Here is a 230,686-nt window from a genome sequence, read left to right as displayed (position 1 = left end):
CACGGGCATGCTTGCGGTCGTGCTGCAGCATGAACTCGACCACCTCGATGGCATCATGTTCTATGACCGCATCGATGAGGAGATGCCGATGGAACCGAAGGCCGGGGCCACTCCGGTGGAATAGACATGAAGCGGCTCGATTGAGCCGCTTCTTTTTTATGCAGGAATCATTCAGATGAACGCATCCCGCCTCTCTTTGAATGGTACATTGTTTTCGTACAGTTTTCCCTTCAGTGCTTCGAACGTTTCATGATCCATGATTTCCGGATCATGGTCATGGCGCTTCTTGTGCACATCACCGCCGGCATCATGGCCGTCATAGATATAGTTCATGACCACCATGTCCGTACGGATGTTGAATTCCAGCATGATCATATTCCGATCCTGGCGCTCCCTCTCAAGGAGCACCCCTTCCAGTATACGCTTCTCCTTCATCCCAATCCCTCCATTCCCCACCATTATAAAGTCTTTGCATGTCCCCCGTCTATAATGTAAAATAAACTTAAGCTGATAAAGGGATGTGGTCTTCTTGCTCAAACGGTTGAGAAAAAGGCTGAAGCAGAGGCTTGGACGCATTCTCGGTAGAAAAGGGTTGCTGAACAACGAATTTATGAAGAGGGACTGACCCACCCTCTTTCCTGTGCCGCTTCTTACAGCGCACGTCTTCAACGAACCGTAAATCATGCACATAACTAGCTAAAGGAGAATATACAAAATGGCAGTATTCAAAGTTTTTTTCCAGGAAGCCCTGGATAGCCGCATCATCCGTGAGGATACCCTCACACGCTATTTCGAAGCGGAATCCGAAACGGAAGTCCGCAAGATTCTAAGCGATTCACCCTACAATATCGAATTCGTACAGGAACTGAGTCCCTCACACCTGGAATACGAAAAAGAGCATAACGAAGATTTCAAGGTTGAAAACGCCTGATGGGACTTGAAAAAGGTGAAGTAGGCGTTTTTGCCCTCGGGGGACTCGGGGAAATCGGCAAAAACACCTACTGTATCGAATATAAAGACGAAATCATAATGATCGACGCAGGCATCAAGTTTCCGGATGATGAACAGCTCGGAATCGACTATGTCATTCCCGACTACACATATCTCAAGGAAAACAAGGAGCGCATCAGTGCGCTGATCATCACCCATGGCCATGAGGACCACATCGGTGGCATTCCCTTCCTGCTGAAGGAGATCAATGTGCCCATCTATTCCGGACCGCTTGCACTCGGACTCATCCGCAACAAGCTTGAGGAGCACCATCTCCTGCGCACTGCAGAACTCAATCCGATCAAGGAGGACACTGTGCTCAAGTTCAAGCACATGACCATCGAGTTCTATCTGACGACGCACTCCATTCCTGAGGCGTATGGTGTAATCGTCCGGACGCCGGAAGGCAACATCGTCCATACGGGCGACTTCAAATTCGACTTCACACCGGTCGGTGAACCTGCAAACATCGCCAAGATGGCGGCGCTCGGGGAAGAAGGCGTACTCTGCCTCCTGTCGGATTCGACGAATGCGACAGTACCGAACTTCACAATCAGCGAAAAGGAAGTTGGCCAGAATGTCGAGGACATATTCAGGAAATGCACCGGGCGGATCATCTTTGCCACATTCGCTTCCAACATCTACCGTGTCCAGCAGGCGATCGATGCGGCGATAAAGCTCGACCGCAAAATCTGCATATTCGGCCGCAGTATGGAGAACAACATCAAAATCGGTCTTGAGCTCGGCTATATCAAAGCACCACCTGAAACGTTCATCGAGCCGAAGATGATCAACAGCATCGAGAAGCACAAAGTCATGATGCTGTGTACCGGCTCCCAGGGTGAGCCGATGGCTGCACTCTCAAGGATCGCCAACGGCACCCACCGCCAGATTAGCATCATACCGGATGACACCGTCGTCTTCAGCTCCTCGCCGATTCCGGGCAATACGCTCAGCATCAACCGGACGATCAATGCATTGTACAAAGCCGGTGCAGATGTGATCCATGGCAAGCTGTCCAACATACACACATCCGGACACGGCTCCCAGGAGGAACAGAAACTGATGCTCCGCCTGATGCGCCCGAAATACTTCATGCCGATCCACGGCGAGTACCGCATGCTGCATCTCCATAAGGAGCTGGCAGTGAATACGGGAATGGATCCGGATAACATCTTCCTTATGGAGATCGGTGATGTGCTCGCACTCAAGCGTGACAGCGCAAGGCACAGCCACCGGGTGCCTGCCGGCACCGTCTTCGTCGACGGCATCGGCATCGGGGACATCGGCAACATCGTCCTCCGTGACAGGAAGGACCTTTCGGAAGAAGGCCTGGCCATCGTCGTCGTATCCATCGACTTCGAGACGAAGACGCTGCTCAGCGGACCGGACATCATCTCACGCGGTTTCGTATACATGCGTGAATCCTACGGCCTCATCCGCAGTGCGGAGAAGAAGATCAAGGGCGATGTCATCAACCTTCTGAATACAAAGGAAAATGTCGAGTGGTACCATGTAAAGCAACTCATCATCGAAGAGCTGAGCAACCATCTCTACCGCAAGACACACAGGAAACCAATGATCCTACCGACGATCATGAGAGTCGATCAGCAGAAATAAAAAAGAACATCCGGCGCTGCCGGATGTTCTTTTTTGTCTCTATCGGGTCAATGATTTTTCAAAACGGGTCAGGTCGTCATCGTTGCCGATCATGATGAGGATATCCTCTTTCTGGATATTGACTGTCGGATCGGGGCTGACGATGATATCCTCGCCCCGCTTGATCGCAATGACGCTGACGCCATATTCTGCCCGTATGTCGAGATCGAGTAGCGATTGGTTGGCAAGTTTCTCCTCTGCCATGATTTCGACAATCGAGTGTTCATCCGACAGTTCAAGATAATCGAGCACAGAACTTGAAGCAAGCTTATGGGCGATTCTGCGCCCCATATCCCGCTCCGGGTGGATGACGAGGTCGGCACCGATCTTTTCAAGCACCCGCGCATGGTAGTCGTTCTGCGCCTTTACGCTGACCTTCTTGACGCCGAGGTCCTTCAGCAGCAGTGTCGTCAGTATGCTCGACTGGATGTTATCGCCGATTGCGACGATGACATTGTCGAAGTTGCCAAGGCCGAGGTCCTTCAGCACCGTTTCATCAGTCGTATCCCCGATCACTGCCTGTGTTGCGATGTCTATGAATTCATTGACGCGGTTCTCATCCACATCCACCGCCAGGACATCCATCTCCAGCACCCTCAGTTCACGGACGATGCTCCCCCCGAACCGTCCGAGCCCGATGACTGCATAATCTTTATTCATCTTATCACCTGTCCATCCTCAATGTTAGTACTTGCTGTTGCCCTTTCCCCGTACATAATCCTTGTCGAACAGGAACAGTCTCATGAGAAGGACGAGACTTGGCACCAATAATAGTAAACCTAAAATGAAGGCCACTGTCAAACTGAAAGCCATGCTCTCGTTCACAACCGCCGTGTTGATCTCCACATACGGATACAGGATGTAGGGCAGCTTGCTGATGCCGTATCCATAGAATGCAAAGGCGAACTGCATCATGATCATGATGAATGCAAGGCCGAAGGCGCGCCTCCTAAGGATCAGGAAGACGGCAACGCCCATGGATGCAAGACTCAGGCCGAACAGATACCAGTAGTCCTGGGCGCGCAGGAAGTGTTCATAGTTGTGCTCCCGCAGCCCCAGGAAGACGAACTGCGAAATGAACAGCATCGGCAGCGTCCAGATGAGGAACCATCTGCGCACCAGTTCGAGCGCCTGCGTATCCTGTGCGCGTGCCGCATAGAAAGTCAGGAAGCCGCTGGATACATAGAGGACGGTGATGATGGCCAGGAACACGACCGACCAGCCATATGTGCTGAACAGCAGTTCCTCCAGCTGCAGCTGGATACCTCCCTCTTCTTCAACGATGTAGCCGCCTTCCGATATGACGAGTGCCATGGACAGGGAGGCAGGTATGAGGAGGCCCGTCACACCGTAGAGGAAGGTCCAGGAGAGCTTCGGTTCCTTGTTGTAGGAGTTGAATGCATAGTAGCTTCCGCGTATGGCGAGCAGTATCAGCGCGATGCTTGCCGGAATCAGGAGGGCCGTTCCATAATAGTAGGCCGTATCCGGATAGAATCCGACGATTCCTACGAAGAAGAAGACGAAGAAGACATTCGTCACTTCCCAGACCGGATTCAGATAGCGCTGGATGATCGGACTGATGACATTGTCGTCTCCAGTCAGCTTCGAATAGAAGTTGAAGAAGCCCGCACCGAAGTCAATCGATGCCACGATGATATAGCCGTAGAGGAATGTCCACAGCACGGTCACTCCGATGATTTCATAATTCATGGCAACCGACCTCCTTTGTAGTCTTCACCGTACATTTCAAGCCGTTCCGTATCGGCACTCTTGCCCTGGAACATCTTGAGCAGTACATAGACGCATGTCGCACCAAGCACGACATAGAGCAGGACGAAGGCGATGAGTGTGATGCCGAGTCCGTCTGCATGCGTCACCGCCTCGGAGACTCTCATGTATCCGCGGAGAATCCATGGCTGACGGCCCATTTCCGCCAGGAACCAGCCGGATTCTATCGCTGCCATGGACAACGGTCCGGTCAGTACATAGGCGTACAGGAGCGCCGGGTGGTGTTCATCGAACTTCGAAAACTTCGCAATGAAGTAGATGATGGAAACCGTCAGGGCATACATGCCGAAGAATACCATCATGTCGAAGAAGTAGTGGATGATCAGCGGCGGATGTTCATCCTCAGGAATATCGTTCAGGCCGGTCACTTCAGTATCGAACGAGTTGCCGGCAAGGAAGCTGAGCACACTCGGGATTCTGATTGCATAATTGATGTCCTCAGTCTCTTCATCGAGTACCCCGAAAAGGATGAGGTCCGCATTGTCCTCGGTTTCAAAATGCCATTCCATCGCTGCCAGCTTCTCCGGCTGATGTTCATGCAGGAATTTGGCAGAGAAGTCACCGGCGAGCACTGTCATGAAGGCCATGAGCAGACCGAGTACCATCATGACCTTAAGGCCCTTCTTATGGTATTCCCGGTCTTCCTCGAATTTGGAGCGGAGCAGCTTGAACGCCCCGATGGAAGCGATGATGAACACTGCCGTCATATAGGCCGTGGCCACGACGTGGAAGACACGTACCCAGACTGATGGGTTGAACATTGCTGCAAGCGGGTCCACATTGACCAGTGCACCATCCACCAGATCGAATCCCGCAGGGGTATTCATGAACGAGTTCACCGTAGTGATGAATACGGCGGACAGGGTCGATCCGATGACGATCGGTATATTGAGCAGCCAGTGATGCCATGGGTTCCTGAAACGGTCCCATGTATACAGGAATATACCCAGGAAAATCGCCTCAAAGAAAAATGCGAAAGTCTCCATGAACAGCGGCAGGGCGATGATCTGACCGCCGAGCCTCATGAACTCGGGCCATATCAATGACAGCTGGAGACCGATGATGGTCCCGGTGACAACGCCGACGGCAACGGTCACCGTATAGCCCTTCGCTATCCTTCTTGCCATGGTCAGGTACTTGTCATCCTTCTTCCATATTCCCAGGAATTCCAGCACCATGAAAACAATCGGCATGCCGACACCAATCGTCGCAAAAATGATATGGAATCCCAGCGTGGATGCGGTCAGTACACGACCAATGATTACGTCATCCATTCAATCACCTCTTAATTAATGTATCCTGAATCATAAGATGGCCCTCTCATATATGATATTCAGAATCGTGATATATTCATGACAATTTTGTGAAATAATTATCATTCTCAATTTATTATTCTATCCTATCATGCCCCAAATTACAATTATTTAAACCGGGGATTCACCCTCCCTGACCTTGAGGTGGAACAGGAGCCCGATCACTATCATGACGATGAGGCTGGTGATTGCCATGCGCGATGCCACAACCCCATAATCCGCCAGCAGCAGTGTAATCGAACCGTAGATGAAAGGACCCACGACTGCACTCATCTTTGCACTGAAGGCGAACAGTCCGAAGAACTGCCCCTCTTTTCCTGCCGGGGAGAGTTCGATGATCATTGTCCGGCTCACCACCCATGTCGATCCCATCGCAATGCCGAAGAGGGAAGCGGCAATCCAGAAGGTCCACATGGGCAGCGGAATGGCGGCGACTGCGACCGCAAGCGCCAACAGCATGGCAATGATCAGAAACGTCCGTTTCGATCCGACCGCCCTATTGATGAAGCTGAAGACGATTGCACCGATGATGCTGAACAGTGTCGCCACCATGAATATGATGAGGAATGTGCCCGGTTCGAAACCGACGACCGTCGTCGCATAGGGCTGCATCATGGCAATGGCTGTCGCCAGTGCATCGTTGACGAAGAAATAGGCAATCATGAAATAGAATATGGATGGATATTCCCTTGCCTGGATGAACGTTCCGTAGACATCCCTGTATCCTTTCAGAAATGGCTGTTTCGGCTTCTGTTCTGCAGGCGGGTCCCTGTTGATGAAGAAAAGCGGCAGTGCAAAGATCAGGAACAGTATTCCGGACAGCCAGAACGTGTGGTGCACCGCCCTGTCCCCAATGATCAGGAGGACTGAGAATATGCCGAATAGAGTGCCCAGATAGCCGAGTGCCACTCCATAGCCGGAAATCAGCGGAATCTCCTTTTTGTTGCCGAGGCCCGAAAGCATCGCATCATAGAACACGTTGCCTGAATTGAATGCAAATTTTGCGATGACAAAAAACAGGATGGCCAGCACGAATCCATTGGGGAGTCCGAACCACTCGCCCGTATCCATGCCGCCAAAAATCCCCATTCCAACTGCAGCGGTGATGCACAGCAGCGTAAACAGGATGACATACCTCTTGCGCCTGCCCGTCCGGTCCATCGTCACACCATACAGCGGAGCAAAAGCAATCAGCAGTATCGCTGCCACAGCATTCGCATAGGCGATGACCGTGGAGGCGATTTGTTCCAGACGGGGATTCGTCCCCACCGTTTCAGTGACATACTGTGGAAAGAACAGCGTAACGATATTGGCACTGAAGATGGTATTGGCAAAATCATAGAGGGCGAAAGCGAGAATCGGCAGCGTGAGATAAAGTTCCATCGGTCGACGCACTGTTTCCTTCATCAGGGGACCTCCTCAGCTCTTTTCTGCCATTATAACAGCAAAAAGCACGCATGAATCGCTCCATGCGTGCTAAAAAATTTATATTCTTTCTGTGTATTCCTCAACAAGTGCAAGCACTTCTTCAGAGTCCTTGCATTCGACTGCCGCTTCAGCCAGACGTTCCATATCCGTCTTCTTCAGCTGGGAGATCTGCTTGCGCGCCTTCAGCACTGAAGATGCACTCATGGAGAACTCATCAAGTCCAAGTCCAAGAAGCAGTGGCACGGCCTGTTCGTCACCGGCCATCTCTCCACACATGCCTGCCCATTTGCCTTCCTTATGCGCGGCATCGATCACCATCTTGATGAGTCTCAGAAGCGCAGGATGGTGCGGCTGGTACAGATAGCTTACGGATTCGTTCATCCGGTCGGCAGCCATCGTATACTGGATCAGGTCGTTCGTTCCGATTGAGAAGAAGTCGACGACTTTCGCAAACTGGTCGGCAATGATTGCTGCCGAAGGAATTTCGACCATGATACCCACTTCGATATCCTCTTTGATCTTCTCCCCTTCGTCGACAAGCTTGTCCTTCTCTTCAATCAGCAGTGCCTTCGCACGATTGAATTCATCTATGGTCGCAATCATCGGGAACATGATCTTCAGATTGCCGTGCTGGCTCGCACGGAGCAGTGCACGCAACTGTGTCCTGAAGAGTTCCGGGTTATCGAGCGTCATGCGCACGGCCCGGTGGCCAAGGAACGGGTTCATCTCCTGAGGGAGATCCAGATAAGGCAGTTCCTTGTCGCCTCCGACATCCAGTGTGCGGACGACGACCGGCTTGCCATCCATGTCCTCGAGCACCTTCTTGTAGGCTTCGTACTGCTCCTCTTCAGTCGGCAGTTCATTCCTGCCCATATAGAGGAACTCTGTACGGTAGAGCCCGATGCCTTCGGCGCCGTTCGATTTGACGCCTTCCAGATCGTCCGGTGTGCCGATGTTCGCAGCCAGTTCCACTGTAATGCCGTCCATCGTTTCAGATGGTTCATCGACAAGTTTCTGAAGCTCGACCTTCTCTTCCTGGACGCGCGCCTCCTTGTCCTTGTAGACGAGCACTTCCTCTTCAGTCGGATTGACGATGACTTCCCCTGCACTGCCGTCTACGATGATGTCATCGCCGACTTTCGCAATAGCCGTTATCTCCTTCGTACCAACGACTGCCGGAATTTCCAGGGAACGGGACATGATGGCCGAGTGGGATGTCCGCCCGCCCACATTCGTCACAAAACCTTTGACGAAGTTCTTATCCAGCTGTGCTGTATCGGAAGGCGTCAGGTCCTCTGCGACGATGACGACCGGTGTGTCGATCTTGCTTGGGTCCGGAAGTTCCTTCCCGAGCATATGAGCGAGGACACGCTTTGATACGTCCTTGATGTCTGCAGCACGTTCCTTCATGTATTCATTGTCCATATTCTCGAAAATGGCGACGAACTGGTCCCTAGTTTCCAGAAGTGCCTGAGGCGCACTCTTCTGGTCATTGCGGATATGGGCCTCGATCGGTCCGAGGAACTCCGGATCATCCAGCACAAGCAGGTGTGCATCGAATATCGCGGCATGCTCCGGCCCTACCGACTCCTCCGCATGGTTTCTGATTCTGGTGATTTCTACTTTGGATTGGTTGAAAGCAGCCTTGAAGCGTTCAACCTCGGCATCTTCCTCACCGGGTTCAATCTGCTTGCTGTCAAATGACAGGTCCGGCTCTTCCAGGGAGTATACCGGTGCAATTGCTACACCGTCACTCGCACCAATTCCTTTCAGGATGTTTGACATCAGTCGGTCAGTCCTTCTTTTGAAAGGGTCTCAGTAATCGCTTCAATGGCCTCAGTTTCATCTTTACCTTCTGCATAGACTGATACTTCAGAATCTTTGCCGACACCGAGTGACATGACGCCCATGATGGATTTCAGGTTCACTTTCTTGCTGTTGTATTCCAGTTGGATATCGGAATCGAATTTGGATGCTGTCTGCACCAGAATTGTAGCTGGTCTTGCGTGGATTCCTGTTTCGTCTGTAATCAGATAAGATTTTTGTTCCATTGCGTTAGTCTCCTTTAGAATGCGTTATAAGTTTACATGATAGACATACATGGTTAGCTTCATTGTACCACGTATGATAGGGATATTCTAATATACCACAAACGATATAAGCATAAACTTTTCACTTTTTGTCCCACATGGGTCAAAAATAATACATCTGCTTGGAAAATATTTTGGAAAATAAAAATCCACCTTTAAAAATTTTTTAAAGGCGGATTTTCCAGTCATCAGACCGTCTGTTTCCTGGCAATTTCCACGCATTTATCTACATAGTCGTTGCCAAGCTTCTGCATCATCTTATAGCTGATTGCTGCACCAAGGACCTTGCTGACGATCGGTATGAGTCCGAATCTCGTCATCTTGGAATTTTTCGTGACCCGCTTCAGCAGTATCTTGGTGGTCTGGCTGCCTATGAATTCACTTCCTATACTTGTCGCCATTACGGCAGCACGGTTCATCAGGTCGTCTGAGAGTTCGTTCACCTCATTGTGGTCGAATCCGAAAATCTCCTCGGCCTCCTGCTTGATATCCTTCATCAGCTTCATATCCGTACCGACATCGAGCAATGGAATCGGAAGGGCGGCCGCGATTGAGGAATAGAGTGATTTCTGATGGACCATTTCACGGGCTTCCTGTTCTTTCTCCTCTATCTGCTGGTCAGTGAGCGTTTGGGCACTCATATTCAAAACTCCTTTGCACTTTATTTTGATGGTTGTCGTTTTGAATATACCCATTTCCGTCCACCCGTAACCACTTCATCCAGGGACCACGCTACTTGCTGATCTCAACCGTGACCACTTTGAGGTACTTGCCGTGCTTATACCCCTTCACCGTCGGAAAATCCTTCGGCAGTCCCTTGACGTCTACAAGCGTATAGGAGTACCCGGCCTGTGTCAGTGTCCGGTCTATCTGCCGTTTGAACTGATTCAATGTAAAGGACTCGAGGTTCTGGCTGAGTATCAGCCGGCCTCCGGGTCTAAGCACTTTGAGCGCCTCCACAATGAGTTTCGGGAAATCGCGCTCGACCTTGAACACTTTCTTGCCGAAGCGCGAGAAGCTCGGCGGATCGATCAGTATCGCATCGAACCTCTGGCGGTTCCTCGCTGCATATTTCAAGTATTCGAAAGCTTCCATTATATAGATGCTCTGTCCGTCAAGCGACATATTGTTGGCATTGAAGTTTTCTGTAATCAGTTCCCGGCTCCGCTTCGCCAGGTCGACACTTGTCGTCATCATGCCGCCTTCCCTGGCTGCGATGGAAAACGTGCCGCTGTAGCTGAACAGATTGAGGAAGGATTTCGCGTTGGCCGTATTCTGCATCAGTGTCTTGCGTGTTTCACGCTGATCCAGGAACAGTCTCGTCATCGGACCTTCATCAAGGTGTACGCTGTATATCAGCCCGGATTCACGTACCGTAATGGGGAATTCCACATTCCCCATTATCCGGCGGTTGTTTATCGTCATCTTGCCCTGGTCGCTGAAGCGGGTCTGTTCCGTAATGGAGTCCGGTTTCAGTTCCACCATCAATGTCTTGATGATCAGGTCGCGTATCTTATAGATGCCGCGGGAATAGAATGTGATGAGCAGATGGTTGTCATAATTGTCGACGGTGAATCCACCGATGCCATCCCCGATCTCATTGAACAGGCGGAATGCCGTCGTATCCTCCTGATTGTAGAGGGGTGTGCGTTTTTCCAGCGCCGTCCTGATCCGTGTTTCGATGAATGCGTCATCTATCACTTCCCGCTCATCACGCGTGAGCACCCAGCCCTGCGCCTTCTGTTCGAAGCTGATCATGGCAATGCCCATCAGCCTGCCGTAGGTGTCTTCGAGCCTGACGATTTCACCATCCTTCAGGAATGTATCATCGCTCAGGTCCTCCCTGTCTATATTCAGCTGCCCATTGAAATAGGCCCGTTCCTGTCCTTTTTTCAGCTGTATCGTATTCATCAGAATGTCTCCCTTTCTATCATGAAGCTGTGGAATAGGCTTGCGGCCAGACTGCTCGTCCGGTCATCGACATCAAGGGCCGGGGCCACTTCGCTGATGTCGAAGCTTACAAGATTGGAAAGCTTGGCAAGTTGTGCTACCATACCATGAATTTCCTCGGCCGTATAGCCGTTCTGGGCAGGCATGCTCGTACCCGGGGCCACGCTCTGCTGCACCGAGTCCATGCAGAGTGTGCCGAATACCACATCGTACGCCTCCAGCCTGGAGAGTGTCCGCTGGTAGACATCCGTCCGCCTCACATCGTCCATCAGCGCGTAATGCACCCCGAATTCATCCGCAGTGTCAAAAAGGGTCTTCGTGTTGCCGGATGGCTGGATCCCCAGTACATGATAGTCGATGTTCCGGTCCTCGGAGAGGATCTGGTGGAACATCGTCCCGGAAGATGGGCGTTCATTCCTGAGATCGAAATGGGCATCGAAGTTCACCACCGCAACACGCTTGTCCGGATAGGCCTTCCGGATGCCGAGATAGTGCCCGTAGAGTGTTTCGTGGCCACCGCCGATGATGAGCGGGAACTGGTTCCGGGCGAGCACCTCGCCGACACATTCACCCAAAGCTTCCTGCGACGCTTCGAGGTCCTCATCCCCCACAACGCTGCCATAGTCGTACACCGGTTCCGTATAGGGCAGGGAAGCGAGTTTCTGGCGCACCTTCACCGGTCCGTCGAAAGCACCCGCACGCCCTTTGTTGCGCCGCACCCCTTCATCGGATCGGAAGCCGATGAATACCGGGACCCCTGCAGGCGCCTCCCCACTCCATTGGCCGATGACCTGATGCATGCGCTCCCTGACTTCCGGGTCGTCTACTCTTCCTGTAAAGGTGTGGTGTTCAATATGCTTCATTTCCTATGCCCCCCATTATGGAATTCCTTGAATATGCTTATGATCAGCAGCGGCGTCGTCAGCAGGACAAGCAGAATGTTGAATGGCAGTATGAACAGGGACAGTTCCACGTCCCTGAACAGGGTGATGAACAGGCTTACCGTGACCTTCAGCCACAGCGCCGTGATGACGATCATCTGACGGTGGTAGTACTTGCCCTGTGTCATGTTGAAGAACGTCGTGAACAGGTAGGCCACTGCCAATGCGAGTGCGATGAACAGATTGACCCATTCATATATATACTGCATGTCGGATATTCGGAAATACCCTTCAGTAAACACCCCATGCCGATTGTTGAATTCAATCAGGATGAAGATCAGCACAAGTGCCCCGAGCAGCAGCTCGATATAGTTCAGCTTCAGCCAGGATGGAAAGTCGATTTCCATGAACGTCTTCACTCTTCGGAGCAGACCGTTCCGCATATCATACAGCTGCTTTGAAAATCCGAGATATTCGTCCGGATGCAGCCTGCGCCTTTTATTCTTGCGCGAGAGTGTCGCCCGGTCGCCCTGCTTCGGCTTTTTGAGCAGATTCTTCGACTTCGACAGGAAGACGCCGACCCAGAGGGCCATGAGCGACAGCACCCAGAGGATGCCGAAGAACATATTGATGGACAGGACGTCCGTCGGGGACAGCGTCGCATTGATGTTCGAATACACTGCAGTCTGCGTAAAGAAATAGGCCAGGCCATAGAAGAACAGGATGACCATGTAGTGTTCCTTGCGGTGCCGCGGGTCCAGATACTCGTTGAAGATGTTGTAGAGCATATGGACGATGAATGCGAGCAGGAACAGGAGTGCAAACCAGCCGTATACCTGAAACATCAGCAGTGTCGTCATCAGGAACAGGAGGAACGAGAGCCCGATGAAGAAGAATGACAGTTCCGTATCATATTCCGTCGTCCTGCGGATGAGCTGGGCGACCTTGAACATTCCAAGGCCGAACAGGATGGACAGTATGCCCGCAATGATCGGGAACCCTCCGATGACCATGCCCAATATGTTGAGGACCTCAACAAAAAAAGCATTGAACAGGTCAAAAAATGTATCTATTTGTGGCGTGCCGTCACCTTCGCCATTGCCCCGGATCCTGCCCGTATTGAACAGTATGAACAGGCCCAGGATGACAAAGAACACTCCAAGAAGGATGCTTATGATCACTTCACTTTGTTGCTTCAACCACTTCATTTCATTTCACCTCAATATCCCTTCCCATTATAGAGGAATTCCTCTCCAAATGCATTGATTGGACCATCACCCGAAAAGAAATATTTAAAGTTTTGTTTAAGGATCCGAAAGCATGGGTATACTCCAATTAACAGCAGATAAGTAATAAATATATATGATATCAAAACAGTAATATTAGGAGTGATTTCAAATGGACTTTAAAGATAAAGATAAGAAATCCGAAATCGAAGATGCAGCACAGGAAGCACGCACCAAGGAAAATCCATCAGAAGAGATGGATACTGAAGCGGACAGGACAGTCGATAAGGGAAAAGACCTTGAAAGGGACGAATCCGGTTCCGAGAGGACAGAAGAAGAGATTCAAGATTCATTTGAATAGCAAAAAGGCGTTGCCATTACACGGACGGTGTTCTGGCGACGCCTTTTTTATGTGGGTTTTCATTGCTTTGGAGTACTTTGCCGCCCGCAGCTTTCGTCAACGGCAGCTGGAGACTCAATTGCACGCGTCAGATGCCTTGAGGGAGAACCGGCCTCCAATCATTCATGCCTTAAAGCCCTCTGGGCGATGTCCCGCCTCAGGAACAGCGTCCCCTCATTGAATGTTACCTTGTCGACATTGGCATATGCTGCGTCGACCGCCGCTTCAATCGTGGCCCCTCCACCGGTGACGAGCAGTACCCGGCCGCCGTTTGTGACCCACCTGCCGTCTTCCTGCTTCAGGCCGCTGACATGGCACGCGTCGCGCACATCATCAAAGTCGACGGCGTACCCCTTTTTGTAGGTCAGGGGATAGCCGGCACTTGCGAGCATAACGCCCACCTGATACCCGGGTGAGAAGGTCAGTTCGAAGGATTCCTTCTGCGCCACCTTTTCAAGTACATCGATGAAGTCGTCCTCCATCAGCGAGAGCAGAATCTGCGCTTCGGGATCGCCGAAGCGGGCATTGAATTCAATGACCTTGACGCCATCTTCGGTCACGATGGCCCCGAGGTAGAGGACGCCGAAGTAGTCGAGGCCTTCTGAGATCATTGCGTGTGCCATCGGCTTTACAATCTGTTCCACCGCCGCCTCCCTGACGGATGCCTCAATATGTTCGACCGGTGCGTAGGCGCCCATGCCGCCGGTGTTCGGTCCTTCATCACCATCGAATGCACGCTTATGATCCTGGGCGATGATCTCGAAGGCGTGTGTATATTCCCCATTGACGAGCACCATCAGGGAGAATTCCTCCCCTTCCAGGAACTCCTCGATGACGACCGGCGCATCGGAATCTTCCATCAGTGCATCAAGTCCCGCCAATGCCTCGTCCATATCCGTCGCGACGACGACCCCCTTGCCGGCAGCAAGCCCGTCCTTTTTGAGGACAATCGGTGCTCCCACCGATTCTATGTATTTATAGGCGGCGTCGTAGTCCGTGAAGGATTGGTATTTCGCCGTCGGGATGCCGTACCGTTCCATGATGTCCTTTGCGAATGCCTTGGAGGACTCGATCTTCGATTCCGCCTTCCTCGGCCCGAACACTTTGATGCCCTTCCCTTCCAAAAAGTCCGCTACACCTTCGTTAAGCGGCGCTTCCGGACCGACGATGACCCACTCCACCGCGTTTTCTGCGCACAGGTCCGCCATCGCCTGGAAATCAGTCTCCCCGATCTCCGGACGCACTTCCGCCACATCACGCATGCCATCGTTCCCCGGCATGGCAAAGACCTTCTCCACGCGACTGGATGCGGCGAGCTTCCTTGCGAGTGCATGTTCCCTTCCACCGCCACCGATTACAGCAACATTCATAAAACTGCTCCTTTCGATAATAAAAGAGCCGGACGCATCCGGCTGTATCCATTGATCAATGCTTGAAATGCCTCATACCAGTGAAGACCATCGCCATGTCATGCGCGTTGCAGAAATCGATGGATTCCTGGTCGCGTTTGGAGCCGCCCGGCTGGATGACCGAGCGGATGCCATGCTCATGCGCCAGTTCGACAGTATCCGGCATCGGGAAGAAGCCGTCACTTGCCATCACGACATTGTCACCGAGTTCAAGTGCCCGGTCGATGGCGATTTTGAGCGCACCGACACGGTTCATCTGTCCGGCACCGATGCCGACGGTCTGCTTCTCATTCGCAAGGACAATCGCATTACTTTTGACATGCTTGGAAACTTCCCAGGCCAGTGCCATCGCCGTCATCTGTTCACGCGTCGGCTTGTTTTCCGTAACCACCTTGATTTCGTCCTCCTGGAGTGCACCCGTATCCTGGGACTGGACGAGATAGCCGCCGGACACGCTGACGAACTCCTCTGCATGCTCATCCTCACGGAAGTCGGCCTCGAGCAGCCTGACGTTCTTCTTCTGGGTGAGCACTTCAAGTGCCGCCTCATCGAAATTCGGCGCAATGATGACTTCAAGGAAGATGGAATGGAGCTGTTCCGCCGTCTCCCGGTCGACCGTCTTGTTGAGCGCAACGATGCCGCCGAAAATCGACTGGCTGTCCGCTTCATGGGCGTTCCTGAATGCTTCCGCAATCGTTTCGCCAGTGCCTACACCGCAAGGGTTCATGTGCTTGACGGCGACCGCCACCGGCATCGTGAACTTCTTGGCCAGCTGGAACGCGGCATCGGCATCACGCAGGTTGTTGTAGGACAGCGCCTTGCCATGGAGCACATCGGCATTGAGGATTGTATTCCGGTCCTCCGTCGTCCTGACAAGACGGGCCGACTGGTGCGGATTCTCGCCATAGCGCAGCGTCTCTTCCGCCTGGCTGAAATGGTTGACGATCGCCTGGTCGTAGTCGTTCGTATGACGGAACACTTTAATCATCAGGGAACGGCGGTATGCCTCATCGAGCGTATCCGATTCGATGCGCTGGATGATCTCCCCGTAGTCCTCGGGGGATACGACCGTTGTGACATGCTTGAAGTTCTTGGCAGCGGCACGCAGCATGGTCGGTCCACCGATGTCGATGTTCTCGACCGCGTCATGTTCAGTCACATCCGCCTGCGCCACCGTCTCCTTGAACGGATAGAGGTTCACCGCCACCAGATCGATCGGTGCAATGCCCTCCGATTCGAGTGCCGCCATGTGCGACTTGTTGTCGCGGTCTGCAAGTATTCCTCCATGGACGGCCGGATGGAGCGTCTTCACACGTCCGTCCAGTATTTCTTCGAAGCCTGTCAGCGTGCTGACGTTCTCGACCGGGACTCCGAAGGATTCTATCTCCTTCAGTGTGCCCCCTGTGGAATAGATTTCATAGTCATTGCGCGCAAGACCGCGCACGAATGGTTCGAGTCCCCTCTTATCGGAAACGCTAATGAGTGCTTTCTTCATCGTCTCTCTCCTTTAGAACTTTTTTGATGGCTTTTGGATAGAGTGCATACTCCGTCTCATGGATTTTGCGTGCGACCGCTTCAAGCGTGTCCCCCGCTTCGATCATCACCGGCATCTGGTCGATGATCTCCCCCGTGTCGATGCCGGCATCGACGAAGTGTACGGTCACACCGGTCACCTTCACACCGTATTCATAGGCATCTCGGATGCCGTCCCTGCCCTTGAAGCTCGGCAGCAGGGAAGGATGGACATTGATGATACGGCGTTCGAACCGCTCAATGAAGGGGGCCGACAGGATCCGCATGTATCCGGCGAGCAGTATATAAGAAATGTCGTATGCCCCGAGTGTCTTCATGATGGCCGATTCATGCGCCGCTTTCGACGGATGATCCCCCCGTGCATGGACCACGCAGGGGATGCCCAGCCGTTCCGCGCGGGTGACGGCAAACGCATCCTTGTTGTCGGTGATCAAGACGGCGATCTCCATGCCGATGTCCCCGGCACGGTGTGCAAGGTTTTCAAAGTTCGTGCCTCCTCCGGAAGCGAGGACCGCAACCCTAGTAGCCATGGATCGTCAGGCCGCTCCCTTCGGTCACTTCCCCGATCACAACGGGCGCCTCACCGGCGGCTTCCAGGATCCCGAGCGTACGGTCGGCTTCTTCACGGTCGACACAGAGTATGAATCCAATACCCATGTTAAACACATTATACGCTTCTTTCCTGTCCATTTCCCCAAGCGTGATGAGCCAGTCGATGATTTTAGGCACTGCAATTTTCGAGGCGTCGATGTCGATTCCCGCATCTTCAGGGAAGGCACGCGGTATGTTTTCGATGAATCCGCCGCCCGTAATATGGCTCATCGCCTTCACCTCGACCTGTTCCAATACAGCAAGCACACTTTTCACATAGATGCGTGTCGGCTCAAGCAGCAGGTCGATGATCGGTGTGCCGTCCAATGTGTCTTCGACATCCACCGAATAGTCCCGCAGCCATTTCCTGACAAGGCTGTAGCCGTTGGAATGGATGCCGCTTGAAGGGAGGCCGATGATCTGGTCACCCGGCTTTGCATTCGAGCCGTCGATGTATTTCGTCTTCTCGACCGCACCGACGCTGAATCCTGCGATATCATATTCACCTTCGCCATACATATCGCCCATCTCGGCAGTCTCCCCGCCGATCAGCGCGCAGCCCGCCGCCTGGCAGCCTGCTGAAACACCTTCTACGATCTGCTCGATATGCGTCGGCACCACTTTGTTGACGGCAATATAGTCGAGGAAATAGAGCGGCTCTGCGCCTGTCGTCAGAATGTCGTTGACGCACATCGCCACGGCATCCACCCCAATGGTGTTGTGCCGGTCATGATCGATTGCAAGCTTGAGCTTCGTGCCGACCCCGTCCGTTCCGGAAACGAGGACGGGCGATTCCATGTTCAGGCTGGACAGGTCGAAAGCGGCACCGAAGCCGCCGAGCCCGCCGATGACCTCCTTCCGCATCGTGCGTTTGACATGGGATTTGATCTGGTTGACTGCCTGGTATCCGGCCGTGATGTCCACGCCGGCATCTCTATACTGTTCTGACATGTCAGACCCCTTTCGTCTTCAGATCCTTCTCCTGAGGCAGGAGACGGTCGATAATATCAATAGGATAATTGCCTGTGAAGCAGGCGTCGCACTGGCCTTTTGAGCCATAGGAATAGTATACATCATGCATCGCATCGACCGACAGGTATGTCAGAGAATCGGCACCGATCTCGTCCCGGATCTCCTCGGTTGATTTCTGTGATGCGATGATTTCTGCATGCGTCGATACATCGATGCCGTAGAAGCATGGATTCTTGAGCGGCGGGGAGGAGACACCCATGTGCACTTCCCTTGCTCCCGCCTTCTTCAGTGCCTTGACGATGAACCGGCTCGTCGTTCCCCGTACGATGGAGTCGTCGATGACGATGACGCTCTTGCCCTCCACGACGTCCCGTACCGGGGAGAGCTTCATGCGTACCGCCCGTTCGCGGGCTTCCTGCCCTTTTGAAATGAACGTCCGGCCGACGTAGCGGTTCTTGAGGAGCCCCTGCTCCTGCGGGATGCCGGAGGCTTCAGAAAACCCTTTTGCCGCTGCCAGGCTCGAATCCGGCACACCGATGACGATGTCCGCGCTGACATCCATCTCACGGGCGAGTTCACGCCCGAGTGATTTCCGTATAGTATATGTTGAAGTGTTGCGGAATTCGGAATCTGCACGTGCAAAATAGATGTATTCCATCGAGCACATGTTGGGGTGGCGTGTATCCGTGTAGTAGTCGAATTCGATGCCCTTGTCACTCAGGGTGATCAGTTCACCCGGCTCGATATCCCGGATGTATTCGGCACCAATGGCCGTGAACGCACATGTTTCACTCGCCACACAGTATGCCCCGTCCACCATGCCGAGCATGAGCGGACGCACACCATGGTCATCGAGCGCAATCGTCAGTGAATCCTCATCCAGGATGACGAAGGCAAACGCACCCTTCAGCTGGCGCAACGCCGTCTTGATGCGCTGCTTCCTGTCCGGGCTCTTGTTTTTGCGGATCAGGTGTGCCAGCACTTCGGAATCGGAGGACGTCTGGAAGATCGCCCCGTCGTCCTCGAGTGCCTCACGCACACTGATGGCGTTGACGAGGTTGCCGTTGTGGGCAAGGCCGAGATCGCCCTTGTGGCTCTTGAACAGGAACGGCTGGACATTCGATATCTCGCTGCCGCCCGTCGTTGCATAGCGGACATGGCCGATGGCGTGCGGAAACGTTTCAAGCGACATCAGCTGCTCCTGCGACAGTGCTTCCGTCAGAAGTCCCATGCCGCGTGCGCCGAAGAGGTATTCCCCGTTCGAGCAGACGATGCCTGCACCCTCCTGGCCCCGGTGCTGCAGGCTGTGGAGTGCCATGTATGTCAATTCGCTGGCGTGCGGGTGGTTGAATACGCCGAATACGCCGCATTCTTCATTCAGTCCGTGGATGTCATACATTGCGGGATTGCCCCCTCCCAAGTATTTGAAATCGCGTCAATGCTCCGGTCGATGGTCAGGTCGTGCGTACCGATATGGAATCCTTCGTCCGTCAGTCTGCCGATTTCTGTGCCGTCCTTGATGTCGAGGCCGGCGGGTGCAATCACAATGTAGCGGGAAGCGTTCTCTGCGAAAAGGTCTTCCCCGTCAAGGTCGACTTCCACATCCACGCCGAGACGGTGGAATGCTGAAAGCTGGGCCAGTTTGATGGCGATGCCGCCGCGGCCGACCGGCGTGATTCTTTTCACTTCACCGTCGATGAGGCGTCCGCGCAGATCCATGCCGCGTGCATACTCGAGCTCCAGGTCGATGTGGCGCGCCTGCTTCCTGATCTCATTGTCGATCAGCTTTTCAATCTGGCTGCCTGCGAATGATTTCGTCGTCTCACCGACGAGGTAGAGTGCGTCACCGGCTGAAATTTCTACGCCGGCCATGAAGTTGACATCTTCGATCAGCCCGACCATGCCGATGACCGGCGTCGGGAGGATGGTGCCCTTCGATTCGTTGTACAGGCTGACGTTCCCGGATACGACCGGCGTCGACAGCATTTCACATGCTTCCGCCATGCCGCGCGTGGATGCTTCAAGCTGGTGGTAGATTTCAGGCTTTTCCGGGCTGCCGTAGTTCAGGCAGTCGGTCATCGCAAGCGGCAGTGCGCCGGTCGAGATGATGCTGCGGAAGGTCTGGGCGACCGCCTCCTTGCCGCCGTTCAACGGATCGGCATAGACATAGCGGCTCTTGCCGTCGATTGCCATCGCAATCGCCTTGTCCGTGCCCTCCACTCTTACAACACCTGAACCGAAGCCGGATTTCTGGACGGTGTTCGCCCCGACCTGGTTGTCGTACTGTTCATATATATAGCGCTTCGATCCGTGCGTCGGATGGCCGATGAGTGCATCGAACACTTTGTTCAGATCCTGGTCAGCGTAGCTGTACGGTGTTTCGTCCTGCGCCGGCGCCTCGCCTTCAAGGATGTAGACCGGTGCTTCATCGGACAGCGGCTGTACCGGGATGTCCGCATATTTTTCACCATGGAAGAAAAGTTCCAGACGGTCGGTATCGGTCACTTCACCGATGACTGCAGAATCGAGTTCATAGCCTTCGAACATGTCTAGGAACTTGTCCTCGGATCCCGCTTCGACGACGAGCAGCATGCGCTCCTGTGTTTCCGACAGCATCATTTCATACGGTGTGATGCCGTCCTCCCTGACCGGCACCTGATCGAGATGGAGCGCAATGCCGGACTCGCCCTTCGCTGCCATTTCGGCGCTTGAGGATGTGAGGCCCGCCGCACCCATGTCCTGGATGCCGACGAGTTCCGGCTGCCTGATGGCGTCAAGTGTTGCCTCCATCAGCTTCTTGCCGGTGAACGGATCACCGATCTGGACCGACGGCCGCTTCGATTCGGATTCGTCCGTCAGCTCCTCTGAGGCGAATGTCGCCCCGTGGATGCCGTCGCGGCCCGTCTTGAGGCCGACGTAGATGACCTTGTTGCCGATTCCCCTGGCAGTGCCCTTCTGGATCTTGTCATGGTCGATCGTACCGACGCACATCGCGTTGACGAGCGGGTTGCCGTCATAGGAAGGGTCGAATTCCACTTCGCCCGAGACCGTCGGGATGCCGATGCAGTTGCCGTAGCCGCCGATGCCTGCAACGACGCCGCGCAGCAGGCGGCGGTTGTTCGGCTCGGAGAGTTCGCCGAAGCGCAGCGAATTCAGGAGGCCGATCGGACGCGCACCGATGGAGACGATGTCGCGGATGATGCCGCCGACACCCGTAGCCGCACCCTGGTAGGGTTCTACAGCCGAAGGGTGGTTATGGGATTCCACTTTGAACACGACCGCCTGGTTGTCGCCGATATCAACGACGCCGGCACCTTCGCCGGGTCCCATCAGTACACGGTCGCCCGTCGTCGGAAACTGCTTCAGGAAGGGTTTGGAATGCTTGTATGAGCAGTGCTCGCTCCACATGACGGAGAAGATGCCCGTCTCCGTATAGTTCGGTTCCCTGCCGAGGATTCCGATGACCTTGTCATACTCCTCATCAGTGAGCCCCATATCGGCATACAGTTTTTCATTCCGGATATCCTGTTCAGTCGGTTCAGTGAATGTAATCATGGTTTGCCTCCCAATCGTTCATTTTTTCAAAAAGTCTCATGCCGTCGTCGCTGCCGAGCAGTGACTCGAGGGCGCGCTCCGGGTGCGGCATCAGGCCGAAGACGTTGCCCGCCTCGTTGACGATGCCGGCGATATCCGCCCGCGAACCATTCGGATTGTCATGGTATGTGAGCACGATCCGGTCGTTCGCTGCAAGTGTTTCGTATGTCTCGTCGTCGCAGTAGTAGTGCCCTTCGCCATGTGCAACCGGGAAGACGACGGATTCGCCCTTTTCGTATCCGCTGGTGAACGCCGTTTCATTGTTCGTGATCGTCAGCACTTCATTGCGGGAGATGAATGTATGTGTATCATTGAAGATGAGTGCACCCGGCAGAAGGCCGATTTCAGTCAGTATCTGGAATCCGTTGCAGACGCCGAGCACCGGCCTGCCTGCTGACGCCGCCTCTTTTATGGCACGGGTGATCGGTGCCACACTCGCCATCGCACCGCTCCTCAAGTAGTCGCCGAATGAAAAGCCGCCCGGAATCAATACGCCATCATATCCTTCGAGGGAGGTTTCGCGGTAGTCGACATACTCCGCCTCGCCGCCTGCCTTGATGGCGGCATTCAGCATGTCCCTGTCACAGTTCGACCCTGGAAATTTCACGACTGCAAACTTCATTATTGGGACACCTCGTCAAGGATCCTGTACGTGTATGTTTCGATGACCGTATTCGTGAACAGCTTCTCGGACAGCTGGCGCACACTGTCGTCGATCTTTGCATCATCCGTTTCATCTATGTCGAAATAAAGGACCTTGCCGACGCGGATGTTGGTGATTTCATCATGGTCGAGCTCGTGCACAGCACGGTTCAGCGCCTCCCCTTGCGTATCCAGTACCTGTGGTTTCAGTGTGACGATCAGTTCTACCTTTTTCATTATCTAATGGCCTCCATCTTGTTATAGAATGCGGTGTACGTATCGAGCAGTGACCCTGTGCTGTTGCGGTATACATCCTTGTCGAAATTCTCCTTCGTCTCCATATCGACGATGCGGCATGTATCCGGTGAAATCTCATCTGCAAGGACGATGTTTCCATCCTGGTCCTTGCCGAACTCTATCTTGAAGTCGATGAGGGAGAGTGACATCTCAGCCATCATCCGGCTGAGCACGGTGTTTATCTTCAGGGTGGCCGTCTTAAGCGCCCTGATCTCCTCAGTTGTCGCAAGCCCGAGCATCAGCACGTGGTCGTCCGTCAGGATCGGATCGCCGAGGTCGTCGTTCTTGTAGAAGAACTCGACGAGCGGCGGATCGAGCGGCTGGTGGGATTCCAGTCCAAGGCGCTTGACGATGCTGCCCGCAGCAAAGTTTCTGACCACCACTTCGAGCGGGATGATGTCGACGGCGCGTACAAGCTGCTCCGTCTCACTGATGCGCTCCACAAAGTGCGAGTCGACGCCGTTCGAAGCCATGTATTCGAAGATGTCGGCGGAAATCAGATTGTTGAGCCGTCCCTTTCCTTCAAGGAAATCGTGCTTTTCCCCGTTCCCTGCCGTCACTTCGTCCTTGTATTCGATGCGGTAGACGCCATCCGCCTCCGTTTTGAAGACCCGTTTCGCTTTTCCTTCATATAAGAGCATTATGCTTCGACTCCCCTGATAAATTTTTGTTCCAGATGATCGAGTGTCGTCCCGACATCATCCGTAAGCAGTGTCACATGTCCCATCTTGCGGGCGGGTTTGCGGCCCGTCTTGCCGTAGACATGCACATGCCAGTCCGGCTGGCTGAACAGTGTGTCCTCCAGACGGTCGAGGTCATCACCGAGCAGGTTCATCATGATCGCCTGCTGATGCTGGCGGACTTCCGGCATCGGGTGGTCGAGCAGCGCCAGGATATGGGCATCGAACTGGCTGATGCTGCATGACTCGATCGTGTGGTGCGCCGAGTTGTGCGGCCTCGGAGCAATTTCATTGACATACAGCCGGCCGTCCCGGTCGATGAAGAATTCCACTGTGAACACGCCGACGAAGTGCATCGCTTCCATGATCTGTCGGACGGCACGCTTCGCCTCCTCCTCGTAGTCAAGGCGTGAGGGGGCAATCGTGCGGTAGAGGATCTGGTTCTTGTGGAGATTCTCCTGTAGAGGGAAATGAATGATCTGACCGCTTGTGCTGCGTGCTGTCGTCAGGGAGACTTCGCGCTCGAGGCGGAGGTATTTCTCCACCACCCATTCCGCTTCATAGAATGGGATGGATGCTTCTGCAAGGTCCGAACTGTTCTCAATCACCATCTGGCCCTTGCCGTCATAGCCGCCCGTCGTCGTCTTGACGATGACCGGCAGGCCGTGCTCCTGGATGAATCCATCCAGTGATTCCTCATCTTCTATTTTCTGATACGGGACGATGTCGGCGCCCGCCGCCTGTATCGCCGCCTTCTCGAGATCGCGGTTCTGGAGTGTCAGCACCGTTTCCGCACCCTGCGGTACGTTATAGTCATGGACGAGTGTCCGAAGAATATGCGCATCGATGTTCTCGAATTCATAAGTGACGACATCGGATAGTTCACACAGTTGTTTCAGTGCCTCGAAATCACTGAAGGGCGCGTGGATGAACGTATGACACGTCGCTCTTGCCGGTGCATCCTCCGACGGATCGAGTATGGCCACCCGGTACCCCATCCTGAGTGCACTCTGGGCGAGCATCTTGCCGAGCTGGCCGCCTCCGATGATTCCGATTGTACCTCCGAAACTAATTGAGCTCATCCTGCATCGCCTCCACTTTCTCCTCCAATGATTTCGTGTACGCCTCGAGTTTGTCATAGATTTCCGGCTCGCCCACTGCAAGCATCCGTGCCGCCAGTATGCCGGCATTCGTGCTGCCCGCCTTGCCGATCGCCGTCGTCGCCACCGGGATGCCGCCCGGCATCTGGACGATGGAGAGCAGGGAATCCAGACCCTGCAGCGCCTTCGATTCGATCGGCACGCCGATGACCGGGATGTTCGTCATCGAAGCCACCATGCCCGGCAGGTGTGCTGCCCCGCCGGCGCCCGCAATGATCACTTTGATGCCGCGCGATTTCGCTGTTCTTGCATAGTCCATCATCATTTCCGGTGTACGATGGGCACTTACCACTTTCTTTTCGTACGGTATTGAAAAAGTATCCAGCATGTCGCCTGCATGCTTCATCGTCGGCCAGTCCGAAGAACTGCCCATAATTATTCCAACTGTCATGAATAAATACCCTCTCTTATGTCCAATGTTTTTTTCTCAAGTTCAGCTTAACAATATGGATGTGGATAATCAACCCAAAAAACGAACATTTATTTATTTTTATATCTTATTGTATGCATTTTGTTAATTAATACCTTACATATACATGCTAATATACGTTATTGTTCATGTTTGAAACAATATTCTGAAAATGTGATGAAGTAGGCAGATTCATAAAATGAATATGGAAATTTTCAATAAACTCATGGATAATGGAGGAGGAAAATCTTTTAGGAGGCGTTTTAAGATGACAGCAGAACTCTTGAACGGCAGGGAAATCGCGAAGGAATACCGCGCCGGCCTTGCCGAAGAAGTTGAGAGATTAAAAAGTAAAGGCATCACCCCGAACCTGACGGTTGTGATCGTCGGCAACGATGGTGCCTCTTTGAGCTATGTCCGCTCAAAAAATAAAGCCGCCGAAAAAATCGGCATGACATCGGAGATTGTCCACCTTGATGAGGACACATCTGAAGAAGAGGTGCTCAGTACCATCGACCGCCTGAACAATGATGATGCAGTCAACGGCATCCTTGTCCAGGTCCCCCTCCCGGAACAGGTCAGCGAGGAGAAGGTGCTCGAAGCGATTGCACCGCACAAGGACGTCGACGGCTTCCATCCGGTGAATATCGGCCGGCTCTATACAGGCCAGCGCACCTTCGTACCATGTACGCCGCTCGGCATCATGGAACTGCTCAAGCATACCGGCTCCCTCGAAGGGAAGGACGTTGCGGTGATCGGCCGGTCCCACATCGTCGGACAGCCTGTCGCCAAGCTGCTCACCAACGAGAACGCCACTGTCACCCTTATGCATTCCCGGACAAAGGATCTGACGGACAAGCTGAAGGACTATGACGTCATCGTCAGCGCCGTCGGTGCACCCGGTCTTGTGACAGGCGCACACCTTAAAGAAGGCGCCATCGTCATCGACGTCGGCAACACCGTCGTCGACGAAAAGCTTGTCGGTGATGTCGATTTCGATTCCGCCAAGGAAGTCGCCAGCTACATTACGCCGGTGCCAGGCGGTGTCGGCCCGCTGACGATCACAATGGTGCTCAACAACACACTGCTCGCTGCCAAATGGCACAACGGCATCGAATAATCCTATTATATGTAATAAAGCCCTGACGGCATATGCCGTCAGGGCTTTTGTGCGTGGGAGGCGTGCCAATTGTCGCCGGGCCGGAACCACGAGTGGCAATTGGACCTCTTTATTTGCTCCCATGATCCCTATACATGAACTCTGCCCCCGAAAACGAGTATCCCATCACCACTGGTGATCTTTTGTTCATCTCCTTTTCTTCATAGCAAAAACCCCCCTGCCTATATATGGAGGCAGGCGGGGTGTTCTGATTTTTCTGCTGTATATGATTCAAGCCACCCAGGATTAATGAATTGATCTGGGGTTCAGGCACCTAGTTCCTTATGATGATGTACACGAGATAGGCGAGATAGGCGGCAAGCATGACCGCCCCTTCTCTGCGTCCGATCTTGAAACGGGTCCGGGAGAAGATCAGCAGCAGTACGGTCAGGGCCACCATCACCCAGCCGTCGAAGAACAGTTTGGACTCGATGGTCAGAGGGGCGATCACAGAAGAGGCCCCGGCAACGAAGAGGATGTTGAAAATGTTGCTCCCCACAATATTGCCGAAAGCGATATCCCCCTGATTCTTCAGGGCCGCTGTAATGGAGGTTATGATTTCAGGGAGGGATGTCCCGACCGCAACAATCGTCAGGCCTACAAGCGTCTCGCTCATGCCGAGGGCCAGGGCGATTTCTATTGCACCATCGACGACCATGCTGCCGCCGAATACGATGGCAACGAGGCCGCCGGCAGTCAGCATTATATTCTTCGGCTAGGCCCCGCCGGTATCGGAATCGACATCCACCTCAGCCTCCGCTTCCGCACGGTTCTTCATGGCGATTTCGAATACATAGTATAAAAATATGGTGAAGATCAGCAGGATGACCAGGCCATCGCCCAGACCCAGTATATTTTCCGCAGCATTCTGGAGTACCACATCCGCCATCAGTATCATCAGTATGATGGTGGCCAACAGGGCGAACGGTATCTCCTTGCGCACCGTTTCACTCTTTACGGCAATTGGAGCGATGAGTGCGGTGATGCCGAGTACAAGCGTAATGTTGACGATGTTGCTGCCGATGACGTTGCCGAGCACAACGCCCGCGCTCCCTTCAAGCGCCCCTGCGATGGACACTGTCGCTTCCGGTGCACTTGTCCCGAAGGCCACGATGGTCAATCCGATCAGAAGTGGGGAGACATTCAGCCTGAAGGCGATGTTCGAGGCGCCTTCAACAAAGTAGTCCGCCCCTTTGATCAGCAGTATAAAACCTATGATGAGCAGAATATAAACCAATACCTTCATCTCTCTTTCCTGGAATATGGATTGACTTCTCCACTCCATTCCCTATTAATTATAAAATAATAACTCCTTCTCTTCACCGAGAAGGAGAAAAACAGGGGGTATTTTTATGATATGCACCATCATCACCTAGTTCCTCATGATGATGTACACCAGATACGCGATGTAGGCGATGACGAGTACCGCTCCTTCCTTCCGTCCGATCTTGAAATGGGTCCGGGAGAAGACCAGCAGCAGCACGGTCAGGGCCACCATCACCCAGCCGTCGAAGAACAGCTTGGATTCGGCAGCAATCGGTGCCACAGTGGAGGCGGTGCCGGTGACGAAGAAGATGTTGAAGATGTTGCTGCCGACGACGTTGCCGATGGCCATGTCGCCTTTGCCCTTGAGGGCTGCAGTGACCGACGTCATGATTTCAGGCAGTGATGTACCGATCGCAACGATTGTCAGACCGACGAGCGCTTCGCTCATGCCGAGGGTCAGGGCGATTTCAGTGGCGCTGTTGACCACCATGTCCCCGCCGAATATGATCGCAATAAGGCCGCCGACCGTAAAGAGTATGTTCTTCAACCAGGATTCCCCGGCATCCGCATCGACCTTCTCGGTCGCATTGGCGCGGTTCTTCCGCGCCATTTCGAATACATAATACAGAAAGACTAAGAAGAACAGCAGGATGATGATGCCATCCCCACGGTTGATGATGTTCGCTCCCGCCCCCTGCAGCGCCACGTCCGCCATAAGAATCATCAGCACGACAGCCGCAAGCATCGCAAACGGGATTTCCTTGCGGACGGTTTCGCTCTGCACTGTAAGGGGTGCAATCATCGCCGTCAGGCCGACGACGACCGTGATGTTCACGATGTTGCTGCCGATGACATTACCGAGTACGACACCCGGGCTGCCATCGAGCGCTGCCAGAATCGCCACTGTCGCCTCAGGTGAACTGGTGCCGAGGGCGACGATGGTCAGACCGACCAGCAGCGGGGATACATTGAGCTTGACTGCGATATTCGAGGCGCCCTCTACGAAGTAGTCTGCGCCTTTGATCAACAGGACAAAGCCGATTACCAGAAGAATATATTCCAAGGACTCCATCTCGCTTTCTCTATATGGTTTTAATACTACATTCCCTTTAAAACAAAATGAAACACAAAAACTCCTCCTTTTAAAGAGGAGCAGTCTAACCGGCCTGCTGGTCCTTCTCCACAAGGAATGTGATGACGAGGAAGAGCAGGAAAGCGATGAGCAGGATGCTGCCGCCTACGATGAAATAAATCATGGTGAATGTTTCATTGAATCCGAACGGGTTGAGCATATAGAAGTACATCCCGCTGGTCAGCATCACTGCACCCACCATGCCCGTGATGCCGTGGATATGTACGAGCAGTTTATTTCTGATGCGGTAGACGCTGTAGAATATGCCCCATGCAAACATGGACAGCCATCCCACAAGCAGTACGTGTGTGTGGATCGGACGGATGCTGTAGTCCATCTCCCCGGCCATCTGCGACCCGATGAATACACCGAGCAGGCCGAATACTGATGCCACCCGGATGAAGTTGATGCCCCATTTTCTTTCCATTTTGAAGCCTCCTGATTTTTAAGCTGGTACGGAAAATCATTCGTTTCCCATCCATCATTATAATATAAACCATTCCAAAACAAAAAAATACACCTCTCCAATCTGGGGCGGAGGGGTGTACCATCTATATTCGAAAAATCAGCTGGATGCCTATTATACTTTCTGAAGGCTCATTTTCGGACCGAACGGCTCGAAATGGATGCGGGAATCATCGATGCCCATGGCGTTGAGCTCGGCGATCATCGTATTCATGAACGGCATGGAACCACAAATGTAGATTTCACGGTCATCACTGCCTGTGAAGTCTTCACGGTTCAGGTAGCCGTCGGTATCACTATACTTCACTTTGATCTCTGCTCCATCCGCCTCCAGTTTTTCAAACTGGTCCTTGAATGGCAGATAGTTTTCATTGATTGCACTGTAGACGAATTTGACATCCTTGCCTTTTGAAATCGCCTCTTCAGCCATTGCCATGACCGGTGTCGCACCGACACCGCCGGCGATGAAGAGGAGTCTGTCATGCTCCGCTTCCACTTTGAAGTCGCCTGCCGGTGCAGAAAGGAAGAGCGCATCGCCTTCTTCGATACCACTGTGCAGATAGTTGGATACGACACCCTTCTTGTCATCCAGGCCTTCACGTTTCACCGCAAATGTAATGCCGTCTTTGGCATCGTTGGAGCAGATGGAATAATGGCGGAGTGCTTCATAAGGATAGTCTGCAGGCTTCACCTTCACCGTAATATACTGTCCGGCTGTGAATGTCTTGTCCACATCGTCTGAATCCACTGTGAATCTGACGATTTCAGGTGTCATGACTTCCTTCTTCCTGACGATGAATGGCCTGAAGCCGTCCCATGCCGCGGCCTGGTACATATCCTGCTCAACATCGATGAACACCTGGGCGATCTGGTTGTAGTAGTCTCCCCATGCATCGATGATTTCAGGTGTCGCCTGGTCGCCAAGCACCTCCTGGATGCCTTCGAGCAGATACTTTCCGACGATTGGATAGTGTTCCGGTTTGATCTCGAGGGCACGGTGCTTATGTGCAATGCCGACAACATGCGGCACGATTGCATCGAGGTTGTCGATATGCTTCGCTGCTGCCAATACCGTCATCGCGAGCGCCTTCGGCTGGTCGCCGACCGTCTGGTTCGTCTGGTTGAAGATGTTCAGGAGCTCTGGATGCGCCTTGAACATATTTTGATAGAATGTGGATGTGATTTCGGTTCCATGTGCTTCCAGTACAGGAATCGTCGCTTTGATGACTTCTTTTTTCTCTTCAGTAATCATATGTTTAAAACCCCTTTGATTAAAAGATATATTTACAATACACCTTTATGATAGTTTAATATGAAATGGTTTTCAAGTTTTTGTGCTGTATTTCACATTTTGTTCACAGAATAGTTGCGTTTCGGTGCACTTTATTTATATCGGAAATGAATCCGTGTATAATTATGTGAAGGAGATGATTCCAGTGAAACTGACATTATATACGGACTACTCTCTGCGGGTGCTGATGTACCTCGGCATGCGTGAAGAGGAAAAAGTCCAGATAGATGAAATCGCAGGCTACTATAATATTTCGAGGAACCACCTGACGAAAGTGGTGCACCATCTGTCGAAGCTCGGCTATGTCAAAACTGTACGTGGTCGTGGCGGAGGGATTATGCTAAACTATAAACCAGAAGCGCTCAACATCGGCGAAGTCGTCCGCCAGACGGAGGATAACTTCCATATGGCCGAATGTTTCTCGGAAGGCAACGAATGCGTTTTGACGCCCGTATGCGGGCTGCGCTTCGTGCTGAATGATGCCCTCAAGGCGTACCTTGAAGTGCTCGATAAATACACATTGCAGGACATTACCCCCAAAGCAATACCGAGGTGACCATAATGAATACAAGTACAATAGTAAAATTCATGGCCGGACTGCTGCCTGTAGCGCCCATTACAGGAGAGCTGCTGGATGAAGAGCTCGAACAGGCGGAAATCTCTGAAACAGGCGCAGAGTCCGAATCCGATACGAATTCCAAATACGCCGATTACAACGGCCCGACAATGGAAGAGGAAATCGCGTCACATAGCGGCAACACTCCGATTATTAAAGGTACGGAGGCGTATAATGTCCAAGTCGGCAGCAGTTTCGATCCCCTGGCCGGTGTCTATGCGATCGATAACCAAGATGGGGACATTACCGACAACATCGAAGTGACCGAAAATAATGTCAACACCAGCCGTCCGGGCAGCTATACCGTCTCGTACCGGATCGAGGATAGCCAAAACCGCTATTACGAGTACACGCGCGTCATTGAAGTATCGAATGCCGCAAGCGATCCGATACCGATGATTCCGCCGACCGAGGAAGAGCTTGCTGGAGACTCCGGGGAATCCGAAGATGAGGCTGCCAGCAGTTCAGCCATTACATTCCTCGGACTGGAGGATATAACGATTTCCCAAGGCGACACGTTCGACCCCAAGGAGGATGTCGCAATCATCGATGTGGATGGCAGTGATATCACCCACCGCACCTATATTTCAGGCGAAGTCGATACCGAAACGCCGGGGAAATACACGATTGCCTACGCGGTATTCGACCATTTCGGCGATCCCCATGCCAAAGCACGTACGATAACAGTCGAATAGTTGGAATTGGGCCGCTCCTCAAACTGAGGGGGCGGCTTTTTTCGGTGTTTTGGCCATCCCCTGAAACTCATCGTTCCGGTGAACGCCAGTTGGAGGGTCCCTGTCCATAAAAAATGGCCCAATCCCTGGTGGGACTGGACCTGCTGTAAATATTATAAATCAATTGCCTCCATATATATCTCTATTTAGGCAAGTTGTGCTGTAATTTCACGGTTGAAGTCTTCCAGGTCATCCGGCTTACGGCTGGATACGAGGTTGCTGCAGACCACAACAGATTTATCATGCACTTTTGCACCTGCATTCTCCAAGTCTTTTCTTACTGAAATGAAGGAAGTAATGTTGCGATCCTTCAACAGGTCGGTATCAATGAGGACTTGTGGGCCGTGACAGATTGCGAAGGTCGGTTTGTCCTCCTGCAGGAAGTGTTTTGCGAACTTGCCGAAACGGCCTTCCTCATCTGCACGCAACAAGTCTGGGGAGAATCCGCCGGGCACCAGGATTGCGTCATAGTCTTCCGGACTCACATCGGAAATGCTTTTGTCCGCCTGGAACTTGCCACCCTGCTTACCTTCTATTTCCCCAGCTTCAGGTGCGATGACTTCCACCTCGTGTCCTTCATTCTGAAGTGCCTCGACCGGGCTTGTATATTCTACATCTTCTACCATGTTGGTCATGATTACTGCGACTTTCTTAGCCAAAATCAATCACTCCTTCTAGAATATCGTTACACTACATATTGTTCCACATTACGCAGGTTTTTAAACATCGATTCATATTCATCAAATATAAAAAGCCATCATTGACAAACAGAACAAACGTTCCTATACTATTCTGGCAGGAGTGATCATATGCAGTATTCATACGATAGAAATCTGGAATACAAGATACTATATAATGTTCAGCACGAACTGTTCGAGTATCCGAACACGAGCATGGCGGAATATGATATCCGCACTGTGGACTTTCATATGAAGCTGATGGAGCAGAAAGGCCTCATCACACTGACGCCGTTCGACTATGACTTCTACTACAGCAACATCGAACTGACGGATGAAGGCAGATTACTGCTAGAACAGGAAGTCCACTAGACCTTAAGAGCCCTCTCGAAACCGAGAGGGCTTTTTTCATATAGAGAGGTCGAATGCCCTGAGGACTTCCGCTTCCGTTTTGCCATCAAGCAACGCGACCGGGTCATCGGAATCGAATCCGCCGATCTGCTTCCCCGCCTCCACCGTATCCACGATGGCAAGCCATTCCACGCGCAGTACATACTCCTCTTTGCCGAAATGGGGGTTGATGCGCTGTATCTCCTTGAAGGGATACGCATCCTGGTCGATCAGCCGGCCGCCCTGATGCATCCTGAAATCCTGGAAGGGCACGGCCGGATCCACCACCCTCCCGACGCCAAGCCAGCCCTGTCGTGTGCTGTACAGTGCAAACAGGTCTCCCGGCCCGAGACCCATGACACTTTCCCTAAAGCGGGTCGTCGTCACACTCACAATGCCGAGCCGCCGGTATATTCCGAAATCCCGGAATGTCCGATTGAATTTGCCATTTATCGCATACATGTCATCACCTCACCCCACTCTACCCAAAAGGGTAATGTTTCACTCCATTTCACGGCGGGTAGTGAAATAAAAAGGAAGGGAGATGTTGCACATGTTCAAAAAGGACGAGACGGATAAAATGTTCGAAGAATCATCCGACGAAAAACTTGGACAACGCAATTCCGAAGACGACTCCATGGAGGACGTCCTTTCCGATATAAATAAAAAGCGCAAGGAATTCTACGTGGACGAAGAGACGGACAAGAGCGTCTTCCACGACAACCGCTACGATTCCGGAAACCGTTAGATGTTTAGCCTCCCCATGAAGCGGGAATCGATCTGTGGAAAGCAAAACTACAATTCATATGAAGAGGTGTTTTATTGATGGCTGATGATACTAGCAAAAAAGACAAACTCATGGGCAAGGCAAAGAAAGCTGCCGGCGACATGATGAATGATGACAAGACGAAGGAAGAAGGCAAGCGTCAGGAGACTGAAGGTAAAGTCAAGGACGCTGCGAACGACGTAAAAGACAAGGCAACCGATGCCTTCAACGACAAAAAATAGCATCCCCCGGCACCGTCCAATTGGACGGTGCTTTTTCAATGGATTCGTCAATATATGTTTAGAACCTTGTATACATAGGTAGACATATAGTATAAGAATTAACGCAAAGGAGATGTTGATTATGGCTGAAGAGAAAAAAGGATTATTTGATAAAGCAAAAGACGCGGTAAATAATATTAAAGACGGCAATGGCGATGTCAAAGATAAATGGGACAACGTCAAAGAAAAGGGTGACCAGGTCGTCGACCGATTCGGCGGCGGTGATGACAACGCCGAGCCGAACACTGAAGAAAGCAACACAGGCCGTGAGATGACAGATAAAGATACGACGACACGTGCCGGTGATAATCAGAACGACAAGGGCAACGATGGCGATCGCCAGAACCAATAATGCAAAAAATGGTGGGTTCCAAAAATGGAATCCACCTTTTTTTATCGGCTATTCATCTGCTACAACCAGTTCATCATCGGTTCCTCCGGCGTCCGCTGCCAGCGTCTCCAGCTGACTGAGCGATTGGGATGCGCTGGATAGATACTTGCTGCTGTTCTTTAGATGGATGTCGAGCATCGTTTCATTCATCGCATAGTCTTCATTCTGGTTCATCAGCTTGAACTCGATCAGTGCCAATGTGCGGTTTGAGATGGCCAAGTACAAATCCGCTTTCATCTGTTCAAGCACCACTTCATGCTCCGGTGCCAGGAATGCCGGCGTCTTCAGACTGTCGACCTGCATTTCCAGTTCTCCATAGGACTTATGCATCTCTTCAAGGTTGGCTGCCAGCGTATCGTTGTCAATCCCGTGCCATAGGAACTGATTATACATCGGTGTGAACGTCTCCCTCCATATTCCCGAGACTTCCTGCTGGATGTCTTCCGCCTTCCGGGCCACCTTGTCTATCTGCAAAGATTCCTCTCCGGAGTAGTCCACGTCGGCTGCGTCCACTTCTTCCCGACTCGTGTTTTCGACAGCATGTTTCGGATAGTCATCTGCATCCAGAGTGGTGATTTGATCCGTATATTTGATAGAGGCATCCAGCTGGATGCTCTTATGTGTAATCATGTGTACTTTCGATCTCTCAGTATTGAAATCCTCTAAGTCGATACTTTGCTTCGCACCAGTGCCACAGGCTGTCAGCAGCACAACCGCGAATAATAGGAATATCGGTCTCAATTTGGTCGTCTCCCTCATCTTTCGGATGATTTCCCGTAATATAACGAACTTATTGTAACACAACTGTAATATTTACAAAAGTCCAACCTTATCCTCTCCCTTGCCCCAATAAAAAAGCCCTCAGGCAGGAAGCCCGGGAGCCTTCGTGAGACCTTTATTTTCTGTACAGATGGACTGCTGATTGAGCAGGATCATCCATATCGAAGCTGACCCTTTCCTCCGCTTCGATATGGATGACTCCCTCTTCGGTATCCTTGTCATACATTATAAACTACCCTTGCCCCGCAATAGAAAAGGCGGGAAGACCATCCGCTTGGACTGCCTCCCCACCTGTCACCCACTTCAGGAGTGGACCATTCTATATAAAGTTTTACTCATCCTTGTTGAGGATCAGATAATCCAGCTCCTCTTTTGTCAGAGCCCTAAGCTTCTTCAGCTGGAACAGGAAGAAGATGGCGCCGAGCACCACCCATGCACCAAGCGCGATGTATGATGGTGCACTGAGCGACGCCGGGGATCCCGGATACAGAAGCAGCACGAGAAATGCCAGTGAAATCAGTGCACCCAACACACCGAAAATGATATACAGAATGTTGTAGTTCTCTTTCCTGCTGAAGAATTTGACCGCCACGAGGCTCGTGATCAGAAATGCAACGGAGACGCCGGTCGATGACATGTCGACGATCCAGCTGAGTGCCGTACGGCCGAGCCATGGTGCCGCCAGACACACTGTCATGATGAACAGCACTGCGACATAAGGCGTCTTATTCTTGCCGAGCTTCATGAATACAGGCGGAATGAACCGCGCACGTCCGAGGGCGAAAAGCAGGCGGGATGATGACAGGTAGAATCCGTTCAGGCCCGTAAATACGCCGAATGAAATCGCAAGTGCCAGCAGTGTCATACCGAGCGCCCCCATGGCGGACTGGATGACAGATCCCGTCACCCATAATGCACCATCGATAGACTGTTCGTCCGGGTATACCCACGAAGTGATCAGGATCATCAGTACATATGTGATGATGGAAGCGATGATACCAAAGACGATCAGTTTGAATGTCTTATCCGGACTGAATTTGAATTCTTCGGCCGCCTGCGGGATGTTGTCGAACCCGACATACATCCAGGGCGCAATCGCGACGATCAGAATGATTGATGTCCATATGCCGGCCTCATCATTGAACAGCGGCTCGGCATTTGACAGCGCGAACTCTCCCGAGAAGAACGACCAACCGAAGAGTGCCGTCACCACAAGCGCCATGAACAGACAGAACAGGAATTGAAGATTCCCGGACAATCCGCTCCCCTTGATTGATATGAAAGCAAAGAGGACCAGTACGAGGGATGACAGGATCACTTCCATGATATAGACATCCCAGCCCGCAATCGTGTATAGATGGCCGATTTCAAGAAATTCAGGTAGAATGAACTTAAACAGCAGGCTGAAGGCACTGGCATTCAGAGCGACGACACATATGTATCCGAGTGCCAGAAACCATGATGCGATGAAGCTGACATATTTCCCGAATCCGGCATAGCTGAATGCGAATTCACCGCCCGAGACGGGAAATCGTGTGGTCAGTCCGCCATATGCCACGGCGATGATCAGCATCAGTATACCACCGATGGTGATGCCGAGTGTCGAACCGAGTGTGCCCGAGGAGGCCAGCCAATCCCCAGGAAGGATGAAGGCGCCCCATCCGATGCTTGAACCATAGGCAATAGCCCAGATGAAACGCTTGGACATGGTGTTGTCGAGCTCCGTGCGCTCTACGTTGGATATTCTAGTTTCCATATTTTCTTTTAAGCTCCTCTTTGTGTTTTCTGAAATATAGCCTAACAGAACAGCCGGCAAACGTAAAATGGAACTATTGCACGAAAAAATGATTGGAGGAATGAAGATGACATTACTGCGCATAATGAAATACTCGATATTATCAGGTACACTCCTGCTTGCTGCATGTGGAGGTGCGGAAGAGGCGCCCCCTGAAGATACGGCGGACGAGGCGTCGGAAGAAGCAACAGGCGAAGTAGCGGAAGAAACTTCGGAAGAGGCTGAAGGCATGGAGACATTCGGCGCGGAGGCATGGACTCAGTACCGCTTCAACCCTGAAAAGAATGCGGTAATCGATTCGGGCCATGACCCCCTCAAGAATATGAAGTTCAAAACTGAAGATGAAGTACGCGCCACTCCGGTCGTCGCTGATGGCAAGCTGTTCATAGGCAACCACAGCTCCGGACACATCCTTGCATTCGACCTCGAATCCGGCGACAGGATCTGGGAGGAGACGGCCCCGAACTGGATCCACTCCGAAACCATCTATCACGAAGGAACGGTCTATGTCGGCTATGGCAACCGACACTTCCAGGATAATGGCATTCGCGGAACAGGCGAAAGCGGCGTTATGGCGCTTGATGCAGAAGAAGGAGAAATCCTGTGGGAATTCGAAACCGAAGGCGAAGTCATGCCGACACCAGCCATCCATGGAGAGCACCTTTATATTACGACGGGAGACCGCCATCTCTACAAGCTGACACTTGACGAAGGCGAACTCGAACACCAGCACGAGCTCGGCTCCACAATCAGCATGTCCTCACCGAACATACATGAAGATACGCTCTATGTCGGTGGAAGCAGTCCAATGCCCTACACTTTCTACGCATACGACCTCGAGCAGGATGAGGTAAAATGGGAGACCGAATTCGACGAAGTCGTCATGGGCCTTGATGACGTGCCGCCTGCCGTGAGCGGAAACACCGTCGTCACCACTGCACTCGTAGAAAATGAAGATGGAGAGACCGAGCATGAAATCTATGCGATGGACATCGAATCCGGCGACATCCTCTGGGAGGACAACTGGGGGACGGGAGAGCTTGTCCAGAACAACAAGTCCGGTGCCCCCATGATATATGAGGGGGCGGTGTATGTCGCCAGCCCGAAGACCCAGACATACTATGCCTATGATCTCGAGAGCGGAGAACAGCTGTGGGCCTATGAAGATGCAGCCGCCAAGGCGCCCCCTGTGGCCAAAAATGGCATCGTCTACTTCTCCAATGTAGAAGGCAGGGTCGTCGGCATGGACGTCGAGACCGGCGAACCGGTCAAGGAGAAGGTGCTCGGCGGCACCCTCGCCCCCGCCGGTCCAATCATCGTCAACGACACCCTTCTGGTCGGCAGCCAGGACAGCTATGTCTATGTCGTCCCTCTGAGCGATTTCGCGGATGCGAAGGAGTAGTATGATCGGAAGGGACCGAGTGGAATCATCAATTTCATGCACCGGGGCACTCGGTGTTGGTTGGACACCCTGACCGGCATCCCCCGCCCTATCCATACAGAAAGCCCCATCTCATAAAAGAGATGGGGCTTTCTTTTTAATTTATCATCCACTGAAGTTCAAAAGGTCGATGCCAAAAATGATCGGCATCAGGAAGTAGACGAATGTCACAATCAGGATGACGCCAAGAATGTTCAGGGCAAAGCCTGTTTTGGCCATCTCCTGGATGGTGATCTTCTGCGTACCGAATACAATGGCGTTCGGCGGGGTCCCCACCGGCAGCATGAACGCACAGTTGGCGGCCATGGCTGCAGGCACCATCAACGTCAGCGGATGGACTTCAAGTGCAATCGTCAGTCCGGCAAGTACCGGCAGAATCATCGTGGCGGTTGCGGTATTGGATGTGATTTCCGTCAGGAACAGAATACCCAGTGTAACGATTATTATGATGATGACGATATGAATGCCTTCCACAGCTGTCAGAAGCTCACCGAGCCACTGATCCACGCCGGTCTCCACGATGGCGGCCGCAAGGGCGAGTCCGCCTCCGAAGAGCAGCAGGACGCCCCACGGCAGGTCACGGGCAACAGACCAGTCGAGAATACGCTTCGATTTCCTCTTGGTCGGCAGCAGGAACAGTATGACTGCTGCCAGCATGGCGATGGAGCCATCCGTGAGCATTTCCGTCACGGACCAGTTGGACCAGATGAATCCGCGTGTGATCCACATGAATGCCGCGAACAGGAAGACGAGTAGAACGAGTATCTCCTCCCGGGTGATCTTGCCGAGTTTGTCGAGTTCGCTCGTGATGATTTCCCTTCCGCCCGGCAGGTGGTCCATACCATGCTTGAACGAAAAGAAGTGCATGTATGCCCACGCCATAAGCAGGAAGATGATGACGATCGGCACACCGAACAGCATCCATTGAGCGAAACTCATCTCGATGCCGAAGAGTTCCTGGAGCTGTCCCGACATGATGATGAGGGGCGGTGTACCGATCAGCGTACCGAGGCCGCCAATCGTCCCGGCGTAGCCGATGCCGAGCACCAGTGACTTTTCAAACTTGCGCAGGTTGTCATCCAGATCATTTTTGGACAGCGAGTGCGCCTCGCTGATGATCGCCATGCCGATTGGAATCATGATCATGACCGCCGCGGTGTTGCTGACGAACATGGACAGTATGCCTGTCGCTATCATGAAGCCGAGCAGGATGGTAGCAGTCGTCGTTCCGATTGCCTTGATGATCGTCAGTGCAATCCGTGTGTGCAGGTTCCACCGCTCCATTGCGAGCGCCAGCAGGAATCCGCCGAGGAAAAGGAAGATGATGTCGTTGCCGTAGGCGCTTGTTGTAGTATCGCTGTCCATGACTCCCCCCAATGGGAACAGGAACAGCGGCAGGAGCGAAGTCGCCGGAATCGGAATGGCTTCCGTGATCCACCATGTCGCAATCCATAATGTGGACGCCACTACGAATACCCCTGCTGAGTCGAGTCCCTCAGTGTCAAGGAAGAGCAGTGTAAGTATGAACAGCAGCGGCCCCAGAATCAGACCGACCATCTGCATGCGGCCGTATGCTTTCTCGGGCTCTTCATTTCCAGGCCCGCGATTTCCCTGTTCAGCATGCTTCTTGGCTTCGTCCACACTGAAGAATTTAAGGAGTGACTTCGTCCGTTTGGACTCCCGCCACATGTTTCGGTATGTATTTTTCAACTTTGACAATATTAAACCTCCTCGAAAACGCTTTCTATGAACACTAGATGAAGATATCATATTTTTTTGAATATTGCCATACCAATTTTACACAATATAGAAAACCAGCATCAGAAAACCGATGCCGGTTCTTCCATCTATAGTGGACCCCAGTTGATCATGACACCAATGGCCAGTACAGCCATTGCGATGACTGACCAGATGATGAAAAGCGGCAGCAGCCACTTCGCCCACTTGATCCACGGTACACCTGCCACTGCGAGACTCGCCATCAGCGGCCCTGAAGTCGGGAAGATGCTGTTGGAGAAGCCATCACCGAACTGGAATGACTGGACCGCCACCTGTCGTGTAACATCGATCATGTCTGCAAGCGGTGTCTGGATCGGCATGATGATCGCCGCCTGTCCACTGCCCGAAGGAACGAAGAAATTGAACAGTGTATTTGCGATGAACATGCCGATGGCCGCAAGTACGGGCGTCAGGGCACCGAGCGGCACGGACAGCGCATTGACGATGGTATCCAGAATGTTTGCCTGTTCCATCACGACAAGCACCGCACGGGCCACCCCGATGATCAGTGCTCCATAGACCAGATTCTTGCACCCTTCCAGAAATGTCAGCGTCAGCTTATTGTAGTTCATGCCGGCAATGATGCCTGCCACGACACCAATGATGATGAAGAAGGCCGCCATATGGTTCGTCGTCCATTGGAACTGGATGACGGCGAACACGAAGAAAGCCAGTGCTGCCGCCACCCAACCCAGGATGAGCTTATGGCGCAGGGTGAACGGTGCATCCTTCATGGCCGATACGTCCCCTTCATCTTCAAGGATGCCCATCAGGCTGCGTGACGGATCACGCATGATGCGTTTGGCATACATCCACGTATACCAGATGGTCACACCGACCAGCAGGATGAACGAAATGACCCTGAAGAGCATCCCGGAGAAAAGCGGCAGTTCTGCAATCGCATGCGCGATGCCCACCGTATAGGGGTTCAGGAATCCGGCGGCAAAACCGATGAATGTCGCACCGAATGTGATGGACACCGCAACAATCGCATCGAGTTTGAGCGCACGGGCCAGCATGACGCCGATGGCGACGAACGGGATGACGGAGTTCGCCACCGCCCCCGTCGCACCACCGAGTGCAAACAGGATGGAGATGACCGCAATCAGCAGGAATTCCCTGCCGCACATCTTATCCACGGCACTCATGATGCCTCCGGTTATCGCTCCGGAACGCTCCACCACTTCGAACATCCCGCCGGCAAACAGCACAAGGAAGATGAGCCCTGCCGATTCGACCATGCCGGTCTGCAGGGCCATGAAGATATCCATGAACCCGACTGGATTCTGTGCAGTACTTTCGTACGTACCCGATACCACACGCTCCACACCGTCCACCTGCTCCCTTTCGAAGGCGCCGGCAGGCACGAAGTATGTCGCAATCGCTGTGACTACCAGCACAAGGAACAGAATGACGTATGTATCCGGCATTTCAAGACGCTTTTTATTTGGAGGATTCTGCTGTTTCACAAGCCGCAACCTCCAGTCCATTCATATGATGCAGCACCGCAAGGATGAACACTTTGCCGATCTCCACCATGGCCCGTTCATCCACATCGAATTTCGGGTGGTGATGCGGATAGACGGCATCGATTTCCGAGTTGCGTGCACCCACAAAGAAGAAGGAGCCCGGTACATGCTCAAGATAGTAGGCGAAGTCCTCGGATGTCATCATCGGCGCCTTCTCCTGAACGGACATATCCGGCAGGTACGCCTCCGCCAGTACCTTAAGCTGCTCCGTCTCGCCTTCACTGTTGATCAGCGGTACACAGCCATATGTAAAATCGACTTGTGCCGTCGCTCCGTTCTGTGCGGCCGTCGATACGCTCATCAGTCGGATCCACTCCTCCATCACGGCTTTCGATTCGGTATCGAATGTACGGGTGGTACCTGAAATCACAGCCGTATCCGGGATGACATTCGTCGCCTCCCCGCTGTGGAATTTACCAATTGTGACGACATTCGATGCGTTCGGATCCATCTTGCGGCTGACGATCTGCTGCAGATTCACCACAAGCTGGCTCATCGTGACAAGCGGATCCACCGTCGTATGCGGTATGGCGCCATGTCCGCCCTTGCCCTGAATTGTGATGTCGAAATTATCCCCGCCTGCCATGGCATTGCCCGGTCTGAAGCCGATTGTGCCATAGTCATCATCCGCCCAGACATGGGCACCATATATGTAGTCGACGCCATCCAGACACCCATCAGCAATCATCAGCTGGGCGCCGCCCGGCGGCAGTTCCTCTGCAAACTGGTGAATGAACACCACCGTACCTGCCAGTTCCTCCCGTACTCCGGCCAGAACGGTCTCGACTGCCATCAGCGCCGCCGTATGCACATCGTGGCCGCATGCATGGCTGACACCTTCAATCGTCGATCTGTACGGGACGTCCTTCTCATCCTGTATCGGCAGTGCGTCAAAGTCCGCACGCAAAGCCACCGTCGGCCCCGGCCTGCCCCCATGCAGAGTGCCGACCACACCATTGCCGCCGACATGCGTCCTATATTCAATGCCAAGCGATTCCAGATGCTGGCTGACATATTCGGGAGTAAACTGCTCCTTGAAGGAGAGTTCCGGATACATGTGCAGATGCCTGCGCGTCTTCACCATCTCCGGGTATAGGCTTTCCAACTGTTCAAATAGTTTCTTCTGCAACTTCATCATTCCTCTTTTTTATTATGATACATATTATTACATAATTATTCATATAGATAAATGCTTTTTTAGTTTTCTGCATAATAAAAACACCTGCATTATTATGAGGTGTATCATCAGCCGTATGATTTTCAAACAAAAAAGGCATCTCAAATGCTTCTCTATCTTTTGCATTTGAGATGCATATCTCCTTGCTCACTTGTTCCTTTGTGGCGTGGATGAGACCACAGTGGATGTTACCGACGGAGAATAATCCTATACCGATCCTCTTAGCTTTATTCTATCTCTTCTACAAAGCTCATTTTTTCCTCACACCAAACAAACCCTCAATTCTGTATTCAAATCAGCTGCCTAACCACGAATGGCCCCCGACCAAGGTGCAACTGACTGAACGAATGTTAAAATACAACCATTACAGTTATGCTGAGAAACCATGATGAAAGGTTCGCGTCAATGCATATGCGATGCTGCATGGAATATGTGGATTCCAAAAATATTTATTATTATGATAAAGTTTCATGCACCCTCCGCCATCCTCCTTCCGACCGGTTTGAAACTTTATCTAATAATTAAATAACGTAGCAAACTTTCACGTGGTACAAGTTCATTTTTCCCCTTTTTTCTGTCACTATTAACTTGCTCTCATTATATATCACACAGTGTGTATTATCAATACAAATTATACAAATATTCTGAATCATTGAAATATTTTCTAGAGTTGTATTGTATTTTTAAAGATCTATATGAAATTATATATTGTACTTTTTAACCCTCTCTATTTCTGAAATAGTAAGGAGACAGTTTCTTATACATAGGATATGTAAAAAAATGAATATAAATATAGCTCTATTATCTTTAAGTAGAGATAAATTGGACTTTGAAAATCACTTTTCCTGCAATTATTCAATATATTCATTATCGTGGTTTCAGCCTCCTCTTTACCTACCTGCTTACTAATAATTACCAGGTTTTATTTTTGTAAATTATTTTAAATAAGAAGTTTCATGGAAAATCATTTATTATTTCCCTGATTTGGCTTCCCTGTATTACTAGAGCAAAGAATTTTCAGAAATTAATACGCTTCGCTTATCTCCCTGCTCTTCTCCATGGTAAAATATAGGCAATAAAACAAAGGGGATGGTTCAAATGTCAGAACGGCAAGCGAAGCAGACAGTCTATGTCGACCAGTTCACCAACGGAATCCTCAACCCAGGGGATGAAATGCAGTATGTCGTCAAGGATGGCGGCCATATCGTCGCCAATACAGCGCCCGGCTGCTGGGGGCCGATGATTACACCGGAATTGAAGGGCGGACACGAAGTGACGAAGCCCGTCTTCGTTGAAGGGGCGGAAGTCGGTGATGCCATTGCGATCCACATCAACTCGATACGGGTGACATCAATGGCGACTGCCTCCGGGAACGACAAGCCGATGGAGGGCAGGTTCACGGGAGATCCATTTGTCGCGGGCATCTGCCCGAACTGCGGTACCAAGAATCCACGTTCGAAAGTTGAGGGCATCGGCCAGGGCGCAGTCAGATGTGTGGAATGCGGGGAGGACGTCACCCCCTTCACCTTCACCAATGCCTACACGATGGCATTCGACGGAAAACGGACGATCGGCCTGACCTTGAACCAGGAAGGGGCGGAGAAAATTGCACATGAAGCGAAACGATATATGTCGACGCCGGAAAACTCCATCCAGAACCCCGTCGTCACTTTTGCGCCCCACGACATCGTCGGTGCCCTGGCGCGTGTCATTCCATTCCTGGGACAGTTGGGCACCACTCCTGCAAGGCCCTTCCCGGACTCCCATAATGCCGGGGACTTCGGACAGTTTCTGATCGACGCCCCCCATGAATACGGCATTACGGAAGATCAGCTGGTCGACCGTACCGACGGCCATATGGATATCAACCGCGTCCGTGAGGGTGTCACAGTCATCTGCCCCGTCAAAGTGCAGGGCGGCGGCGTCTACCTCGGTGATATGCACGCCATGCAGGGCAACGGTGAGATTGCGGGCCATACGACGGATGTCGCCGGCATTGTCGACCTGAGGGTCGAGGTCATAAAGAACCTCGTCATCGAAGGACCCATCATCCTTCCGCTTGAAGAGGATCTTCCCGCCCTCGCCAGACCGTTTACAGAACAGGAGATGGAAAAGGCGAAGGCACTTGCAGCAGAGTGGCGGATTGAGGAAATTGAGAGGAGCTATCCGGTTTCGTTCGTCGGTACCGGGGCTGATTTGAATGGGGCGACACTCAACGGTATGGAGCGGGCAGCCACCCTCTTCAATATAGACGTGCCTGAAGTCATGAACCGGGCGACCATTACAGGCTCCATCGATATTGGACGGAACCCCGGTGTCGTCACCGTCACGTTTCTCGCACCGAGGGATTATCTGCTCAGTGCCGGCATTCTGGATCACGTTGAAGAAATGTACAGCTAGCAGATAGAAAAACGCCTTCCACACATGGAAGGCGTTTTTCTATTTCAGCACCGCTTCAGCAATCAGACGGTCGAATTTTCGTATATCCACTTTCTTGCCCAAGTTGATCTTTATGTGGCCCACCTTCGTCCAGAGTTCCACCTCGGCGTTCACATCGAACATGCCTGCCGCATTCTCCGTCGACCACATGTCTATGGAGCTGTACGGCAGCGAGTACATCTCAACCTTCTTTCCAGTCATGCCCTGGACATCCCGTATGATCATGCGCCTGTCGGTGAAGATTGCCGCATCCCTCAATGTCTTGTATGCAGCAATCGGCCGTTCGCCCCCTATCAGAACATCATCGATATCACTCGGGATGTCCGTCTCGAACTGCAGTGTCCATGCAAGTATATTTGCCGTTTCCATAATCCGCCTCCATTCAATCTATTATATTTCCAGTATAATAGAGATGGAGGGAACATGTCCTGTACCGGATGAAATGGAGCCTCCGCAGGAATCACCAATGACGGTTGGACGGCCCCCTTCCTCAAAAAAAGACCCGCTCGAATGAGCAGGCCTCCCTTCTATGCAGTTATGCATTCCTCTTCAGATGCAGCCATCCCCTCGAGTAGGAGAAGATGATGATGACCAGGCTCAGCACAATCGTAATCACCGAAAACAGCCAATGCTGCCCGCTCAGAATGAACAGCGGCGCAAAGGTGATGAGTGCAATTTCAACGGGGGCAATCGGTATATAGGCAAGCCCATAGTCCTCGAGCGTTCCGCTTTCGAGCTTCGGATCGACGATGCGGAGCAGGGCGATGCCCATTGCGACGGCGCCCGTAATCCAGCCGAATGTAAATATCCCCTTTTCAAACCATTGCTCCTGGAAATAATACTGGGAGACGAACCGGTAGAAAGTGTATGTGAACAGGATGCCGAAAGCCATCAGTATGAGGAACGGCACAAGGTTCTGTGCAACGACCGTCAGGTTGATGGAGGCGATGCCGAAGGCGACGAGGACATCCGTCGCACTGCCGCTCACTTTGGACATCACACTCTTGTCGATGTATTTGTCCATGTCTGCTGCCTGGAGCAGAAGGCTCAGGGCGAGGCCGACGAGGAAAGCGAGGGAGAATGCCGGAATGGCAAGCCCGTCATAGAGCGATTCCCCGAACTGACTCAAATAGTAGCCGATCATCGTGACGAACACGACGAGTGCCATATGGAAGACGAGCGGATCGATGGAGATGGCGGAAACCGTATCCTTGCCGCTCCACTCACGCTTTTCTTCCGGGATGAGGCCTGTCCTGAGTTCCTCAGGCAGCTCATCGAACCTGGAAATATAGTTCGCATAGCCTTCATTTGCACTTTTTCTGATCAGTGCCAGTCCGACCCCGATGGCCAGGATGGCACCGAGTGTTGCGGATGTCATCGCAAGGGAAGTGGCTTCTTCCCAGCCCTGCTGGGCGAATGCATCCCCGAGTGCGGCAGCAGTGCCATGGCCGCCGACGAATCCTGCGGCAAGGATGAGGCCGAAGCCGTTGTGCACATCAAATGCCGGCACGAGCAGCACCAGCGCAAACAGCAGCCCGAGCCCCCACATCAGAAGCATCGCAATCTGCGAATAGGACCACAGTCCGCCGACCTTGTTGATCATCTTCCTGATATTGAACCGTCCCGTCGTCCGCGGAATCGCAGCGAATACGATTGCGATCAGGACGCCGGGGTAGTCCCCGATGAACGCTGAAAACGGCAGCCACCCGAGCATGTTCGGTCCGAAAATCAGACCAAGTATGCCCGCGATGATGCTTGCCGGCATGAATGACCGCTGCAGGATGCCGATGCGTGCGCGCAGGAACATTCCGACGAGCAGCAGCATCGCTATAAGACCGAGATCGGTCACAAGATTCCATACTGTAAATTCCATGATGCAACACCTCTTTCTAAAGTCAACTAAGCTAATATAGCATAAAAATCGTCGACGATGAAAGCGATTGAATACACCACTTTTACAACATCATATCAAAGCGGCTACAAATAAATTTCCGCAAGCCGCTCGAATGACCGCTTCTTCTCCTCCCAGTCATGGAGGTTGCACAGGATGAGCCAGTCGTCACATTCATACAGGGCGCTGTAGTGGTCAAGCTCCGCCCTGACGGTTTCCGGGCCGCCGATGATCATGCGCCTCCGGTTGTGCTTCACTTTTTCACGTTCTGCCTCCGTCAGTGCTTCATACTTCTTCTGTGCCGCTTCCGGTGTCGGCACCTGGCTGTCGAGCCCCTTCTCCACATTCAAAAGCCAGATGTCCTGGCTCTGTGCGAGTGCTTCGGCATGCTTGTCGTCTTCCCCACAGACCACGAATGCACATGCACGGGCTGAGGGCTGCGCCATGAACCCCGGTTCGAATGCATCATGATATGCACGGAATGCCTCCACGCCGCGGTCCGGCCGGATGAAATGGCCGAACACGTAGCCGATGCCGAGGATGCCGGCGAGTACGGCACTGTTCTCCCCGAGGCCGAGCGAATGGAGTTCCGGGCGGGCGGTAGTCCGTGGTGCGGCCCGCACCCTGGCACTGCCATCCAGATACTGTATCAGGTCCTTCAGCTTATCCGGGTATTCGGCCATCTGGTTCGGCTTGCCGTCCGCCAGCAGTTTGCGGATGAACTCCCCGCCGCCTGGCGAGCGTCCGACGCCCGCTTCGATGCGCCCGGGAAACAGCGATTCGAGCTGTGCAATCTGCGATGCAACCTTGAACGGGCTGTATTGCGGCAGCAGGATGCCGCCGCTCCCCACTTTCAGCGTTCTGGTCCGGCTCGCGACCGTTGCCATCATGATCTCCGGTGCACTCGAGACCATGCCACGCGTGGCATGATGCTCTGCGAACCAGTAGCGTTCGTAACCGAGGTTTTCCGCCGTCTGTGCCATATCAATCGTGTGTGCTGCCGTCTGTTCAGCCGTCTTGCCCTTCGGCTGCGGCATTTGATCCAGGATGCCCAATTTCATCTTTTTATATCCTTTCCTTCCCTGTGTACTTTATTTAGAACCATACTGTATAGATGATCAGAGTGGAGATCACCATCGTCATCAGCGACAATGGGACGCCCACTTTGATGTAGTCGGTGAATTTGTATCCGCCGGGCCCATAGACGATCAGGTTCGTCTGATAGCCGATTGGTGTGATGAAGCTTGCGGAAGCGGCGATGGCGATGGTCACGGTGAGCCCCATGTAGTCCATGTTCATCTGCGTCGCCATCTCCATCGCAATCGGAAACATCAGCACGGCCGCCCCGGTGTTGGTGATCAGTTCAGTGAATATGTTCGTCATGATGTACAGGATGGCGATGACCCCGAGCACGCCGAGCGGCCTTGCGACCGCCAGCATGTTTTCAGCCAGGAACTGGGCGAGGCCCGATTCCATCATGGCCGCCCCGACGCCGAATGCACTGGCAATGAGCAGGATGACGTTGAACTGTATATAGCTCAGCATCTCATCGGCGTTGATGAACTTGAATATCATCAGCAGGATGACCGCAATCAGCATCGCCTCGAACATCGACAGGAAGCCGAGCGTCACGGAGGTGATCATGACGAGCAGAAGTCCGAGGCCCGCCCACCCTTTAACGCTGCTCTGGTGCAGCGGTTCCGGCGGCGACAGGGAAGTGACGACATAGAAGTCGATGGAATGCATATGCGTCTCCATAAAATCATTGCCTGCGAGCAGCAGCACAGTATCCCCCGGCTTCAGTATGATGTCCCCGACCCGGCTCTTGATCCGCTCATTGTTGCGGTGGACCGCAATGACGCCGGCACTGTATTTGGAACGGAAGCGTGCGGACTTCACGGATTTCCCCACCAGCCCCGACTGATGGGAGATGACCGCTTCGATCAGCTCGAAACTGTCGTCCTTCAGGCTCTCGAGCGTCTGATCCGTGCCCGTCTTCAGTGTGATGCCCTTCTGCTTCTGTACGGAAGCGATGGTATTGATCGTACCGGAGAAGAGCAGATGGTCCCCCTCTTCAATTACGGTATTCGGCGTCACGGGGAAGATGCGGGTGTCATTGCGGATGATTTCGATGATGTATATCCCCTTCAGTGAGTTATTCACCGCTTCGACGATCCGGCCGTTGACGTGCTCGTAATCCTTCTCGATCACCGCTTCGGCCAGGAATTCCTTCACTTCCTCACGGATCTGCTCCTTTGCCCCGAGCGTGTTCGGCAGCAGACGGTATCCAAGGGTGAAGATATAGATCAGGCCGGCAAGCGCAATCGGCAGTCCGACGACCGACAGCTGGAAGAATCCGAAGCCTTCCCGGCCCGACTCGATGAGCAGGCCGTGCACCACCAGGTTCGTCGATGTGCCGATCAGTGTGATCGTCCCTCCGAGGATGGTGACGTAGGAGAGCGGAATGAGGAACTTCGACGGCGCAATCCCATTCTTCTGGCACCAGTTCTTGATGATCGGGGTCAATGTGACCACAATCGGCGTATTATTGAGAAATCCCGAGAACAATGAGATCGGCGCAAGCAGCTTGATCATCGAGCGCTTCGTTCCGCGATGGTCGCTGAGCAGACGGTCGATGTAGTTTTCTATGATGCCATGCTTCTGGATGGCACCGGCCACAATGAACAGAAGCAGGACGGTGAGCATCCCTTCATTGGAAAAACCGCTCAGCGCCTGTTCGGTTGAAATCATCCCCGTCAGCAGGAAGATGACCAGAAAGAAGAAGACGATCAAATCGGCACGGGCGACTTCAAACAGCAGGCCAAGGAGCATCAGTACAATCATCAGGGCGACAAAAATCATTTCAGCTGTCATCGGCATTCCCCCCGTTTCCCGTGGATGAGTAGTTAGAATATATCATAGCATAACCGCCCGATACGATAGGACGAATTTGTTTGAATATAACAGACATGTATCCATTTAATGTAATATGGAAACGGTTTAATTGTAAAAATTCACCCCATAATGATTAATTGGCCCAAAAACGGATATGTAAGACTATCAACGCGTTGAAAATAAATTCACGGGATACTCATACGCAGAGGAGGAAAGGGAAATGGAAAAGTTTTCGAGCCAGCAGATCGAGAAGCTGATCGAAAAGAAACGCGAAAAGGGAGAATTGAAGGATCAGGCGGACTGCATGCACAGGGATATCGTCAAGTGCTACCTCAACGGCAAGGCACACCGCTATGTCTGCATGGAATGCGGTTTTGCAGACAAAAGCCGCGCTGCCTTCTTCTCCTATCCACAGTCCGACAGGCAGATGGGATAAGGAATCCTGGAGTACAAGCCGGATTAATGGAGCTTGTGTCCAGGATTACATATAATGTAGGTACATCCCATAAAGGAGCAATCGTATGAGTATCTATGATATAGAGGTCAAGAAGGCAAACGGTGAAACCTATTCCCTCGACAAATATAAAGGACGGCCGATGCTGATTGCGAACACGGCAAGCCAGTGCGGCCTGCGCGGACAGTATGATGATCTCGAAGCCCTGCATCAGGAATACAAGGATCAGGACCTCGTGGTCCTCGGCTTCCCATCCAACCAGTTCAACAACCAGGAACCAGGATCTGGGCAGGATGCAGAGGAGGCATGCCGCATCAACCATGGCGTCACCTTCGACATCCATGACATCATCGACGTCAACGGTGAAGATGCCCATCCGCTGTTCAAGCATCTGAGAAAACAGACTAATGGTCTGATCAGCGACAAGATCAAGTGGAACTTCACAAAGTTCCTCGTGGACCGTGACGGCAACGTGGTGACACGCGTGGCCCCGACGACATCCCCGCTTAAAATGAAGGATGACATCGAAAAAGTACTCTGACAGGACAGTGAGCACGGAACATCATATCCCGTGCCCACTCTTTTTATGTCCAGATATGGAAAGGAAGACGCCCATGTCCCAAGGCGAACGCAGCCTCCAGGCGCGGCACGGTACGAAAAGACGTGCCGATGCCTTCTACAAAAACCAGATGCTCGATCATGTCAATGCCGATATGGCGCAGTTCATTGCAGACCAGGAAATGGTCTTCATCTCGACGGCCGACGCCAAAGGCAACTGCGACAATTCATTCCGCGCCGGTGATCCGGGATTCGTGCGGGTGCTGGATGCCCACACCCTCCTCTACCCCGAATACCGCGGCAACGGCGTAATGGCGAGCCTCGGCAACATCTCAGAAAACCCGCATATCGGCCTGATGTTCATCGACTTCTTCACCCATCACATCGGCCTCCACGTCAACGGCAGCGCGGCAATCATCGAAAATGAAGACCTCCATGACCTTGGCCTAGATGCCTCCACAATCGAACAGATGCATAGAGAGGAAGGCGGCCGCGCCGAACGCTGGGTATGCATCCGGGTGGATGAAGCGTATATTCACTGCTCCAAGCATATCCCCCACCTCGTGAAGCAGTCCGATGCCACAGACTGGGGCACTGATGATGAGAAGAAGAAGGGCGGCGACTTCTTCAATGTGAAGGGACGGAAATAGCCGGCATGCAGCCCGTGAATGTTCCAACCGATGACAATCAGCCGCCCCCAACCATAAAAAGCGTATTCCCGACGGGAATACGCTTTTCTTCATATCATGTGCCGCAAAATGTCATATGGACCTTGTCATCATCTTCCGGCGGCTCCTTGTATTCCTTGTCGCACCCGTCATCGAACGGATTCGACAGCACTTCGATCAGCTTGGATGCCTTGCTGTAGTCGCCCTGCTCCACGGCGAGGTCGAGCGCCTCCTCCACGAGATGGTTCCTCGGGATGACCGCCGGGTTCACGCTGCGCATGAGTATATGGGCAGCCTCGAACGTCGCATCCTGCGCTTCCAGGCGGGCCGTCCATCTGCTGTGCCAGTCCTTGAAGCGTTCGCTTCCGCTGAACCCGATATCATCCGGCGTGTCCAGCGACAGCAGCCTGAACGTCTCTGTATAGTCGGCCTTGTGATGCGCCATCAGGTCGAGCAGTTCCATCGCCAGATCATCATCCGCCTTTTCTCCGCCGACCAGCCCCAGCTTATCCCGCATGCCGGCCTGCCAGTAGTCGTTGTACAGCCTGCCGAATGCACTCAGGGAGTCCTGGGCGATCTGCACCGCCTCATCCTTGTCCGGATCGAGGAGCGGCAGCAGCGTTTCTGCAAACCGTGCAAGGTTCCACTGGGCGATGCCCGGCTGGTTGCGGTAGCGGTAGCGCTTGTTGACGTCGATCGAGCTGAAGGACGCCTCCGGATCGTACGTATCCATGAAGGCGCATGGGCCATAGTCGATCGTCTCTCCGCTGATCGTCATATTGTCCGTATTCATCACACCATGGATGAATCCGACCAGCTGCCACTTGCTGATGAGTGACGCCTGGCGGTCGATGACCGCATCGAGGAACTTCAGGTACTTTTCATCCTCATCCTCACCGGCAAGCTCCGGGTAATGGCGGTCGATGGCATAGTCGGCCAGCACTTTGACATTGTCCGCCCCTTCGGTGCGGGCGGCATATTCGAACGTGCCCACCCGCATATGGCTCTCAGCCACACGGGTCAATACTGCACCGGGCAGCATCCGCTCACGGCTGACCGCCTCACCGGTCGTCACCAATGCCAATGCCCGGGTCGACGGGATGCCGAGCGCATGCATCGCCTCGCTGACGATGTATTCCCTGAGCATCGGTCCAAGGGGCGCACGTCCATCCCCCATGCGGGAGAACGCTGTGCGTCCAGCCCCCTTCAGCTGGATATCGAACCGCTTTCCATCCGGCGTAATCTGTTCGCCGAGGAGGATCGCCCGGCCATCACCGAGCATGGTGAAGCTACCGAACTGATGTCCGGCATAGGCCTGTGCAATCGGTTTGCCCCCATCCGGAATGATATTGCCTGAAAAAACATCGCCGGATGCCGTCTGCAGGTTTCTCGGATCGAGCCCCAGCGTTTCGGCCAGCTTCCAGTTGAACAGGACGATTTCCGGAAACTCTGCGTGCTCCGGCTTTGCTGACTTATAGAATATTTCGGGTAGACTGGCGTAACTGTGTTCCAACTGCCATCCACTTTCTGTCATATGATCCCTTCCCTTTTTAAAACATGTTATCTACCTATATATTAACAAAATAAATACCCAGTTCATAATTTCACAGTCCTGAATTGATATGTAGGAATATCTGACACGAAGTTGACACGTCCATGCACATTGATTATTCTGAATGATATATAAATTCAGAAATGGGGATGGTTACATTGCAGGAGAAACTATTTGAACGGTTCGAATCGCTCTACCCGGATATGGTCGAATTTCGGAGGGATCTACATATGTATCCCGAGCTCTCCTTCCACGAGGTCGATACACCGAAGAAGGTCGCCACCTTCCTGAAGGCGCTCGGGCTAAAAGTGCAGACGGAAGTCGGAGAACGCGGCGTGGTGGCCACTCTGCATGGCGGGAAGCCGGGGAAGACCGTCGCCCTCCGTGCCGACTTCGATGCGCTGCCGATCCACGAGGAGAATGAAGTGCCCTACCGGTCCAAGGTCGACGGGGTCATGCACGCATGCGGCCACGATGTCCACACATCCGGCCTCCTGCATGTTGCGAAGGTGTTGAGCGAGTTCAGGGAGGAACTGCCGGGGAACGTCGTCTTCATCCACCAGTTCGCAGAAGAGCTTGTGCCCGGGGGTGCCAAGTTCATGGTGGAGGCCGGCTGCATGGAAGGGGTTGACGCAGTCTTCGGTGCCCATGTGAACTCGAAGGAGCCACTCGGCAGGGTCGGATACCGGGCCGGGCCGTCAATGGCTAACGGGGACAATTTTGAAATCACCATCCACGGCAAGGGGGGCCATGCCGGCATGCCGCATCTGACTGTCGATCCTGTGGCCATCGGCGGACAGGTGATGTCTTCACTCCAGCAGATCGTCAGCCGCCAGACGGATCCCCTCGAGTCCGCAGTGGTGACCGTCGCCACCTTCCAGGGAGGCGACAGCTTCAATGTCATTCCCGACACGGCCCTGCTCAAAGGGACCGCCCGGACCTTCAAGCCCGATGTACGTGAAAATGTCGAGGCAGCCATCCGGTCGGTCGCAAAGTCGACATCAGAAGGCCTCGGTGCCACAGCCACGGTGAACTACATCAAAGGCTATCCGGCGGTCGTCAATGACGAAGCCGAGACGGCACGCATCGCCCGCGTCGCCAATTCCCTGTTCGGGGACGAGCTGGTGTACGAAATGACGCCGATGATGGGCATGGAGGACTTTTCCTACTATCTCCATAAAGCCCCGGGGGCGTTCGTCTGGGTCGGCGGTGCCATGCCGGATCCGTCCGACATATACCCGCACCACCATCCGAAGTTCAACGTCAACGAGGAGTCGATGCTGTACATCGGCAAGCTCTTCATCGCCACCGTCCTCGACTACCTGGAGGACGGGGCATCATAGGCAGTACCATAAACAAAGGAGGATTCATCAATGGGAGACATTCTACAGATCGCAAACAGTACCGCATTCTGGATTTTCGCATTCATCATCGTCGCCATCGTCGCCTTCCAGGCCATCGTATTCCTGTGGATTGCCGGCCGCTCCGCACCTGAGGCGGACTTGACGAAACAGGAGGTCAAAACAGCCATCCGTGCCGGATTCATCAGCTCGATCGGCCCCTCATTCGGCATCGCCATCGTGCTCATATCCCTCATCACCCTGATCGGTTCACCGATCACGCTCATGCGCATCGGCATCATCGGTTCCGCAGCCACTGAATCCAGTGCTGCAGCCATCGGGGCTTCAGCGTTCGGAGTGGAGCTCGGTGCCGAGAACTTCCCGATTGAGGCGCTCGCCGCCGTCATGTGGACGATGTTCCTCGGCGGTACGGGCTGGCTCATCTTTACGATGGTATTTACGAAATCGATGGGCAAGACGCAGGAGAAGATCCAAAAGCGCAATCCGAAGATCATGGCCAGCGTCGCACTTGCAGCAATGCTCGGGGCGTTCGCCTATCTTGCCAGCCAGCAGATGGTCAATGGTCCGAACCATGCTGTGTCCGGAGTCGTGGCGCTTGCAGCCATGGTCGCCATGATGAAGTACGCAGACCACCGCGACATCAGCTGGCTGAAGGAATGGGCACTCGGATTCGCCCTGCTCATCGGCATGACGACCGGCTATCTGACCACGTTCATCATGTAAAATAAAAAACAAAGGGGTTTTTAAATGAACAATACAGCAGAACATACAGCAAATGTTGCTGTTGATTCACGGATCAGCGGAACAGAGGCTTCATCCATGGAGATGTTCTACAGACGCTCCCACTTCTGGGGCAGACTGACGCTTCTCGTCATCATCATCATGTCGCTCATCCCGCCACTCTATATTTCATTCGTACTCGATGCCCACCCGGGCTGGGGCGTCATCGCGACCGGGCTCGTCGGATATGCATCCTTCATCGGCATCATGTGGGTGCTCGAGCCGATCACCTACTATCCGACCCTTGGTGTCGCCGGTACATACCTTGCCTTCCTGACGGGCAACATCGCCAACATGTGCCTGCCCTGCTCGTCTGCAGCACAGAAATCGGTCAATGCAGAACCCGGGTCCCAGAAGGCGGAGGTCGCCGGTGTATTCGGCATCGCAGTCGCCTCCCTCACCAACATCATCCTGCTCGTCATCATGATACTCGGCGGTACATACCTGATTTCGATGTTCCCGCCTTTCGTCGAGGGCATGTTCGGCTTCGTCCTGCCCTCCATCTTCGGAGCAGTGCTCGGGCAGTTCGCCTACCGCACGCCGAAATACGGCGTCATCGCACTCGTCATCGGCATGGCGGTGCTGTTCTCACCCATCTTCAGCCTGATCAAGATCGCACTCTGCGTGGCACTCACCATCGCAGTCGTGCTGTTCATGGAGAAAAAGAAAGGAAACCTTGAATAGATGAATAGAACACTCAGCACAATCAATGCATCACGGCTATCGGAACGCATACTTACACTTGCAGAAATCGGAAAGATCGAGGAGACCGGCGTCAACCGCCTGGCCCTCTCCGAAAAATATAAGGAAGGCATGGACCTCGTCCGGAAATGGATGGATGAGGCCGGCCTGAAGACACGCTATGACAACTTCGGCAACCTCATCGGCAGGATTGAGGGCAAAGATGAAAATGCCCCCGCCGTCATGCTCGGCTCCCACATCGACTCTCAGCCATACGGCGGCCGGTTCGACGGCACCATCGGTGTACTCGGCGGACTGGAGGCGGTACAGACGATGATGGAGCAGGGCATCGAACCCGACGTTCCAGTCGAAGTCATGTCCTTCTGCGATGAGGAGGGCCACCGCTTCGGCGTCGGCCTGTTCGGCTCCCGCGGCATCCTCGGCAAGCTCGAACAGGGCGAACTCGAACGCGCGGATGCTGAAGGTGTGACAAGGCGGCAGGCACTGATTGATTTCGGTGCCGACCCCGACAAGCTCGAGGAATCTGAATACGCGCCCGATAATCTCAAGGCCTATGTGGAGATGCACATCGAGCAGGGGCCGAACCTGGAAGCAGCAGATGTGCCCGTCGGCATCGTCAGCGGCATCGCCGGACCCAGATGGCTCACCGTCGAACTGACAGGTGTCTCCGGCCACGCCGGCACAGTCCCCATGGCAAAGCGCCGGGATCCGCTCGTCGGTGCATCCTACATCATCGCCGCCTTCAACAGCCTCGTCCAGTCGGAGCCCGGCGCCCCATCCGTCGGCACCGTCGGCGACTTCGAAGTCTTCCCGGGCGGACGCTCCATCATCCCTGAGCGCGTCAGCTTCACCATCGACCTCCGGGACAGCGACCTCGAACGCCGGAACACCTACGAGGAGGCGCTCCGGAACATCATCGAAAGGACCGCATCCGAACACGGCCTCGAGTACACCATCCATGACGACGGCGGTACCACACCGAAGGATGCGAGCCCGGAAATCATGGATATTATGAAGGCCGAGAGCGCCGACATCGGCATCGAGTCTCCAGTCCTCATGAGCGGCGCCTTCCATGACGCCAGCAATATGGCGGATGCATGTGACATGGGCATGATCTTCGTCCGATGCAGGGACGGCATCAGCCACAATCCTGCGGAGTACGCGAGCGATGCTGACATCGCCGTCGGCACCGAGCTTCTCTACCGCACCATGCTGCGCCTTGCGAAGGAATGAAAATTATTGCAGCCCCAGTCCGTCCCCTCTTGTGGGATGGACCGGGGCTTTTTATATGGGCGGGTGTAAGGTCTTCAATTGGCATTCGGCACGCCCACCAGTGACAATTAACTCCCCCCCCTCCACCAAACATCAGTCCTGAGCTGTATTTTCAGTCCCATACGCCTCTTTCCGGACGGATTATTTCTCATTTCCTCCATTTCATTCCATAATAAAAGCAACAACCTGATACATGAAAGGACGTCTTCAATGGAACAGTACCGCATCAACAAGAATAACGGCCTGGAATTCGGACTCTATACACTGGGGGACCACCTTCCGAATCCGCAGACAGGCCAGAGGATCTCCGCCCAGCAGCGCATCCATGAAATCATCGAGCTCGCGAAGCTCGCAGAAGAAGCGGGCCTCGACTTCTTCAGTGTCGGCGAGAGCCACCAGGACTATTTTGCGACACAGGCGCATACCGTAGTGCTCTCCGCCATCGCCCAGGCGACCGAAAAAATAAAGATCTCGAGCTCCTCGACCATCATCAGCACACTCGATCCCGTAAGGGTCTATGAGGATTTCGCCACCATCGACCTCATCTCGGGCGGCCGCGCTGAAATCATCGCCGGCCGTGCCTCCCGCGTCGGCCTATTCGATCTGCTCGGGTACGACCTGAGCGATTATGAGGCATTGTACGAAGAGAAATTCGACCTGCTGCTCAAGATCAACGAGAATGAAATAGTCAACTGGAAAGGCGACTTCCGTCCCGCCCTCAAAGATGCACGGGTCCTCCCCCGCCCGCTTGACGGCGCGCTACCGATCTGGCGCGCTGTCGGCGGTCACCCTTCAAGTGCCGTCAAGGCCGGTGCCGCCGGTGTACCGATGCAGATTGCGATGCTCGCCGGACCGACCCAGCACTTCAAGGAAACGATCGGCATGTACCGGGACACAGCACGGCAGTATGGCCATGACCCGGAGCAGCTCCCCGTCGCCACGGCCGGGTTCTTCCATGTCGCCGAAACGACCCAGCAGGCACAGCGGGAGGTTTATCCACATATAAATGAAGGTATGAAACTAACAAACGGTGCCGGGTTCCCCAAGCGCGGTTTTGCCATGGGTGCCGACAGGCGCAACGTACTGAACGTCGGCAGCCCGCAGGAAGTCATCGAGAAGATCCTCTACCAGCATGAACAGTTCGACCACCAGCGCTACATCGGACAGATGGACTTCGGTGGTGTGCCATTCGACCAGCTCATGCGGAACATCGAATGGATCGGCAAAGAAGTGCTTCCTGCCATCAGAAAATACACCAAAAAGGAGGCTGACCAATGAAAATCGTAGGACTCTCCGGCTCGAACGTCGGCTCCAAAACACGCACCACAATGAAATATGTATCAGAGAAATTGACCAGCCAGTACCCCCATGTCGACTGGACGTTCATTGACCTAGCGGACTATACCGTACAGTTCAGCGATGGACGCAACTACCTCGACTACGAAGGGGATACGGCATATATCACAAAAACCATAATGGAAGCGGACGCCATCATCATCGGCACACCGATCTTCCAGGCTTCCATCCCGGCCACATTGAAGAACGTCTTCGACCTGCTGCCGATCAATGCACTGCAGGACAAGATCGTCAGCTTCTTCGTCACCGCCGGCACATCCAAGCATTTCCTCATCCCGGAAACCCAGCTCAAACCAATTCTGAGCTACATGAAGGCACAGACGGTGAGCACGTATGTCTTTATCCAGGAAAAGGATTTCCTGAATAAGGAGATCATCAACGATGACATCATCTTCCGGCTCAATGCACTGGTCGAGGATACCGTCATGCTGACCGATACGTACAAGCGCATCCGTGAAGAGAAGGAATCGATGTATGACTTCTGACATAAAAAAGGCGCTATCAGCGCCTTTTTAAATTAAAGAAAATTCAAATGTAGTTTTTCTTTCGTACTTCCGTTTATCCAGTGTCCTTTCAGGACTTATCTTTAATCCATCAAGTATGGGAGGTTCTTGAGCCTCAAAGCATACCCCAGCATGTTTCCCATTTATATTTTTATTGCATTGCTTGCTTTCCATTGCATTACCGGTGTAGAAAATCATACCAGGGAAAGTTGTAGTCATTGTCATTCTTCGTCCGCTAATAGGCTCTGTAAGAACAGCTCTTTTATTTTCAAGATAAAAGTAATGATCAAATCCGCTTGATGCAATCTTTATTTGTAAGTGATCATCATTATAAATATTCTGAAGTGTAGTTGGTGAACTGAGATCGAAAATTCCTTCAGCTTGCTTTTTTTCCAATGGCAACAATTGTTCATTTAATGGATGAAATGATTTACTTCCAAAATTCACAATATGAGCCCCTGTTCCATCGTTTCCCGAAAGATTGAAATAAGTATGATTTGTAGGAGAAATGATTGTAGCACTGTCGACTGTAATCTTATAGTCAATACTCAGCCTGTTTTCATTATCGAGAGTATATATGATGCTCATTAGAGGATGACCAGGGTACCCATCGACACGACAGGACATCTTAATCGAGCATATCCTTCCGATGACCCCATCATCTATACTCCAGCTATCATTATGAACGCCATATTCACCGCTGTGCAGCATCGTCTGCCCTTCATTTCCACGAAAATGATATACTTCATCTCTTATCTTTAACTTCGCATCCGTTACCCTGCCAGCCAATGGCCCGATAACAGCACCTAGATAATCGGGATTTTCAATGTAATCTTCTATATCCTTATATGCAACAACTACATTATCAATTTCACCCTTTTTATCCGGCACATGAATCCCAGTAATAGCAGCACCTATATTTATTACACTTACAGACATACCAACATCATTTTTCAGTGTATACTCCTTGATGCCTTCAGCTAATATTCTTTCAGTAATATTCATCGCATACCCTCTCCCACCTACTTATTTTGGGATGGCGCTTCTTGCCAATGTCCTTCTATCTTTTTATTGCTGAAACGAGTATCTAGATACAGTTCGATCTCTTCAAGTGTCTTTCCATTCGTTTCATAAAGTACATATTTTGCAAAAAGGAAACCGATAGCGCAAATAGCTGCAAAGAGGAAGAAGATGCTACTCAAACCAATACTGCTCATAAGAATAGGGAAGAAAAGCGCCACTACAATGTTCCCAAGCCAGTTGACCATCGATGCAATCCCTGTTGCCATCCCTCTCACATTACTAGGGAACAGCTCTCCAACTACTATCCATGTAACTGCTGCCCATGAGTAGGCGTAAAAGATGACGTATAGACAGATGAATACGAAAACGAGAGTAATAGCCCACGTATATCCATTTTGTGTATATGGATAGATCAATCCTACAAGAAGGAGACAAGTCCCCATTCCCAGCGATCCCGTCATGAACAAGGTTCTTCGTTTAAACCTATCTACAACTAATAGTGTGATGATTGTAGCGACTACAAATACAACACCGACCCCTACTGTTGAAATTACACCACTAATGGTGGAACCGAATACATCTCCCAATATTTGAGAAGAGTAATAAAAGATTGTGTTTGCCCCTTGGATCTGTTGAAGGAAGGTTACCGAACAACCTACCATAAGAGAAAAACCGATTGCTTTGGTCCACCTGAACTTCTGGTTGGTATTCAATACTTGCTCATGCATTGTGATGATTTCATCGTATTCCTTTTTGGCTTCTTTAGATGTACGCAGCCTTTGCAGGTTTTTCAACGCTAAATCCTTAAATCCTTTTTTCACAAGATATCTAGGAGATTCAGGAAGAAGGAAAGCGCCTACAAAAAGTACTATAGCAGGGAGCACTGCCCCTCCAAGCATCCATCTCCATCCTTCGAAAACACCAATGAAAGCATAGTTGACTCCATATGATACAAGCATACCGATAGTGATCATCAACTGGTTCAACCCCGAAATTTGACCCCTTAATGCAGGAGGAGAAATTTCTCCCATATACATTGGGACAAGGGCGGATGCGGCTCCAACAGATATTCCGAGTATGAAGCGTGAAACAACCAATAATTCTGGATTTCCAGAAAAAGCACATGCCAGCGACCCCAGTGCAAATATGATCGCCGTAATCATAATCATCATTTTTCTGCCAAATTTATCTGCCAAAGGCGCCATGGAGACTGCACCTGCCATAGCTCCAAGGAAGAGGATTGAAGTTATCGTCCCTTCCATAAGAGGCGTTATGTCCCAAGTATCCTTTATACTGGGAAGTGCTCCATTGATGATGCCAATATCGTAACCAAACAGGAATCCACCAAATGCACCAAATGTATATATCATCTTTGTCGATGGTTTTTTATTCATGAATCTATCCCCTTTTAGAATCAGTAATGGTGAAACAGAGTGAACTACTCAATGATGGTATAGTCGAGCCCCATCATTTCTGCCAACATTTTCATATGCTTAACATTTAAACTAAGAGAAAGTACCGTATGATGGCCTCCCCCTGCTTGAATCCATTTTTCTATTCCTTCTTTGAAATTAGGTTTTGTTTCCCAAATAACCCTTGCAACAGGCAAGTGTGGTGCTTCCTCAGTCGGTGTAGAGGCGCTGACCTTATTTATGATCATTTTAAAGCCTTCACCCATATCGGAAATACTGCTCACGACACCGTCTCCACTTTTTCCATCAAAAACCATTCTAGCCGGATCATCTTTGCCACCGATTCCCAGTGGATGCACGACAATTTTAGGTTTAGATGCTGAAAATGTCGGGTCAACTTCAAGCATATGTGACCCAAGTGTCTGCTCGTGCCCTTTCCGCATATCATAGGTATAATCTTCCATAAACCCGGTACTTTCATTGTCTGACATGATTTTAAGCAAACGATCAAGTGCTGCAGTTTTCCAGTCCCCTTCTCCCGCAAAACCATATCCTTTCCCGTTCAGTCTTTGAACAGCAAGACCCGGGAGCTGTTTCATATTGTGAAGATCCTCGAAATTAGTCGTGAAGGCTGTATAACCTCCCCTGTCCAGGAATTTTTGTATCGCAATTTCATATTTGATTTGCTCTTTAACGGAAGCATCAAATGCTTCTTCATCATTGTCTCCATACTCCAGTTCATATAAGTTCTGATATTCCTTATACATTTCAGAAACTTCATGATTACTAACCTTCTCTATTTCTTCGACTAGATCACCTATGCCAAAATAATCCACTGTCCAGCCAAGCTTAATCTGCGCTTCAATCTTATCTCCTTCAGTTACAGCAACATTCCTCATGTTATCTCCAAAACGTGCAACTTTTATATTGAAGCTTTGATTAAATGAATGGGCAACTTTCATCCAATCAGATATTTGCTTTTGAGTATCTTGATCTTTCCAAAACCCAACCACAATTTGATTATTCTTCTGCAGACGTTTGTTGATGTATCCATATTCACGATCACCATGAGCCGACTGATAAAGGTTCATATAGTCCATATCAATAGTCTCCCAAGGAATGCCTTCATAGTATTGGGTGGCCAAGTGCAGCAGCGGCTTCTGAAGTAACGCAGTCCCCCTGATCCATAGCTTGGCAGGAGAAAAGGTATGCATCCAGGTGATTACGCCTTGAATGTCATCCCTGTAGTTGACGGTCTTCATAATATTTGTAATGATATCTGAATTTATAGCCAGTTCCTCATGGAGTTCGACCGGATATGGAAGGTTACCGGACTCATTAAGTGTTCTGACCATGTTTTCCGCATTTTCCTTCACTTTAACCAGTGCCTCTTCCCCGTATAATTCCTGGGATCCGACTACGAACCAAAACTTCTTCTTTTCTGTCATCTTTATAACTCCTCTATCTATTTTTTTGACCGTAATAAGCATTTTCACCATGTTTTCTTTCGAAGTGCTTATCAAGGATAAAGTCTGGTAAAACATGCGCATTGGGATTAAGAGCTTGAGTATAATAGTTCATCTTACATACTTCCTCTAGCACGACGGCATTCATTACAGCTTTCTTAGCATCTGAACCCCAAGTGAAAGGCGCGTGACCGTGCAGTAGGACGCCCGGAACAGACACTGGATCTATACCGCGCTCATGAAATGTTTCCACAATGACATTTCCTGTTTCCTTTTCATACTCAGTATTGACTTCTTCTTCACTTAAATATCTGGCACATGGAATAGTTCCATAGAATGTATCAGCATGAGTCGTGCCCAATGCATCTACGTCTTTACCTGCCTGTGCCCATATGGTTGCCCAGGGGGAATGGGTGTGGACAATGCTGCCTAATCCCTTAAAGCTCTGATACAATACTGCATGTGTAGGCATATCAGATGAAGGGTTCAGATCTCCTTCGACAACTCGGCCATCCAGATCACAAATAACTATATCGTCCGGTGTCATGCTCTCATAATCGACACCACTTGGCTTGATGGCAAAGTAGCCTGTCTCTTCGTCAAAAGCACTTACATTCCCCCAGGTATACTTTATAAGTCCACGTTTCGGCAGTTCCAAATTAGCATCGAACACTTCTTTTTTTAATGATTCAAGCATATTCCATTCCTCCCTAACAAAACTGTGCAGCTTGCCGTTGAATAGGCAGTGATTGCTTATAGAGTTCTATATATTTTCGATACCTTTCCACTTCTTCTGGTTCTGCTTCCAAGGTATAACTTTCCACACTTCCAAATACTTCATCATTTAAATAATCCTCAAGGGTCATGCCTGTATCATTCATAAGAAATTTAGCCAGGACTGCCATTCCCCATGCGCCCCCCTCATTTGCAGTATCCATAACTGTTACTGGGCTATCAGTGGCAGCAGCAAGAACGGCCTGTGCGACATCTTTTGTTTTTAGAATGCCCCCATGGGCCACTAGGGAAGCAATTTCGATGTTCTCATTTTCCTTCAACAGATCCAGTCCGATGGTCATGGTGCTGAAGGCGCTATAAAGATGAGTCTTCATAAAATTCGCCAAGTTAAGGTTACTGTCAGGTTGTCTTAAGAAAAGGGGCCGTCCGTTTTCTACATCAGTAATATTTTCTCCTGAGACATATCCATATGAGAGCAAATTGCCTAAATCATTATCACTGGCGTTTATGCTCTTGAATATTTGTCCGTACAACTCTTCTTTTGAAAATTCCACTCCCATTGTGCTCAGAACTTCACTGAACAATCCCATCCATGCGTTGATATCGGAAGTACAGTTATTTGTATGGATCATTGCAACATCATTGCCATCGGGAGTGGTTACAGTATCAATCTCCCTAAAAATATTTTTGAGAGGGGTTTCCAGCACAACCATCATAAATGCACTTGTTCCGGCGGATATATTCCCTGTTTTTTTGGCTACACTGTTTGTGGCGACCATTCCTGTGCCTGCATCCCCTTCTGGCGGACAAAGTGGTACCCCAGCCTGTAGGGACCCGGTAGAATCAAGGAGCCTTGCGCCTTCTTCACTTAAATTTCCTGCATTTTCCCCAGCGAGCTTAATACTAGGCAAAATTTCTTTAATCCTGTATTTAATACCATTCTTCTCAAGGAGTCCATCCATATCTTCCAATAGGTCGTACCTATAATCTCTCGTCGAGGTATCCACCGGGAACATCCCTGAAGCATCCCCGATGCCAATTACTTTCTTCCCTGTAAGGTACCAGTGCACATATCCTGCTAACGTCGTCACATATTTCACTTTGCTGATATGCGCTTCCTGATCGATTACTGCTTGATAGAAATGGGCTATACTCCAGCGTTCCGGGATATTCACATTAAATATATCGGTCAGTTCTTTTGCCGCTTCTTTTGTATTATTATTTCTCCAAGTCCTGAATGGCAACAACAAGTCATCCTTGTCATCAAAGGCCAGGTAACCATGCATCATCGCACTTACACCCATGGCACTTATTTTTCTTAAAGGAACTCCATATCTCTCCATCATATCTTCTGTCATATCCGTATAACTTTTCTGTAGGCCGACCCATATATCATTTAACGAGTAGGTCCAATAGCCATTTTCTAGACGGTTCTCCCATTCGAAATATCCTGATGCAACAGTCTGATACGATGAATCGATAGCTACGGTTTTTATTCTTGTCGAGCCCAATTCTATCCCAACAGTGATTTCACCATTTTCGATTTCGTCTACAACTTTTTTCTCGCTCAATTATCTACACTCCCCTGCAATCGCTTACAAAAAGAATATTAGATTATTTATACGTACATGTCAAACTATTTTAAAAATTAATACGTACAAATTTATATAAAAGAAATCCAAGTATGTTCAAGCACACATACTTGGATTTCTTTTATGCTTAATTTAAAGCCTTCACACTATTTCTTTCTATGATAGAAGTGTCCAAAATTATTGAATCACCCTCTACGCCATCCTGAATTGCCTTTACAATCCAGTTTGCCGCCTTCATACCAAGATCCTCCTGGGGATGGGAAGTCGTTGTTAACAAAGTATCTTCCAGGCGACTCAATATGGAATTATCTTCTCCTATGAGTGATATGTCCTCCGGTATCTTATAATCAATATTTCTAAGTTTTTTATTCAAGTCATATGCTATTTCATCGTTATAGCACACTATGGCAGTAACATCCAATGTCCCCATTTCTATATGCTCCACCACCTGATTCACTACTGCATTACGGCTCTCTGTAGAAAATGTATATATGTATTCTCCCTTAAAGACCGTATCATGTTCTTCAAATGCCTTGATATATCCTTTCATTCTCAGCTTTCCCTGAAGATCATCAATTTTAGTAATGAGAGCAATATCCTGGTGACCGTGCTCAAGAAGATATTCAGTGGCTATAAACCCTGATTTTGTATCATCTATGCTTATGAAAGGAATATTGAGTTCCTCATATCTTGCATTTATCATCAGCGTAGGGATTTTTTTCTTCTTGAGTAGGGAGTAATATGATAAATTCGGATTAAATGTATTACTTTTTGTCGGCTCAATAATCAACCCCTGCACTTCTTGGTCCAGCATCATCTCCAAGCAGCGCCGTTCCTCTTCGTGATTATTATTCGTACTTGCAAGAATAAGCGAATATCCATTCTCCCTTAGGACCGTTTCTATTCCCCGTATAATGCTTGGAAATATATAGTCTGAAAGATAAGTAACTATAACCCCTATCTTTTTCACTTGCTTTTGGCTGCTCTTGCTTAGAAAGGCATTACTTACATATGAACCTGCACCTTTCCTTTTCACTGCGAATCCATCATTCACAAGGATTTCCATGGCTTGCCTTATTGTGTGTCTGCTGACATCGTATTGGACTTGCAGCTGTTTCTCAGTAGGCAGCAGTGTGCCAGCCCTGTACTCTCCATCAATTATTTTATCTTTAATGGCTATGGCTATCTTCTGATATTTTGGTATTTGCATTGGTCGATCCCCTACTTCTGTATGCATATTATTAAAATTTCAACTTTATATATTAAGACGAGTATATCATAAAAATTTTTTAGATTGCTTCAAGAATAAGCCTATCTGCTTCTAGTGTATGTTACATTGAAACCAGTAGACCTATCACATATCACTCTTTTTAAAATGCAGACTGGAGGGATTATTTGATCTTTGTACTTAGACTTATTTTTGCTGCAGCAACAGCTGGACTGGCCCTCTATAGCCTGTTCACTGACAACTATGGATTGATGCCATGGATGCTCCTTACCATGTCTTTCCTCCTTCTGACTATGGGAATCGACGAGTACCTCAAGGGGCGTAAAGTATTTGGCGTCTTTTCCCTCCTTGCTTTTGCTTTTGTACTTTACGTCTCACTGGACGGATTCATTCTATCCTAAATTTCAGGTGTGGGAGTTCTTGATGCCATTTCTGATTTCAAACCGGTCCCTGGTACCGGTTTTTTTCTCACCATATAATATCTCCACAAGGCAGAAGTCGTCCTGCGGGAATGCTATACTGGGGAAATGAATACATATAGGAGGGAATCATATGCCAATCGACTACAGTCAAAGAAAACGGACACTGATGGAGCGGCTCGAAGCGGATACACTCGATATTGCGCTCATTACCGATCCGACAAACATCTTCTACCTCACCGGCTTCTACGCCGACCCCCATGAACGCTACATGTCACTCGTCATCGACGCTGGAAACAGGAAGTCAGCACTGTTCCTCCCCGCCCTCGATGAAGAGCTGGCAAAGGCGTCCGCAGAAGTGGATGCCATCCATCCGATATCTGATGAAATGAATCCTTTTGATGTCGTCAAAGGGTTGATGCAGGAAGACATCTCAAAAATCGGCATCGAAATGGATGTGATGACGGTCAGCCACCAGAATGGCCTCAAATCCATCTGTCCCAATGCGGAATACATGGACATCACCCCTGAACTCAACCACATGCGCACGTTCAAGACCCCATCGGAAGTCGAGGGCCTCAGACAGGCGGTGGCCATCATTGAGACAGTTCTTGAGGAAGGGCTTGCGACCATCCACGAAGGGATGACGGAAGCGGCGCTCACAGCCGAATTCGAGTATCTGATGAAGCGGCACGGTGCAGCCGGCCCTTCATTTTCCACCATGGTGCTCTCAGGCGAGAAATCCGCCATGCCCCATGGCAAGCCGGGAGAACGCAGACTCCAGGAAGGGGACTTTCTGCTGATTGATTTCGGTGTCATTACAAACGAGCGGTACTGCTCCGACATCACACGCACCTTCGTCATCGGCGAGCCGACCGAAAAGCAGAAGGAAATCTATGAAATGGTGCAGAAGTCGACACAGGCAGGCGTCGACGCTGTCAGGGCCGGCATACCTTTGAAATCATTCGATATCGCCGCCAGGGATGTCATCGAATCCGCTGGATACGGGGAATACTTCAATAACCGGGTTGGACATGGCCTCGGCATAGAAGTGCATGAAGCCCCTTCCATCCACCACGAAAATGAACAGCTCGCAGCGCCCGGCATGGTCTTTACGATAGAACCGGGCATCTACATCCCCGGGTTCGGAGGCGTCCGGATCGAAGAAGAGGTGTATATCAACGAAGACGGTGAGCCGGAAGTGCTGACCTCCTACCCACGGAAACTCAGAAGTATTGAGCTCAAATAGGAAGATAAAAATAAGCCCCCGACAGTGTCGGGGGCTTATTCTTTAGTCTATGTGTAGTGCCTTCTGATCTTCTTCTCCCATGTCTTGGAGAAGCATTCCTCGCCGTTGTTGTAGGCGACAAGCTCTTTCACGAGGTAATAGTAGTCTGCATCACATGACATGACATGACACTCTTCGTCTTCATCTCCGTGTCGATGTCATCATCCTTCACGATGGCTCTGACTCTCTCGCGGTGCTTCCGTTTCCGCCTGCTCATGCTTCAGCGAAGCCGCTTCGAAATCATAGACGACCGGCAGCTCCAACTTTGAATCTTCAAGGTCTACAGTCTGACGACTTCTTTTTACAACAAAAAGAAAGGACAAAAAATTAATTGAAAAAAGCATAAAAAACACCAGACCAAAAGGTCTGGTGCCTCATGACCACTACATTACTGGGCTGTGTAGCCGCCGTCCACGAGAAGTGTCGTGCCTGTAGTGAATTCATTTTCTGCCAGGAATACGACCGCGTGTGCGATTTCTTCCGGTTCACCGAGTCTGTCGATTGGGTGCTTGTCAACGAGAGTTTCATAATAATCTCCCAACGCTTCCCTGTTCACCATTCCGGACTCGACATATCCGGGAGCCACTGCACTGACACGGATGTTGTCCTGGGCATATTGTAAAGCGACGGATTTCGTCATCAGATTTACAGCACCTTTGGACGCATTGTACGCGAAGGCTGTCGGTTCACCGACACTGCCGAGGATGGAGGCTGTATTGATGGTTGCACCGCCCCCAACCTTCTGCATTTCAGGAATGGCGTATTTTGAACCGAAAAACACGCTGTCCTGATTGACTTTGATTACTTTGTGGTAGTCTTCGTAGGAAAGCTTGTGCGTCTCGCCCTGAACACCGATTCCGGCATTGTTGAACATGACATCGAGCCGTCCAAACTTTTCAACCGCGAGAGCAACCATATTTTTGACATCCTCTTCAACGGAAACGTCCACTTTCTCAAATAGGACATCGCCGTACTGTTTGAGGCTCTCTTCTGCCTTCCTGCCAGACTCTTCATTGTAATCAGCCACAATGACTTTCGCGCCTTTGTCGAGGAACGCTTTCGCTGTAGCCAAACCAATGCCTGATCCGCCACCTGTTACAATCGCAACTTTGTCTCTAAGATCCAAAATCATTTTCTCCTTTGATGCCTATCGCTGATTCACTATACATATACCTCACATGCATGAACCTGAAACCCGTCATATGTGTCTGAATTGGGTCGGATGGGAAAGATTCGGGAGATGAATGCCGTCCGCCTAGAACAGCTGCATGGACAGGTAGATGACGAATGTCACCGTGAAGCTGCTGAGCACTGTGGAATAAAGCACCACCTGGGCATGAAGTTCCGGTTCCACATCATATTCGAGTGCGAGCGTCGCAGTATTCCGCGATGTCGGGAATGCACTCGCAATGAACAGCGATTGCGCGATGACGCCTTCTATACCGAGTGTGAAGATGAGCACCAGGGCAACAGCCGGTCCGATGACCAGCCGGCCGAGTACACTCCACGCGATGACCCTGTGGAACGAACGGATCTCGATCTGAGCGAGCTGCATGCCGAGCAGGAGCAGCGCAAGTGCTGCAAACCCGCCGGCCAGCTGCTCGACCGGCACGCTGATGAAGTTCGGCAGTTCTATGGTCGCCGCCTGCAGGATGAATGCGGCCACCAGTGCATAGATGATCGGCAGCCTGAGGAGTTCGCGGAAGAGTTCCACGACGGATTTCGCATTGGAACGCAAATTGTACAGACCGTACGTGAATGTCAGCAGATTCTGGACGACGAGCACGATGATCTGCACCGATACACCCACCGGATTGGCGCTGAATACAAGATGGCTGACGGGCAGCCCATAGTTGCCGGAGTTCATCAGCGACACGCTGTTCTTCAGTGCCGTCCGTTCCCCGCCGCGCAGCCCGAGCAGCCGGACGAATAGTTCACCGACGACGATCATCGAAGCAATGAACAGCGTCAGGTACAGTGCGAGCTGCCCCAGCAGTTCAAAGTCGATGTCCGCTTCATATATATTCAGAAAGACCGCAGCCGGCAGGAAGCAGTATGTCACGAGGTTCGCAATCGGCCGCAGCCGGAATTCAAACTTTTTCTGGAGGATGACGCCGACACCGAGCAGAATCAGAATCGGCAGAATGACATCCAGAAATACAAGGGAGATGTAGGCCATAGCCTCCCTCCTTTCCAATCTCACCCCTTTATTCTACCACTTTGCACTCCCTCTGCTCCAAAGCACTGCCTATCCAAGCGCTTCCAAAATCGGATATACATCCCAGGGCTGAGGCAGCAGGTCTCTCGACGCAAAGGACGCCCGTGCTTTACACGCCGGCTCCGCGTACGCTATCATGGAAATGTAAATGAAAAACTGCATACCGATGCACTGGGGGCGCCTTAGGCTGAGACGGAGAAACCGGACCCTTACCACCCGATCTGGATAACACCAGCGTGGGGAAGTGCAGCCTTGTATGCATCACATGCCATACATCCGCTGCATTCCCTCGGGAGTGCAGCTTTTTCATTTTCAAAAAATAATTGGAGGTACGATGTATGGTACAGGAATGCAGAACAGAACGGATTGCGGGCTGCCAGTTCAACTTGAGCGTGATGAGCGACGACTTCGCTGATGTGATCCTCGGCGCGCTGGATCAGGTCGACACATCGAAGATATGGAAGGAGACGGATGATGTTTCAACGTGTGTACGCGGACGGATTGAGCATGTCTTCGATGTGGTGAAGGCGGTCTATCTGCAGGCGGCAAAGACCGGAAAACATGTGGAGATGAGCGGAACGTTCTCCATCGGCTGCCCGGGTGATAGCTCAGGAGACACGCATATGGATGCGTCCCCAGAACGCCTGAATGAAGCGGCATCCGTAGATATCCAGCAGAAGGCGGGATGCAAGTTCGCCCTCTACCCGATGAATACGACCAGCTATATGGACGTCATCTACGAGCAGATCGACCTGTCGAAGGAAGCGGGCGTCACGGTCAGTCCGAGCCATTATGCCACCCGTCTCGACGGTGAAGCCGCAGACATCTTCAATGCAATGGAGTCATCGTTCACGAAAGTGCAGGAAGCCGTGAGCCACACGACGATGACATTCACGATTTCAGCGAACAGCCCGTCGAATAATTAGATTGGAAATGAAAAGGGACGCTCCATGAGCGTCCCTTTTCTTATCATATGATCAGCATGTCGTTGTCATCGAATTCCCAGTCCGCACCATATGCCACTTCCCAGCAGTAGCCGTCAAGATCCGCGAAATAGCCGCTGTAGCCGCCCCACTCGGTAGGAGCCGGGGGACTGATGACCTCACCGCCGTGCTCTCCGGCCCGCTTCAGCACCTGATCCACTTCCGCTTTAGATTTTGCATTATAGGCAAGTGTAATGCCATTGAACCGTCCCTCCGTGTCAACCGCTTCAAGCCCCGTCTCCCCCGCCAGCTTCTCCAGTGGATAGAGGGCGAGCTTCGATCCATTCATCCTGAAGAATACGATTTCAATCGCATCTTCATGTCCCATGATGGAAGCCTCAAATCCCATCTTACGATAGAAGTCGACTGCGTCCGAAATATGCCTTACACCGAGCGTAATCAGATTGATCCTGTTCATGGCAATTCCCCTTTGCGATTAGGATGCGTAAATAAAGAGCGTTTTTACACTATAAATATACCATAAAATAGAAATGGATGCGGACTTTGCCTATGAAGCCAGCGTCCAACCGATATGTTTCGTCCCCTGCCCTCTCGGGAAATTAAGATAATGGATAATCAGTAATATAAGGAGGCAATCACATTGGCACTTAAACTTGAGACACCACTGACAGTGAATGCATATATCAACGGTGAAATAGTCGAGGCACAGAGTCACGAACCCCGTGAGAATCCGGCGAAACCGGACGAGACGGCAGGCTATTGGCCGCAAAATACAGTAGAAGAGGCACAAGAAGCGATTAATTCTGCAGACGAGGCGTTCAAATCCTGGAAGCATTCGGAAATGAAGGACCGCATCGCACGCATGCAGAAGGGGATCCAGAAGGTAAAAGAAAACCAGGAGGACCTCATCAAGCTGCTTTCCCGTGAGCACGGCAAGCCGATTTACGACGCAGAAGGTGAAATGACGGTCTCCCTCATGTTCATGGAATACGCAGTGGAGAACGCAGAACGCGTCTATAGTGAAGATGTCAACGAAGACGAGCGCGGCAAAAACATCCTGCGCCATGATCCGATTGGTGTGGTATCCGCAATCAGCCCGTGGAACTATCCATTGGCACTTTCCACAGAGAAGATTGCACCGGCACTGCTCGCCGGCAATACGATGGTATTGAAGCCGAGTCCTATGGCGCCGCTTACAGTGACGTTGGTGACGCAGCTCATAGCAGAGGAATTCCCTGCAGGCGTCCTCAACATCGTCAACGGTGACGCGAATGTCGGCATTGAGCTCACTTCCAACGATAAAGTGCGCAAAATCGCCTTCACCGGCGGTACGAATACGGGCCGCCACATCATGAAGGCCGCAGCAGATACGATCAAGAACGTGACGCTCGAACTCGGCGGCAACGATCCGGCCATCTTCCTGGACGATTTCGATGTGAATGATGAAGCGGCCATGCGCCGTGTCGTCATCTCCAACTTCCTGACGGGTGGACAGATCTGCATGATCGCAAAACGCATGTATGTGCATGAATCCATCTATGACCAGTTTGTCGAGAAATATATGGAAGCGGCGAATAAATGGCTCAGAATCGGCGACCCGACACTTGAAGAGACAACGGTCGGCCCGGTCAACAACAAGGCCCAGCTTGAATTCGTACAGGAGCTCATTGAGGACTCCAGACAGAACGGCTATGACATCAGGGAAGTCGGCAATGTTGCAGACGAGGAATTCTTCAACAAAGGCTACTTCATGTATCCGACGGTCGTGCTCGGCGCCGACTATGATGCACGCATCGTGGCCGAGGAACAGTTCGGTCCGGCGGTACCAATCCTGAAATTCAAGGACGATGACCATGCGGTCGAACTCGCCAACGACAGCGAACTTGGACTGACAAGTTCCGTATGGGGCGAGGAAGAGCACGCGATCGAAGTTTCGAAACGCATCGAAGCCGGTGTGACGATGGTCAACACTGCAGCGATCCAGGGACTCGACATCCGCTATCCATTCGGCGGTGTCAAACAGTCCGGCATCGGCCGCGAATACGGTGAGGAAGGCATGCTTGAATACGTGGACTCCCATTCCATCAACGTGCCGAAGACAAAAGACCTTCCGCATATTCCCCAATAAAGTTTAAAATATCCGGGCGACCGCTTCAGGTCGTCCGTTTTTGTGCTATTAAAAAATCCCCTTTGAATGGGGGATTGCCATTCAAAGGGGACGGGTTACGAATCCGGGTTTACTGAAACCAGTTGGTATTTGCAAGGGACTTGGGGGGCATCAAAGATCCGGAGGTGGATCTGATGCTGATTTCATCATATCAGCGCAATATTGATATCCGTTTAAGGAAATGTAAATAATATGTAATGAAACACTATACAATAATCATTCTGAAAAGTAACGTTTTCAATGAACAAACTATAATGTAGATACTTTGTATACACATAAATTGCCGTTCATGTTATAATCGATTTAAAATACTGATGAGGAGGCACTGACCATGCCTGATACAACTGTTAAAAAGTGGGGAAACAGCCTTGCTGTACGGATTCCCAAAGATGTAGCGGAAACCCTTTCCATCAACGAAGGTGCTGTAGTCGGTATGGAAGTAGTCGACAACAAAATTACTATTGCCCCTAAAGAACCGGTAAAGCGATATAATTTAGATGACCTTTTATCAGGAGTCACATCCGAAAACCGTCACGAAGAAGTTCAACTAGGAATAGAGGGGAATGAAAAAATCTGATGCCAATAGATGTACCTGAGCGTGGCGATCTGATAGTCATCAATTTCTCCCCCCAAACCGGACATGAACAATCAGGCCGAAGAATTGGGATTGTATTGTCTCCAAAATCATTCAACGAAGTCACAGGGTTTTCATTAATCTGTCCCATAACCAGCCAGATCAAAGGATATCCATTCGAAGTGGCATTACCAGATGTTGGAGTACCAGTGTCAGACGGATCTCCAGTGACCGGAGTTATTTTATCAGATCAAGTAAAGAGTATGGATTGGAAAGCAAGAAATATAAAGATACTGGCAAAAGCACCGAATGAAATCACAAATGATTGCCTTGCCAAAATAGCAACATTCCTGACTTGAAAATAAATGAGTACCCCCATTTCAGCCATTGGCCTGAAATGGGGGTACTCATTTTTCTTATCCTATTTCACCACACCCATCAGGAAGCCGTCATACCCCTTCTGGCCGACAGTTTGTATGGCGGTTGCCTCGATGCGGTCGTCCTGCTCCAGCATATCGAACATCTCACGGATATACGGCACTGCCTTCTCCTTAGTGTCATCGATGATCCGGCCCTGCCGGACGACATTATCGACGATGATGACGCTGCCCTTGTTGGAGAATTTCAGAGCCCATTTGAGATATTCCGTATTGTTCTCCTTGTCCGCATCGATGAAGATCAGGTCGAAACGCTCGTACCCCCGCTCCATCAGCTTCGGCAGCCGATCCAGCGCCTGGCCTTCGATGACATCGACCGGTGCCGCAAGTTCCGCTGAGGCGATGTTCCGACGCGCCACTTCCGCATGATTCGGATCCGCTTCAATCGTCGCCATCCGGCCCTCCTCCGGCAGTGCACGGGCAAGCCATACGGTGCTGAAGCCGCCGAGGGTGCCGATCTCAAGGATGGATTTGGCACCAATCATCTTCGCCATCAGATACAGCATCTTGCCATGTGCCTTCGATACTTCAATGTGCCGCATGCCCGCATCATCAGTCTCCTTCAGTATATGCGCCATCGTGTCGTCCGTCGTCTTGAGCTTCTCTTCGAAATATTCATCGACTGCTTTCCATGTCTCTTCCATTTTCCGAGCCTCCATCATTTTATTTTTCCTCGTTTACCCGCACAGACAGGGGTGGAAAACTCGAAATTCTCTGCGCTGATCAATTTTTTTCCGGGTGCATGAGATAGAGTGCCGGTATGAGGCCGAGTGCGAGCACACCGCCTGCGATGGACAGGAAGCCGAACCCGGCACCCGCAGCCACGATGCCGGATAATGCTCCGCCTGCTGCACCGGAGAGCGCAATCAGTACATCCACTGTCCCCTGCGTCTTCGCCCGGGAGTCAGGGACTGTCGCATCAACCAGGATCGTCGTCCCACTGATCAGGCCGAGGTTCCATCCGACGCCAAGCAGTGTCAGGGAAACGGCCATCATGGCAAACGACTCCCCTGGTGCGGCCGCTGCAATGACGCCTGCCATAAGCAGGATGATCGCCGCCGCAATCGTCATCGCCACGCGCCCGATCTTGTCGATCAGTATGCCGGTGAAGAGCGACGGCAGATACATGCCGGCAATATGGAAACCGATGACCATACCGATGGCACCGAGGTCATGTCCATGATTCCCCATATGGACCGGCGTCATGGTCATCACCGCCACCATGACGATTTGAGTCACCACCATGATGAGGGCGGCGAGCGCGATGCCGCGCTGATCGTTTTCCGTCCGCTCCGCCGCGTCGATCGTACCAACTCTTTGACGTTCCGCTTCCAGCACCTGGGCGACCTTGAACGGATCCGGCCGCAGGAACAGGAGCAGCACGATTCCTGCCGTGATGAACGCCGCCCCCGCCAGGATGAATGGGCCCGCAAGTTCCGGCACGTTGATCGTGCGTGCAAAGTCGCCCATGACCCCGACGAGGTTCGGGCCGGCCACGGCACCGAGCGTTGTACTGACCATCGCAATGCTGACGGACGTCGCCCGCTGGTGCTTCTCGGCGAGATCCGTCCCGGCATATCGCGCTTGCAGGTTTGTTGCCGTGCCGGCACCATAGATGAAGAACGACAGGAACAGCAGTACCGGGCTTTCCATTATCGCAGCCATAACGACGCCCACTGCCCCGAGTCCACCGGCCATGAAGCCTGCTGCGAGCCCTGTCCGTCGGCCCATCTTCTGCGACAGACGTCCGACAAGAAAGGCCGCAAGGGCCGAACCGAGCGTGAACAGCCCGACCGGGAGCCCGGCCAGTGAATCCGTCCCGAGCATATCCTGCGCCAGCAGTGCGCCCACCGTGATGCCCGCAGCGAGTCCCGCCCCGCCGAAAATCTGCGAGATGACGACGATCAGGAGCGTCCGCCGGTACAGTCCTGCCTTTCTGTTTGGATCACCTATGTATACCTCGAGCCCTTGATCTCTACCCATATCTCCCACCGCTTTCATAAAATAAAGGAAGCGTCTGCTACGCTTCCCCGTCCGTCTACCATTTCAAGTATTCCTCCGATTTCCCCTTCGGTATGCTCAGCGACTGCCAGTCCTCCCCTTTGATCTGCTTGCCGATGAACATCATCTGTCCGATATGCGTCGCATAGTGTGAATGCTGCCGCTCCAGCGCCTCCAGAATCGTATGGTCCTCCCCCCGGATCTTCTGGGTACGCAGCAGGTCATCCACAGTGAAGCTGTTCAGTGCATTGAAGAATATCTGCCAGCCATCCTCCCAGGCGGCGATCACATCCGCTTTTGAATTGAGGTCATCCTCGAATTCATCATCCCGGCCGCGATCCGCCTTCTCCCCGTCCGACGTGAATACGTCCGTCCAGCGGGAATACATATTGCCCCTGAGATGCTTCGCCAGCACCGCAATCGTATTCGACGCCTCGTTGTACCGCCAGTGCATATCTTCATCCGACAGCTGATCCAGCGTCCGGTCACCGAGCCGCTTGATCTCCTTGAACCGTGCCCGGATGACATTCAGGAACTCCTGTTCAAATTTCATGGCGCTCTCCCCTTCATTTTTAGAAAATTGTCACTTTCTACTATAGCTGAAATGGCAGCGGTTGCCAATGGTTTGCACGTGCCGGGGCCAATTGCCATCCACCAAATCTCCGAATGACAGCTGAATCATCCAGCTGTCAAAATTCCCGATAAATGGATAGAATGAAACTACTATGAAAGGGGACGATGACATGAAAAGACTGCTCGACTGCAACGCTTCCGACTTCATCAATATGACGGGCCAGGACCTCAAGCAATCGATCAAGGCAAGTGAAGGCCGCACCATGCTCGCTGAGACGATGGCGACCGTACCACCGCTCTATCCGGATGTGACGAATGCGGAACTCACCGCGTCATTCGGTGCAGACCTCCTGCTCTTTAACGTATTTGATGTATTCCATCCTGAAGTCAGGGGCTACACTCCATCAAATCCGGACCAGGTCATCCATGAAATAAAAAGACTCACCGGCAGACCGGTCGGCCTCAACCTGGAGCCTGTAGACCTCAATGCCAAACAGATTGAAACGCTCGATGTCGTCGACCGGGGCCGCATCGCTTCAGAGGAGGCACTCGCGCAGGCTAAAGCGCTCGGCTTCGACTTCATCTGCCTCACCGGCAACCCAAAGACCGGTGTGACGAACGCCGAAATCACGAACGCCATCCGACGCGCACACGCAGTCTTCGGCAGTGATGCGCTCATCATCGCCGGCAAGATGCATGGTGCCGGTGTGACGAATGAGACCGGCAGCGGCATCATCTCGGAATCCGCACTCGATGCCTTCATCGATGCCGGCGCAGACGTCATCCTGATGCCCTCACCCGGTACGGTGCCGGGCATCACCACTGAAGATGCACAGAAATATGTTTCATACGTCCATTTAAAAGGCGCCCTCGCCATGCTCACCATCGGAACCAGTCAGGAAGGAGCGGATGCATCGACCATTCGTCAGATTGCCCTCGCCGCCAAGATGGCCGGTGCAGATATCCACCATATCGGTGATGCCGGATTCTACGGCATCGCAGTGCCTGAGAACATTATGACTTATTCCATCACCATCCGGGGTCGTCGCCATACCTTTGTACGCATGGCCCGCTCCATCAACCGCTAGAGCCTGATTGAGGAGGGGTTCTATTCCCTTAATGTCTCATTTGAAATAATTGTAATTTTTGGTATTATAGGATCAAAGAAAAATATATATGAGACGCTACCGCAAAATGGAAGAGGAATAAGGAGGCAACGCCTATCAGCAAGATTCGGCCGCTGCAGATTATGGGCTATGGTCTTTTCGGGTTTGCGCTCATCATGGACCAGTTTCCGCAACTGCCCTTTGCCACGTGGCAGACGCAGCTGATCAATGCATTATGCATGTTCGCGCTGATCTATATGATCACAAAGCTCAACGATGGAGTCTCGGAGGAAAAGAAGACAGATTCATGGATGGAGGAACTGACCTACTATTTGTGCATATTCGGCTTCATCACATTCCTGAATCTGATTGGCGGCGAGTCTTCGCTTGGTCTGGACTTTGCCAGTGATTCGTTCTGGATTGCAGCCATTGGGGCATTTATAAAAATCTACGGGACATACGAGACGGGCCAACGCGCCCGTAGGCAGCTGGACTAGCATAACCTACTACTCAGCAAAGGGGATGAGAACATCACGATTCAGAAGATTCTTTCAGCATTTGTAGTCATCATTTTTTCAGTCACCATCATTCTCGACCAGTTTCCCGTCCTGCCCTACTCGAACATGCGAACAATTGTCATCCTAGTTGCCGTAATGATCATTTTGGCAATCGCGGGCAGCATATTCGGCCACATGGACCGGAAGAAGACAGGGAGGGAACAGGAGGAATCGTGGCATAATGTACTGATTTTCGAATTGTACTTCATATCACTCATACTTATACTGACCCAGCTCGGCGGGGATTCCCGATTCGGCCTCAATCCGGATTCCGGCCCTTTCTGGATACTTTTGTTCTCAGCCACACTCAGCGTTTTATTTTCCTATCTTCGTCAAAGGGAGACCACAGAACAGTAGAAAGCACAACCGGATCCGGTTGTGCTTCCTTTTTTTCAGCGTATGAACAGCTGTTTGACGAACGAGCCCACCATCCAGAGCCCAAATTCGATGAAGCCCTCCGGGTGCCTTTGGATTTCGAGTCTTGAAGGCACATAGTCATTGTTCGCATGCGTCCCCAAGTAGTCATCCGGTCCATTATAGCTCCGGTGCATCCTCATACCCCCTTTGATTCATTATACCCTTTCCTCCGCCATCCAAAAAACAGATTTCAGAAGATTATGTTAAAATATAGAAGAAAACCACCATCCATGAAAGGACATCCCATGAACAAAAAATTATTCGAGGACAAGAAAGTCCTCCTCGGTTTTGCGCTCTCCTTCCTTCTCAGCATCATCGCCATCATACTTGCTGCAAATGACATCGGCTACTGGGTCGTCTGCGTTGTCCTCGCTTCAATACTGATGTACGCAAGCACTGCCAGAGCCCAAAAAAGCCAATGAACACAAAAATCTCGGGAGCGGTCTCCCGAGATTTTTTATACCCCTTAGATTGCTCTTCTGACCCGTTCGAACAGTTCGTGATTTTCCAGATGGACATGATCGAATGTGTCCTTTTCAAGTTTCTCGAGCCGTGCGTATACCAGCCTGTACGTGCCGCATGCATTCGCGTGTGGCGTAAAGTCGTCTGTAATGTCACGGAGCTCCTTCAGAATATCTCCCACAGCTTCATGCTCCCCTTCGAGTTCGCTCACATGCGGCCGCACTTTTTCGGCCAGTTCAGGTGTCGGGTGCTCCATGAATTCGATGATCATCGGGAATACATTCTGATCCTCGTCCTCCGTATGCTCGACCATTTCATGCTTCAGTGTGCGATACAGCTCCAGGATTCTCACCAGATGCGGTTCGTTCGGTCCATGCTTGCGGGCGAGCTTCGTCACGTATGGTGTCAGGGCGGCGAACTCGTCCATCAGCTCCTGATGGTACCTGTTCTGGATGAACTTCACAATCCCCTTCTCATCCAGATACTTCGGCTGTATGCCGGCCGCTTCATGCTGCTCGATATGGTTGATCTCCTCAAGCATGCCCTCGAGGTCCAGTCCACGCTCCTCCACTGCCTGGGATATCGGCATCTTGCCGCCACAGCAGTAGTCGATTCTGTTTTTCCTGAATATATCTGCACTCTTCGGAATTTCCTTGACGATTTCGCTGACCCACATCTCACGGTTTACTGTAGTCATATTAACCCTCCTGTTTTAAACATACATTTTAAATACATGTTTAATATAACACATCATTATCCTTTGTGACTCCGCTTTCAATGTGAAGTATTGAACATTTAGTGACAGCGTTTTATTTGGGAAACGAAAGCCCTGTTCCGCTTGTCTCCGGGTTTAAATCAATAGTCCGGGGGTACACTTTTATAAAATGGCAAAGGAGCAATACCGATGAATTTAGATGATTATAAACTGACAGGAAACAAGAAAATAGATCTTGGAGAAATCCCTACCACCGAAGGCAAGACGGATGAAAATGAAAAGATCAGGGACGAAGTCATACCGCCGCTTGTCGACCGGCTCCAGCTCCTGCATCAGAAGCTGAATGCCGAGGAGAAGCACGGGATACTCGTTGTGCTGCAGGCACTTGATGCCGCTGGGAAGGACGAGTCCATCAGCTACATCTTCTCGAATTTGAATGCCCAGGGCCTTAAGGTCACGACATTCGGCAAACCGACCGAAGTGGAACAGAAGCACGACTATCTGTGGCGCATGATGCCGGCGCTCCCCGCCCGCGGTGAGATCGGCATATTGAACCGTTCGCACTATGAGGAGGTCATCGCCCCGCGGGTGCATGACAATGTACTGCTTGATGGGGACTATCCGGCGGGTGTCGATGAGGAATCCATCTGGCCCATGCGGTACAAACAGATCAAGAATTATGAGAAATACCTTCACGACAACAACATCCACGTTGTGAAATTCTTCTTCCACATGTCGAAGGATGAACAGAAGCGCCGCTTGCTCGAACGCATGAAGGATCCGGACAAGCAGCACGAATTCTCCTTCTCCGATGTCGAGGAACGGGAATATTGGGATAAATATCAGGAGGTGTTCGAGGATATGCTGAACGAAACATCCACCGAATATTCCCCCTGGTATGTCCTCCCTGCCGATGACGAGTGGCATACCCGCCGGCTCGTCAACGAGGCCATGATTGACCTGATGGAGAAGCTTGACCCAAAATTCCCGGAAATGACCGGCGAGGAGAAAGAGAAACTCGAGGAGTATATAGAGAAGCTTGAAAGTGAATGAAGCCATAAGAAAAATCCCATGGAGAAAATATCTTCATGGGATTACTTTTGGTTCTATTTGGGACCGTCGGACAACGTCCATTCGATGGTTGCCTTATATTCTGTGTTAGCCGCAGCACGGATCGGGTTCAATTTGAGTAGAATACCTTCGTCCTGTGCCTATTCTATTGTTTCACGCGTCATGCCACGCGCTATAGGGACAGGTCTCCCTTCAATCAGTTCAGGTTCGGTCCCCTCACTGGAATAGTACAAGGCATTTTCTAAAGCATCCTGATTTGTATTGAACTTCAAAACGGTGTCTGTTTCGAATCATAACCTGCTTTACTTACATCTTCCTAAGCTTCTTCTATCGAATCCACTTCTGCCTTCCGTTCTTGTTTATTAGCAACTTCTTCTTTGGCGATATCCATTTTCCTGTCAGCTCATTATCGGATTCGTCCTCTTCCTTTTTTCTTTACCCTTGGCTCCCGCCTCTACAGGAATCTCTTTCAAGTTTCCTTTTTTTCCTCAATGGCGCATCTGGCCCCTGACCCTTTTGCCCTTAATTGATTCTTTATTTCATCATGCTGCACTTCAGATGACTCTTTCCCATGGTTTAATTCCCCAACCAGGAATCAAAGTGGACTGTTAATTATATTGATTATTTGGTCATCATCATGCAACAAATATAATATAACATATTTTTACACATTATTATTAATTAGAGATAATTTTTTATGCTTTTAATGTAGTCTTCCTTAAAATATAAAATTTATGATATTTCCAAAAGATATCCCGTTTCCAATTGGAAACAGGATGAGACAGCTTCGTTATAAACATCTAATATTTGTACGACTGACTACCATCAATTGGGATGACGGCACCGTTGATGGACTCGCCTCCTGGATCTCAAAACCTCAACCGAAGAGCAGGATTTCAGTCTTCCGCATTGCCGATTGGTGCTCTGCAACCACCCATCGATGCCCCTGCCTGATTGAGCATCCTTTTCAGGTTCACAACAGCATTGCCTTCATAAACCTGTTCCAGGATCTCCTCCACGCGTGCATTCTCCCCTGCACCGGTTTCCCCGCCGGTGAGGAGACTTTCGAACCATTCCCTGATGTCTGCCGGGGCGAGGTTTCCAGCCATGGAGGACAGGCGGTCATATCCGTAGGTCGTCTTCTCCCGGAGGTCCCCTTCCCCACCGGCATAGAAATGAAGTGCCTGACCGTGCGGATCTTTTTTGATCTGTTCAATCTTTCTCTTGTCGCCGGCATCCTTTATGCCGATGACGGCATCCAGCCCGGCCAGCTCAATGATGCTTTCCGCCGCCAGGTCGAACCCGGTCCGGCCGGGGTTGTTGTAGAGGATGACCGGCTTGCCGGCGCGTTCGATGACGCGCTTTGAGTAGGTAACGGCCTCCGCCTGTGAGGGACAGATATATGGCGGGTATCCGAGCATGATGCCGGCCATTTTTGTCCCACGCACCGCTTCAGCGAGCTGTTCCGCCTCCTTCTGCCTGACTGAAGCGACACCGAATATGATCTCCATATCGCTGATGAGCTTGCCCTCCTGCGCCAAAGCATCCACCATTTCAAGCTTTTCCTCGCGGTTCAGGCTGTGCTGCTCCCCGGTCGTCCCTGACACGAGCACCGATCTGACACCCTGCTCCTGCAGATTTCTAATATGGGCCATCATCCCTTCGATATTCAAGGATTCATCTTCAAAAAAAGCGGTCGGCACAGCAACATGAAAATTTTCCCTCAGCATTCTTCCATCTCCTTTATCCTCTATTCGGCATGGATTGATGCCGGCATATCGTGCTTTCAATGCATCCAGTGTATCATTATATCCTTTCATTTTTACAATATAATCCGGTTTCCAATGATTAGGATGCATGCAACCCGGCTATCTATATAATACAGGGGGTTTATGGAATTAAATCCACATACTACATATAGAGGGGATCTGATCTGCATGCTTGAACTCAATACGTTTTCCATTACAGCACGGTGCGGGAAAACCGGACAGCTGGGTGTCGCGGTATCGACGAAGCTGCCGGCGGTGGGCATGCTCTGCCCATTCGTCAAGGCGGACACCGGTGCCATCGCCACCCAGTCGTTCGTCAATCCATACATCGGCATCCGGGGCCTCGGGTACCTCTCCCGGGGCATGACCGCAGAGGAGGCCAAAGAGAAGATCATCGCTGAAGAAGAGGACCTTGAACTCAGGCAGTTTGCGATCGTCGACCGGCATGGCAACACGGCTGCATTTTCAGGCGAGCGGTGCGAAGGCTACTACAACCATTTCGAAGGGGATGGCTTTGTCGTGGCCGGCAACATGCTGGTGAATGAAAAGACATTGACGGACATGAAGCGCACATTCGAAATCCATTCCGACCTGGAACTCTCGGAACGGCTGCTGCGTGCCCTCCAGGCCGGACAGAAGGCAGGAGGTGACAAGCGCGGAAAACAGTCTGCAGCACTCAAAGTGCATGACACGGAAGACTATCCGCTTGTTGATCTCCGCGTCGATGAACACGAAGACCCTGTGGCGGAGCTTACACGCGTGTATGACGTCGCCAAGGAAGAACTCTTCCCGTTCATGCCACAGATGCCGAGGAAGCAGGATCCAGGCGGCAGCTTCGACCCGGATGCGGTGTAGCAAAAGTAATGGAAAGGAGCATTTGATGAAGAAGATATTCGGTATTTTCCTGATGGCACTGTTTATTGCAGGATGCGGCGGTACCGACGATGGTACTGAAGATGACCTGTCGAGTACAGAAGACAAGCCGACTGAAACGACGACGGAAGACGATATGGAAGAATCGACCGATGAACCGGATGCAGATTAAAATACCGGAAGTCCGCCAAGCCGGAAATTGACAGGGGCCAGGCGGCCATTCCGATCCGGATGCAGTGTAGGAAAGTCAGAATATAAAGGAGCATTCGATGAAGAAGTCCTTGAGTATGTTGCTGATGACACTGTTGATGCTTTTGCTTGCAGGATGTGGCGGTACCGACAATGGCACTGAAGACGACCTCCCGGATACGGAAGACAAGACGACAGAAACGACGACCGAGGAAGTGACAACCGAAGAAGCCGCTGCCGGAGGCGCAGCGACGGAAGAAGGTACGGAAGAAGCCTCCGAAGGTACTACAGAGGAAGCAGCGGAAGAAAACCAGACGGAGACTACGGAAGAGACAGCGCCTGAAGGCGCCTCGGGCGGATCATCCGCTTCCGGGCCGTATGAATACAACGTCGTCACGAACCCCGTGGGTGAAGCATGCATCATGAACCGGCTTGCTGCAGAATATTGCGACGGTGTGACGATGCAGAAGAAATTCCTCGCCTACCACCACCTGACCTTCACCAATGAACTGCCGATTTCACCGAACATCGGCTGCCTCGAATGCATGGTGGACTATTCATTCGCCGTCATGGACGGCACTCAGGCACCCATTTCCAAAAATGAAGTCGATGAAAAAGGGGTACCATTCACCCCCGAGCTTGAAACCTTCATGGAATCCTATGGCTATGAGCTCGCCAACTTCTTCAACGGCCACCCGAGTGCACTGCTCGAATACCTTGACCGGGATGGCCCGGCAATGTGGTATATCCACAACAACCGCCTCTCCGGCAACTTCGCAGACCACACCACCCATGCCGTTGATGTGCAGAATGTCGAGGACATGGGGGACGGCATGTATACAGTCACCATGTACCGCGAATATGAACATGCCACCTCCAACGGCGTCGGAAGCGGCACGGTAGAATATACAGTACGTGAAACCCCGCATGCATTTGAAATCGTCAACTTCAGGGCGGTGGACACTGCTTCAGATGATGACTCGGAAGAAGCGGCGACAGGGGGATCCGGTGGCGCTGTCTCCGGTCCATATGAGCAAGATTTAGTCCAAGATCCTGCAGCCGTCGACTGCATCCTCAGCCGTCTGGCTGCCGAGCAGTGTGCAGGCTTCACGATGCAGGAGAAGTTCATCGCCTATCATCACCTGAACTTCACCAATGAACTGCCGATAACACCGAACATCGGCTGTCTCCGATGCATGGTGGACTATTCATTCGCCGTCATGGACGGAACCCAGGAACCGGTTGGCATCGAAGAAATGGACACAAAGGGCGCACCATTCACACCTGAGCTCGGTACTTTCATGGAATCCTACACCTATGAACTCGCCAACTTCTTCAACGGGCACCAGAACCGCCTGATGGACTACATCGGCCAGGGGAGCCCGGCGATGTCATACCTCGACAACAACCGTGCTTCCGGCAACTATGCCGATCATACGACGCATTCGGTTGATGTGAAAAACATCGAAGACATGGGAGATGGCACGTATACGGTCACCATGTACCGTGAATATGAACATGTCACCTCCAACGGCATCGGAAGCGGCACAGTCGAGTACACAGTACAAGAAACCCCGCACGCATTTGAAATCATTGATTTCATGGCGGTGGACAATTGACCAGTAGAGAAGGCCACTATAAAATAGTGGCCTTTTACACTTGTGTCACTTTCATGAATTCCCGTGGGAGTACACAGAAATTTCATTTTTGCTGAAATTGATGCCAATCCTTTGCTCCCCTTGCCTTTCGTCATTTTTTAAAAGCGCTTACATTTAAATTTTAAAACTATATTTCATTTTAACCGATATAAATTTCATTGAAATGTTGTCATATAACGGTTTGACATCGCCGCAACGGTTATGTTTATTATAGATAGTGTGAAATAACTTTCAAAAGAGATATAGATTTTTATATGACCATCCCTCTCTTTTACATATCGGGATGGATTTAAACTTGGGAAAATGGAGTGATTATTTGAGTAGTCAACAGGAACCCCTCAAAATCGGGTTTGCCTATGTCGGTGTCGTGCTGGGGGCAGGATTCTCGACAGGGCAGGAAATGCTGCAGTTCTTCACCAATTACGGAACAATGAGCTATTGGGCGGTCATACTGTCCGGCCTGGTCATCATGTTCATCGGCCGTCAGGCATCAAAACTTGGAAATCGTCTGGATGCGGAATCGCACCTGGAACCGATCAACGAAATGTTCGGAGAAAGGCTCGGGAAAATCATCGACTACATATTGATATTCTTCCTATACGGCGTCATGGTCATCATGCTCGCCGGTGCGGGGTCGGCCTTCTATGAAAGCTTCGGCGTGCCTTCATGGCTCGGTTCGCTGATACTGGCAATCGCAGTATTCATTACACTGAATCTCAGCTTCAACAAGATTCTCGTCGCACTCGGTGCAGTGACACCATTCCTGATCGCGTTCGTCATGACCATCGCGGTATACAGCTTCCTGAACCCGAGCGTGCCGTTCAGCGAGGCCAACACATACACAGATGTGGCCAAATCCCCATCCGGTGTATGGTGGTGGGACGCACTGACATACAGCGGCATCGTCCTGGCGATGGCATTCAGTCTGCTGTCCATCATGGGCTCACAGGCTTCCGGAATGAAGGCGGCGCGTAAGGGTGGACTCTTCGGCGGCATCATGCTGCTCGTCCTTCTGATACTGTTGAACGGCGGACTGTTGGCACGCATCGACGTGACCCATGCGGCAGAAATCCCATCACTGATACTGGCAAGGGAAATCCACCCGATACTCGGTCTGGGACTTTCACTCGTCATGCTGCTCGTCATCTATAACACTGCAGTCGGAATGCTCTATCCATTCCTGACACGCTTCTCGGATCCATATACGAAACGCTACAGAATGCTGCTCGGCGGTGGTCTCGTCATCGGCTACTTCTTGAGCCTCGTCGGCTTCGTCGGGCTTGTGAACTTCTTCTATCCAATCCTCGGATATGTAGGCCTTCTGCTCGGTGCCGCACTGACCGTCAGATGGCTGAGAAGCAAGTTCTCAGTAAAGCAGACGGCGCAATAACCATAGAAGTGGATACTTCTGTAATGAAATCATAAAGCGGATCTTATATTGAACTGTCTATTATGAAGGCATGTTTCCTGTTATTTACAGGCAGCATGCCTTTTAATTATATGGATCGAACCTTCCTTTCAGCCGCCTGTTTCCTTTCAAATCCAAACGTAGAACATAAAAAAGCATAAGGCGTACGAAAACGGCAAGCAGGTTCTAATACTGAATACATAAATAAGAAGACTGATACGCTGGGACATGGATAGCGCCACAGCATATCAGTCTTTTAAATCTTCACTCGACGGAAACTTCCTGTTCAAATACTTGGTAAGAAAGAATTGCATAACACAAAAGAAAGGAAGCGCCATAATAGTAATGACAAGAATATCCACCCTTTCTGAGAGGAAGAACACCACAATAATATACATGATCGGTACAACCAGGCTGATCCAGGCTTTCTTGTTCTCATTCGACAAAATAACATCCCCCTTTCCAGTACAATCTATCAGACTTCATACCATCATTCAAAAACATAAGAGTGAGCGGAATAATTATGTGGAATCTCCAATACAAAACAGCCCCCTGGAGCCGGGTTCATCATCCGGCTCCAGGGGGGCTTTCATTCAAGTTTTAGTTTCCACTTCTATTTCTGCTTCATGTTCACAAACACGCTCTTCACTTCAATATAGTTGGAGATACCGTAGTCGCCGCCCATCTCCCGGCCGACACCGGACTTCTTATAGCCGCCGAACGGCATCGTTTCCCACTCGAGGCCGAAGTCGTTGATCCATACGGTTCCGCTCTCGAGCTTGCCGGAAATATAGTGGCCAGTCCGGATGTTCTCCGTCCAGACGCTTGCGGCAAGGCCGTATTCACTTGCATTCGCACGTTTAATCACTTCATCGACGGTATCGAATGGGAGGATCGACATGACGGGGCCAAAGATCTCTTCTTTCGCAATCGTCATATCGTCTTCGACATCAGCGAATATTGTCGGTTCGACGAAGTAGCCTTTCTCACCGGTATGGTTGCCGCCCGTAATGAGCCGTGCGCCCTCTTCCTTCCCTTTTTCGATATAGCCCATGACCGTATCGAGCTGCTTCTTGGAGACGAGCGGGCCCATGTCGGTCGAGGATTCAATGCCCGGACCGAGCTTCACCGCTTCCGCCCTGCTTTTCATCTCCTCGATGACCTTTTCATATATCGGACGCTGGACGAATACACGCGTCGTCGCACTGCAGTTCTGTCCGTGGTTGTACATCGTGCCGTCAAAGATGCCGTCGAGTGAACTTTCAAGATCCGCATCCTCGAGCACGATGCTCGGAGACTTGCCGCCGAGCTCCAACGTCACACCCGTAACATTGTCCGCTGCATTCCGCATGATGGTACTGCCCGTCTTCGTCGAGCCGGTGAACGCAAGCTTGTCGACTTTTGGATGCACATTGAGTGCACCACCTGCCACACTGCCGGAGCCCGTAATGATGTTGACGACCCCTTTCGGGAACCCGGCTTCATTGAACAGCTGACCGATATAGAGCAGCGACAGTGGTGTTTCAGATGCCGGCTTGATGACGATCGTACATCCGGCTGCGAGTGCCGCCCCCATCTTCCAGCCTGCCATCGCAAGCGGGAAGTTCCACGGAATGATCTGTCCCACGACACCGACCGGTTCATGCAGTGTGTAGGTGACGTAATCCGGGGAGACGTTCGTCGTCTTGCCGAATATCTTCGTCGCCCAGCCGGCGTAATAGCGGAAATGCTGGATAGTGCCGTCGACATCGTCCTCCAATGCGACATGGTACGGTTTCCCGTTGTCCAGTGCCTCAAGCTGTGCCAGCTCCTCGCGGTGCGCTTCCAGAAGATCTGCAAACTTATAGATCATATGCTCCCGCTCCGCCGCTTCCATCCGCGTCCAAGAACCTTCATCAAACGCCTTCCGCGCCGCCTGCACCGCACGGTCCACATCCTCTTCCTGTGCTTCACTGAGTGTCACGATTACTTCCTCCGTTGCCGGATTGACCACATCAAACGTCTTGCCGCTTGCGCTTTTGACATATTCCCCGTCGATGAAGAAACCTTCCAGCTCATCAAGGAATTTCTTCACCTTCGGCTTCAGTTCTCCTCTAGGCTTTAGATCTGTCATTTTTCACCCTCCCTACAGTTTGAAAGCGCTTACATAATGAACATTAAAAATACCGCCATGAAAATGCGGATGTATCAAATCGGAATCATGGTGGTCGGATGCGGTGCTTATGTAGGTGTTATATGTGCCTTCAAGTTCATTATAGTGGCCCGCTTCTCCACGCTCAAGCGTTTTGTTCAGCTCACTCAAAAAGCACAATCCAAACGGATTGTGCCTGTTTCTATAATAAATTTATCACTACCGAGATGAGATAGCTGACGAGGCCAGCCGCAATCAGTACAGCGGTATTGATCCAGTAGCCCCTTGAACTGTATTCAACCACACCAAGCTTCCCCAAAATGGCCGTTATCGACGCAAAAGCAAAGGCGATTGCCCCGATGCCAAACATCATGAAGGAGATGGTGATGAAAAATCCTGCCAAAATGAATCACCTGTTTTCATATAGTATTATAGTGTACTTTATCAGACACACCCCATGTACTCCAGTGTAGATTTCAACTCTTTTTCCATTCAATAAGTAATTTCCCGTATATAGGGTAAAATTATATGAATGCGAAATGTATATAATTTATCTCCACAGGATTGTGAGGTGAAAATGATGAAATATCCATACGCTGCCGCTTCCCATGCGGCACTCCGGGCCGGGATGCATGAGCGGGCCCGTGAGCTTTTCAGGAAGGGGCTGACCCATCAACTGGGTGCGGATGAACCGGTCATCAGAACATATCTGAGGTTCTCCCAGCATGCATACCTGCACAGCCGCTTGGATCTGTTGGAGCTCGATGAGGAGTACAGAAGCTATCTCAGAAGCCTCGTATACCGGCATGAGAAAAACTATCAGGCCGCATGGGAAATGATCGAGTGGATTCCGGACGAGGCGCTCCTCCCGCTCAAAGTGGGTCTCCTCTGTGACATGCGGAAGAAGGATGAACTGATCGAACTCTCGGAAGAAGGTGTGGATGTACTCGCTCACCTGAAGATTGAAAGGAAAGAGGCACTGATCCGGCACATGATACGGAATCATGACATAGAGCGGGCGGCACAGATGATCAGCAGGACGGAACCTGACAGGGCGCGGCTGCGGACGCTGTTCGAGACGGAAAGCAGCCATCCGGTCATCAGATACGATTGGGAATCATTCCGGAACACGCATCTTGGCATGGAATCCGACCCGCAGCCGGAGGACTTCCCTTCATTGATGGCTACAATAGAATCCCTCGAGCCCACCATCCAGGATGCGGCACATGTCCACCTCATCAACCGGTTCCATGACCAGCCGGAGTATCACTGGACGCTCAACAGAACTTCCGTCGCACATATGAACGACAAGGCGGATCTACTCCAATACATCATAATTGAAGCCCTCTACACACTCAAGTTCAATCCATCACTGCTCGGTACACCATCCTCACAGCTTGATCTGCTGTTCGAATACTACCACAGCGGACATCGCAGCCAGGCCGTCATCCGGGCCATCCATCAGCTGCTGCCGGATGCCAAGTTGACCGACAGCCATATCCGTTCGATGCGGAAGATGATACTCTATGGCACACTCGACCTCTACAACGAACGGCTAATCCAGATGTTCAGGGAGGACAAGAAGGCCTATATGGTCTTCCAGTACCCCGCCCTTTTCCTCGACACGCGGATCAACCGGGCGGTCGACAACTTCGTCTATTTCCATTTCTCAAGCAAGGTGCGGGAGAGGATCTTCCGCCCCCTGGTCACGGAACTGGTCGAATCGACCGAGAAGACCACACTGCCACGCTATTTCGTCCACTACCTGGAACGGACGAGACACAAAAATTTTTCCAGCATGTGCATCCTCGTCCGTCACACATACCGGAGGGGTGACATGGAACAGGTCGAAAAATACATCGGCGAACTCATACCGGACAACCAGTTCAGGCTGAGATTGTATCTGGCGAAGTTCCTCTACGGCTTCGGCGAACTCGAAGAGGCACTGGAAGAGGTCAAGGCGGCTGAAAAGCTGACCGATCAGCATTCGGAACTCTATATGCACTTCATCAAAATCTACAGGCGGCTGGGGGATGCCGAGAACTTGCTGAAATATATGGAGAAGATGAGGGAACACTACCCGAAGGCCCTGCCGGATCGGGAATATGAGAAGGCAAAAGCCGCGTATGAAAGGCTGAAGAGCGGTTGATATGCATGAAAGAAGCGGACACCTTAGTGAGGTGTCCGCTTCTTCGTTGTTCTATTCTCTGTAGTCGCGCCTGACGATACCATAGAGTGCACTGTCACAAAGTCCTTGGTTGTTGCGGTCCGACTGCCGGGTCGTCCCTTCATACAGCAGTCCGCACTTCTCCATCACCCTGCCGGAACCGGGGTTTCTCGGGTCATGCTTCGATTCGATGCGGTTTAATCCGACGTCTTCGAAGAAGAAGCGGATCAGCCGCCCGAATGCTTCTGTCGTGTATCCTCTCCCCCACCACGCCTTGCCGACGCAGTAGCCGATATGGACCATGCCGATGGAATCATCCGCATCCACCACGCTGATCGTGCCGACCGGTGCATTCAAATTCTTTGGAACGATGGCCCATTGATAGAAATCATTCTTATTATACTCATTCACCCAGTGATCGACCAATTGACGGGTCACTTCCACTGATCCATGCGGCGGCCAAGTCAGGTATTCCGTCACCTCCGGGTCTGATGCCCAGTTGTGATACATCGCCTCTGTGTCTTCCAGGGTGAGCTTTCGGAGCACGAGGCGCTCCGTCTCCAATGTTTGTGTACCAAGATGCTGCATATGTATCTCCCCTTTTTACATTATAGGAAAATTTAAAAGACTAATAAAAAAGTAGACGCCAATATTTGGCGTCCTTTTCTACAAGCTCAAAAAGCTTTCTATTTTGAAAGTAAGGTTTTCTTCGTCATATAGAATATTGTATGCAGTTTTCTCTTCTACGGTTTCATCAAGATCATCGTGGAGCCGATCTGAATACACTTCTATATAAATGTTTTCTCCATCTCTTTCAAATTTCACTACTTCCAATCCCCAAATTGTGAGATTAGGAAACAGGTCGTTTTCAAAATTACTGTTCAGAGCATTATATGTTTCAGTCCCTTCAATGATGTAATCTTCAATATATACAATATCCCGGTTATCATAGGCCCGCTCCAAATCAGAGAAATATGAAGCAATAAAATTTTCAACTTCATATTCAATATTTTCTTCGAAGCTTTCTCTTTCCTGTTCAATGAACTCCTGTTCGTAAACATCATCACTATGTTCCGAAAGTGCTTCTTCATCAAAATCCAATGAAACCATATGATGATTTTCGGAATCCAAAGTTTCTGAATTGGAGATGTTCAACTTTTCAGTCGAAGCATCAAATGCCTTTCCTTCATACTCGAGTGTTGCACCAATTTCATATTCTTCCCCATATTTGAACGGCCCCAACTCATCATTTTCCGAGTCACTCACGTCAACACCAGTTTGAGATTCCCCATTCAATTTGACTGTGATATCTTCACTATCTATGTCATAAAATGAATAAAGTATCGGAACATCCAAAGACACATAATATAACCCCAAATCCAACTCGGCAAAAACGGTTTCATATCCATAATAGTTGCTGAAGTCCACATTGATCGTTGAATCAAAAGTTTCCTCATTGATTGTACTTGTTGCACTTAATGCATACTTGCCTGGAATAAGTTCATTCAACTTGGTGTTCCCGGTATCCACTTCTGTTGTCTCGCCATTAAATTCATATTGCAGTGCTTCTACATCTTCCGGCAATTCCAAAAGCACGTTATGCTTGGGTATAGTGAGACTATATTCCTCGAATAGGCCAAATTTCTTACCGTCTTGCGTCATATCCAGTAAAGTGAAGTCTTCATCATAGACGCCGCTTGGTCCGAAACCATTATCCAGATCACTAGACACTTGGTTTACAGATTGCTGCAACTGTGAAAAGCCCATACTGGCGTCTATGTACCTTATATACGACTCTGCCTCTTCTATGGATATATCAGTGGACACAGCCCCCTGCAATCCTTCAGCATCTCCACTTGTTACAGCATCTGTGTATTCATTCAGGACATGTTCGTGCGAGTACATGTTGGATAGCACTTGATAAGTGACAAAAAGGACCAGCAGGAGTGCTGCAACAGATCCCAATATTATCGCCAGTCGCCTCTTCTTTTTTGGGGTCATTGGTTCACGTTTCATACCGTTCCCCCTCTGGTAATCAGTATTAATGGAACCATCCGACCTTTCAGTGTGGTTAGAAGGCTCCGAAGCCAATTTTTCATTTCCGTTCTGTTCATCCGTCAGGAGTTTTTCTCCACATTCAGTACATACTTTTTGATCGGGTCTTATTTCGTTCCCGCAATTTTTACAATACATTGAATCCCTCCTATTCTAATAGAACCAATACGGAGCAACCGTATTTTCTATTTCTGCAATCACCATTCGTATGACGATATAGTATGCGACTGCTGTTAAAATAATGTAAATGAAAAGACTATAGAATGTGTCGAGCTTCGAGTTGTTGTACTCCGCGTATTTGAGGAAAATATAGATTGGGGCAATATAAAAGATGATGCTCCCTATCAATGAGACTACAAGAGATATCTCATATAGTTTGATCCATAGTAGAAGAACAGCCATTATATATGAGCCGATGACGATGACTGATAGTAATGCATAATCATTAAGTACTTTGTCCCAAGGGACAGGATTTTTTACAATCCATTTATTCATTAAAAGCAGAACAAGATAAAACAAGGAGAATGTCAAAATACTATAGAAGAAAACTTGGAACATGACGGATATCTCCACTTCCAAGTAGGCTGAAGGAGCGGTAGCTGATCTTAATACAATGAGTGTCAAAACACTAAGAAGAAACAGGAGGGCTGTAGGCACCAGCGTTGAGATCCATGGGGAAGCGATGTGCTTTTCTTTTACAGTGTTTTCAGGAGAGACAATTGCTGATTTTATAAACTCGAAGGCTTCGTTTAGATATGTAGGCTGGTTAACTGTTGTGGCTTCAGTTGTAGAAGTTCCATATTGGGAATGTTCTGCTCTGCCGAATTCAGCACTTTCCTGGTAGTCGGATTCCGGCACTTTCCCATCCGATTGAGCTGTTACGTCACGTAAATCATTCCCACATTCACCACAGAACTTATCATTTTCAAATATTGGGCCATTACAACGGGGACATTTCATTCAATTCCTCCTAGTATACATTATAAGAAAATTATAACAGTAAAATATTGGTTATACAATTTGATATCAAAAAGTAATCAATAAATTTTTGGATATCTTAAATAAAAAAAGCAGGTCCATGACCTGCTCAATCAAAATGTCTAATCTTATATTCCATTTCTTCTTCCGGTGACATCAGCCCTCTTGCCTTGCCGATGGTACCGTCCTGTTCATTCCATATGGTATTATGTACCTGCACAGCGTTGGAGAAGTCGCCTTCCATCCAGTCCTCGAGCGCTTTCATATAAAACTCACGATATTCATAATCCGATTTTTTGGCGGTTTCATACTTCTGCTCGATACGCTCATCGGTGATTTCAAGATGACCCCATTTCTGCTGGGCTTTGACTTTCTGGTGCGTCATATGGTGGATGCTGTCTGCGAACTGTCGTTCACTCGGCAGACCATCATTCGATTTTTCATCCGAGACTTCGAACGTATCCTTCACCTCTTCAGATTCTTTTGAACCGGAATTCGCCAATGCCGCAAGTTCCTCATCCTCTTCAGGCATTTCCGCTTCCTCCGCCACAGATCGGTCGAGTGCATTGCTGATGCTGTTTCTCACATCTGAGAAGTTGAATGCTATTACACCTGCAGCAATCACCCCAGCTACTGCGACGGCCGCCACGCCCCATAAAACCACCTTAGTAAAACTTGTCATAAAACCGTCCTTTCATGATGTTGTGTTAATCTGGTTACATTTCCATATTATGGACGGATACAGTTTAACATTCCCTACTATCAAAATGTAACCCCTTCATCATAAAAACAGAGATTCCTTTTTAAAACTTCCAATAAAAAAAGGAGAGCCGCATGGCCCTCCTGATATTATGCCGTCGTACGCTTATGGCTCGTACGTACCTTCTGTTTTCTTACATCTTCGTCCTTACCAGAACCATACGCCCATTTAAGATATTCGGGAACATAATTGTAGGTGATGATCTTCTCCAGGCGTTTTCTGAACATATAGTTCTGCTCATCGGTAATCCTGTAGATGACAATGTTCATATTCCGCTTCTCAAGCACACCATTAAACGGCTTCAGACGCTTCTCCTCTTTCGACGGCTTCTTCTCGAACGGTTTGCTGAAGTGGCGCTTCAGTCGCCTTGCGATATTCGTGCTATGACCGACATAGAAGAGGTCGGAACCTTTGTAGATCAGATAGACACCAACAAGCGCCTCATCATCAGACAATTTGAATTGCTTCTGTATCTTTTCATCGAGATCCTTGTGGTCGACTGCCCGTCGGCCATCACTCGTCTTGATGATTGAAGGGGAAATCTGACCCGACTCGATCCCCTTCTTCCAGACTCTTTTCGATTCCTTGCCAAAGTTCTTCATTACCCTATCCAGCTGCTTGTTCATGTTCCTGAGCTGTCTCGCCATAATAATCACCTCAGGATACCTATTCCCCAGTATCCCGATTCCACACATTAAAAATGATTGCCATGGTATCCAAGCCTGTGTTCTTATGTGATCTATAGACCAAGCATGCGTTCACTTTCCTCCAAGCTGTACACCGTCTCATCTTTATTATATGCTTCCATTGCTTTCTGATGAATCTGGATATCGATTTCGTCTTCGATCTTTTCAATAGTTAACCTTTTTATAAATTCGGATGTACTGAGAGCGTACGCCTTGGCGTAGTGACTGATAATTTCTTTATCTTCCTTAGATACTCTGATTGTTATTGTCTCAGAATCACTCATATCTATCGCCCCTCTGTATTACATTATAATACATCTGTCTCATTGATTATATACCCCAAGAAAGTAATAAATTACGTCATATCAATAATATGAGACCTTCTTCAGCAATGAATTCAACCATCCTGAAGCAAAAAAAGACACCCCTTCGCATGAAGTGTATCCGTTAATAACCATTATCTAGAATTCCTATTTCATCAGCTCTATCACTGTACCCAATAAAACATTTGCATCTTTTTCAATATTTTCTGCTTTAGCATGTTCCTTGAGATTATGACTGACACCATCCAGACATGAAATGAAAATAAGGCCCGAATCCATCACACTGGGCAGTGTATTCGCATCATAGTTGGTCCCGCTCATCGTCACCTGACATGAAAAGAGCTCATTCTTGGACGAAATCCAAGAATGAGCTCTTTTCTATCATTTATTTGTATGGCTTTCCAAGTCTTCTTCATAGCCTGCAGGTGCCACATAATCCATATCAATGCTCTGTTTGTATTTGGGACGCTCACTCAGAGTGATGATTTCTTCCAAAATTCTACGATATTCCAACCCCTCTTTCATACGAAGTATATCTACTCTTAAATCGCCCTCGAGAAGATCTTTAAAGAAATTATACCGTTTTGGTCCCTCACCATTTTTCACTTTCTCTTCCTTACTGAAATGTCTCTTCAGTCGGCTGTATACGCTTTTCTTACTTTCTCCTACATAGAACAGTTCATTATTTGAATATATTAGATATACGCCCTTCACATCTTCACGGTTCTCGGCATTAAATGTACTTTTAATACTATTCAGCAATTCTGTGGTGTCCACTTTCTTTTCTCCCAGTTCATCCTGTACCTGAACCTTGATGGAACCAAATTCAACCTTATCCCATACGCTCATCAATTCTTCATCAATATTTGCAATGAAATTTCTCAAATCCGGTTTAGTCATGTGTTTTCCCTTCTCCAATAATCGATATATTTCAACCCACTCTATATTCAAGTATTTTCTCATAACGTACAGGGAACTAAGAATTATTTCCGTACCTTCAGAGTGTTCGAATTGGATTCCATGCTTTTCCCTGAACTCATTGACTTCATCTATAAAATCATAATGGGAAAAGATATTGCTGCGATATAATTTCTCCTGCTCCTGGAATAAGAAGTTATATAGCATTTTCTCCGGGAAGGGAAATAGATTTTCTTCATGATTAATAATACTGTAAAAATGATCAGCCAACATGGCCGCAACCTTCCAGTTATCTATGGAATATGATTTTTCACATGGGATTTCATAAACATTATCATGAAGCTTGTGGAGGTTTCTCAGTTTATTGCTTTTGAACTGGTAAACTTCCACTTCCTTCATTCCAAAGACGAAAATATGAAATTCCAACATATAGTCAAAATCTATTTGCATTATACTGTCCAAAGTTGTTTTTTCATTTTCTAAAGTGTTGAACTCTTTGGCATCACTCTCAAAACTGTCAACAAACTCATCCTCCGACATAAAACCATTGATATGGTAGATCAACCTGACTTTTTCATTGGTCTCTAGAAACAAATTGTCATGCTCTTTCCCAATATATAAAGACATTTTGATTTTCCCCATTACCTCCACACCCCTTCCAAAGAGTACGCACACCTTCTTAATGTCCTAATTATACTATAAATGAATAAATTTACCATCATCCATACTATTCATAAAACTCCATATGGGGCTTTGCTTCCTTGTAGTAGTCCAGCCTGTCCTGCATGGTTCCGGTATGAAATTCAAATTTATGACCATCCGGATCCGTGAAATAAATGGAGCGCCGATCCCGTGTATCCCGCTTCCGTCCTTCCAATATACTGACATTGCAGGAGTGCAGCTTTTCCACCATATTGTTGAAATCCGACTCGTCGATCGAGAAGGCAATATGTGTATAGGAGTCGTGGATTTCATTTCTCGGAATTTCCCGCTCTTCATTAAGCGCGAGCCATATGCCGCTCAAATCGAAATAGGCGGTGGTCCTCCCCTTCACTTTCAACTCTGCATCGAAGACGTCTTTATAGAATGCGACGGATTCATCGAGGTCTGATACGGAAAACAGCAGATGATTGACACCCTGTATAGTCATTTGAAATCCCCTTTCATTATATTCATTATAACAATCTCCAAAAGAAAACCTGCACTCCCGGAGCGTTTTCCGGAGGTACAGGTCTAATATATGGCTAAGCGGCCTGCTTCAATCTATTCGCCACGAGTTCAAGCAGAATGGCGACGATGAGGATGAGGTAGGTGATCATGCCGACCTCATGCATGTCGTAGTAAAATGTGCTGGACATGAAGAGTTCGTAGCCGATGCCGCCTGCGCCTGCTGCAGCGCCCATGGCGACGGCGATGCCGAAGTTGGTCTCGAACCTGAGGAACGTCCATGCGATCAGATACGATTTGGTCTGGGGCAGGACGACCTGAAACAGGATGTGGCTGTAGCTGGATCCCGTCGCCCTCAGTGCCTCAATCTTTCCTGCATCGATTTCCTCGAATGCTTCGGAATATGCTTTGACGAGATATGCGACCGAATGGAACAGCATCCCGATGACGGCGGCGACGGAACCGAGTCCGGCCGGCTGAAGAGATTCACGAGTTCCCGGTAGTGCTTCTGTGTTTCATGTACCAGTGTTGTCATATATATGCCTCCTATTCCGCCATCATGTCGAAATCCACTTTGGTCTTGAGTATCTCCTGTGTCCGTGCCTCGATATATGCCGATTCCTTCATTTCCAGCGATTCCAGAATCTGTTCCAGTTCATCTGTGAGTACATCCAGGCTGAAGCACAGGTCGATGAAGGCGACTGCCATGCTGAGATTCCTGTCGGAGCCCTTCACCACGCCCAGTCCGATTGTCTGCGCCTGCCTGATCTTCGTTTCCGTCACAAGCATTTCCCCAATATAGAAAAGACTGTTTTCCGCATGCTCCCTGACCTTGATCATCGTCAGCCCTTCCGTTGGTCCCGAGATGATCTGAAAAGGCACTGCATTCCGATATGCATCCAGGAAATCGGTTGCCTCCTCCTTGCCGTATTTGATAAATAGAGATGTCCAGCGTTTTTTATTCATCATCATGCCTCCCTTAACTACAATCCTAACTTGTTGCCAAGCTGGTGGACTTTAAGAGTCTGTAAAGTCTGTAAAGAGCTGGTTGATTTTGTGAATAAAAAAAGAGGATGACGTAAAGTCATCCCCAATCAGTTCACGGACCCGAGCGCATGCTTGAAAAGATCGCTCCGGTAGAGTATCCGTGTCTGTTCCAGTATTCGGGTTGTATCAAGATCCATCGTCTGCGATTCGTACACGATGAGCGGCACCAGCTCCTCACACTCCAGATGCCGCTGTTCATCCAGTGTCGGAAACGCCGTATGGATATGTGTGTTCATCGATTTCAGGTTCGTGTAGCCATGCTTCCCATAGTAGTTGAACATGGAGGCGAGCTGCTCCATTTCCTCATTGATATCAGGTACCATATCCTCACGCACATAGGAAATATGGATGGCGCAGGGCGTATGGTCCACGATGCGCAGGCGCGCCACTTTGAACATGGAGACATCGACTACGCCAAGTGCCCTGCGGTATTTCTCCTGCTCATTTTCCGAGGCATAGCCCGCAAAGATCACCCTGCTTTCGTAATGCACTCCCTGCTCCCGCATCTTGTCGGAAAAGCTTCGTCTGCCAGACATATCCAGTTCGATCACCGGACGCTTCTCCTTCACAAACCGTCCGACCCCCTGCCGGCTATCGAGCAGTCCCATCTTCTCAAGCTGCACCAGTGCATTCCTTACCACAATTCGCTTCACACCGAATTCATCCGCCAGCACATTTTCACTCGGCAGCGTGTCACCGGGCTTCAGTTCATTGTTCATGATCCGCTCCTGGATGGCATTTCTGATGATGCTTTCGTTGGATATATTGAATTTCGATTCTTTCATGGTTGCTTCTTTACCTCCCGCTTCTCTCAACCGTCCTGATGAAATCGATCTTCTCCTTGGAAATCTCCGCATCATAGGACTTAGCACTTCTAATGCCGGTACCGAAATGAAGGCTCTCCGGCTTCAGCGTCTCAACCACCTCAGAAATATTTTCCGTGCTGAGACCCCCACCCGGCATAACCGTTACGTGAGTTCTTTCCGTCCACTCCATCAGTTTCTGCAGGTTTCCGAAATTATCAGTGACACCGCCGGAACCGCCTGAAGTGAGTATGCTCCCAATCTGTGGATATTTGAGGATCACCTCCAGCCCTTCAGATTGATCTTCCAATGCATCGAATGCCTTATGGAATGTGATATCCATATCTCCACAGACTGAAATGAATCTGTCCAAGGCACGGACATCAATGCGCCCATCTTCCGTCAGTGCCCCGAGGACGATGCCATTTGCACCATAGCTTTCCACTTCCTCTATCTGCTTTGTCATCTGTTGAATATCCACATCCGTATAATGGAACGACTCATCATGGGGTCTGATCATGACATTCACCGGAATGCTGGATACTGCGACCGCTTCCTTTACCAGACGCATTTCCGGTGTCAGACCGTCCTTCTCCATGTCTCCACAGAGTTCAATTCTATCAGCACCGAACCGGTTCAGGTCATGTACATCCTGTATATTTGTCGCGATACCTTCTATAATCATACCGTCATCTCCATCACGTTATTTACATACATAATATTATCAGTCTATATATTAACCAGACTTTTAAATTCTTAAAGACTTCTTTATCCTTCATTTTTTTATAAAGATAAAATATCTTTAGTGCATTGGATTCATTCAACAGTTCATCTTGCCCTCATAATTATCTTCTAGTTCCAATATAAACTAAGAATATACCTCTGTATGGTGTTCTTCATGCTTATTTAGTGGGACCTTATTAATTTCACATCAGGAATAATATGCTTTTATCTCCATATCTTTTATTGAAATGAATTTACAACCACTCCCAAATTGTTTATAAACCCAATCATGGAGCATGAAATATCAATAGGGCTATTATGATATGAATATCCACCATAGAAATGCATAAATTCATACTTCTTAAAACTAGTTTGAAAACTGATTGGTTGGATCCTATCAAAATCATTGATAGGAACTTAATTAATATGCCTCTCAATTAAATAGTACGTCCTATCCTGGGTCTCATAGGTTAAGTCATCATGATTTTGTGTTCTAGCTGATGCTGGTTCATTTGATATTTCACCGTAATTCCCCTCTTTGAACTCAATCCACTCTATTTGTTCTGCTTTTAAAATTTCAAAATCATCATTAGGTAACGTATCCCTCAACACACCCCAAACTTCATTTAATAATGCATCCCATTCTTCGTAATATTGACCGTAGAATCCATGAGGCACATCGTGTGCATATAAACTTTGAGCCTCTCTCAGTATTTCGTCCTCTAAATTATTCGCCTTATCTAAGTACTCATTTTTTAAGCTATTTTCGTCACCCTTCACCTCTTGTACCTTCGTTCCATCTATGTCTCCCTCTAATTTTTGTTCCTTCTTCTCTTCTTCTGCTAAAGCTTCTTGCCTCTTTTCCTCTACTTTCTCTCTTTCCCTCTCTTCCTTTTTTTCTTTTCTTTCTTGTTCCTTCTCTTCAGCAATGGCCTGCTTTTCCAACTCTAGTTCTTTCAAATGACTTTTTATGGATTCTTCATCAAATTTAATTGGAACAGTATAGTTTGAACCTGAAACTTCCTTCTCTATGGAATGAGTTACTTCAGCAACATTAGTTTTAAAGTTTTTTCCCTCGTGATTAACTTCCGCCAAAAATTTGTATGATTGATTGTATTTTAAAGGGCCAAAGACCCCTACTCCTTCTTCATTAAATTCAATGTTTATACTTTGATCATTTATGTACACATGGATATCTTCCAAAGGAATCTCATATTCTTCTTCATATACTCCCATTTGCAGATCAGTATAAAAAGCATTGAAATTGAAGATGCCTTCTATATTATTTGGATCATATTCAGTGAAATCAATACTTATATTTGACTCAAATCTTTCATCACGGAGGTTTAATGTGCTATCAAAGGCATAGATTCCCGGAGCTAAACTGGCGAAATTTTGTTCAGACGTTTTCCATTTTTTTGTACGGTCACCATTATTGTAAATAACGGTGCCTCCTTCTATATCCGTAGCAATATTTACATTATATTGAGGAATGACCACTTCATATTTATTGTATAGGAATAGTACAGTGCTCTCTTTAATCAATTCCAGAAGGATGAAATTCTCGTCCTCTACTTTTTTAAGTTCATTTCTAGCTTCTCCCATTTTTTCAAGCTGCTCTATGTATTGATCTCTCCCTATTGAAGAATCTATATACTTGATATATGCATCTGCCTCATCTACCGATATGTCGTTGTTGATCAATTCTACTAATTTTTCTCCATCTCCCTCTTCAACTGCATCAGAAATTTCCATTAATACTTCGTCAGGAGAATATTTTTCGCTTAACCAAAAGTAGCCAAAAACTAATGTCATTATTAATAGAATGACACAAACTACTAATCCAGTTATCACCTTCTTTAAACGTGCTTTGCCAGGAGTTAAGGCTGTCTTTCTTTTTTTGGTATTACCTTGATATTGATTTGATTCTGATTTCCCGTTATCATCTTTTTTTACACCACATTGGGTACATATCTTAATATCCGAACGTAGTTTATTCCCACAATTCTTACAACGTTTCATGATGAGACCCCCATATCTTATTCTATTTTTCTAAAAGCTTAGAGCGATATAAATATTAATGAAACTATAATTGTAATAACAATGCCTACTGGCATTATTATAGTGGGAGTAATTTTTGTCTTCCCACTCATGGCATAATAAATGGCCAGGATCAACGGTAAAACCAAAAACATTGCTATTCCTAATTTGCTTATTACAACACCAAAAGAGTACAAGCCTAAATGAATAATAAAAGTACCCAATATACTAACTATCATCACTAGGGAAGAAAGCGTGACATAGTCTCTGAAAACAAATTTTTCATATCTTTTTTCCAATTTAATAACGCTGTGAATAATTACAAATATGGTATATGCAGCCAAGAAGTATATAGTATTCATCAGAAATAATGGTATAGTATATGAAAAGTCAATATTGAATATTTCATAATTAAAGTAATAACTTGGATCAAAAGTAGCTTGTATATAGTCAACCTGAGTAAAACTCGAAATGAAAAGAACTATACTAATATAAAACCATAAAAGTGATAAAGGATACACTTCATTAGAGTTTAAAACGGAAAGCGGCGTGATTATAGCTTTCTTACCGTAGCTTGCTGTTTGTGTCCATAATGATACTGACGAGCTTTTTTCTGGTGGTTCTCCTTCCTCAATTTTGTAGGGTATCTTCTCGTCTACCCCTCTATAACCAAATACTGTCGCTAGGTTATGCTCATAAACACTAGAAATTATCTCGTGTTTATGATTACTTAAACCTTCATTAGGTAATAATGCCTTACCACATCTTCCGCAGTATTTATCTTTCTTACTTATTTTAAATCCACATTTTTGGCAATACATCTAATCCTCCTCTTATTCATACAGACTAATCGTCATTTACATAAAAATACTATTTTACAAAATAATATCTATTATCTTTTCTGAATTTTATATATAATTATATTATAATAATAATTAAATATTATCATCAATTTTTTATAAAAGGAGGATTAATATGTTATTTGACCAAATTTATCCAAATTCAGATTTTGCAGAATCACTTGATAAGATGGGAATAAGTATGGATGGAACAACTATTCTGCCATGGGCTGGAGATGGTCATTCCATAATGGATGCCGATGGCAATATACTCGGATTTATTGAAACAGCAGAAAATAATGGCATCAATTTTTATGATAGCAATATGAACCAATTAGGTTGGACAATGGAGAGTGCCGCGGGCACTTCAGAATTTTATTCTGCAGATAATACACACATTGGGTTTAGTCGTGAAAACGTATTCGGTGGTGTAGATCAGTATGACGGGGAGGGCAACCTAGAAACCTTTTCCCAAGAAAATATTATGGGTGGTACTGATACATATTCACCAGACATGGAAATGCTCCACTCTTCAGAAGCAATTGAACACCCTTCTGGAATGATGTACTCCATTGAGACAGAAGTACCTGAAGTAGATGTTGGTTTTGAAGGAATGGATTTCGTCGATTTCAATGGAGCTGAGAACACTTCAGAAATAATGTCGCTATTCGATTTATTCTAGAATAGAGAGGAATTGAAATTTGAAAAATAATAATAATCCTTACCTTGGAGAAGACAAACAGCTGCTCGACATTCAAAAAAGAATCGAAAATGAACTAAATCCAGAAATTCAACTGAAATTGAAAATCTATACCTCGCGCCTTACGAACAACTATTTGAATTCCATTACTCAACCCTTTTATAATATTTCAAACGAACGTCTCAATTTATTGGAACAAATGGAACAAAGTCAAAATACAGAAATCAATCGAAAAATTGTCCAGCAATATTATCAGAATTTCAATCCATCCCCTCTTTATCAAAGTTTAAAAGAATCATTGAGTGTCTCTTCCCTTGCTGATGAGTACAGTGTGTTTATAAAAGGACTCTACAAAATGGAAGGTATAAACAATGTAGTCAATGCTCATATGGCTGACTCCTCAGCTTTTAAAGTATTCCAAACAGGTATAAATCAAATATGTAGTCCTATGTTGAGACACCTGGAGAGACATACTGCCAACCTTAAAGAATATGGTAGCTATGGGAGACAAGTTTCTGAACAGGATAGAGCTGAGAAAAGTGAGCTGAGAAAGTTCAGGATAGCTACTGCAGTGTTCGCAGGCCCAATACCGACTTTAATTGCAAAAGGAATATCTTCCAATATATCAGACCTCAACTCCAATCAAGAGAGAATGATAGAACTTGCTGAAAAGGTGGAGTCTGGATGGATTGAAGGAATAGAGAAAAACCTGACAAACTTTGAAGCAAGATTGCGCAAAAGATACTTGTTCATAGTTTATGTTCTATTCGGAGGATTGCTTTTAAAAATACAGGAAGAGCTCACTAGACATGGTTATGAAATGACTACATTCGACTGGACGACTATGCAAGGAAGCATCGGTTTATCTCAAAATAACGTTGTGACAGTCTCGACTTGGATTTCTTCATCTTTTAATAAGGTTGATGTAGCAATAAAAAGTGGCAATACTGAAGACGCAAAACTTTTAACAGAATATTTATATGTCTTCTTAAAAAATAAAAAAATCTTAAGCGAACATGAGCCTCTTCCCCAAGTTACCAATATGAAATTATCGCTTATAGATATGATTAGGAATAAGCGGTTGAATGCTCATTTGTCCCACATTGAGGGGGCGCTTTGGAGAAAAGGACAGTATAATGATGCAGTAGATAAGTATCTGGATATCATAACCACTTACGAAGACTTTGAAGTGAATTATGAATTGATTACCAATGTTCCTGAGCCTGCTGTGGTACTAGCCAGAGTAATAGCTATTACTGAAGCCAATAGGGACAACCTTTATGCTGAACATCTACATGATTACCTCTATAAGGACTCTAAAGCGAATAGGCTTTTCCATCTTTACAGAAACTATAGATATTCTGAAATAATCGACACACATGACTCTACATCTCTAGAGGAAGTTGAATCAATATATTCTGGGATACTGCAAGAAACCGGTTTGGATAATGATGCTTTCCATGACTACCTTAATAATAAGGAAGGCATGGGACCCCTGGTTGATGAGGATGCATTGAAAGATGGTTTATTAGATAAGTTATATAACAGCAAGTTGTTTGGGGGCATGACACTATCGGATGCTATCCGAAAGAACAATGTATCAAGAATTAAGTATCTCATCTCGAAAAGTAAAGGTATTGAAAGTAGAAACTCAGAATTGAAATCTCCTCTTATAGTTTCTATAGAAGTTGAAAATCATATGGCTTTCGATTTAATCGTCCAAAAAAAGATTGACATCAATTTCAAAGATGCACAGGATAATACAGCACTTCATCATGCTGTAAAAAAATCCAATCTCAAAATGGTTAAGACTTTGTTGAATTATACGGAAATAGATTTAAATCAACAAAATAACAAGGGGATGACCCCTTTGATGCTTGCTGTCTGCCAAAATGATATGGATATCGCTAACAAATTAATCAATGCTGGGGCCAACCCATCAATTAAAGATCATGAAGATATCACCCCTCTTTTTGCCTCCCTGATTAGAGGCCATTTAGAAATTGCAAAAATATTATTCTCGTATACTGATATTGATGAAAGAAGTAATTATCATGGAGGCGTAACAATGCTTATGTTCGCTGCCAAAGTAAATCATGAAGAAATGATATCTCTCTTATTGGAAAAAGGTGCGAATACTAATGTAATAGATCATCACGGAAAGAACGCTCTCACTCACGCAATAGAAGGAGGTATGAACGTCAGTACAATGCAAATTTTGGGTGATGGGGGGGCTGATTTGGATTATGTTAATCCAATTAATGGAAATACTCCACTTATTGAGGCTGTACTGAGGAAAAACAAAGAAACTGCCGAATTGCTTGTTAATTTCGGAGTCAAACTGAACATTCTAAATTACGAAGGCGATACTGCACTTTCATTAGCTCAAGAAAGTCATCAATCAGACTTAAGGGATACCCTCATTAACAAAGGTGCTATTGCCATATAATATGGGCTTACAATGAATGATAGATACAGGAGGTGTCATTATTTTCATATTAATCATAGCAATCATCATTGGAGTTATTGTCTATTTATGGACAAGTGCTGAAAAAGAGGGAAAGTATAATAGTGTTATCAATAAAGAAATTGAAGAAAATATTAACCTTTATACTTTTCTTTATGGTTGTATGGATTCCGCCCTAAAAATGACCGAGAAACCAGATTCATTAAAAGAATATATGATTTTTAAAAGAAAGATATTGAAATACGACTCTCATTTCAAAGATCTTTTTTATTACAACAATACAAACAACCATAATAAATTTCTCGATTCTGAATTCATAACAAAACACAAACTAAATAAAATCCCACAAGATATTCATAGGATTCAAACAAGTCTTAGAAAATCTCATAATTACCAACAGTTTAAAGACAACTTGAAAGAATTACATACTTCATTTCATTTGCTTGATGGTGGAAGTATCTCGAAGGTAGATCTGAAGAAAGAAGAGGAAGCTGTTGTTAAGGCATTTAAAGATTGCATGCGTTGATAAGTGGTACTTACGACCCTATTTTCAGGACTAAATAATATTTATTAAAATACTAAATTGAAAGGTAGGCTGTTAGATGGAGAATAATAGGTTGGAAAAAAATACACTAAGTTATGAAACAGAAGCATTCAATGAGGTTAATAGGAAGCTATCCATGGCATTATACATCTTTGGTATATTGACTTGGTTTATAGGACCATTAATACTTTTTTTAATGTTCCGTAAAGAACTTCCGTTTTTCAGACAACAAGGAAAAGCTTTCTTCAATTTTTACCTTAGTTTCTTTCTCTATTTTATGGTTCTGAGTTTCTTTGCGCCAGATATTCCCATATTAAATTTAGTTTTGGTTTTAGGAGTAATTGCTCTGAATATAATATTATTGGTTGGTGCTGTTAAATTATATAGAGGAGAAAAATTTGTCCCACCATTATCTCTAAAATTTTTCAAATAATAAGTCTAGTGAGGCTTTTATCAAATCTATCTTTACTCTTTAGTTCGATTGTTGAAATAAAGCTAAAGTAGCCCTATACAACTTTTTATTCTATTAAAAAGACCACTCCCCATGGGAATGGCCTATCTTTTCTTCTATGCTCTATTGTTGCCGCCAAGCGCCTTCATGATGAAGGATACAATCAGAATCAGAATGATGGCACCTAATAATCCACCAATGATGCTGACGCCGCCGACTTCGGGACCAAAGCTTAGTCCGATTGCGTTCGCAAGTGCAGCACCTACAAGTCCTGCGATAATGTTACCGATGATGCCGAATGGCACATCTTTTCCGAGAATAAGACCGGCGAGCCATCCGATGATGCCGCCTACGATTAATGTAATAATCCAACCCATTAATAAAACCTCCGTACAATTTTTTATTATTATAACTGAATACATGAATTAGATACCCCGCATGAATATCATAAAACATGGAAAATCAATTTGATGCCAGTTGTCATTAAACAGTAATCCGGGTGTAATAAATCTGTTAATGGAGTACAACCCATAAAAAAGGCAGAGGATATCATGTCAGATATCCTCTGCCTTATCTACTACTCCTTAAACACCGCTTCCACGACCTTCTCAGACGCCCTGCCGTCATCCCAGCTGCAGAAACGTGCGTAAAATTCTTCGTACCTTTCCCTATACTTCTCCTCAATCTGATCAATGTTCTCTATCGCATCAATGACTGCGTCGTTCGTCATCAGCAATGGACCGGGGAGCTCGGTCTCCATGTCAATATAGAAGCCGCGCAGCTGTTCCCTGTATTTTTCGATGTCATACGTAAAGAACAGAATCGGCCGCCTGAGGTTGGCATAATCGAAGAATACGGATGAATAGTCCGTGATGAGCATATCTGAGGCGAGATAGAGTTCGCTGACGTCATCGTATTTGGATACGTCATATGCGAAGCCCTCCAGACCGGTGAGGTTCATCTTGGACGCGACGACATAGTGCATCCTGAGCAGTATAATGTAATCGTCGCCGAACCGCTCCTTCAGCCGCTCGAGATCAAGCTGCAGGGAGAACTTGTATTTCCCGACTTTGTAGTATTCATCATCCCGCCACGTCGGTGCGTAGAGGATGACCTTCTTGTCCAAGGGAAGATTGAGCTTCTCCTTGATGTCCTGGATGATGACTGGGTTGTTGTCATTCGTCAGGATGTCATTTCTCGGATAGCCGGTCTCAAGCATGGTGTTGTTGAACCAGAATGCCCTTTTGAAGATGGCGGAAGAGTACGGATTCGGAGCGATGAGATAATCCCATTTGTCCGTCTCTTTACTGAAGTTCTTCTTATAGCGTGCTGCGTTGGTCCCGGGCATATGTACGTCATCCATATCGCCGGCAAGGCGCTTGAGCGGCGTACCGTGCCAAGTCTGGAGATACTTCTGCCCTTCCCTCTTGATGTAGCTGTTCGGCATCCTGACGTTGCTGACGATATATTTCGCCCGCGCCATATAATAGTAGTATTTCAATGAGAAGCGTTTTACGGTCATGGGATTGCCGGGAATCTTCTGCTTCTTGTTCATCACCCACACATAGTTGTATCCGCTTCTGCTCTTGAGCATCTGTTGGTAGATATACTTCGGGCTGTCGGAATAGGATTTGCCCTGGAAACTCTCGAAGACGACCAGGTCATCCATCAGCGCCTTCTTCATGTAGGAATATTTATAGATGAACTCCTTGCGTCCGTTCCGTGTCGTAAAGCCTCTTTTGGCATCCCTGACAACGTCCCGGACCATACTCAGCCTTTTGAATGTACGCCTGCTCCTCGACTGGATGGCCCGGACATCAAGCCGCAGCACCCTGTCCTTGGTCTTCAGCACTGACGGATTTACCTTCCGAATCGTTTCCTGCAGGCCTTCAAAATGCACATCGATCTGATCCTTGTCCTTGAACTTCACGATCAGATGCTTCCGGTAGAAGTTGAGCAGCAGCGTATCCAGGAGTGCTTCCGCTTCGAAACTGAGGTGGGACTGCTTCAGGCGATTGTAAATCGAGAACAAATCATGCATGCGCTGCTCGATGGGCATCTGACGGAGTGACGGGTGGGTGATCGGGTCGTTCCTCCGCCGCCTGAAATAGACCGCCTCATAGACGAACGGCACCACTTCCACCGCTTCCAGCAATGGGACGATGAACATCAGATCCGAATATGTTTGTACCTCCTCGGCAAATTTCAGCCCCAGCCGGTCGATATAGTCTTTTGAGATGAGGAAGTGGAGCGCCGAATGGTTCCTCACCAGATTGTATCGGTTCCGGTGGAAGATGCTGACCCGCTGCTGCTCGGCTGCACTTTCAATCTCACTCGAATCCAGGTCAGTCCTGCGCATTCTGCCACGCACAACCGGGTGGCCGTCCATGTTTTCAATGAGCATCTGCAGTGCATCATCGGAGATGTAGTCATCGCTGTCCAGAAAATATACATATTCGCCTTTCGCAGCTTCGATGCCGATGTTGCGGGCGGCGCCTGCCGGGATGTCCTTCGGCGTTTCGATGAATTTGAACCGTGCGTCTTCACGGTATCTCTGTCCGACTGCCCGCTTCAGGGCATCGATGTCCGAGTGGAGGATCAGTGCTTCAAAATCCGTATAGGTCTGGGCTGCCATCGACTCGAGCGCCCTATCGATATAGTTTTCATTTTTTTCTGCAGGTGTAATTATAGAAATCACTTTAATCTTCTGCACCTCGACTTTCATCGTTCTCCAACAGGTGATCCACCAGCGAGAACCATTTTTTCTGATAGCTGTCGATGCCGAACTGCGTCCGCATCGTCCTGCCTGCCGCCACACCCATCGCCCGGGTCTCCTCGGGGTTTTGGAGCATATGGATCATTCTTTCCGCAAGCGCCCTGGTGTCCCCCTTCTTGATCAGGAAGCCATTCTCACCGTCCTCAATCATATCCGAAGGGCCGTAGCGGATGTCATAGCTGACGACCGGCGTCTCATTGACCATGCTTTCCATGACGGACAGGGAAAACCCTTCCGCCTTCGATGTGACGACGGACAGTGCACCCGAGCGGTAGACGTTCTCGGGGTGCTGGGTATATCCCTTCACCTTCACGTTGCCATCGAGATCCAGTTTTTTGATCAGATCCTTATACTCCTGCTTCTTATCGCCTTTTCCCCATATTTCAAGCGTCGCTTCCGGGACGGCTTCCACTACTTCCTTGAAGGCCTTGATGGTGTGGTCGATGCATTTAATGCTTGAGAATCTGGAGACGATGACCACTTTCTTCATGTCGCGTTCGATCTTCCGGCTGCGCTGCCGCACATTAATGATGAAAGAGCGCAGTCCGGTGATCTTCGGCGGTCCCGGATCGTAGTAGTTCGGGACGACGAACACCTTCTCCGGATACCCGAAACGGTTGATGATGTCCTGCCGCTGCTTCTCCGTCAGAACGACGAGTCCATCGACATCCTTGACGCTTTCGATGGCATACTTGTTGCGGCGGTTGAGTTCCGAGGACGGGTCGTCCGGGTTCCGGAGGTGGTTGCTGTGGGGGCGGATGAGTCCCCTCACTCTTGGGTCATCGAGCAGCACCACGAGTTCATCAGTCGGCCTGGTATCCGAGATGACGACGGTATCGTGGTCGGATTCGCCGAGGACCTGGTCCAGCCAATCCTTTCTGTACGGGGTCTGGTCGCCGTCGGTTTCGGAGAGTACCCTGTCGTCCTCACCGAAATTCTTGACCTGTGTGACCTTATTCGTCTCCGGATCGTGCCGCATGGTGAGTATCGTATCCCCGTTCCGATTGTAGAAGAACTCCTCTGCCACCTTGTTCTCCTCCGAGTCAAAACGCTGGAGGCGTGTCATATGTCCATAGTAGTCATAGAACTCCCGCCGCTCCCGCCGTTCGTGTGCATCATAGTAGTCGATGAAATCGAGTGTATCGTCCTCCCTCAGGGAGATATATTTTACGTACTTGTCATTCTCGTACAGCCTGTATGCGTTGTGCTTCGGCCGCTTCGACACCTTGTACTGCCCTTCATATTCGGAGATGTCGACTTTCACACGTCTGCTCTCGATCCTGTCCGCCCCGCCATATAATGTGCGTTCATGGAACAGGTTGCGGATGCGGACGTTTTTGCTGACTTTGCCCATGCGCACGAGCTTTCTGCATATCAATGGGAATCTCGGGTCATATCTGAACGTCAGAAGCTCGGTATCGTAGCCGGCGTCTGCGAAAGTACTCGCCTGCCGCAGGGATGCATGCGTCAAGCCGCCCCGGTTCACATCCACGGAGTTGAGTAAAAACAAGATTCTCGGTTTCATATGATCACCCTTCTCCAGACACTTTATTTGAATACCTGTTATGGATAGTACTCCAATTATATATCAAATGCGGATAAATAAGAAAGTCATGTGCGGATTCCCTGAGTTCCCTCTGTTTAACCGCTTCCGACAGGGGTAATTAACTACTAAGCTGAAGCATAAAGACACACATATTGGAGGCCTGATCCATGGGGAGAATCGAAACATTCGGAAGCAGCAGTGATCTGCTCGGCAGAATCGAACACCTGAAGCTGAACGGTGTCGGGGAGGAGCAGATGATGGTCCTATCCAGGGAGAACCTGGATGAGACGCTGCTCGCCCACCTTGACGTCAGACGCATCAGCACCGAAGTGGATACTTGGGACCGGATTGTGGCGTGGCTTGCCGACGAGACTCCCGGTGATGAGGTGATCAGCAGCATGCCGCTTACACCGCGGGAGCAGAAGGAATATACAGAGGCACTCGAGGACGGTATGCTGCTGCTCCATATCGAGAATAGTGGAAGGACAGGTGATCATACAATGAAGGAAAAGGAATCCAGAAGAGTGGAACGCAGACAGGGCGCATCCGTCGATGAGTACGACTACAATACAACACGGAATGATATCAACAGCATGGAGGATTTCGATGCTGACAAGGATATGACGCCGGGTACGGATGCCAGGGCGCATGGCCAGGACCGCACCGCACCGGAGACCCGCCGGATCGATGATGAAAATGAAGAGCGGATGACCCTGCGCGAGGAGCGGTTGAATGTGGACAAGGAAAACGTCCAGGTGGGCGAAGTCGGCGTCGACAAGCGGGTGACGACGAAGCTCGAGGAATTCGATGTGCCGGTCGACCGCGAGGAAGTGACGGTTGAACGGCGGCCGGTGGACGGCAATCCGACGCTTGATGTCTACAGCCGCGATGATGCGGGCGATGATGAGAATGTCATGCGCATCCCACTCACCGAGGAACGTGTGAAGGTCATCAAGGAGACGGTCGTCACCGAGGAGATCGTCATACGCAAAAACATCGTCACGGACCAGCAGCATATCTCTGAAGAACTCCGCAAGGAGGAAGTTGACATCACGGAGCACAATAATACACGGGAGAACTTCGATGACCATAGAAGATAGAATAAAGGACGGGCAGAACCGATTTAGGTTCTGCCCGTCCTTTATTCATAATACCTGCTACTGGTCGATGATCTCCACACCTGCCGGCAGTTCCATATGGAAGAGGTCCATCGACGGCTCGATGCCCTCGACGAATGTGATGACCTCGTATTCCATCCGCATATCGCCCTGGTCCAGCACTTCCTTCAGCGTCAGCCAGTGCTCGGAATCGATCCAGAGCTCCATCGTCGTGCCGCTCTCCATCGCCTCCTCCTTCGGCGTGAAGACCAGATGATGGCCCTTACGGCCATTCACCTCCTCCTGTCCTACGACTTCAGATTCATGGGACATCTTGTAGCTTGATATCCGCTCCTTCATCGCTTTCGATTGAGAAGGCAGATCCGCCCCCGGCACAAGCGTCTCTGTACGTATGGCGATCTCCTCCCCTTCCGTATAGATCGTCGAATCCGTATCATTACCGGTGATATACTGGGTCGGCGCATCCGCACGCTCTATCTCCTTGCGGAAATGGAGTTCCCCTTCCTTCCAGTAGAACCATTCCCGAGTCAATGTTTCATCCGTCTGATCGTCCGTATACATGGTGACCTTCGACTCAAGATAATAGTTTTCCATCAGTTGATCCCCCTCCGAAGCCATCTGCATCACTGCTTCCTTGCTGATGTTCTCCGATGCCTTAGCAGTACCGCCATCTGTGGCATCTGCATTTCCGGCATCCTCTTCCGGAGGTGATGATTCCTCCGCTGGGGCTGCTTCTTCTGTCACATCATTTTCGTTCTGATCCATGGAAATTCCGGCCCCGTCATCTGATGAACATGCACCCAATGTCATCAGCAACAGCACCCCAATCAGACTTCCAAGAATGAAACCACGTTTCATCTTCCGTCCCCCTTGTTCAATTTCCTTCGCAATCTTCCAGTAAGTCCCTGCATGGTAAAACCTTATAAGTCATAAACTTATTTTATATAACCCAGTATACATTAAAACGGCATATATTATTACAATTTTCAGAAAATATTGGTGCAATTTTCCACTTTATGCTATAAAAATTATGCGTTCTTGTCTCATTCATACTTCCGTATTAAATGCCCGGTGCTGGAGCATTTTCTTTGATATCACTAATGGAATATTTGATAATGAAATTAAACTGTGAAGAATACAGCACTTCAGATTATGATGTCGGGGAGAGTAATATGGGTAGAAGGCATTGGCCAAGGAAAATCTTCATCAAATTCAGGATGGCGCTCGAGACCGCGACATGGTTCGGCTCAAAAGGTGTCCGGACCATATTTCGCTTCGTCCGCCGGCAACGGGAGATGCAGCGCATCAGAAGAACAGCGCGCCACCGCTACTACTGGCAGTTCGCCAACGATACGCTTGAGGACATGCATACCCGTACGGATTCGATACGGACCCAGGCGGCCATCAAGGCGGTAATGAAGCAGCGGGGATACACGTTCAATTTTGAAATCGAGCGCTTCGTCCCTTCGGGTACCACAGATGCCGGACACAACAACAAGATACACCTGCTCGATAACCGGAGGACAAGAAGCTATGAGGAGATTGAAGCGCAGTTGAAGTCCCAGCATAAAGACCAGGCATAAATAAAGACGCCGGATATCCATTTTTGGATATCCGGCGTCTTTCATATCAGCTGATGATTGCGTTGTTTACGACCGCTTCCGGTTTGGCACCGAGAATCAGCAGGAATATTTCCGGTGCATCATTGTGCCTGTTCCTGTTGAGCAGGTCCTCGAACACTTCAAATCCCGGTGTCGCCTGCAGCTTCTCCACTTCATCGATGAGGATGTTCAGGACGGAAAGCTTGATGAATGCCGGCTGCGGCTCGCGCTCTCCTCCCGTAATGAGATCGGCGAGATATCTGTACTTCACCTGAAGCTGTCTGGCGAAGCTTGTGACATGCTCGATCCTTGCGTAGAGCTCCGGATATTCTGTGCTGATTGTGGCCAGTTCCTTTTGTGCCTGGTTGATGGTTTCCTGATTTGCATACATGAATGACGCCCCCCTATATATCCCATGGTTTTTCGATGCTGATGTTCGTCGTGAGCTCTTTACTGTGCTCGCGGCGTTCCCGGCGCATTGCCGTACGCTGTGCATTGGATTCGTAGAGGTATTTCTCCTCTTCGGTTTCCGGCACGATGCCGGGCACCGCAATCGGGCGCTTCGTCTCCTCATCGAGTGCGACGAATGTGAGGAAGGCGGTGGCCGCCACTTTGCGGTCCTCCGTCACGAGATCTTCGGTAATGACCTTGCAGAATACTTCCATGCTGCGCTTTCCTGTGGATGTGACGAATGCCTCGATGCATACGGATTCGGCCTGCGTGATGGGATGCAGGAAGTCGATGGAGTCGATGGAGGCCGTGACACATTCCTTCACCCGCGCGTGCCTTCTTGCGGCAAGGGATGCGACATTATCTATGCGTTTCATCAATACGCCGCCAAACAGCGTATCGTAGTTGTTCAAATCGTTCGCGAATACCTGATCAATGCTGATCACTTTACTGTCTTTAGGATTTTTATAATCTGACATAACATTTCTACCTCTCATTTATCTGATGGATCCATCCTACACCCTGAAAACCCTTTCCAAAAAATAGTGGTATTTCATGGGGTCCATAGATAAAAACTATGAAAGCGGTCTTAGGCGCTATTCATAGTACTGCTGGAAGAACTTCAACCATTCCTTCGTGATGAAGTTCATGTACCGATCCCGGTTCCAGATGACGCCGAGCCGCCATTTCAGCACGGGTTCATGAATATCCACCGTCACCGATGAGCTCTTGAGGAGTGCTGCAACACTCTCCGGCAGGATGCAGATGCCGAGCTCCGCATTGATCATCTCCTCGATGAAATGCCACTGGGCGGTCTCCGAGATGACCTTCGGTGTGAACCCGGCATTTTTGCATGCGGAAGTGATGATTTCATTCAAGTAGAAGTCCTCGTTGAACATGATGAAGTGCTCATCCTTGAGGGCGTTCAGATCAATGGAGGCCTCTCCGGCAAGCGGATGGTCCCGATGGACTACGAGCTTCAGCGATTCCGTCAGGAAGTTGAAGGCGTCGAAATCCTCCCCTTCCGTCGGCAGCACCGTGATGCCGATATCGATCGCGTCTTGGCGGAGCCGGGTCTCTATCGTACCGCTGCCGCTTTCGATCAGCTGGAAGGTGATCTCGGGGTACATCGCATGGAAATCCTTGACGATGCCCATCAGCCTGCCCACATCCATGATCGGGGGCAGTCCAATCTTGATCTGTCCCTGGCGCATGCCGACCATGTTCTTCAGATCGTTCTTCAGTTCCGAATGGCGGCGGAGTATCTCCTCACACTGGTCGTAGAAGACCTTGCCTGCATCCGTCAGCACGAACTTCCTGCGGTTGCGGTCGAACAGCTGCATGCCGAGTTCCGTTTCCACATCATGGATCGCCTTGCTGATGGTGGGCTGCGAAATATACAGATGGTTCGATGCCTCCGTCATGCTGCCGTGGCGTACGATGGCTGCGAAGTACCGCATATGCTTGATATCTATTTGGAACACTTCCTCTCACTCGTATTTTACAAAGACCTTTCATATTATATACCCTTTCATTCACAAGTGAACAAAAAAATTCCAGGGCGATTACCCTGGAATATACATAAATGCTGTTCTATTTGTCCGGTTCTGCCGGTTTGGAGATTTCCTCGAGGGCCACTTCTGAGTCCTCAGGATCTTCTTCGTCCACTGCTACGTCACCGAGGGAAATAATACCTGCCACTCTGTTGTCCTCGATAATCGGCAGCCGGCGTATCTGCTCCTGTGCCATCAGGTTTGCCGCTTCTTCCACGTCCATGTCCGGTGTTCCCGTCACATTGTCGGATGACAGGATACGGTTTACCGGTGTCTCAAGCGAGAACTGGGAAGCGATGCCCCGGATGACCAGGTCACGGTCTGTGATGATGCCCCTCAAGTTGCCATCCTCTGTGACCGGAATGGAACCGACGTCCAACTCCATCATTTTTGATGCCACTTCCTGGATGGTCGTTTCAGGTCCGCATGTTTCGACTTCAGTCGTCATAATTTCTCTGACTTTCATCAATAATGCCTCCTTCTGATTTGCATTCATCCTACATATTATATCTCTACCACGTGAGTGGAAGATTTAATCATCATATAAAAATCAATAATTTTTACAATGTTTAGATAACTATAATTTGGAAATTTAATAAGTAAAGGATTTCGCCGGTCATGATGCCATGCCATCATGATCCAGAGGAGGAGAAGATAATGAACAACAGAAAAAGCGTCTGGTATGAGGAAAGCAGCAACAAACTGGATCCCGGCCTGATTGAACAGCTGCGCATCGACCGGAGGAATGCCTATCAGGCGACCGGCACCAGTGAAATTCCGATCATCATAAAATGTAGGCAGGGGTGCAGGGATGAGGAAAAGGATGACCTTTTCAAGCAATGCAACATCGATTCCCATAACCACCTGGACCATGAAATACGCATCATCAACAGCATGAAAGGTGCCCTCACACCCGAGAAGATCAAGGAGATCAAGGATCACGACGCCATTGAACGGATATATTATGACCGCCCCGTTTCGGCGTACCTCGACATCACAGACGCACAGATCGGATCCGGGAAGGTCAGGGACACGCATAACCTGAGCGGAGAAGGTGTGACGATTGCGGTCCTTGATACCGGCGTCCATCCCCATGATGATCTGACCACACCGGAAAACCGCATCATCGCATTCCATGATGTAATAAATGGAGAAACTGACCCCTATGACGATAATGGACATGGCACGCACTGTGCCGGAGATGCAGCAGGGAACGGTGCCCTGTCCAACGGAGAATATAAAGGACCGGCTCCAAAGGCATCCCTCGTCGGCGTGAAAGTGCTGAACGGTGCAGGCGGCGGCAATCTGTCCAACATCATCGAGGGCATCGAATGGTGCATGGAAAATAAAGAGGCATACAACATCCAAATACTCTCCCTCTCTCTCGGTTCTAAAGCCCTTGAATCATATAGAAGGGATCCATTGTCCCTGGCTGCACAGGAAGCGTGGCATGCCGGCATGACTGTAGTTGCTGCTGCAGGCAACGAGGGGCCGGCGCCGTCCACCATCGGTACGCCTGCCATCAATCCCTTCATCATCACGGTCGGTGCAACAGATGACAGGAATACAGTTGAACGCACTGATGATGAAATCGCTGAATTCTCCAGCCGGGGTCCCACCATCGACCAGATGGTCAAACCGGATATCTATGCCCCCGGCACAAACATCATCTCTTTGTTATCACCAGACTCCACGGCTGCAAGCGAGCGCGCCGACCAGGTCATCGATGAAAACTATATACAGATGTCCGGCACCTCCATGGCGACACCCATATGTGCAGGCGTTATCGCCCTGATGCTTGAAGCGAATCCGGACTTGAGCCCGAACGATGTGAAAAGCATACTTCAGATGACCGGTGAGCCGGCATTCGGCAGCCAATGGGGCTATATCGATGCGGAAAATGCTGTTGAGATGGCAATCCGCTATGCAGAAAACCGTCAGAAGTCCGCATCAGCGGATGGGCCACCACTATAGACACAAACCTTTATCAGATAATATTTTTCGGCCGGCTGGTTCATTGAATCGGTCGGCTTTTTAATGTGCATCTTCCAACATATTTTCCAGCGAATTGTACGCTTTTTGGTTGTGGGCTTCTTCAGCAAGCGAGTCCACAGCAGACGATATCATTGCTTTCCTTTCAGCAAAAACCCGCTTCAAATCCTGTCCCTCATACCCTTCATCGATAAGGTCTGAAAGCAATTCTTCCGAAAAATCATCTATTTGCTGCTTGACTGGCCTGACGATTATCCCATTATTATGAAGTTCGAGAATAACATCATTTTCGATTCCCAAGGCGTCACAAAATTCCTTTGGGATGCTGATCTGTCGTTTTGAAGAAACGGTGACTCGTTTGCCTCTATGTGTACTTTTCTTTAAAGGATTTTGATTTACCTTTCCATTGGACATCAGAGCACCTCCTATCCTTTGATCCTTCAATCATATTTTATATTCTTCTTCCCTATTTGATCTTTGCCAGTTTAATGCCATTCTTCAGGATCTTCACACCTCAATTTCCATCCCTACTTCTGCCAGCACAACATTCTCTCCGCCGGCTGATTCGGCGGAAGCCGCAAGCTCATCCAGGTTGCCATAGTGTGGCAGATGGGAAAGGACTAGTTTCCCAGCACCCGCTTTGGCTGCCAGGCCACCGACTTCCTCGGCATTCATATGGCCCATCTTCTCACCGTCTTCACCGGCATACAGACTGCATTCTGAAATCAATACGTCCGCATCTTGTGCGAAACGCACAAGGCTCTTCCTGTAACTCGTGTCGGCAGTATAGACGAGCACATGCCCATCGTCATCCGTAATGCGCATCGCATATGTTTCGACCGTATGTGCATTCTTATGGAATTCTATAGAGAATGGTCCAACTTTGAATGTGCTGTCCTTGTCATATGGATGAAAAGTATTGTTCTTCACTTTGTTCACCTGCTTCCCGACACCCTTGTCACTAGGGCCATAAAAGTTGAGCGTCTTGTCCACCCGGCCGAGCTGTGTGCTGATCATGCGCCCGAACAGGAAGGAACCGATATCTACGGAATGGTCGTAATGATAATGGGTGAGAAAAATATGATGCAGATCATTCAGATCGATATGGTTCTGTACGTGTGCCGCCACCCCGCTCCCTGCATCGAGCAGGATGGCAAATCCGTCCTTCTCGACCAGATAGCCTGAAGTCGGCTCGCTCTTCTTCGGGAAGCCACCCCACATGCCAACGATTGTACATTTCATGATATCCACTCCATTTCTCTAAAATTCCCTTTCCTTTTATGTAACCATAAAAAGAAATATGAAACGCATCTGATAGTTTATAAAAGAATGTGTAAATCTGTGAATACATAATAAAACGGCCCGCACTGCGGACCGTTTCAACTTCCAGATGTTGTATAGCTGAGATTCGATTATTGTGTTGGTTCTTCAACCGGCTCTTCTGGTGTTGGTTCCTCAATCGGTTCCTCTGGTGTTGGTTCTTCAATCGGTTCCTCTGGTGTCGGTTCCTCAATCGGTTCCTCTGGTGTTGGTTCCTCAATTGGTTCCTCTGGTGTTGGCTCCTCAATTGGTTCCTCTGGTGTTGGCTCCTCAATTGGTTCCTCTGGTGTTGGCTCCTCAATTGGTTCTTCCGGTGTTGGCTCCTCAATTGGTTCTTCTGGTGTTGGTTCCTCAATCGGCTCCTCTGGTGTTGGCTCTTCAGGCGCTTCTTCTCCAGGTGCCTCTTCTTCAGGCGCTTCTGGAACTATTTCAATGGTTCCTAGCAGGTCCTGCAACTCAATAATGAGTGAAATTGTCAGATTGATGTCACCTTCCACTTCTACTATGCCTGATGCATCATTGCTGAATTTCTTGGATACTGCATTCAATTGATTCGTAGAAGCGTTGACGCGATTAAGGAGGGAATCAAGCTCCCCTTGATAATATTCATATTGTTCAGGAGTCAGTGACTCAGCGTTCTCAAGCTGTGAAGCGATGAAGCTTGCTTCAAGTTCCACTGATTGCAGTTTACTTTCAACTGGGCTGAGGCGATGTGCCAGACCCGCTCCGTTTGAATGGGAGACCTGTGCATTTGAGTTCACTTTGGCATTGATGTTGGCATTCGGACTCGCTGCTTCAGCGTCCCCCTGTGCAGATAATGCCAAACCAATTGCCAGAGCTGGTGCTGTAAGTTTCATGAGTGATCTTCTTCTCATTTTCATATGATTCTCCTCCTTCTAGATAATAGGTGATGGGTCTTGCATATCTTGTCTACCTTCCCAGTAGGAAATTAATCATGATTTAGAATTTTTTTACACAATTGAAAAACAAATGAAATATTCTTAATGTTTCATTTGTTTTCAGGAATCAAAAAATCTCTGGAACCAACAGTTCCAGAGATTTCACAATTTTTGCTGCCGTCCATCTTACATGTGCCCTTCTATAGATCTACCCGATTCTGAAATTCCTGTTGATCCGTTCCAGTGTGCCGAGGATACTGATGGCGGCAAGATAGCTCGTCTTCTGGTTTTCAGGCAGCGGCTGGTTTTCTATTTTGAATTCTGCCCTGCCGAATGCACCTTCGATTTCAATCTGATGGATGTTCCTCTCAACATTCGGGTCCGCAATCAGCATCACTTCGGTCTCCTCGATGCCCATGCCTGCCATGCCGAGAATGATGGCCACATTCATATTTTGCGGATAGAGGGTGATGGCGTCTTTGGCCTTTCCATCAAACACCACCCGCTCCGACTCCAGGTTCTCATAGCTGAGTGCAGACGCCGGCTTCCGCGTCGTCAGTGTGACCTTTTTCAGGTCGCCGTGGGATTGAGCATTCTGGAGGAGATCAAGACCGCCGATGGCACCGGACGGGAGATGAAGGGTGTGCTCATGATTTTTCGCAACCCGCATCAGTTCCGCCACCAGTTCCCCGTCCGAGAGTGCACCGACACTGATCAGCATGGCGTCTTTATGTTTGAGCACTTCAGGCAGGTGTGCCTTCACCACTTCCCCATTCGCCGCTTCGACCACCATATCGATGTTGGACGATAAGAACCGGTCGAGATCCGTATACAGTGTGACGCCAAACTCGTCTTCCAGATGCTGATACTTCTCTTTGTTTCTTACGAATACGCTCTTAATCTTCAAATTTTCATGACTGTCATGATTGATGCACTCGAGCATCACATTTGCGATGGCGCCTGCACCAATGATTCCAATATTCATATAGATCCTCCTCTGTATCGTTATATATCTATCCTTACTCTACCCGAACTTGGCTTGGAAATACATCCGATCAGCTGTCATTGGCAACCGGCTACATAGAATCAGTAAAATTGGATATAGAGAAGATAATCAAGAAATGGAGGGGAATCATTCATGGCAGTACTGTTGCAGGTGGATTTCAAAATGGAAGGCCCTTTCGGCGAAGAAATGTCGGAAGCGTTCAAGGACCTCGCCGAGAGCATCAATGACGAACCAGGATTCCTATGGAAGATCTGGACCGAGAACGCCGACAGGAAAGAAGCCGATGGCATCTACGCATTTGAAACCCATGACGACGCAGAACAGTATCTTGAAATGCACACGAAGAGACTCGCCAATTTCGGCATCGACAGGGTGAATGGCAAGATTTTTGAAATCAGCCAGCAGCTCTCCAAAATAAATCATAAACCGATTGACTAGACAGAACTGGCAGGATCCAAGGATCCTGCCAGTTCTACTTATGCCGTCCCTATACCTATTGAAACGCCTCTCCACAGAAGGGGAAAGCATTCAGTCATAGGCATGCTGATGATAGTCGGGATGCTGAACATCCGGCACCACCAGGCAAGTCGCCGGATAGTTCACACCGCTCGAGAAGCTTTCCTCCTCTTCATATACAAGCAATAGATCCGACCCGGGAATTGCCTGTATCACCGTGTAGGTGACCCCTTTGTATTCAATGGTCCTCATTCATTCCACCTCCTTCATTCCCTTTTGTGTTGTCAACGTCTTCTAAGATAATTCTGACGTCTTTCCATATGTCAGCTGCACCACACCGGACTGGTACCGGTTCACTTTCTTAAGTTCCAGATTCAACCGTCCTTCAATATTATTGAACAGAGGCTTCCCCCTGCCGAGCAGGACGGGATGGATGGACAGCCGGTATTCATCGACGAGTCCCTGGTTCACGAATTCAGTGATCAGTTCCGCACCGCCATACAGCCAGATATCCCTGCCTCCTCGGGACTTCAGCGCCTCGACCGTCTCTTGCACCCCACCGGTGAATGTCACGTTGCCCTCCGTCCCTCGCTTCGACCGCGAAAAGACGATCTTCTCCTTGGCTTCAGTCATCTTCATCTCCTGATCGAGATCGGCACTCGTCTTCTCCTGTACATACGATTACCACAATTCATAGCTCTTCCTGCCGAAGATTATGGTATCCACCGATTCCAGAAAATCCGTGAAATTCATCTCCGGATCCATGATGCACCAGTCGATTTCACCATGCTCCCCTTCGATATAGCCATCCAATGTTACAGCGAGGTCCAATACGATGCGTCGCGCCATGGCAATTCCCCTTTCCGTTTGCCCCCATCATACCACACCGCCCCGTCATCGGGATGTAACGATGCTGTCATGTTTGTAATGGATACTTAACACCCTTTCCAATTGAATTCTGCCGGGTTCGGGGTATATATTGGGTGACAATAAAAACCTGAAAAAATCCATGCATCACTTGGAGATTGATGGGAGAGCATAACCATGTCACAGAAAAAACGCTTCACAGAAATTGATGCACTGAGGGGACTCGCGGCAATCGCGGTCATCCTCTTCCACTACACCACCTACTATGACGATAGGTTTGGCCATTTGAAGGATGGGTATATCGACTTCTTTTGGTTTGGGGAATACGGTGTACAGCTGTTCTTCATCATCAGCGGCTTCGTCATCTACATGTCAGTTATGAAGGTGAGATCCGCGTCCGATTTCGCCATCAAGCGGTCCATCCGCCTGTATCCGGCGTACATGTTCGCCGTCGCCCTGACATTCGTGGTCGTTTCGGCTTCCGCGATGGATGACCTCAAGGTCGGCTTCAAAGAGGCGCTGATCAACATGACCATGCTGCAGGACTTCTTCACCGGCATCGGACGGGTGGATGGCGTCTACTGGACACTCCGTGTTGAACTCACATTCTACGTACTGATGGGCATCCTCCTGATGTTCGGCAAGGCGAAGCACATCATGAGTGTTGTGCTCAGCTGGTTCGCGGCTTCCGTACTGATACAGGTCCTCCACCGTACGATGGACACGGAACTGACAGCGATCATCCGCGAATACTCCATCGCTAGCTTCAGCCACATGTTCATCATCGGCATGATGTTCTATGCCATATGGCAGCATGGCCACCGTCTCCGTTATCATGCGGTGATTGCGATGGCACTGGTCTACGACATCATCTTCATGAGCATTGAGAATGCGGCCTTCACCCTCCTCTTCATCGGGGTGTTCCACCTGATTCTCGCCGGGCATCTGAAGTTCCTGAGTGCAAAGGTGCTCGTCTTCTTCGGCACCATCTCCTATCCGGTCTATCTGGTCCATCAGAATATCGGATATGTCATGATCAACCGGATGGAATCATTCGGTCTGATCCATGAAATCTACATGCTTGTGCCGATCGGCATCAGCATGCTGATGGCATACGGCATCTACCGCTTCGTGGAGCAGCCGGGCCAGAACGCACTTTACAAGCTGTACAAGGAAAAGCGCGATGCCTATCCGGAAGATGCCATGCTGAAGCGGTAATCATGTTATCCACTAAAAAGAGATGCCATGGGCTAAACACCCATGGCATCTCTTTCTGGTCATATTTGATTTTTCATCACCCAAGCCTACACTTCCGCACCATTCGAAGCGATGACTTTCCTGTACCAGTCGAATGATGTCTTCCTGCTCCGCTTCATCGTACCATTGCCTTCATTGTCCCGGTCGACATGGATCATGCCGTACCGCTTCTTCATCTCTCCCGTAGTGAATGAAACGATGTCCATGATGCCCCACGGCGTGTACCCGATCAGATCCACACCGTCATAATTGACCGCTTTTTTCATTTCCCTGATATGGGCGCTCAAATATTCGATTCGTGCATCATCCTGGATCGTCCCGTCATCCTGAACATGGTCGATGGCACCGAATCCGTTCTCTACGATGAACAATGGAATCTGATACCGGTCATAGAGACGGTTCAATACATAGCGCAGACCGACGGGATCGATTGTCCAGCCCCAGTCACTGGCGCCGATGTAGGGATTATCGACCTCCTGCGCCAGACCGCCACTCACGATAGCGCCTTTATGTTCAGTCGTGGCTTGGCTGTCCACCGTGGCCGACATATAGTAGCTGAATCCCAGATAGTCGACGGTGCCTTTTTTGAGGATCTCTTCATCCCCTTCCAGAATCGGGATGTCCAGTCCCTCCCGTTCGAATTCCTTTAGGGCATATCTCGGATATTTCCCCCGCACATGCACATCCGGGAAGAAGAAGCGCTGCCTCATGTATTCCTCGGCAAGCATCACATCATCGGGTCTGGCAGAGTATGGATAGATTGGGATATGGGAGACCATGGCCCCGATCTGGAACGCCGGATTGATCTCTCTGCCCTTTGCCACAGCGAGTGCACTGGCGAGCAACTCATGGTGGCCCGCCGTATACATGACCGCCTTCGGATTTTCACCTTCTTCTACAGTAACACCGGAATTCGTCCAGAGGAAAATGGGGTTGCTGTAGTCCATCTTGTTGTTGATTTCATTGAACGTCATCCAGTACTTCACCTTATCCTTGTACCTTTCGAAGACGGTCTCGGCGAACTTGACGAAGAAATCGACCACCTTCCTATTTTTGAAGCCGCCGTACTCCCTCGCAAGGTGCAGCGGCATTTCGAAGTGGGAAAGTGTGATGACCGGTTCTATGCCGTATTTGAGCAATTCATCGAAGAGGGCGTCGTAGAATGCGAGACCTGACTCATTCGGCTCCGCTTCGTCCCCTTTCGGGAAAATGCGCGACCAGGCGATCGATGTCCGCAGGCACTGCAGCCCCATTTCCGCGAACAGCTTCACATCACTCCTGTAATTGTTGTAGAAATCGACCGCTTCATGATTGGGATAGAACCGATCCGGCTCGATCGTCTCCGTAATCTGCCTCGGCACCCCGTGGGCACCTGCCGTCATGACATCCACGACGCTCGGGCCCTTGCCGTCCTGGTCCCAGCCGCCCTCGAACTGATGGGCGGCAAATGCCCCACCCCATTTGAACCCTTCAGGAAATCTATTCATGAAAATCCTCCTATTCATTGTCTGCATCCTTTATTTGTTTGAGTTCATTATAATTGTACCGGTACAATTTATCAAGTAGTATATAATTTAATTCCATCAGGAAAATGCGGCTCGGGGATGATATAATACAGGATGAATATACGCCGGATGAAGGCACGCTCCAGGAGGATGAAAAGATGCTGAAATACCAGAAGATAGCTGAGGATATGGAACACTACATCATCGACAATGCATTGCGGCAGGGGGACAAGCTTCCTGTCCTTGAAGACCTCAGGAAGAAATATGAAGTCAGCAAGAGTACCATCACAAAGGCACTTGAGCTGCTCGAGATGAAGGGGATCATCTACCAGGTGCGGGGAAGCGGCATCTTCGTGAGGCGGCACAGGAGGAAAGGCTACATCAACCTCGATGAGAATCAGGGGTTCAGATCCGGGCTGGATGACTTCCAGCTCACATCGGAGGTCCTCGGACTGGAAGTCGTGGCACCTTCAGAAGAAGTCATGGCCAACCTGTCGATTTCAGCAGAAGAGCCGGTCTATCAAGTGAAACGGCTCCGCTTCATCCATGGCCGCCCGCTGTGCATTGAGGAATCATACTATAAGAAATCCGTCGTCCCCTTCCTGAATGAACAGATCGTCTCCGAGTCCATATTCACCTACCTGAGGGAAGGATTGAGATTGAAGATCGGATTCTCGGATAACTTCTTCCATATACGCAAGCTTGATGAAGATGAGGCGGAACTGCTGGCCTTGAAAACCGGAGACCCCGCCCTGTACTACGAGTCGGTCTATCACCTTCCAAATGGTGAAGCGTTCGATTATTCAAAGCTTGTATACAATTATCAGGAAGCCCAGTTTTATCTGCAGATCAACAGTCTTTCATAAGACAGAACACCCTCCCCGGCATCCCATGTGAATGGAAGCTGAGGAGGGTCGCTTTTTTTATAGACAATTTAAAAAGGAGGTGCATCCTTTTTTAAATGGAATTTTTTAAACATATCATGAAGGTCGTCCACCCTCATGAATTCCCCAATATCGAATGCTCCTGACAGGAATGGTCATCTGATAGACTTTAAAAGTGTCCTATAAAAATCGTAGGCCAAGTCATCTGATGGGATGCCATACACGTTCATCCGACCATCCTGAAATACGGTCATTTCTATACCTTTATAACTGATAAGCTTTACAAAGGGAGTTTCCTTCTTGATGTTGCCAGGCAGATGTTCTGCACTGTCGAATGCCGCCCTTTTCAACCTGAACATGTATGTTCCTCCACACAATGCCTCAATAGGACCGCTTTCCTTTTTATTCAGCAATTCATATTCACTTCTGTCGCAGACTGGACAGCTCCCATCTTTCAAGCCATCGATGTCCATAGTCTGGTTCTTCATTGTAAAAATATCGAAAGATATGAGTTTTTTAGAGAACCCTTCCCCTGAGACATGCCGGATCACTTCGCCGATTTCATAGCTTATGACCTGATGTATGGCAGGTGGAAGCACCCCGTTGATTGCACAGCTTTCCCCTGTATCGGGAATGATATCGAGCATGCATTTCAAACAAGGCCCAGTGTAGTCCATGGCATATACTGTACCCTTGCTTCCTACCGCTGCACCATAAACCCACGGGATGCCCAGCTTATGACATGCTTCGTTGATCAGAAATCGCATCTCAAAGTTGTCCATGCCATCCAATACGATATCCGGCTGATACATATCCAATATTTCCTCAATGTTACGCGGGGTCATTTCGACATGCAGAGCATCAAATCCGACATGCCGGTTGATCCGGCCAATCTTCTTTTTCAGTACTTCGACCTTCGGAGACATGGATTCGGCATCATGTTCATCATAGAGCGCCTGTCTATGCAAATTGGACAGCTCCACGACATCCATGTCGATGACCGTCAGATGACCCACTCCCATACGGGCAAGCTGTTCTGCCAGATGGCTGCCTAATGCGCCACCTCCCATAATCATTATCCGTGTTTTCATCAGCTGATGCTGGCCCTCTGCCCCGAAGGGGGCGAACCTTGCCTGTCTATTGTAGCGTTCCATCATAGAAATCCAAGCCCGTCGGCGGGACTGGATGCTTGTGCAGTATACTTCACTGGAATCCTGCCAGCTTCATAACTCAGCCTTCCGGCTTCTATCCCCAATTTCATCGCACGTGCCATCTTCACCGGATCTTTCGCAGCAGAAATCGCTGTATTCAGCAGTACTGCATCTGCGCCGAGTTCCATCGCGTGGCATGCATCTTTCGGCGAGCCGATTCCCGCATCCACGATGACAGGAACATTTGCCTGTTCAACAATATATCTCATATTGAGGGGATTGCTGATACCGCGGCCAGTCCCTATAGGGGAAGCGAGGGGCATGATGGCATGGACACCGAGCTCCTCCAGCTTTCTGGCCAGCACTACATCATCTGAAGTATAGGGACACACGACATAGCCTTTTTTCAGTAGTACCCTGCATGCTTCGTACGTGCCGAGAGGGTCGGGGAGCAGGGTCTTGTCATCTCCAATCACTTCGACTTTGATCATGTCACATACACCGGCATGGCTTGCGATTTCGGCAATTCTTACAGCTTCTTCAGCCGTTTTTGCCCCAGCTGTATTGGGAAAAGTGATGAAATCATTCAAATCCACGTTCGCCAGAGGGTTCGGAAGGTTCTTGTCATACAGATTCATGCGTCTGACGGCAAAAGTAAGTACTTCCGTTCCTGATTCGGCTATCGCACCGGATTGTATCTCCTCATTTTCAAACTTGCCAGTGCCCAATAGTAATCTTGATTCCAATTCAAAAGGTCCTATCTTAAACAAAATCAACCGCCTCCTACAAATTCTAATAGTTCCAGCCTATCTGCTTCTTTTACGATGTACTCCTTGAAATCCTTCTTTTTTATGAGCACATTATTGTGCTCGACAATGATTCGGTCATGATCCAGTTCAAGCGATTCCAAAACTTCATGGATACTCATTTCATACTCGAACGCAAATGAATCTCCATTGATTCTACATTCCATTACCCACACCTCCTCTGGTGACTTGAAATGGCCTCAGCAGTTCGGGCCTCTGATTTTTGACGATCCAATCCGCAACGAGGTCTCCAATGAGTGGTGACAGCAGAATACCATTTCGATAGTGTCCGGTGATGACAAAGAGTCCATTGTCCAGTTCGTCCATGATCGGCTGCTCGCGAACCGTATATGGACGTACACCAGACCATTTTTTCAACAGGCGGCTTTCAGCAAGGGCCGGTATGGTCGCTGTGGCCTGCGTTTTCAGCCATTCTGTCCCGACATCTGATACGCCCACTGAAAAATCATCGAAGTAGCTTGTCGCTCCGATCAGAAATCGGTCTTTATTTTTGGGGACGATGTAGCATCCATTGGTCATGAATACTGTCTGGTCGAGGTTCAGTCCCTCATGTTCAACAAGCAGTACCTCCCCTTTCACACCTGAAATCATGGAGGATATACCATAACCTTCCAACAGCTTCCCACTCCATGCGCCTCCGGCGACTATCACTTTATCCGCATGGATATCACCGGCTGAAGTCATCAGCGTGTAGGAACCGAATCTTTTCGATATCTGATGGACTTCGGTCCTGGAGAAGCGCTTGATTCCTTTTGTGACGACTGAGGCAAGCAGCGCCCTGGTATATTTCCATGCATTAACCTGTCCATCGCCTGGAATATGGATGGACAGATTGCGGTATACGATCGATCCCTGTGTCAAACTATCGAGTGCCGGTCCGGTCAGTTTCTGGACCCGCGAATCATGGCTGTTCAAAAATTGATACTGGGATTCGAGATCAGGAATCCCGTCGTCATCTGCCGCCATCTTGATCAGTCCCCCCTGTCTGAATTCGATATCCAGATCATGTTCTTCCAGGAAAGCCCTGCTCAGAGCCTCAAATCTGTTTCTCGATGCAAGGGCCAATCTGAAAAGCGCCCCGTCTTCATTGAATTCGTTCTGTGCACCGAGCATGCCACCGGCTTTATATGAAGCATGCTTGCCTGGCTCATCACGGTCTACTACCGCTATTTTCAGGCCATATCCATCAAGTGCTTTCGCTATGGACATGCCGATGACACCAGATCCTACAACTGCAACATCATACATTCTCATACCACGCCCTTCTCACTGCTCTGATTTCTTCGAGATTGTGATCCATGAATAATGAAATGGCACATATGCCGCTGAACCCATCGGGCAGCTCGCCTATCGTATGCTGATTGATTCCGCCGATGGCCATGACCGGAATGTTCATTTCTGCAGCCCGCTCCATTTCATCCAAGGATCTTGGTGGCACCCCTTTTTTAGAAGCGCTTTCAAAAACATGGCCAAAGAAGACATGATCCAGACCATTCTCCCTGGCCTCACTGATGCTTTTCATGGAATGGGTCGACATGCTTACAGTAGTCTCCGGATGTCTGGCTTTATAGGCATATGCCATCGGATTATTTTCCTTGAAATGGATGGCATTCAGACGAAGGGATTCCAGCAGCCGTACATCACTATGGATGATCAGCTTGTCCTTTGGAAACCCCTTATTCATCAGGATATTGAGGAATAGCTCCAGCTCGACAGAATCCATGGGCGTCCTCAGGAGCAGGCGGTCTATGACAGGTTCTATGTCTATGAAGTGCTCCAGATCTTCAACATTCAGCTCTTTGTAATGTGTAATTGCGATAAAGATATTTTTACACCCCAAATAAAAAAGCGTTATTTTTCTTGTAGAAAAATAACGCATCAGGTTTCTTTAAATAACGTCACTTTCCTACGCCAGTATGAACTGGATCAGGTTCAAGGAATCCCAAAGTTGCTACTTTGATCTCAGCCTTTAACAAAGGCACTTCCAGTGATTTCGTTTTCTATTCAATTGATGGATCTTTCGGGCAAGTGAATTTGAATCATTGCCTTATATTTACCATTCTAAATTATATTGCTACAAAATACAATCATGATCCGATAAACCAGTCGTACAGTGGGAGATAGGATGCTGTATGAGATTGTAATTTTGAAACACTTCTACCAGGCAGATCATCCTTCCTTGCCAAGCGTCTCCAGAAAATGCGAGACGAACCCTTCTCCGTCCACATCGGTGCATATATTGACGTTAGGTGGCCTGTCCCACAGATTGCTGAAGTCGCAGATGGTCTGGCCATAGCCGAGTGAACTGATCGTCTCCACATCGACATAATGCTTCTCCGTCCTCAGGAAGTCACGGTTCAGGACATATCCGACCGTCAGCGGGTCATGCAGTGCACAGCCGTCGAGGTTGAACCGCTCCTTGCTGAAGGCACGGTAGACTTCCGTCGACTGTCTAACGAAGTCGTGGTACTTCCCGCCTTCAAGCGTATCGATGTCTGAGTTTGAAAGCAGTGTCTGCTTCGTCACATCCAGACTCACAAGCGTGGTCTCCGTGCCGCTGTGGAAGACGATGCGCGCCGCCTCCGCATCCGTGAAGATGTTGAACTCGGAGTTCGGCAGCTTGTTCCCTCTGCCCATCTCAGACACCAGTCCGCCCATGATGACCACTTCATCGAGCCATTCAGAGAGGTTCGGTTCCTTCCTGAATGCCAGTGCCAGGTTGGTCAATGGGCCGACGGCGATGAGCGTGATTTCTCCCGGATGATTTTTCGCCTGTTCAATGATGAAGTCCGCTGCGAACTGTTCCTCACATCGATTACTATATACGAAATCGTCCAGTGCATTGCCGATGCCGTCGTCTCCATGGATATGGTGGACATGCTCCGACGCCCTCAACAGTGGTCGATCCGCACCTGGGTGAACAGGCACATCTTCCCTGCCGGCCAGAGACAGTACCTTCAGTGTATTTGCGTTCACCATCTCGAGCGGTACATTGCCGTTCACCGTCGTAATGCCCAGCATATCTAGCTGTCCGCTTTCCAGGCCATACAGGATGGCCAATGCATCATCGACGCCCGTGTCGACATCCATTATCACTTTCTTCATTATGTATCCCCCACTTTCATATATATGGATTATATCAGAAGTATAGACCCAAAATAAAAAGGCTCCATAGAAGAGCCTTTCAATTATTGCCTCTGTCCGTCTTTACTGCCTCTGTTTCGCCCAGTTGATGATGCCGCCGGCGAGCATAAGCTCGAGGTGGCGCTTCGTCATGCTGTGTCTGACGGTGATTTCCTCTCCGGAATCCTTCAGCCGGATGGTGAATGTGTTGCCTTCCTGGATGGCCTGATGGACATTCCTGAACTCGATGACATCTCCCTCGTCGATCTTCTCATGATCTGCCGGATTTTCAAATGTCAGCGGCAGAATGCCGAAGTTGATCAGGTTCTGCAGGTGGATCCTGGCGAAGTCCTTGACCAGCACAACCTTCAGGCCGAGATAGCGTGGGGCCAGGGCTGCGTGTTCACGGCTGGAACCTTGGCCGTAGTTGTTGCCGGCCACAACCATGTGACCGCCTGCATCACGCTTCCCTTCCGCCCGTTCCGTATAGTTTTCATCGATGCCTTCAAAAACGAAAGTACTGATCTTCGGAATGTTACTGCGGAACGGCAGGACCCGTGAGCCGCCGGCGAGTATTTCATCCGTCGAGATGTTGTCCGCCATCTTGAGCAGTACCGGCATATCGAAGTTATCCTCGATTGGATCGAAATCCGGAATGGCCGAGACGTTCGGCCCTTTCACGATTTCGACGCTGCTGGTGTCTTCCGGTGGGGCTTCGAGCATTTCATTCGTCTTGATGGCCGCAGCTTCCGGTATTTCCGGATAATCCATATCCAGTGTCCGCGGATCAGTGATGACACCCGTCAGTGCCGAGGCGGCAGCAATTTCTGGACTGCACAGGAAGACCTTGTCCTCTTTTGTCCCGGAGCGTCCCGGGAAGTTCCGCGGTGTGGTCCTGAGACTGTTCTGGTCGGTTGCCGGTGCCTGTCCCATGCCGATGCAGCCGTTGCAGCCTGCCTGGTGCAGCCGTGCACCCGAGGAAAGCAGGCTGGCGATATGTTTATTCTCCACCAGCTGCTGGAGCAGCAGGCGTGATGTCGGGTTGATGTCGAATGAGATGCCGTTGGCGATCTGTTTGCCTTTGACGATTTCTGCTGCGACCGCAAAGTCCCGATAACCCGGGTTTGCGGAAGATCCGATGTATGACTGGTAGATCTCCTCCCCTGCAATCTCCTCGACCGGCACGACATTATCCGGGCTCGTCGGCTTCGCAATCAGCGGCACCAGTTCAGACAGATTGATTTCGTCATGGTCGTCATATTCCGCTCCCTCGTCCGCCTTCAGTTCAACCCACTCATCTGCACGTCCCTGCGTCTCCATGAAGCGCTTCACTTCCTCATCTGAAGGAAACACGGATGTCGTGGCACCCAGTTCAGCCCCCATGTTGGCGATAACGTGCCGGTCCATCGCAGAGAGGTCATCCAGGCCAGGACCGTAATACTCGATGATTCTGCCGACGCCCCCCTTCACAGTATGGCGGCGCAGCATCTCGAGGATCACATCTTTCGCACTCACCCAGTCGGGCATCTTCCCGGTGAGCTTTACACCCATGACGCGGGGCATATGGATATAATACGGCTCCCCAGCCATGGCCATCGTCACGTCGATGCCGCCCGCACCCATCGCAAGCATTCCCATACACCCGTTCGCACATGTATGGCTGTCCGAGCCGAGCAGCGTCTTGCCGGGTATCGACAGCTCCTGCATATGCACGGGGTGGCTGACCCCGTTGCCCGGCATGCTGTAGTGTACACCGAATTTCTGTGCCGCACTCCTGAGGAAAAGGTGATCATCGGGGTTCCGGTGATCATCCTGTATCAGGTTGTGGTCGACATACTGTGCGGACACTTCCGTCTTCACCTTGTCTATCCCCATCGCTTCCAGTTCAAGCATCACCATCGTGCCTGTCGCGTCCTGCGTCAACGTCTGATCGATCTTCAGACCGATTTCTTCCCCGGGTATCATTTCCCCTGAAACGAGGTGGTCCTGAATCAGTTTCTGGGCCACATTCAATGGCATGTTCTCGTCCCCCTTATAGTGTTTTACCGTTCTGCTAAAAAACGTCTCTATAGTTACTATTACACTAAATGGGCGTTTATAAACTGAATATTCAGTACATTTTAATTTTTTAGGTTTTCCAAATGAAAAGCCGATACGGATTTCCGTACCGGCCATATCAGCTACTCTCCCCGTGCAACCTCCACCCATTCTTCAAGGGCGGCAAGAGCCTCGGGATCAGCAACCTTTAATCTGTCCTTCAAATATTCAAAATCGATGTCATCATATCTTGCGGCAATAAGGTAGATGCCATATTCCCTGTTGTCCCTACGGTCATAGTCCAGCACCCTGTCATACAGAATTCCTTCAATGGACTGCACGAGCACGTAGTTATCATCCCCGAACTCCAATCTGATGACCCCCTCATAATGTGGAGGCTCCAATGTGTCGTCGACGATATCGATCGCAACATTCAACCTTTGATGCTGAAATATACGTGCGTTGTCTTCAAAACCGATATCCCTCAACTTTTCCTTCATCAAGTGGGAAGCTGAAGTGACGAAATCGATATCATGCGTCGTATATTCGCTTTCTGTATAAATCTCCAAAGAAAAGCCGCCGACGATGATGGGCATATCACTCTCCTTGACATGCTGGGCCATCATTTTTGTGACGATGCCGGATACGCACATCATCCTGTCGAATAGGTCGGCTTCAGGGGAAATTGCGTCCAAATCAGCCTTGGCATCATCTAGGCTATAAGTCATTTTCCCGCTCCTGCATTTCTTCAAGAATCTTCTGCTTATCACTGTTTATGCGTGCTCGATCATGACTGCGCATGCCGGGAACGAATTCCGGATTGATGCGTCTAACTGCCCGGATTGCCTTTTCCCGTCTCTCTGCATTCGTCTTGCGCATATCAGATAATTTGATTGTCTTCATCAGACCACCCCATTTGTGGATGTAACTTCACTTCTATTATACATCCTTCCAATATATGATGGGAATCTACACTTTGCTTTCCTGTTCCCAGTGTGCCGGTTTATCATGTGTGACATATGTGCCGGCAAGAAGATCGTGGAGACTGCGCTTGTCTTTTCTTAGTCCCACCATGAATGCCGAGACGATGAGTGCAATGCCGAATGTGATGCCATAGATGAATCCGCCGATGACTTCACGTATAACCATCGTCCCCAAGCCCACATTGGAACCGTCTTTCCTTACAATCCTGATATTGAGTACACGCTTGGCAATTGTGTAACCGTAAAGGAACACCGGCATCAGTACAAAATAAAGCGCTGCGAGCACGCTTTCACCCGTCTGGACAGCCTGGCTGGCCGTATCCAGCTGGAGCAGGAATACGAGTGTCCCGACCACCATTCCGATCAGCAGACCATCTATCAGCCGTGCCCCAAGTCTTATCCAGAAACCTGCTACGTTTGACATTTTTTGAACCTCCATACTATTTATCCTTCATTCATTGTAGCACTGACATATACTGCATGGATATACATACAGTCATGAAAAAAGACCATCTTCCCAACCGTTGTATCAAACGATTGAAATGATGGCCATCATGTGACTACCTAAGCCGACAGCGAGAATCGAACTCGCATTGCAGCCTTACCATGGCTGTGTTCTACCATTAAACTATGTCGGCATGCCCAATATGTATCGGATGAAATATCCAAATCCGATTATAGCATAACATGAACACGATATACCATATACTCCTCGATATTTTTATTATCTTTTTACCCTCCCCATCTACTCGATGGGGTCAAAAGACTTCAAATAAAATATGCCCGGACTGCGCATAGTCCGAACAACCATTTCTACAGACTGTCGAGATCCTCGTCATTCTCGGGGACCGACATGTCTATGATCTCCACATCATCCGGTACATCGAATTCATAGCGGTCCGCTGAATGCTCGACCTCCCCGTTGAAATCTACCAGTTCATAGACCATCTGCTGGCCATCGAGCATCATGACCTCCTTCAGGATCAGACCATTTTCGATGTTCACATATACATCCATTTCCGTCAGGGCAGGCGCAGCTGTGCCGCCTTCTTTCGGCGTAAAGGTGATGTGGTGGCCGTCATGCCCGGCAATCTCCACCTGCTCACCGAGCGCCGTCTCATGGGTCTCCTGGTAGCTGCGGAGCCGGTTGCCGATGAGGCCCGACGGACGCGCCATCATATCGCCGCCCCGCATCACATCACTTACGTATGCAACCGAATCACCTTCCTGGTATTGCCATGATTCCTCGCCGTCACTCACGTAGTATTGTACCGGCATATCTCCGGTCTGCACTTCCCGGCGGACGAAATCCTTGTCACCTTCCCTATGAAACCATTCCTTCGTCTCCGTCACCTGGGTCTCATCCTGGTATTCCATTGATACCCGGGTGTGGAGGAAGTAGTTGACATGCGCCTCTGAACGCGCCTCCACCGCATCGATGATCGATTCGGGCGTTATCGGTTCCGTGGCGACAGGTGCTTCTTGCGTCTTCGAATCTTCCGCAGGTGCCTCCTCCACTTCAGCCGTCACCTCTTCTGTTGCCTCTTCAGATTCGGAGTCGGCTTCTTCTGCCTCCTCCATACCACATCCTGAAAGGTATAGAAGCACTATGAGCATCATCTGCCATCTTGCTGTCATATCATCCTCTCCCCATTCCATCTATTGCAGGGTTCGAACCTTGATGTCCATGCCTGCTGAAAACGATAAAACCATGCTTACTCGTCCTATACCCGTGCAAGGGCCCAGGAGCACATTATAAATTAAAAACAGGGGCGTATTCCGTAACATACGAAGTGCACCTGTCATCGTACACTGGCAGAGGCATATCAGCTGAAACTGCCCGACAGCTATTTCGATAATTGACGACTGCACAAAGAAGCACCCTTGAGCCTTAACAGTCAGCTCAAAGGTGCTTTTTAAAATGTCCTATTAATATTACTTAAGGATCATACTATCGAGATCCCGCGGGTACTCCGTGATGATCTCGGCACCGTCCTCTGTCAATACGACGGTATCGGAATGCCTGAATCCACCGACGCCCGGAACGTAGATGCCAAACTATTACTTCCTACAAGGTGAATCTGCTATACTCTACATTGTAGGAAGTGACCTCAACTTCTTTGACTCTCGGCTAGCTGAGGGCCTTATTATGCAGGTGATTTGAAAGTGAAGATTGCAAATCACAAATAAAGCAAGGATAACCAGATGTAAGTTTCTGTATTTATAACTTCAAGAATTAGCATATATATTCGAGAAAATCAGATTACGACTCTTTCCTAAATAAAAGATTCGATTCACTTCAAAAATGATTCCACAAAATATTAAACTAGCATATCTTCTACAATCTCCACTATATTCTCTACGGTAAACCCATACTCTTCCATGATTTTCTCACCTTTTGCCGAAGCTCCAAACTTGTCTATTCCCAGGACTTCGCCCTCATCTCCTACGTACTCCCTCCAACCGAAACGAGAAGCCATTTCAATCCCGAGACGCTTCTTCACATTCGGAGGAATGATTTCATCCTTATATGCTTCGTCTTGTCCTTCAAATCTGTCCCAAGATGGCATACTAACCACACGAACATTTATATCCTTTTCAGATAAAGCTTTTTTCGCTTTGATAGCTAATTGAACTTCAGAGCCAGTAGCAAGTAGAATTGCATCTAGTTCGCCTTTGTTTTCTTTACTTACCACATATGCACCCTTCTCCACACCTTTGTATGCATTTTCTTGTGTGCCTTCGAGAGTGGGAAGATCTTGCCTTGTCAATACCAATGCAGTTGGCCTATCCTTAGATTTCATTGAAAGACGCCATGCTGCTTGTGTTTCATTTGCATCTGCAGGTCTAATCACTGATAATCCAGGTATTGTACGGAGAGATGCAAGGTGCTCGACTGGCTCATGAGTAGGGCCATCTTCACCCACAGCAATCGAATCATGTGTAAAAACATAAGTGACAGGCAATTGCATAATCGCAGATAAACGCACTGCCGGACGAAGATAATCGCTGAAAACGAAGAATGTTCCAGCATAAACTTTAAGACCACCATGAAGCGCCATACCATTAAGTGCAGCAGCCATAGCGAATTCTCTTACGCCAAACCAGATATTGCGACCTTCGAAACTTTCCCTTGAGAAGTCTTTCTGATTTTTAATCAGAGTCTTATTTGATCCAGCAAGATCAGCACTACCTCCAATGAAATTCGGCACAGCCTCAGCAATCGCGTTTAATACTTCTCCTGAGGAAGCACGTGTAGCGAGTACATCTCTACCTTCTTCATATATCGGCAATGTTCTTTCCCAATCTAGAGGTAATTCACCGTTCATTGCTAAAGTTAATTGTCTGGCATCCTCCGGGTACTTTTCTTCATATTCTTCAAATAAATGGTTCCAGTTACTTTCTGCCTCTATACCTGTTTTAATAACTTTTTCATTGAAATCATTATATACACTCTTAGGCACATCAAAAGACTCATGTGTCCAACCATAATATTCTTTGGTCAATTTCGCTTCTTCTTCGCCGAGGGGTGCACCATGAGATTCAGAAGATCCCGACTTGTTTGGGGAACCGAAACCAATAGTAGTCTTAACTTCAATTAATGTAGGCTGATTAATGTTGCCTTTTGCTTTTTTCAGAGCCTCGCCTATGTCTTCGGTATCATTACCATCGTCAACTCTAAGCACTTGCCATCCATAAGCATTAAACCGCATTTGTGTATTTTCAGAAAATGACTTGCTTAATTCTCCATCTAGAGAGATATCATTTGAATCGTATAACACAATCAGTTTGCCCAGCCCAAGATGACCTGCAAGCGAAGCAGTCTCATGAGAAATACCTTCCATCAAATCGCCATCGCTGATAAGTGCAAAAGTATAATGGTCAACAATAGGAAAATTTTCCTTGTTAAATACCGAAGAAAGATGTGCTTCTGCCATAGCCATTCCTACAGCAGTAGCCAGCCCCTGCCCCAACGGACCTGTAGTGGTTTCTACCCCGTCTGTATGATGTACTTCAGGATGGCCTGGGGTACGTGATTTCCATTGGCGAAAGTTCTTTAAATCTTCCATCGTCACATCATAACCGGATAAATGAAGCAGACTGTAAAGTAGCATTGAACCATGACCAGCAGAAAGGACGAAACGGTCCCGGTTGAACCATCTGGAATGTTTCGGGTTGTGCACCATATATTTCGTCCACAGTGTGTAAGCCATTGGAGCTGCACCCATAGGCAATCCCGGATGTCCGGAATTCGCCTTCTCAATAGCATCAATGGATAGTGTACGAATAGAGTTAATAGATAGTTGTTCTGTAGAAACTTGAGTTAATGGCATTACGGTATTTCCCCTCTTAGTAAAATTTGAATTCCTTTATGCCAGCAAATAATTTCGTTTTCTTAATTTTCTAGCTTACATACTAGACACTCTGTACTGCAGTCTCAAACTTATGTTCGCTTTCAATATAACGCAGCTGTTTATCTTTCCCATCAATTAGAATGGAGTGAGTGGTATAAGAACTCCCACTGCACTTGATTCCATTAAGTAGAAAACTGTCTGTTAGACCTGTCGCTATGAATATACATTCATCCGACTCTACTAACTGGTCAAGTTTAAGAACTCCTTCCGGATTATCAATACCCATATCTTTGCAGCGATTTGATTCCAAATCATCTTGAGGCTTTAGCTTTGCCTGCATTTCTCCACCAAGAGCTTTAATTGCTACTGAACTCAACACCCCTTCCGGAGCCCCTCCGATACCAAGGAACATATCGATATCGATATGTTCCATACATGTTGCGGCAGCATAAATGACATCACCATCATTAAAGACTTGAACCTTGGCGCCAGACTTTCTAATTTCGTCAATATACTTAGCATGCCGTGGCCTATTCTGAACCACTACGTTCAGTTCTGATAGATTCTTACCATTTGCCTCGGCAACTGCTTTCATATTCTCAATTAACGAAGCTTCGATATCAATCTTCCCTTTAGCTTTCGGTCCTACAGCTAGTTTTTCCATGTACATATCAGGAGCATGCAGAAGTTTTCCTTTTGGGGCGGCTGCAATTACGGTTATTGCATTCTCTTGTGCATTTACAGTTGGAGTGGTTCCTTCAATAGGATCTACAGCAATATCTACCTCTACAACACCACCTTTTCCAAGTCTTTCACCAATATAAAGCATTGGTGCTTTATCTATTTCACCTTCGCCGATAACAATTCTGCCTCGCATCGGAATAGTGTTCAATGCATTTCTCATTGCAGTAGTTGCGGCATCATCCGCAGATATTTTATCGCCTCTTCCAACCCAAGGTAATGATGCAATTGCAGCTGATTCAGTCACTCTTAAAAATTCTAGTGATAATGATTGCATTGGATTTCCCCCTTTCAAATTAACTGTCCAAATTATTGGAAGTGGCTATCTTCTCAAAACTGCGACCAACAAACTCCTGCTCTTTTTCAATAATTTTGTCCACCTTGCGTTTTGATCCATCTGCCCACTCAACATTCAAGTATGCCTCTACAACCTTCTTAGCTACTTCCTCTCCAATAATTTGGGCACCCATTGTTATAATCTGAGCATTATTACTTAGTTGAGCACGTTCTGCAGAGTACACATCATGAGCGGTTGCAGCGCGAATCCCTGGGTACTTGTTGGCAGCAATAGCCACTCCAATACCAGTTCCACACACAAGAATTCCTCTATCCAAATTTCCCTTGCTAATTTCTTCAGATACTTCGAATGCTACATCCGGATAATCTGTTGATGCACAAGAATGGCAGCCATAATCGACCAGTTCATACTCTGTTGACTCTTGTATAAAATTTTTGACTGCTTCTTTCATCTCAAATCCGTTATGATCACTGCCGATACCAATTTTCATGTTCAATTCCTCCGTTTTTATAAGTAATTTATAAAATCCTCATTAAATTTCGTTTTAATATTTTTAGTTTCATTTATTTTTCGTTTTCTTTCGTTTGAAGTTTTAAAAAAAAGAATCAGAAATATGCATTCCTGATTCATTCAATTAGAGTATTCAACCAGTTTTATCTGTTTTAGAGTATGGCTCAACCCACTTGAGCAGTATGAGACTTAATAAAATTCTGGAAAGTTGCAAGAATCAAATATGCAGAAGTAGCTCCAGGATCCTGTGCTCCGATTGATCGTTCACCGAGTCGGCTGGACCTTCCTTTTTTGGAAATGATGTCCTTCGTATATTGCATTCCTTTTTCTCCCGCTTCCACTGCTTCATTAAATGCTATGCGAAAATCCTTTGTTTCCGCATAAACAGATTCCAATTTATCCGCAAAAGGTTCCAACGTGTCGACCATTGTCTTGTCGCCTACTTCTGCTTGGCCGCGCTCTTGTATTCCTCTTGCAAAAGCTATCCAGAATTCTGCAAGATCACTGTCACCGATTACTGATTTACCTTTGACTACTTTGCCCCCCCTCATAAAACCAGTAGCATAGAGCGGTCCCACAGAAGAACCAACTGCATTAAGAAAAGTTTTTCCAACCATAATGTTGACTTTCCCGCAGTCTTCTTCTTCTAAAAGTTCATTATCAATCTTTTCATCGACCGCTTGCCAACCTATGGACATTGTTACACCATGATCTCCATCTCCAAGTTTACGATCGAGCTCACATAAGTAATTTTTCTCCTCTTCAACCATGCTCACTATCTCTTTATAGTAATTTTTAAATTGATTTGCTGAAAACTCCATTAGTGGATTCCTCCTTTTCATTTTTGGACAAACATAGGGCAGTTTACTGGATGATCAATCGCTTCTTCCAGTTCATCATCCAATTTCATAAGTGTTACTGAGGCACCACCCATTTCAAGAGACGTAATATAATCTCCGACATAGGATCGATGGATATCAATACCACGTTCGTTCAAAATCTGTTCTACTTTGCGGTACATAACATATAGTTCCATTCTCGGTGTAGAGCCCAAACCATTCACCAATACCGCCACTTTTTCTCCAGAGTTTATTTCTATATCCTCCAGAATATCGTTGACCAGTCGCTCAGCAACACTATCTGCAGATTCAACTTTTCCTTTCTCAAGCCCAGGTTCTCCATGGTGGCCGAGTCCAATTTCCATTTCATCTTCGCCCAGTACAAAACTAGGTTCGCCTGTCTGAGGCAACGAGCAAGGAGAAAGTCCAACGCCCATGGAACGAGTATTATCATTTGCTTTTTTGGCTACTCTTACAACTTCTTCAAGTGAATATCCAAAATCTGCTGCAGCACCTGCTGCTTTGAATATAAAGAACTCCCCTGCAATACCGCGACGTTTTTCCTTTTCTTCTTTCGGAGCTGAGGCTACGTCATCTGTTGCTAAAGCCATCCTCACTTGAATGTCCTCTTCCAGATCAGCCATTTCAGCTGCCATTCCAAAGTTCATTACGTCCCCAGCGTAATTGCCATATAAGTAAACAACACCAGCGCCCTTGTCAATATTCTTAGTCACTTCTAGAATCGGATCAGGTGAGGGAGATGCAAATATATTGCCAACAGCCACCCCATCAGCCATACCTGAACCGACATATCCCATGAAACCCGGTTCATGCCCAGAACCACCGCCGACTAGGATGCCAACCTTGTTCTCCCTAGTTTCTTGGGAGGTGACAAGCGCTCTTTTGTTTTCAGGAACTTGTCGAATAATATCAGGATGGGCTTTAACATACCCTTCAATCATTTCTTCCACAATATTTTTAGAGTCGTTCATCAGCTTCTTCATTATTATTGCTCCTATCATAATCATTTTATCATTTACTAAATATTACAAATAATTATATATCAGACTGTCGTGGATGGGACACTCTGTCCTGTATTTTTTTCCGCTTCCACTTTCGCCGTATCAGGTTCTGGAATCTTCAAGAATCTGGTCATTATAGCTGCTATAAAGTAAAGTCCAGCAAGAATCCATACCAATCCTTCAGGGCCCACGGCGTCAAAGAAGAGAGCAACAAGCGCCGGGCCAACAAACACACATAAACCTGCACCAAGGTTTAGAATGGACATTGCTGCACCTTTATCCCCATCGCCTACAAGAGATGGTGTCAAGGCAGACAATGGAACAAACCCTGCGATACACGCTCCCCAGAGCATACCTATAACCGCAACCATAACTACGTTGCCAGTGAAGATTTGGGGGGCATAGAAAAGGGATAACGTAAACACACCACAGCCAACTGCTCCGAACCATGTAACTGTATTTCTCCATCCAAACTTGTCTCCGACATAGCCGAATATTAGATTGAATACAATATTTGATATGAATATCGTTCCCCAAATATTTAGCCAGACAGTCGTCTCTATACCGTATCCAGCTAGATAAATAGGTAGAAACAAAGGGAAGGCATATTGGGAAGATTGGTTAATGATGCGGACAATACCAGCAATAGCAACTTTCGGTTCCCGTTTCAATATTGTAATACCATTTGATAGTTCTTTTAACTTGGAGGAATTACTTTCCTTCTTAACTTTTAATTCGAATTTGTCACGGTTTACTACAATTGCGAATACCGCTCCAATGACCACCCAGAGAAGGCTTGTCCATAATGTAGGTACATGTCCTATAAGTTGTATTGACCAACTGGAGTAGAATGCGCCAAGCACACTCAACCCCCCTGTAAATACAAACCAGAACCAGCCGACTGCCTTACCCAATTGTTGGTGAGGAGTACGATAAGTAATCCACACAAGAAATGCATAGGCAAAAAGTGGGTACCCAAAGCCTCTGATGGCATATGTAGGAACCATCAACTCGTAGTTCAAGGTTGGTATTGCCAAGCCAACAAAAAGTACATGTCCTATAATGTAGAAAAGTACACCTAGTAGCATCGTCTTCCTAGGCCCTATCCCTTCCACAAGTACACCTGAAAACCATGCACCAATTGCAATAGTGACTCCATAAGCCGTTGTAAGAAAAGCTGCTTGTTGAACTGAAAGCCCTTGGTCTACAAGGTATGGACTGATCCAAGCAAGTTCAAGCCCATCCCCCATCATAAAGATTAATACTCCGAAATATCCCCATACCAAATGAGAAGGTATACCTATTTTATCCAGAAAAGTACTATTAGCTGATAGATGTGTCATTCGTCATTCCCCCTTGTTGACTCGTAGTAGAACTACGGTTTCAATATGACTTTCAATGATTTTTCACCTTTTTTCATGAGTTCAAATCCTTCTTCGAAATCTTTTAATTTCAATTGATGTGTAACCACACCTTCTGTTGGGAAATCCCCATTTACAATACCGTCAATCACTATTGGATAGCAGTATGGACCCAAATGAGAGCCAAGAAGATCCAATTCTTTACGATCACTAATTATGCTCCAGTCCACTGTGACCGGTTCACCAAATACACTAAACTCAACAAAGGTCCCCAGTTTACGGATTGCATGCAAACCTTGCTCTACAGATTTAGGATGTCCAGATGCTTCAATATAAATATCGCAACCGTATCCTTCTGTCATATCCTTAATCTCTTTCACTACATCCACTTTGCTTGGATTCATCACAATATCAGCGCCAAATTTTTTTGCCAATTCCAAACGATCATCTTTCATATCTAATACAACGATTTTCGCTGGTCCTGACTTCTTCAGAGCACCAATCATCCCTAGACCAAGCGTACCCGCACCCGAAAGCACGACAATGTCTCCAAGTTGCGGTTGAGCTCTTTGTACTGCATGCAAACTACATGCATAAGGTTCAATAAGTATGGCCTGCTCAATAGTCAATTCTTCCGGCACTTTGAAGTTGATTGCTTCTTTAGTAAACTTCATGTACTCAGCCATGCCGCCGTTGACATTTTTCTGGAATCCATAAAGATCATGTTTCTCGCACATCCAATACTGACCGCGATTACAGAACCTACAGTCCCAGCATGGAACAATCTGCTCAGAGATGATGCGGTCCCCAACTTCAAAATCTTCTACAGCATCCCCTTTTTCAACAACACGTCCGATAAATTCATGTCCTGGAATCATAGGTGCCTTGATATATGAAGGTTGTGTATCATCACCCCAAAAACTGGGTGCGCCATCATATGCTTTAATATCTCCTGCACAAATACCACATGCCTCAAGCTTTATGATGATTTCTTTTTCATTTTCAATTTTAGGTGTGCTGACCTCTTCATAACGGTAATCCTTCGGCGCATATGCTACAACCGCTTTCATTTTCTCAGGTATTGATTCCCGACCAGCTTTGTTCTCAGCTATTTCATTCATCATTAATTCTCCTTTTTCAATTTTTCTATAGTAAATGACACTCTCAAACTTTTATCTACCTTCTACTTAATGGTGTTTCCACCATCCATGACAATGTTCTCTCCTGTGATTAAATTTGCTGCATCACTAGCTAGAAACAAGGCGATTGCCGCCACTTCTTCAGGGTAGCCAAAACGACCAAGAGGAATCTCCCTTTTTGCTTTTTCTCCCTTTTCACCTGCCCATGCCTTCTTCCCAAGTTCTGTTAGAACGACTGTAGGAGAAATAGCATTCACTGTAATCCCGAATTGAGCCCATTCATAAGCAAGCGTTTTAGTCATTCCAAGTAAGCCAGCCTTACTCGTGCTATATGCCACATGATTATCAAGGGCAATCAAAGCAGCTTGGGAAGCCATATTGATGATTTTCCCACCCTCTCCACTGCTGATCATAATATTCCCTACTTGCTGAGTCACTTTGAAAAGCCCATCTAGATTGATTGCCATAGTCTTCTTCCAATATGCATCAGATATATTTTCTGCGTCATCCAGTAAAGCGATACCAGCACAGTTTACGAGGATATCAACTCTGCCAAACTTCTCTTGCACAGTTTCTAATGCCTGAGTAATACTGCCATCATCTGTTACATCACATTGGATACCTACTGTCCTGTTATTGTCGATCTCCATTGCAACTTCATTTGCTTTTTCATTCATGTCTAAAATCGCAACTTTAGCTCCCTTTTCTATGTACAACTCCACAACAGCACGACCTATACCACTTGCGCCCCCTGTAACCACCGCCACTCTATCAGTGATGTTGAAGTTCTTGTCATACCCTTTAAATCCCATACAACCCCTTCTTTCTAATTTACTTTGAGCCTCTTATTCCTTTTTAAATCACTCATACCATGAAAAATCACAAAATCAATATGATATAATAAAAGTACGAAAATAAGTGACGAAAATTTCAAAATACACATTTTAAAACATAAACGAAACAATACGATTTATTGCAATCGCTTTCAATAATTGGTATAAGAATAATATTATCATTTATTTTCGTATTGTCAATTAATTTTTTCATAATTCTAATATATTGAAAGTATATATAAATTAAATGATATTTTCGAAAATATACGAAATTATAATGCTAACATGTAATTTTACTGATAGAATATATTATAAAAATGCGTAAAATAAAGAGGATGAGGAATCAATGAAAATGTTCGCTAGTGAAAGAAGAAATGAAATACTGCATTACTTGCAGGAAAAACAAAGAATTACAGTAAAAGACCTTGCAAAACGGATTGGCGTATCTGAAGCGACGCTTCGATCTGATTTGACAAAGATGGAGACCGAAGGATTGTTAACAAGAACACATGGGGGGGCTGTTCTCAATGACTATACAGATGGGGAGATGAGTTTTTCTGCACGTGAGAAGAAAAACAGAAAAGAAAAGAATCAAATTGCGAGAGAAGCCTATCGCTTCATTGAAGAGAAACAATGTATATTGCTGGATGCCAGTTCTACTGCGCTCGAGCTCGCTCGTTATTTGAAACATCAACCTATAAAACTGACTGTTGTAACAAGTGGTATTCAATCTGCCCTCGAACTTAAAGAAAATCCGGATATAACGGTGATACTAATCGGTGGTGTCGTCACTCCCGGCTCTAGTTCTATAGAAGGTAAGCTTGGTCTAGATATTTTGGATTATGTCAATATTGATATGATGTTCACTTCTGCAAGCGGCTTTTCCATTGAAAAAGGGCTGACAGACTTCAATCTTTACGAAGTTGAACTAAAAAAAGAAATGGTTAATCATTCTCGAGAAGTTGTCGCTATTATCGACAGTTCTAAGATAGGTACCAACTCAAGTGCTGTTTTTGCCAACGTTAATCAGATAAATACGTTGATTACTGACAAACCCATCGAAGAGAAAATTTCCAATGAGTTGGTAAGGTATAACATTACCATGGTTTCCCCCCTTTTAAATTAGCAACAAGAAGAGGGACAGCAGACTGGTTTTAGTCTGCTGTCCCTCTTCTTGTTCATTTATACCGCTATTCAAAAATCATGCTCTCGAGATCCCGCGGATATTCCGTGATGATCTCGGCACCGTCCTCCGTCAGTACGACGGTATCGGAATGCCTGAAGCCACCGACACCCGGAATGTAGATGCCGGGTTCGACGCAGAAGACCATGCCGGCTTCGAGTACGAGGTCGTTGTCGAAGCGGAGTGACGGTTCCTCATGCTGGCCGATGCCGATGCCGTGTCCGGTGCGGTGGGAGACATAGGCGTCGTATCCCGCTTCCTTGATGACATCGAGAGCCGCCTGGTTGACAGCCTTTGCGGTGACGCCCGCCTTTATGAAATCAAGCGCGGCGAGGTGCGCCTCCAGCATAACTTTAAATGCTTCCCGCTGCGCCTCCGTCGGCTCGCCGATGAAGTACGTCCGCTCACATTCCGCCCGGTAGCCGTTCAAGCCAACCTGGCGGCTGTGGATGATGACATCGCCTATCTCCAGTTTCCGTGTATTCGAGAAGACGTGCGGCATATTGGTCCGTTCGACGCCTGATGGTGACATGACGAAGTAGTCCAGTGTGGAATCGGTATGATTTTTTGAGATCTCTTCGAACAGGTACTGGTTGCCATGGTAGTCGATTTCGAGTTCCGACTTGCCTGCCGCAGAATGCTCAAGCGTATGCTTCAATGCACCGCTCACAAGCTTGCCGGACTCCTTGATCATTTCTATTTCTTCCTCACTCTTGATGGCGCGCATGCGGACGATATCTCCTTGGACATCGACGAGGTCATGGCCCTTCTCCTGAATGCCTGAGACAAGTTCAGCCGGCAGGGCGCCGAATTCGATACCCACCTGGCTACCTTCAATACCGTCCAGCACTTCATCGAACAGTTCGTGGTAGTCGGTACTGCCCCTGCCTTCGACTTCATGATAGATGTGGATCGGATCTGCATCCGTCTTCTCTTTCGCATGCTTCTCCTCAAGTTTCGGAATGATCAGGCTCTGTCTCGTCTGTTCCACGACCATGATGATCGGCCGGGAATAGGTGATGGCCTTGAGTCCACTGAAATAGAACTGGTTCTCGAAGTTGAATATGATGGCGGCATCCAGATTCTTTTCTGTCATGACCTGCCGAAGACTTTCAATGCGTTTTGCTCTATCCATTACTCTGACACTTCCTTCATTTCATTATGCTGCCCTTTCGTGAAAAGCGTTACAGCGAACAGTACGATGAACGCGATTGGTACAGAGATCAATGCTGAATTGATGCCTGTCGACTGTACATAGAAGAATTCCCAGAACAGTGTGGCGAGCAGACCGGATGCCATGGAGGCGAGACCCGCCGGCTTCGTGACTTTCGGGAACAGGAACACGGCGAGCAGTGCCGGTGTGATGCCTGCACCATATACCGTATACGCGTACATCTGTACAGAAAGTACGGTCGGGAAGTACATCGTCAGCATGAAGGCGATAACGCCGAGTATCGGAATCAGGACCCTTGTGTAGACCAGTTTCTGATGGTCGTTGATGTCCTTCTTCATATACTTGCCGACGAAATCATAGACGACACTCGTTGCGGCAGACAGCAGATAGGAGTTCCCTGTCGTGACGATGAATGCAGTTAGAGCGGCGATCAGGATGCCGCCGATGACGACCGGCAGTACACTCGTGATGGCGATCAGTGCCATGCCCGGTTCAATTCCTGGGAACATGGAGCGTGAAATGAACGCCAGGATGGAGATCAGCGGTGTGACGATGATCAGACCGAGAATCCAGCCGGCTGTACCGAGCTTGGTGGATCTGTCATTCATTGAAGAGGACATCCGCTGATAGATGTTCTGGTCACCGAGCAGCAGGAACAGCGTCGGGATATAGTACCCCATCAGCTGGATGAAGCTCAGTGATCCGGTTGCGCTCATGTGGCTCTCCGGTACGTTCGATGTGATTTCACTCCAGCCGCCCCCGACGGACAAGGCAATCGGCAGTGCGATGATGAGGCCGAAGATGACGAGGAATGCACTGAAGGCATCCGTCGGTGCCACGGACATCAGACCGCCGATGCCCGCCAGGAAGATGATGATTGCTGCAGCGATGATTGTTCCTGTGCCTACCGGTATGCCAAGCGAGATGTTGAGTATGTAGGCGAGACCCTGGTACTGGTATGAGACGATGCCCACGAAAGCGAGAATGATGATTAGGGCTGCAAGCAGACTTGCCACCTTGCCATATTTCACTTCCAGTATTTCAGCGACTGTATATTTTCCATAATGCTTGATCTTTGACGAAATGAGGAAGATCGTTCCGATACCGATGAGCGACGGCAATGTCGACATCAGTGCCGGCCATATTCCAAAGGAGTATGCCAGTGAGTTCTGTCCACCCGTTACAGAGCCGCTTCCGACCCATGTCGCAAGCAGTGTCCCCATCAGGACCACTGGTCCGAGAGACTTGCCGGCGAGTATGAAGTCCTCACTCGAACTGATTTTCTTGGAGTAGTACATGCCAAGCAGCAGCATGAATACACCGTAACCTACTACAAACCATATGAGTATGGGTTGACTTGAAAATTCCATTGTTTTCCCCCTGTGTTTGGATTGTGTCCTCTAACAACCTAACACATTAGAATTTTCATTTCAGCTTCTCATCCGGAAAAAATTTCATAATTCCTATCATGTCAAGGGATACGCTCACAAAGTAAAAATTTTCAGTAAAATAACGTTTTCATGTACATACAAGTTGTAAATTTATAATAAAATGCATCCCCGCTCTCATGTCATCTTTCTCTCTGCTAGATTTCAATTTGTTGAGAGAGAATATATATTGTGCTACAATTGTCTTACAAAATGTCGGGGGTGTAATAATGAGTATTACAATACGGTTGGATAAAGACGAAGAAGAAATTCTACGCGGTATTGTCGAAGCGAAAAATACGAATATGTCCATGTATATCAGAGAAATCATCTCAGAGAAGATTGACGAAGAAATTGATAGAGAAATGTACAACAGAGCCGTTGAAATCATGGAAGATGATGACACTGAGTTTGTGCCGTGGGAAGAAGCTAAAGCAGAGTTAGGTCTTTCAGATGAAATATGAGTTGAAAATTGAGAAAAGAGCACTAAAAAAATTGAGAAAGATGGACAAGAAGACAAGTGCTTTATTAATCGCGTGGATAAATAAAAATTTGAATGCCACAGATGATCCAAGGAAAAATGGAAAACCTTTAACAGGAGATTATACAGGGTTATGGCGATATAGGGTTGGCGACTATAGAATCATAGCAAAAATAAAAGATGAGGAAATATTGATATCCTTAATCGATTTGGGGCATAGAAAGGATATTTATAAGTGAACTATTTCCCCTTTTCAACGACAACGAGTTTATACCGCAATTGAAATATTCAACTGTAATATGTTCTCCTCCTACTCAACCACTAAAATAACAATGAAACTATAAATCATATTACTGCCTTATGCACTTCACATTAATTGAATTATCAACTATATGGCTAATATCACTCACTAAATAGGGGCTGGGACATAAGTCCTGAAAAGATATAACGTTTCACACAGAATAGATAAAATCCGTACGTTAGACTCCTAGGGGAAAAGTATCAGCGTAAGACTACAGGCTTACGCGATGCCCCAGGAAAGCTAACGTACGGATTATTTTTTCGTGAGATATTTATGTTCCAACCCCATAAGACAACCATTCATTTTTATACTCTCACTAACCCCTACTCACTCCACCAGTAGATGCCCATTCTGTACACCCACATTTTGATGTATTCGCTGTACCATATATAGAATGCGTCCCCACTCTCGTGCCATCTTCCCTCCTGCATAGGGAGAGCGGAAATATAGTGGAAGTCGAAACTCCCATCATTCAGCTTGTCATAGATGTACTTGGACCGTTTGATATGCCAGTCGCTCGTTACGATGAGCGCGGAGGTCATATCGAGCCGATCCATGATATCCATGGTTATGGTCGCATTCGTGTAGGTGCTGATCGCCTTTTCCTCCAATATCAGTGCCTCTTCGGGTATGCCGTATTCCATTGCGAGTGCTGAACTCTGGTTGAGTTCTGATGACTCGATGACTGGAGTAATCAGGACATAATCTGCATAGCCTTCATGATAGAGCTGGGCAGCCCTCTGCATCCTCGAATCTTCGCCTCCGCCAAGCATCACAATCAGGTCGCTTTCTACAGGCTGATCCGTATAGTTGTGATTAAAGCTGTCGATGATCGATACGACAATCAACATCAATGTAATGCAGAACAAAATGATTATGATCCTTATTTTCATATGTCCTCCTCACCAAGCAAAGTGGTGCAGTTGCGCCCTGTTGTCTGCTTTCAGTCCTTCTAATCAGAACTGCATTCCAAAGTTCATATCTTGGAATGCAGTACAGGATGCTAATTCTTTTTTACCGCGATTTTCGGTGCACGATAGGCCGGGAAGAAGTCCGTCTCTCTATCTATCCCCTTCTTCCGGCATAATGCATCGTACACTTTGTAGTTCCATATTTTCTTGCCGATATGGAAATCGAACTCGGTATGGCTGGAAAATCGTTTCTTGAACTTGAGGACGGAATCGTCCTCCTCATTGGTGACGCCGCCGCCATAATGCACGAATGAGAAGCCGTTTGCCTTCGCCCAGTTCATCATCGTGTATTTCAGAAGATAGGCCGGTGAATGAGGGAGGTAGTCCGCGAGGGTGCCGTTCAGATGATCGTGTATGATGTCATCCGACATGAAGTACAGTCCCATGGCGATGATTCTGCCCTCGAAGAATACACTTGTTGTGAGCAGTTTGTCTCCGAACTCCCACTTCAGCTTTTCGAAATATTCACGGTCGAAATAATAGAAGTCCGTCGCATGATGGCGGTCCATCGTATCGTTGTAGATCTCAATGAAATCTTCGATATCCTCGAATTTCGCCGCCACCAGGCAGGAGAACCTGTCATCCTTTATCAGCTTCCTGACACGCCTGCGTGCCGTGGCATTGAGCTCGCTCTGGAATGGATCTTCGAAGCTCAATAGATCCGTCCCTACCGTCTTCCTCAAATACCTGACATCATAGATGCTCCTGAATGGCTCCTGGTTCTGGAACATCGGATGGAACCGCACAAATTCCGATACGATATTGTGCGCCTCGCAATAGTCCACCAGAGTATCCTCAAAGACTTCAATAAGCTTGTCCAAGTCCGTATATTCGTGGATGATCGGCCCCCCGTATCCATAGGGGGTGACCAGATCATAATATTTAACATCATCGATTCCAGTATCGATTTCCCGTTTGATGGCGGTGTGGGTGATATGACCATACTCGCACTCTATTTCAATGAAGATTGCTTCCCCGCGTTCTATCAGCTCGTTGACTTGAGCATATTCTTTAGTAAAGTATATGTCTTTATTCACTGTACGCCCTCCAATAGGTAGATTCGCATATCCAATGTGTTTCATAGGACCCGGATATCAGGCAAAGAGTTCGTGCGCAAGGATACGTTCCCTGCACAGCTCGATGACCCGGTCGATCTCCTCATCGGTCATCTTGGTGTCGGATGGAAGACAGATGCCATGTTCGAACAGATATTTTGCATTGTCATTTCCTACAGAGAAGTAAGCGGCGTCCTCGAACAGCGGTTGCATGTGAAGCGGCTTCCAGACCGGCCTCGATTCGATATTGTGTTCATCAAGATACTCGATCAGTTCACTGGCACTGACGCCGAGCTTCTTCGGATCGATGAGCATGGTGGAGAGCCATCTCGTATGGTATGACCCTTCGATTTCAGGCATGAATTCGATGCCCTCCATATCGTCGAGTCCCGCCACATATTTATCGAAGATGTCACGCTTCTGCTGAACCCGTTCCTCCAGTACTTCCATCTGCCCCCGTCCGATGCCTGCACAGACGTTGCTCAACCGGTAGTTGTATCCCACCGATTCATGCTGGTAATGTGCAGCCACTTCTTTACTCTGGGTCGCTTTCTTGAGTGCTTTTTCGATGAGTGCCTCATCATTGGATATGATCATCCCGCCCCCTGAGGTCGTTATGATTTTGTTGCCGTTGAATGAAAAGATGCCGAATTTGCCGAAGGTCCCGCTCATCCTGCCCTTGTATACCGCACCTAGGGATTCTGCCGCATCCTCAATGATGGGTACACCATACCTTCTGCATATTTCACTGATTTCATCCATCCGTGCCGACTGGCCGTACAGATTGACGACAATGACCGCTTTCGGTTGTTTGCCCTGCATCTTATAGTATTTCAAGGCCTTCTCCAGTGCCCTCGGACACATGTTCCAGCTGTCGAGCTCGGAATCGATGAACACCGGTTTCGCCCCGTGATAGAGCACCGGATTCGCGCTCGCTACAAATGTGAGTGAGGAGCAGAGGACGATATCCCCCCGCTCGACCTTCAATAGGTCCAAAGCAAGGTGGATACCCCCCGTTCCGCTGGCAAGTGCACATGCCGCCTTCGCCCCCGTAAATTCTTTGACCTGATCTTCGAATATATTTACATTTTCTCCCAGTGGAGCAATCCAGTTCGTGTTGAATGCCTCCTGGACGTATTTTTTTTCTGTACCGCCCATGTGAGGTGATGACAAAAGAATTCTGCGTTGAGACATAACCTGGTCACCTCTCCCCTTAATTGAATTGTTCTGTTTGTTCAACTCCACACCACCAGTCTTCCCGACAAAGCCTGATGGTGCCCCTTCATGGTTCTAAAGGATATTGCCCGGCCCAATCTCTTTCTCTCTATGATTGGACCGCTATTTCCCCCTTTGTTTCAATGATGTTTTTCAACACGCGCGGCCTTAGGCTTTCTGGTATTCGGCATCCGCATCACCGGATGGCCCAAGCGTATTATAGAAATCGAGCACCTTCTGCTGGATGAGTTCCCGGTCGAAGTTGTCCTCGACGAATTTGCGGGCATCCCGACCCATCTGTGCCCGTTTCAGCGGATGGTTGATCATGTCCATGAGTGCCTCTTCGAGGCCCGCCGTATCATTGTTCCACACGACAAGACCCGTCCGGTTGTCCACAATCGTATCCTTTACCCCCGTCGAATTGAATCCGATGACCGGCACCCGCATCGCCTGTGCCTCGATGCTGACCGTACCGAACCCTTCACGGTATGTTGGGAAGGCGAACACATGCATCATGCTGTAGTAGTATTCCGGTTCGGTCGTATAGGCACAGTGGATGATCCGCTCATGTGAATGGATCGTCTCTATATTTTCAGGCCGGATTGGATCCCCCTCTTCAATATCACCGATCAGCAGCAGTTTGATATTATCGTATCTCTGGCTCAGTTTCGTGAAGGCCTCCACAAGTTCATTGGTCCCCTTGTCTCTTGTGATCCGGCCCATGTAGCCGATGATGAAATCGGATGGCTTGATATCCAGATCCGCTTTCATCCATTTCAGCCTATCGGCATCGATCGCATCCGGACTGTAGCGCTGCATATCGATTCCGTTGACGCTGCCCTTGCCGATTCTGACGACTTTCTCACGGTCGACGAGATTCCTGCCGACCATCTCCTCTTCAAGACTGTCGGAGATTACGATGACATGCGTACTGAGCAGACAGGTTATTTTCTCCGTCGTCTGCAGTATCAGTTTCTTCACCCCTGTCACCGTTTCAAGACGCAGTCCCCACTGCGCATATATCCTTGTTTCAGTGCCATTCAGGAAGCCCGCCACCATGCCGAGCAGCCCCGCCTTCGGGGTGCTGAATAGAATGATATCCGGCTTTTTCCCCTTCAGATACCTGTAGAGGGAATAGAGTGTCGTCACATCCCTGTAGAGGCTGATTTCACGCTCGAATGGAATATGTTTGAGCCTGAGTCCCTCGTAGTGCCTTTCTGGATCGTTGTTGCATACCACTTCCACCTGGTAGCCGTTCTTTTCGATGAAGTGCACCTGCTCATGGATGAACAGTGCACTCATGGAGGAAGTGACACCATGAATCAATTTCTTCTGCATAAGCTACATCTCCAAACCCCTGTTTTTTGGTAGCCGCACCCGTGGGCTACAATACAAGATGCCAATCAATGCTTATGCCGGATCTCCTTTAACGGTACCCTCTGGTGGTCTCTTCTGTTTTTTCGACCAATACGTCCAGACGACACCGAGTGCCACGATGATGACGTAGAATATTTTGAAGCGGTGTCTGAGTGCCGTTCCTGCGTTCGAAATGCCGAATCCGAATATGAGCCATGTCACGGCGATACTCAGCAGAATGACGCCGAATATCGGACGCTTCTTGATGAGCGCAAAGTTTTTGATGAATACGGCAAGTACGAAGAGGTAGAATACCCCATCCAGGAAAAAGGCGATCAGGTCATTGAGATTTCTGACGGTCCACGGCATCGGTGAACCGATGAAATAGAAGACCTTTATCGGCGAGAATAGAATCATCTGGTAGATGTTGTCGACCACCAGCCAGCCCAAGTAGGCACTCGCCCCGATTTGGGGAGTGAACGCTTCGTATATGCTGGAGTTGCCCCGCTCCACCTGGTCTACCTTGTCGTATATCGGCAATGCCGATATACTTTCCGGATACATCATGACGTAGGTGGTGCTCACCGCAAATATGGTGAAGGGGATGGTGGACCTCAGTGTAAACCTGAATGCCTTTTTGCTATGCTGATAGAATATGAAGCCGAACAGATAGCCGATCAGCACCCCGATCACACCGGTATGGAACGATGCACCGAGCAGGATGAATGCCACACTCAACAGCGCGTTGCTCCATCCCGCTTTTTTGTACCACCTGACAAAAAAGTAGAGTGATAGTGTCACCATCAGTGTAATGACGGATTCCCTGACCAATATGCTTGAGAATATTAATGAATGCGGGAAGAATGACATGACCCCGACCAATACGAACTGTATATGGTTCGGCACATCCAGCATTCTGAACATCTGTACGACCAGAAGGATGGCGGTGAGCGCCATCAGCACGTTCAGGAATTGGGCAAAGATCCGGTCGTCACCATACATATTGAAGATGAGCGCCAGGAATTTCGAGTATAGGCCGCCATACATCTCTGCATCCATAAGCGCCATCTTCTCGCTGATATACTGTCCTGTCTTATAGTACCTTTCAGAATCAATTCCACTATGCGGAAGGGCAGGCATTTTTTCCTGCCGATCGTACAGTACCATCCCGATCCTTGCCAAGAACCCTGCATAGATGAGGATTAGAAACTTTGTATACTTAAAGTACAGCAGGAAGAACACCAGAATTGACATAATGATGATGAATAAACCTGTCAAAAGGGTCGTATCTGCAATATACGAACTGAACAGATATCCCGCGACTACATATGCAAGTGCGACCAGCCAAATGATGAACATGTCCCCCGCCTCCTAGGAGCGTACTTTATATTTCCAATGGTAGATCAGCACGCCAATCTGGCCTGCAGCCAGAATTAGATACGTGAGGATGACCACAATGAATGCGCCGGTTAGACCATATGGAATGATGATGATAAGCGATAGTATGATTGATGCGATGAAAGTCGTACCCTGCAGAAGCATCTGCAGATTGTAGATATTGAATATGCTGAGTGCCATCTCGAACAGTTTCGTATATACGGTGAAGATGAGCAGGATGCCAAGGAGTACGATTTCAGTCTGGAATCCGCTGAACCGTTCCCCGTATACGAGTACGAGCAGGCTGTTGCCGAGCGTGAGCAGGATGATCTCCCCGATTACGATGAGAACCAGGAATAAACCGCACAGCTTGAGGAATGAGTGATAGAATTTGGCTGCGCTTTCTTCTGCTTCCTTGGAAAGTCCCGCCACGACACTCTGGTTGATGGCAACGACGATGTTGTTGGTGATGATGACGAAATACATGATTGTTGCGAAAATACCGAGTGTCTCGACACTATGAAAGGATTCGAGCACATATCTTGGAATGTTTGAAACGAGCGAGTTGAGCAGTTCCACAACAGAGAGCCCGATTCCAATAATGAAGATGTTCTTGAATTCACGCCATTTGATGCCGATCTTCGCCCGATTCTTCGAAAATGAAAATTTGTAGTCGTACAGATAATAGATGAGCATCTGTGAAACAAGCAGGCTCAATATTGCCATCACTAGAGAATTGAATATGAACACCGCTGCTGAAAACAGTATGACTGTGACGATGCTTTTATAAATTTTCGAATAGGCGAGAAAACTGATCCTGGCCTCCGAGATATTCTCCGTATAGATGAATTCCTCCTTGCTCTCATAAAACTTGTAGAGGACGAAGATGAAGAGGCAGAGGTTCTCATATATGTTCAAGTCCACAAACAGCATGACAATCAATGAGCCAGCAATGAATGCATAGTTGGCGATGTTCCTGAACTCATGGAATATCACATAGTCATAGGACAGTTTTCTTTGCGTCGGCACCAGGATGATGAGCGTGAAACGGCTGAACAATACAAGCGGGGCCGTCAGAGCAAGAAAATATGAAAACAGCCCCACTTCATAGAGACCAAGCAGCCGTGTGATCAGAATCACCTGCATCCATTGGTTGAGTGCAAATAGCAGGGTCCCTACGATGTTCAGTATTTTAGCTTGCATTTTCCTGTCCTACTTTTTCAGGCTCCATATTTTCCTGCCTGACGAACTTGATGATCCGCTCCTTCATTTCGTTCTCATCGATGGAGAGGAATGACTTGATCTGCGCCTCGAGGAGAGTCAATGAAGATTCTGAAACCCTGCCCCGGTAGATCTTCTCGTAGACCTGTTCCGGGTGAATTTCATTCGCCTTCAGCAGTTCCTCATACAGCTTCTCGCCCGGTCGTATGCCGACGAATTCGATGCCGATTTCGGTCTCCGTGAATCCGCACAGCCGAATCATGTTCTTGGCGAGATCGACGATCTTCACAGGTTCTCCCATATCTAGCACGAATACTTCCCCACCTTCTGCAATCGTACTCGCCTGAATGACGAGGCGTGACGCTTCCGGTATGGTCATGAAGTAGCGTGTCATCCTTGGGTCGGTGACCGTAATCGGGCCGCCCGCCTGAATCTGCTTCTTGAATTTCGGAACGACGGAACCACGGCTGCCAAGGACGTTTCCGAACCTGACTGCTACGAGCGTCGTATCCTTGCATCCCTTATCGAGTGCCTGGACGATCATTTCAGCCATCCGTTTCGTCGCACCCATGACATTCGGTGGATTGACCGCCTTGTCTGTTGAAATCATGACGAATTTCTTCGCTTTGTAATGGCATGCCGCCTCAGCCGTGTTCTTCGTTCCGATGACGTTGTTCTTCACGGCTTCCCGCGAGTTGTACTCCATCATCGGCACATGCTTGTGCGCTGCGGCATGGTAGACGATATCCGGCCTGTACTTCTCGAACACTTCGAACATGCGCTTTCTGCTCTGCACATCCGCAATGATAGGTACATAGCTGATACTGTCCTCCTTCTTCTCAAGCACCTCTTCCAGTATGGAGTAGATGCTGTTCTCACCATGTCCCAAAAGCAGGATCTGACGCGGCTGGAACTTGGCAATCTGTCGGACGATCTCCGATCCGATGCTGCCACCGGCACCCGTGACCAGTATCGTCTTGTCCGTCACCTGATCCTCGATTCCCTTGATGTCGAGCTGCACCGGCTCGCGTCCAAGCAGGTCTTCCACCTGGACCTGTCTCAGTGCATTGACTTCCAGTTTTCCCGACAGTACATCTTCGATGTTCGGCATCGTCAGGACATCCACACCATCCAGATTGGCATAATCATGGATCTCCTTGAGTACCGTCTTGCTCAATGAAGGCACGGCAATGACGACCTTTTTGATATCATATTTCTTCACCAGACGTTCGATATCATGCCGGTTGCCTTCCACCCTGACCCCGCCGCAGAGTTCCAAGTTGTGCTTGAAGGGATCATCATCAATCACAACCACAGGGTTCATGCCCATGGAAGGGTTGTCAAGCATCTGCTTGATGAGGATGGATCCCCCTTTGCCGCCGCCAAACACCATCGTACGGGTCATCTTGGTCCCATGGGACATCCTTCCGTTCAGCTCATAGGAAATGAACTTCCAGGACAGCCTTGATCCACCAATGAGCAGCATATGCATCATCCATGTCACAAGCATCAGCCGTAGGAACGTGCTGTCGAACAGCAGGTATATCATGATCACCGTTGCCATTATCGATGCACTGACCGCCTGTGTGACCGAAATCAGTTCCCTGATGCTCGCATATTCCCATGCCCGGTGATACAGGTTGAAGATATAGGCGAACAGATGATGGTTCACAAGCAGTACGACGGCCGTCACTCCCAGTACTGTCAGCGAATAGTCCGAGAAGAATGGCATGAGAATGTAGTAGCCGATAAACACTGAAAAAGTTACGATTAACGAGTCGACAAACAGAAAGAGAAAATAACGCTTTTTAGCACCCATAGTATCCTCTTCTTTCCTTTTAGAAATACCCTTATTCGATTGTTCTCTATTGCACCCTTTGTATTACTTTCGACCTCTTTCTCGTGGTGCCACCATGACCTCTCAGGCGGACCACTCCGTTATACTAATAAATTCATGTTTTCCTACCCAATATCTTTCTAATTTGTCGAGCGTATATTCACTGCAATCAATGGTCAATGTGTAAAACAGTTCCACCCCGTTTTCAACCACCCCCTTTGATGCCCGAATGACCGCACCCCTGAAGTCATTCAAGATGATTCACGCTTCGTGTGTTCTTCGCATCCTTAGGCAGTCATAGTCCTGAGCCATCTGGTAAGGATGGTCAGGCTGCAGGATATCAGCTCTCCGTAACCGGCTCCGCATAGTAGTACGCTTCGTTCGCTCCGCGCCTTTCCTCCCGGTTGTTGAGGACGACACCGATGATGTTCGCACCCGCTTTTTCCAACAGGTCTTTTGCGTCCAGCAGCTCGTTGCGGTCATTGTTCTCAACATCGGTAATGATGACTACACCATCCGCCTGTTTGCATAGAAGCTGGGAATCCGTCACAGCCAACAGTGGTGGCGAATCGATGATGATCATTTCGTATTGGATCGCCAAGGCCTTCATCAGCGCTTCCATACTTTTTGATGCCAACAGTTCCGATGGATTCGGTGGAATCGGTCCAGCGGTCATCAGATCGAGTTTATCAAACTCCGTCTTTGTGACCATTTCCTCCGGCGGCACATCATTAATAATTGCCTTCGACAGCCCCTTCCTGTTCGAGACTTCAAACGTATAATGTGTCGTCGGGCGCCTCAGATCCCCGTCCACCAGAAGTGTCTTGATGCCTGCCTGTGCATAGGCGATTGCCATGTTGGCGGCGACCGTCGATTTGCCCGCACCTGATATGGCGGAGGTGAACAGTACCGACCGGATTGGATGATCTACACCCGAATACGTGATATTTGTCCGGAGTATCCGGAACTGTTCACTCGCAGTCGCATGTGGATGTTTGGCAACTACCATGTTCCTCGGTGTGGTATCTTCACCTTTGTTCATTTTCTTCTTATTCATGAATGCTCCCCCTTAATCTTCAAACTTCCTAATCTTCAAACTTCGCGATTGACCCGACCACCGGCAAATCGAGAACTTTCCGCACATCCCCTTCATTCTTGATAGACTTGTCGAAATGGTCTCTTGCGAAGGCCAGAATCAGACCAAGCATCAGCCCGATGAACAGTCCGATTGCGATGTTCAAAAGCGGCTGTGGTGATACCGGCTCCATGTCCGGACCCACACTCGCCGGGGCATAGATGGATAGATTGTCGACATACATGATCTCGACGATCCTGTCCATGAAGACTTGTGCGACTTCATTAGAAATCTCTACCGCCTCTTCCGCCGATGCATCAACGACCCTAATGGACAGCACCTGTGACTGGTCCTGGTTGGTGACGGAAACCTGTTTGGAAAGTTCCTTTACGGTCTGTTCCAATTCAAGGTTGGTGATGACATCTTCGAGTATCGTCTTGCTCAGCATGATATCCCTGTAGGTGTGGATCAGCTGCAGGTTGGTTTCGATATTCTCGAAATCCACTACAACGGCATCACCCGGCGAACTGACCAGCATCTGTGTTTCTGCTTCGTACTTCGGCGTCATGACAAAATAGGTGACGAGCGCAGCAAGTATGCCCACCAGCAGCATCATGGTAATGATGGATGCCACATTCTTTTTGATAATCGCCCAGGCCCTTTCAACGCTTACTGAATCTTCCATACGACCCCTCCCCTTAATAAACAAACTTTATCTCTCTATATAAGTTTGGAACCAATATACCACGTAATTAGAATTTTTGGAATATTCTGTTTGATATTTCTACATATTTATTGTATTTTTCTACCGTAACAACCAAAAAATTATAATTATACATTTGAAATTCAGCAATAGAAATAGCGCATCGCTCAGGTTCAACGCATGCGCAACAGGTGTTTTCATCTCTTTATCGAACGGATCAGCATGAAACTTTCTGCATGCTCTACACAAATCGTCGTCCCCCGCACCATCGACAGTGCACGGATTGCCTCAAGGGATCTTGGATGTGGGTAATCCTTAAGCTGTGAACGATAGCATTCCATCGCCTCAAGCTTCTGGTCGATTGTACCTGAAATGTCCACATAGACATTCGGTACGAACACATTATCTGCAGTCGGCGTATTCCACTCCGTCTCGGACAGTGTTTCGTACACCAGAATTTCACGCAGTTCGGGTACATTGAAGGGACGGAGTGCCACCATGGCGGCATAGGTCGTCTCCGCATGATCGAAGTTCATGTCCCCCTTGTGCGGCAGGAGGACGATCTCCGGATTCACACGCGTAACGACTTCATGGAACTTGGCATTGATCTCAATTGTGGGTGTATGCCTGAGACCGACCATCGGCAGCTCAAGGAAGCTTGCATCCTTCACGCCAAGCACCGCATGTGCCGCCCGTGCCTCCTGCTTCAGAGCCTCGACCTTCTCAGGGTCCGGTCCGCTGGTCACTTCGCATATATGGACATCATGGCCCGCTTTCGCATACTTGGCGATGGTCCCTCCTGCGCCCAGTACCTCATCATCGTTGTGTGGAGCAAAAACCAGTATGTTCATATCCCCATCTCCATTTATTTGAATTTGTTTCCGTCTGTGAATTTGACATCGCCGTCCACTTCATAGTCCTCAATACGCAGTATGCCATCCGTGCACAGGACATCGATCGACATGGAATCGGACTGGATAATCTGGCCTGGTATGCCGATATAGCGTGCGTTCGGATGCACACTCGCCCGCCATATGATGACCTTTTGGTCCCTGTAGTGGGAAAAGGCACCGGGATACGGCCTTGAAGTCGCACGGATCAGCCTATGTACCTCGTCAGCGGACGCACTCCAGTCGATCTGTCCATCTTCCGGCGTACGCTTGAGAAGGTAGGTCGCCTGCTCATGATTCTGGGGCGTCGCCTCCACTGCATCATGCTTCACCTGTTCGAGTACACGTCCGAGCATCCGTCCAAGGGCTTCATTCGAAGCATGATAGACATCTTCTGCATAGTCCCCTTCTCCAATCAGATACCTCTCCTGATCGACGATGTCGCCCGAGTCCATCCCTTCATCGATGAAGAACAAAGAAGCCTTCGATTCCTTCTCCCCGAGGAGCACCAGCCAGGGCAGTGCCGCCCTCCCCCTGTATTTCGGCAGGGCCGTCGGGTGGTATCCGATGACGCCTTTCCTGGCTATGCCAATGATGCCACTTTTGATGAATTGGGAAATCCCCACGACGAAGATGTAATCCGGCGCAATCGCACGGATTTCCTCGACGACCGCCTGGTCATTGATGTTTTTGAATGTCGTGCACGGAATGTCATTATCCTCCGCAATGACTGAAAGATCTACATATCCCGAGACATTTTTCGAATACTCCTTGTCCAGCGCAAACACCATATCCGGTGGATAGTCATGCGCCACCATACCATCCAACACAATTTTGCTCGACTGGACCGATCCGATGAGGATCGTTTTGACACGTTCCATAACCCCAACCCCTTTACGTTCGTTTCGGATTCCTTTTAAAGCTGCCCTCGCCAAACAGGACGATTAGTACCGTTTTCAGAAGAATCTTCACATCGAGCCATAGGGAATAGTGCTTCACATACGCAACATCATACTCAATGCGCTCCTCCCATGAGAGATGCGTATTCCCGTTCACCTGAGCCAGCCCTGTCATGCCGGGACGCATTTCCAGACGCTGGCGCTGGTACGCGTCATATTCCTTCGTCTGCTCCTCGATCGTCGGACGGGGCCCCACAAGGCTCATATCCCCTTTCAATACATTCAGCAGCTGGGGCAATTCATCGATTTTGAGGCGCCGGATGACCTTCCCGAATACCGTCAGCCGCTCCTCGTCCTTGTCGAAATCGAAATTCTTTTCCGCTGATTCGTCCACCTTCATGCTGCGGAACTTGTATATTTCGAATACTTTGTGGTGCAGTCCCACCCGTTTCTGTCTGAAGAACAGTGGGCCAGGCATCGTGATTTTGATCATGCCCCCTGTAATGACCAATAGCGGCAGGAGGACGAGTAGACAAAATGCACTGATGATAAAATCAAAAGCTCTTTTGATTTTAAGCAAATTTACCCCCTTCTTTCACAAAAATCCCCTTTATAAATCACACAATATTCTGAATTAAATTTGTAAAAATTTTTGCTTCTGAGCGTTATTTTCTATTTGACCTTCTTTATTACTCTTCCGTAGAGGTAACTGAAGATTGTTGGATGGTACCAGAGTGTGCTTTCCTGCGTCATAGGCTGTTTCACTTCAAAATTATCATCCAAAATGGACCCGATGATCCTGTTATAATCCATCAGGGCATATGCCTCCTGCAGATGCGGATAGGTCATAAAGTTGTCCTCCTCGGTCACTTCGATCACTTTCTGATCAAGTACCTCTCCTGTATCTATGCCTGCATCCACGAAATGCGTTGTGACACCTGCAAGTTCCGCCTCATTGTTGTAGAGCGCCCAATATCCCCCATACACCCCTCTATATTTCGGAGTGATGCCGACGTGGATGTTCACAAACTTGGCGTCTGTGACACTTAAAATCTCGTCTTTAATTATCGGTGTGCCATTGATGATGATCAGATCGGGATCAACTTCCCTGATCCTGTCCTTCATATCCTTCGAATTTACCGAATGGATGAATCTTATCCTGTCTTCCGGTATATCAGTATCATCCAAACCATACATCTTCTGTATGGTCTGGATTCTTTCTTCTGCTTCCTTTTTCAAGAAAGCTTTGGAGTATAATGAAAAAATGACTTGACCTGTTGCCTTCGGCAGACCCAACCGCTTTATCCTCTTCTTCAACAGCATAATCCTGGTCATTTTCTCTACAGCAACCACCTCATCGATGGGAAACGCTTTGGTCACATTATTATATACGTAGTTGGAAGTGACCCCCAAAGTACAGATCATCATTATTCTTTTCATTAAGCTCTCACCTTCTCCACATAGGATTCCATGCTTTCGGAACTGAAACCGTATTTCCTTTCCAATACTTTGAAATGATCGATGATTTCGTCTAAAAATCGGAAATTCTCCTCCGGGGATACAGAAAAATTATGCGGATGCCACCAGAGGTGGTAGTAATGGTTGTTCTTTGCAGCTGCAGTCATTTCGTTTTTGATTCTCCGCAGCTGTAGGGACCGCAGTACCCGAGGCGTCCCATTCTGAGGCTTGAGGAAGCGGCTCGCCTTTATGTCAAACAGTTCCTCATAGGGAGAAGGATGATCATGTGTTTGGTTGCCCGTAATGTTCAAGTACGTGTCCACCAGTCGCATCCCCCGGATGAAATAGTTATCATGCCTTCTCGGTCTGAATATGAGATGGTCCGGCGTCCCCCTGTAGATATCGATACCGTATTCCTTCAACAGATTCAGGTAGTCACGATCGAACTGATTCCTTGGGAACACGATGCTCCGCATTTCAATCCCCTTTTCATCCGCAATCTCCTTCGCCATCCTGAGATCATCCGCAAACTCTCGGACCGTCTGTCCATCCTCCAAGCAGTAATAGTGTGAAAAACTATGGGTACCGATGGTCTGGTATTTGCTGTTCTTCAACTCCTCTACTAACTCACTTGCAAAGAAGACCCCCTCGCGAAAATTATCCTCTTCAATCACATGAGTGAAGTTGAAATAGTTATCCAGTTCCCGCCTCTTGTATTCCGGCTTGTCTATATGTGGAATGAGCGCATTCAACCGTTTCGAATCATCAAGCATCAGAAAACCCACTGTGGACCAGCTGACCTTGATTTCATTCTCATCGAAGACCCTGATCATCTTTGAGGCAAGATCCCGCACCTGGTAGAACCGTTCGAATTCCTTGTTGTAGTCTGTTATCGCTAAATATCCCCAATACAATTCGAAATCAAGCGAGATGATAAACGTACCGTTCTTCATATGACACCTCTATTCAATTTTTATATAAGCTTCTTTATTCCCCACTCTTCCTTTCCAATCGTTATACTCGACTGTTTTTCCATTCTCCTTTGTTCCTTACCTTGAAGCTTACTCTGATCCTTTGAGCCCTCGAAGCAGATCCTAGTCTGTTCTCTAATAAATTCATGCTTTCCTACCCTGTTGTCTTTCATGCACCCCAATACATGAGTCTGTACCTTAAAATCACCCACTGTATGTCATTTTTAACCACCCCCTTTAATGATGGAACAGCATCCCTTCCTACAGAAAACACCCAATCAAACTGCGCGCAGATGATTGGGTGGCGTGGTGTCATTGATTCACTAAAGCGATTAACGATTTATCTCTCGTCTCTTTTGTTGATATCAAGGTGTAAAACTATAATGTTATAAACCAATATAACATGAATTTTTATTTTTTGTAATATTCTAACATTATATTTTCTGATTTACATAGAAAAACCTCTTCTTTCAAAATTTTATTTTAGAAAGAAGAGGTATAGATAATAGTTATTACTATTTGAAATTATGATAAATATTAGCGACTATAGGATGATTAATAACTCAAAAACTTAAATCTAGGAATCTTTTTCTCATGATAAATTTATTTATTTGTAAACTCTATGTTTCTTTAAAGTGTTTTCCATGTAATCCAATAAATCCTCTTTCATAGAGGACTTGAGAGCATACTCCAAAGTTGTAGTTACAAACCCTGTTTTGTCCCCTACATCGTATCTCTCTCCATCGAAATCATATGCGTATACTGTACGATTATTATTCAGAGACTGCAGGGCATCAGTCAAGTGTATTTCTCCGCCTGCCCCAATGCGGCCTTTTTCCAGTTCATCGAAGACATCGGGAGTTAAGACATATCTTCCCATTATTGCTAATTGAGAACTAGTCACACCCGGTCCTGGCTTCTCATAAAGATTAGTCAATTCATAGACTTTATCATTATGATTAGAGTATTCAACAATACCATATCTGGAAATATCACTTTCAGGCACTGTTTTCACACCGATTACTGGTCCCTCATTTTCATCATATACATTCATAAGTTGCTTGATTCCAGGTGTGTCACTCTCAACAATGTCGTCACCAAGTAGCACTGCAAAAGGTTCATCACCTATAAATTGCTTAGCAGTATGTATGGCGTGACCGAGACCTTTAGGGTTCTTCTGTCTTACATAGAAAATGTTGGCCAAATCGGTAGCATGTTCAACTTTCTCAAGCAACTCTGTCTTATTCTTCTCATGTAAATTTAATTCCAGTTCAACTTGATTATCAAAATGATCTTCTATTGCCCTCTTATGCTTGCCAGTTACTATAATTATATCTTCGATACCTGCAGCCACTGCTTCTTCTACAATATATTGAATGGTAGGTTTATCTAAAATTGGAAGCATTTCTTTCGGCATTGCTTTAGTAGCAGGTAAAAATCTAGTTCCGAGACCAGCGGCTGGAATAATAGCCTTAGTAATTTTCGTCATTAGTTTATCACCTTTCATGAAATTATATAAAATGAAGTTTATATAAATTATTATGTGTTGAGATGTATGGTTAGCTTCTTATGCGAGTTAAATTAACATTAATAAATCTTTAAGTTTTATAATGGAAATAAACGTATTTATAACTAAGTTCATAATAAAAGCCTAAAAATAATTAAGTATTTTTTATGTCAGCATATGTTTTTTGATTTGCTTAAATGATTGACTTTAGTGACTGCCCCAATTAAAAAACAAAATATTGTAAAATATACACCTAGGCCTTGAAGTACAGGCTCTAATAAAAAGATTACTAAAAAAGCACTCGACATACATAAAACCAAAGATTTCAGCAGAATTGGATGGTCTGTCCTGATAAATTTAATTAGTTCTACAGTAACTAGAAAAGATAGTATAACGAATAATATTGTAGGGATAATTCCAGTATCATATCCTATATCAAGCCATATATTGTGGGCATAATTCAAACTTAAAGTCGCTTCACGTCCTCCTAGAGGATAGGTAAACAAGCCATTAAAAGCTTCTCCCCATGCATTAATTCTAGAATCATTTCTTAAATCCGTAGTTACTAGCCTCTCATATATATAACTATTTGTGATTTCAGATTTTATGTTAAAAAAATTTAAACTATAGAGAAAAATCAAAGCCCCTATAGAAATGATGAAATAAGTAAATCTTCTCACCTTTCTTTTTGTTAATTTCTCTATATAGAAAAGATGAAAAATAATAGACACTCCTATTATTAGGACACCAGTTCTACTACTGACTTGTAAACTAGCATATAGAGAGAGCGTGAACACAATCATGACCAATAACTTCATAAAAAGAGAAACTTCATTTTTTTTAACTGAGAGAAATAAGATGGGTAGCAATGCTAATCCCAAAGATAAAAAGCTGTTTAAAGAAGTAGCAGAGATAAGATTACCATTCCAGAAATCAACTGCTACTCTCCCTCCAAGCGCAGAAAATACCCCTTCTATATTTCCATAAATTTGTAAAGTATTTATAAGGGAAATAATGCCATAAGAAGACAAGGAAATAATAAAAATTAATAAGAAGTGTCTTATAATTTTATATTTCATGTCATATTTCAAACTTACAATATTATACCCTAACAATAAAAACATGATCGGATATATAAGTTTGCCTAAAATACTAAGAGGAGATGCAAAATTGTAATAATAAATGGCCAACGAATATAAAAGACTAAAGCTTATTAATAAACCGACTATTAATAAAAATGATTTATTAAATGAAACTTTCGTTATTGACAATAATATATATGGAAATAGGAATAGAGGAATGAAGTCTCCCATACCCATAAAGTTAATTGTATAAAGAATTAAAGCTATATAAATCAAAATAAATTCGAGACCAACTATAGATGGTTTATCTCTATTTATAAAATTTTTATTGTTCAAATCACCGCCTCCTTACTATATTAATAATATTTCGTTTGTCAAAATAAGCTAGACAGTTCTTTCTCACCCATGTAACCCAAAAAGACTTCCAATGGTGTACGATAGTTCAATGATTTTCTTGGGATATGGTTCCTTCTGGCGGCAACCGATGAGATAAAAGCTTGGTCGACCGTGTTGAAATCCATATCTTTAGGCAGGCCATCCTTTCTGAGCAAGCCGTTGGAATGTTCGTTTAATCCCCGCTGTGATGGTGTGCCCGGATCGGCAAAGTATACGGATAGATCATTTCGATTGCTCATCGACTGCCAGTTGGAGAACTCCTTGCCACAATCGAAGGTGATGGATTTGAATAGGTTTCTAGGCATCTTTTGACACCATGTATTAATGGCAGACTCAATATCCAGTGCGGTTCTGCCTTTGGGTTTTAATGTGATGATGGCTTTTGACAGACGCTCAACCAGCGTGATGACCGCACTCTTGTGACGGACACCGACAATGGTGTCGCCTTCGAGGTGGCCGAACTCTTCATTGAAAGTGGGATAGTCATCCACTCTTTCAGAGATATTACGCCTGAAGGCTTGTCTGCCCCGGCGTTCCTGATGGCCATTCGGTTTTCGCTTGCCCTGCATTGGCAGCTTGGCCGCATCAAAGGTTTCCCGTTTGAACATCCGATACAGCGTGCGACCCGAGCAGTCAATTGGCATCTCCTGCCGGCCGACGATCACATCCGGTGTCCAGCCCTGAGCGACCTTCTCTTCGATGTATTTCTGTTGACTGGTCGGCAAGACACTCTGTTTTCTATCACATCGCTTCTTATTTTCTTTATAGCGCTGATAGTAGTCGATGGCGGTGTGCCCGGCCTTGAAATGCGTGATGACATTGTGGATAGTCTGCTGGGCACGTCCGAGCCGTTTCGCAATCTGAGCCACGGTAGTTCCGTGTTGGAAATAGGCTTCTATGAATACTAATTCATCCGTGGTAATATGGGTGTAGGTCATGCATGATCACTCCTATGATTTCTTTTGTCGGAAAACCATTTTGAGTGTATCATGTGTGACCTTTTTATGTGTCTAGCTTAATTTTACAATCGGCGATATATAAATTTATTGTTATACATTTTTATTACTTTGATATGAGAAATATACACAATAAATATTATATATGATTACACAACAAATTTTGAAAATGCTTTTTTCATTATATTTATAATAAGTGTCTTTTCATATGAGTTCATTCCAATCAGCCACATAATAATAAAATATATTAATACTACACAAGAACCCTTAACTATAAAATAACCCCAACTAATTTGGGGGAAAAGCAAATTCATACATAAACCTAATAGTAGAGTTAACAACATTGGAAAGCTCAATTTAAAATGGCACTCTTTAAAATATATCACCATATTTAAATTCAAAATCTTGTGGTAAATAATATTCATACCCAAATTACGAATGGTGTAAGAAATAAAAATTGCTATGGACGCTCCTAAGACACCCCAAAAATATGAAAGAACGAGTGATAGCATGAGATTAGTTACTGACATAATAATGAATACATGTGCTTGTAATTTAATTTTATTTAAAGCTATAATAGCAGTGTTTCCTATTTGTTGAGGTAAGTAAACTATGCTAGGAATGATAAGTAGAATAGCACTGTAAAATGACAATATATATTCATTACCAACCCATAATATTATAAATTCTCTTCCTAAAACTATAAATCCAATTATAATGAGTCCAATGATTAAAAGTTGTATTCTTCCAACTTTAATCATTAATTTCAATAAATTTTCAGATGAATTTTCGCGTGAAATAAGACGTGTAACTTTTGGTAAAAACAAGCCATTAAGAGCGCTAGCAATGGTATAAATATAACCTTCTAATGCACTAGCAATACCAAACAGAGCAATACTAACTGATCCAGAAACTGCTCCCAATATAGATGGCGTGATATTAAATATTAAACGTTGTGAAATACTCACTACGGTAGACCAAACAGAAAAACTAAATATTTCTTTAAGCATTTTTTTGTTATTATATTTAAAATTCACATTAATCGTTGTAGCACGCTTAATAATAATATATTTAATTATTATAACTACTATTCCACTGAATGCATTGGCCAGTACTAATGCATATAACCCATATCCATTAAGCAAGGCTATAACAATTAATAGAATAGATAATAATTTTTGTATCAAATCGCACATTTTAATTTGCATGAATTTCTCATAGGCAGTCAGTATCCCATTAAAAGTTATAAATGGAAATGATACTATGCTGAATCCTGCTACTATAATATATACTGTTTCAAATCTTTCTAATTCAGCGAGTGTTAATTCACTGTATATAATATCTAAATTAAAGAAGACTATTATTAACGAAGCCAATAAAACAAAATCAATAATAATATAGATTTTATATGTAATACCTAACATATTATCTACGCTTTTAAAATCTTTAAGTGAGACATATTTTGATACAAACTTGGAGACTGCAGCACCTAACCCAAAATCAATTAAAAAGATACTAATGAGTGAGATAGCTAAAGTATATAAACCAAAATTTGTTTGTCCTATTTGGCTAATCATCCAAGGTGTATATAACAAACCAGCTACAATGTTCAGTAAAATACCTACATAAGAAATTAACGCTCCTAATCTAATTTGCTTTGAACTTTCATTTTCAATATTTCCCAAATGAATCACACTATCCTTAAAAAAGTTAGCTACCTATTAACGTTTCTATTTAAGTATTTTTGTTAAGAAATTTTCTTAGGAGTATAAGCTTTGTCTAGCAATGTTTCTATAGGAGAATAACTCCTGACCTTTTACTGATGCAACATCTTGCATCCTTTTCAGCTTTTCAGGCGAATAATAGATACTTATTATTTTTTGTTTCATTTCTTCTATTGAATCGTTATATAGAAAATCACAATTTCCTTTTAAATCAATATGAGTGAATCCTTCAATATATTTAAAAATACAAGGTTTTCCTAATCCTACTGCTTGCTCCCACAATACAGAATGTAAACCAGGAAAAATGGCTAAATCACAAATATTCATAAATTTATAGGTTTCTTCAGAACTGATCCAACCTACATACTTTACATTATCACCCAACATCTCATTAAATTCACCCTTAAGATGAACATCAACAGAACCAAACACAATGAGTTTAATATTAGGATTATTTAAGTCATTTACAGCTTTCATTAAAGATAAAACTTCTGTTTTATGCCGATTTATCTTACCTCCAGTAGCGATTAAAAAATCATCTGTTTTTATCCCATATTTATTTTTGGTTTTGACGATGTCTGTATTCTTGGCTTCTTTTACTTTCTCATCATCTGCTCCCATCACTAGCAATTCTACTTTTTCTTTAGGTGCTTCATACATTTCAATTAAAAAGTTAACTCTCGCAGGAAGAACACCGTAAAATTTTTTAACAAATGGTTCGATTTTTTTCAAATTACTTCTCCATAGTATTCTATGTAAAAAAATTCTCGATAGGAAACTTTGTCCACTATTTAAAAAATCTGCATGATTATCTAGATAAACTCTTACTTCAGGGTTCTTCTTTAAGTATTTTACTATATGTCTCAAATCAATAAATTGACATCCATGAATAAAGAGTACGTCAGGGTTAACTGACTCTATAGATTTAGATAAGTTTTTATACGATTTGAATTTATAACTTAAATTTTTATTTCTTTTTATAGGAAGTCTTATCATTTGGACATCATCTTCATTATAGTAGTTCCTTTTAGAACTTTTAATAAATCCTCCTTTTGAATCCCTAATCCATTGAGAGGTGATAATAGTTACTGAATTACCTAACTTTCTATGGTATTTTGATAACAAATTATCTTGATAATTCCAATTATCAGTTACTGGTCCACAAAGACATAAATGCAATATATTCATGAATTATACTCCTTATTTTAAAATTGCTGTACAATGTCTTTTAAATAAATAATTGTTTGTATATTTTAATAAACAATTCATTCTATAAAATTATGTTATTTTTTGAATGATATATATTGTTCCCTTTCAATATCACCATTCATTATTTCTCTTATTTTAATATTTATGTCAAATTGATAATTCACTCTAGTTAACACAAACCTCAGTCCAGTTAAACCATCTAAAAAACCTAACCTGTATATATACAAATACAAAAAATAAACTAGATTTCTAAGCGGTAATCTATAAAAAATTTTCTTAACCTCAGTAATTTTAGTTATTTCCTTTAGTTGTATGGGTTCTTTTCTTTCTTCTATTATTCTAAATGCCTCCATAGTACTATAATGGTTATGTTTAGCAATATGATCATGCATCGATTTATTGTCCTTATGCACAAGAAAGCCGTCTAAAGTTTTCCACTTAACTCTGGACTCATTAATTACTTCAACATACTCATTAATATCTCTTTCAAATTTTACATCTTTATGCCTAAATAATATTTTCTTTTTAAATGGCCACAAGTTATATCTCAAACGCTTATTAAGGAAGTACATTCTATACCTTCCTATAAAACCAACTACATCTACATTTTTGGGATCATTAATATTAGAATTAATAGAGCTCTTAACTTCTTCTGTCAATATTTCATCAGCATCAAGCATAAGCAACCATTCGTATTTATAAGAAATATTTTTTAAAGCCCAATTTCTTTGTTTACTATAGTTGTCAAAAGTTCTATATTTAATGTTTTCTGAAGGTAAAAACTCCTTAGCAATATTAACAGTGTCATCATTGCTATGAGAATCTAATACATATATATCTTCAGTAAATCCTTTTAGACTTTCCAAACATTGTCTTATATTTCTCTCTTCATTATAAGTTAATATAAGTACACTAATCATATTGCACCTCAGTTCCAAAACTATATTTTATAAATTGTGCTAAAGAATAACTCTTTAACATCATTAATTTTTTCCTCTGTATCAATATATTTATCTATATATATTCTAGTATTTTTTCTGAAAGAAGAATATTCATCCTCATCTAAACTAGCAAGATAACGGATTTTATTCTGAAATTCTTCGGGTTGATCTAAACTGATGTCCCATCCCACATTATAGTCCTCTAAATTTCGCCAAGGGGTATTGTCACTTATTAATATAGGTATTTCGGCCAATAGAGCTTCAACAATTACATGTCCATAGTTTTCTCCTAAAGTGGGTAAAAATAACGCGTGATTTTCTTTCATAGTACTATTAACTTCATTATTATTAATACTACCATGGTAATTCACATTAATATTCTGAGGGAAGTCCTCAATTAATTTCATACATTCTTTCCAATATTGTTTATCAGAGACAGGACCGTATATATTGAATTCTATGTTTTCTTTCAAATCACCCAGTACTTTTAACGCATATTTTAAATTTTTCATTTTAGTTATTCTCGAAAGAAAAACTATTTTAAGACAACCTGTCTTTTTTTGCTCTCTTTTACTAACTTCTGAACTTATCGGAATTGAAGATAGATTACCTACATTAACTACTCTAATATCACTTTTGAAATTTTTTTTAATATCTCTTGCTTCATGTTCGCTGGTGGCTTGCCATACTAATCCACTGTATAGCCCAAGAATTTTTGCAACTCCTATAAAGAATTTCTTCTTGAAACTTTTGAGTTTTAGCGCACTAGTGGATAAATCTCCTCTTGGTAAAATAATTGTAGGGTATTTATCAATTAATTTCATTCTTCTTAAAAGCAAATACTTTAGAGTGTAGGATGAGAAAAAACCATTGAGATACACAATGTCAAAATCATAATCTTTAATCAGTTTCATTATATTGCTAAGGTTATCTTTACGCGGAGAATGATAATAAACAAATTCTTCTCTTATTTTATTCCAATCATCTATTTTTATATTTTTATACGGTACATTTTCATTGAAATCTCTATCTTTTGTGATTATATAAAATGTAAATTCTTCTCTTAACCTTTCTGTCATGTTCGCGATGCTTCTAATTGGTCCACCTGCTTTATACCCTGGTAAATAGGTTCCATTAAAAGTTAACACTTTAATTTTTTTATTCATAATCAGCTTATCGACTCCTTCAAGTAAACCTATTAATTTACAATCTCCAATAAGAATAACCTAAATTTTCTGCCTCGTTCTTACTGAAGACCCCCTTCAAATCAGCGAGGACTAGTGAATTTTCTGTAAAATTTTTATTTTCATGAAAAAGACTTGGGGTTGTTGTATGGACAGCAGTAGCGATTGGAGTTCTATAAAGTGATTTTAAATCAACTAGATTCATCTCAGTAAAATAGCTATGCGGCACCGCCAATATAACAGCATCTAAGTCGCTTACTTCTTCGAATCTTGCTAAATTTATTCCATATTCTTTATTCACTTCTTGAGAATCCACAAGTGGATCCACAACTATTGTATTTACCCCGTATTCTTCTAGTTCTTCTATAACATCAGTTACCTTAGTATTTCTAACATCTGGGCAATTCTCTTTAAATGCTATTCCAAGTATACCTACTCGTGCATTTTTGATGTTTATATTTGCTTTTATCATTCTTTTTATTAAATTATCTGCTACATGTTTACCCATGTCATCATTAATTTTTCTTCCTGACAAGATAATTTGAGAGTGATAGCCTAGCTCCTCAGCTTTATAAATAAAATAATATGGATCTACTCCAATACAGTGTCCACCGACCAACCCTGGTGAAAAATTCAAAAAATTCCACTTAGTGCTTGCAGCTTCTAAAACTGATTTAGTGTCTATTCCCATTTCATTGAAAACAATAGATAATTCATTCATAAATGCTATGTTTATGTCTCTTTGCGAATTTTCTATGACTTTAGCAGCTTCAGCTACTTTAATACTTTCAGCTCTATGAACACCAGCTTCGATAATTAATTCATATATTTGGGCAATCGTTTCTAGTGTTTCTTCGTCACTCCCAGAAACTACTTTTACTATACTCTCTAGTTTATGTACTTTATCTCCTGGATTTATTCTTTCAGGAGAATAGCCCACTTTAAAATCTTTTAAATATTTTAATCCAGATTCATTCTCCAATACTGGAATACATATTTCTTCAGTCACTCCTGGATAAACTGTAGATTCAAATACAATTACCGATCCTTTTGTCATATTTCTAGCCACTAATTTTGTTGCTTCTATTACAGGAGTCAAATTAGGAGTTTTATCTTGATTAATTGGTGTTGGCACTGCTACTATATGAAATTTACATTCTTTAAGTTTATTTTCATCAGCTGTAAAATTTACTGTTGTATTTCGAATTGCTTCATTACCAACTTCATTAGTAACATCAAAACCATCTATATATTTTTGAACTTTTTCTTGAGATATATCGAATCCTATTACAGAAGTTAATTTAGCAAAAGATACTGCCAAAGGCATTCCAACATATCCTAAACCAACAACTGATATTTTTTCTTCTTTTGCTTTTATTTTTTCATATAAATTCATTAGCTTTCTCTCCATACTTTTTGTTTAATATAGTTCGTATAAGATAAAATTATGCGTATTACCTTCTCAGATACATTATCTATCTTATAATCATCAACAATTTTTAAATCACCATTTCCTTGTCCCTCTATAACCCTTAAACCTTGTAAAATTCTTTCTTTGTCTACTCCTACCATCATTACTGTAGCTTCTTCCATCGCTTCTGGCCTTTCATGACTTTCCCTTATATTTAATGCTCTTAAACCTAAAATGGAAGATTCTTCACTTATAGTTCCACTATCACTCAAAACAGCTTTGGCTTCTTTTTGTAATTTTATATAGTCATTAAAACCTAATGGTCTTATAGTTTTTACTAAGGCATTAAATTTAATATTCTCTGCATTTATTTTTTTCATTGTTCGCGGATGGGCAGTTAAAATAATTGGTAGTTTATACTTTTCTGCTATAGCATTCAAACTAGATACCAATATCATGAAATTTTTCCCAGAACTTATATTCTCTTCTCTATGTGCAGAAACAACAAAATAATTATTATTTTTAAGATTTAACCGATTTATGATATCCGACTCTTCGATATCAAGTTTTTTTGAATTAAGCACCTCGAACATAGGACTGCCTGTTTTTATTACTTGATCTGCTGGGAAACCTTCTTTTAGAAGATATTCTCTTGCAATATTGCTATAAGTTAAATTTATATCAGCGGTATGATCAACGATTTTTCTGTTTGTTTCTTCTGGAACTCTTTGGTCGAAACACCTGTTCCCAGCTTCCATATGAAAAATCGGTATTTTTCTTCTTTTTGCTGCTATTGCACATAAGCAACTGTTGGTATCCCCTAGTACAAGAAAAGCATCAGGTTGAACCTCTTCCATAATCGGATCGATTTTGACAAGAATGTTACCTATGGTCTCTACTGCTGTACCAGTAGCAGCACTTAAAAAGTAATCGGGCTTTCTTAGATTAAAATCCTTAAAAAATACTTCATTTAATTCATAATCGTAATTTTGACCTGTGTGCACAAGTACATGATTGATTGCTTCAGACTCTTCTAGTCTATTTATAACAGCCGATAACCTTATTATTTCAGGTCTTGTTCCCACTACAGTCATGACTTTCAGCTTTTTCATTTTTATACCTCCTCAAAATATGTATCTGCGTTTTCCGGATCAAAAATCTCGTTAGCCCACATGACAGTAACCATGTCTTTTTCTCCAAGGTTCTCTATATTATGAGTATAACCTGTTGGTATATCCACTACCTCAAAGTTTTCTTCGCTCACATAGTATTCTATAAGTTCATTACTACCTATCTTTCTGAAACGAATTACTCCTTCGCCTGAAACCACTAGAAATTTTTCATTCTTGGAGTGATGCCAATGGTTCCCTTTTGTAACACCTGGTTTCGAAACATTCACAGATACTTGGCCTCGATCTACTGTCTTTATGAACTCTGTGAAGGAACCCCGTTCATCTAAATTCATTTTTAAGTCATAATTAAATTGGTTTTCTGGAAGATAACTTAAATACGTACTATATAATTTCTTTGTAAATGAGTCGTTCATATCTGGAATGGTTCTTTTTTCCCTGCTTTTTTTGAAACTGTATATTAGTTCTACAATTTTGCCGAGTTTAACTTCATGAACTGGATTCACTTCACAGAATCTATTGGGTATATTTTTATCATGAGTAAGAGTACTTTTAAATTCTTTTACTACATCATCTATGTATACAAGTTTCAGGTTAACTGATTCATCATTCACTGTAATGGGTAGGCCATTTGCAATATTATGGCAGAAAGTTGCTACAACACTATTGTAATTCGGTTTGCTCCATTTACCAAAAACATTAGGAAGTCTATAAACGAACACATTGTTTCCTGTTTCTTCTTTATATTTAAATACTAACTCTTCTCCCGCTCTTTTACTTTCTCCATATGGATTATATTTCTCAGCTTGTGTGGAAGAAGAGATAAGTATTGGAGCTTTACTTTTTTTCTCTTTTAGTTTTTTCAAAAACTTTTTCGTAAACTCATAATTCCCTTTCATGAATTCTGATTCATCACTTGGTCGATTTACCCCAGCCAAGTGATATACAAAGTCTGCCTTTTCGCAGTAGCCTTCCAACTCAGCATCTGTTGTATCACGGGTAACTTTGAAAACCTTATAATCAGTTGAGTAGTTAAGATCAGCTATGAGGTTTTTACCTATAAAACCGTTTGCTCCAGTAACTAGTATATTCATGGCTGATTCCACCCTTTCAGTTCTTCTAGAACATAATCCAGTGCTAAGAGTTTCTCTTTAATTTGTTCAACATTAAGTCTGACAGTATTATGTGAATTATATTCTTCTTCAGTAGAGAGTTTCTCATCTCCTTGAACAAAATATTTATCGTAATTCAAATCTCTTGCATCTGCTGGAACTCTATAAAAATTTGTCATATCTTTTGAAACCACATGTTCTTCTCTTGTTAAAAGAGTTTCATAAAGTTTCTCTCCATGGCGTGTTCCTATGATTTTTATTTCATTGTCCGCACTGAATAATTCTTTTATAGCCTGAGCTAAATCTTTAATGGTAGAAGCCGGTGCTTTTTGGACCATAATATCCCCTGCTTCTGCGTTTTCAAAAGCAAAGACTACTAATTCAACTGCTTCCTCCAAGCTCATCAAGAAACGAGTCATTTCTGGGTCAGTGACTGTAATATCTTGTCCATCTTTAATTTGTTGTATAAATAAGGGAATCACTGAGCCTCGTGAGGCCATTACATTGCCATACCTTGTCCCACATATCAGAGTGTCTTCAGGATCTACAGTTTTTGACTTTGCTACGAATACTTTCTCCATCATAGCTTTCGAAATACCCATTGCATTAATTGGATAGGCGGCTTTATCTGTAGATAAACATATTACTTTTTCAACCTTTCTTTCAATCGCTGCTTCCAATACATTTTCTGTTCCAATAATGTTAGTCTTGACAGCCTCCATAGGGAAAAACTCACATGATGGAACTTGTTTCAAGGCTGCAGCATGGAAAACATAATCTACTCCATACATGGAATTTTTTACGCTTTCTTTATCTCTAACATCACCCAAATAAAACTTGACCTTCTCATTTTTGTATTTTTTTCTCATATCATCCTGTTTCTTTTCATCCCGTGAAAAAATCCTTATCTCTTTCACCTCAGTATCCAAGAATCTATCCAATACGGCGTTACCGAATGATCCTGTGCCTCCAGTTATAAGTAGTACTTTGTTTTCAAACATTTATTCTTCATCTCCAACTTCGAAGTAAGTTTCAATTTCGTTCATAAGTTTTTTCTTATTAAAATTCTCTTGAGCATATTTTAAAGAGTTTTCACTTAACTTCTCTAGCTTCTCTGACGGAATATTAACAAACTTTAATACTTGTTTCTTTAATGCTTGTATGTCTCCAGCAGGAGCATGATAACCAGCCTTTGCTTCGTCAATTATTCTGTTAGTTTCTCCATTTGAAGAGGCTAATATTGGCATTCCACATGACATATATGATTGCAGTTTTGCAGGTATAGTTTTATCAAACAATGGATCGGGGTTTAAGGATAAAAATGCTACATCGCTTGATGATAATAAAAAAGGTATAGCTTCAGGAGGTTGTTTAGGAATAAAATTAAAGAACTTCTCTACTTTATAGTTTCTTATTTTCTCTATTAGTTCATCTTTGTACCTACCATCACCAACTATATTAAATACTATTTTATTATGGTTCCTTTCATCTTCTAAAGTTCTAACAAGGTCAACTAATATATCCAATCCTTGAGAAAGTCCTACATTACCAGTAAATATAAAATTAAATTTGCTCTCATCAATATTTTCGTTCTTACTATTACTAATTGGCTGATAGAAGTCTTCAGCGTATTGAGGCCAATAAACTACCTTATTATTCGGTACACCTCGTTGACGTATACTTTCCATAAAACTTTTAGAGGTCGTAAAGATTTTTGCGGAGTTTTTATATATATAATCTACCATTAAGCCTATAATTTTAATTATTTGCTTATTTTTAATCCCAGACAACATTTCAAAGTTTTCTGGCCATAAGTCTTGTACATAAATATATGATGGAATCTTCTTCTTTTTGGCATAAGCTATTGCTGGTAAAGCCTGAGTCATAGGAGAAACTTCAAATATAAACACATAATCTACTTTTAGTTTTGTAAAAATCTTCCAAATATACCCAGAGAATACAAAGGAAAGATAGTTTAATGAAAGCATGATTGCATTTTTTCCTCTTGGGAAAATAGGAATTCTTATCACATCCGCACCTTCGTAACTTTCCCTTTGTCTTTTGAAGAGTCCATAGCCTTTATAAAAGCTTCCTTGAGGATAATTAGGGATACCTGTTAACACAGTGACTTTATATCCCCTCTCAGTCCATTCTTTTACAATGTCGTTAATCCTGAACTGTTCTGGATAAAAGTATTGACTAACGACTAATATATGTTTCTCCAATCTTTATCACCTTATTCCTTATTCTCAGTTATTCTTATTGATTCTTCAAAGCTTCTAATATTATATTTGTCGGAATACTCACTTAGACTCTGGTCATACACTAAATCCCCAAAAACCTTTTGAAAAAGCATTGACTTAGATTGAGCAAATTTAATTAAAGAGTTAAACACACCAGTCAGAACTAAAGGTCTATTATGTGTTTTGGATATTTCTTTCACCAAGATCGAAGTATTGACGTATTCCTCATTTTGAGGATGATATAAACCTCTATCGTTTTTCCTTATTAATAAATATAAAAATTCACATAAGTTGTCTATATGAATCATACTTCTTTTATTATTCACTTTTGGAAAAACTGGGGTTAGCCTAGCCATCTTTGCTAACAAGGGGTAATTACCTTTTGAACCTTTTCCGTATACCATAGGAAGCCTTACTATAGCTACTATAAAATCTTTATCTTCAAGTACACTGATTCCTTTTTCTGCTTCTAATTTGCTGTTACCGTAAAAATTTTCAGGTTCTGGGGAAGTCTCCTTTGAAATATATGAATTGTGATTGCCGTAAACAATTATACTACTTAAAAAAATAAATTGAGAGACTCCTTCTTCCTTGGCTTTTTTACCAACTTCAATTGCTAAATCTCTATTTACTTTATAGTAGGTTTCTCTCATTTTTTCGTCTGGATTTGAGTCTACGTGAGCAATACCTACAGTGTGTACTATAGAATCGTAAGAACTAAAATCATAGTTTTTCCAGTCATCGTTTCTTAAGCTTATCAGATCAATATGATACTCCGAGCTTTTTTTCATAATCCACGATTTCAAAGATTGACTTATGTAACCATTTTCTCCTGTGATTAAAATTTTATTCATTAATAGAACTCCTTAATTGAAGAAACATCTTTAAGATTTTGTAGAACCATTTCTTTCAACGAAACTGTCTTCTCCAAATAGCACAACGCCAAATGTTTTAAATAAAATTATTGCATCGAGTTTAAGACTGAAGTTTTCTACATAATAGACATCCAACTTATATCTATCTTCCAGTGTAAGATAAATATTTCCGTTTACTTGAGCCAATCCTGTCATCCCTGGCCTCATACGAAGCCTTTTTGAAATTTCTTTGTCATAATCTTTCAATGAATTAACTCTTTCAGGCCTAGGGCCAACAAGGCTCATATCTCCCTTTAGGACATTCACTACTTGTGGAATTTCATCTATTTTTGTTCTTCTTAGAAATTTTCCAATAGAAGTTATTCTATCATCATCTTTCATCACTTCCACACCTTTAATCATTTTTTCAGATCCTGGCTTCATAGTTCTAAACTTAAAGATTTTAAAAATTGACTTGTTTTTCCCTGGTCTATCCTGGAGAAAGAGTATTGGTCCTTTTGATGTTAACTTTATTACTATGGCGATTAAAATCCATATTGGCAAGAAAGGAATAATAATAAAGAGCGAGAACATCACATCAATTAGCCTTTTAACCTTTAATTGTTTCTCTCGAGACATATTTTTAACCTTCCTCTCTTTCATAACTAAGCAGCTCAAGGTACCCGTCTTTCAGCTTTATATAACCTTTTACATCATTCTTTTTTGCAGACCATATTTTGTAAATAACATTGCCGTTTTTATAAAACGCGCCTGGGTATGGCCGAGTGGTCGCACGTACTAACCTTTCTGCTTCGTCCATTGTCATGTCCGAAGTAATTTCACCATCCGACGGTCTTCTACTAGGCCAAACAGTCGCTTTTTCATCGTTTTGTTCGATTAATTCTATTTTGTTATTTACGATGTCATTCCAATTATCTACGATAAGTTCTGTATGTAGAGCGTTTATTCTTTCGTACAACGTAGTAGCTGTCGTGTCTTCATCAATAAATATTTCTTTTTGATCAATGATTTCACCTGTATCAACACCTTCATCGAGCTTAAACATTGTTACGCCGGTTTTATCCAATCCTTTTATTATCGCCCATGGAATCGCAGCTCTCCCCCGACCTTGCGGTAAAAGCGTCGGATGCATTCCAATGCTGCCAAGTTTTGGAGTATCCAACAGCGGGTTTTTTGCTATTTGGGACCAACCTATGATAAATAACCAATCAATCTCATACTCTTTTAATGTTTCTCTCACTACTTTGTCGTTTATGTTCTTTATTTTTAATAAGGGCACATCTTGTTTAGCTGCTATATCATCCAAGTAAATTCTACCGGATTTATCAACGTCCAAATCGTCTTCGAGTGTAATCAGTAAGTCAAGCTTTCCACCTATATTGTAAATTTCTTCTATACAACTTAATCCAAGCTGTACGCATGTTACAAAAGCCGTTTTCTTCATTGTAAACTCCTCTTTATAACTGGTTTCTCTTAAAAACAGTTTCAAATGCTTCAGCATATTTCAGTCCAACCTGGGATCCCCGATAAGCTGCTAACCCCTCTATTGATTCTTCACTTCTAGGATGAGGATACGGTCTCATCACCCCCCTGTATTTTGAAAGGGCATCTAGTTTAGCTTTTAACCCATCTTTGCCTATTTCATTAAAGGCATTTGCTCTAAACTGGTTGAACGAATTGTTAATCGCCCAATCTGTTGATGAATTGATTTCCATAAATAAGAATTCTTTAATCGGCACTACATCTTCTTTCCTCTGAAATAACCTCACAGCCGCTTGACAAGCGAGAGAAGTATGCAAATGATCATTATTTAAGTCCGAAGGATGATGTGTAAGAATCACATCTGCTTTGCACCCCTGAATCACCTCTTCTATGTACTGGACCAGCTTTAAGTGTGGTACATTATTAAATTCGATATTAGGGAATTCTCCAGTAAACACTTTATTTACGCCAAGTATTTCCATAGCTGCACTTAAATCTTCATTAAGATCTTCATCAGAAGGTCTATGATTTCTAACTTTAACTTCGCCTGACAGAATACACACATTCACTTCTTCTCCTCGTCGAGATAATGAATGTATAGTTCCTCCGGCCCCTAAAACTTCATCATCAGGATGGGCTACCACAATTAGGTATGTCATTTACACTCTCTCCTTCTGTCTACCATTTACAAAATCAAGAATTTCTTTTTTCATATCTTTTGAGCTTAAGAATTTATCTATCAACTCGTTGCTATTAAAAGATGGAGCTACACGCGCTTTGCCTCGGTAGATTTTTTCGAAGACTTGTTCAGGATGTACTTCGTCTGCTTTTAACAATTCTTCAAACAACTTTTCACCCGGTCTTATACCGCTGAACCTGATGCCAATTTCTTCTTCTTTAAACCCACTTAGTCGAATCATATTCCTTGCCAAGTCAACTATTTTTACTGGTTCTCCCATATCAAGTACGAAGACTTCTCCACCTTCTGCTATCGCACCAGCCTGTATCACTAGCCTTGATGCTTCAGGAATTGTCATAAAGTAACGAGTCATTCTCTCATCAGTAACAGTGATTGGACCACCATTTTCAATCTGTTTTCTGAATTTGGGAATTACAGAGCCCCGACTCCCCAATACATTTCCAAATCTTACAGCTACGAGAGTAGTTTTCTCACATTTCTCATTCAAAGTCTGTACCACCATCTCTGCCACTCGCTTGGTGGCCCCCATAACATTAGGGGGATTAACCGCCTTATCTGTAGAGATGAGCACAAACTTTTCAGACTCAAATTCACAGGCAGCCTCAGCAGTATTTTTTGTACCCATAATATTGTTTTTTACAGCTTCCTTAGGATTATATTCCATAAGTGGCACGTGTTTATGGGCAGCAGCATGATATACAATATCAGGTTTATGATTTTCGAACACTTCATAAATACGTTGACGATCTTGAACATCAGCGATAATCGGTGTGTAGTCAATATTATTATCGAGAAGTGTCATCTCTTCTAGTATTGTATAAATGCTATTCTCACCATGACCCAATAGTATCAATTGCCTTGGTTGAAATTTAGCTATCTGTCTCACAATCTCTGAGCCGATACTTCCTCCAGCACCAGTAACCAGAACTTTACGATCCCTGACCTGATTTTCAATACCTTGTGTATCTAATTCAACAGGTTCACGACCCAGCAGATCCTCAACTTCTACTTTCTTAAGCGCGTTCACTTCAACTCGACCCGTCATTACATCATCGATATTCGGCATAATCATGACTTCTACACTCTCATGATTGGACAGTTCATAAATTTCATTTAGTTCTGTCTTGCTTAACGATGGAATTGCTATAACGACTTTCCGAATGTCATACTTTTTAATAAGTTTTTCTATATCTTCTCTTGTTCCCTCTACCTTAACACCACCAGCAAGTTCCATTCTTTGCTTCGTTGAATCATCATCTACCGCAACCACTGGCAACATATTCATCGTAGGGGTATCCAACATCTGTTTAATCAGTATTGAGCCACCCTTTCCGGCTCCCACAACTAAGGTACGGAGTTTTTCCTGGTCCGATGATTGTTTTCCAACCAAGTGATGACGTGCAACTCTCCAAGATAATCTAGACCCGCCAATTAATATAAGGTGCATCATCCATGTAATGATCATCAACCTTGTAAATGTTGTCTGGAACAACAACATGTTCAATATGTAAGTCGCTATAATTGAAGCTGTAACGGCTTGAGCTATGGACATCAATTCCCTGACACTCGCATACTCCCAGGCACGGTGATAGAGGTTAAACACGTATGCAAAGACATGGTGACTGATCAAGAGGATGATTGAAGTCGTAATAAGCACCGGCATTGTATACTGGAGGAAAAATGGAGCCAGTATATAATATCCAATGAATACCGAGAATGTCACTATCAGTGAGTCAATAATAAGAAGGAGTATATAACGTTCTTTTGCACCCATAAATCACACGCTTCTTTCTCAATTAAAATAATCCTAAAAACTTCTTCTTTTTTCTTTTCTTACTGCTTTTGTAATGGGTCTCTATCTTAGATGGCCGCTTCACCTTCACTTCTTTACCTTGAAGCACCGCTTCTGCATTGTTCTTCAAGTCCTCCACATATATAGATCCTAATTCTTTTTCCACAACATCATATGCTTCCTTCAACATGAAAGGTCTGAGTTCTGCATGATGTGCATCACTCGCGATAATATGGACGAGATGTGCTTCAATCATTTTAAGGCTTGTTTCTTTTAGATTCTCTCCAAGCGCTCCAGCTACTGACCCCGCAGTCACCTGAGCAATGGCACCTTTCTCAATGAAATCATAAAGCTTGTCCGGATACTTGATAATCGGCTTGCATCGTTCCGGATGTGCAATGAGCGGTGTGTAGCCGCTCATCTGCAAATCATATAATAAAGGGTCAACGTAATTCGGTATATCATTAAAAGAAAACTCAACCAGCACATATTGCGATTGGTTGAGTGGGATGCTTGCACCGGACTTCAACTCTTCGACGAAGTTCCCATTCACTCTGATTTCCTGACCGGGATGTACGTTGATGTCCAATTGATGTTGTGAAATGATCTGGTTGAGTGTATCCATTTTTTCTAAAACCTTACTTCCTGGGTTAACGAAATCCCCACTATAGTGATGTGGGGTTGCAATGATATCCGTTATGCCATTGTCGATTGCCTGCTGGAGAAGCATCACTGCTTCCTCTTCTGTCTGTGGTCCGTCGTCTGTTCCGACAAGTACATGGTTATGAATATCAATCATCGCTATTCGCTCCCGTAGTAATAGTAGTAGTCATCCTTCTTCGTATCCATCTTCTTGTTGTTCATGACTACACCGAGGATATTGGCATCTGCCTTATCCAAAAGATTCTTCGCATCCTGCAATCTATCCCTATTGTTCTCGGCCACGTTTGTCACAAGTACCGTGCCATCTGTTATCTTGCTCAGCACCTGAGCATCCGTCACCGCAAGCAGTGGTGGTGAATCGATGATAACCATATCGTAATGCATGGAGAAAGTTTTAAGGAGATGTGCCATCTTCCTGGATGATAGGAGTTCTGATGGATTCGGAGGAATTGGACCTGAAGTGACAAGATCAAGGTTCTCAATCTCCGTCTCCCTCACGATATTTTCAACCGGCACATCATTGACTATGGCAGTAGACATTCCACGCTGGTTCGTCATTTCAAATGTATAATGCATCGTCGGACGACGCATATCCGCATCAATCAGCACCGTCCGTTTGCCGGATTGTGCGTAGGCAATCGCAACATTGGCAGCCGTCGTCGACTTACCAGCACCGGGCGTTGCAGAAGTGACCAGTACTGTTTTAATTTCGGTATCTATGTTGGAGTACATGATGTTTGTCCGGATTGTACGAAACTGTTCGCTGACTGGCGACTTCGGCTGTTTTTCAACTATAAGTTGTCTGGGACCAGATACATATGTGTGTGTTTTCTTTTTACCAAACATGATTCAGTTTCCTTCCTACTTTTCAAATTTCGCAATCGTACCGAGGACCGGCAGTTCGAGTTTCCTCTGCATTTCTTCTTCTGTCGTAACACGCTTATCCATGAACGCTCGCAGGAACGCAATACCAAGCCCAAGCAGTCCACCAAGAATCATGCCGATGGCGATGTTGATGAGCGGCTGTGGAGATACAGGTGATGGTTCTTCTCCGACATCTGCCGGAGCGAGAATGGAGACGTTATCGACGTTCATCACTTCCTGCACGCGCTCCTGGAACACATCGGCGATTTCATTGGCGATGGTTTCAGCATCTTGCGGATTTTCATTGGTGACCGTCACTGTCACGACCTGGGACTGGTCCTGGTTATTCACTGTAATCTGGTTGGCAAGTGCCGCTGTATCCTGTTCCAGATCAAGGTTGCTTACCACATCATCGAGCACTGTTGGGCTCTTGATGATGTCCCTATATGTATTGATCAGCTGAAGGCTGGCCTGTATGTCCTGATTGTTGACGGCTTCCGTCTCCTGGGATTGGCTGACGAGGATCTGTGTGTTGGCTTCATATTGCGGGGTCATGAGAAATGCGGTGGCGAATGCAGCGGCTGCACCAAAGAGTAGTACAAGGGCGATGATCATCGCCAGGTTCTTCTTGATCACTTCAAGAATGTCTTCCAAATTCAATGTTTCTTCCATGTTGGCCTCCATATTTATATGTAGAAATATTATATATGTTTACAGTTTATTACTATATCAGATTAAGGTGGATTTTTGCACAGTATTTCGGGAATTTATCAATGAAAGCGCTTTTTATGAGTGTTCTGTTTATTGATATGATCACTCATTATAATGAGAAATATTTCACTATTCCCTTGCCTAATTCGCAGAATGTTGTTTATATTTTAATATAACGTCTATATAACTAAAGTCAAAAACCAAATACGGAGGAGATTTTTTGAGTTATCGACGAGAATCAATGATGATTGGATTTGCCTACACGGGGGTCATTGTAGGGGCCGGGTTTTCCACGGGCCAGGAAATACTCCAGTTCTTCACGAACTATGGGACATGGAGCTATGCTGCAATTATCCTTTCGGCGTTGATCATCATGTTTGTCGGCCGGCAAGCGGCTAAACTTGGCTACCGATTGAAAGCGGATTCCCACGAGAAACCGATCAACACAATGTTTGGAGATATGATCGGAAAGGCAATCGACTACATACTTGTCTTTTTCCTATATGGCATCGCCGTGATCATGCTCGCAGGTGCGGGCTCTGCATTCTACGAAAGTTTCGGCGTAGCGCCATGGCTCGGGTCGCTGATCATGATGGTGGCGGTGTTCGTCACCCTGCTGCTCGACTTCAATAAGATCGTTGCGGTACTCGGTGCGGTGACACCGTTCCTGGTGGCATTCGTACTCATCATTGCGGCATTCAACGTATTCAACCCTGCTGTACCAATGGGTGAAGTGAACCAATATGCCCAGATCGACCGTACCCCATCCGGACACTGGTGGTGGGATGCGATCACGTACAGCGGCCTCGTGCTTGCGACCGCATTCAGCTTTCTGTCCATCATGGGCTCTGAAGCGTCGAAACATAAGGCGGCAAGGCGCGGAGCATTGGTCGGGGGGATCATCATCATGTTGCTGATGATACTGATCAACGGCGGCATGCTTGCGAACCTGAATGCTGCCAACGCGGCGGCACTGCCTACCCTGCTTCTGGCAGACGGCATCCACCCGGCACTGAGTCTGGGGTTATCCATCGTCATGCTGCTAGTTATCTACAATACAGCTGTGGGACTGATGTACCCATTCCTGACACGTTTTACAGTCGCCTACTCCGGCAAGTACAAGATCATGCTTGCAGGTGGTCTGCTATTCGGCTATGCACTGAGCTTCGTCGGATTTGTGGACCTGGTCAACATATTCTATCCGATATTCGGATACATCGGCCTGTTCATCGCAGCTGGACTCACCATCCGATGGGTGGCGAACAAATTCACAAGAAAACAACTCGTATAGATATAATGAACCAGCAGGAATTTCCTTGCTGGTTTTTTTGTACGTCAACAGTGGTAGAGATATGTATTACGGCTATTGGAGGTCATATGATGAAACTGAAGGCAGTATTTCTGAATGCGACACTAAAGTATGGAGAAGACGCATCAAACACCGAGGCACTCGCCCGGGAGGTCTTCAACATCTATCACGAGCACGATGTGGAGACGGAATCGATCCGGCTCACCGACTACAACATCCGCTACGGCATCGCCGATGATATGGGCGAAGGCGATGAGTTCCCGCAGATTTTAGAAAAAGTCAAAGCGGCAGACATCGTCCTCATTGGTTCACCGGTATGGCTGGGTGAGAAGAGCAGCGTAGCGACACTCATCATCGAACGTCTCTACGGCAGTGCTTCCCTGACCAACGACAAGGGACAATCCATCTTCTACAACAAGGTCGGTGGCGTAGTCGTCACCGGCAATGAGGACGGGGCCAAGCATGCCGCACAAAGTATTCTTTACGGCCTGGCCCATAACGGCTTCACCATTCCGCCAAATGTCGACACGTACTGGGTGGGTGACGCCGGTCCCGGACCGTCCTACATGGAAGCCGGCCAGGACAATGAATTTACGAAATCACATGTACGGATGCTCGCCTACAACACCATGCATCTGGCGAAGATATTCAAGGAGCATCCGATACCGGCAGAAGGCAATACGATGGAATGACCATGAGGACACCTGGTCTGGTGTCCTTTACATATGGATGATTTGAAAGTTTTTCATTTTCAGATATTATTGAAGTAACACAACTTAGGAGGATGAGCTATGGAACTTACAGTATATTTGGCAGGACAGATCCATGATGACTGGCGTGAGGAAGTAAAAAAGATTGCGGGGGAGAAGGAGCTGCCTCTCGCCTTCGTCGGCCCGCAGACGAATCATGAGCGTTCCGATAATATCGGGGAGGATATTCTGGGCGAGCAGCCGGGCGGCTACTTCAAGGATGATGCCGCTTCTGCAGTGAACAACCTCCGCACACAGGTGCTGATGCAGAAGTCGGATGTCGTAATTGCGCTGTTCGGCGAGAAATACAAGCAATGGAATACGGCAATGGATGCGAGTGCCGCCGTGACACTCGGCAAGCCGCTCATCATCGTGCGTCCCGAGGAACTGATCCACCCGCTTAAAGAATTGTCCAACAAGGCGAACATCACGGTGGAGACAGTCGAACAGGCCCTCGATGTCCTCGCCTACATCTACGAGTAGATGCAGATATTCAGAGTGAGTCCCGACCACAAGGAGAGTGCCCGGTATCTCGACAACCGCCGCCTCTCCAAGCAGGTACTGGAGCTCTACCAGATACTGCGGGTGAACCTGAGTCTCATTGGAATGCTGGATACGAATACGCGGTATCAGCATCACCCGATTGTGAAGCACGTATATAATGAAGGAAACCCGTACATTACAGATGCCTTCCGTCTGCTTGAAGCGTTCGACAAGGAACACCAGCGACGCGGTGGCAGGCGAAGCCCGACGTTCAGGAAAGATCTCGAGTCTCTGAAGAGACTGATTGAATCACATCTTGATGACGACCTGTGGAACCATGAGCCGCTACCCCCACTCTATGTTTTCGGGGATGATCGGGTGTACGGCAATGCAGCATATGACTTATATGTGGATCTGCTTCATGACAAATGGATGCACGATACCATTCCCCCGAGGTGCGGGGTGAAATTTCAGTCCGGGTCATAGACCCGGACTTTTTATATAAGGGACTCCAATTTTCCCATTCATGGAGACACTTTCATGGATTGGGAATTGCCGATCGTATTTTGGAAAAACTCAGCATTTTACCCATAGTATTCATTTACACTTTATGTGAATCATTATATAATAAAATTACACGCGGTAAGATGTACATAGAGAGATATTCTGCACCGCACTTCTTAGATGCACTGTATACTTCAAGCTGTCAGGCCAAGGCGAGTCATTAAAAATGAAGTGTTCAAGGAGTGATGGGGAATGAGGACAGTCGATGACCAAATGAACCTCAACTATGAGGTGATTGTCGCAGAGGAAAGGGATTTTGACGGGACGGTGTACTACGTTGCATTCCACGAGGAACTGTTCGGAATCGAAGGCGTGGGCGACACGAAGGAAGAGGCAATCCAGGATCTCAAGCAGAGCAAGGAAATATGGTTCAGGAATATGATAGAGAATGATGATTATGTTCCGCTGCCAAAGAATTTCGAGCGTTAAAGGGGTATGGGGCTGAGAAGCTTCAGCCCATTTTTTACGTCCTCTTTTATCAAGGACAGATGAGCTGTCCGTCCGAATGATTCAGCCAAATAGTCTGGAAGCACGCCAAAAGGTTCGAAATACTCTATTTGGGTATTGTCGAACCTTTTTATATTTCATCGTCTTTTATATTATAATGAAGAAAAGCGTCACCCCTGATATACTTTATACATGAACGTAAAAAGGACCTGGACACTATACAGTGGTGAATCGGGTAGAATATTAATAAGTCATTCGAAAAGGAGGTGGATTGATGGGGAGGTTAAAGAAGACCCTGAGAAAAATAGTCAGAAAGACCATTCCCAGACGTGTACGGGAACGTCTGGTCAAGAAACTGTTGATGCATGACATTACTGCGCATGAAGATCATATTACTGTGAACCTTTCATTTAAAAACTTTATCCGGGTCGGATTGGAGAAAAGACTCCAGGTTACATTATCGAACGACCAGGCACTCTATGAATTGGATTACCAGTTGCATAACAACAGCATCAAGATTCAGATTCCGTATGCCATCATCGACCAGACGGAGGGCCGGTCGACGATAAAAATGATGCTTGGACAAAAACGGCTGATTGTCCGTTCGGATGTTGGGACATATGAACAGCGCCGGTCCTTCTTCTCCAACCGCCGCTACTTCAATGTATCCATCATCCGCGGCAACTTGTCACTTGCCAACCTGCTGCCTGAATACAGATTCAAGATGGATCAGCCCGTGGAACTCACGCATCTTAACGGCCGCTACAGCCAGCTTGAACTCGGTGCCGAAGGCATGGATGATCTGGCGGAATATGAGCTCGCCTTCTTCTATCAGAGCAAGCTCAAGACAATGGATAATGCTTCTGATGACCCTTCCACTCTGCAGGTTACGGATTTCTCGGAATTGATCACAGGACGGCCGGATGTATATCTGCTGAAGGATTTTGAACTGGTGCCGATCCGTTACACGGGCCCGCCGCTTTCCATGCATACATTGAATCATGAAATCACCTACTCTGAACGGGATGGCCGGCTGACTGCGGAAGTCACAAGCCACAGAACCGAGGTATTTGAATTTTATAGCACAGTCGAGGATGAAGCCGTGCGGATGCATTTCTCCGTTGATTCATCCGTTGAGTTGTCAGCATTGCTGGTTGTGGATACTTCAACGGAGGAGACCACCCGCATTCCGCTTCCTGATCGGCAGACGGGAGACGGCGTGTCGGTCAGTGTACCGCTCTCTCCACTGATCACTAATATATCGCGGAAACGGTTCATGCTTGAGACCGCTGGAGCAGAACCGATCCGTCTGCAGCCGGATATCAGTGACCTTGAGACATTCGGGTTCAACGACCGGATATGGGTGCCTTTCCATCATGAAAAGTTCAAGATATGGTTCTATAGGCGTCGGGATGACCTGCTCGGCTTCAAGGTTACGAGACGCCATTTGCGGCGCCAGGTGACAGGAATCCAAGACTTCAGCTTCGAAGGGTATATCGGCGGAGATGAGGCCTTCATCGACAGCACGCCGTATATGACCTTCGTCGACCGGTATTCCGAAGACTCTATACGCACCGAAATCAGCAGTGAATTCACCGTGGACCTTAAAACAGTCGACCTCATCAGTATCAAGAGCAAGGACAAGACGATCATCGACGTATTCATCGAAATCATCCACTCGAGCGGCGAAGTGCTGCGGCGGGAGAAGATCAAATATGAGCATTCCGACTACAGGAAGGATAACTACTACGACCTTCATGAAGTAATCGATGATGCGGGTAATGTACATCATCACCTGATTACAACGACGCCCTACAACAACCTGAAGATAGAGAGCTTCATGATTCCTGCTTCCGTCGACATACCGGAAGATACAAGCCGGAAGGATATGAACATCTGGCTGCTCGGCGAACGGTATGATACGGCCCAGGACAATGGCTATGCCCTGTTTACATGGCTGAAAGAAAATACGGACATCAACGCCTACTATGTCATCGAGGATACCGCCGGGGACTACGAGAAGATCAAGGATGAGGAGAACGTGCTCGCCTTCGGGTCAAAGCAGCATTTCGACCTTTCCTTCAGGGCAGGCGTCCTCCTCGGCACGCATGATCTTGAGAATCTGCTGCCGTACAAGACGGCACGGGGCTTCTTCCATTATGAGGATACAATCAAGGTATTCCTCCAGCATGGCGTCCTTGGCAGGAAGCCGGTGGAGTACGACAAGAAGTACTATGACCTCCCGTTCGATCTGTTCATTGTCAGCAGTGAGGCGGAGAAATATGACGTTGTCATGCGCAAGATGGGATATGAGGAGGAGGAAGTCGCCGTTACGGGGCTCGCCCGCTTCGACCACCTCCCCCACCATAATAAGACGAAGGATATCCTCCTCATGCCGACATGGCGGGACTGGATCAGCACTGATGAAGCTTTCTTCAAAAGCAGGTATTATGCCCGCTATCACAGCCTGATCCATAACGAGCGGCTGAACCAGCTACTTGAGACCCATGATGTACATCTGAACTTCTACCCGCACTACCGCGCCCAGCGGTATTTCAACGAGGAGTACCTGGATCAGGGTGAAAACATCCACTTCGTGCGACTCGGCGAGCGGACGGTACAGGATCTCCTCATCGAGCACTCCCTGCTGATTACGGACTACTCCAGTGTCAGCTTCGACTTTACGCTGATGAACAAGCCGGTCATCTACTATCACTTTGATGTCCGCCAGTTCTTCAGGCAGGGCCGGCTGCGTCCCCTGTATCAGACATTCATCGGGGACGTTGCGAAGACCGAGGAGGATCTGGTCGACTACATCGAACTATATATCCGGAACCACTTCCAACCACGGACGGTTGACCTGTCCGGCATATTCGAATACCAGGACCACAACAACCGCAGACGCATCTATGAAGCCGTGAAGAAAAAAATAAACACGCTTGAGGACTAGTCCTCAAGCGTGTTTTTGTATAATGCATCAATCAGTTTTTTTGCCGCATGTCCGTCCGCATACTTGTTCCATGTGCGGTCGAACGCTTCGATCACTTCCGGGTCGAACGGTTCTTCCTCGATCGTTCTGATGAGCGCCTCCGTCGTCTGGACGACGGGCCCCGGTGCCATTTTATAGTAGTCGAACCACAGGCCACGCGTCGATTCGTATTCCTCAAGGTCATATGGATAGAAGATCATCGGCCGGCAGAGTGTTGAGAACTCGAACGGAATCGATGAATAGTCCGTGATGAGTATATCCGTCACGCTGAGCAGTGCGGAGATGTCATGCCGCCCCGTGGTATCCGTCGCAAAATCAGTCGCTTCGTTCCCTTCGAAGTCCACTGCCGGATGCAGATGGATGAGCAGATGGTGGGTCTCACCGAGCGCCTGCTCCATCATGCCGATATCAATCGGCAAATCATGTACCGTGAATCCGCCATCCCGAAACGTCGGTGCATACAGGATGACGGTCTTGCCTCCGATTTCGGGCAGTTCCTGATGCATCCTGTCTCTGGCTGCTCCAAGCCGCTCCTCCGAGTGGAAGAAGTCCGTACGCGGCACGCCGGTTCTGAGCATATTGCTATCATCCAGACCGAACGCCTGCTTAAAGATCTCAGCCATCTCATCCGAGCTGACGACAATCTTATGGAACCGGTCATACACCTGCCTGAAGCGCCTGTGGGCGGACTTCGGCCGGCCTTGGATCGTCTTGTCTCGGAGTCCGAACAGTTTGACGGCACCATTGGCATGCCATAGCTGGACGCATGTCGTCCGCCTGCTGAAGTTGCACGCAGCGAGGATCAGGTGGTAGTTGTCGACGAATATCACTCTGGCTGTGGCAAGGTGGTAGAGCCCACGGATGAATGCCGGGAGATGCACCGGCGAGAAGTGGATGATGTTTTCATTTTCCACACCTTCGAATGTCCTCCTGCACGACGGCTCCTTCAGCACGATGACATGGGCGTCGGTACGCCGGTTCACTTCATGGATGACTTCCTGGATGTTGTCGCCGAACGATGCCAGCATGACCGTCTTGTTCCTGACCGGGAACACCCTGCACAAGGTGAAGATGAGGCGGACCACCGCGAGATACACGGTGATGGCAAATTCCCTAATCATGCCGGTTTGACAGATCCAGCTTCGTCTTAGTGGTGGATACCCCTTCGGTCCTTGGAAGATAGATGACCTCGCAATAGTCCTTAAGGAAGTCGAACTCCCCTTCCCAGTCGTGCCCCATGACGAAGATGTCGATGTCATGCTTTTTGACGTCCTCAACCTTCTGGTCCCATGTCTCTTCCGGGATGACTTCATCCACATAGCGGATGGCTTCCAGGATCTGCTTCCGCTGCTCGAAGGAATAGTACGCTTCCTTGTGCTTCAACATATTGAACTCGTCCGTCGATATGGCGACGACGAGGTAGTCCCCCAGTTCTTTCGCCCGGCGCAGAATATTGATGTGACCCATATGGATCAGGTCGAACGTCCCGTAAGTGATTACTTTTTTCATAGTATCCCCCCTGATATACATCGGAAATGATATAATATTGTAGATATATTGAATAAGTAAAGATGCTGTAAATTATATCATATTCAAGAAAATAAATATTATTTCAGGTGTGGTGATTATGAAATTATTGAAGGTGCTGACACTAAAACTCTATAAGGGGCTGTTCTGGACATTTGGGAGATGCTTCCATAAGGACCATCGGCTCATCATGTTTGAAAGCTTCCTCGGCAGGCAGTACAGCGACAATCCGCGGGCACTGTACGAATACATGTCCGTGCATTATCCGGACTATCGGCTGCTCTGGAGTGTCGACAGACGCCACAGGAAGATTTTCAAGGAAATGGAGATTCCATATGTATCTCGGTTTTCGCCAAGCTGGATGATCTATATGAACAAGGCGACGCTGTGGATCACGAACAGCCGCCTGCCGCTCTGGATTCCAAAACCCCATGACACAACCTACCTCCAGACATGGCATGGGACACCGCTCAAGCGTCTCGGCACGGATATCGGTACGGTACATATGCCGGGGACGGAGACGGAGAAGTACAAGCGTAACTTCACGAAGGAGGCGGGCAAATGGGACTATCTGATTTCCCCGAACCGCTACTCGACGGAGATTTTCAGACGGGCCTTCCAGTATGATAAAAAGATCCTTGAGACGGGCTATCCGCGGAATGATCATCTTTTTGTGAATAATGACGCGGCGGCCAAGGATAATATCCGGAGGGACCTCGGACTCCCGCTCGGCAAGAAGATCATTTTTTATGCACCGACGTGGCGGGATGATGCGTATCATGCGCGCGGCAGGTACAAGTTCGACCTCCAGTTCGATGTGGAGCGGATGTACAAGGAATTGTCCGATGACTACATCATCATTTTGAGGCTGCATTACCTCATAGCGGAGAACCTGGATCTGTCGCAGTATGAAGGTTTCCTGTACGACTTCTCCAAATATGAGGACATCCGGAATCTCTATGTCATCTCGGACATCCTCGTGACCGACTATTCTTCCGTGTTCTTCGATTACGCGAATCTCGGGCGCCCGATGATCTTCTATACGTATGACATCGACAACTACCGGGACAAGGTGCGCGGCTTCTACTTCAATTTTGAGGAAGAAGCACCGGGACCGATCGTCAAGACGACGGAGGACCTTCTTGAGGCGATAAGAGAGACGGAAACGGTGGACTTCAATGAAAAATATGATGCCGAAAGCTTCCGCGAGCGCTTCTGCGATCTCGAGGACGGGCAGGCTTCAAAGCGCGTCTGTGATGAGATTGTTTGTCATTTAAAAGATAAAATTGTATAATTCAACAACGATGAAAGAAATGGTTGTGAAAAACAGATGAAATCCATATGGGTCGTATTGAAGGAGCAGTTGAATCACTTCTACCTCGTGAGACGGCTGTCCATGTATGACATAAAAAGCAAAAATCAGAACAACTACCTCGGCATCGTCTGGGAAGTCCTGACACCCCTGATCAGCATACTGATCTACTGGTTCGTCTTCGCCACACTGAGGCAGCGGGAGCCGATACAGATGGGCGGCATGGAAGTGCCCTTCTTCTTCTGGCTCTTCATCGGCTTCGTCGTCTGGACGTTCTTCTTCCAGGGCAGCATCGAGGCCTCGAAGTCGATCTACCGGCGGCTGAAGATGCTGTCGAAGATGACATTCCCGCTGAGCCTGATACCGAACGTTGCGATATTCTCGAAATTCTATACACACATCATCATGCTCGTCATTGCGTTTGTGGTCTTCCAGTTTGCCGGCTACTACATCAACATATACTATGTCCAGCTGCTCTACTACATCTTCGGGACCTATGCGCTGGTATTCTCATTCTCACTGATCACATCGACCCTGTCGACGCTGGTCCGAGACGTGCATCTGCTGCTCAACTCGCTCCTGCGCATGGCGCTGTACCTTTCCGGTGTACTATGGCCGCTGTCGCTGCTGTCGGACTTCCCAACGCTGATGCGGCTCATGCAGCTGAATCCGCTCGTATACCTGATTGAAGGCTACCGTTCGGTGTTCTTCGGCACCGAGTGGTATTTCATCACCCACTGGGAACTGACACTGTACTTCTGGGGACTCATTTTCATCATGCTCGCCATCGGTGCAACGCTGCACGTCAAATTCAGACGCAATTTCATTGATTACCTATAAGAGGGATATAAATGACCAAAACAATCGTGACCAGGAATCTGGTAAAAAAATATAAACTGTATGAGAATCAGAAGGAACGCATCTTCGACCTGCTCAGCCCGCGCTCCCATGGACAGGTGTTCCATGCACTGAACGGTGTGGATTTCGAGGCGGAACAGGGAGATGTCATCGGCTTCATCGGCATCAACGGCTCCGGCAAGTCGACATTATCGAACATCATTGCCGGCATCGTCCCCGAATCCGGCGGTGAGGTCCAGGTCAACGGCCAGACGTCGCTGATTGCGGTGGCGGCGGGTCTCAATGATGAACTGACTGGACGGGACAACATCGAGCTGAAATGCCTGATGCTCGGTTTTTCAAAAGATGAGATCAGAGATCTCGAACCGGACATCATCGCATTTTCCGAGCTCGAGAACTTCATCGACCAGCCGGTCAAGTCCTATTCGAGCGGCATGAAGTCGCGCCTCGGATTCGCCATCAGCGTCAATGTCGACCCGGACATCCTCATCATCGATGAGGCATTGTCCGTCGGCGACCGGGCATTCGCGGAGAAGAGCCTGCAGAAGATGATGGAGTTCAAGGAACAGGGCAAGACGATGATCTTCGTCAGCCACTCGATCAACCAGGTCAAGAACTTCTGCGACAAGATACTGTGGCTCGAATTCGGTCGGGTCAAGGCATTCGGCGAAGTGGGTGATGTCATACCGCTGTACGAATCATTCCTCACCAAATGGCAGAAAATGTCGAAAGATGAGCGCAATGAGTACCGGTCACGGACGATGAACCGCGACACGAACGGCGATGACTACCGCAAGGTCGGCAGCCTCCTGATTCTGGATGACGGGGAGGATGACCTCGAAATCTCTCATAAGTACAGCGTCCAGCCCGTCAGCAAGCTCGCCCACCTCAAAGGGCATGTCACTGATATTTTTCAGGCACCAAATGACCCTGAGGGCACTGAAAATGCTAAAAAGTATAAAAACAGGGTATATCATGTTAAAAGGGAAGCCACCTACCATTTCGAGAACTACTACCTGCTCAGTACGAAAGCAAGCGGAACGGAAGGCGTTATCGGCTGGATCCGCGCGACCGAAGCGACGGCACACGTCCACACGCTGGTCGACCGTGACGAGAAGTACTTTGCACTGACGGGCAGGGGCTATGCCGCCACAGCACCCTGGGGTGGCAAGCAGCAGTATGTGCATGAATCACTCGAAGACCAAGCGGGCTTTGCCTTCACTGTGGACCAGACTGTACTTGTTGGAAACAATGTATGGTACCGAGGACGAATTGAAGGCGAAGAGAAGGCCGTCTGGGTGCATTCAAGCAGTGTCTCGGAAGAGACACTATAGATCAGCAGACACATGGACACCGGTCACTCTGGCCGGTATTTTTCTATAGAAACAGAGGGGATCTTATGACTGAACAATACGGAAACGTCACAGTGATGGGCATCGAGTTTACGAATACGACACTGGAGGGCTTCGTGGACAGCACCATCCGTCCGTGCCTTGAGCAGGACGGCAAATGCTTCATTGTCACCGCCAACCCTGAAATCGTCATCGCCGCACGGGATCACCCGGACTTCATGGAGACCGTCCAGTCCGCCGATCATGTACTGCCGGACGGCATCGGCATCATCAATGCAGCTAAGATGATGGGCACGCCGCTCCAGGAGCGTGTCAGCGGCATCGACGTCATGCGCGAGATGCTTGCACATGCCGAGGAGAAGGGCTACAGTGCCTACTTCCTTGGGGCGAAGGAGGAAGCCAACCGTAAGGCGGTGGAACGGGCGAAAAGGCGTTTTCCGAAGCTCCAGATCGCCGGCCGCCATCATGGCTATGCCGACTTGGATGATGAGGCATTCGTCGAGGACATCGCCGCGACGAAGCCGGACATCATCTTCGTCGCACTTGGCATGATGAAGCAGGAACAATGGATCAGACGGCACATGGACCGCTTCGACAGCGGCGTCTTCATGGGTGTCGGGGGCAGCTTCGATGTCCTCTCCGGGGAGGCGAAGCGTGCGCCGGACATCTGGATCCGATTCCAGCTCGAGTGGCTGTACCGCCTGCTCAAGCAACCAAAGCGCATCTTCCGGGTACTCAAGGTCGCCCAATTCATGATGCTGCATGTCCCTGTCATAAATAGAATCATGCGCATCTTCGGTTATACAAAGACGAAGGCACGCGGAAAGGGCTGAGAAATCATTTTGATTTCCCAGCCCTTTTGTCATGCGCCTATTCATTTTCTTCACTGCTCAAGTGCCATGTCCACGTGCAGATGCCCTGATATATCATAGCGTTCCGATATCCTTCTAAAACCGAAAGACTCATAGAAGTCTTCCAGATAGCACATTGCAGTAATGTCTATCGGGGACGAAGGGTATTCACGCCTGATATAGGCAAGCGCATGGTCAAACAGCTTCCTTCCCCTTCCCCCACCCCTATGGCCGGGATTGACAAGCACACGCCCAATTACAATCTTGCCGTTCGTGGTGATTCTGCAGTAGGATGTGATCGATCCATCCTCTTTATGAAAGATATGCACCGCTTCCCGGTCTTCACCATCAATGTCTGCAAAAAAGCTTTCCTGCTCCAGGATAAATATCGTCTGTCTCAGACGGTATATCTCTTCCAACTCCTCAAGGGACAGTTCATCGAACCTTCTGATATGCCACATGCAGTGCCTCCTAATATCGTTCTTACATACCAGTGTACTATAACTTTTCTGAAAATTTAATATATATTAATCAAAGGATATAAAAATGGCACAACAGATGACGCTGTGCCAAATCTCTCTATTCATCAGGTCTCAGCGCCTCCATGTCCGACTGGTTCTCCCTGAACGTTAGGATATACGCCATGAAGATGAATAGAAGCACGATTGGTGAGAAGTACACGAACATGAAAAGATAGTTGTATTCGAACATGCCGATGAAGATGTAGGCACCGAAGTACAGCAGAATGCCGAGCGTATACTTCGTCATCGACAGGATGCATACAGCTCCGAGCACCAGTATGAACAGTATCAGTGGAATAATGCCGTATCGACCCAGTGTGTCGAAGAAGATATTATGGGCGTGCAGGAGGTCTGTGAAGTCGAAATACGTATGCCCTTCCCCGAACCACTGCTTATTATCCCATACCGTTGTCCAAAGAATGTAACGCCCTGAAGTGAAGTCGTTCCAGCCAAATCCGCCCCCGGACAGACTCGATCCGACGAAGAACTGGTAGATCGTCCTTCCGAAAAGAAGGAGGATGATGCCGAACCCACCCGTCACGATGCCAACGAACCATTTCTTCTGTTTCACCGGTGTTTTGTACAAGTTGATCCAGGCAAGCTGGAGGAAGGCGATGAAGACATAGGTGATGATTGCCGTCCGACTCGTCGTAATCAGATTGAGGATCAGGAACGTTGGCAACATATAGAAAATCATTGCACGGTTTGTCCGTGTCATGATCAGGAGGCCTGCTGTGAACACGAGCACGAGCGTCGCACCGGATTCATTGAGCGTGTGATCGATCAGGAGGAGTGTCGGCAGACTGATGAGTGCACTGATGATCAAATACACCACAAGCCGTCCCGGCACACGATAGAAAAGGACTGCCGTCACCATGAGCAGAATCAGTGCTTCCGTCCAGACGAAGTGGTCGGCGATCATCATGCTGAGGAATAGAGAACCCACATAGAGTCCCCAAAGCGCGAGGAAACTCTTCCTGAGCGGTGATAGCGAAATACGGGCGTTCTTGTATAGGAATACGAGGATTGCTGCAAGTATCAGAATCATGAACGGTTCCTGTGAGGAGACCAGGCTCTGTATGTTCCGATAGTCGATCATGAAGACGTTTGTCGCCATGAACAGCAATGTGAACACTGTGGTGAATACAAATGCTTCGTATGTAAAATAAGCACGTTCTACATTAACCCTTGCCATTATTAACCTGCCTCCTCTTTTATCATTATGTTATTTTATCATGATTCACCTCAAAAGTAGTATAAAAAGGCAATGCTCCGTTTGACCGGTGCATTGCCCTTCAAGTTAAACCTTTATACTGTCCCAAGTTTTTCAATATTATACCTTCATAATATTGAACAGCCTTCACTATAATTAAATCAATTATCCACTTGTCAGCGCTCCATGCTCTCCAACTTCTCTACCAGGTCCTCCCTGACAAAGGGTTCCAAAGATTCAGCATAACTGTTCGACATATGGAACCCGTCGAAGTATACGATCCGCTTTCCAATGATTGCAGGGCAGCTGCCGTCGGGACAGAAATATTCCGAGTAGTCATATTCGGTCACATTGGACGGTTTGTTCTCCACCCGGCTCCATTTGCTTGGCTGCGGTACATATTCTTGCGCGGAGATTACACATTCTTCATGGTCTATGTTTCTAGGATTTGCGCACAGGTTCATATCGAACAATGGGCGTGGGTTGTTCCTGATTCCAAATATCTCTATACCGTGCGTCTCCAGCTCCCGGTACAGCGTCACCCTCTCATGTTCAACTTCCGGCACGGTCGGTGTCCCCACATCCGTATTTACGATGATCAGATCGGCCTGAAGCTCGATCACTTTCTCTTTGGCCATATCGTTCCACCTGCGGCAGTCCGGCGACATCTCTTCCCCGACGCCTTCTCCATTGAAACGGCAGCTTATCTTAGTGATATTGTAGACCTTGATATCCTCTTCCTCTGCGAAAGTCTGCAGTGTACCAAGCCAAGGGACGACATGCGAACCTCCGACCAGTATCACTTCGTATTTCGGATTCTCCAATTCTCCGTATTCACATACCGGCAGGTCTTTCTGCCCGTCTTCATGATGACACCCGATTTCGTAGGTGTTGGCTACGTCACTCTCCAGGTTTGTCGGACTCGGCAGCAATGAGGTGTTTCTGTCATATGAGATATCCATATCGTTCTCCACTGCCATCACTCCCGGGAAATCCTGTTCTGAGGCCGTTGCACTTTCGGCGATACTGTCCTGGAGGGAGCTGTTCCATAATGTATTGGCAATGATGACGGGAACTGCCATCATCAGCAAGGCGGTGGCGACCTTTGGACGATAATTTCTCTTTCCTTTTATGCTTCTGATCGGTTTTTCGACCACATTCGTCACTATCCAGGAGAGTGCGAATGACACTAGAATGATGAGGATACCATGGATGACAGGTATATCTTTCGTACCCATCAGCGCATAGTAGAATGCCACGATCGGCCAATGCCACAGATACAGGCCGTATGAATAGCCGCCCAGTTTCATCATTGGCTTCGAGCCGAGAAACTTCTCCACGCCGAACTTTGTGGGATTTTCTCCGGCGGAGAGGACAAGTATGGCCGCTACAACCGGCCATAGGGCAACATAACCCGGGAATTGTCCGCCCACATCCAGGAGGAGACCACAGCTGACAAGGGCAATGAGCCCGAGCCATCCCACTACCCCACTCATCAAGGCAGGAAGTTTAATTCTCGTAATGAACAGGAACAACAGGCCGCCAAGGGCAAATTCCCATACCCGCGTCCTCGTATCAAAATATGCCCATGGCTGATTCACTTCTGTCAGGTAGATGGAATAGCCGAAGGATGCAACCGTCAAAACCGTCAGAATGATGAATAATGTCTTTCTGATTTCCCTTTTCAGCTTTTGGCTTGTCCAGAGGGCAACCATGATGATGAAGAACCAGATGACATAGAACTGGCCCTGTATGCTCATTGCCCAAAAATGCTGCACGGGACTCTTTGCATTCGTCTGGTCCAGATAATCCGTGTTGGTCATGGCGAGCTGCCAGTTTTCATAATAGAAGATCGAGGCGAAGACTTCTTTGATGGTCTGGATCCACTGCGTTTCAGGCAAAATAAAGTAGCTTACTATGACGACGGTGAGAAGGACAGTGAAGGCGGCGGGAAACAATCGTTTTGCAAGCCCCAATATGAAATCGAAGAAATTGACCGTCCCGTCTTTTCTCACTTTCGATAATAAAGAAGCAGTAATGAGAAAACCGGATACTATGAAGAATACATCTACACCACCCGACACCCGCTGCATCCATATATGATAGATTGCAACGAGCAGGGCTGCTACGATACGCAAGCCTTCAATCTCAGGCCTGAACCGCTTTCTCTGCAAGTCCATCTCGGAGTTTGATTTCGTCATCATAACACCTTCTTTATATTTTGCTGAATATGTGATGTAATTATACATCATATTTGACTGAAAATTCAATAAATTTTATTACATTATAAATTTTGTAAATAAATTAGGTGAAAATTAGCCCGTCCATTCCATAATTTCAACAAAATAAATAAGCGATGCATCCCTTTGGATACACCGCTTCGACTAGCTTTGCAGAAACTTTTCAAGCTTCTCTATATTGTTTTCCCACAGAAACTTCTCATCCAAAAGTGCCTTGGAGTTTTCACGATATGTCTCCTCAAGCACTTCATTATTCTTTATCTGCTCGATCGCTTCAATGATTTCTTCAGCCGTCGCCTTCTCCTTCGCAAACCCTACCTTGTAGTTGTTGATCATGCTGTTGGTGTAGCCGCCGAGGTTCGTGACCACGGGAATCCCGCAACCGATGCCATCGATAATTTTACCCGGCAGCACATTCAGGAATACATCACTTTCCTTCAACAGTGAAAGCTGGACACTGTGGTGACGAATCATATCCAGACATTCCGACCTGCTCTTCTCTTCATGGGTATGCACATACTTGAAATTATGCTTTTTGATATAGTGGTTGAACTTGTGTGCATTCACCCCGTATCCAATGACGTTGAAGATGATCTGTCTGTCTTCGAGCATATGGGCTACTTCAATCAATTGTTCATAGCTCTGGGCAAAACCGATGTTCCCGGTATAGATGACTTTGAAGTCTTCCGGTGGCAGCCTGAAGCCGACCTCATCCTCGGTGAAAGCATTCGGGATGAAAACCTGGGTCTTGAGTGGCGCCATTTTTGCAATATGGGTGCGGAACCCTTCATTGTTGATGACGATTTTATCCGCCTTGCGGTACATCATCTTCTCCATGAACTTGAGTGTGGGATAGAATTTATCGATGTTGATCTTCTCGATGTCCCTGACACTGTCCGGCCACAGATCCCGCACTTCTAGAATCCGTTTGGTCGATTTAAGCTTCTTCTGGAAGAAGAACGTCGCCCATGGAAGGAAGATGTTGGGTGTCGTCACATACACTGCGTCATATTCATGCTGGTATTTTCTTATGTAGGTACGCACCTTGTAGGATAGTTCCAGATAGTATAGCATGCGTGAAGCCATTGTTTTGCCCTGCTTATTGCTGCGCATATTGAGGCGCAGGATATCACTTGATTCATTGATCAGGGGGTCATTCCAGTACTTGTCATCCTTATACATCTTGGCATTTGGGTATGTCGGATGAGTTGTAAGTACTGTGACTTCGTGTTTCTTCGAAAGCTGCACATATAAATTTTTAAACCTATTCGCACCTGAACCGATTTCAGGATAGAAATTTTGTGTAATGAGTAGAATTTTCATTGAGTCACCTTTGAGTTAGAATTAAGTTTCAATATCATATTATTTGTGAATATACAAAAGTTATGTAAATATGTTAGTTTTGGTATCATAAGATTATGTTTAACTACTTAATGATAACTACGGAGGCGTAAAAATGCAATGATGCAAGAAAAACAACTTAAGTTACTATTGGAAACCATCGGTCACAAGAAAAGAAATGTTTTTCCCCTGAATGTAAAACTTGATTCTTATGAATTGTCTTTGAAAACCATAGAAAATCTTGGACTGGAGTATAAGATAAGAAATGCTGAAAAAAACATACCTGAAGTAGATCTTTATAACCATAGCCAGTATATGAGCACCTATAAACGTCATCATTATCCATCCAATACTTTGGAGTCTATGAGAATTACTGACGATAAACTGCGGACAGAGTTTTTCTTGAAGCTGAATGATATTTCTTGTCCGACCACAAGAGTGTATACTTCTGGTGAACTTGAGAAAGCTTATGAAGAGGTCTTTTCTGAACATGACTCTGTGGTTGTAAAGCCACCAGGACTTAGAGGTGCCAGGGGCATATCCATCAATGTCGGCAGAAACGATTTTTCATACGCTTGGAATTATTGTCTTAAAGCTCAATATAGAAAGAATATAGATGCCCCCAAAGTGCTGGTTCAGAACCTGGTCAAGGGTTTTGAAATCAGAGTCACAATAGTGGAGGGACAGTTTACAGCTGCCACTCTTAGACTCCCGGCCTATATAATTGGAGATGGAGAACACTCAATATCTGAACTTATTACAGCCAAAAATGAACTGAGAAAAGAGTCTGGATACTTTAACGAAATGCTCATAAAGAAAGATAGGCACTTGAGACATCTATTGTCTACAAAAGGATATACTTTGGAAGATTATTTGGAAAAGAATCAACATCTTATCCTTCACGAAGTATCCAACACACACTTCGGCGGAGAAAATTATGATATTTCAGATCTTGTTTCCGAGGAAATAAAGCAATTGGCCATTGATGCCACTTCGGCCATCCCTGGCTTGCATACTTCCGGCATAGACATAATGCTCGAAGATCTGTCCAGTGACAAGGGCACAGTAATAGAGGTCAATTGCCGTCCCGCTGTACAACTTCTCTATTATCCTTATGGAGGCGAAGCTACGGACCCATTAAAAAAGCATTTCCTCTCAATCTATCAAGATGATGATATCAAACATGAACAGTTTGAATTGGATTCGGGTATTAGAGAAAAGATGCTGCTTGAAAGATACAGATTCCTGCTCGATAAAGAAGCAAGGATGTCACGTATGGTAATAGATCTGATCAAGGAGAATAATATAAACACCAGTGTCGGGAACCGACACGTGAAGAGTGGAAGTTCAGTGTTGCCTGAAGGTCCAAAACCAGATATCACTCACTATATATCATTCTTTGGCGATGAGCCTTATAATCAGTATGAATCTAAATCAGCAAGTGCCCATCATGCCTTCCGATCTGCGGCTCATGAATTGAGCGCAAGCGCTTTATCCAATAAAGATAAGAAGATAACTGAATTATTTATTGAGAATAATAAAATAGGAGAGTTGAATAAATTCACACCCTCCACAAATACAAAAAAGGCTAAAGCGTTATGCTCAGATAAACAACAATTGGAAACCATTTTAAATAGTACAGGTTTTACTACTTCAAAAGGAAGCGACCCCGACTATCTGAATATCAGAGTGAGCATCATCGAAGGGCAGTTCATATCTGCAGTTTTAAAACTCCCCGCCCATGTAACTGGAAATGGTTATTCCAATATAACTCAACTGATTGATGAGAAAAATAAAGTCAGACAGCAATCCCCCTTCTTTTCCAAGAAACTGATTGAGTGGGACAAATTAAGTACAGAAAACCTTAATCATTCACATGTGCCGGAAGCAGGAGAGGTGGTTATTCTGGATGCAGGAATATCATTGAACACAGGGGGGGAAACTATAGAAATCAGTCATCTGATTACAGACGAATTGAAACAATATTGCCTAAAAGCAGTGGCCACTATACCCGGCCTGTATACTGCCGGTGTAGAGATTTTGGTGAACAGTCTAGATAATAAAATTGCTTCAATCACTAGTATAAACCCTAATTCCAACCATATGCTGCACCACTTCCCCTCTAAAGGGAAACGAAAGTACCCTGTAAAAGAACTGGTCAAGGCGTTGGTGATGTACCATAACCTGGACGTGAAAGAAGATTATTCACAAGAAGAGGTAGATTTCTCCAAAAGACTTCGTTCATTCAGCAAATTAAGACTCTCCTACCTCGAATAGTATATATTTAAATATCCTTCTGTGATATATAAAACTCCAGATCGTCATATTGACGATCTGGAGTTTCTGTGGTTATGGATTCTGTAAAGTCTGTGTTGGGGATTTTTCCGGCAATGTTCTATCTTTTCCTGCAATGACAACAGAAGCTGATGCATCTCCTATGACATTAGTGGAAGTTCTGAACATATCGAGAATACGATCCACCCCTGCAATCAGGGCTATACCTTCCAGTGGCAGACCGACTGAAGTGAGCACCATAGTCAGTATGACGAGAGCTGCTCCTGGTATGCCTGCCGAACCTATGGAAGCCAAAGTTGCTGTGATGACTACTGTAGTCAGCTGAAAGAATGATAGTTCCACATCATAAAGCTGGGCAATAAAGATAACAGCTACCCCATGATAGATTGCTGCACCATCCATATTCACCGTTGCCCCTACCGGTAAGACAAAGCCACTGACTTTCTTGGACACACCAAGTTTCTCCTCTACATTCTTCATTGTCACAGGCAAGGTTCCTGAACTGCTGGTGGTACTGAAGGCTATAATCGCCGCCTCGGAAATCCCCTTGAAGAAAGTAATCGGATTGAGTTGCCCGAATCGATAGACCAGAATGGAATAGATCAGTAAAATTTGTATAATACATGCGATTGCCATGGCCAATATGAGATTGATCAATGGCATGAGGATCGATAATCCATGCGAGCCGACAATCGGTGCAATAAGACCAAACACCCCCAGAGGTGCGAGGCGTACAACGATACCTGTAATCTTGTACATTACTTCAGCAAAGCCGTCAAAGAAGTTCTTGACCGGTTCTGCTTTTTCTCCCACCAATGTTATGCCAATGCCAAGAAAAACGGCGAAGAATACAACTTGAAGAATCTCCCCTTCAGTCATCGAAGCAATCGGATTTGTAGGTATGATGCTTAGCAGTGTTTCCACTACCCCTTCTGTTTCTGTCACCTCCACTTCTGCAGCGGAAACATCAGCATCAAGATCAACACCCGTCCCGGGAGAAATCATATAGGCTGTAGACAAACCAATGATTACTGCAGCAAATGTAGTAAGCAGAAAATAGGCAATGGTTTTACCACCAAGCTCACCGAGCTCTCTGATGTTTCCTGTGCTTGCCACGCCGACAACCAGTGTGGCAAGCACAAGTGGAATCATTATAAACTGTATCAGTCTGAGAAACAGATCTCCCAAAGGTTGCACCACTTCTATTTGAGGACCAAAAACACCCCCTAGTACTACTGCAAGTATGAAAGCCACAATCATCTGTAAAAGCAAATTATTTTTTTTCATGTTTCACCCCGTTGTATCTATAAATGTTTGAAGACAGCCATTTCACAATAAAGGCAACCCACATAAATGATGAGTTGCCTTTGCTTTAGAGTATATAATATCACCGTTAAATACTTTCGTAATTATAGGATGCCACTTCTTTAAATTTTTGGATGTTGCCGTAATTAAAGTATTTTACTTCTTTGAATTCATTCTTTAGTACATTCTTTGTATCAAAGATATATTTATCTTTCATAGTTTCAAAGTCTGTATCCGTCATTTCCTTAAATTGGCTGTGGTCACTCAGAATAAGAACGAGAGAGCTGTCTGCCACTGCTTTTTTTACATCTTTTTCGACCCAGTCCATTTGTACATGGGGGTCATAGGCAACTACCTCAAGATCTTTTTCATTTCTAAGCAATTCATATATATCAAATGCCGGAGATTCACGGATATCATCTACATCCCCTTTGTATGTCAGTCCAAAGACAGTTACCTTGTCACCATCAAGTTTGGTGAGCATCTCTTTAGTATATTCGACAACATACTCGGGCATTGAATTGTTAATCTTCCGTGCTTGCTGAATTAATGGAGATTTGTCAGGAGACTCGGCAATGATGAAATATGGATCGACTGCCAGGCAATGTCCGCCCACTCCCGGACCTGGTGTATGGAGATTCACACGTGGGTGCTTGTTCGCCATTTCGATGACTTCATACACATTGATATCCAGATGATTACAAATTTTTGCCAGTTCATTGGCAAGTGCTATGTTAACGTCGCGATATGTGTTTTCCATCAGCTTCGACATCTCTGCTGTCTTGGCATTCGTTTCAATCATCTCACCTTTGACGAACGTACCATAGACCTCTTTACCTGCTTCTACACAAGCCGGTGTCATGCCACCGATGATGCGATTATTATAGATAAGCTCTTCCATGATTTTTCCTGGCAGTACCCGTTCAGGACAATGTACGAGATAGATGTCCTCACCGATTGTAAATCCCTGTTCCTCCAAATATGGAGCCACATGATCGTCCATTGTCCTTGGAGCAATCGTAGATTCTACGATGACCGTGTCCCCTTTCTTAAGAAGAGGAACAATACTTTTCACGCCTGACATGACAATTGATATATCACAAGACTTGAATTCATCATCTTTGTTTGGAGTAGGCACTGCAACAATATAGACATCTGCTTCTTCTGGTGTTGTAGAAGCTTTGAATGTGCCCTTTCCGATGACCTCCTCCAAAGCTTCCTGTAGGCCTGGTTCTTCGATATGAATCTGCCCATTGTTCAGCATGTCCACAGCTTCCTGTTTAATATCCACCCCAAGTACATCGACACCATGCTTGGCGAACATAATGGATGTAGGCAATCCTATGTATCCAAGACCAATTGTAGTAAGTTTCAAAAGTGACACCTTGCTTTCTGCAATATTATTTTCTGTTCTATATTATAACAAATTCAATTGATTAAGAAAGTGATTATACCCTTATAAATAGAGGACAACACGATTTCTCAAAATTATTTATCCTACAATACTATATAGCATATGGTTTTTTTATGCAAATGTTAATATATTAAACCAAAAGGTCAGCATTAGAGTCTTGAAACTTTCAAACGTCCTGCTTTCTTCCAGGACTCACTGTTTCTGTTCTTACTGTACTTCATCTTTATCGTCAATTTTCCTACTGTATTAAAAAATTTACCATCTTTAAAATGATTGATGGAGTACTCATCATCATTCACTGAAACCATGATACATGATTCGTCGATGTGATTCTCATAGAAACTCTCAATTAATACAAGCTCATCAGTATCCACCAGAAATTCCAAACTAAATACTTCCGTCTTTTTTATTTTAGGAGATTTAGGATAAACGGTGATACCGTTAAGTTTATGAGAGCCACCCAAATTATGTGACACTATAAACCCATTATCACTGGCTTTGTTATAAAATGACCATTCTTTCTTAGTCTCCGCTTCTTTCTGTGATAGTTTTCTTCTATTTTGTAAGACCGTTTTCGCCAATGATTGACCTCTTGAAAAATCATAAAAATTCAAGGCAGGATAGAGTTGTCTTGTAATTTTATCCAAAAGTTCCTTTTCGCCAACATCAATCTGAGATAACATTCTTATAAGAATTCTCGAATTCATCGGATCGTATAATGGAAGATTAATCACACCATTTTCGGAATGATGCCGGTATCTATTAATAGATATGTAAGAAAACAATTCTTCTTCTCCATCTTCTTTCCATTCATAAACGGAAGAAAATATCTGATTCTTAAGATGAACTGAACTTTCTCTTTTCATAATTCCAGCAACTTTTTCATTATATTCTTCTAGATAAGTCATTCTGTAATTGTGTGCAATCATCTCGGCATTTTCTCTTTTTAACTTTTCAGCAGGAGAATCTCTATTATTAATTTCCACATACAAGAACTGATTAAAGAGCACTGGTCCTACTACTGCCATACTCATTTTGGAATACTTATTTCCTTTAAAATCAATGCAGATGCTTTTATCCTTAAAGTATTTATATTGATTCTTCAACAGGTCAATCAGTTCAACTTCCATTTCTCGATCTGAACATTCCAATAGATTATCTTCCAGTAGAATATATTCTCCCTGACAAAGTTCCAGAAAAACATTTGAAGGCAATCTACTTAGCTTTTCTTCTGTTTCCATTGCTGCTTTTTCCGGATTGTTGGTAAGTATAAATAAAGATTCTGTTGCATATAGAGGGATTGATGCTGTCGCATCCTGATAAATATATAAGCGTTCATCCGTTTCAAGGATTATTATAAACTGGCCGTTCAAGTATTCAACAGTCTCTCTAAACCTTTCTTCTTCAAAAAGAACAGTTGCTCTTTGCCCAAATGGAATACCAGGTTCCCTTGTATCGAACGCATATCCAATAATCCTCAATGTAGATGTTTTATGATGATAGATACTGACAGGTGTGTCGGGTGTATAGTGGAGATGGAATGAATCATACAGACTTATAGTATGGAGATAGTCACTATTCGATTGGCGATTGATTATAAAGTCCATTCTTTCATTCACCTCTCTTCTTTACAGCTAAATGCTTCAAAGTAATTCTCTTCAGCCTGAAATCATCCTCGGGTTTAAAAAGTCCATGTATACGTCCGAGCAAGGACTTCTTTAGATTTTCATACTGTTTACGAATAACATTTTGTTTTTTAATCTCTTTTTCTATTTCAGCTTCCAAGTTCTCTTTCTTCATCCTGTGGACCATGACTTCATCACTCAAGGCGGGAATATTATTTTCTCTATTTGTCAATTCGTCCTTCACTTGGATATACCGCATAAGACGTTTTACTTCCCGCCTTTCTCGCTTCATGTTGCGTATCAGGTCATAGACAACAATTTCACTGAACTGCGGTTCTTTGATGTCCTCATTTAAAACAACAGAATCGGTATTAAGGTAATGAAGACGCGTCCAATATTTTCCGGAATCGGTTTTTATTCTTGCAAGATCTACTTCCTTGAAGACCCGGAGAATTTTAACTTCTCCCAGTTTCTGGACATCAACATCTATCTCTCTTGTCATATCATTCGTACTATAAAAAGTTGCATTGCTGCGAATATCTGTAACATGGATGCTTACTTCTTTTGAACGGTATAGCACTTTTGTTGTAAACCAGCCCTGCAACTTGCCATTTTTGTATATGGCTTCATAAAGTCTATTCGATTTCATCATAATAAATCTGGATTCCAGCATCTGACTCTTGAGAAACTTCATTTTTTCTTTTTCTACTACAAAGAACTGATGAGATTGCTCTTCAATAAAAGCAGGAATATTCAGCTTGACATATTCCAAGGGCTTGGAATATACCGTAGGCATGTTTCGTATGTCCGCCCAACCCAGTACTTTCTTTTGGTTCTGCAAAAGGGCATATTCTTTCTTATCGACTGTCTTCATGTCAATGACTTTTAGTATATCCCCGTGATATTTTAAAAGCGAGTCTACTTTCGTCCCCTCATTTGGCGATTGAAGTATGGATGTATTTACCCGCTTCTCTACCCAAATGAAATGTGCAAGATTGAAATTCTTAATAAATCTACCATAACTATCCATATTACCATCCCAGCTTTATATTAAATTCAGTTGTCCCATCCAACAGGTGCAAGGAGTCAATGTCTGGGCTGAAAAACTTTTGAAAAGAGTCACTCATCATCAGTGCAGACGCACTTCATAACTCTCTCCTTCCAAAGTAAATGATACTTCGCTGTCATTCCATGAGTCCATCGATAAACGTGTATCCTCTGGAGCAAAGGTTGTCACAAATTCTGTTTCTATGACCTTCTTGTTTATTTCTATTCTACGCGTATCAATCACTTCGTTGAATTTCCTGGAAATCATCGCCTGTTCATTTCCACCACTCCTAATGGTACTCGCCCCTCTTTCAGAGTGTTCTTTAAGTACATACTTCTTTTTGGAGGCTGTTTTCAACTTGAAATTGCGGCTGCCCAACTCTTCGACTTCAATTTCCGGTGCCAAAAGGAAATTTTGGGAAAATACAAATTGTTCCTCTGATGATACGGAATCTACAATAATGAAGACATCTCCTCTGACGACAATGATATGGCGTTTCAGTTTTACCCCCTGATAGGCACCGTTCGTACCACACACATATTTGTATTTGTCATTGGTGTAATAATTTTCAATATCCAGCTTAGTAGAATTATTTAATGCATATTGTTGATTTTTCACCAAAATTGTTGAATGCCCGATTGCGGAGACCGCATACTCCCTGATTGGATCTTTAGGGGAATAGTTATATTTTCCTGCATCACTGAATATTTCCTCTTTATGAAGTGACAAAGTAAATGAGAGGTCGTCAAAGTGCTTATGGGTCCTGCTGCGGAACCCGCAGTTGAAGACCAGTGTCGACTGAGTCTTTTTGTCATTAAAGACTGCCACACCTGCCTCCATATCCACAAAATCTTCATTCGACTTTTTGAACTTGGACCTTCCAGCTGAAGTATCACCAATAGTAGGATACATCCCGTGGTAGCCCATAATTATGCCATTGTATTTTTTCGCTTTATTCAGTTTCTCCTTATAGATTGGAGTGAGCGGCTGGTCGATTTCATCCAATATATTTGATATTTTCAACAGCCAGGAAGTCACCATCCTATGATACTCTGGTGAGTTTTCAAGGTGGACGTTCTTGTAGCTGTAATCCCTAAGGAATGACTTTTCAATCCGGCTGACTGCGTGATTGATATACCCACTCCGCATTTCTTCTTCTTCAATATACATTGCACCAAGAATCAGAGCCTTATCCATCATGATGCCATGATTATTTTCCGGATAGTTTGAAGCATCCATCAGAAACTCAAGATGCTTTTTCAAAAGCTTTTCGAACAGTCTGTCTTTCAATTTATATTTGGAAGGTGCCTGAATCTGAAAGTATATCAGATTGGCGATCCTGTTGGACACCGTATGATCATACCAGGCATGTTTGCTTTCACCATCATCATTTAAAAACTGCTTCAACCATGAATCAATGATTTGTCTTGCTTTGACGATATATCGCACCTCTCCGGTGGTTTCAAATGTTTTCGTCAATGCATTAACGAAGTTCAAGGTGTGAAGATATAACTGATAAGTGCTTTTTGCTTTTGGATGCTCGTACTGCCAATCCACTTGATTGGAGAAATGAACATATTCAAGCTTTGTATTCAATTCATATTTTCCCTCTAGTATATCTTCTGCCACCTGTTGGTAATTCTCACCCAATTTGACATTTCTCTTAATGATATCTAGAATAGTTTCATTTTCTCTGAACTTCATTTCTCTTCTCCATTCAAATGATTTACTCACTGGCGATACGGTCTCTGATATATGAATAGCGACCATCTATATAAGGGGCATAAAGATCAAAAATTTGAAGAAGCAGGCTGGAAGCTGATGTTTTCTGATCTTCTTCTACCCTTTCAAAACGGGGGAGGTACCAGTTGAGCATATAGTATTCAAACCTGTTATTGATGTAATGTTCGAGCAGATCATGCTGTCTGAGAAATTCCACACGATACTTCTCCAGCTTCAGATACTTTTCGAAGAATGACGGGCCAACTGTGTTGGTCATGGAATCGCTTATGGCTCCGTAGTACATATGGATGACTTCATCGACTACTTTGACACGGCTTGAATTAAGCAGCAATTCCTGAAAGTATATCGTATCCTGTCCAATCGCCCCTTCAACCATCTCAATCCCATTCTCTGCTATGATGTCTTTACGCACCACCAGTGCCTGGATGCTTTGCGCTTTAAGATGAGATTGGATTAAGAATTCCCTAGTATCTGTAATCAGAGCTTCTTCATTATTGTAGAGTTGTACTATATTATAGAAATTGAAGATACTTTTTTCATTCTGGTCTTCTTTCACCATGTTTCCGACTACCATATCCAATTGAGGATCTTCGTTGATTTCTGAAAGCAGACGGCTATACCCATCACCGGTTGCTTCATTGTCCGGATCAAGGAATGTAACCAGTTCGCAAGAAGCAAGTTCGACCCCTTTGTTACGGGGCTTTGAGGCGCTCCCTGAAGCTGTTCCGAATTCATAATAGACGATATCAGGATACCGTCTTCTTAAACGGTTGATGGCACGCATAGTAGTCGGGTTGGTAGATCCGTCATTCACAAAGATGACTTCCATCTTATCAAAAACACTTGATCGTCTCAGACTACGGAAACATTTATTTTCCAAGTAATTCCCATTGTTATGGATTGGAACGACCACACTCAGTTCCTTTTCTTCTTTGTCGTCATAATGCGCCTGAGGGTCTGCTTTCGTTTTTACAACTTCTGTTGTGTCAATATTGAAGAAACTGCCATAGTAGTTGCCTGTTTCAAGCAGTGTATCCAAGACATCACCATTTTTTAGGACTGATGCATCAACCATCAGAGTTGATATTCCAGTCTGACCTTCACAGAAATTATACTTCTCATATCCATCGTTTTTCGCTACAGCATCGGTATCTGTGTACTTGAACGCGCTGACAAGCTCTTCAAGATGATATTCCTCATAAAAGTAATTATTGCTGTCAAAGAAAGTGATGAAATCATACTCTTGTACATCAATGTCATTTAATTGATCAACAGTTACCATCTCAGCATCCCGGTATGTCTGCAGATCAAACATGCGACGGCTCTGTTCATCATCATAAAGTGAAACGACAAGAAGCCTCGCACGATCCACTTCGATGTCGATTCCAATCTTGGATGCGATATATTGCATTCTGTGATAAGTCGTCTCACCATTCATTGTTGTGCGTATACCGGCAGCGGAAATTTCCCTAAATGTTTTTTCATCCGTATATTCAAGAAACTGTTTGATGTCTGAAACATGATTATATATGAAGACATGCGGAAATTTACTATTCACCCCAATTGAAAAGTTGGAAAGCAGTATATTACCGAAGGCCTGCAATTCAAATACCCTATTCGCAAACATGGTATTTGAATACTTGACCGAATTGACGTTTATGGCAAACCGGAAGATCTTGTGTGCTTTCATTAAAAGGTCATGCGTCAACGGATAAGTGAGATTACCAATATATTTAGGTGGAAAATGATATCGTTTATTTTCAAGTCTCAAATTCCGATCGATGATTGTGAGGTCCCTACCAGCCTGTTTCACACCTTCAAACGCCATTTCAGCTTCTTCATTACGTATCGGATATTTCACCATCCAGCTGCCCGCAAAGATGACGTCATCTTTATACTCTTTGAAAGATGCGTGATTGACCCCTATCGGATTATGATAATGTGGATTGATGCCAAATTCGAGTTTGAAGACTCTTTCATGGCCGACAGCCTGTTTATATTCAGGAATGATTTCTTCAGCGGAAGTGAAGGCTACATCACACTTTTTGGCTATTTCTACAAAAATGGAATAGTTGACCGGATCTTCCTTTGAATAGAAGATTGCAGGAATACCCTTATCATTACATTGGTCAATCAACCTGTATAACTGGGCCCGCTCCTCAGAATCCTCTCTGGACACTCCTTGCCAAGAACCATCAATCCCTTTCCATGCTGTGGCAAAAATGACAAAATCATATGTATCGATATCATCGTCATCAAAACTTATGTAGTGAAGGTCCACTACATCCCGATAAGCATTATAGAGAAATTCATCGCATATGATTCCTACTTTAAGGTCTATTTTATTGAAGATTCTTGAGCCATTGGATTCTATGGCATTGGAGGAAAGTGATTCAATCTTCTCAGAGAAATCGGGCTTGCCTTTTTCTTCAAATAACTTATAGTATTCATTCAAGGAAAGATTATGATACACAGAAGATTGTGCGACATCCTTTTTAAAAAGATTATCATATGTGTCGACATCATATGATTTGGCCAATCGATAAAGGTTAAGGAGGTAGTTTTCATTCAGATCGATGTTTTCGAGTGAAAGGGTTTCTTCTTGTTCCATGTTCATTACTTACTCCTTTTTGCCCAATATTTTGTCTGAATTCTTCCAAGGAAGGACTTTCTCAGGTTATTGTATTTTTCTTCTATTTTTTCTCTCTTTGAACGTTCCTCTTCAAGTTCATTTTCAAGAAGGTCAAGTTCACCCTGCAGACCTCCCGGTCTGGCATTAATACCTTCTCCTGACATACCGTATTGATTTCTGATTTTCTCCATGAGTTCCACTGTCATTTTTCTTTCCTCGGATATATTTTGAATCAGATCATACACCACTATATCTTCAAAAGTGAAGTCATTCTCTTCCATTGCACCCGCTTCAGAATCGAAGTTTAGATACTTGGTTTCAGTCCAATAATCTCCCATGTCCGTCCTAACTTTGACAAGCCCCAGTTCCTTGAATATATGAATAATCTTAATGGACTTCAACTTGTCGCTGTCGGCTTTGACTTTGCTTGTCAGATTATTGAAATGGTAGAGCTTGATATTGGAAGAGTAATCGGGCACTGTGATATTTGCTTTCTGTGATTGATACAACACGTCCCTACTGAACCATCCAATCATCTGCATACCTTTAAAAAGTGCTTCGTATTGTGTACCATTTCTGATCATCATAAACCTGGAATCCAGCATCTGATTCTTCAATTGTCCTACCTGTTTACGGTCGAGTGGCATCAGCTGGTCAGCCCGTGTCTGATTATACCGTTCTGTATTGATTTTGACATGTACTCTCGGCTTGGAGTAGATGACATTTGAAGTTTTAAGGGTGGCCCATCCGATTTCTTTGCCTTCTATTTCCAAATAATAATAGTCTTCCTTCTCGAATTGCTTGAAAGCAATTACTCTGGCAATTTTCCTGTTATGATTTTTGACTTTCCCTTTTTTCTTTTTGCTGTGAATCGATTCGTAAATGGCCCGCTCATCCTTCTCATAAATCCAAACGTAATGACTGACTTCAAAATTCCTTATATACCTCGAAAATATATCTAATTTACCTTCCAAAACTGTTCCTCCTGAAAAATTTATTCATATATCGGCTGTAATTTCAAAATGAGTTTATCCCATTCCCTATGATTCACTACCCACTCTCTTGCCGCTTTCCCTATATCCTTTTGATTTATCGCGTCCAAAATGGCATTGACCAAGCTTTTCTTGGAATCAGCTTCAAAGATATGACCATTCACTCCGGGTTCCACCATCTCCTGTAGTGCTGCCACATCACTCACAAGTACTGTTTTCTCCATGGCCATTGCTTCATATGTTTTCAGTGGCGTAACAAGATGACAGACTTTTTCATTCGTCCGTGGAAATGGACAAAGATCGATGAGTGCATAATGCCTTGCTATTTCTTCCCGGGATACTCTTCCTGTGAACTTTACGTACTGGGACATGCCTTGGGAATCAACATATTCTTTAAGTGTGGCTTCATAATAGCCGCCCCCTACTATCATAAGTTTCATATTTCTTTTCGCCAGTTGCTTTTCATTGATTTCCTTCAAAGCATCTATCAGCATTTCAATGCCTTCATAACTCGTCAATGAGCCAATGAAACCAAGAACATAGCTGTCTTCAAGTCCAAGTCTCTGTTTCAAATCATTGGAGATAGGTTCGGGCTTCAGATGAGTCGTATCGACACCGTTGGGCAGAACAGTGATTTTTTCTTCTTCTATTCCATGCTGGACAAGAAAATGTTTCAAGCTTTCACTGATGCATAAAACTTTATCAGCAATTTCACAACAATGAATTTCAAGGTTATTTTCCAGTTGGAAGCGTTCAGAATTATAAAAATCCCTATTTTTGGCAACATGGGTATAGTGCCATAGCCCTCTCACTTCGTAAACTGTATGGATATTCATTTTCTTACCCAACTCCAATGCAGGCAGTGCATTCTGGAAATTTGAAGCCGCATGGATCATTCCAGGCTTCTCTTTTGAAATGACTTTGATCAATTCCTGCGTGTATGCATCAAAATAGTCCATCAGCGGTGTCTGGGTAAGCGGGTATTTTTGGGACTTCCCAATGTAATGGGTTTTGACCGCTCTTTCGCTGTCTTTGGGATTATACCCCTCATCCGACGGGTGCCACCCCAGCTTTGTCACTACAACTGGCTCTACTCCCAATGTCCCTACTCGTTTAATCATTTCGTAAGAACGGACTGTATACCCATTTATTACCGGATAGGCTTTGTTTAGAACATACATCACTTTCTTACTTCCTGTTGTTTCAACGGATGGCACCTCTGTTGTCATTTTCCATGGCTGGTCCAACAATTCCATCTCCTGCAGAACATACCTGGACTCATTAGTAAGCAGTTTTTCTGGATGGTGTTTTTCCATTGTGTCTATATATTTCTTCTTCTTTGAAATATCTCCCTGGACATTGTAACTGCGGATGAAACTTCTGAGAACATCCGGATGTGTGGAATATAAGTTTTCAGCTTCCTTGGTATATTTTAATGATTTAGTGAACTCTCGTTCCTGGTAAAAGAATCTCGCGAGGTAAAGCCATATTCTCAAGCGTGTACTTGGGGCCTTTTCCTCCATAAGTTGATGAAGAGCTTTAGTTTTGCCTCCATTTTCATAACTCCTTGAGAGGATATAGTAGTTCTGAATTTTTCTTCGTCGAGTCCGAAGTAGGTAATCATGAATATGGAGTGGCAGAATCATTTCTCCGTTATAGTCCATCAAAGCAGGAATCAACTGGTTGTATATTCTTTTTCGTTGAAAATAGTTGTAGTTCGTATACACATGCTCATCCACCAGATCCCTAATACCATCGCTCAGTATAAAATCCGGTGACATGAAAAGTGCCAATGAAGAATTCTTCATTTTCAACACTCTAATGAGGGGCTCCATTTCCAAGGATTTGGGTTGGCGTAAAATAAGCTTGCGAATATCGATGATGAGCATTTCGTGGAAATCATATTTGTTGATATAGTCCTCAACATCTCTCATGAGGGGATGGAACCCCTTTTCATTTTCATTGCTATAACGTTTTAGATTATTAAGAACCCCATCCAATTCTGCAACTCTATTGCCAAACAATGAAAGATGATCAGGAATCAGATTATAAAGATATTTATCAAGGTATGGGTGTTTTTCCATATAATCAGATAACAGTTCTATCAAAGTTTTCATATACTTGTCACTATTCCTATACGTATCCAACAGGAAAAGAAAGATTCTTTCTTTTAATATAGGGCTCATTATTTTTAGGCTTGTGATAAAGGATTCAGGTCCATATTCAAAATCTGCCTGGTACTCTGTAATATTTTGAGAGGTTTTAGGAAAGGAACCTGAATTAATCACCGAATTTATCAATTGCTCCCGAATTAAATAATGCTCTGAACTGCTTGCCCTCAGCAAATGTTCTAACTCAAGATGAAGGCCGCTTTGCAACATTCCTTTAGTGAGTCTTTTTTCCTCTGCCGAGGTCAACATCCTCAGAATATGTTTGTCCTTTTCATACAACTGTATTATTTCGTCCCATTTTTTCAGCTGTACCAGCACCTTCACTTTCAATGGCAACAGGCTACTATCCTCTTCCCCTTTGATGAGACTCCAGGCTTCTTCATACTGTCTTGAATTGAAGAGGATGATTGCATTTTTCTGAACAGAAAGGTTTTTTCTCAATGTATTCCCAGTAAAGTGATTATTGTTCAATGCCGCTGTTATAAAAAGATGACGTAGGGGGTGATCGTATTCAATTCCCTTTTCTATCAAAGGTTTCATCTCTTTAGTTTTTCTCAGTCTATTGGCTATATCATTCATCTTATATATCATTATCTATCCCTCGCGATATGGCTTCCACTTTAACTTTTTAAACAACTGCTTCATAGAATATTATTTAAACATAAGTAAGTTTATAGTAACATATTATATAATGTTCGTAATTGAAAGTTAATACATTATAAGAGAGGTCTGTAATGAATAAAGAGCTATTGAAGTCCGTTCTGAAAAATCATCTTGAACACCAAAAAGTGAACACTTACTTTCGAAGTTTTGACGGCACCAGACAAATTGCCGAATATTATGCTGCCACCCTTCCGAACATGACCACAAAGGTAGACGGAAAAAAAATTGATTTTTTCTATAGAAAAAATCATATTGGTTATATTGATGGCCAGAATGTTTCGACGAACAGCAAGCAGGCAAGACAGCTCTGCAATAACAAGTTCAAGTCTGAAGATTTTTTGAATCAGAAAAATGTAGCTACAACAGTTTCCAAGTTATTTGATGAGACGGAATATGAAGCAGCACTGGAGTATATCAAAATCTCCAAAGGCCCGAAAGTCGTCAAACCCACCATGTTGAACGGGGCAAAGGGAATCACTCTGAATGTTGATGAAGAAAGTTTTGACTATGCATGGAACAACTGTGTAAATGCCTGCAAGGATCATAAGCGGGAACCCAAGATACTTATACAGGACCAATTGAATGGCATAGAAGTCAGGGTTCTAGTCATTGAAGGGAACTTCAATTCAGCTATCCTAAGAGCACCTGCACATATAGTGGGGGATGGTCATCATTCCATCTCAGAACTTATAGAAGAAAAAAATAAATTGAAGAAAAAAAATCCGCATCAGCGGTTGCGTCTAATAAAAGTTGATGATACTGCCATCAGAAATATAAAAAGTGCAGGTTTTGAGCTTGAGGATATACCGGAAGAAGGACAGTATGTATTCATTCATCACACTTCTAACATTTCAATTGGTGGTGATCCATATGAAGTGAGCGACCTTCTTGGGGTGGAGATTAAGAACCTTGCTGAAAAGGCAGTAGAAGCCATTCCCGATCTTAACACCGCTGGAGTCGATATTATGATTGATTCTTTGGATGATAAATATCCAAATGTACTTGAAATTAATGCAGCAGCAAACCTGAGGCTTCATCATTTCCCATATAAGGGCCCAGCCCACGTGCCTGTCTATAACTTCGTTTACGCTTTGACCCTCCCATATTTATAGAAAAAGTGAGAATAACTTCGAAGTTATTCTCACTTTTTCTTTAGAAAGGCATCATATTTCCTTGGAACAAAATACTGAGCAGAAATAATAGTGTAATAACGACTGGAGAAATATAGGCAGTTAAGGAACGCGGCTTCTTTCGAAGCATGGTTTCTTCGCCTCTTCGCTGCTGCTGGGAAATCATCTTTCCCTTATAATCCAACTGCTCTTTTTTTGTCATGTCATTAAATTTCTTAATGAAATTTACATACTCTTTCACAATCGGCTTACTCTCACCGTAATCACGTACCTCTCCATAATGAATCCATAAAGCTTTATCACACATCTTCAAGACCTGTTTGCCCGAATGGGAGACGAAAAAGATAGTCTTTCCCTGTTGTTGGAATTCCTTCATCTTAACGATACATTTATCAGAAAATGTCTCGTCTCCGACTGAAAGTGCTTCATCTACAATCAGAACATCCGGATCGGTATGGATTGCTATGGAAAATCCAAGCCTTGATTTCATACCGCTTGAATACGATTTTATCGGCTGCTTGATGAACTCACCCAGTTCACTGAAATCTACGATGTCATTATACCTCTCATCAATCTGTTGCTGGCTGAGGCCATGCATGAGGCATTTCATCCTGATATTCTCTTCTCCGGTCAAATCCATGTTCAAACCGGCACTAATCGCAATGAGTGAGCTTCGTCCATTGATCTTTATTTTCCCTGTTGTCGGTACAGTCACTTCCCCCAACAAATCGGAAAGGGTCGATTTCCCGGATCCGTTCAAACCGATGATGCCGATTGATTCACCCGACTGGACTTCGAAATTGATATCTCTCAAGGCATAGTACGGCTTCTCTTTATAGAAATGACCCATAGTAAATAGCGATAGAAGCTTATCCTTCCGGCTGTGGTTCAAGTCGTACACTTTGGAAACATTCTCCACCTTGACTTTATACCCCATCTGTTCGACCTTCTTTCATTCTTGGCTTATAATCCTTCATAAATTTCAAGGAGTTTCTTTTTCTCATTGGTCCAGTTGTACCTGTACTTTGCTCTTCTGCAATTATCGCTCAGTTCATTTCTCAAATCTTCATCCCTAAGCAGCCGATTTACTGCCTGAGCAATTTCATCCGTTCTGCTTGAATCGATTGAAAGGCCTACTTTTTCTGTTTCAACCACTTTTTCTATTTCGGGAAAATCATTGCTTATGACTGGAACATGCGCCATGATATATTCGAACAGTTTGTTTGATGATGCAGAGTAGTGATTGAAGCATGTATTCTGCAGCACCTGGAAGCCAAGATAGGCATTACTGGTATATGATGGCAACTCATTCAAAGGGACTTTCGGATGGAATTTAACACGTTCTTCCAGTCCCCTATCCTTTACCATATTCTGCAGTATGGGTTTCAACTTTCCTTCTCCAAGAAACACAAGTGTCCCCCCATCAATCTGCTCCATCGCTTCAATCAGCAGCTCCAGGCCTCTACCCGCCTGCAGACCTCCCTGATAGAGCAGAATCTTTTCATCCTGATTCAATCCAAGCCTCTGATGGAGGTCCGCTTTTTCTTCACTCTCAATATCATAAAGCTCTGAGTAGTTGTACAAAGTCCGAGGATAATATCCATACAAAGACTCATGCTTCCCTGCCCGTGTATGATTTTCCACTATCGTTTCATCTGCAAACTTGACCAGGAACCCTTCCACTTTAGCTGCTGTTTCAGGTTTATACCCTGTACGATCCGTTTGTACTTCGTGTGAATCATATACCAGTTTGCGAGGTTTAAAGCGCAATTTTGCACATATCGCCCCTTGAGCCAATGTATTCAGATCATGTGAATGGTATACATCAGCATTATGGGAATATCCTTTCATTACCATTCTGCTTCCTCTTATGAAGCTGATCATATGTCTCCTCAGGGTCCGATCTTTTATTACAGCGTATCCCCCAACAAGGAAAATGAAATAAGAAGACAAAAGCACCCAGGACTTATAGAAAAGTGCAGGGGCAACTATCATGCTCACGCCCGCAACACTGAACAGGAATTCTTTCTTATGATTCTGATAGACCTCCAATAGCCATGGGTACATCGGAACGCGATGAACAGTGAATCTTTCGTTTATCTTTTCAAATGCTCGAGCTCTTGGGTCTTTTTTATTTTCTATGGCAATTACATTTACATCATGCCCATTTTCACTTAGAGCCAGACCTTCTCTCATTACCCTCGCATCGTTTGTAAAGTGGTTCCAGACGAACATAGTTACTTTTTTCATTTGTCTACACCATTCCAATATTTAAATAGAGTCTTGATGCCTTCTGCCAGGAAGGCTTATTCATTTCCGACTTGAAGTCATATTGAACAGTCGCATGTCCATATGGAGGGAGAATGACATCATATCCTCCAGCAAGATCCACAATGTCCTTCGACGCATCTTCGAACAGAAGCTCCACTCTTCCTCTACCCTGCTCTTTGTCGTACTTTGTAGAAAAGGTGACTTTCAACTCTTGTTCTGTTGTATTATGGACTTTAATCCTGTAGTCCAGTCCAGGAGTCAGCGGTAATTCTTTCGGTACAAGCATCAATCCATATTCGTCCGTATGCTGCGCTATGTTTTTGGAAAATTGTATATCAACGTCATTCAAATCCGTCTTTTCTTTTTGAATTGCCTGTGGAGTTTCTTTTTGACGACTTTTCAATGCTTCATATTTCTCCAGCAGTGTCTCCTGGGTGTTGATGCCGAAGAAATTGAGCACAGGCCAGTATTCATCAATAATTGCAAACGCCAGCGATTGATTTTGCCTTTCCGTCAGACTAGGGGAAAGGAAAAGCTCAATCATCCTGCGACTATTGAACAAGTTGAAAACTTCCAATGTATTGTCCGTCTCCTGGGTGATATTGCTTTGAAAATTACCCAGCCGGGACTCCAGAAACATTAAATCCAACAAATGATAACCATATGTCTCTTCCATTCCAATGCGCTGGAGGAAATTTGAAAGCCATTTGCCGAGCTCCTCCTTATTTTCCTCTTTCTTATATGGCTTTGGTGCCCACTTCCTTATTCCTTCAAGAGCATTTACTACCGTATTTTCATTATAAAGCTTTCTGTCAAAAGAAGATTTCCCAATAGACTGCACTGTGGATTTTATGTGAAGTCCACCATGGTATGCGTCATTATCATTCAAATATCTGCTCAAGGGATAGGAATGCAGGGAGGAGACTGTTTCCTTCATCATGTCATAATACTCCTGATCAGCCTGATTCAGTCGAATATAGAAGAATTCATGATCCAGGTTCAGGTTGTACACCATTGATCTCACAATTGCTTCGTCATTTTTATATGCCCGATCAAGTGTCTTCGTCGAGAGTTCTTCGTCCGGCTTTAAATAAGTGAAAAACTTCATTCTATGGACAAGAGGTCTCAACAAGGCGAGACTGACTCTTGAATCCACTCCTCCCGTCAGACTGAATTTGAGGTTCTCCCGCGTTAATAGCCACTTTCTACTTTCTTCGATATACCCGTTCATTTCCTTCAGAATGTCGTCAATTTTCATCTCAATTCTTTCTTTTCTTGGGAATATCCTTTTGGAACTGAACGAATCAAATTCGAATTCCACAGAAGGACTCAACTTATAGATTCCTTCTGTATTTGTAAGATCCATGAATCCTTTTCGGAATAGCGAAGTCTGTTCAATTTTTTCTCCTGTCTGTTTTAGAAGTTGTCTGAGTATGTATTCATGACTCGATACACACCTGAGCTTCCGACTATAAAAAACAGGTTTCAGGCTCGTAGCATCAGAATAGAGAAAAAGGCCCTCAGGGGTGTTTATGATCAGAACATAGCGACCATTCAAGAAATCCAGATGACTATACCTTTCTTCGTCACCAGAGATGAGCACTGTCTCAAGTATTTGTTCAGTAGTCGTGGCGGCATTTCTTATATCATATGCATATCCGAGAAGTATTATCGAACTCCTCCCAATATCCTTTTTTGTATACGAGTAATCGTTTGATATTAGAAGGTGTCTCTCTTTGTCCAGCGGTAAATATTCAAACCCATCGATTGTTATTTCATGTGGTGCTATAAGAAATGCTTTCGATAAAGTGTGTGAAAGATTCATATTAGTTTAATACCTCTTGAAAATATATTTTTAAGACTTACAGATAATCCACCAGCTTATTTCTGAATCGGTAATGTATATGAACTCCTACAAATAATACGAATATGGTGAAAGCCCAGAAATATAAATGGTCACTGATATCGCCATAAATGGCTATGTCATCAAGCACCATTGCAGCCCTGTAGTTCATTACGAGGTATGCAAAAGGGTTGAAACTGGAGAGTATCTGCAGTATTTCATTCGCTTCATTCAATGACCAGAATATGGGTGTCATGAAGAAGAACATACGAATCACATTCTGCAAAACATTTTTCATATCTCTGACCAATATGATCAGGGAGGACATGATAAGCGCAATCCCGAATATTAGCATATAACTGGCAAATATGAAGTAGATGAACCCAAGGTAATGCAATGGTTCTGAATATCCATTAAAAATGCTTATAATAAAAAGAATACCTGTAGTCAGGCAGACGTTTATAATGCCGTTTACCAACGACATTGAGAGCAAAGTACTTGAAGGGAATTTCATTTTTGTTACCAGGTTCAACTGTGCCTGGATAGCATTGGAAGCTGAATTTATTCCCTGTGAAATGAACAACCAAGGGAATATGCCTGATATTAGGTGAACGATGAAAGGCAGATCTCCAACGTCTCCTCTGTCTCCTCTCAATCCCAAGCCAAACACAACATAGTAAATCAGCACTTGCATGGCAGGCTGGAGTATATTCCAAAATACACCTAGATAATGGTTCGCATATTGACTTTTTATCTGATAGATGCTCAATTGCCAAATCAAATATCTATATTGCCACTGTTCCTTAAATATATCTAAAATCTTTTTCATGGTTAAGCCTCTATTCAATAAGGACAGACTGGGTCTGTCAAATTAATAAATATTTAAAACACACTTCATCCAAAAAACGATTATATCATATTAAAATCTATAAAATCTGATTGAAAACTACCTGTATAATTATAATCTTTTCAGTTATGGATGTCACCCCATGACAAAATACGTCCCACTTTATTACATCTATATTACATCTTTAAAATATTGGAAAATATTATACCTAATTACAAGAAAATCATTTAATATAATTATTGTACAACATTTTAGGAGGCAAAAATGAAATATAAAAATAGGCTGATTGTTCCAACACTGATATCCACCGCCCTATTTGGCACCGCTTTGAATGCTGAAGCAGAAGAAATGTCAAAAGAAGCAACAAAAACCCACATCGAGATGGAAGCACAGGATACAGAAGAATCGCAGGAAGAGCAGTCCCCATACATAGATCCGAAAGACGTGGAGCCCGCTGAGAGCACAATCAAAGATGAAGCTCCCAGCGTTGAAGAAGAATCAGTCGAGGTTCCCATCGAAGAAGAATCTGAAGTCACATTCGAAGAACCAACTGTTCAGAAGACCGCTGACACAACAGAGAGAGAGACTCACGAAACAACGGGTGAAAAGACTTTGACAGAAGTAACTGATACGACACCTGGAGAATCGAAAGAGACACCCCCTCCAGAAGAAGAGCCGGTTTCTGAAGAAGCATCTATTGAAGAAAAAACTCAGATAGGTTCAGAAGGAGCAACAGCTCACACTGGACAGCAGGAAGAGAGTCCAGATGAGTCACCCGTCACTGAAGATAGTGAAGAGAGTATAGAAGATGCTACAACAGTCAAAGACGATGAAGAGACCACTAAAAATACAGAAGATGCAGAACTAACGGCTGAAGAAACTCTAGAAGAAAGCGCTAAAGAAATGGACGGCGACTCAGACGCTCTAGCCTCCAAGGAAGATGTTTCTGAAGAGCAGGAAGAGGAAATTTTAACAGAAAAAGCTGAACTCGAAGAAACCCCTCAAGAAAATGAGTCTGCAGGTAATCAGGTGGATCAAACCGAAAGCAGTAATGAAACTTCTGACGACAACCAGGATGGTGAAGCAGAAGAAACCGTTGAGAACGATGCTTCTGAGGAATCTGTCCCTGAAGGTGAAGAGATTGATGAGGAATCAACAGAGGCAGACGCTGAACTTGAAAATTCTGGAGAAGAACCACTTTCCAAAGAAGCAGAAGCTCTCAAAGAAGATGCGGACCTCATCGTCATGGACAAGGCAATGGAGGAAGAACTCCTTACAATGCTCAAGACCTACGATATTGAAATGGATGAATCAAAATCGTTCTTTGCTTCTACAGCATCTGCTCAGCCAATGACACTCGCCCAAGCCGTCACGAACATCAATGACTACATCAAACAGAACAACTTCCAGGCCCCACGCATCACCTACAACCATATTGCCGGCCTGCCGAAGTATAACTATAGGAATGGTATCGGCAAACCTGAAGGTGTCGTCCTTCATGAAACGGCCAACAGCAGCTCGACAATCCATGGAGAAATCAACTGGATGAGCAGAAATTACAACAATGCCTTTGTCCATGCTTTTGTCGACAAGGATAATATCATCCAAGTAGCGGACACTGATCATCTCGCATGGGGTGCCGGGCCGAATGCCAATCCAAGGTTCATGCATGTAGAACTGGTCCGTCATGACAATAAACATGACTTCGCAAAATCCATCAACAATTATACGGATTACATCGCAAACCTGTTGTACAAGTACAAATTGCCTGTCGACAGTGCTGAAGCGGATGCCAAGGGCACTTTATGGTCCCACAGCGCTGTATCCACCCATCTCGGAGGTACAAATCATGTAGACCCTTATACGTACTTCAGCAAATTCGGCTACACTTACAGAGACGTGGAGAAGCTAATCGAAGAGAAATACATGGACCTCTACAACAAGAAAACGACACCGAAAGTAAATATGCCTGTCACAACATCTGACGCAAAATACGTCGGACGGATTCAAGCTTCCAATAAGGGATTATACGCAAGTGTGACAGATGTCAAAACAAGCTCTGCTACCAAACATTTGAACAAAACCTTTTATGTTACTCGAAAAGCGACATACAACTATGATAACTACTATCTCGTCCAAAGTGATCTGGAACAGGCATATGTAGGTTGGGTTCATGAAAACGATTTAAGGCGTCTGGAACGGACAGATTCCGAGAATTATAAACAGTCCTTCACTGTTAAAGATCTTAGAAGTTATATCTTTGATGTGCCTTGGGGTACTTCTAAACAAGTTGAAAGACTTTCGAACTATAAAAGTTCCACATTCAATACTTCTAAAAAAATGAGGATAGATAATACTGACTACATTTACGGTTCGTTTGATGGAATATCTGGATGGGTCAAGTTATCGGATATGGAACCTCTCAAGTCCATAGATACTTCCACTCCTCCGGTTTACAAAGACGATCTTCATGCAGCACGGATTAATGACGACGGCGAAATAGTTTTCTTTGAGTCACTTTCTGAAATGAAGCCAGTAAGTGCTACTCCTCTGAAGAATCGAACAGTCTTTGTAGATCAAAAGGCGGAATATAGTGGGCATGTATTCTACCGTGTGCGCCAGGGCTACGATGCCAAGCCACAAGGCTGGGTCCGGGCGGAGGATCTGAGGCTCTTCAACCTCTCCGAAGCCAAGAGCACCAGGAAGAACTTCA

The 230,686-nt window shown here is 46.6% G+C and carries 221 protein-coding genes, 1 tRNA gene, 4 pseudogenes and 2 riboswitches (1 of these 228 only partly in view); of the genes and pseudogenes, 64 read left to right on the top strand and 162 right to left on the bottom strand.

The annotated features are described in order from the left end of the window. On the top strand, positions 1–124 hold the final stretch of the coding sequence (gene def / locus BO53_RS0111490) for a peptide deformylase (protein ID WP_031548335.1). It extends 428 nt beyond the left edge of the window; the window shows 124 of its 552 coding nt (coding positions 429–552); its start codon lies off the left edge, out of view; it ends in the stop codon at positions 122–124. Between the two features lie 47 nt (positions 125–171). Here the strand turns inward: def and BO53_RS0111485 are convergent, their stop codons facing one another. Further along, the gene (locus BO53_RS0111485) at positions 172–435 is read right to left on the bottom strand and encodes a hypothetical protein (protein WP_031548333.1); all 264 of its coding nucleotides are present in this window, start codon (positions 433–435) and stop codon (positions 172–174) included. Between the two features lie 280 nt (positions 436–715). On the opposite strand from BO53_RS0111485, the gene BO53_RS0111480 reads away from it, so the two are divergent. Next, positions 716–931, top strand: coding sequence for a DNA-dependent RNA polymerase subunit epsilon (locus BO53_RS0111480; RefSeq protein WP_031548331.1), 216 nt, complete (start codon positions 716–718; stop codon positions 929–931). Then, complete coding sequence (gene rnjA / locus BO53_RS0111475) at positions 931–2,610, top strand: ribonuclease J1 (protein ID WP_031548329.1); 1,680 nt, start codon at positions 931–933, stop codon at positions 2,608–2,610. Before BO53_RS0111480 ends, rnjA begins: the two co-directional genes overlap by 1 nt. Positions 2,611–2,649: 39 nt before the next feature. Here rnjA and BO53_RS0111470 read toward each other — a convergent pair whose 3' ends face one another. The 10 genes from BO53_RS0111470 to auxA form a co-directional block, all read right to left on the bottom strand. Next, entirely contained in the window at positions 2,650–3,309 is a 660-nt protein-coding gene (locus BO53_RS0111470; protein ID WP_031548328.1) for a potassium channel family protein, read from the bottom strand. Between the two features lie 24 nt (positions 3,310–3,333). After that, the gene (locus BO53_RS0111465; RefSeq protein ID WP_031548327.1) at positions 3,334–4,359 is read right to left on the bottom strand and encodes a cytochrome d ubiquinol oxidase subunit II; all 1,026 of its coding nucleotides are present in this window, start codon (positions 4,357–4,359) and stop codon (positions 3,334–3,336) included. After that, complete coding sequence (locus tag BO53_RS0111460; protein WP_031548325.1) at positions 4,356–5,711, bottom strand: cytochrome ubiquinol oxidase subunit I; 1,356 nt, start codon at positions 5,709–5,711, stop codon at positions 4,356–4,358. Before BO53_RS0111460 ends, BO53_RS0111465 begins: the two co-directional genes overlap by 4 nt. A 150-nt stretch (positions 5,712–5,861) precedes the next feature. Beyond that, on the bottom strand, positions 5,862–7,157 hold the full coding sequence (locus BO53_RS0111455; protein WP_031548323.1) for an MFS transporter: 1,296 nt from the start codon (positions 7,155–7,157) through the stop codon (positions 5,862–5,864). A gap of 78 nt (positions 7,158–7,235) precedes the next feature. Then, complete coding sequence (gene ptsP / locus BO53_RS0111450) at positions 7,236–8,963, bottom strand: phosphoenolpyruvate--protein phosphotransferase (RefSeq protein ID WP_031548321.1); 1,728 nt, start codon at positions 8,961–8,963, stop codon at positions 7,236–7,238. Next, complete coding sequence (locus tag BO53_RS0111445) at positions 8,963–9,229, bottom strand: phosphocarrier protein HPr (protein WP_031548319.1); 267 nt, start codon at positions 9,227–9,229, stop codon at positions 8,963–8,965. Before BO53_RS0111445 ends, ptsP begins: the two co-directional genes overlap by 1 nt. Before the next feature lie 227 nt (positions 9,230–9,456). Then, a complete protein-coding gene (locus BO53_RS0111440) occupies positions 9,457–9,963 on the bottom strand; it encodes a hypothetical protein (RefSeq protein ID WP_156956145.1) in 507 nt (168 codons plus the stop codon). Positions 9,964–10,000: 37 nt separating this feature from the next. Further along, complete coding sequence (locus BO53_RS0111435) at positions 10,001–11,179, bottom strand: class I SAM-dependent rRNA methyltransferase (protein ID WP_031548316.1); 1,179 nt, start codon at positions 11,177–11,179, stop codon at positions 10,001–10,003. Beyond that, positions 11,179–12,081: a formimidoylglutamase gene (gene hutG / locus BO53_RS0111430; protein ID WP_031548314.1), complete on the bottom strand. Its 903-nt coding sequence runs from the start codon at positions 12,079–12,081 to the stop codon at positions 11,179–11,181. Before hutG ends, BO53_RS0111435 begins: the two co-directional genes overlap by 1 nt. Further along, positions 12,078–13,307, bottom strand: a complete 1,230-nt coding sequence (gene auxA / locus BO53_RS0111425; protein ID WP_031548312.1) for a lipoteichoic acid stability factor AuxA — start codon at positions 13,305–13,307, stop codon at positions 12,078–12,080. The genes hutG and auxA overlap by 4 nt, the downstream gene beginning before the upstream one ends. A 190-nt stretch (positions 13,308–13,497) precedes the next feature. Between auxA and BO53_RS0111420 the strand changes: the two genes are divergently transcribed. Continuing rightward, positions 13,498–13,686: a hypothetical protein gene (locus BO53_RS0111420; protein ID WP_031548310.1), complete on the top strand. Its 189-nt coding sequence runs from the start codon at positions 13,498–13,500 to the stop codon at positions 13,684–13,686. 158 nt (positions 13,687–13,844) lie between these two features. On the opposite strand, the gene purD is transcribed toward BO53_RS0111420, so the two are convergent. Genes purD through purE form a run of 11 tightly spaced genes read right to left on the bottom strand, consistent with a single transcriptional unit; the run spans position 13,845 to position 24,994 of the window. Continuing rightward, positions 13,845–15,095 carry a phosphoribosylamine--glycine ligase gene (gene purD, locus BO53_RS0111415; protein WP_031548308.1) on the bottom strand — a complete coding sequence of 417 codons (1,251 nt, stop codon included), beginning with the start codon at positions 15,093–15,095 and terminating at the stop codon, positions 13,845–13,847. A 55-nt stretch (positions 15,096–15,150) separates the two neighbouring features. Further along, positions 15,151–16,629, bottom strand: coding sequence for a bifunctional phosphoribosylaminoimidazolecarboxamide formyltransferase/IMP cyclohydrolase (gene purH / locus BO53_RS0111410; RefSeq protein WP_031548306.1), 1,479 nt, complete (start codon positions 16,627–16,629; stop codon positions 15,151–15,153). Then, complete coding sequence (gene purN / locus BO53_RS0111405; protein ID WP_031548304.1) at positions 16,610–17,197, bottom strand: phosphoribosylglycinamide formyltransferase; 588 nt, start codon at positions 17,195–17,197, stop codon at positions 16,610–16,612. Before purN ends, purH begins: the two co-directional genes overlap by 20 nt. Next, complete coding sequence (gene purM, locus BO53_RS0111400; protein ID WP_031548302.1) at positions 17,187–18,209, bottom strand: phosphoribosylformylglycinamidine cyclo-ligase; 1,023 nt, start codon at positions 18,207–18,209, stop codon at positions 17,187–17,189. The genes purN and purM overlap by 11 nt, the downstream gene beginning before the upstream one ends. Position 18,210: 1 nt before the next feature. Next, positions 18,211–19,629 carry an amidophosphoribosyltransferase gene (purF, locus tag BO53_RS0111395; RefSeq protein WP_031548300.1) on the bottom strand — a complete coding sequence of 473 codons (1,419 nt, stop codon included), beginning with the start codon at positions 19,627–19,629 and terminating at the stop codon, positions 18,211–18,213. Further along, the gene (purL, locus tag BO53_RS0111390; RefSeq protein ID WP_031548299.1) at positions 19,608–21,785 is read right to left on the bottom strand and encodes a phosphoribosylformylglycinamidine synthase subunit PurL; all 2,178 of its coding nucleotides are present in this window, start codon (positions 21,783–21,785) and stop codon (positions 19,608–19,610) included. Before purL ends, purF begins: the two co-directional genes overlap by 22 nt. Continuing rightward, the gene (gene purQ, locus BO53_RS0111385) at positions 21,769–22,446 is read right to left on the bottom strand and encodes a phosphoribosylformylglycinamidine synthase subunit PurQ (protein WP_031548296.1); all 678 of its coding nucleotides are present in this window, start codon (positions 22,444–22,446) and stop codon (positions 21,769–21,771) included. The genes purL and purQ overlap by 17 nt, the downstream gene beginning before the upstream one ends. Further along, a complete protein-coding gene (gene purS, locus BO53_RS0111380; RefSeq protein WP_031548294.1) occupies positions 22,446–22,703 on the bottom strand; it encodes a phosphoribosylformylglycinamidine synthase subunit PurS in 258 nt (85 codons plus the stop codon). The genes purQ and purS overlap by 1 nt, the downstream gene beginning before the upstream one ends. Then, entirely contained in the window at positions 22,703–23,407 is a 705-nt protein-coding gene (purC, locus tag BO53_RS0111375) for a phosphoribosylaminoimidazolesuccinocarboxamide synthase (protein WP_031548292.1), read from the bottom strand. Before purC ends, purS begins: the two co-directional genes overlap by 1 nt. Beyond that, on the bottom strand, positions 23,404–24,582 hold the full coding sequence (gene purK / locus BO53_RS0111370) for a 5-(carboxyamino)imidazole ribonucleotide synthase (RefSeq protein ID WP_245608237.1): 1,179 nt from the start codon (positions 24,580–24,582) through the stop codon (positions 23,404–23,406). Before purK ends, purC begins: the two co-directional genes overlap by 4 nt. Beyond that, the gene (purE, locus tag BO53_RS0111365; protein ID WP_031548289.1) at positions 24,512–24,994 is read right to left on the bottom strand and encodes a 5-(carboxyamino)imidazole ribonucleotide mutase; all 483 of its coding nucleotides are present in this window, start codon (positions 24,992–24,994) and stop codon (positions 24,512–24,514) included. Before purE ends, purK begins: the two co-directional genes overlap by 71 nt. 286 nt (positions 24,995–25,280) lie before the next feature. On the opposite strand from purE, the gene folD reads away from it, so the two are divergent. Further along, positions 25,281–26,132, top strand: coding sequence for a bifunctional methylenetetrahydrofolate dehydrogenase/methenyltetrahydrofolate cyclohydrolase FolD (gene folD, locus BO53_RS0111360; RefSeq protein WP_031548287.1), 852 nt, complete (start codon positions 25,281–25,283; stop codon positions 26,130–26,132). Between the two features lie 313 nt (positions 26,133–26,445). Here the strand turns inward: folD and BO53_RS13485 are convergent. From BO53_RS13485 to BO53_RS0111340, 4 genes and pseudogenes are all read right to left on the bottom strand, one after another. Then, a pseudogene (locus BO53_RS13485) lies at positions 26,446–27,408 on the bottom strand (calcium/sodium antiporter). Positions 27,409–27,543: 135 nt separating this feature from the next. Beyond that, positions 27,544–28,500 carry a calcium/sodium antiporter gene (locus BO53_RS0111350; protein ID WP_031548286.1) on the bottom strand — a complete coding sequence of 319 codons (957 nt, stop codon included), beginning with the start codon at positions 28,498–28,500 and terminating at the stop codon, positions 27,544–27,546. A gap of 94 nt (positions 28,501–28,594) precedes the next feature. Further along, the gene (locus tag BO53_RS0111345) at positions 28,595–28,996 is read right to left on the bottom strand and encodes a hypothetical protein (RefSeq protein WP_031548283.1); all 402 of its coding nucleotides are present in this window, start codon (positions 28,994–28,996) and stop codon (positions 28,595–28,597) included. Between the two features lie 153 nt (positions 28,997–29,149). Then, positions 29,150–30,286, bottom strand: a complete 1,137-nt coding sequence (locus tag BO53_RS0111340; RefSeq protein WP_031548281.1) for a globin domain-containing protein — start codon at positions 30,284–30,286, stop codon at positions 29,150–29,152. A gap of 184 nt (positions 30,287–30,470) precedes the next feature. Here BO53_RS0111340 and BO53_RS0111335 point away from each other — a divergent pair, with 184 nt between their 5' ends. After that, positions 30,471–30,881 carry an RrF2 family transcriptional regulator gene (locus BO53_RS0111335; RefSeq protein WP_031548279.1) on the top strand — a complete coding sequence of 137 codons (411 nt, stop codon included), beginning with the start codon at positions 30,471–30,473 and terminating at the stop codon, positions 30,879–30,881. Positions 30,882–30,886: 5 nt separating this feature from the next. Beyond that, a complete protein-coding gene (locus BO53_RS0111330; protein ID WP_031548277.1) occupies positions 30,887–31,636 on the top strand; it encodes an immunoglobulin-like domain-containing protein in 750 nt (249 codons plus the stop codon). Positions 31,637–31,821: 185 nt separating this feature from the next. Here BO53_RS0111330 and BO53_RS0111325 read toward each other — a convergent pair whose 3' ends face one another. Then, positions 31,822–32,334, bottom strand: a complete 513-nt coding sequence (locus tag BO53_RS0111325) for a type 1 glutamine amidotransferase domain-containing protein (RefSeq protein ID WP_031548275.1) — start codon at positions 32,332–32,334, stop codon at positions 31,822–31,824. Positions 32,335–32,484: 150 nt separating this feature from the next. Between BO53_RS0111325 and BO53_RS0111320 the strand changes: the two genes are divergently transcribed. Then, entirely contained in the window at positions 32,485–32,724 is a 240-nt protein-coding gene (locus BO53_RS0111320; RefSeq protein WP_031548273.1) for a hypothetical protein, read from the top strand. 36 nt (positions 32,725–32,760) lie between these two features. On the opposite strand, the gene BO53_RS0111315 is transcribed toward BO53_RS0111320, so the two are convergent. Next, positions 32,761–33,204, bottom strand: coding sequence for a hypothetical protein (locus BO53_RS0111315; protein ID WP_031548271.1), 444 nt, complete (start codon positions 33,202–33,204; stop codon positions 32,761–32,763). Between the two features lie 91 nt (positions 33,205–33,295). On the opposite strand from BO53_RS0111315, the gene BO53_RS0111310 reads away from it, so the two are divergent. The 3 genes from BO53_RS0111310 to BO53_RS13480 all read left to right on the top strand — a co-directional run bounded on the left by BO53_RS0111310 (position 33,296) and on the right by BO53_RS13480 (position 34,141). Next, the gene (locus BO53_RS0111310; protein ID WP_031548269.1) at positions 33,296–33,490 is read left to right on the top strand and encodes a hypothetical protein; all 195 of its coding nucleotides are present in this window, start codon (positions 33,296–33,298) and stop codon (positions 33,488–33,490) included. A 77-nt stretch (positions 33,491–33,567) separates the two neighbouring features. After that, positions 33,568–33,750, top strand: coding sequence for a CsbD family protein (locus BO53_RS0111305; RefSeq protein ID WP_031548267.1), 183 nt, complete (start codon positions 33,568–33,570; stop codon positions 33,748–33,750). A gap of 121 nt (positions 33,751–33,871) precedes the next feature. Beyond that, positions 33,872–34,141, top strand: a complete 270-nt coding sequence (locus BO53_RS13480) for a hypothetical protein (protein WP_037342189.1) — start codon at positions 33,872–33,874, stop codon at positions 34,139–34,141. Positions 34,142–34,189: 48 nt separating this feature from the next. Here the strand turns inward: BO53_RS13480 and BO53_RS0111295 are convergent, their stop codons facing one another. Beyond that, a complete protein-coding gene (locus BO53_RS0111295) occupies positions 34,190–34,921 on the bottom strand; it encodes a hypothetical protein (protein ID WP_031548265.1) in 732 nt (243 codons plus the stop codon). Positions 34,922–35,291: 370 nt separating this feature from the next. Continuing rightward, the gene (locus BO53_RS0111285) at positions 35,292–36,716 is read right to left on the bottom strand and encodes an APC family permease (protein WP_031548262.1); all 1,425 of its coding nucleotides are present in this window, start codon (positions 36,714–36,716) and stop codon (positions 35,292–35,294) included. Positions 36,717–36,822: 106 nt separating this feature from the next. Between BO53_RS0111285 and BO53_RS0111280 the strand changes: the two genes are divergently transcribed. Continuing rightward, positions 36,823–38,157 carry an outer membrane protein assembly factor BamB family protein gene (locus BO53_RS0111280; RefSeq protein ID WP_051683110.1) on the top strand — a complete coding sequence of 445 codons (1,335 nt, stop codon included), beginning with the start codon at positions 36,823–36,825 and terminating at the stop codon, positions 38,155–38,157. Between the two features lie 144 nt (positions 38,158–38,301). Here the strand turns inward: BO53_RS0111280 and BO53_RS0111275 are convergent, their stop codons facing one another. The 4 genes from BO53_RS0111275 to BO53_RS13960 all read right to left on the bottom strand — a co-directional run bounded on the left by BO53_RS0111275 (position 38,302) and on the right by BO53_RS13960 (position 42,832). Continuing rightward, positions 38,302–39,885, bottom strand: a complete 1,584-nt coding sequence (locus BO53_RS0111275) for an SLC13 family permease (RefSeq protein WP_084185072.1) — start codon at positions 39,883–39,885, stop codon at positions 38,302–38,304. A 158-nt stretch (positions 39,886–40,043) separates the two neighbouring features. Then, complete coding sequence (locus tag BO53_RS0111270) at positions 40,044–41,444, bottom strand: YfcC family protein (RefSeq protein ID WP_245608236.1); 1,401 nt, start codon at positions 41,442–41,444, stop codon at positions 40,044–40,046. Further along, the gene (locus tag BO53_RS0111265; protein ID WP_156956144.1) at positions 41,419–42,642 is read right to left on the bottom strand and encodes an amidohydrolase; all 1,224 of its coding nucleotides are present in this window, start codon (positions 42,640–42,642) and stop codon (positions 41,419–41,421) included. Before BO53_RS0111265 ends, BO53_RS0111270 begins: the two co-directional genes overlap by 26 nt. Continuing rightward, a complete protein-coding gene (locus BO53_RS13960) occupies positions 42,614–42,832 on the bottom strand; it encodes a hypothetical protein (RefSeq protein ID WP_156956143.1) in 219 nt (72 codons plus the stop codon). Before BO53_RS13960 ends, BO53_RS0111265 begins: the two co-directional genes overlap by 29 nt. Positions 42,833–43,779: 947 nt before the next feature. On the opposite strand from BO53_RS13960, the gene BO53_RS0111255 reads away from it, so the two are divergent. Then, positions 43,780–45,081: an acetamidase/formamidase family protein gene (locus BO53_RS0111255; RefSeq protein ID WP_031548251.1), complete on the top strand. Its 1,302-nt coding sequence runs from the start codon at positions 43,780–43,782 to the stop codon at positions 45,079–45,081. A 39-nt stretch (positions 45,082–45,120) separates the two neighbouring features. Here BO53_RS0111255 and BO53_RS0111250 read toward each other — a convergent pair whose 3' ends face one another. The 4 genes from BO53_RS0111250 to BO53_RS0111235 form a co-directional block, all read right to left on the bottom strand. After that, entirely contained in the window at positions 45,121–45,489 is a 369-nt protein-coding gene (locus BO53_RS0111250) for a PH domain-containing protein (RefSeq protein WP_031548249.1), read from the bottom strand. A 166-nt stretch (positions 45,490–45,655) separates the two neighbouring features. Beyond that, positions 45,656–46,993, bottom strand: a complete 1,338-nt coding sequence (locus tag BO53_RS0111245) for a sodium/glutamate symporter (RefSeq protein ID WP_031548247.1) — start codon at positions 46,991–46,993, stop codon at positions 45,656–45,658. Positions 46,994–47,097: 104 nt separating this feature from the next. Beyond that, complete coding sequence (locus BO53_RS0111240) at positions 47,098–48,072, bottom strand: LLM class flavin-dependent oxidoreductase (protein WP_031548245.1); 975 nt, start codon at positions 48,070–48,072, stop codon at positions 47,098–47,100. Positions 48,073–48,106: 34 nt separating this feature from the next. Next, entirely contained in the window at positions 48,107–49,885 is a 1,779-nt protein-coding gene (locus BO53_RS0111235) for an SLC13 family permease (RefSeq protein WP_031548243.1), read from the bottom strand. Positions 49,886–50,126: 241 nt separating this feature from the next. Here BO53_RS0111235 and BO53_RS0111230 point away from each other — a divergent pair, with 241 nt between their 5' ends. From BO53_RS0111230 to BO53_RS0111220, 3 genes are all read left to right on the top strand, one after another. Further along, positions 50,127–50,342 (top strand): hypothetical protein, encoded by a 216-nt coding sequence (locus BO53_RS0111230; RefSeq protein WP_031548241.1) that lies wholly within the window; start codon positions 50,127–50,129, stop codon positions 50,340–50,342. Between the two features lie 85 nt (positions 50,343–50,427). Continuing rightward, positions 50,428–50,901, top strand: a complete 474-nt coding sequence (locus tag BO53_RS0111225) for a glutathione peroxidase (RefSeq protein ID WP_031548238.1) — start codon at positions 50,428–50,430, stop codon at positions 50,899–50,901. A 73-nt stretch (positions 50,902–50,974) separates the two neighbouring features. Then, positions 50,975–51,568, top strand: coding sequence for a pyridoxamine 5'-phosphate oxidase family protein (locus BO53_RS0111220; RefSeq protein WP_156956142.1), 594 nt, complete (start codon positions 50,975–50,977; stop codon positions 51,566–51,568). 94 nt (positions 51,569–51,662) lie between these two features. Here BO53_RS0111220 and BO53_RS0111215 read toward each other — a convergent pair whose 3' ends face one another. After that, positions 51,663–53,120, bottom strand: coding sequence for a protein adenylyltransferase SelO (locus BO53_RS0111215; protein WP_031548235.1), 1,458 nt, complete (start codon positions 53,118–53,120; stop codon positions 51,663–51,665). 176 nt (positions 53,121–53,296) lie between these two features. Between BO53_RS0111215 and BO53_RS0111210 the strand changes: the two genes are divergently transcribed. From BO53_RS0111210 to BO53_RS0111185, 6 genes are all read left to right on the top strand, one after another. After that, positions 53,297–54,481, top strand: a complete 1,185-nt coding sequence (locus tag BO53_RS0111210; protein ID WP_031548233.1) for a M20 metallopeptidase family protein — start codon at positions 53,297–53,299, stop codon at positions 54,479–54,481. Between the two features lie 30 nt (positions 54,482–54,511). Next, complete coding sequence (locus BO53_RS0111205; protein ID WP_031548231.1) at positions 54,512–55,222, top strand: DUF5058 family protein; 711 nt, start codon at positions 54,512–54,514, stop codon at positions 55,220–55,222. Between the two features lie 24 nt (positions 55,223–55,246). Beyond that, on the top strand, positions 55,247–55,963 hold the full coding sequence (locus BO53_RS0111200) for a hypothetical protein (protein WP_031548229.1): 717 nt from the start codon (positions 55,247–55,249) through the stop codon (positions 55,961–55,963). Continuing rightward, the gene (locus BO53_RS0111195) at positions 55,964–57,214 is read left to right on the top strand and encodes a M20 family metallo-hydrolase (protein WP_031548227.1); all 1,251 of its coding nucleotides are present in this window, start codon (positions 55,964–55,966) and stop codon (positions 57,212–57,214) included. It abuts the gene before it with no gap. 249 nt (positions 57,215–57,463) lie between these two features. Beyond that, a complete protein-coding gene (locus BO53_RS0111190) occupies positions 57,464–58,531 on the top strand; it encodes an LLM class flavin-dependent oxidoreductase (RefSeq protein WP_031548225.1) in 1,068 nt (355 codons plus the stop codon). Continuing rightward, positions 58,528–59,094, top strand: a complete 567-nt coding sequence (locus tag BO53_RS0111185; protein ID WP_031548223.1) for an NADPH-dependent FMN reductase — start codon at positions 58,528–58,530, stop codon at positions 59,092–59,094. Before BO53_RS0111190 ends, BO53_RS0111185 begins: the two co-directional genes overlap by 4 nt. A 27-nt stretch (positions 59,095–59,121) precedes the next feature. Here the strand turns inward: BO53_RS0111185 and BO53_RS0111180 are convergent, their stop codons facing one another. The 6 genes from BO53_RS0111180 to BO53_RS0111155 form a co-directional block, all read right to left on the bottom strand. Further along, entirely contained in the window at positions 59,122–60,117 is a 996-nt protein-coding gene (locus BO53_RS0111180; protein ID WP_031548221.1) for an aldose epimerase family protein, read from the bottom strand. Positions 60,118–60,134: 17 nt separating this feature from the next. Next, complete coding sequence (locus tag BO53_RS0111175; protein WP_031548219.1) at positions 60,135–61,529, bottom strand: sugar porter family MFS transporter; 1,395 nt, start codon at positions 61,527–61,529, stop codon at positions 60,135–60,137. Between the two features lie 44 nt (positions 61,530–61,573). Further along, positions 61,574–62,995, bottom strand: coding sequence for an L-arabinose isomerase (gene araA / locus BO53_RS0111170; protein ID WP_031548217.1), 1,422 nt, complete (start codon positions 62,993–62,995; stop codon positions 61,574–61,576). A gap of 13 nt (positions 62,996–63,008) precedes the next feature. Then, positions 63,009–63,710, bottom strand: coding sequence for an L-ribulose-5-phosphate 4-epimerase (locus BO53_RS0111165; RefSeq protein ID WP_031548215.1), 702 nt, complete (start codon positions 63,708–63,710; stop codon positions 63,009–63,011). Positions 63,711–63,723: 13 nt separating this feature from the next. Beyond that, the gene (locus BO53_RS0111160) at positions 63,724–65,319 is read right to left on the bottom strand and encodes a xylulokinase (protein WP_031548213.1); all 1,596 of its coding nucleotides are present in this window, start codon (positions 65,317–65,319) and stop codon (positions 63,724–63,726) included. Positions 65,320–65,467: 148 nt separating this feature from the next. Further along, on the bottom strand, positions 65,468–66,550 hold the full coding sequence (locus BO53_RS0111155; protein WP_037342183.1) for a GntR family transcriptional regulator: 1,083 nt from the start codon (positions 66,548–66,550) through the stop codon (positions 65,468–65,470). A gap of 185 nt (positions 66,551–66,735) precedes the next feature. Between BO53_RS0111155 and BO53_RS0111150 the strand changes: the two genes are divergently transcribed. After that, positions 66,736–66,969 carry a DUF3953 domain-containing protein gene (locus BO53_RS0111150; RefSeq protein WP_031548210.1) on the top strand — a complete coding sequence of 78 codons (234 nt, stop codon included), beginning with the start codon at positions 66,736–66,738 and terminating at the stop codon, positions 66,967–66,969. 151 nt (positions 66,970–67,120) lie between these two features. After that, the gene (locus BO53_RS0111145) at positions 67,121–68,236 is read left to right on the top strand and encodes a M24 family metallopeptidase (RefSeq protein ID WP_031548208.1); all 1,116 of its coding nucleotides are present in this window, start codon (positions 67,121–67,123) and stop codon (positions 68,234–68,236) included. 200 nt (positions 68,237–68,436) lie between these two features. Here the strand turns inward: BO53_RS0111145 and BO53_RS13955 are convergent, their stop codons facing one another. From BO53_RS13955 to BO53_RS0111125, 3 genes are all read right to left on the bottom strand, one after another. Further along, positions 68,437–68,619 (bottom strand): hypothetical protein, encoded by a 183-nt coding sequence (locus tag BO53_RS13955; RefSeq protein ID WP_156956141.1) that lies wholly within the window; start codon positions 68,617–68,619, stop codon positions 68,437–68,439. A 44-nt stretch (positions 68,620–68,663) separates the two neighbouring features. Then, the gene (locus tag BO53_RS0111130) at positions 68,664–69,401 is read right to left on the bottom strand and encodes an SDR family NAD(P)-dependent oxidoreductase (RefSeq protein ID WP_037342181.1); all 738 of its coding nucleotides are present in this window, start codon (positions 69,399–69,401) and stop codon (positions 68,664–68,666) included. Positions 69,402–69,530: 129 nt separating this feature from the next. Next, positions 69,531–70,454 carry an AEC family transporter gene (locus BO53_RS0111125; RefSeq protein ID WP_031548204.1) on the bottom strand — a complete coding sequence of 308 codons (924 nt, stop codon included), beginning with the start codon at positions 70,452–70,454 and terminating at the stop codon, positions 69,531–69,533. Positions 70,455–70,656: 202 nt separating this feature from the next. Further along, positions 70,657–70,753, top strand: a riboswitch (TPP riboswitch). Positions 70,754–70,831: 78 nt separating this feature from the next. On the opposite strand from BO53_RS0111125, the gene BO53_RS0111120 reads away from it, so the two are divergent. Further along, entirely contained in the window at positions 70,832–71,419 is a 588-nt protein-coding gene (locus BO53_RS0111120; protein WP_031548202.1) for a YkoF family thiamine/hydroxymethylpyrimidine-binding protein, read from the top strand. Positions 71,420–71,462: 43 nt separating this feature from the next. On the opposite strand, the gene BO53_RS0111115 is transcribed toward BO53_RS0111120, so the two are convergent. Next, on the bottom strand, positions 71,463–71,894 hold the full coding sequence (locus BO53_RS0111115) for a VOC family protein (protein WP_031548200.1): 432 nt from the start codon (positions 71,892–71,894) through the stop codon (positions 71,463–71,465). A gap of 183 nt (positions 71,895–72,077) precedes the next feature. Here BO53_RS0111115 and BO53_RS0111110 point away from each other — a divergent pair, with 183 nt between their 5' ends. The 3 genes from BO53_RS0111110 (at position 72,078) to BO53_RS0111100 (ending at position 74,537) form a co-directional block, all read left to right on the top strand. Then, the gene (locus BO53_RS0111110; protein WP_156956140.1) at positions 72,078–73,565 is read left to right on the top strand and encodes an aldehyde dehydrogenase family protein; all 1,488 of its coding nucleotides are present in this window, start codon (positions 72,078–72,080) and stop codon (positions 73,563–73,565) included. A 370-nt stretch (positions 73,566–73,935) separates the two neighbouring features. Beyond that, positions 73,936–74,181: an AbrB/MazE/SpoVT family DNA-binding domain-containing protein gene (locus BO53_RS0111105; protein ID WP_031548196.1), complete on the top strand. Its 246-nt coding sequence runs from the start codon at positions 73,936–73,938 to the stop codon at positions 74,179–74,181. Continuing rightward, entirely contained in the window at positions 74,181–74,537 is a 357-nt protein-coding gene (locus BO53_RS0111100) for a type II toxin-antitoxin system PemK/MazF family toxin (RefSeq protein WP_031548194.1), read from the top strand. The genes BO53_RS0111105 and BO53_RS0111100 overlap by 1 nt, the downstream gene beginning before the upstream one ends. A gap of 62 nt (positions 74,538–74,599) precedes the next feature. Here the strand turns inward: BO53_RS0111100 and BO53_RS0111095 are convergent, their stop codons facing one another. From BO53_RS0111095 to BO53_RS0111085, 3 genes are all read right to left on the bottom strand, one after another. Continuing rightward, positions 74,600–75,259 (bottom strand): O-methyltransferase, encoded by a 660-nt coding sequence (locus BO53_RS0111095; protein WP_031548192.1) that lies wholly within the window; start codon positions 75,257–75,259, stop codon positions 74,600–74,602. Positions 75,260–75,338: 79 nt separating this feature from the next. Further along, the gene (locus tag BO53_RS0111090; protein WP_031548190.1) at positions 75,339–76,598 is read right to left on the bottom strand and encodes an MFS transporter; all 1,260 of its coding nucleotides are present in this window, start codon (positions 76,596–76,598) and stop codon (positions 75,339–75,341) included. A gap of 55 nt (positions 76,599–76,653) precedes the next feature. Further along, positions 76,654–77,169 carry a DUF1572 family protein gene (locus BO53_RS0111085; RefSeq protein ID WP_031548188.1) on the bottom strand — a complete coding sequence of 172 codons (516 nt, stop codon included), beginning with the start codon at positions 77,167–77,169 and terminating at the stop codon, positions 76,654–76,656. A gap of 190 nt (positions 77,170–77,359) precedes the next feature. Between BO53_RS0111085 and BO53_RS0111075 the strand changes: the two genes are divergently transcribed. From BO53_RS0111075 to BO53_RS0111065, 3 genes are all read left to right on the top strand, one after another. Beyond that, positions 77,360–78,277 carry a DUF7916 family protein gene (locus tag BO53_RS0111075; RefSeq protein WP_031548186.1) on the top strand — a complete coding sequence of 306 codons (918 nt, stop codon included), beginning with the start codon at positions 77,360–77,362 and terminating at the stop codon, positions 78,275–78,277. 161 nt (positions 78,278–78,438) lie between these two features. Beyond that, positions 78,439–78,792, top strand: a complete 354-nt coding sequence (locus BO53_RS0111070) for a hypothetical protein (RefSeq protein ID WP_031548184.1) — start codon at positions 78,439–78,441, stop codon at positions 78,790–78,792. Positions 78,793–78,948: 156 nt separating this feature from the next. After that, positions 78,949–79,209 (top strand): hypothetical protein, encoded by a 261-nt coding sequence (locus BO53_RS0111065; protein ID WP_031548181.1) that lies wholly within the window; start codon positions 78,949–78,951, stop codon positions 79,207–79,209. A 35-nt stretch (positions 79,210–79,244) separates the two neighbouring features. Here BO53_RS0111065 and BO53_RS13950 read toward each other — a convergent pair whose 3' ends face one another. Further along, on the bottom strand, positions 79,245–79,403 hold the full coding sequence (locus tag BO53_RS13950) for a hypothetical protein (protein WP_156956139.1): 159 nt from the start codon (positions 79,401–79,403) through the stop codon (positions 79,245–79,247). Positions 79,404–79,514: 111 nt separating this feature from the next. Between BO53_RS13950 and BO53_RS13475 the strand changes: the two genes are divergently transcribed. Further along, complete coding sequence (locus BO53_RS13475; protein WP_156956138.1) at positions 79,515–79,691, top strand: hypothetical protein; 177 nt, start codon at positions 79,515–79,517, stop codon at positions 79,689–79,691. A 44-nt stretch (positions 79,692–79,735) separates the two neighbouring features. Here the strand turns inward: BO53_RS13475 and ric are convergent, their stop codons facing one another. Next, complete coding sequence (ric, locus tag BO53_RS0111050; protein ID WP_031548179.1) at positions 79,736–80,428, bottom strand: iron-sulfur cluster repair di-iron protein; 693 nt, start codon at positions 80,426–80,428, stop codon at positions 79,736–79,738. A gap of 207 nt (positions 80,429–80,635) precedes the next feature. On the opposite strand from ric, the gene BO53_RS0111045 reads away from it, so the two are divergent. Next, positions 80,636–81,499: a PPK2 family polyphosphate kinase gene (locus tag BO53_RS0111045; RefSeq protein WP_031548177.1), complete on the top strand. Its 864-nt coding sequence runs from the start codon at positions 80,636–80,638 to the stop codon at positions 81,497–81,499. Between the two features lie 914 nt (positions 81,500–82,413). Here BO53_RS0111045 and BO53_RS0111040 read toward each other — a convergent pair. Beyond that, a complete protein-coding gene (locus tag BO53_RS0111040; RefSeq protein ID WP_031548176.1) occupies positions 82,414–83,247 on the bottom strand; it encodes a dihydrodipicolinate synthase family protein in 834 nt (277 codons plus the stop codon). 207 nt (positions 83,248–83,454) lie between these two features. Between BO53_RS0111040 and BO53_RS0111035 the strand changes: the two genes are divergently transcribed. The 4 genes from BO53_RS0111035 (at position 83,455) to BO53_RS0111020 (ending at position 87,396) form a co-directional block, all read left to right on the top strand. After that, positions 83,455–84,141, top strand: coding sequence for a DUF1028 domain-containing protein (locus BO53_RS0111035; protein ID WP_031548174.1), 687 nt, complete (start codon positions 83,455–83,457; stop codon positions 84,139–84,141). Between the two features lie 25 nt (positions 84,142–84,166). Beyond that, a complete protein-coding gene (locus BO53_RS13945) occupies positions 84,167–84,331 on the top strand; it encodes a hypothetical protein (RefSeq protein ID WP_156956137.1) in 165 nt (54 codons plus the stop codon). 97 nt (positions 84,332–84,428) lie between these two features. Next, complete coding sequence (locus BO53_RS13625; RefSeq protein ID WP_051683108.1) at positions 84,429–85,967, top strand: hypothetical protein; 1,539 nt, start codon at positions 84,429–84,431, stop codon at positions 85,965–85,967. Positions 85,968–86,322: 355 nt separating this feature from the next. Continuing rightward, positions 86,323–87,396 (top strand): YkvI family membrane protein, encoded by a 1,074-nt coding sequence (locus BO53_RS0111020; protein WP_031548165.1) that lies wholly within the window; start codon positions 86,323–86,325, stop codon positions 87,394–87,396. Between the two features lie 631 nt (positions 87,397–88,027). Here BO53_RS0111020 and BO53_RS0111010 read toward each other — a convergent pair. The 3 genes from BO53_RS0111010 to BO53_RS0111005 are packed head-to-tail and all read right to left on the bottom strand — an operon-like array spanning position 88,028 to position 89,948. Then, the gene (locus tag BO53_RS0111010) at positions 88,028–89,527 is read right to left on the bottom strand and encodes an aldehyde dehydrogenase family protein (protein ID WP_031548161.1); all 1,500 of its coding nucleotides are present in this window, start codon (positions 89,525–89,527) and stop codon (positions 88,028–88,030) included. 12 nt (positions 89,528–89,539) lie between these two features. Beyond that, positions 89,540–89,716: a hypothetical protein gene (locus BO53_RS13940; RefSeq protein ID WP_156956136.1), complete on the bottom strand. Its 177-nt coding sequence runs from the start codon at positions 89,714–89,716 to the stop codon at positions 89,540–89,542. A gap of 31 nt (positions 89,717–89,747) precedes the next feature. After that, a complete protein-coding gene (locus BO53_RS0111005) occupies positions 89,748–89,948 on the bottom strand; it encodes a hypothetical protein (RefSeq protein ID WP_031548159.1) in 201 nt (66 codons plus the stop codon). Between the two features lie 174 nt (positions 89,949–90,122). Here BO53_RS0111005 and BO53_RS0111000 point away from each other — a divergent pair, with 174 nt between their 5' ends. Continuing rightward, positions 90,123–91,694, top strand: a complete 1,572-nt coding sequence (locus tag BO53_RS0111000) for a hypothetical protein (RefSeq protein WP_156956135.1) — start codon at positions 90,123–90,125, stop codon at positions 91,692–91,694. Between the two features lie 51 nt (positions 91,695–91,745). Here BO53_RS0111000 and BO53_RS0110995 read toward each other — a convergent pair whose 3' ends face one another. From BO53_RS0110995 to BO53_RS0110925, 14 genes and pseudogenes are all read right to left on the bottom strand, one after another. After that, positions 91,746–92,300, bottom strand: a complete 555-nt coding sequence (locus BO53_RS0110995) for a GNAT family N-acetyltransferase (RefSeq protein ID WP_031548154.1) — start codon at positions 92,298–92,300, stop codon at positions 91,746–91,748. A 78-nt stretch (positions 92,301–92,378) separates the two neighbouring features. Next, entirely contained in the window at positions 92,379–93,905 is a 1,527-nt protein-coding gene (locus tag BO53_RS0110990) for a TcaA second domain-containing protein (protein ID WP_031548152.1), read from the bottom strand. Between the two features lie 15 nt (positions 93,906–93,920). After that, the gene (locus tag BO53_RS0110985; RefSeq protein WP_031548150.1) at positions 93,921–94,727 is read right to left on the bottom strand and encodes a zinc ribbon domain-containing protein; all 807 of its coding nucleotides are present in this window, start codon (positions 94,725–94,727) and stop codon (positions 93,921–93,923) included. Between the two features lie 127 nt (positions 94,728–94,854). Next, positions 94,855–95,427 (bottom strand): DUF6241 domain-containing protein, encoded by a 573-nt coding sequence (locus BO53_RS13620; protein WP_156956134.1) that lies wholly within the window; start codon positions 95,425–95,427, stop codon positions 94,855–94,857. 167 nt (positions 95,428–95,594) lie between these two features. Next, positions 95,595–96,152 carry a GIY-YIG nuclease family protein gene (locus BO53_RS0110975; protein WP_031548147.1) on the bottom strand — a complete coding sequence of 186 codons (558 nt, stop codon included), beginning with the start codon at positions 96,150–96,152 and terminating at the stop codon, positions 95,595–95,597. Between the two features lie 92 nt (positions 96,153–96,244). Further along, positions 96,245–96,475: a type II toxin-antitoxin system RelB family antitoxin gene (relB, locus tag BO53_RS0110970; protein WP_031548146.1), complete on the bottom strand. Its 231-nt coding sequence runs from the start codon at positions 96,473–96,475 to the stop codon at positions 96,245–96,247. A 420-nt stretch (positions 96,476–96,895) separates the two neighbouring features. After that, on the bottom strand, positions 96,896–98,074 hold the full coding sequence (locus tag BO53_RS0110960) for a GIY-YIG nuclease family protein (protein ID WP_031548143.1): 1,179 nt from the start codon (positions 98,072–98,074) through the stop codon (positions 96,896–96,898). Between the two features lie 85 nt (positions 98,075–98,159). Further along, positions 98,160–98,582, bottom strand: coding sequence for a metallothiol transferase FosB (gene fosB / locus BO53_RS0110955; RefSeq protein WP_031548141.1), 423 nt, complete (start codon positions 98,580–98,582; stop codon positions 98,160–98,162). Positions 98,583–98,676: 94 nt separating this feature from the next. Beyond that, positions 98,677–99,072 (bottom strand): annotated as a pseudogene (locus BO53_RS0110950) (PhnE/PtxC family ABC transporter permease); the annotation flags it as partial. Positions 99,073–99,145: 73 nt separating this feature from the next. Then, complete coding sequence (locus BO53_RS0110945) at positions 99,146–99,565, bottom strand: phosphonate C-P lyase system protein PhnG (RefSeq protein ID WP_031548137.1); 420 nt, start codon at positions 99,563–99,565, stop codon at positions 99,146–99,148. Positions 99,566–99,693: 128 nt separating this feature from the next. Then, positions 99,694–100,431, bottom strand: a complete 738-nt coding sequence (locus BO53_RS0110940; protein WP_031548135.1) for a GntR family transcriptional regulator — start codon at positions 100,429–100,431, stop codon at positions 99,694–99,696. Positions 100,432–100,441: 10 nt separating this feature from the next. Beyond that, positions 100,442–101,134, bottom strand: a complete 693-nt coding sequence (locus tag BO53_RS0110935; protein WP_031548133.1) for a copper homeostasis protein CutC — start codon at positions 101,132–101,134, stop codon at positions 100,442–100,444. Positions 101,135–101,589: 455 nt separating this feature from the next. Next, a complete protein-coding gene (locus tag BO53_RS13465; RefSeq protein ID WP_037342174.1) occupies positions 101,590–103,194 on the bottom strand; it encodes a TcaA second domain-containing protein in 1,605 nt (534 codons plus the stop codon). A 38-nt stretch (positions 103,195–103,232) separates the two neighbouring features. Then, positions 103,233–104,033: a zinc ribbon domain-containing protein gene (locus BO53_RS0110925; RefSeq protein ID WP_031548131.1), complete on the bottom strand. Its 801-nt coding sequence runs from the start codon at positions 104,031–104,033 to the stop codon at positions 103,233–103,235. Positions 104,034–104,187: 154 nt separating this feature from the next. Between BO53_RS0110925 and BO53_RS0110920 the strand changes: the two genes are divergently transcribed. The 4 genes from BO53_RS0110920 (at position 104,188) to BO53_RS0110905 (ending at position 108,195) form a co-directional block, all read left to right on the top strand. After that, complete coding sequence (locus tag BO53_RS0110920) at positions 104,188–104,733, top strand: hypothetical protein (RefSeq protein ID WP_031548130.1); 546 nt, start codon at positions 104,188–104,190, stop codon at positions 104,731–104,733. A gap of 19 nt (positions 104,734–104,752) precedes the next feature. Next, positions 104,753–107,200 carry an ankyrin repeat domain-containing protein gene (locus BO53_RS0110915; protein ID WP_031548128.1) on the top strand — a complete coding sequence of 816 codons (2,448 nt, stop codon included), beginning with the start codon at positions 104,753–104,755 and terminating at the stop codon, positions 107,198–107,200. Between the two features lie 16 nt (positions 107,201–107,216). Next, positions 107,217–107,744 (top strand): hypothetical protein, encoded by a 528-nt coding sequence (locus BO53_RS0110910; RefSeq protein WP_031548126.1) that lies wholly within the window; start codon positions 107,217–107,219, stop codon positions 107,742–107,744. 91 nt (positions 107,745–107,835) lie between these two features. Beyond that, a complete protein-coding gene (locus BO53_RS0110905; RefSeq protein WP_169738751.1) occupies positions 107,836–108,195 on the top strand; it encodes a DUF4870 domain-containing protein in 360 nt (119 codons plus the stop codon). A gap of 134 nt (positions 108,196–108,329) precedes the next feature. Here the strand turns inward: BO53_RS0110905 and BO53_RS0110900 are convergent, their stop codons facing one another. The 3 genes from BO53_RS0110900 to BO53_RS0110890 all read right to left on the bottom strand — a co-directional run bounded on the left by BO53_RS0110900 (position 108,330) and on the right by BO53_RS0110890 (position 112,514). Further along, positions 108,330–108,590 (bottom strand): GlsB/YeaQ/YmgE family stress response membrane protein, encoded by a 261-nt coding sequence (locus tag BO53_RS0110900; protein ID WP_031548122.1) that lies wholly within the window; start codon positions 108,588–108,590, stop codon positions 108,330–108,332. Between the two features lie 200 nt (positions 108,591–108,790). Beyond that, a complete protein-coding gene (locus tag BO53_RS0110895; protein WP_031548119.1) occupies positions 108,791–110,938 on the bottom strand; it encodes a bifunctional glycosyltransferase/CDP-glycerol:glycerophosphate glycerophosphotransferase in 2,148 nt (715 codons plus the stop codon). Further along, entirely contained in the window at positions 110,913–112,514 is a 1,602-nt protein-coding gene (locus BO53_RS0110890; RefSeq protein ID WP_031548117.1) for a glycosyltransferase, read from the bottom strand. Before BO53_RS0110890 ends, BO53_RS0110895 begins: the two co-directional genes overlap by 26 nt. A 188-nt stretch (positions 112,515–112,702) precedes the next feature. Between BO53_RS0110890 and BO53_RS13615 the strand changes: the two genes are divergently transcribed. Continuing rightward, complete coding sequence (locus BO53_RS13615; RefSeq protein ID WP_051683105.1) at positions 112,703–113,635, top strand: YsnF/AvaK domain-containing protein; 933 nt, start codon at positions 112,703–112,705, stop codon at positions 113,633–113,635. 57 nt (positions 113,636–113,692) lie between these two features. Here BO53_RS13615 and BO53_RS0110880 read toward each other — a convergent pair whose 3' ends face one another. Then, entirely contained in the window at positions 113,693–114,511 is an 819-nt protein-coding gene (locus BO53_RS0110880) for a LolA family protein (protein WP_031548113.1), read from the bottom strand. A gap of 314 nt (positions 114,512–114,825) precedes the next feature. Here BO53_RS0110880 and BO53_RS0110875 point away from each other — a divergent pair, with 314 nt between their 5' ends. Further along, the gene (locus BO53_RS0110875) at positions 114,826–115,236 is read left to right on the top strand and encodes a hypothetical protein (protein WP_031548111.1); all 411 of its coding nucleotides are present in this window, start codon (positions 114,826–114,828) and stop codon (positions 115,234–115,236) included. Between the two features lie 46 nt (positions 115,237–115,282). Here BO53_RS0110875 and BO53_RS0110870 read toward each other — a convergent pair whose 3' ends face one another. From BO53_RS0110870 to BO53_RS0110855, 4 genes are all read right to left on the bottom strand, one after another. After that, a complete protein-coding gene (locus tag BO53_RS0110870; RefSeq protein ID WP_031548109.1) occupies positions 115,283–115,645 on the bottom strand; it encodes a hypothetical protein in 363 nt (120 codons plus the stop codon). A gap of 13 nt (positions 115,646–115,658) precedes the next feature. Then, complete coding sequence (locus BO53_RS0110865; protein WP_031548107.1) at positions 115,659–116,183, bottom strand: acyl-CoA thioesterase; 525 nt, start codon at positions 116,181–116,183, stop codon at positions 115,659–115,661. Positions 116,184–116,300: 117 nt separating this feature from the next. Beyond that, positions 116,301–117,188, bottom strand: a complete 888-nt coding sequence (locus BO53_RS0110860; RefSeq protein ID WP_245608235.1) for a LysR family transcriptional regulator — start codon at positions 117,186–117,188, stop codon at positions 116,301–116,303. Positions 117,189–117,297: 109 nt separating this feature from the next. After that, on the bottom strand, positions 117,298–117,723 hold the full coding sequence (locus BO53_RS0110855) for a CBS domain-containing protein (protein WP_031548103.1): 426 nt from the start codon (positions 117,721–117,723) through the stop codon (positions 117,298–117,300). 191 nt (positions 117,724–117,914) lie between these two features. On the opposite strand from BO53_RS0110855, the gene BO53_RS0110850 reads away from it, so the two are divergent. Next, complete coding sequence (locus BO53_RS0110850; protein WP_031548101.1) at positions 117,915–119,231, top strand: S8 family peptidase; 1,317 nt, start codon at positions 117,915–117,917, stop codon at positions 119,229–119,231. Positions 119,232–119,291: 60 nt separating this feature from the next. On the opposite strand, the gene BO53_RS0110845 is transcribed toward BO53_RS0110850, so the two are convergent. From BO53_RS0110845 to nadX, 4 genes are all read right to left on the bottom strand, one after another. Beyond that, positions 119,292–119,663, bottom strand: a complete 372-nt coding sequence (locus BO53_RS0110845; RefSeq protein ID WP_031548099.1) for an AbrB/MazE/SpoVT family DNA-binding domain-containing protein — start codon at positions 119,661–119,663, stop codon at positions 119,292–119,294. Between the two features lie 93 nt (positions 119,664–119,756). After that, complete coding sequence (locus BO53_RS0110840; protein WP_031548097.1) at positions 119,757–120,491, bottom strand: MBL fold metallo-hydrolase; 735 nt, start codon at positions 120,489–120,491, stop codon at positions 119,757–119,759. Positions 120,492–120,661: 170 nt separating this feature from the next. Continuing rightward, complete coding sequence (locus BO53_RS14090) at positions 120,662–121,444, bottom strand: hypothetical protein (protein WP_211250564.1); 783 nt, start codon at positions 121,442–121,444, stop codon at positions 120,662–120,664. 232 nt (positions 121,445–121,676) lie between these two features. Further along, entirely contained in the window at positions 121,677–122,453 is a 777-nt protein-coding gene (nadX, locus tag BO53_RS0110830; RefSeq protein ID WP_031548095.1) for an aspartate dehydrogenase, read from the bottom strand. A gap of 153 nt (positions 122,454–122,606) precedes the next feature. Here nadX and BO53_RS0110825 point away from each other — a divergent pair, with 153 nt between their 5' ends. Continuing rightward, entirely contained in the window at positions 122,607–122,912 is a 306-nt protein-coding gene (locus BO53_RS0110825; RefSeq protein ID WP_031548093.1) for a monooxygenase, read from the top strand. A 90-nt stretch (positions 122,913–123,002) separates the two neighbouring features. Here BO53_RS0110825 and BO53_RS0110820 read toward each other — a convergent pair whose 3' ends face one another. Both BO53_RS0110820 and BO53_RS13455 read right to left on the bottom strand, forming a co-directional pair. After that, the gene (locus BO53_RS0110820) at positions 123,003–123,182 is read right to left on the bottom strand and encodes a hypothetical protein (RefSeq protein ID WP_031548090.1); all 180 of its coding nucleotides are present in this window, start codon (positions 123,180–123,182) and stop codon (positions 123,003–123,005) included. A gap of 42 nt (positions 123,183–123,224) precedes the next feature. Beyond that, positions 123,225–123,779, bottom strand: a pseudogene (locus BO53_RS13455) (dihydrofolate reductase family protein). A gap of 195 nt (positions 123,780–123,974) precedes the next feature. Between BO53_RS13455 and BO53_RS0110810 the strand changes: the two are divergent. Then, positions 123,975–125,015 (top strand): acyltransferase family protein, encoded by a 1,041-nt coding sequence (locus BO53_RS0110810; RefSeq protein ID WP_051683103.1) that lies wholly within the window; start codon positions 123,975–123,977, stop codon positions 125,013–125,015. An 86-nt stretch (positions 125,016–125,101) separates the two neighbouring features. Here BO53_RS0110810 and BO53_RS0110805 read toward each other — a convergent pair whose 3' ends face one another. After that, the gene (locus BO53_RS0110805; RefSeq protein WP_031548086.1) at positions 125,102–126,541 is read right to left on the bottom strand and encodes a 6-phospho-beta-glucosidase; all 1,440 of its coding nucleotides are present in this window, start codon (positions 126,539–126,541) and stop codon (positions 125,102–125,104) included. Between the two features lie 176 nt (positions 126,542–126,717). On the opposite strand from BO53_RS0110805, the gene BO53_RS0110795 reads away from it, so the two are divergent. Next, positions 126,718–127,425, top strand: a complete 708-nt coding sequence (locus BO53_RS0110795; RefSeq protein ID WP_031548085.1) for a GntR family transcriptional regulator — start codon at positions 126,718–126,720, stop codon at positions 127,423–127,425. A gap of 173 nt (positions 127,426–127,598) precedes the next feature. Here BO53_RS0110795 and BO53_RS0110790 read toward each other — a convergent pair whose 3' ends face one another. The 21 genes and pseudogenes from BO53_RS0110790 to BO53_RS0110695 form a co-directional block, all read right to left on the bottom strand. After that, entirely contained in the window at positions 127,599–128,597 is a 999-nt protein-coding gene (locus tag BO53_RS0110790; RefSeq protein ID WP_031548083.1) for a HesA/MoeB/ThiF family protein, read from the bottom strand. After that, positions 128,597–129,364, bottom strand: a complete 768-nt coding sequence (locus BO53_RS0110785; RefSeq protein ID WP_031548081.1) for a thiazole synthase — start codon at positions 129,362–129,364, stop codon at positions 128,597–128,599. The genes BO53_RS0110790 and BO53_RS0110785 overlap by 1 nt, the downstream gene beginning before the upstream one ends. A 2-nt stretch (positions 129,365–129,366) precedes the next feature. Further along, positions 129,367–129,567 (bottom strand): sulfur carrier protein ThiS, encoded by a 201-nt coding sequence (thiS, locus tag BO53_RS0110780; protein WP_031548079.1) that lies wholly within the window; start codon positions 129,565–129,567, stop codon positions 129,367–129,369. Beyond that, complete coding sequence (locus BO53_RS0110775; protein ID WP_031548076.1) at positions 129,557–130,669, bottom strand: NAD(P)/FAD-dependent oxidoreductase; 1,113 nt, start codon at positions 130,667–130,669, stop codon at positions 129,557–129,559. The genes thiS and BO53_RS0110775 overlap by 11 nt, the downstream gene beginning before the upstream one ends. Beyond that, entirely contained in the window at positions 130,662–131,144 is a 483-nt protein-coding gene (locus BO53_RS0110770; RefSeq protein WP_425414487.1) for a thiamine phosphate synthase, read from the bottom strand. The genes BO53_RS0110775 and BO53_RS0110770 overlap by 8 nt, the downstream gene beginning before the upstream one ends. Positions 131,145–131,307: 163 nt before the next feature. Beyond that, positions 131,308–131,417, bottom strand: a riboswitch (TPP riboswitch). Positions 131,418–131,590: 173 nt separating this feature from the next. After that, the gene (locus BO53_RS0110765) at positions 131,591–132,526 is read right to left on the bottom strand and encodes a nucleoside hydrolase (protein ID WP_031548072.1); all 936 of its coding nucleotides are present in this window, start codon (positions 132,524–132,526) and stop codon (positions 131,591–131,593) included. A 102-nt stretch (positions 132,527–132,628) separates the two neighbouring features. Then, on the bottom strand, positions 132,629–134,563 hold the full coding sequence (locus BO53_RS0110760; RefSeq protein WP_031548070.1) for an aconitate hydratase: 1,935 nt from the start codon (positions 134,561–134,563) through the stop codon (positions 132,629–132,631). Positions 134,564–134,724: 161 nt separating this feature from the next. Beyond that, on the bottom strand, positions 134,725–135,309 hold the full coding sequence (locus tag BO53_RS0110755) for a hypothetical protein (protein WP_031548068.1): 585 nt from the start codon (positions 135,307–135,309) through the stop codon (positions 134,725–134,727). Continuing rightward, a complete protein-coding gene (locus BO53_RS0110750; RefSeq protein ID WP_031548066.1) occupies positions 135,299–135,484 on the bottom strand; it encodes a hypothetical protein in 186 nt (61 codons plus the stop codon). The genes BO53_RS0110755 and BO53_RS0110750 overlap by 11 nt, the downstream gene beginning before the upstream one ends. Before the next feature lie 66 nt (positions 135,485–135,550). Further along, entirely contained in the window at positions 135,551–135,988 is a 438-nt protein-coding gene (locus BO53_RS0110745) for an RDD family protein (RefSeq protein ID WP_051683101.1), read from the bottom strand. A 143-nt stretch (positions 135,989–136,131) separates the two neighbouring features. After that, positions 136,132–136,202 (bottom strand) — tRNA-Thr (locus BO53_RS0110740). Between the two features lie 175 nt (positions 136,203–136,377). Continuing rightward, positions 136,378–137,202 carry a LolA family protein gene (locus BO53_RS0110735; RefSeq protein WP_031548062.1) on the bottom strand — a complete coding sequence of 275 codons (825 nt, stop codon included), beginning with the start codon at positions 137,200–137,202 and terminating at the stop codon, positions 136,378–136,380. Positions 137,203–137,499: 297 nt separating this feature from the next. Beyond that, a pseudogene (locus BO53_RS14220) lies at positions 137,500–137,619 on the bottom strand (M24 family metallopeptidase); the annotation flags it as partial. 266 nt (positions 137,620–137,885) lie between these two features. Further along, a complete protein-coding gene (gene tkt / locus BO53_RS0110730; protein ID WP_031548060.1) occupies positions 137,886–139,898 on the bottom strand; it encodes a transketolase in 2,013 nt (670 codons plus the stop codon). Positions 139,899–139,980: 82 nt separating this feature from the next. Next, complete coding sequence (glpX, locus tag BO53_RS0110725) at positions 139,981–140,937, bottom strand: class II fructose-bisphosphatase (RefSeq protein WP_031548058.1); 957 nt, start codon at positions 140,935–140,937, stop codon at positions 139,981–139,983. 19 nt (positions 140,938–140,956) lie between these two features. Continuing rightward, positions 140,957–141,448 (bottom strand): ribose 5-phosphate isomerase B, encoded by a 492-nt coding sequence (gene rpiB, locus BO53_RS0110720; RefSeq protein ID WP_031548056.1) that lies wholly within the window; start codon positions 141,446–141,448, stop codon positions 140,957–140,959. Between the two features lie 184 nt (positions 141,449–141,632). Then, positions 141,633–142,289, bottom strand: a complete 657-nt coding sequence (gene dhaL, locus BO53_RS0110715) for a dihydroxyacetone kinase subunit DhaL (RefSeq protein ID WP_031548054.1) — start codon at positions 142,287–142,289, stop codon at positions 141,633–141,635. Positions 142,290–142,306: 17 nt separating this feature from the next. Further along, the gene (locus BO53_RS0110710) at positions 142,307–143,311 is read right to left on the bottom strand and encodes a dihydroxyacetone kinase subunit DhaK (protein WP_031548052.1); all 1,005 of its coding nucleotides are present in this window, start codon (positions 143,309–143,311) and stop codon (positions 142,307–142,309) included. 59 nt (positions 143,312–143,370) lie between these two features. Beyond that, positions 143,371–144,672, bottom strand: a complete 1,302-nt coding sequence (locus tag BO53_RS0110705) for an MFS transporter (protein WP_031548050.1) — start codon at positions 144,670–144,672, stop codon at positions 143,371–143,373. A gap of 32 nt (positions 144,673–144,704) precedes the next feature. Continuing rightward, positions 144,705–145,811, bottom strand: a complete 1,107-nt coding sequence (locus BO53_RS0110700) for an MDR/zinc-dependent alcohol dehydrogenase-like family protein (RefSeq protein ID WP_031548048.1) — start codon at positions 145,809–145,811, stop codon at positions 144,705–144,707. 62 nt (positions 145,812–145,873) lie between these two features. Further along, on the bottom strand, positions 145,874–146,641 hold the full coding sequence (locus BO53_RS0110695) for a GolD/DthD family dehydrogenase (protein WP_031548046.1): 768 nt from the start codon (positions 146,639–146,641) through the stop codon (positions 145,874–145,876). 367 nt (positions 146,642–147,008) lie between these two features. Here BO53_RS0110695 and BO53_RS0110690 point away from each other — a divergent pair, with 367 nt between their 5' ends. Then, positions 147,009–147,788, top strand: a complete 780-nt coding sequence (locus tag BO53_RS0110690) for a DeoR/GlpR family DNA-binding transcription regulator (protein WP_031548044.1) — start codon at positions 147,009–147,011, stop codon at positions 147,786–147,788. 64 nt (positions 147,789–147,852) lie between these two features. Here the strand turns inward: BO53_RS0110690 and BO53_RS0110685 are convergent, their stop codons facing one another. Continuing rightward, a complete protein-coding gene (locus tag BO53_RS0110685) occupies positions 147,853–148,980 on the bottom strand; it encodes a M24 family metallopeptidase (protein WP_031548042.1) in 1,128 nt (375 codons plus the stop codon). Further along, positions 148,980–150,389: a sodium:solute symporter family protein gene (locus BO53_RS0110680; protein ID WP_031548041.1), complete on the bottom strand. Its 1,410-nt coding sequence runs from the start codon at positions 150,387–150,389 to the stop codon at positions 148,980–148,982. The genes BO53_RS0110685 and BO53_RS0110680 overlap by 1 nt, the downstream gene beginning before the upstream one ends. 287 nt (positions 150,390–150,676) lie before the next feature. Here BO53_RS0110680 and relB (BO53_RS0110675) point away from each other — a divergent pair, with 287 nt between their 5' ends. Both relB (BO53_RS0110675) and BO53_RS0110670 read left to right on the top strand, forming a co-directional pair. Further along, positions 150,677–150,910, top strand: coding sequence for a type II toxin-antitoxin system RelB family antitoxin (gene relB / locus BO53_RS0110675; RefSeq protein ID WP_031548039.1), 234 nt, complete (start codon positions 150,677–150,679; stop codon positions 150,908–150,910). Then, the gene (locus BO53_RS0110670) at positions 150,900–151,166 is read left to right on the top strand and encodes a type II toxin-antitoxin system RelE family toxin (RefSeq protein WP_031548037.1); all 267 of its coding nucleotides are present in this window, start codon (positions 150,900–150,902) and stop codon (positions 151,164–151,166) included. Before relB (BO53_RS0110675) ends, BO53_RS0110670 begins: the two co-directional genes overlap by 11 nt. 385 nt (positions 151,167–151,551) lie before the next feature. Here the strand turns inward: BO53_RS0110670 and BO53_RS0110665 are convergent, their stop codons facing one another. The 34 genes from BO53_RS0110665 to BO53_RS0110495 form a co-directional block, all read right to left on the bottom strand. Next, complete coding sequence (locus BO53_RS0110665) at positions 151,552–152,121, bottom strand: YdcF family protein (protein ID WP_031548035.1); 570 nt, start codon at positions 152,119–152,121, stop codon at positions 151,552–151,554. Between the two features lie 110 nt (positions 152,122–152,231). Beyond that, positions 152,232–153,236: a GNAT family N-acetyltransferase gene (locus BO53_RS0110660; RefSeq protein ID WP_031548032.1), complete on the bottom strand. Its 1,005-nt coding sequence runs from the start codon at positions 153,234–153,236 to the stop codon at positions 152,232–152,234. Between the two features lie 57 nt (positions 153,237–153,293). After that, the gene (locus tag BO53_RS0110655) at positions 153,294–154,448 is read right to left on the bottom strand and encodes a DegT/DnrJ/EryC1/StrS family aminotransferase (protein WP_031548030.1); all 1,155 of its coding nucleotides are present in this window, start codon (positions 154,446–154,448) and stop codon (positions 153,294–153,296) included. A 189-nt stretch (positions 154,449–154,637) separates the two neighbouring features. Beyond that, the gene (locus tag BO53_RS0110650) at positions 154,638–155,807 is read right to left on the bottom strand and encodes a glycosyltransferase family 4 protein (protein WP_031548028.1); all 1,170 of its coding nucleotides are present in this window, start codon (positions 155,805–155,807) and stop codon (positions 154,638–154,640) included. A 72-nt stretch (positions 155,808–155,879) separates the two neighbouring features. Then, positions 155,880–157,184, bottom strand: coding sequence for a hypothetical protein (locus BO53_RS0110645; RefSeq protein ID WP_051683100.1), 1,305 nt, complete (start codon positions 157,182–157,184; stop codon positions 155,880–155,882). Between the two features lie 12 nt (positions 157,185–157,196). Beyond that, positions 157,197–158,405 carry a lipopolysaccharide biosynthesis protein gene (locus BO53_RS0110640; RefSeq protein ID WP_031548023.1) on the bottom strand — a complete coding sequence of 403 codons (1,209 nt, stop codon included), beginning with the start codon at positions 158,403–158,405 and terminating at the stop codon, positions 157,197–157,199. Then, positions 158,395–160,242: a polysaccharide biosynthesis protein gene (locus tag BO53_RS0110635; protein WP_037342167.1), complete on the bottom strand. Its 1,848-nt coding sequence runs from the start codon at positions 160,240–160,242 to the stop codon at positions 158,395–158,397. Before BO53_RS0110635 ends, BO53_RS0110640 begins: the two co-directional genes overlap by 11 nt. A 358-nt stretch (positions 160,243–160,600) precedes the next feature. Beyond that, entirely contained in the window at positions 160,601–161,317 is a 717-nt protein-coding gene (locus BO53_RS0110630; RefSeq protein ID WP_031548019.1) for a CpsD/CapB family tyrosine-protein kinase, read from the bottom strand. Positions 161,318–161,345: 28 nt separating this feature from the next. Then, positions 161,346–162,020, bottom strand: a complete 675-nt coding sequence (locus BO53_RS0110625) for a YveK family protein (protein ID WP_031548017.1) — start codon at positions 162,018–162,020, stop codon at positions 161,346–161,348. A gap of 215 nt (positions 162,021–162,235) precedes the next feature. Then, a complete protein-coding gene (locus BO53_RS0110620) occupies positions 162,236–162,889 on the bottom strand; it encodes a PIG-L deacetylase family protein (RefSeq protein WP_031548015.1) in 654 nt (217 codons plus the stop codon). Between the two features lie 14 nt (positions 162,890–162,903). Next, entirely contained in the window at positions 162,904–163,809 is a 906-nt protein-coding gene (locus tag BO53_RS0110615; protein WP_031548013.1) for a methionyl-tRNA formyltransferase, read from the bottom strand. A 13-nt stretch (positions 163,810–163,822) separates the two neighbouring features. Then, positions 163,823–164,407, bottom strand: coding sequence for a sugar transferase (locus tag BO53_RS0110610; protein ID WP_051683099.1), 585 nt, complete (start codon positions 164,405–164,407; stop codon positions 163,823–163,825). 92 nt (positions 164,408–164,499) lie between these two features. After that, positions 164,500–165,267 carry a formyl transferase gene (locus BO53_RS0110605; RefSeq protein WP_031548009.1) on the bottom strand — a complete coding sequence of 256 codons (768 nt, stop codon included), beginning with the start codon at positions 165,265–165,267 and terminating at the stop codon, positions 164,500–164,502. Further along, entirely contained in the window at positions 165,267–166,238 is a 972-nt protein-coding gene (locus tag BO53_RS0110600; RefSeq protein WP_031548007.1) for a polysaccharide deacetylase family protein, read from the bottom strand. The genes BO53_RS0110605 and BO53_RS0110600 overlap by 1 nt, the downstream gene beginning before the upstream one ends. Before the next feature lie 625 nt (positions 166,239–166,863). Then, positions 166,864–167,745 (bottom strand): UTP--glucose-1-phosphate uridylyltransferase GalU, encoded by an 882-nt coding sequence (gene galU, locus BO53_RS0110590; protein ID WP_031548002.1) that lies wholly within the window; start codon positions 167,743–167,745, stop codon positions 166,864–166,866. 188 nt (positions 167,746–167,933) lie between these two features. Next, entirely contained in the window at positions 167,934–169,181 is a 1,248-nt protein-coding gene (locus BO53_RS0110585; RefSeq protein ID WP_031548000.1) for an O-antigen ligase family protein, read from the bottom strand. Between the two features lie 38 nt (positions 169,182–169,219). Then, complete coding sequence (locus BO53_RS0110580) at positions 169,220–170,179, bottom strand: IS30 family transposase (RefSeq protein WP_031547998.1); 960 nt, start codon at positions 170,177–170,179, stop codon at positions 169,220–169,222. A 167-nt stretch (positions 170,180–170,346) separates the two neighbouring features. Beyond that, positions 170,347–171,882, bottom strand: a complete 1,536-nt coding sequence (locus BO53_RS0110575; protein WP_051683098.1) for an oligosaccharide flippase family protein — start codon at positions 171,880–171,882, stop codon at positions 170,347–170,349. A 75-nt stretch (positions 171,883–171,957) separates the two neighbouring features. Beyond that, the gene (locus tag BO53_RS0110570) at positions 171,958–173,109 is read right to left on the bottom strand and encodes a glycosyltransferase family 4 protein (RefSeq protein ID WP_031547994.1); all 1,152 of its coding nucleotides are present in this window, start codon (positions 173,107–173,109) and stop codon (positions 171,958–171,960) included. Positions 173,110–173,204: 95 nt separating this feature from the next. Further along, the gene (locus tag BO53_RS0110565; protein WP_031547992.1) at positions 173,205–174,050 is read right to left on the bottom strand and encodes a glycosyltransferase family 2 protein; all 846 of its coding nucleotides are present in this window, start codon (positions 174,048–174,050) and stop codon (positions 173,205–173,207) included. A gap of 20 nt (positions 174,051–174,070) precedes the next feature. Next, the gene (locus BO53_RS0110560) at positions 174,071–175,237 is read right to left on the bottom strand and encodes a glycosyltransferase family 4 protein (RefSeq protein ID WP_051683097.1); all 1,167 of its coding nucleotides are present in this window, start codon (positions 175,235–175,237) and stop codon (positions 174,071–174,073) included. A 37-nt stretch (positions 175,238–175,274) separates the two neighbouring features. Then, positions 175,275–176,651 (bottom strand): nucleotide sugar dehydrogenase, encoded by a 1,377-nt coding sequence (locus tag BO53_RS0110555; RefSeq protein ID WP_031547988.1) that lies wholly within the window; start codon positions 176,649–176,651, stop codon positions 175,275–175,277. Further along, on the bottom strand, positions 176,651–177,778 hold the full coding sequence (gene wecB, locus BO53_RS0110550) for a non-hydrolyzing UDP-N-acetylglucosamine 2-epimerase (protein WP_031547986.1): 1,128 nt from the start codon (positions 177,776–177,778) through the stop codon (positions 176,651–176,653). The genes BO53_RS0110555 and wecB overlap by 1 nt, the downstream gene beginning before the upstream one ends. Positions 177,779–177,780: 2 nt before the next feature. Beyond that, positions 177,781–178,890 (bottom strand): capsular polysaccharide biosynthesis protein CapF, encoded by a 1,110-nt coding sequence (locus BO53_RS0110545; RefSeq protein WP_031547984.1) that lies wholly within the window; start codon positions 178,888–178,890, stop codon positions 177,781–177,783. Then, a complete protein-coding gene (locus BO53_RS0110540) occupies positions 178,887–179,909 on the bottom strand; it encodes a polysaccharide biosynthesis protein (RefSeq protein ID WP_031547981.1) in 1,023 nt (340 codons plus the stop codon). Before BO53_RS0110540 ends, BO53_RS0110545 begins: the two co-directional genes overlap by 4 nt. After that, positions 179,910–181,133: a glycosyltransferase family 4 protein gene (locus BO53_RS0110535; RefSeq protein ID WP_031547979.1), complete on the bottom strand. Its 1,224-nt coding sequence runs from the start codon at positions 181,131–181,133 to the stop codon at positions 179,910–179,912. An 11-nt stretch (positions 181,134–181,144) separates the two neighbouring features. Next, on the bottom strand, positions 181,145–182,005 hold the full coding sequence (locus BO53_RS0110530; protein WP_031547977.1) for an NAD-dependent epimerase/dehydratase family protein: 861 nt from the start codon (positions 182,003–182,005) through the stop codon (positions 181,145–181,147). 30 nt (positions 182,006–182,035) lie between these two features. Beyond that, on the bottom strand, positions 182,036–182,668 hold the full coding sequence (locus BO53_RS0110525) for a sugar transferase (protein ID WP_245608233.1): 633 nt from the start codon (positions 182,666–182,668) through the stop codon (positions 182,036–182,038). Then, positions 182,649–183,470 (bottom strand): formyltransferase family protein, encoded by an 822-nt coding sequence (locus BO53_RS0110520; protein ID WP_037342163.1) that lies wholly within the window; start codon positions 183,468–183,470, stop codon positions 182,649–182,651. Before BO53_RS0110520 ends, BO53_RS0110525 begins: the two co-directional genes overlap by 20 nt. Positions 183,471–183,483: 13 nt before the next feature. Further along, the gene (locus tag BO53_RS0110515) at positions 183,484–184,167 is read right to left on the bottom strand and encodes a PIG-L deacetylase family protein (RefSeq protein WP_031547971.1); all 684 of its coding nucleotides are present in this window, start codon (positions 184,165–184,167) and stop codon (positions 183,484–183,486) included. After that, complete coding sequence (locus BO53_RS0110510) at positions 184,168–185,982, bottom strand: polysaccharide biosynthesis protein (RefSeq protein ID WP_031547969.1); 1,815 nt, start codon at positions 185,980–185,982, stop codon at positions 184,168–184,170. A 22-nt stretch (positions 185,983–186,004) separates the two neighbouring features. Next, on the bottom strand, positions 186,005–186,799 hold the full coding sequence (locus BO53_RS0110505; protein WP_031547967.1) for a tyrosine-protein phosphatase: 795 nt from the start codon (positions 186,797–186,799) through the stop codon (positions 186,005–186,007). Positions 186,800–186,801: 2 nt separating this feature from the next. Beyond that, a complete protein-coding gene (locus tag BO53_RS0110500; RefSeq protein WP_031547965.1) occupies positions 186,802–187,509 on the bottom strand; it encodes a CpsD/CapB family tyrosine-protein kinase in 708 nt (235 codons plus the stop codon). A 15-nt stretch (positions 187,510–187,524) separates the two neighbouring features. Next, entirely contained in the window at positions 187,525–188,199 is a 675-nt protein-coding gene (locus tag BO53_RS0110495) for a YveK family protein (RefSeq protein ID WP_031547963.1), read from the bottom strand. Positions 188,200–188,458: 259 nt separating this feature from the next. Between BO53_RS0110495 and BO53_RS0110490 the strand changes: the two genes are divergently transcribed. The 6 genes from BO53_RS0110490 to BO53_RS13450 all read left to right on the top strand — a co-directional run bounded on the left by BO53_RS0110490 (position 188,459) and on the right by BO53_RS13450 (position 194,740). After that, a complete protein-coding gene (locus BO53_RS0110490; RefSeq protein WP_245608232.1) occupies positions 188,459–189,529 on the top strand; it encodes a YkvI family membrane protein in 1,071 nt (356 codons plus the stop codon). Positions 189,530–189,615: 86 nt separating this feature from the next. Beyond that, on the top strand, positions 189,616–190,239 hold the full coding sequence (locus BO53_RS0110485) for a flavodoxin family protein (protein WP_031547959.1): 624 nt from the start codon (positions 189,616–189,618) through the stop codon (positions 190,237–190,239). A gap of 99 nt (positions 190,240–190,338) precedes the next feature. Further along, entirely contained in the window at positions 190,339–190,779 is a 441-nt protein-coding gene (locus tag BO53_RS0110480) for a YtoQ family protein (protein WP_031547957.1), read from the top strand. Further along, positions 190,780–191,265: a pyrimidine dimer DNA glycosylase/endonuclease V gene (locus tag BO53_RS0110475; protein ID WP_031547955.1), complete on the top strand. Its 486-nt coding sequence runs from the start codon at positions 190,780–190,782 to the stop codon at positions 191,263–191,265. 270 nt (positions 191,266–191,535) lie between these two features. Beyond that, positions 191,536–191,772 (top strand): type II toxin-antitoxin system HicB family antitoxin, encoded by a 237-nt coding sequence (locus BO53_RS0110470; RefSeq protein ID WP_031547953.1) that lies wholly within the window; start codon positions 191,536–191,538, stop codon positions 191,770–191,772. A 292-nt stretch (positions 191,773–192,064) separates the two neighbouring features. After that, a complete protein-coding gene (locus tag BO53_RS13450; RefSeq protein ID WP_051683096.1) occupies positions 192,065–194,740 on the top strand; it encodes a CDP-glycerol glycerophosphotransferase family protein in 2,676 nt (891 codons plus the stop codon). Here BO53_RS13450 and BO53_RS0110460 read toward each other — a convergent pair. Both BO53_RS0110460 and tagD read right to left on the bottom strand, forming a co-directional pair. Then, complete coding sequence (locus BO53_RS0110460; RefSeq protein ID WP_031547949.1) at positions 194,737–195,900, bottom strand: CDP-glycerol glycerophosphotransferase family protein; 1,164 nt, start codon at positions 195,898–195,900, stop codon at positions 194,737–194,739. The genes BO53_RS13450 and BO53_RS0110460 overlap by 4 nt on opposite strands. After that, a complete protein-coding gene (gene tagD, locus BO53_RS0110455) occupies positions 195,893–196,288 on the bottom strand; it encodes a glycerol-3-phosphate cytidylyltransferase (protein ID WP_031547948.1) in 396 nt (131 codons plus the stop codon). The genes BO53_RS0110460 and tagD overlap by 8 nt, the downstream gene beginning before the upstream one ends. 118 nt (positions 196,289–196,406) lie before the next feature. On the opposite strand from tagD, the gene BO53_RS0110450 reads away from it, so the two are divergent. The 4 genes from BO53_RS0110450 (at position 196,407) to BO53_RS0110435 (ending at position 200,661) form a co-directional block, all read left to right on the top strand. Then, entirely contained in the window at positions 196,407–197,600 is a 1,194-nt protein-coding gene (locus tag BO53_RS0110450; protein WP_031547947.1) for a CDP-glycerol glycerophosphotransferase family protein, read from the top strand. 36 nt (positions 197,601–197,636) lie between these two features. Then, the gene (locus BO53_RS0110445) at positions 197,637–198,458 is read left to right on the top strand and encodes an ABC transporter permease (RefSeq protein ID WP_031547945.1); all 822 of its coding nucleotides are present in this window, start codon (positions 197,637–197,639) and stop codon (positions 198,456–198,458) included. An 11-nt stretch (positions 198,459–198,469) separates the two neighbouring features. After that, entirely contained in the window at positions 198,470–199,810 is a 1,341-nt protein-coding gene (gene tagH, locus BO53_RS0110440; protein WP_031547943.1) for a teichoic acids export ABC transporter ATP-binding subunit TagH, read from the top strand. Positions 199,811–199,875: 65 nt separating this feature from the next. Beyond that, a complete protein-coding gene (locus BO53_RS0110435; protein ID WP_031547941.1) occupies positions 199,876–200,661 on the top strand; it encodes a WecB/TagA/CpsF family glycosyltransferase in 786 nt (261 codons plus the stop codon). A 50-nt stretch (positions 200,662–200,711) separates the two neighbouring features. Here the strand turns inward: BO53_RS0110435 and BO53_RS0110430 are convergent, their stop codons facing one another. The 4 genes from BO53_RS0110430 to BO53_RS0110415 form a co-directional block, all read right to left on the bottom strand. After that, the gene (locus BO53_RS0110430; protein ID WP_031547939.1) at positions 200,712–201,140 is read right to left on the bottom strand and encodes a GNAT family N-acetyltransferase; all 429 of its coding nucleotides are present in this window, start codon (positions 201,138–201,140) and stop codon (positions 200,712–200,714) included. 118 nt (positions 201,141–201,258) lie between these two features. Then, positions 201,259–202,395 carry an O-antigen ligase family protein gene (locus BO53_RS0110425; protein ID WP_051683095.1) on the bottom strand — a complete coding sequence of 379 codons (1,137 nt, stop codon included), beginning with the start codon at positions 202,393–202,395 and terminating at the stop codon, positions 201,259–201,261. A 194-nt stretch (positions 202,396–202,589) separates the two neighbouring features. Then, complete coding sequence (locus BO53_RS0110420) at positions 202,590–204,614, bottom strand: acyltransferase family protein (RefSeq protein WP_037342157.1); 2,025 nt, start codon at positions 204,612–204,614, stop codon at positions 202,590–202,592. 183 nt (positions 204,615–204,797) lie between these two features. Further along, the gene (locus tag BO53_RS0110415; protein ID WP_031547933.1) at positions 204,798–205,976 is read right to left on the bottom strand and encodes a glycosyltransferase family 4 protein; all 1,179 of its coding nucleotides are present in this window, start codon (positions 205,974–205,976) and stop codon (positions 204,798–204,800) included. A gap of 138 nt (positions 205,977–206,114) precedes the next feature. On the opposite strand from BO53_RS0110415, the gene BO53_RS0110410 reads away from it, so the two are divergent. Next, the gene (locus BO53_RS0110410) at positions 206,115–208,271 is read left to right on the top strand and encodes an ATP-grasp domain-containing protein (protein ID WP_031547931.1); all 2,157 of its coding nucleotides are present in this window, start codon (positions 206,115–206,117) and stop codon (positions 208,269–208,271) included. A gap of 72 nt (positions 208,272–208,343) precedes the next feature. Here the strand turns inward: BO53_RS0110410 and BO53_RS0110405 are convergent, their stop codons facing one another. From BO53_RS0110405 to BO53_RS0110365, 8 genes are all read right to left on the bottom strand, one after another. Beyond that, positions 208,344–209,576: a dicarboxylate/amino acid:cation symporter gene (locus tag BO53_RS0110405; RefSeq protein ID WP_031547929.1), complete on the bottom strand. Its 1,233-nt coding sequence runs from the start codon at positions 209,574–209,576 to the stop codon at positions 208,344–208,346. Positions 209,577–209,682: 106 nt separating this feature from the next. Beyond that, a complete protein-coding gene (locus BO53_RS0110400; protein WP_031547927.1) occupies positions 209,683–210,969 on the bottom strand; it encodes a nucleotide sugar dehydrogenase in 1,287 nt (428 codons plus the stop codon). A gap of 188 nt (positions 210,970–211,157) precedes the next feature. Further along, positions 211,158–212,615 carry a hypothetical protein gene (locus BO53_RS0110395; RefSeq protein WP_031547925.1) on the bottom strand — a complete coding sequence of 486 codons (1,458 nt, stop codon included), beginning with the start codon at positions 212,613–212,615 and terminating at the stop codon, positions 211,158–211,160. A gap of 4 nt (positions 212,616–212,619) precedes the next feature. Next, positions 212,620–213,663, bottom strand: coding sequence for a GW dipeptide domain-containing protein (locus tag BO53_RS0110390; RefSeq protein WP_031547923.1), 1,044 nt, complete (start codon positions 213,661–213,663; stop codon positions 212,620–212,622). Between the two features lie 99 nt (positions 213,664–213,762). Then, positions 213,763–215,385 carry a heparinase II/III domain-containing protein gene (locus BO53_RS0110380; RefSeq protein ID WP_031547921.1) on the bottom strand — a complete coding sequence of 541 codons (1,623 nt, stop codon included), beginning with the start codon at positions 215,383–215,385 and terminating at the stop codon, positions 213,763–213,765. A 22-nt stretch (positions 215,386–215,407) separates the two neighbouring features. Further along, on the bottom strand, positions 215,408–218,035 hold the full coding sequence (locus BO53_RS0110375) for a glycosyltransferase (RefSeq protein ID WP_169738750.1): 2,628 nt from the start codon (positions 218,033–218,035) through the stop codon (positions 215,408–215,410). Between the two features lie 5 nt (positions 218,036–218,040). Further along, positions 218,041–219,030, bottom strand: coding sequence for a hypothetical protein (locus tag BO53_RS0110370; protein WP_031547917.1), 990 nt, complete (start codon positions 219,028–219,030; stop codon positions 218,041–218,043). A gap of 20 nt (positions 219,031–219,050) precedes the next feature. Beyond that, entirely contained in the window at positions 219,051–221,810 is a 2,760-nt protein-coding gene (locus BO53_RS0110365) for a glycosyltransferase family 4 protein (protein ID WP_031547915.1), read from the bottom strand. Between the two features lie 143 nt (positions 221,811–221,953). On the opposite strand from BO53_RS0110365, the gene BO53_RS13605 reads away from it, so the two are divergent. Then, a complete protein-coding gene (locus BO53_RS13605; RefSeq protein ID WP_031547912.1) occupies positions 221,954–222,994 on the top strand; it encodes a hypothetical protein in 1,041 nt (346 codons plus the stop codon). Between the two features lie 40 nt (positions 222,995–223,034). Here BO53_RS13605 and BO53_RS0110355 read toward each other — a convergent pair whose 3' ends face one another. From BO53_RS0110355 to BO53_RS0110340, 4 genes are read right to left on the bottom strand one after another with little or no spacing between them, the layout of a single operon-like run. Continuing rightward, a complete protein-coding gene (locus tag BO53_RS0110355; protein ID WP_031547910.1) occupies positions 223,035–223,949 on the bottom strand; it encodes an ABC transporter ATP-binding protein in 915 nt (304 codons plus the stop codon). A gap of 26 nt (positions 223,950–223,975) precedes the next feature. Beyond that, positions 223,976–225,262, bottom strand: coding sequence for a glycosyltransferase (locus BO53_RS0110350; RefSeq protein WP_031547908.1), 1,287 nt, complete (start codon positions 225,260–225,262; stop codon positions 223,976–223,978). 4 nt (positions 225,263–225,266) lie between these two features. Further along, entirely contained in the window at positions 225,267–227,108 is a 1,842-nt protein-coding gene (locus tag BO53_RS0110345; protein WP_031547906.1) for a hypothetical protein, read from the bottom strand. A gap of 37 nt (positions 227,109–227,145) precedes the next feature. Further along, positions 227,146–227,955 carry an ABC transporter permease gene (locus tag BO53_RS0110340; protein ID WP_031547904.1) on the bottom strand — a complete coding sequence of 270 codons (810 nt, stop codon included), beginning with the start codon at positions 227,953–227,955 and terminating at the stop codon, positions 227,146–227,148. A gap of 282 nt (positions 227,956–228,237) precedes the next feature. On the opposite strand from BO53_RS0110340, the gene BO53_RS14170 reads away from it, so the two are divergent. Then, the coding region (locus BO53_RS14170) for an N-acetylmuramoyl-L-alanine amidase (protein WP_031547902.1) at positions 228,238–230,686 on the top strand (2,449 nt) is incomplete at its 3' end.

The sequence above is a fragment of the Salinicoccus luteus DSM 17002 genome (assembly GCF_000712035.1).
Classification (GTDB): domain Bacteria; phylum Bacillota; class Bacilli; order Staphylococcales; family Salinicoccaceae; genus Salinicoccus; species Salinicoccus luteus.
This window is presented reverse-complemented; position numbering and strand designations above follow the sequence as displayed.

What these genes read in the sequence shown, in the direction of transcription:
- BO53_RS0111285 (WP_031548262.1), bottom strand. Translation starts at nt 36,716, where the DNA reads ATGGAAACTAGAATATCCAACGTAGAGCGCACGGAGCTCGACAACACC.
- BO53_RS0110510 (WP_031547969.1), bottom strand. Translation starts at nt 185,982, where the DNA reads ATGGGTGCAAAAGAACGTTATATACTCCTTCTTATTATTGACTCACTG.
- BO53_RS0111455 (WP_031548323.1), bottom strand. Translation starts at nt 7,157, where the DNA reads ATGAAGGAAACAGTGCGTCGACCGATGGAACTTTATCTCACGCTGCCG.
- BO53_RS0111310 (WP_031548269.1), top strand. Translation starts at nt 33,296, where the DNA reads ATGTTCAAAAAGGACGAGACGGATAAAATGTTCGAAGAATCATCCGAC.
- BO53_RS0110850 (WP_031548101.1), top strand. Translation starts at nt 117,915, where the DNA reads ATGAACAACAGAAAAAGCGTCTGGTATGAGGAAAGCAGCAACAAACTG.
- BO53_RS0110380 (WP_031547921.1), bottom strand. Translation starts at nt 215,385, where the DNA reads ATGAAGTTCAGAGAAAATGAAACTATTCTAGATATCATTAAGAGAAAT.
- BO53_RS0110655 (WP_031548030.1), bottom strand. Translation starts at nt 154,448, where the DNA reads ATGTCTCAACGCAGAATTCTTTTGTCATCACCTCACATGGGCGGTACA.
- purD (WP_031548308.1), bottom strand. Translation starts at nt 15,095, where the DNA reads ATGAATGTTGCTGTAATCGGTGGCGGTGGAAGGGAACATGCACTCGCA.
- BO53_RS0110890 (WP_031548117.1), bottom strand. Translation starts at nt 112,514, where the DNA reads ATGAAACCGAGAATCTTGTTTTTACTCAACTCCGTGGATGTGAACCGG.
- BO53_RS0111090 (WP_031548190.1), bottom strand. Translation starts at nt 76,598, where the DNA reads ATGGGTAGAGATCAAGGGCTCGAGGTATACATAGGTGATCCAAACAGA.
- BO53_RS0110995 (WP_031548154.1), bottom strand. Translation starts at nt 92,300, where the DNA reads ATGCAGCATCTTGGTACACAAACATTGGAGACGGAGCGCCTCGTGCTC.
- folD (WP_031548287.1), top strand. Translation starts at nt 25,281, where the DNA reads ATGACAGCAGAACTCTTGAACGGCAGGGAAATCGCGAAGGAATACCGC.
- BO53_RS0110420 (WP_037342157.1), bottom strand. Translation starts at nt 204,614, where the DNA reads ATGACGAAATCAAACTCCGAGATGGACTTGCAGAGAAAGCGGTTCAGG.
- rpiB (WP_031548056.1), bottom strand. Translation starts at nt 141,448, where the DNA reads ATGAAAATTGGTATCGGCAGTGATCATAACGGATTTGAGATGAAAGAA.
- BO53_RS0110710 (WP_031548052.1), bottom strand. Translation starts at nt 143,311, where the DNA reads ATGAAGAAGCTGATGAACGACTCTAAAAATATTGTGGAAGAAATGATT.
- BO53_RS0110615 (WP_031548013.1), bottom strand. Translation starts at nt 163,809, where the DNA reads ATGGAACGTGTCAAAACGATCCTCATCGGATCGGTCCAGTCGAGCAAA.
- BO53_RS0110630 (WP_031548019.1), bottom strand. Translation starts at nt 161,317, where the DNA reads ATGAATAAGAAGAAAATGAACAAAGGTGAAGATACCACACCGAGGAAC.
- purF (WP_031548300.1), bottom strand. Translation starts at nt 19,629, where the DNA reads ATGTATGACATCCACGGACTGAATGAAGAATGCGGCGTATTCGGCGTA.
- BO53_RS0110495 (WP_031547963.1), bottom strand. Translation starts at nt 188,199, where the DNA reads ATGGAAGAAACATTGAATTTGGAAGACATTCTTGAAGTGATCAAGAAG.
- BO53_RS0110450 (WP_031547947.1), top strand. Translation starts at nt 196,407, where the DNA reads ATGAAATTATTGAAGGTGCTGACACTAAAACTCTATAAGGGGCTGTTC.
- BO53_RS13605 (WP_031547912.1), top strand. Translation starts at nt 221,954, where the DNA reads ATGAATAAAGAGCTATTGAAGTCCGTTCTGAAAAATCATCTTGAACAC.
- BO53_RS0110870 (WP_031548109.1), bottom strand. Translation starts at nt 115,645, where the DNA reads ATGTATGCAAATCAGGAAACCATCAACCAGGCACAAAAGGAACTGGCC.
- BO53_RS0111445 (WP_031548319.1), bottom strand. Translation starts at nt 9,229, where the DNA reads ATGGAACAAAAATCTTATCTGATTACAGACGAAACAGGAATCCACGCA.
- BO53_RS0111465 (WP_031548327.1), bottom strand. Translation starts at nt 4,359, where the DNA reads ATGAATTATGAAATCATCGGAGTGACCGTGCTGTGGACATTCCTCTAC.
- BO53_RS0111095 (WP_031548192.1), bottom strand. Translation starts at nt 75,259, where the DNA reads ATGGAAGAGACATGGAAAGCAGTCGATGAATATTTCGAAGAGAAGCTC.
- BO53_RS0110690 (WP_031548044.1), top strand. Translation starts at nt 147,009, where the DNA reads ATGAAAATGTTCGCTAGTGAAAGAAGAAATGAAATACTGCATTACTTG.
- BO53_RS13480 (WP_037342189.1), top strand. Translation starts at nt 33,872, where the DNA reads ATGGCTGAAGAGAAAAAAGGATTATTTGATAAAGCAAAAGACGCGGTA.
- BO53_RS0111125 (WP_031548204.1), bottom strand. Translation starts at nt 70,454, where the DNA reads ATGGCCTACATCTCCCTTGTATTTCTGGATGTCATTCTGCCGATTCTG.
- tagH (WP_031547943.1), top strand. Translation starts at nt 198,470, where the DNA reads ATGACCAAAACAATCGTGACCAGGAATCTGGTAAAAAAATATAAACTG.
- BO53_RS0111100 (WP_031548194.1), top strand. Translation starts at nt 74,181, where the DNA reads ATGCCAATAGATGTACCTGAGCGTGGCGATCTGATAGTCATCAATTTC.
- BO53_RS0111305 (WP_031548267.1), top strand. Translation starts at nt 33,568, where the DNA reads ATGGCTGATGATACTAGCAAAAAAGACAAACTCATGGGCAAGGCAAAG.
- BO53_RS0111010 (WP_031548161.1), bottom strand. Translation starts at nt 89,527, where the DNA reads ATGACAGATCTAAAGCCTAGAGGAGAACTGAAGCCGAAGGTGAAGAAA.
- BO53_RS0110570 (WP_031547994.1), bottom strand. Translation starts at nt 173,109, where the DNA reads ATGAATATATTGCATTTATGTCTTTGTGGACCAGTAACTGATAATTGG.
- BO53_RS0111330 (WP_031548277.1), top strand. Translation starts at nt 30,887, where the DNA reads ATGAATACAAGTACAATAGTAAAATTCATGGCCGGACTGCTGCCTGTA.
- BO53_RS0110650 (WP_031548028.1), bottom strand. Translation starts at nt 155,807, where the DNA reads ATGCAGAAGAAATTGATTCATGGTGTCACTTCCTCCATGAGTGCACTG.
- BO53_RS0110435 (WP_031547941.1), top strand. Translation starts at nt 199,876, where the DNA reads ATGACTGAACAATACGGAAACGTCACAGTGATGGGCATCGAGTTTACG.
- BO53_RS0110425 (WP_051683095.1), bottom strand. Translation starts at nt 202,395, where the DNA reads ATGGCAAGGGTTAATGTAGAACGTGCTTATTTTACATACGAAGCATTT.
- BO53_RS0110825 (WP_031548093.1), top strand. Translation starts at nt 122,607, where the DNA reads ATGGCAGTACTGTTGCAGGTGGATTTCAAAATGGAAGGCCCTTTCGGC.
- BO53_RS13945 (WP_156956137.1), top strand. Translation starts at nt 84,167, where the DNA reads ATGAAGAAGATATTCGGTATTTTCCTGATGGCACTGTTTATTGCAGGA.
- BO53_RS13465 (WP_037342174.1), bottom strand. Translation starts at nt 103,194, where the DNA reads ATGAAACGTTGTAAGAATTGTGGGAATAAACTACGTTCGGATATTAAG.
- BO53_RS0110405 (WP_031547929.1), bottom strand. Translation starts at nt 209,576, where the DNA reads ATGAAAAAAAATAATTTGCTTTTACAGATGATTGTGGCTTTCATACTT.
- BO53_RS0110810 (WP_051683103.1), top strand. Translation starts at nt 123,975, where the DNA reads ATGTCACAGAAAAAACGCTTCACAGAAATTGATGCACTGAGGGGACTC.
- wecB (WP_031547986.1), bottom strand. Translation starts at nt 177,778, where the DNA reads ATGAAAAAGCTGAAAGTCATGACTGTAGTGGGAACAAGACCTGAAATA.
- BO53_RS0110985 (WP_031548150.1), bottom strand. Translation starts at nt 94,727, where the DNA reads ATGAAATGTCCCCGTTGTAATGGCCCAATATTTGAAAATGATAAGTTC.
- BO53_RS0111345 (WP_031548283.1), bottom strand. Translation starts at nt 28,996, where the DNA reads ATGGAAAGAAAATGGGGCATCAACTTCATCCGGGTGGCATCAGTATTC.
- BO53_RS0110845 (WP_031548099.1), bottom strand. Translation starts at nt 119,663, where the DNA reads ATGTCCAATGGAAAGGTAAATCAAAATCCTTTAAAGAAAAGTACACAT.
- purH (WP_031548306.1), bottom strand. Translation starts at nt 16,629, where the DNA reads ATGAAGAAAGCACTCATTAGCGTTTCCGATAAGAGGGGACTCGAACCA.
- purN (WP_031548304.1), bottom strand. Translation starts at nt 17,197, where the DNA reads ATGGCTACTAGGGTTGCGGTCCTCGCTTCCGGAGGAGGCACGAACTTT.
- purS (WP_031548294.1), bottom strand. Translation starts at nt 22,703, where the DNA reads ATGAAAAAGGTAGAACTGATCGTCACACTGAAACCACAGGTACTGGAT.
- purK (WP_245608237.1), bottom strand. Translation starts at nt 24,582, where the DNA reads ATGACAAACTCGAGGCGTACACGAAATCATTGGAGGAGAAAGTGGAGG.
- BO53_RS0110805 (WP_031548086.1), bottom strand. Translation starts at nt 126,541, where the DNA reads ATGAATAGATTTCCTGAAGGGTTCAAATGGGGTGGGGCATTTGCCGCC.
- BO53_RS0110895 (WP_031548119.1), bottom strand. Translation starts at nt 110,938, where the DNA reads ATGAAAGTCGAGGTGCAGAAGATTAAAGTGATTTCTATAATTACACCT.
- BO53_RS13615 (WP_051683105.1), top strand. Translation starts at nt 112,703, where the DNA reads ATGGGGAGAATCGAAACATTCGGAAGCAGCAGTGATCTGCTCGGCAGA.
- purE (WP_031548289.1), bottom strand. Translation starts at nt 24,994, where the DNA reads ATGACAGTTGGAATAATTATGGGCAGTTCTTCGGACTGGCCGACGATG.
- glpX (WP_031548058.1), bottom strand. Translation starts at nt 140,937, where the DNA reads ATGCAATCATTATCACTAGAATTTTTAAGAGTGACTGAATCAGCTGCA.
- BO53_RS0110745 (WP_051683101.1), bottom strand. Translation starts at nt 135,988, where the DNA reads ATGTCAAACGTAGCAGGTTTCTGGATAAGACTTGGGGCACGGCTGATA.
- BO53_RS0111440 (WP_156956145.1), bottom strand. Translation starts at nt 9,963, where the DNA reads ATGGGTATATTCAAAACGACAACCATCAAAATAAAGTGCAAAGGAGTT.
- hutG (WP_031548314.1), bottom strand. Translation starts at nt 12,081, where the DNA reads ATGAAGCATATTGAACACCACACCTTTACAGGAAGAGTAGACGACCCG.
- BO53_RS0110605 (WP_031548009.1), bottom strand. Translation starts at nt 165,267, where the DNA reads ATGAAAAGAATAATGATGATCTGTACTTTGGGGGTCACTTCCAACTAC.
- BO53_RS0111340 (WP_031548281.1), bottom strand. Translation starts at nt 30,286, where the DNA reads ATGATTACTGAAGAGAAAAAAGAAGTCATCAAAGCGACGATTCCTGTA.
- purQ (WP_031548296.1), bottom strand. Translation starts at nt 22,446, where the DNA reads ATGAAGTTTGCAGTCGTGAAATTTCCAGGGTCGAACTGTGACAGGGAC.
- auxA (WP_031548312.1), bottom strand. Translation starts at nt 13,307, where the DNA reads ATGAAGTGGTTGAAGCAACAAAGTGAAGTGATCATAAGCATCCTTCTT.
- BO53_RS0111065 (WP_031548181.1), top strand. Translation starts at nt 78,949, where the DNA reads ATGATCATTTTGGCAATCGCGGGCAGCATATTCGGCCACATGGACCGG.
- BO53_RS0110975 (WP_031548147.1), bottom strand. Translation starts at nt 96,152, where the DNA reads ATGGCGAGACAGCTCAGGAACATGAACAAGCAGCTGGATAGGGTAATG.
- ptsP (WP_031548321.1), bottom strand. Translation starts at nt 8,963, where the DNA reads ATGTCAAACATCCTGAAAGGAATTGGTGCGAGTGACGGTGTAGCAATT.
- BO53_RS0110760 (WP_031548070.1), bottom strand. Translation starts at nt 134,563, where the DNA reads ATGCCATTGAATGTGGCCCAGAAACTGATTCAGGACCACCTCGTTTCA.
- BO53_RS0111250 (WP_031548249.1), bottom strand. Translation starts at nt 45,489, where the DNA reads ATGGAAACGGCAAATATACTTGCATGGACACTGCAGTTCGAGACGGAC.
- BO53_RS0110750 (WP_031548066.1), bottom strand. Translation starts at nt 135,484, where the DNA reads ATGAAGACAATCAAATTATCTGATATGCGCAAGACGAATGCAGAGAGA.
- BO53_RS0110840 (WP_031548097.1), bottom strand. Translation starts at nt 120,491, where the DNA reads ATGAAATGTACAATCGTTGGCATGTGGGGTGGCTTCCCGAAGAAGAGC.
- BO53_RS0110395 (WP_031547925.1), bottom strand. Translation starts at nt 212,615, where the DNA reads ATGGACTTTATAATCAATCGCCAATCGAATAGTGACTATCTCCATACT.
- BO53_RS0110560 (WP_051683097.1), bottom strand. Translation starts at nt 175,237, where the DNA reads ATGAATAAAAAAATTAAAGTGTTAACTTTTAATGGAACCTATTTACCA.
- BO53_RS0111105 (WP_031548196.1), top strand. Translation starts at nt 73,936, where the DNA reads ATGCCTGATACAACTGTTAAAAAGTGGGGAAACAGCCTTGCTGTACGG.
- BO53_RS0111040 (WP_031548176.1), bottom strand. Translation starts at nt 83,247, where the DNA reads ATGCTGAGGGAAAATTTTCATGTTGCTGTGCCGACCGCTTTTTTTGAA.
- BO53_RS0110565 (WP_031547992.1), bottom strand. Translation starts at nt 174,050, where the DNA reads ATGATTAGTGTACTTATATTAACTTATAATGAAGAGAGAAATATAAGA.
- purM (WP_031548302.1), bottom strand. Translation starts at nt 18,209, where the DNA reads ATGTCAGAACAGTATAGAGATGCCGGCGTGGACATCACGGCCGGATAC.
- BO53_RS0110695 (WP_031548046.1), bottom strand. Translation starts at nt 146,641, where the DNA reads ATGGGATTTAAAGGGTATGACAAGAACTTCAACATCACTGATAGAGTG.
- BO53_RS0110820 (WP_031548090.1), bottom strand. Translation starts at nt 123,182, where the DNA reads ATGAGGACCATTGAATACAAAGGGGTCACCTACACGGTGATACAGGCA.
- galU (WP_031548002.1), bottom strand. Translation starts at nt 167,745, where the DNA reads ATGACGAAAATTACTAAGGCTATTATTCCAGCCGCTGGTCTCGGAACT.
- BO53_RS0110415 (WP_031547933.1), bottom strand. Translation starts at nt 205,976, where the DNA reads ATGAAAATTCTACTCATTACACAAAATTTCTATCCTGAAATCGGTTCA.
- BO53_RS0110445 (WP_031547945.1), top strand. Translation starts at nt 197,637, where the DNA reads ATGAAATCCATATGGGTCGTATTGAAGGAGCAGTTGAATCACTTCTAC.
- BO53_RS0110775 (WP_031548076.1), bottom strand. Translation starts at nt 130,669, where the DNA reads ATGTATGATGTTGCAGTTGTAGGATCTGGTGTCATCGGCATGTCCATA.
- thiS (WP_031548079.1), bottom strand. Translation starts at nt 129,567, where the DNA reads ATGGAATGTAGAATCAATGGAGATTCATTTGCGTTCGAGTATGAAATG.
- relB (WP_031548146.1), bottom strand. Translation starts at nt 96,475, where the DNA reads ATGAGTGATTCTGAGACAATAACAATCAGAGTATCTAAGGAAGATAAA.
- BO53_RS0110390 (WP_031547923.1), bottom strand. Translation starts at nt 213,663, where the DNA reads ATGGATAGTTATGGTAGATTTATTAAGAATTTCAATCTTGCACATTTC.
- BO53_RS0111240 (WP_031548245.1), bottom strand. Translation starts at nt 48,072, where the DNA reads ATGAAATTGGGCATCCTGGATCAAATGCCGCAGCCGAAGGGCAAGACG.
- BO53_RS0111115 (WP_031548200.1), bottom strand. Translation starts at nt 71,894, where the DNA reads ATGAACAGGATCAATCTGATTACGCTCGGTGTAAGGCATATTTCGGAC.
- BO53_RS0111205 (WP_031548231.1), top strand. Translation starts at nt 54,512, where the DNA reads ATGGGAGACATTCTACAGATCGCAAACAGTACCGCATTCTGGATTTTC.
- ric (WP_031548179.1), bottom strand. Translation starts at nt 80,428, where the DNA reads ATGACTACAGTAAACCGTGAGATGTGGGTCAGCGAAATCGTCAAGGAA.
- BO53_RS0110795 (WP_031548085.1), top strand. Translation starts at nt 126,718, where the DNA reads ATGCTGAAATACCAGAAGATAGCTGAGGATATGGAACACTACATCATC.
- BO53_RS0110340 (WP_031547904.1), bottom strand. Translation starts at nt 227,955, where the DNA reads ATGAAAAAGATTTTAGATATATTTAAGGAACAGTGGCAATATAGATAT.
- BO53_RS0110910 (WP_031548126.1), top strand. Translation starts at nt 107,217, where the DNA reads ATGATAGATACAGGAGGTGTCATTATTTTCATATTAATCATAGCAATC.
- BO53_RS0111070 (WP_031548184.1), top strand. Translation starts at nt 78,439, where the DNA reads ATGGGCTATGGTCTTTTCGGGTTTGCGCTCATCATGGACCAGTTTCCG.
- BO53_RS0111190 (WP_031548225.1), top strand. Translation starts at nt 57,464, where the DNA reads ATGGAACAGTACCGCATCAACAAGAATAACGGCCTGGAATTCGGACTC.
- BO53_RS0110540 (WP_031547981.1), bottom strand. Translation starts at nt 179,909, where the DNA reads ATGTTTGAAAACAAAGTACTACTTATAACTGGAGGCACAGGATCATTC.
- BO53_RS0111000 (WP_156956135.1), top strand. Translation starts at nt 90,123, where the DNA reads ATGATGAAATATCCATACGCTGCCGCTTCCCATGCGGCACTCCGGGCC.
- BO53_RS0111120 (WP_031548202.1), top strand. Translation starts at nt 70,832, where the DNA reads ATGGTACAGGAATGCAGAACAGAACGGATTGCGGGCTGCCAGTTCAAC.
- BO53_RS0110485 (WP_031547959.1), top strand. Translation starts at nt 189,616, where the DNA reads ATGATGAAACTGAAGGCAGTATTTCTGAATGCGACACTAAAGTATGGA.
- BO53_RS0110705 (WP_031548050.1), bottom strand. Translation starts at nt 144,672, where the DNA reads ATGACACATCTATCAGCTAATAGTACTTTTCTGGATAAAATAGGTATA.
- relB (WP_031548039.1), top strand. Translation starts at nt 150,677, where the DNA reads ATGAGTATTACAATACGGTTGGATAAAGACGAAGAAGAAATTCTACGC.
- BO53_RS0111230 (WP_031548241.1), top strand. Translation starts at nt 50,127, where the DNA reads ATGGAAAAGTTTTCGAGCCAGCAGATCGAGAAGCTGATCGAAAAGAAA.
- BO53_RS0111185 (WP_031548223.1), top strand. Translation starts at nt 58,528, where the DNA reads ATGAAAATCGTAGGACTCTCCGGCTCGAACGTCGGCTCCAAAACACGC.
- BO53_RS0111245 (WP_031548247.1), bottom strand. Translation starts at nt 46,993, where the DNA reads ATGGAATTTACAGTATGGAATCTTGTGACCGATCTCGGTCTTATAGCG.
- BO53_RS0110755 (WP_031548068.1), bottom strand. Translation starts at nt 135,309, where the DNA reads ATGACTTATAGCCTAGATGATGCCAAGGCTGATTTGGACGCAATTTCC.
- BO53_RS0110600 (WP_031548007.1), bottom strand. Translation starts at nt 166,238, where the DNA reads ATGAAGAACGGTACGTTTATCATCTCGCTTGATTTCGAATTGTATTGG.
- BO53_RS0110900 (WP_031548122.1), bottom strand. Translation starts at nt 108,590, where the DNA reads ATGGGTTGGATTATTACATTAATCGTAGGCGGCATCATCGGATGGCTC.
- BO53_RS0110960 (WP_031548143.1), bottom strand. Translation starts at nt 98,074, where the DNA reads ATGGGGAAAATCAAAATGTCTTTATATATTGGGAAAGAGCATGACAAT.
- BO53_RS0110935 (WP_031548133.1), bottom strand. Translation starts at nt 101,134, where the DNA reads ATGATTATAGAAGGTATCGCGACAAATATACAGGATGTACATGACCTG.
- BO53_RS0110365 (WP_031547915.1), bottom strand. Translation starts at nt 221,810, where the DNA reads ATGATATATAAGATGAATGATATAGCCAATAGACTGAGAAAAACTAAA.
- BO53_RS0111435 (WP_031548316.1), bottom strand. Translation starts at nt 11,179, where the DNA reads ATGAATACGATACAGCTGAAAAAAGGACAGGAACGGGCCTATTTCAAT.
- BO53_RS0110480 (WP_031547957.1), top strand. Translation starts at nt 190,339, where the DNA reads ATGGAACTTACAGTATATTTGGCAGGACAGATCCATGATGACTGGCGT.
- BO53_RS0110355 (WP_031547910.1), bottom strand. Translation starts at nt 223,949, where the DNA reads ATGGGGTATAAAGTCAAGGTGGAGAATGTTTCCAAAGTGTACGACTTG.
- BO53_RS0111165 (WP_031548215.1), bottom strand. Translation starts at nt 63,710, where the DNA reads ATGCTTGAATCATTAAAAAAAGAAGTGTTCGATGCTAATTTGGAACTG.
- BO53_RS13620 (WP_156956134.1), bottom strand. Translation starts at nt 95,427, where the DNA reads ATGACAAGTTTTACTAAGGTGGTTTTATGGGGCGTGGCGGCCGTCGCA.
- BO53_RS0110545 (WP_031547984.1), bottom strand. Translation starts at nt 178,890, where the DNA reads ATGAATATACTAGTTACTGGAGCAAACGGTTTTATAGGTAAAAACCTC.
- BO53_RS0111200 (WP_031548229.1), top strand. Translation starts at nt 55,247, where the DNA reads ATGAACAATACAGCAGAACATACAGCAAATGTTGCTGTTGATTCACGG.
- BO53_RS0111235 (WP_031548243.1), bottom strand. Translation starts at nt 49,885, where the DNA reads ATGACAGCTGAAATGATTTTTGTCGCCCTGATGATTGTACTGATGCTC.
- BO53_RS0110505 (WP_031547967.1), bottom strand. Translation starts at nt 186,799, where the DNA reads ATGATTGATATTCATAACCATGTACTTGTCGGAACAGACGACGGACCA.
- BO53_RS13625 (WP_051683108.1), top strand. Translation starts at nt 84,429, where the DNA reads ATGAAGAAGTCCTTGAGTATGTTGCTGATGACACTGTTGATGCTTTTG.
- BO53_RS0110470 (WP_031547953.1), top strand. Translation starts at nt 191,536, where the DNA reads ATGAGGACAGTCGATGACCAAATGAACCTCAACTATGAGGTGATTGTC.
- BO53_RS0111215 (WP_031548235.1), bottom strand. Translation starts at nt 53,120, where the DNA reads ATGACAGAAAGTGGATGGCAGTTGGAACACAGTTACGCCAGTCTACCC.
- BO53_RS0110345 (WP_031547906.1), bottom strand. Translation starts at nt 227,108, where the DNA reads ATGAATCTTTCACACACTTTATCGAAAGCATTTCTTATAGCACCACAT.
- BO53_RS0110635 (WP_037342167.1), bottom strand. Translation starts at nt 160,242, where the DNA reads ATGGGTGCTAAAAAGCGTTATTTTCTCTTTCTGTTTGTCGACTCGTTA.
- BO53_RS0110640 (WP_031548023.1), bottom strand. Translation starts at nt 158,405, where the DNA reads ATGCAAGCTAAAATACTGAACATCGTAGGGACCCTGCTATTTGCACTC.
- BO53_RS0110875 (WP_031548111.1), top strand. Translation starts at nt 114,826, where the DNA reads ATGGGTAGAAGGCATTGGCCAAGGAAAATCTTCATCAAATTCAGGATG.
- BO53_RS0110880 (WP_031548113.1), bottom strand. Translation starts at nt 114,511, where the DNA reads ATGAAACGTGGTTTCATTCTTGGAAGTCTGATTGGGGTGCTGTTGCTG.
- BO53_RS0110700 (WP_031548048.1), bottom strand. Translation starts at nt 145,811, where the DNA reads ATGAATGAAATAGCTGAGAACAAAGCTGGTCGGGAATCAATACCTGAG.
- BO53_RS0111175 (WP_031548219.1), bottom strand. Translation starts at nt 61,529, where the DNA reads ATGAATAAAAAACCATCGACAAAGATGATATATACATTTGGTGCATTT.
- BO53_RS0110620 (WP_031548015.1), bottom strand. Translation starts at nt 162,889, where the DNA reads ATGAACATACTGGTTTTTGCTCCACACAACGATGATGAGGTACTGGGC.
- BO53_RS0110735 (WP_031548062.1), bottom strand. Translation starts at nt 137,202, where the DNA reads ATGACAGCAAGATGGCAGATGATGCTCATAGTGCTTCTATACCTTTCA.
- BO53_RS0111265 (WP_156956144.1), bottom strand. Translation starts at nt 42,642, where the DNA reads ATGATGAAGTTGCAGAAGAAACTATTTGAACAGTTGGAAAGCCTATAC.
- BO53_RS0111225 (WP_031548238.1), top strand. Translation starts at nt 50,428, where the DNA reads ATGAGTATCTATGATATAGAGGTCAAGAAGGCAAACGGTGAAACCTAT.
- BO53_RS0110680 (WP_031548041.1), bottom strand. Translation starts at nt 150,389, where the DNA reads ATGGAATTTTCAAGTCAACCCATACTCATATGGTTTGTAGTAGGTTAC.
- BO53_RS0111255 (WP_031548251.1), top strand. Translation starts at nt 43,780, where the DNA reads ATGTCAGAACGGCAAGCGAAGCAGACAGTCTATGTCGACCAGTTCACC.
- BO53_RS0111485 (WP_031548333.1), bottom strand. Translation starts at nt 435, where the DNA reads ATGAAGGAGAAGCGTATACTGGAAGGGGTGCTCCTTGAGAGGGAGCGC.
- BO53_RS13475 (WP_156956138.1), top strand. Translation starts at nt 79,515, where the DNA reads ATGAACAAAAAATTATTCGAGGACAAGAAAGTCCTCCTCGGTTTTGCG.
- purL (WP_031548299.1), bottom strand. Translation starts at nt 21,785, where the DNA reads ATGATTACATTCACTGAACCGACTGAACAGGATATCCGGAATGAAAAA.
- BO53_RS0111180 (WP_031548221.1), bottom strand. Translation starts at nt 60,117, where the DNA reads ATGAATATTACTGAAAGAATATTAGCTGAAGGCATCAAGGAGTATACA.
- BO53_RS13950 (WP_156956139.1), bottom strand. Translation starts at nt 79,403, where the DNA reads ATGCACCGGAGCTATAATGGACCGGATGACTACTTGGGGACGCATGCG.
- rnjA (WP_031548329.1), top strand. Translation starts at nt 931, where the DNA reads ATGGGACTTGAAAAAGGTGAAGTAGGCGTTTTTGCCCTCGGGGGACTC.
- BO53_RS0110555 (WP_031547988.1), bottom strand. Translation starts at nt 176,651, where the DNA reads ATGAATTTATATGAAAAAATAAAAGCAAAAGAAGAAAAAATATCAGTT.
- BO53_RS0111275 (WP_084185072.1), bottom strand. Translation starts at nt 39,885, where the DNA reads ATGTGGCGGGAGTCCAAACGGACGAAGTCACTCCTTAAATTCTTCAGT.
- BO53_RS0110350 (WP_031547908.1), bottom strand. Translation starts at nt 225,262, where the DNA reads ATGAAAAAAGTAACTATGTTCGTCTGGAACCACTTTACAAACGATGCG.
- BO53_RS0110790 (WP_031548083.1), bottom strand. Translation starts at nt 128,597, where the DNA reads ATGGAACGCTACAATAGACAGGCAAGGTTCGCCCCCTTCGGGGCAGAG.
- BO53_RS0110375 (WP_169738750.1), bottom strand. Translation starts at nt 218,035, where the DNA reads ATGGAACAAGAAGAAACCCTTTCACTCGAAAACATCGATCTGAATGAA.
- BO53_RS0110580 (WP_031547998.1), bottom strand. Translation starts at nt 170,179, where the DNA reads ATGACCTACACCCATATTACCACGGATGAATTAGTATTCATAGAAGCC.
- BO53_RS0110940 (WP_031548135.1), bottom strand. Translation starts at nt 100,431, where the DNA reads ATGAAAGAATCGAAATTCAATATATCCAACGAAAGCATCATCAGAAAT.
- BO53_RS0110920 (WP_031548130.1), top strand. Translation starts at nt 104,188, where the DNA reads ATGTTATTTGACCAAATTTATCCAAATTCAGATTTTGCAGAATCACTT.
- BO53_RS0110925 (WP_031548131.1), bottom strand. Translation starts at nt 104,033, where the DNA reads ATGTATTGCCAAAAATGTGGATTTAAAATAAGTAAGAAAGATAAATAC.
- tagD (WP_031547948.1), bottom strand. Translation starts at nt 196,288, where the DNA reads ATGAAAAAAGTAATCACTTACGGGACGTTCGACCTGATCCATATGGGT.
- tkt (WP_031548060.1), bottom strand. Translation starts at nt 139,898, where the DNA reads ATGCCATTAACTCAAGTTTCTACAGAACAACTATCTATTAACTCTATT.
- BO53_RS0110990 (WP_031548152.1), bottom strand. Translation starts at nt 93,905, where the DNA reads ATGTATTGTAAAAATTGCGGGAACGAAATAAGACCCGATCAAAAAGTA.
- nadX (WP_031548095.1), bottom strand. Translation starts at nt 122,453, where the DNA reads ATGAATATTGGAATCATTGGTGCAGGCGCCATCGCAAATGTGATGCTC.
- dhaL (WP_031548054.1), bottom strand. Translation starts at nt 142,289, where the DNA reads ATGGAGTTTTCAGCAAATCAATTTAAAAATTACTATAAAGAGATAGTG.
- BO53_RS0110645 (WP_051683100.1), bottom strand. Translation starts at nt 157,184, where the DNA reads ATGTTCATCATTTGGCTGGTCGCACTTGCATATGTAGTCGCGGGATAT.
- BO53_RS13955 (WP_156956141.1), bottom strand. Translation starts at nt 68,619, where the DNA reads ATGCTTTTTTCAATTAATTTTTTGTCCTTTCTTTTTGTTGTAAAAAGA.
- BO53_RS0111035 (WP_031548174.1), top strand. Translation starts at nt 83,455, where the DNA reads ATGCTTGAACTCAATACGTTTTCCATTACAGCACGGTGCGGGAAAACC.
- BO53_RS0111460 (WP_031548325.1), bottom strand. Translation starts at nt 5,711, where the DNA reads ATGGATGACGTAATCATTGGTCGTGTACTGACCGCATCCACGCTGGGA.
- BO53_RS0111195 (WP_031548227.1), top strand. Translation starts at nt 55,964, where the DNA reads ATGAATAGAACACTCAGCACAATCAATGCATCACGGCTATCGGAACGC.
- BO53_RS0110530 (WP_031547977.1), bottom strand. Translation starts at nt 182,005, where the DNA reads ATGAATAAAATTTTAATCACAGGAGAAAATGGTTACATAAGTCAATCT.
- BO53_RS0111315 (WP_031548271.1), bottom strand. Translation starts at nt 33,204, where the DNA reads ATGTATGCGATAAATGGCAAATTCAATCGGACATTCCGGGATTTCGGA.
- BO53_RS0111480 (WP_031548331.1), top strand. Translation starts at nt 716, where the DNA reads ATGGCAGTATTCAAAGTTTTTTTCCAGGAAGCCCTGGATAGCCGCATC.
- BO53_RS0110500 (WP_031547965.1), bottom strand. Translation starts at nt 187,509, where the DNA reads ATGTTTGGTAAAAAGAAAACACACACATATGTATCTGGTCCCAGACAA.
- BO53_RS0111220 (WP_156956142.1), top strand. Translation starts at nt 50,975, where the DNA reads ATGTCCCAAGGCGAACGCAGCCTCCAGGCGCGGCACGGTACGAAAAGA.
- BO53_RS0111155 (WP_037342183.1), bottom strand. Translation starts at nt 66,550, where the DNA reads ATGCAAATACCAAAATATCAGAAGATAGCCATAGCCATTAAAGATAAA.
- BO53_RS0111075 (WP_031548186.1), top strand. Translation starts at nt 77,360, where the DNA reads ATGAAAAGACTGCTCGACTGCAACGCTTCCGACTTCATCAATATGACG.
- BO53_RS0110685 (WP_031548042.1), bottom strand. Translation starts at nt 148,980, where the DNA reads ATGGATAGAGCAAAACGCATTGAAAGTCTTCGGCAGGTCATGACAGAA.
- araA (WP_031548217.1), bottom strand. Translation starts at nt 62,995, where the DNA reads ATGACAGAAAAGAAGAAGTTTTGGTTCGTAGTCGGATCCCAGGAATTA.
- BO53_RS0111320 (WP_031548273.1), top strand. Translation starts at nt 32,485, where the DNA reads ATGCAGTATTCATACGATAGAAATCTGGAATACAAGATACTATATAAT.
- BO53_RS0110625 (WP_031548017.1), bottom strand. Translation starts at nt 162,020, where the DNA reads ATGGAAGATTCAGTAAGCGTTGAAAGGGCCTGGGCGATTATCAAAAAG.
- BO53_RS0110525 (WP_245608233.1), bottom strand. Translation starts at nt 182,668, where the DNA reads ATGAAAGAGAGGAAGGTTAAAAATATGTCTCGAGAGAAACAATTAAAG.
- BO53_RS0111045 (WP_031548177.1), top strand. Translation starts at nt 80,636, where the DNA reads ATGAATTTAGATGATTATAAACTGACAGGAAACAAGAAAATAGATCTT.
- BO53_RS0110855 (WP_031548103.1), bottom strand. Translation starts at nt 117,723, where the DNA reads ATGAAAGTCAGAGAAATTATGACGACTGAAGTCGAAACATGCGGACCT.
- BO53_RS0110460 (WP_031547949.1), bottom strand. Translation starts at nt 195,900, where the DNA reads ATGATTAGGGAATTTGCCATCACCGTGTATCTCGCGGTGGTCCGCCTC.
- BO53_RS0110475 (WP_031547955.1), top strand. Translation starts at nt 190,780, where the DNA reads ATGCAGATATTCAGAGTGAGTCCCGACCACAAGGAGAGTGCCCGGTAT.
- BO53_RS0110670 (WP_031548037.1), top strand. Translation starts at nt 150,900, where the DNA reads ATGAAATATGAGTTGAAAATTGAGAAAAGAGCACTAAAAAAATTGAGA.
- BO53_RS0110520 (WP_037342163.1), bottom strand. Translation starts at nt 183,470, where the DNA reads ATGAAGAAAACGGCTTTTGTAACATGCGTACAGCTTGGATTAAGTTGT.
- BO53_RS0111470 (WP_031548328.1), bottom strand. Translation starts at nt 3,309, where the DNA reads ATGAATAAAGATTATGCAGTCATCGGGCTCGGACGGTTCGGGGGGAGC.
- BO53_RS0110430 (WP_031547939.1), bottom strand. Translation starts at nt 201,140, where the DNA reads ATGTGGCATATCAGAAGGTTCGATGAACTGTCCCTTGAGGAGTTGGAA.
- BO53_RS0110765 (WP_031548072.1), bottom strand. Translation starts at nt 132,526, where the DNA reads ATGAAGAAAGTGATAATGGATGTCGACACGGGCGTCGATGATGCATTG.
- BO53_RS0110515 (WP_031547971.1), bottom strand. Translation starts at nt 184,167, where the DNA reads ATGACATACCTAATTGTGGTAGCCCATCCTGATGATGAAGTTTTAGGG.
- BO53_RS0111145 (WP_031548208.1), top strand. Translation starts at nt 67,121, where the DNA reads ATGCCAATCGACTACAGTCAAAGAAAACGGACACTGATGGAGCGGCTC.
- BO53_RS14090 (WP_211250564.1), bottom strand. Translation starts at nt 121,444, where the DNA reads ATGAGAAGAAGATCACTCATGAAACTTACAGCACCAGCTCTGGCAATT.
- BO53_RS0110665 (WP_031548035.1), bottom strand. Translation starts at nt 152,121, where the DNA reads ATGAAAATAAGGATCATAATCATTTTGTTCTGCATTACATTGATGTTG.
- BO53_RS0111420 (WP_031548310.1), top strand. Translation starts at nt 13,498, where the DNA reads ATGGACTTTAAAGATAAAGATAAGAAATCCGAAATCGAAGATGCAGCA.
- BO53_RS0110945 (WP_031548137.1), bottom strand. Translation starts at nt 99,565, where the DNA reads ATGAATAAAAAACGCTGGACATCTCTATTTATCAAATACGGCAAGGAG.
- BO53_RS13450 (WP_051683096.1), top strand. Translation starts at nt 192,065, where the DNA reads ATGGGGAGGTTAAAGAAGACCCTGAGAAAAATAGTCAGAAAGACCATT.
- BO53_RS0110410 (WP_031547931.1), top strand. Translation starts at nt 206,115, where the DNA reads ATGATGCAAGAAAAACAACTTAAGTTACTATTGGAAACCATCGGTCAC.
- BO53_RS0110770 (WP_425414487.1), bottom strand. Translation starts at nt 131,144, where the DNA reads ATGGATTCTGTCGAGCTGGAGCTATTCCTCAATATCCTGATGAATAAG.
- BO53_RS0111280 (WP_051683110.1), top strand. Translation starts at nt 36,823, where the DNA reads ATGACATTACTGCGCATAATGAAATACTCGATATTATCAGGTACACTC.
- BO53_RS0111085 (WP_031548188.1), bottom strand. Translation starts at nt 77,169, where the DNA reads ATGAAATTTGAACAGGAGTTCCTGAATGTCATCCGGGCACGGTTCAAG.
- BO53_RS0110865 (WP_031548107.1), bottom strand. Translation starts at nt 116,183, where the DNA reads ATGTCAGATTATAAAAATCCTAAAGACAGTAAAGTGATCAGCATTGAT.
- fosB (WP_031548141.1), bottom strand. Translation starts at nt 98,582, where the DNA reads ATGACTATACAGGGTGTCAATCATCTGCTGTTTTCCGTATCAGACCTC.